The sequence below is a fragment of the Pseudomonas sp. FG43 genome, assembly GCF_057809175.1.
Genome location: NZ_JBMDJL010000013.1, coordinates 1 through 175,008, shown reverse-complemented (window position 1 = coordinate 175,008; position 175,008 = coordinate 1). Strand labels below are relative to the sequence as shown.

The following is a 175,008-nucleotide window of genomic DNA, read 5'->3' as shown; positions in this document are numbered from 1 at the left end:
CAACTTCAACCACTTGCGCTTCGATCAACTTCGCGTTGCTCGTTAGCGGGAGGCGGATTCTACAGCACCCGGAGGCAGTGTCAAACTCTTTCTCGAACCGCTATCGATCAGGCTGCGACCGAAGCACTTCCAAAGCCACTCCAGAACCTGATAAACACTTGTAAACTATTGATCTACAAGGCTTTTTCAGCTCCGTCTGCGCCGGAAGTGGGGCGAATTATAGAGACATTAAATCGCCCGTCAACACTTAATTTCAGCTTTTTATCGAACCCGCTGCTTTCCGGGTGCCGAACCGGGGAATTCGCTTCGCAATCATTGGGACTCTCAGGATTAACAACACCGAACCAATCGAAGCATATAAAGCCCATTCCTTGAGATCAGCCCTGACGATCCAGAGCATATGCAACAACCCCAGCCCCAGAATCACATAAACAAGCCGGTGCAGTTTCTTCCAGCGCATCCCCAACCGCCGCTGACTATAGCGATTGGACGTCACGGCCAGAGCCAACAACCCGAGAAAGCCCAGGCTGCCGACAATGATGTAAGGCCGCTTGACCAGCTCTACCCCCAACTGCCCCCAATCCAGCCCGAGGATAAACAGTGCATACATCGTCATGTGCAAGATGACATAGGCAAAACACCACAACCCCAACTGCCTGCGCACTGCAATCCACCCTGCCCAGCCCGTCACTCGCTGCAAAGGCGTCATCGCCAGAGTAATCAGCAACAGGATCAGCGTTCCCAATCCAAGGCGATCAACCAGAACCTTGCCCGGGTCCGGCCCCAGGGCAAAGATCCAGGCCTGATACAGCCAGAGGACAGGAGCAACGCAGGCAGCCAGAAAAACCCCAACACGCCAAAACGGATATCGCATCAATAGTCCTTCCTCAGATCCATGCCGGCATATAAAGAAGCAACCTCTTCGGCATACCCGTTGAACATCTCGGTCTGACGAACATTGGGGCTGAACAACCCGCTCGGCAGCCGACGCTCACGGGCCTGGGTCCAGCGCGGGTGATCGACCTCAGGGTTTACGTTGGCATAGAAACCATATTCATTGGCAGCGATGCTTTGCCAGGTGGTCTTCGGTTGCTCACTGACCAGACTGATGCGCACGATGGATTTCACGCTTTTGAAACCGTACTTCCAGGGCACGACCAATCGCAACGGCGCGCCATTCTGGTTAGGCAACTCCCGCCCGTACATGCCGACCGCAAGAATGGCCAGCGGATTCATGGCTTCATCCAGGCGCAGCCCTTCTACATAAGGCCAGTCGATCAATGCAAAATCGGAGCGTTGCCCCGGCATGGATTGAGGATCCTGAAGCGTTTCAAAACGGATGTATCTGGCCTTGGAAGTAGGCTCCACCTGTTTGAGCAATGCCGAGATAGGGAAACCGATCCAGGGGATGACCATCGACCACGCCTCTACACAGCGAAGCCGGTAGATCCTCTCCTCCAACTGGTAGGGTTTCATGAAGTCTTCCAGGGCATAGCGCCCCGGCCTGGCGACCTCACCATCAATGACCACACTCCACGGCTCAGTCTTCAGTGACGCCGCATTGCGAGCAGGATCACCCTTGTCGGTTCCAAACTCATAGAAGTTGTTGTAATGGGTCGCATCCTTGAAGGGCGTGATCGCCTCATCCTTGACGTTGACGGCCTGCCATTGCGTGCCTGGCAGCTTTTCGGAAAACCAGGCAGGCGCTTTCCCGGCCTCGACATCGGCGTATCGCGATGGATCCTGCGCACTCGCCAGACGCGGCATAGCCGTAACCGCCAGACCAGCAAGTGAGCTGGCCAGTAGCGCGCGACGTGAGAGATAGATTTTTTCAGGCGTAACGTCCGACTCTTTGGAGTCGGACGTCGAAGGCAACTTGATCAGCATGGCAACTCCGTAAACCTGGTGAGCTTATGCACCTATAGTCTACGAAGTATGAGGGATATCCGATCAGTCGGCGGACTTGTGGCGACGAAGATGTAACAGGTATTGAACCGGGCCGGATAGCGCATAACCGAGGAATATCAGCAGCAAAATGCGCGGTGGGTCGCTGAACACCACTGCAAACACCAATACAACCACCAGAATCGCAACGAACGGCACTCGGCCTCTCAAGTCCAGCTCCTTGAAGCTGTTGTACTTGATATTACTGACCATCAACATGCCCGCCGCAGCGACCAGCAAGGCCACCAGGAAAGACAGCTTCGACCCCTGGATTCCGAAGTCACTGAAAGCCCAGACCGTACCGGCAACCACGCCCGCAGCAGCCGGGCTGGCGAGACCGATGAAGTAGCGCTTGTCCGCCTTGCCCACCTGGGTGTTGAAACGGGCGAGTCGCAACGCTGCGCCGGCCACATAGATGAAGGCGACCATCCAGCCGACCTTGCCCATATCGCCCAGCGCCCAGCCGAATGCCAGCAGTGCCGGCGCAACGCCAAAGGCGACCATATCCGACAACGAGTCATATTCGGCGCCAAAAGCGCTCTGAGTATTGGTCATGCGCGCCACACGACCATCGAGACCATCGAGGACCATCGCGACAAAGATGGCGATGGCGGCGAAAGCGAAGTACTTGCTCGCCGCAGCCGAATCACCCGCACTCAAGGCGCTCTGGGCACTCATGGAACTGATGATCGAGTAAAAACCTGCAAACAGGTTCGCAGTGGTGAACAGGTTAGGCAGGAGATAGATCCCGCGATGACGGACCTTGCGCCCTTCGGCGTCGTGCCCTTCTTCAACATGTTCATCGATAGGTAGCAGACTTTCGGCGTCAGAGGCCTTGTTTGGCTCTTCAGGACGTTCGCTCATGGACATTACCTTGCAGCGGTTTGAAAAGATTCGACGGGTGTCTGCGACGAGGGTTCGTCGACAAACGATGCAGCTTTATACCAGACACTGATCCCATAACGAAAAAACGCGGCCGATTGGCCGCGTCCTTTCAGAACGGAAGAACTTAGTTCTTGTTCTTGTCGACGATTTTGTTCGCCGCGATCCAAGGCATCATGGAACGCAGTTGCTCGCCGATGATTTCGATACCGTGAGCAGCGTTGTTACGACGCTTGGCGGTCATCGATGGGTAGCCGGTAGCGCCTTCGCTGATGAACATCTTCGCGTATTCGCCATCCTGGATGCGCTTCAGAGCGTTGCGCATGGCCTGACGGGATTCAGCGTTGATGACTTCCGGACCGGTCACGTACTCGCCGTATTCGGCGTTGTTGGAGATCGAGTAGTTCATGTTGGCGATACCGCCTTCGTACATGAGGTCAACGATCAGCTTCAGTTCGTGCAGGCACTCGAAGTAAGCCATTTCCGGAGCGTAGCCAGCTTCTACCAGAGTCTCGAAGCCAGCCTTGACCAGTTCAACGGTACCACCGCACAGAACGGCTTGTTCGCCGAACAGGTCGGTTTCGGTTTCGTCCTTGAACGTGGTTTCGATGATGCCGGTACGGCCGCCACCAACGCCCGAAGCGTAGGACAGAGCGACGTTCTTGGCGTTGCCCGAAGCGTCCTGGTAAACAGCGATCAGGTCAGGGATGCCGCCGCCTTTGACGAACTCGGTACGTACGGTATGGCCTGGAGCCTTTGGCGCGATCATGATCACGTCCAGGTCAGCGCGTGGCACGACCTGGTTGTAGTGAATCGCGAAGCCGTGGGAAAAAGCCAGGGTTGCGCCCTTCTTCAGGTTCGGCTCGACTTCATTCTTGTACAGCTGAGCCTGGAATTCATCCGGGGTCAGGATCATGACCAGATCGGCAGCAGCAACGGCAGAAGCAACGTCAGTTACTTTCAGGCCATGAGCTTCAGCTTTGGCGACAGTAGCCGAACCTTTGCGCAGGCCAACAGTGACGTCAACACCGGAGTCTTTCAGGTTGCACGCTTGAGCGTGGCCCTGGGAACCGTAACCGATGATGGCGACTTTTTTGCCCTGGATGATCGAAAGGTCACAGTCTTTGTCGTAAAAAACTTTCATGGAATTCCCCTGTTATCTATCTAGGCCTTCAGGCCATTTGCTAATTGAGTTAATTAAATGCTCAGCACTTTGTCGCCACGGGCAATGCCCGTCACGCCACTGCGTACTGTTTCCAGGATAGCGGCGGTGCCGATGGCCTGAATGAAGCTGTCCAGTTTGTCGCTTGTACCGCTCAACTGCACGGTGTAGACGCTGGCCGTCACGTCAACGATCTGCCCACGGAAGATATCCGTCGTGCGTTTGATCTCGGCGCGCTGGGCGCCGGTGGCCTTGACCTTGACCAGCATCAGTTCACGCTCGATGTGAGCGCTCTCGGACAGATCGACCAGCTTGACCACTTCGACCAGCTTGTTGAGGTTCTTGGTGATCTGCTCGATCACTTCATCGTGCCCGACGGTAGTCAGCGTCAGACGCGACAGGGTCGGATCTTCGGTTGGCGCCACAGTCAGGCTTTCGATGTTGTAGTTGCGCTGCGAAAAGAGGCCGACGACACGAGACAATGCACCCGGTTCGTTTTCCAGCAAAAGGGAAATGATGTGCCGCATGATTATGTACGCTCCGTCTTGCTCAACCACATATCGCGCATGGAGCCGTCCTTGATTTGCATCGGGTAGACGTGCTCGGTCACATCGACCTGGATGTCGAGGAACACCAGGCGATCCTTCATGGCAAAGGCTTCTTCCATTTTCGGCTTCAGGTCTTTCAGATCGGTGACCCGAATGCCGACATGGCCATAAGCTTCGACCAGCTTCACGAAGTCAGGCAACGACTCCATGTAGGAATGGGAGTGACGAGCGCCGTAGCTCATGTCCTGCCACTGACGGACCATACCAAGCACGCCGTTGTTGAGCAGGATGATCTTCACGGGAAGACCGTATTGCAGACAGGTCGACAGCTCCTGGATGTTCATCTGGATGCTGCCTTCGCCGGTCACACACGCAACATCTGCGTCCGGGAAGCTCAGTTTGACGCCCATGGCCGCCGGGAAACCGAAGCCCATGGTGCCCAGACCACCGGAGTTGATCCAGCGATTAGGCTTGTTGAAGCGGTAGTACTGAGCCGCGAACATCTGGTGCTGACCCACGTCGGAGGAAACGTAAGCCTCGCCCTTGGTCACTTCGCACAGTGTTTCGATGACCGTCTGCGGCTTGATGACACTGCCATCGCCACGGTTGTAAGGGAACAGGTCGCCACCGGCGCGCCATTCATCGATCTGCTTCCACCAGGCAGCAACGGACTCCTTGTTCGGGGTCTCGCCGATATCCTTGAGGGTCGCGACCATTTCGGTCAACACGCTCTCAACCGGCCCAACGATAGGCACATCGGCCTTGATGGTCTTGGAGATCGAAGCCGGGTCGATATCGATGTGGATGATCTTGGCGTTCGGGCTGAACTTGCTCGCGCCATTGATGACGCGGTCATCGAAGCGTGCGCCCACGGCCAGGATCACATCGGTATGGTGCATGGCCAGGTTGGCGGTGTAGCTGCCGTGCATACCCAGCATGCCGACGAACTGACGGTCGGTGCCCGGATAGCTGCCAAGCCCCATCAAGGTGTTGGTGACAGGAGCGTTGAGCTGTCTGGCCAGTTCGGTCAAAGGCTCGGAACCGTTGCCCATGACCACGCCGCCACCGGCATAGATGATAGGACGCTTGGCAGCCAGCAGCATTTCAACTGCCTTGCGGATCTGACCCGAATGACCGCGAACGGCCGGGCTGTAGGAGCGCAGCTTGGCTTTTTTCGGGAATACGTATTCGTATTTCTCGGCCGGGTTGGTCATGTCTTTCGGAATATCGACGACCACAGGACCCGGACGACCGGACTGCGCCAGGTAGAAGGCCTTCTTCAGGACTTCCGGAATTTCCGAAGGATGCTTGATCATGAAGCTGTGCTTCACGATTGGACGGGAGATACCGATCATGTCGGTCTCCTGGAACGCATCGGTACCGACCAGCGTGCTGGCAACCTGACCGGACAACACCACCATTGGAATGGAGTCCATGTAGGCAGTGGCGATACCGGTGATGGCGTTGGTCGCACCCGGACCGGATGTCACCAGAACCACACCAGCCTTGCCGGTCGCACGAGCGTAACCGTCAGCCATGTGCGTAGCCGCCTGTTCATGACGAACAAGGATATGGTTCACAGCCGGTTCTTTGAACAGTGCGTCGTAGACATGCAGAAGGGCGCCACCCGGGTACCCGTAAATGTACTTAACGCCTTCGTCACGCAGGAAGCGGACGACCATTTCAGCGCCAGATAAAAGCTCCACGTTGTTCACCTCTAAAACGCCAGAATACCGTTCACTCCGGAACGGGTCTTATTAGGTTTACTGCCAAGCAGAGCATGAGCGACGGTGGTCGCCGACTACGTCAGCACTGACTGAGCAAGTATTGGGATGTCCCTGAGTGTTGCGGGACATTCCCACCCAGCGCGAGGTAACGCGTTGCGGGTGTTACAGGTCGGCGCGGGTGTGCGCCTCATGATCTACCGAGACGGTCTGCTTCTGGCAGTCCTTCTACAGCGAACTTTGAATTGTTGTGATTCGCCCCCCTCAAGTCAAGCAATCCGTGAGCTTTCTTCCGGGCAGCACCCGATAAGGGGGACAGATTCGGACTCAAGACCGTTGTATATGGTAGTTTTGCGACGCACAGAATTTTCAAGGAAGTACCATGCGCTGGATGATTCTCGCGGCAGCACTATCAATGGCGATCAGCAGCACCAGCCAGGCCGCCCCAATCTACAAATGGGTCGACGCCCAAGGGGTCACGCATTTCGATGCACAGCCACCGGCAGGCCAGCAGGTAGAAGAAATCAATGTGCAAAAGCCACCACCCACTACTGCCGCGCCAACAGCCAGCCAGGCAGACCCTCAACAGCAGGAGATCGATGCCAGGGTCAAGAAACAGGTAAGGGCTCAGGAAGCCAGAATGGCTGACAACTGCGAAGTCCTGCGCAACAACCTCGCGCAACTGCAGAACAATCCGCGAGTGCGCGAGCAGACAGAAGGTGGGACAAAGCGCCTTACGGATGATCAACGCAAGGCGCGCGTTGCCGAAACGGAAAGGACTATCGCTGAATACTGCCGTTAAGACTGACTGATCAACCGGTCGAACTGAGCCAGTAGTTCCTGCAGCTTACGGGCTTCACCCTGGCGACTGGCGTAGACCATCTCGGCCATCTCCAGAATCCCCGACGAGTTGGGCAATGGAAGATCCCTCTCCAGAATGATTTTCATGCGGGGCAGGAAAATCCATTGCAGCCACTGCTCGAACTCCAGGGTATCGACACTGAACGGCTCGGTACTGGAAAGCGCTTCTTCGCTGGGAGGTGTGTCACTCCACCAACCCAGCACCCTCAACTCACGTTCGATCAGCAGCAGTTGTTCGGCTACTTCAGGCAGACGCTGGTCCATCAGAAATTGGTCCGGGCTTTTTGACGAGCCAGTGCAGCGCCAGCCGAATCACCCTGTTTTTCACGAGACTGGGCGATCAATTCCCAAAGGCTTCCCTGAAGGCTTGCACGGCCATTGGCATAAGTCAGGCCACGACGAGCCAGTTGCTCAGCCTGAGCGGCATCGCCCTGAGCCAGACGGACCTGGGCCAGACGATAAAGCACTTGCGGCTCACGCGGAGCTACACGCTGGGCACGCTCAAGACTCGACGATGCGCCATTGAGGTCGCCGCTGCCTTGCTGCTGCTGAGCGGTGGTCAGCAGCGCCAATACCGGTCCATCAAGCTGTTCGTCAGCCGACAGGCCGGACGAACTGGAAGGAATACCGCTCGGCGCCGAGGCTGCCGGCATGCTGTAGTTGCTCACCGGAGCCGAATTGATCGGCTGCTGATTGACCGGCGGCGTATCGATGCTGAACGATGACGAGGCCGCAGGCGCAGAAAAAGTCTGGCCCGCACCAGCACCGCCACCTGGAACCATCACGACCACACCGGAATCCTGTGGCACGGCCTGCGCTTGAGGAGCCTGAACGGTATTGGCCCGATACGCTGTATTGCGCGAAGCCGAAACACGCTCACTGTTAGAAACCTTTGAGCCCGAATCCACGACCGGGATCGAGCCACGCTGCACGCTGGAACAACCACTGAGCAACGCCAGGGTCGTTACAGCCGGAATCAACCATTTATTCACGTCACACCCTCATTGCTTAATTCAACCAACCCTTGACCCAATCCAGCACTTCAGTGGCGGGTGCCGGGCTACCGCTACATGTTGCACCGGGCTGAGGTTCACTGCCGCGAATATACGGCATCTGCACGGCATTCGGGCAGTTGGCATCCGACCCTTGACCAGTCTGCGCATTGACCCACGCCTGGACCACGTTATCCGGCGTTGCCATGTCCAGCGGCAGCGGGTCGGCCTTGCGCATGAAACTGGTCCAGACCTGCAAGGCGCCACTGGCTCCGGTGAACGGCGTCTTGCCGTTATCGTCACGGCCCATCCACACCACTGCCAGCAGATCCTGACTGAAACCTGCGAACCAACTGTCGCGCGAATCGTTACTGGTGCCGGTCTTGCCCGCCAGATTCAAGGTCGATGGCAATACGCTGTAGACCGACTTGGCAGTGCCCTCGCGCATCACTCGCTGCATTGCGTTCTGCACCAGATAGATGGAACCCGGATCGAAGCGCTGCTCGATCTGGAACGGATAGCGCTTGAGCGGCTCACCCTCGGCAGTCAACACGCTACGAATACCGCGCATTGGGGTATTGAAGCCCCCGCTGGCAATCGTCTGATACATGGTGGCAACTTCCATCGGACTCAAGCCGCCAGCCCCCAGCAACATGGACGGATAAGCCGGCCACTCGCGTGTCACGCCCAGCTTGGCAAGGGTCTTGAAGACGTTGGGCACACCCAGCTCAAGCCCCAGCTTGGCCGTCGACAGGTTGTAGGAATGCGCCAGGCCTTGGTACAGGAAAATGTTTCCGTGCGCCTTGCGATCGTAATTCTGCGGCTTCCAGATCTGGCCATCCGCACCCTTGACCTGAAACGGCTCGTCGGCCACCCAACTGGTCAGGGTGTACTGGCTCGGGCGCTCAAGCGCAGTAAGATAGATTGCCGGCTTGACCAGAGAGCCAATCGGCCGCACGGCATCGATGGCGCGGTTGAAGCCAGCAAACCCGGCCTGACGACTGCCCAGCAAAGCCTGCACTTCGCCGGTCTCGGGATTGGTCACGACCATGGCCGCTTCCACTTCGTCCGAGCCTTTGCGCCCGGCCAGCCGCTTGAACGTATCGTCCATGGCCGCCTGGGATTTCATCTGCAGGATCGGATCGAAACTGGTGAAAATCCGCAGCCCCTCTTCGGTCAAGTCTTCGTCGCGATAGTCTTCACGCAACTGACGCTTGACCAGATCCAGGAACGCCGGGAACGAGCTGTCTGCAAGGCTGCCGGTCTTGGTCACACCCAAAGGCATTTTCTTGGCCGCCTCGACGACTTGCGCCGTTGCAACGCCCTGCTGCTCCAGCAGGTCGAGAACCAGATTGCGACGCTCCAGCGCCCGCTCAGGGTTGCGACGAGGGTTGTAATAGGAAGGCCCTTTGACCAGCCCTACCAGCAATGCCACCTGATGAATCTTCAGTTCAGACAGAGGCTGGCTGAAGAAATACTGGCTGGCCAGACCGAAACCATGCACCGCACGCTGGCCATCCTGACCGACGAACACCTCATTGAGGTAAGCCTCAAGAATTTCCTGCTTGCTGTAATGCAGCTCCAGCAACACCGACATCATGGCTTCGGTCAGCTTGCGCGTGAGGCTGCGCTCGTTGGTCAGGTAGAAGTTCTTGACCAACTGCTGGGTCAGCGTACTGCCGCCCTGACGCATCTGCCCCTGCGAGGTATTGACCCAGACAGCACGGGCAATGGATTTGGGCGATACACCCATATGGCTGTAGAAATCACGATCCTCGACTGCAACCAGGGCATCGAGCAGATACGGAGGTGCCTGATCGAGCTTGATCAGGATCCGGTCTTCCAGATTTTTCGGATACAGGCCGCCGATCATCAGCGGTTCGAGACGGGCCACCGCCAGTTTTGCACCACTGCTGCCAGAGGTCAGGTCCGCCACATAGTCGCCGGAAAAACGCACGCGGACCTGCTGCGCAGGATCAGTGCCTTCGTAGAATTGAAAACCACGAGTGTTGAGATCGACCGTATTGCCATTGACCGCTGCCGCGCCCGGGCCGTTGGCCACGCTTTCGCGGCGATAGCCCAGAGCGTCGAGCTCTATGAGGAAGTCATCACGGCTCAGTTTCTGGCCTACGAACAGCTCCAGAGGGCGTGCGTAGACCTTGGCCGGAATGGTCCAGCGCTTGCCGGAAAACTTCTCCTGGACCACGGCGTCCAGGTAAACGGCAACGCAAGCCAGCGCCACAAAGCCGACGATACTGAGCTTCAGCACCCAGCCCAACCACTTGGGAAGGCCACGGGGTGCTGGTTTTTTGGAAGTACGAGAAGTGCGAGATCGAGTCATGGCCGCGGATTATACGCACTTTGCCAACGACCGACAGACGCCCGAGCAAGCGGTTTGCAGCCTCGCGCCAAGCGGCCATAATGGCGGCCATGAGCACTTACATTCTGAATCAACTCTTGAAGGATCGCCCGTGAGCCAGTCATTGATTGCAGCCCTGCAGAATCCCGCCCTCTTCCCCCATCCGGTAGAGAACTTCCGGGTCATCGAGACACACATTTCATGGGTTCTGCTCACCGGCACCTATGCCTACAAATTCAAGAAGCCGGTCAATTTCGGCTTTCTGGATTTCACCACCCTCGCCGCTCGTGAACACTTCTGTAATGAAGAACTGCGCCTCAATCAGCGCCTGACCGAAGGCCTCTACCTGGAAGTCATCCCGGTCACCGGCCCGGCAGAAGCGCCACAACTGGGTGGCAGCGGTGAAGTCCTCGAATACGCCCTCAAGATGCGTCAGTTCTCGCAGGAAGGTTTGCTCAGTTCCCTACAAGCCAATGGCGAGCTGACGGTCGGGCACATCGACGAGCTGGCCAAGCAGATTGCCGACGCCCACCTCAGTGTGCCGACAGTCACCACCGAGAATGAGCTGGGCTCTCCTGACAGCGTCATGGCACCGGTCGTGCAGAACTTCGAGCAGATTCGCCCGCTCCTCAGTGAAAAGGCCGACCTGTTACAACTTGATTCCCTGCAAGCCTGGGCCGAATCCAGTTTCGAGCGCCTCAAGCCCCTGCTTGCCCAGCGCAAGGCAGACGGCTTCATCCGCGAGTGCCATGGTGACATTCACCTGGGCAACGCTACGGTGATCGACGGCAAGGTAGTGATTTTCGACTGCATCGAATTCAATGAGCCCTTCCGCATGACCGACGTCTACGCAGACATCGGCTTCCTGGCCATGGACCTTGAAGACCGCGGCCTGAAATCCCTGTCGCGCCGTCTCATCAGCCAATACCTGGAACAGACCGGCGACTATCAGGGCCTGGAACTGCTCAACTTCTATAAAGCCTATCGCGCTCTGGTTCGCGCCAAGGTCGCACTGTTCAGCCAGCCGGCAGACGCCGACGGTGTACAGCGGGCTGCCACACTGCGCCGCTATCGCAACTACGCCAATCTGGCCGAGAGCTACAGCGCTATCCCCTCCAGCTTCCTGGCCATTACCCATGGTGTCTCTGCCGTGGGTAAAAGCCATGTGGCGATGCGTCTGGTCGAGTCGCTGGGCGCCATTCGCCTGCGCTCGGATGTCGAGCGCAAACGCCTTTTCTCAGAGAGCTCCGAGCTTTACAACGCTGAAGCCAGCAAGGCTACCTATGACCGCCTGCACGAACTGGCCGAAACCATTCTGCGTGCTGGCTTCTCGGTAGTCATCGATGCGACTTACCTCAAGCAAGAACAACGTAATGCTGCGGCCAAAGCTGCCGAAACAACAGGTGTGCCTTTTCTGATTCTTGATTGTGAAGCGCCACAGGCCGTCATTGCCAGCTGGCTCAAGCAGCGCCAGGAACAGAATAACGATCCTTCGGACGCCACTCTGGAGGTCATCGAAGCTCAACAGGCAAGTCGCGAGCCACTAACAGCGGACGAACGCCTGCGTAGCAAGCACGTTGAGACCCATAAAAGCAGCGACCTGGATGAGCTTGTCGAAAACCTTCGCCAGCGCCTGCCAGGACTGTGAAATGAACGTTGAGCCGTTTGGCAGCTAGTGCTTCACGGCCCGACAATGATGGCGATATAATGGCGCCATAATTCCAACGAACCCCAGAGGCACCCATGAGCCAGCCCAAGCAGCTCGATTCGCCGCTTTACATGCTGTTACGTAGAGATGATGTCGAAGGCTTCAATCAAGAGAAGCCCAAAACAGGCACGATCGATATGGTCGGTGGGGATTTCAGGGGCCTGGACTTGCGCGCTCTTGATCCAACAGGCATCGACTTTACTGACGCCTACTTCCGCTCTGCCGACCTTCGCGGCCTGGACCTGCGCCACACCCCGATGGAAGGCGCAAGCATCGCGCACGCACAAATCTCGGGAGCGTTCTTCCCGCCAGAACTGTCGGCGGATGAGATCCGGATGTCGGTGACCTTCGGGACCCGGATGCGCTACAACACGCGCTAAGCAACACATCCATCAAGCCTGCGTGCGCAATGCATGCGGGCTTTGTGTTGCGTTGATTTTTTTGATGTCTTTCTCTTCATACCTTCTTCGCGAATGAGTTCGTTCCTGTCGGATTCGGTGCGGCATTGACGTGCGAAAAAAGAACTGTTGACTTAGAAATGAGAATCGTTATGATTATCACAACCGGTCGCGAGACTGGCCGATAGCCTGAAAGACCTTGGTTCGGACTTTCAGGATTATCTCCTCATCAGGCTAATCACGGTTTTTGACCCGGCTTTTTGCCGGGTCTTTTTTTGCCTGTTTTTCAGGGTCTATTGATGTCGGGCTCCTGCACACCCAACCTCACCAGCAAGTCATCCAGCAGGCTCGAAGCCCCCAGACGCAGCCTGTCGACATTGAGCCAGTGCGGTCCGAAACGGGAACGCGCCATGTCCATGAAGCCTCTTGCATCGTTGAAGGTACGGACTCCTCCCGCAACCTTGAGGCCAACCTGCCCGCCTACCTCGGCAATCGACTCAAGCATGATGCGTGCGGCTTGCGGCGTTGTACTGACCACACCTTTACCGGTTCCGGTCTTGAGGAAATCGGCGCCGAACAGAATCGAGCTGCGACAAGCGTGAAGAATGATTTGCGGGTCGCGCAACCCACCGGTTTCCAGGGTAACGGTCAGCACCACGCGGCTGCCGCACTCGGCCTTGCAGGCCGTAATCATATCCATGCCGGTTTGTTGGTCGCCGGACAAGAGGGCGTGAAACGGATAGACGACATCGATCTCGTCAGCTCCCGACATCACAGCTGCACGCACCTCGGCCAGAACAGGCTCAATGCCAGGGCCACCGTAGGGAAAATTCACAAGCGCCACCACCCGGACCTTCGGGGCAAACAGACGATCAAGCGTAGTGCGCGCCAGACAGACAAAACGCGGGGACACGCACACAGCCGCCACCGCTCCCAAAGGTGTCACTGCGCGCTGACACATACTGACAATCCGCTGCTCGGTGTCATCACTGCTAAAGGCGAACAGATCAAGCAGGCTCAAAATCTGGAGAGCCAGTCGCTCATCATCTGCGGTCATTTCTTTCATACGTCCCGCTCCGAAAAATATGAGCAGGACGATATACGAGTGGCCTTCGCCTGAGATGGACGCAGCTCAGTCAGAGAAAAGGACTACCAAAAGAAGAGAAAAGCCTGAGTCGGCGAGATCAAGTATCTGGTGATCGCTGACGAAACTGAGCGCAGTAATCCTTGCCAGGAATCGCTGCTGTGTACCAGACGTAATCGGCACTCTGCGGTTCGACCTCTTCTCCCTCCTGCGCCAGAAGCAGCACAGCCACAGGCTCGGTAACACCCAGATCCGCCAGATGCAAAGGCACTCCCACATCCTTGCGCACATGCCAGGCACCGGCAAACAGCACAGCCGGGACTGGAGCGGCCAGCAGGCTCTGGGCCATTCGTCGATCACGCTGCTGCTGGACCGCCAGCATCGCTGGCAGTTGCTCTTCGGGCAGCCGACCGCAATGAGCATCACGAATCTGCGCCAATAACCGCTCACGCACTGCTGGAGCCGTAGAGCGAGTACCGCTTGATTCAGGGAGTTGCCTGTAAATCGACATGACCTCATGGGCATCGAGATTGGCGGACAGCACCGGATAAGGCTGAGCCAACACATAACGCATGAGCGGACCATACAGCGACCAGTCCCAGGCCTTTTGCCAATGCAACGCAGTTGGCAGATCGGCCGGGTATTTTTCCTCAGCCAGATCGGCCTGAACCGCACTGACCCTGGCCTGCTGATCGGGGGTCAGCATCTCAAGCAACAGACTGCCTTGCGGGCGTCGGGCAGCCAGTACCTGCATAAGCCATAGCTGTAATGCATGGTGATCGGGGTTGTCGTGTTGCTCGCCAACCAGAATACGCGGAGCAATTGCCAGACGCTGAGCGAGCTGCTGCGCGGTCAGCAACTGCCCACTCCTGTTGTCACGAATCATGCCTAAATCCAAATGCTCATGCCCGTCCGGGCTCTGCGAGGACGGCATATTCGGCAACAAGAGCGGCGCTTGGCAAGCACAGAGATCCATGATGCCGTGATCAGGTAGATACCCGAGACAGTGTTGCCACGCTCAGGTAAGCAACACCAGCCCTAATATAGAGCAAACGGTCACCCCGCGCAGGGCATTTCATGAAAAGGCATGCAGCCGTCTTGAGCAACAGGCCTGGATTAAGTTTTATTAAGATGCAATCACAACGATTCGAAAGTCATTTTATCGAACTAAAGTAGTTTGCCAGAAACTCTATTTTCTGCTCATCAAAGTCCTTCAGGACGCGATTCATTACCGTCCCCTGTAAAGTACCTTTCTTATACCCCTCCATCACGGTGACAAGAAACTCTTTTGGGCGCCCTGCCAAAGCGGGAATATTGCCATCCCTGGTACCTCGCCCCTCGAACCCGTGACAATTCACACAACCATTAGTTGCCATCACACCAGCCACATCACTTTCAGCAAAAGCGAGGCTGGACATAAAAAAAAATGGCACCGCAACAAGACCAACAAGACCCCTCATCAAACCATATCCTTATATTTTTTTAACAACCCGCACGCCACAGAAACCAAGCCATGCGGCACGCTGTTTGAACAAACGAAGAGGCACGCCGGCAGAGACCTCGACAGCTTCTCGGAACACATAAATAGCACCTTTAGTGATATTTACGCTGTTCTGGCAATGACGAAGCATTTCATTGGGTAGTGATTTTTTGGGCTAATGACTGCACGGTAACGATTTTTCCTTAATCGTATCTCGGGAAAACACGCTGCGTCAAGGACGCAGCTAAACGCAAAAAACCAAAGAAGCACAGCATTTACTATTCAAAAAATGAAGCGGCGGAAAGTCTGAAATTCCACAGTGCTTTTCCTCTTCCGTACACCACTACATTGGACTCGACATATAAACACATTTTGTTACACTTGCTGACTTGTCGACAGAAAACGCGAAAGATATAACAGTCGACAAATGGCCATAGGCGGCACTTTACTTTAAATCGCACCTGACTAATAATGGCCCAACATTACCAATCAGCCCGACCGCCAACACAAAAAATATACAGACCTGCCATTTACAAGTACAACTTGAAAATAGCAAAACACATACAATCAAGCCAAATAAAAATAAATAGCTCGTGAGCCCTCCCTCTCGGGCCAAGCAACACGTGATAAACCAAACCTGATCAGACGCCCAAGGAAATAACAGGGACCTCCATGAAAAAGACCATTCTGCTGTCATTGCTGTCACTCTCTATTGGATTCAATAGCGTCTCGGCCCTGGCGGATGAAGCCGCACAAAAAACAGAAGACCGAAAAGCCGTGGTCATACTTTTCAACCCACCCAAAGGAATGGAGAAAGAGTTCCTGGAGTCGTTTGTAAAAGAGCAAACCGCCAACTTCAAAGCCCACTCCCATGCTCAAAAGAAAGGGACGGAATCCATCAACGTGATTCCTACAAAGTTAGGGGAGCCGTTAATTCATATTACCATCTTCTCGGACAAAGCACGTTTTGAGGAAACCTACAAAGCCTTCGGCCCTCGCGAAAACAGAGGGGCCTATGTAGGCAAGCACTCTGAAAAGTACGGCGACCTCAATATACCGAAGATATACCTCCAGAACTCACAGTCCTACTTTGCTGACGTCCCCAACTAAAATATAAAGCCTCTGATGAATGAGAGGCTTCTATTTAACAGAGACGCACGCATTAGTCTGGAGGCTCTGCATGAGAAACAGTACTCGACCCTGTTGGGTACGTTTTGATTTTCCTCCGATTAATGCCTGTGCAAGCATAGCGCTAAAAAGCAATATGAATCCTCATTCTCTGGATTGCTCCTCAGCGCATGAGACAACCTGTGTATGCATTGCATAAGCCAATGAGCTTCAGAATTAAAAACAGCTGGGCCATTCGACACCAAAGTACGTGGTGATCACCATTATGATTATCCCGTCCTCATTCGACGTTTAACCTGCTGCACAGGGCAGGCGTCAAAGGATCCAGCCATGGAACCTCTCCATGCAGCGTTTCGACTGGCTCGAACGGAGTAGCCTCTAAAGGCATCACCCGACGCAGGTGGAAAACACTGAGTTGTCACACTCAACGACATGAGCCACTGCATCAAGATCATTTGATAAATAGGCATACAAACAGAGCCTTTGATTTCAATTAATCATTTGAAACTCGAATAACGGAAAAGCAGGATGATTGACGAACGTAGAACGCTTCTTAAATGGCTAGCAACGGGCGCCGGGCTTGCAGCGCTGGACGCGGTGGCAGGGCCTGCGATAAACGCCGCTTATGCCAAGGAGTTTAACGTTGTGGTCATCGGAGGCGGATTTGCAGGTGCCACATTTGCACGCACACTGCGACGCCTTGATCCAAAGGTAAATATCACCTTAATCGAAGCAAACCCTGAATATCGCAGCGGGCCACTGAGTGCGGAATACCTGGTCGACAAACGAGATGAGAGCACATTAACTTTTAACTACAAAAAGCTCGCCTCTGAAGGAATCAATATGGTGTATGACCGTGCGGTCAACATCGACACCGAGAAAAAACGGGTAGAAACCCGTAGCTCGAGCTATCCCTATGATCGGTGCGTTGTCGCCGCAGGTATCAGTTTCGATTTCGAGCATATCAAGGGTTATAGCCAAGAGCTCACTGAAGCATTTCCACATGCCTGGCAAGGCGGAAAGCAGATGACGCTCTTAAAAAAGCAACTGCATGAAATGCCAGATGGCGGCACCATCCTTATGTCTGCCCCCAATACAGAGTACAGGTGCCCTCCCGGCCCCTACGAGCGAGTCAGCCTGATCGCAGAATATCTTAAGCAACACAAGCCAAATTCAAAGCTGATTTTTCTGGACTCCAAAGAGCGTTTTCCCAAACAGGCTCAATTCGAACTGGCATGGACACGGCTTTATGGTTATGGAACCGACAAGAGTTACATCCAGTGGATCGGTGCAAAACAAGGAGGCACGGTAACTGAACTGAGAGCAGATACGCGCGAGCTGATCTGCGCGGCAGGTACATTCAAAGGCGACGTGATCAATATTATTCCCCGGCAGAAGGCTGACCTCTTCACCGCCGCTAACGGGTTGACCGGTGATCACGGATGGTGCCCGGTAAATACGCAAACACTTGAATCGCTGAAGATTCCTGGCATCCATGTGATTGGTGATGCTGCTGAGGCCCCAAGCCTGCCGAAATCTGCGTTCGCAGCAACTTGCCAGGCAAGAGTCTGTGCTCTGGCGATCTATTCGATATTCAATAACCGACCGCTGATGCACCCCGAATACATGAATGTCTGCTTCAGCGTCTGCGAAACCAACTACGCAATTTCAGTGGCCGTCAACTACCGACAAAATCCGGAAACGAACAAGATTGAAACAATTTCCTCAAACATAACACCGCTTGATGCGCCAGCAGATCAATACATCAGCGAGGTGCAATCCGCCTACACCATGTTCAACAATATGGTAACCGGGGCCTTTGGCTGACACTCAACGGACCAGCCTTGAAGAGTGGAAATCTTTAAAAAATACCCTTGCCTTAAAACCGAGTTTTCTTGCGAGGATATTGAAGAATAGGGAAATCAATACATGTACAACCTGGTTGAAATCAAGAGTTTTGTCGACAGCTTAAAGGAGTCCAGAATTCCTTACACACTGGCATTAACGGGGTCAACTGCGAGAGGCGAGTTACGCAGCAACTCAAGCCCCTATGATTACAATTCTGATACAGACATACTTTGCATCCTGGCCCCCAGCGATATTGCAGCGGCATTGTCATGCAAAGAAAAATGCAGCGAGTCCACGTCGCTAATTTTAATGAGTTCGGAGGCTTTAAATCATCCATCGAATGCCGTCCTGTCCATTGCATTTGACTCACTTATAATCAACGACCTTCATTTATCACAACCACTTTTCGACGACGTAAACGCGGCAGAATTCATAGCCTATCAACTCCAACCGCTGGCTTACTACACCTCAAACTTACGCCATTCGACACCCGCCTTGAAAAGACGACTGTACAGCAAGGTCGCGATAACCTGTTTGAAACTGCTTTACCTGGCGGACCATTCAGATAAAAGAAGCTTCATTTATGAAAGTGAAGTGAAGCAACATAACTTTACGAACGTTGACGAAGTGCTTGTCCACAGCATCATCAATAGAGAATTACCAGATGAGCCACTGCAGCGTGCAGCGGAGCACTTGGAAAAACTGGTAATACAGTGCCCACTGATAGTCAAGGCAGCCAGTGTTCTGACGTCGACGAAACTCTATTTATCCGACAAGGAAACGTGCTCAGCGCACATCATCGAGGCCGTGTTTTTAGAAAACAACAAGCTGAAAAGATCAGACGCTCTATTTATAAGGGCAGCCTAAATGTGTGAGACAATCGCCACATTGGGTCCAGTCGGAACCGATTCACACAAGCAAGCTGAACAGCTTGGAGCCCGTGTGTCATTACATGACACTTTCCACGCAGCGGTTGAACATGCAAAAACTCATGGCACAAAACTTTTAGTGCCCGCAGGCTTCAGAGAAAACCGCGACGGCAAGCCATTCTCCTGGGTGGACTTCCACTTTGAAAATATTGGGACGATTGAACTTGAAAAGGTCTGGTTTGAAAAAACAATGCCAATGGTTCTACTCCATAAATCCTATCATTCAATCGCCATTCACCCCTCGACATCATCATTGGTACCTGAGCTAGAAAGATACGAACATGTCAACTACACCAGATCGAAGGTGGAGGCCTACCAGTTATTTGCCCAAGGAAAAGCATCCGCAGTGATCGCAAGCACTTGCCTCACAAATGAAGAGTCTGACCGTGCCTGTATCAAAGCTCAATTCAACCCCACAATGGTGTGGTGTTTATACCGAATGAGAAACACCTCATCATAAAACATGTGCCCCTCCCAAAGCACAATTTTTATAAAACGCCTTTTCACCTGGGCGATACCAGTACCTGGTCAAAGGAGCCTAGTGATGAATACCTTAAAAAACCACGTCATTATATTACTGTGCTTTGGCATTTCCCTCACGGAACGTTTTACCCAAGCATCCATTCCTCTGATTGTCGATCACCTGGGGTTGAGCAGCATTGAGATGTCATTATTTCTCAGTGCAATGGCGGCATCGACTGTCTTTACAAGCGTCGTCATTGCTCCTTATGTCGATGCCTATAACAGAAGATATTTCCTGGGGCTTATGGGCTTTCTTGGCGCTGTAGCGGTCTTGTCCTTTTTCATGTTTGGCTATACCCGAGCGCTGGGATGGGGGTGTTTCCTGATGTTCTGCATCGGCGCAGCGCTTCGCATTATAAACCTTCGTCGTCTCTCAGTAATAAATAGCGAAGTTATTAAAAGCGAACTCTCGCGCGCCCATACCCGTATGCAACTTTCAATAACAGTTGCCATGGCCATTGCCCCCCTGTGCCTGACCCTTATTGCTCCCGGCAACTATCTGAGTTTCGCCATTGTCATGCTATCGATCTGCATCGTTTTTAGCGCCTGCACGTCGTCCACATCCACGTCCTTGATCTCAAAAACCTCAAAATCAGCCCCCCCCGACCGGGACGAATCCAGAGAACTGGGTTTCGCAAACAACTTCATATTTATTGGAATGCTACTTTCCGGCTTATTCATCAGCACTCTACTTATATACTGCAAAAGCATTTCAGATCAACCAGACCGACTTTATGCGCATATCATATTGTCGCAAATGGTCGGCCTTATTATAGCCAACATACTGTTTGAGCGTTTTTTTGGCGAGCGTTTCAAACGATACAGCATCCTCATTACAATCATCGCACTTTCAGAGCTTGCTTTCATCCTGGCAGAGTCGAAATTGCTTATCAGCACACTCTCATTCCTGATCGGCTTTTCCTTTCAAATCATGTTTTTAAGATCTCACAACCAGTTTCAACGCAAGATCCCTCATGGTTTGACAGCCAGGCTCAACGGCATACGTGGTCTATATACATTTACGGGAATGACTACCGGGTATCTGCTGGGGCCTCTTCTATATAAATCCGGCGGTATAGAGCTGGTATTTCTAACATGCAGCGCCACCGCACTACTTTTTCTGCCATGCCTCAAGCACCTGAGGCCTTCCCGCTAAAATCATGACACGAATGATTAGCCCTCGCCCCTAAAAACATTAATTCCCGCATTGATTCAACTACAACAAGGACTCTTTAAATGATAGCGCCATGGAAGTTCAAGTGTGAAAACCTACACATCCAATTTGACGCAGCCTTTTGCCATGAACGTCTATCTCTTAAAATTTCCGACGCCCTTTCTTTTTTACCGAAGGAAGCAACGATCAGTCAAAGAATGCTCTTGACGATTTCAAAAATGCACTCAACCTGTTATAGCGACAACGATTTCATCGTCAGCCATGAAGTCATTATGAAAGTGATGATTGAGCTAGACTCTGTGCTGTACTATTACCCGATACTGGCCATTGTTGATGCCCCCCACTCTATTACAAGAGGTGCCTTTCTCGGATATGCAAAACACATCGGGGAGGTTAAATTTGGTAATTCACTCAGTCATTTCCATATGGAAGGGGTCGACAATTTCATTCAATTCGATATGTCCCCCTCGGAAATCGAAGAGATATCCCTCCTCCCGCATCTGACCTATCGACACTATCGGACCCCTGACTTTGAAGCCAAAGGGCTATCGGTGATCGACATTACAGATCACATCGCCTCACCCATTTCAAAATGCACATCCCTGGCTGTGGATTTTCCATTTCTCGAGCAGTGCGGAATTACGCCACTGAGCCCCTACAAAGTCGGGATGATTTCCGACTCCTTCACCGTGCTGGGTGCCAGCTATGTCTAAAGTCCTCTTTATCGGAAAAGGAATCATCACGACATCGCTGGGCAAACATCTGGACAGCTGCGCGTGGAAGGTCAGTCATCACCACAGGGAAGAGGGGAATTTAAACACCTGCGACCTTTCACTGTATGACTACGTCGTCTCCTGCCTGCCTGATGCAGAAACTGCAAAAACAGTATGGGACGATATTTTAATTTCAGCGGTGGCTAGCAAGGCACACAAGACCGTATTTATTGAAATATCCACACTGACATGTGAAACGATTAAAAACATAAATGCCGACTTCTGTCGTGAACACTTTACCTTTATCGAAGCCCCTTTTACGGGCAGTAAAACAGGCGCCTTAAATGGAAGCCTTATTTACTTTGCAGCCTCGGACATTGCGTCACCCGAACACGATGTCTTTCTTAAAAGCACTTCTTCAAAAATATACAACTTCCAGAATATCGGCACCCCGACACAGTTCAAATTATTTTATAACCTCTGGGGGCTCACCTCTCTTGGCCTGATGGGGCAAATGCTTCAAATCATGCGCTCTTTGCCCCAAGCGGAGTTAATATCCGAAATCCTCACCTCCCATGAAGGATTCTGGATGAATACCATCGCCAGACAGAAACTTCATCAAAGCCTGTCTCAACAGTATGACGATGTTCACTGCAAACTAAAATACGCAACAAAAGATATACGATACGCCTTGGATGAATTCAGAGATTACAACCTGGACTTATCCAAACACTTACTTTCCCTACTGGAGAAAGACGGAGCCCAGCACTACAACGATCTGGATTTCACTTCAATGTGCGAGCTTTTCAGATGAATGAATTACGTGTTATCCATCGTCAGGCGAAGCACACTTTAGCACTTGCCAAATACCCGGAAGCCCAGCCGCACTGGGTCGCCGACATGTCTTTTGCAACACCTGAGCCTGTACTATCCGCAATAAAGGATAGAGTTGCAGAAGGGCACTTTTCCTACCCCAACACACCGGATACTTTATACGACGCCATTCAACACTGGTGCAAAACCCGTTACCAGTGGGATATTGATCGTGAGTGGATTGTTATCGTCCCAAATACCATGTCTGGTGTAAGGACCGGCGTTAAAAGTGTCTGCGAGAAAGGCCCTCTTTTCTTTCAACGGCCTAATTACAGCAAGCTGCTGAATCTAAGCAGTGGTTTCGACGTTGAATCCAGGATCATAAATCCAGCCATGGCAGGCACGCCATTTTACGCTAACGATTTTCTTGAGATAAAACGTGCCCGACCATCAGCAGTGGTTTTATGTAACCCTACGAATCCGACCGGAATCGTGTCCAGCCGGGAACAATTAGAAGCCATGGCTAACTGCATTCAGGATCTGGACACGGTCATCATTTCCGACGAAGCTCATGCAGATTTCATTCTCGGGGAGCGCTACCATATCCCGGCGGGCTCAGTAAAGGGCCTGGAGAATAGATCCATAACAATCTTATCCCCCAGTAAAACGTTCAATCTGGCGGGTATATCCGTAGCCTATGCAGTGATTCCGTCGCGGTCACTTCGGGAAAAGTTTATATCGACTAAAGAGTTTTACTCTACGGGAATCAACGCATTGGGACTCGTGGCGCTAGAGCACGCTTATCTTCATTGTGCAAAATGGCTTGACAAGCTTGTCGTGCACCTGAAGGAAAACCAAGCTATACTGCGCAACGATTTGCTGCACACATCGCTACGGTATAGCCCTTCAGATGCGACATATCTCGCGTGGATTGATGCTAGAGAAGCAGGTGACAACATTTTCGAGAAGCTTTTACACAGGGGCATTGCAGTATCGGACGGCCATGAGTTTGGGTCCCCCGGCTGGATAAGATTAAATTTCTCCTGCCCGACAGATCAACTAAAAAATGCAACCAACACAATGTTAAGTTTGTTTGGAAGTTCTAAATGAAAATTCTTGTTACTGGCGGCGCTGGATATATTGGCAATACCATTGCCTTTGCGTTGGCTGATGCCGGCTATCACCCGATCATTCTCGATGAACAACCTGCTCAGGCTCATGAGACATTTACCTCTTTTGACTACTATCAAGGTGACATTGCAGACAAAGCGCTGCTGACAGCCATCGTTGAAGCGCACCCTGAAATACAATTGGTTATTCACTGTGCGGCCAAGATTGATGTGTCCGAGTCGACCCTGGAACCAGAACTGTACTACACCAATAACTTCTCGAAATCCGTTGCCATGGTTAATCACTTGATTGACCTCGGTGTTAAAAAGCTGATACTCAGCGGTACGGCTTCGTTGTACAACTCAGAAGTTGCTTATAGCTTCGATGAAAATGCACCCCCCAACCCAACCAGCCCTTATGCCCGGTCCAAATACTTCCTGGAACTCGCTCTCAGTGACATTGCGAGAGCAAGAGACTTTCAGTTCGTCATCTTCAGGTATTTCAACCCGATTGGAAGCGACAAAGAACTAAGAACGGGTTTCCGGGGGAGCAACAAGAGCAGCCTTTTGAACTCGCTGATCCAATGTGCAACCCTCAATAAGCCGTTTCAGCTCAATGGTGTCGACTGGGATACTCGTGATGGCTCGACCATTAGAGACTTCGTGGACGTACGCGACCTTGCGGACGCGCACGTTCTGGCAGCCGAAGTATTTGGCAAAGATAACTTGTCTGTTCCACTCAATACCTTTGGTCTTCCCATCATAAACCTGGGCTCGGAGCAAGGTGTCACAGTCAAAGAGTTTGTCTCTGTTTTCACAAAAGCTACGACATCCGACCTGATCGTGGAACTGGTTGGTCGTCGTTCAGGAGATATCATTGGTGGCTATGCATCCAGCAAGCTAGCGCGCGAACTGCTTGGCTGGAGCCCTTCTACCATTCTCGAAACATCTATTCTCAACTCCATCCGCTGGGAGTCTAAACTGTCATCCGTTTAGTGGCTGATAGATCATTTCTCATTACGAGTACTCCACAAGAGTGCTCGTAATGAAAAACCGTACAGTGATATACAATCCCATCCCTGTAGTCACCAATCCGAACGCTGGCCCGGCTGATTGATAGTTTGCGTTTGAATATCAGACCGAATGGAAAACCTCATGAAGCGTCTATGTGCCGCAGCCGATCTTCCCGAGGCAGAAAGCCGCGGGTTTGAAAGTGGTGGGCTGAAGCTGCTGGCAGTACGTCGCCAGGGTCAAGTGTTCGTCTACAGGAATCGTTGCCCCCATCGCGGCATTGCGCTGGAGTGGGAGGCGGACCGGTTTCTGGATGACAGCGCCAGCCTGATCCAGTGCGCCAGCCATGGCGCACTGTTTCTTGTCGAGAATGGCGAATGTGTTGCGGGGCCTTGCGAAGGACAATCGCTGAGCGCCATTGCCTGCCGGGAGGACGCCGAAGGGATCTGGGTCATGCTGCCGGATGAGGAGCAATAGTTCAGCCCAAACCCTGAACCTGCAAACGCCTGTCGATGCGTACCTCTTCCGGCGTCAGTTGAACCCCATAAGCCAACACCTCGACACCCGCCGCCACAGCTTCACGCAGCGCAGCGGCATAAGCCGGGTCGATTTCCTCTGCCGGGCGAACCGCATCTATGCCGCTGAGGTTCACGCAATACAGCAAGACGGCACGCACGCCATCGCGAGCCAGTGCCGCCAGCTCACGCAAATGCCGGGCACCACGCTGAGTGACCGCGTCGGGAAAGGCCGCAACAGTTGAATCATCAAAGCCCAGCGTGACGCTCTTGACCTCCACATAGGCATAGCCTTCGGGGTATTCGAGGCGAAAATCCACCCGGCTTTTTTCCTGCCCGTAAGCCACCTCGCGCTTGAGTGCCGTAAAGCCATTGAGTTCGATGATAACCCCGGCGCGCAGTGCTTCCTCGACCAGCGTATTGGCGCGCCCGGTATTGATGCAGGCAATGCGTCCCTGAGGCGTTTCGCTGATCTCCCAAGTCCCGGGCAGCTTGCGCTTGGGATCATTGGAGCGACTGAACCAGACTCGTCCTCCTGGCAGCATGCAATTGAGCATCGAGCCGGTATTGGGGCAATGAATGGTCAGCAACTCGCCGCTATCGGTCTCGATATCAGCCAGGAAGCGTTTGTAGCGAATCAGCAAGCGACCTTGCTCAAGTTCAGGAGAGAAACGCATCAGCTTTTCCAGCTCCGCAAGCCACGGGCAATCCGCTCGACCGCCTCTTCAAGCCTTGGCAGGCTTTGGGTATAAGCAAAGCGCACATGATGCCCCGCCTGAAAGCGTCCGAAATCCAGCCCAGGCGTGAACGCGACGTGCTCGGTTTCAAGGAAGTGCCGACAAAACTCAAAGGCATCGCCACCGAAGGCGCTGATATCGGCATACAGATAGAAAGCCCCTTGCGGCTCGACCGCAATACCGAAACCCAGCTCGCGCAAGGCAGGCAGCAGGAAGTCGCGGCGGCGACCGAATTCGGCGCGGCGCTGCTCGAAAATCTCGATGGTCTGCGGCTCGAAACAGGCCAGCGCGGCATATTGGGCCATGCTCGGAGCGCTGATGTAGAGGTTCTGCGCCAGCTTCTCCAGATCGGCAACGGCTTCGGGAGGCGCCACCAGCCACCCCAGACGCCAGCCCGTCATGCCGAAATACTTTGAAAAACTATTGAGGACGAACGCATCGTTATCGACTTCCAGCACGCTGCTCGCGTCAACGCCGTAAGTCAGTCCGTGATAGATCTCATCCACGACCAGATGACCGTTGCGCGCCTTGAGCGTCTGCGACAACGCGGCCAGCTCATCCACATGCAGAAGCGTGCCTGTCGGGTTGGCCGGGGATGCGACCAAGGCACCGACGCTGTCTTGATTCCAGTGCTGCGCTACCAGTTCTGGAGTCAATTGGTAACGCTCTTGCGGCCCGACCGGCACCAGTTGCGCGGCGCCTTCCACCAGACGCAGAAAATGCCGATTGCACGGATAACCCGGATCGGCCAGCAACCAGTGTTTGCCGGGATCGACCAGAAGACTGCTGGCCAGCAGCAATGCACCTGAACCACCGGGCGTGACAAGAATCCGCTCCGGGTCGATATCCAGTCGATAGCGCTGAGCGTAGAAACCGGCGATAGCCTGGCGCAACTCCGGCAGGCCGCGGGCTGCGGTATAACGGGTTTTACCCTCTGCAAGCGCCGCCTGCCCAGCCGCAATGATGGGCTCTGCCGTGGTGAAATCGGGCTCTCCGATCTCCAGATGAATGACATCGTGGCCCGCCGCCTGCAACTCATTGGCCCGCGCCAAAAGCGCCATGACATGAAAAGGTTCGATGGCGCGACTACGCTCACTGTAAGGCTGGGCCATTTTTCTTCCTTAAATGAAACACGAATCAGAAACATAACGGTCATGACCATTCGGCTAGATTCTAACCAAGCGTTTGCCGTGCCGTACTTTAAATCATGAAACGCCAGTACTTGTTGAACAGAAAATAAAAAGACCGGGACAGCTGCACGCCTTGATGACTGTGTGCTTGCGTTACAAGCGTCCTGTTCTGTAGAGAAGCGAGACGATGCTCGACAACCGGGAGTAGCGCACCACGATTTGATCTGGTAAGTTCGCCCGCTTGCAGCTGCAGGGCCGACAGGGGTCGGTGATGGAACAATCCTGCGCAATAGATTAGAAGAGTGAGAGGCGGTCCATACATGCCCACCCCAGAAAAGCAACAGAATCATCTAATCAGCGGCTTTGAACCCTACGTGGAAAAAGCGGGTGAAGAGTATATGGGCGAGCCCATGCGCGCGCACTTCACCAAGATCCTGAACAAGTGGAAACAGGATCTGATGCAAGAGGTCGACCGCACGGTAGACCACATGAAGGACGAAGCTGCAAACTTCCCCGACCCAGCAGACCGTGCCAGTCAGGAAGAAGAATTCAGCCTGGAACTTCGTGCCCGTGATCGTGAGCGCAAGCTGATCAAGAAGATCGACAAGACGCTGCAACTGATCCTGGACGAAGAATACGGCTGGTGTGAATCCTGCGGTGTGGAAATCGGCCTTCGTCGCCTTGAAGCACGCCCGACTGCCGACCTTTGCATCGACTGCAAGACACTGGCAGAAATCAAGGAAAAACAGGTCGGCAAGTGATCTGACGACCACCTTGAACAAAAAGACGCTTCGGCGTCTTTTTTGGTTTCATGAGTCCACTTCCTGGTTTGGATGCAACCATGAAAAACCCGGTTTACATCGGACGCTTTGCGCCAACTCCAAGCGGTTACCTGCACTTCGGCTCATTGGTCGCAGCGCTCGCGTCCTATCTCGACGCCCGTGCCGCAGGCGGCAAATGGTTGATGCGCATGGAAGACCTGGACCCGCCTCGGGAGGTCGCCGGGGCGCAAGCTGCGATTCTCGACACCCTTGAGCGCTACGGCTTTGAATGGGATGGTGAACTGGTCCGCCAGAGCCTGCGCCATGATGCCTATGCCGAAGTCCTGAATCGCTGGTTCAGTCACGGCCTGGCATATGCCTGCACCTGTTCGCGCAAACAACTGGAAGGTTTCGAGGGCATCTACCCCGGTTTTTGCCGCAACGCCGGGCATGCAACCGAAGATGCCGCGATACGTATCCGCGTACCGGAGCTGGAGTACCGCTTCATCGATCGGGTGCAGGGTGCCTTCAAGCAGCATCTGGGCCGCGAATCCGGGGACTTTGTCATTCGACGGCGCGACGGCCTGTATGCCTATCAACTGGCCGTGGTGATCGATGATGCCTGGCAGGGCGTTACCGATATCGTGCGCGGTGCCGACTTGCTGGACTCAACGCCTCGCCAGCTCTACCTTCAAGAGTTGCTGGGGCTGCCGCAGCCGCGTTACCTGCATGTGCCGCTGATCACTCAGCCCGATGGCCACAAGCTGGGCAAATCCTATCGCTCGCCACCACTGCCCGCCGATCAGGCGACACCTTTATTGCTGCGGGCATTACGAGCGCTCGGCCAGCCCACGACCAGCGACCTGGTCTACGGCAGCGCCCGTGAAGTGCTCGACTGGGGCATCGCGCACTGGGATGCAGCGGCAATACCGCGCACGAGCACAATTGAGGAAGCCCGAATAGACTGAGCTAGAGCGGTCGCGGAAAACTCGTACATAAGTAGACTTGCAGGTTGTACGGCATCCGTTACCATGCCGCTCCTTACTAGGGAGACCCTATGTATATTTACCGGCTGGTCTTACTCCTGGTAGTAGGCATCTACCTCTTCTCCCCGGCCATCATGGACTGGTGGATCGACGCGACAGGTGCCTGGTATCGCCCCTATATGCTGTGGCTGATCCTGATTGTGGTGACCTTCATTCTTCAGAGCCAGCGAGATGCCGATGAGCTTTAGCCTGACGCAGATGCTGCTGGTCAGCGCCGGATATCTGCTGTTCCTGTTCGGCATTGCCTGGATCAGTGAACGTGGCGTCATTCCACGCTGGATCATTCGTCACCCCCTGACCTACACCTTGTCGCTGGGCGTGTATGCCAGTGCATGGGCGTTCTATGGTTCTGTCGGCCTGGCGTATCAGTATGGCTATGGCTTCCTGTCCAGCTACCTCGGGGTTTCCGGGGCATTTCTGCTGGCCCCGGTGTTGCTTTACCCCATTCTCAAGATCACCCGCACCTACCAGCTTTCGTCCCTGGCCGACCTGTTTGCCTTTCGTTTCAGAAGCACCTGGGCTGGCGCGCTGACCACGGTTTTCATGCTGATTGGCGTGCTGCCGCTTCTGGCATTGCAGATTCAGGCCGTGGCCGATTCCATCAGCATCCTGACCCGTGAGCCGGTACAGGATCGGGTCGCCGTAGCGTTCTGTGCGTTGATCACGCTCTTCACCATCTTCTTCGGCTCACGGCATATCGCAACGCGGGAAAAACATGAAGGGCTGGTGTTCGCCGTTGCTTTCGAGTCACTGATCAAGCTGATTGCCCTGGGCGGCGTCGGGCTTTATGCCTTGTATGGCGTATTCGACGGCCCGCAGAACCTGGAGCTTTGGCTGCTGCAAAACCAGACGGCTCTGGCCTCGTTGCATACGCCGTTGCAGGAAGGTCCATGGCGCACATTGCTGTTAGTGTTTTTCGCTTCAGCCATCGTGATGCCGCACATGTATCACATGACCTTCACTGAAAACCTCAACCCGCGCTCGTTGGTCAGCGCCAGCTGGGGGTTGCCGCTGTTCCTGCTGCTGATCAGTCTGGCTGTGCCACTGATTCTGTGGGCCGGGCTCAAGCTGGGCGCCACCACCAGCCCTGAATATTTCACCCTGGGGATCGGCATCGCCGCCAACAGCAAGCCGCTGGCCTTGCTGGCGTATGTGGGCGGGCTGGCGGCTGCCAGCGGCCTGATTATCGTCACCACCCTGGCGCTTTCGGGTATGGCGCTCAACCATCTGGTGCTGCCGCTTTATCAGCCTCCGGCCGAAGGCAATATCTATCGCTGGCTGAAATGGACCCGGCGCGGCCTGATCGTGGCGATCATCACCGCAGGCTATTGCTTCTACCTGATGCTTGGTGCGCAACAGGACCTGGCCAACCTGGGCATCGTCGCCTTCGTTGCGACCCTGCAATTTCTCCCCGGTGTGCTGTCGGTGCTGTATTGGCCAACCGCCAACCGGCGCGGTTTCATCGCTGGCCTGCTTGCCGGAACGGCTGTCTGGGTTGTGGGCATGCTGTTACCGCTGATCGGTAACCTGCAGGGTTTCTATATTCCGCTGCTGAACATGATCTACGTGCTGGATGACACAAGCTGGCACATGGCGGCCATCGCCTCGCTGGCAGCCAACGTGCTGTTGTTCACTCTGATTTCGCTGTTCACCAATGCTAGCCCCGAAGAAGTCAGTGCTGCCGAGGCCTGTGCCGTCGACAATGTACGTCGCCCGCAGCGCCGCGAGCTGTATGCAGTGTCGCCACAGGAATTCGCCACTCAACTGGCCAAGCCGCTGGGTGCCAAGGCTGCGCAGAAGGAAGTCGAGCAGGCGCTGCGCGATCTGTATCTGCCGTTTGACGAGCGCCGCCCTTATGCCCTGCGCCGTCTGCGCGACCGAATCGAGGCCAACCTGTCCGGCCTGATGGGGCCAAGCGTGGCCCAGGACATGGTGGAAACCTTCCTGCCCTACAAGTCCGGCAGCGAGAAATACGTCACTGAAGACATTCACTTCATCGAGAGCCGCCTTGAGGACTATCACTCGCGCCTGACCGGCCTTGCCGCCGAACTCGATGCCTTGCGCCGCTATCACCGTCAGACCCTTCAGGAACTGCCCATGGGTGTCTGCTCGCTGGCCAAGGATCAGGAAATCCTCATGTGGAACCGGGCCATGGAAGAGCTGACCGGCATTGCCGCTCAGCGCGTGGTGGGCTCGCGCCTGGAAACCATCACAGAACCATGGAAAGGCCTGCTGACAGGCTTTATCAATGTACCGGACGAGCACTTGCACAAGCAGAAGCTCGCTCTGGACGGACAGACCCGCTGGCTCAACCTGCACAAGGCCGCTATCGACGAGCCGCTGGCCCCCGGCAGCAGCGGCCTGGTGGTGCTGGTCGAAGACCTGACCGAAACCCAGATGCTGGAAGACAAGCTGGTCCACTCGGAACGACTGGCAAGTATCGGGCGTCTGGCGGCCGGCGTTGCCCATGAGATCGGCAACCCGATCACCGGCATCGCCTGCCTTGCGCAGAACCTGCGCGAAGAGCGCGAGGAAGACGGTGAAATCAAGGAAATCAGCAGTCAGATCCTTGAGCAGACCAAGCGTGTCTCGCGCATCGTGCAATCCTTGATGAGCTTCGCCCACGCAGGCGCTCATCAGCATAACGACGAAGCCGTCTGTCTGGCCGAGGTCGCTCAGGATGCCATTGGTCTGCTGGCACTGAACCGCCGCAATTTCGAAGTCCAGTTCTATAACCTGTGCAACCCTCAGCACAAGGTCGATGGCGACCCGCAACGGCTGGCACAGGTGTTGATCAATCTGCTCTCCAACGCCCGCGACGCCTCGCCGTCCGGCAGCGCTGTCAGGGTCAAGAGCGAAGCATCCGAACACACTGTAGATCTGATCGTCGAAGACGAAGGCAGTGGAATTCCGAAGGCAATCATGGATCGATTGTTTGAACCATTCTTCACGACCAAGGAACCGGGAGAAGGAACCGGGCTAGGTCTTGCACTGGTCTATTCCATCGTTGAAGAGCATTATGGACAAATCACCATCGACAGCCCGGCTGACCCCGAGCAGCAACGAGGCACCCGTATCAGGGTAACCTTGCCGCGCCATGTCGAAGCGACGTCCGCCGTGAACTGAGACCGTCGAGAGAACTGAATCGATGCCGCATATTTTGATCGTCGAAGACGAAACCATTATCCGCTCTGCCCTGCGTCGTCTGCTTGAGCGCAACCAGTACGAAGTCAGCGAAGCAGGATCGGTACCCGAGGCTCAGGAGCGTTTCAATATTTCGTCGTTTGACCTGATCGTCAGCGACCTGCGACTGCCTGGCGCTCCTGGCACCGAACTGATCAAGCTTGGCGAAGGTAAGCCTGTCCTTATCATGACCAGCTATGCCAGCCTGCGCTCGGCCGTTGATTCCATGAAAATGGGCGCAGTGGATTACATCGCCAAACCCTTCGACCACGATGAAATGCTCCAGGCTGTCGCACGTATCCTGCGTGATCGCCAGACCAGCTCAAGCCAGCAGGCAGAACGCAGTGCCCCCGCCAAAGCCAATGGTGCCGACAAGGGCGCCACGCACAACGGCGAAATCGGCATCATCGGCTCCTGCCCGCCCATGCTCGATCTTTACAGCAAGATCCGTAAAGTCGCGCCGACCGACTCCAACGTTCTGGTCCAGGGCGAGTCCGGTACCGGCAAGGAACTGGTCGCCCGCGCTCTGCACAATCTTTCGCGCCGCGCCAAGGCACCGATGATATCCGTGAACTGCGCAGCGATTCCCGAATCCCTGATCGAGTCCGAACTCTTCGGCCATGAAAAAGGTGCCTTCACCGGAGCCAGCGCAGGTCGCGCAGGCCTGGTGGAAGCCGCCGATGGCGGGACCCTGTTTCTCGATGAAATCGGCGAACTGCCTCTGGAAGCGCAGGCCCGACTCTTGCGGGTACTGCAGGAAGGCGAGATTCGTCGCGTGGGCTCCGTGCAGTCACAGAAGGTCGATGTTCGCCTGATCGCCGCAACCCACCGGGACCTCAAGACCCTGGCCAAGAATGGCGAGTTCCGTGAAGACCTTTATTACCGCTTGCACGTGATTGCGCTGAAACTGCCGGCACTGCGCGAACGCGGTAACGATGTACTCGAAATCGCCCGCGCCTTTCTGGTACGCCAGAGCGCCAAGGCCGGCCGCAACGACCTGAAGTTTGCCCTCGACGCTGAACAGGCGATCCGTCATTACAGCTGGCCGGGTAACGTGCGGGAACTGGAAAACGCAGTGGAGCGTTCGGTGATCCTGTGCGAAAGCCCGGAAATCTCTGCCGACCTGCTGGGCATCGATATAGAACTGGACGGCCTGGACGAAGACGAATACATGGGGCTGGCCCCACTGAGCGCTTCCGCGAACTCGACCAACAACGAGCCTACCGAAGACCTCTCACTGGAAGACTACTTCCAGCATTTCGTTCTGGAGCATCAGGACCACATGACCGAGACCGAACTGGCGCGCAAACTGGGCGTCAGCCGCAAATGCCTGTGGGAACGCCGCCAGCGCCTGGGCATTCCACGCCGCAAAGGGGTCGCCAACGAAACCTGAGAAGGCTCTGCGTCGGGGTGCGCAGGTCAGTTAACAAAACTGTTACCTTCGTACCTCCTCCGTAACAAAAGCCGGGTCTTACGGTAACGAAGCCCGGCTTTTTTGTACCTGACCCAAAAGCCGGATACCCGCAAAGCCCCGGTTTTACTGGGTTAGCAAAAGTTGGCACACCTTCTGCTATATGCTTAGTACAAGAAGAACAACAAGCAGTACGACACCCATAATAAAAATAAGACGAATCGACTCACGCATAACAAGAACAACACGGCGGAGGCGCAGCTAACTGATTCTTTTGGAGAGGAGTTGTATTTGGGGCTTGCCCCGCAACCAGGCCGAGAACAATAAAAACTACCCTTAGGTAGCGCCTGAACTGGTTGGATCGAATGATCATTGCAACGCAGCGACCAAAGCAATCCGTTTGCTCTTGACTCCCGATTGGGAGATTTCACAGGCGAAACCCTGTGAATGGGCACTCAACAAAAACAAGAAGCCCAAAAAGACAATAAAAATAAAGAGCACGCACTTTGGGGGAGCTTCGGCTCCCCCAGTAGCTTCCAGAGCTTTTACATCTCTTCCTCTTGATGCCGATGCGCAGCGTCCTACACCATCCCCCGACTAAATGCTAGAATCCCCGCCCATCGTGCGGCCATTCTTCATTTTGGCCGAATATTCCTTCAAACAGTGCATCCCATGCTGAAGAAGCTGTTCCAGTCATTCCGTTCCCCACTGCGTAAACCGCAGCAACACACGCGCACCACGCCTGAAGTGCTCAATAGCAGCCAGCACTCGCTGCAACGCAGCCAGTTCAGCCGTCATGCCGTCAATATCGTCGAACGCCTGCAAAACGCTGGCTACCAGGCCTATCTGGTCGGCGGTTGTGTACGCGACCTGATGCTCAATATCGAGCCAAAGGACTTCGACGTGGCGACCAGCGCCACTCCCGAGCAGGTACGTGCAGAATTCCGTAACGCCCGGATCATCGGCCGCCGCTTCAAGCTGGTCCATATCCATTTTGGCCGGGAAATCATCGAAGTCGCGACCTTTCGTGCCAATCATCCTCAGGATGAGGACGAAGAGGACAGCAACCAGTCTTCGCGCAATGAAAGCGGCCGCATCCTGCGTGACAACGTCTATGGCACGCTGGAAGAAGACGCCCAGCGCCGTGACTTCACGATCAACGCGCTGTATTACGATCCGGTCAGCGAGCGGGTTCTCGATTACGCCAACGGCGTACACGACATTCGCAACCGCCTGATCCGCCTGATTGGCGACCCGGAGCAACGCTACAAGGAAGACCCGGTGCGCATGCTGCGGGCCGTGCGCTTCGCAGCCAAGCTGGATTTCGGCATCGAAAAACACAGCACCCTGCCGATTCGCCCGCTGGCCCCGATGCTGCGTGATATCCCGTCGGCCCGTCTGTTTGAAGAAGTGCTCAAGCTGTTCCTATCCGGCCACGCCGAGCCCACCTTTGAAATGCTGGTGGACCTGGAGCTGTTCGAGCCACTGTTCCCGGCCAGCTCCAAGGCCCTGGAATACAACCCGACCTACACCCATACCCTGATCAGCCAGGCCTTGATCAACACCGACCTGCGCATCAAGCAGAACAAGCCGGTCACTCCGGCATTCCTGTTCGCTGCCCTGCTCTGGCCGGCACTGCCAGCCAAGGTACTGCGCCTGCAAGAGCGCGGCATGCCGCCGATTGCTGCCATGCAGGAAGCCGCCCACGAGCTGATCATCGAGCAATGCCAGCGCATCGCGATCCCCAAGCGTTTCACCATGCCGATCCGCGAGATCTGGGACATGCAGGAACGTCTGCCGCGCCGCTCCGGCAAGCGCGCCGACCTGCTGCTCGACAACCCGCGCTTCCGTGCCGGTTACGACTTCCTGCTGCTGCGCGAAACCGCTGGCGAGCAGACCGACGGCCTGGGCGAGTGGTGGACCGATTATCAGGACAGCAACGACAGCGAACGCCGCGACATGATTCGTGACCTGAGCAACAAGCCTGAAGCGGCCGGCACCGGTCCACGCAAGCGTCGTCGCAGCAGCGGCGCCAAACGCAAGCGCTCAGACGCCGAGGCGTCGGGTGAGTAAGCAGTCGACCCTCGAACGTGTCTATATCGGCCTGGGCAGCAATCTTGCTGACCCGGCCGAGCAATTGCGTCAGGCCCTCGATGCAATAGCGCAACTGCCACAGAGCCAACTGGCAGGCGTCTCGTCCTTTTACGTCAGCGACTCCCTGCTGCCCGGCCAGCCCCGCTATACCAATGCGGTAGCAGCGCTGGATACATCACTGGCACCGCTTGAACTGCTCGATGCATTGCAAGGCATCGAGCTGGATCAAGGCCGCGAACGCCATGAACGCTGGGGGCCACGCACGCTGGACCTGGATATCCTGCTGTTCGGCGAGCGACTTATCGACGAGCCACGCCTGAAAGTGCCGCACTATCACATGCACGCCCGGCCCTTCGTGCTCTACCCTTTGGCAGAACTCGCCCCCCGACTGCATCTGGCAGACGGACGCGCCCTGAGCCAGTTATTGGCCGACTGTCCATTCGCGGGTCTGGAGCGTTTGTCCGCTCAGGCGTAACGCTGTTGTGTCACCCGTTACGCCGCATCTGTAACCGATGATGAAAACGGGTAACACCTGCAATTGACTTCATGCCCCCTCCTCACGAAGATAGGCCTCCCGCCGCCAACCCACGGGTGAACGGGCGTGAAACAGGCCTTTGCGAAACACCGCGACACGACGGTGTGCCTGCTTTTCCAAGATGAATCGCCGCAGTGTGCATAGCGCCTGATGGAGACTTTAAATGCCTGATATAACTGTTACGTCGCTGCTGGCACTCAAGCAGAAAGGTGAAAAAATCACCATGCTGACCTGCTACGACGCGACCTTCGCCCACACCGCCAGCCAGGCAGGTGTCGAAGTGTTGCTGGTTGGCGACTCGCTGGGCATGGTCCTGCAAGGGCATGACAGCACCTTGCCTGTTACCACTGCCGAAATGGCTTATCACGTTGCCTGCGTCAAACGCGGCAATCAGGGCGCGCTGATTCTCGCCGACCTGCCGTTCATGGCCAACGCCACCCTTGAGCAGACCTTCAGCAACAGCGCGGCACTCATGCAGGCTGGCGCACACATGGTCAAGGTCGAAGGTGCCGCGTGGCTGGCCGAATCGATACGCCTGCTCGCCGAACGCGGGATTCCGGTATGTGCCCACATGGGCCTGACACCGCAGGCTGTGAACGTGCTGGGCGGTTACAAGGTTCAGGGCCGCCTGGAAGCCCAGGCACGCCAGATGCGCGCTGACGCAATTACTCTGGAGCAGGCCGGTGCGGCCATGATCCTGCTGGAATGCGTACCGAGCGAACTGGCCGAGGAAATCACCCAGGCCGTTAAAGTCCCGGTCATCGGCATAGGCGCTGGCAGCTCCACCGACGGCCAGGTGCTGGTGCTGCATGACATGCTCGGCCTGTCGATCAGCGGTCGCGTCCCGAAATTCGTCAAGAACTTCATGGTCGGCCAGCCGGATATCCAGTCCGCTATCCAGGCCTACGTCAGCGCAGTGAAAAACGTCAGCTTCCCGGCAACTGAACACGGATTCTCGGCATGAACACAGTAAAAACCGTACTGGAACTGCGCGCAGCCGTTGCTCGCGCCCGCAGCGAAGGTAAACGGATCGGCTTGACGCCCACGATGGGCAACCTGCACAGCGGGCATACGGCACTGGTCACTCGTGCATCCCAGCGTGCAGACTTCGTGGTAGCCACCATCTTCGTCAACCCGTTGCAGTTCGGCCCCAACGAAGACCTGGCGAGTTACCCGCGCACTCTGGCTGCCGATCAGGAAAAACTTCTGGAAGCAGGTTGCAACCTGCTGTTCACGCCCAGCGTCGAAGAAATGTACCCGCACGGCATGGCTGATCAGACGCTGGTCAGCGTCCCGCACCTTTCCGAAGGGCTGTGCGGTGCAAGCCGTCCAGGCCATTTCGATGGTGTCGCCACCGTCGTCAGCAAGCTGTTCAACATGGTGCAGCCCGATCTGGCCGTGTTTGGCGAAAAAGACTTCCAGCAACTGGCTGTGATTCGTGCCCTGGTCCGGGATCTGAACATGCCGATCCAGATCATTGGCGAGCCGACCGTGCGCGCTGCCGATGGCCTGGCCCTGTCATCGCGTAACGGTTATCTGAGCGAAGAGCAACGCGCCAAAGCGCCTGCGCTGTATCGCGTGCTCCGTACGGTAGCCGACGGCATTCGCAACAACGAAGACATCAATGTCCTGATCGACATCGGCAAAAGGACGCTGGAAGCCGAAGGTTTCCGTATCGACTATCTGGAAGTGCGCGAAGCGACCAGCCTGCGTCCTGCGACCGGGCAAGACCGGGACCTGGTCATTCTGGCTGCAGCCTTTCTGGGCAAGACCCGCTTGATCGACAATCTGCACCTGACCAAGGAATAACAACAAGATGCAAACCGTGATGCTCAAAGCCAAACTGCACCGCGCAGAAGTCACCCACGCCGTGCTCGACTACGAAGGCTCATGCGCCATCGATGGCGAGTGGCTGGACCTGTCCGGCATTCGCGAGTACGAACAGATCCAGATCTACAACATCGACAATGGCGAGCGTTTCACCACCTACGCCATCCGTGGCGAAGAAGGTTCGCGCATGATTTCGGTCAATGGCGCGGCGGCCCACAAGGCAAAAGTCGGCGACCGTGTGATCATCTGCGCCTATGCTCAGTACTCCGACGCCGAGCTGGTCAATTTCAAGCCGCGCATGCTCTATATGGCGCCGGGCAATGAACTTAGCCATACAAGTAATGCCATACCGGTACAGGTTGCTTAAGCAATCCATACACCGAATAGCTAAAAGCCCGGTCACTGACATGTGTGAAATAGTACCGGGCTCAGGTAAGACAGAGCGCAGACAAACAGGCATGCGGAGGGTAGTCTCCGTTACGTTGCCGAGCATTCGAGTTTGCGACCTGGCTTTTCAACCTCCAAGGCAGTTCAAGTTAAAGGAAACCCGCAGCGATGGCGTACTACCGCAATCCTTCTGATGTGACCGCTCTGCCCGCCTGGCAAGCGCTGAGTCAACACCGCCAAGCCATGCAGGATTTCAGCATGCGCGATGCGTTCAATGCAGATCCGCAACGCTTCAGCCAATTCACCCTCAGCAGTTGCGGCCTGTTTCTCGACTACTCGAAAAACCTGATTACCGGCGAAACCCAGGATTTGCTGGTCAATCTGGCCAATGAAGTCGGCCTGAAAGAAGCTATCAAAGCGCAGTACGACGGCGAACTGGTCAACTCTTCAGAAGGTCGTCCGGCCCTGCATACCGCGCTGCGCCGCCCGGTTGGCGACAAGTTGCTGGTCAACGGCGTCAACGTGATGCCGGAAGTCCACAAAGTCCTCAACCAGATCACCGAACTAGTCGGGCGCATTCACGATGGCCTCTGGCGCGGCTACACCGAGAAACCCATCACCGACGTGGTGAACATCGGTATCGGTGGCTCGTTCCTCGGCCCGGAGCTGGTCTCCGAAGCACTCTTGTCGTACGCCCACAAAGGCGTGCGCTGCCATTACCTGGCCAATATCGACGGCAGTGAATTCCACGAACTGTCGATGAAGATTCGCGCCGAAACCACGCTGTTCATCGTGTCGTCGAAATCCTTCAATACGCTGGAAACCCTGAAGAACGCTCAGGCAGCACGCGCCTGGTATCTGGCTCAAGGGGGCTCCGAGGCCGAGCTGTATCGCCACTTCATCGCGGTATCGAGCAACAACGCTGCTGCGGTGGCCTTCGGTATCCGTGAAGAGAACATCTTCCCGATGTGGGACTGGGTTGGCGGACGTTACTCGCTGTGGTCGGCCATCGGCCTGCCTATCGCGCTGGCCATCGGCATGTCCAACTTCAAGGAATTGCTGTCCGGTGCCTACACCATGGACCAGCACTTCCAGAGCGCGCCTTTTGAAAAGAACATGCCGGTTCTGCTGGCACTGCTGGGCGTCTGGTATGGCAATTTCTGGGGCTCGCAGAGCCACGCGATCCTGCCTTACGACCACTACCTGCGCAACATCACCAAGCACTTGCAACAGCTGGACATGGAATCCAACGGCAAGAGCGTGCGCCAGGACGGTACTCCGGTTTCCACCGATACCGGCCCGGTCATCTGGGGTGGCGTCGGCTGCAATGGTCAGCACGCTTACCACCAGTTGCTGCACCAAGGCACCCAACTGATTCCGGCTGACTTCATCGTGCCGATCGTCAGCTTCAACCCGGTTTCCGACCATCACCAGTGGCTGTACGCCAACTGCCTGTCGCAAAGCCAGGCACTGATGCTGGGCAAGACCCGCGCCGAAGCCGAAGCCGAGCTGCGTGAAAAAGGCCTGCCGGAAGATCAGGTGCAGCAGATTGCGCCGCACAAGGTCATTCCGGGCAACCGCCCGAGCAACACGCTGGTGGTTGAACGCATCAGCCCACGCCGTCTGGGTGCGCTGGTGGCCATGTATGAACACAAGGTCTTCGTGCAGAGCGTGATCTGGGGCATCAACGCCTTCGACCAGTGGGGCGTCGAGCTGGGTAAAGAGCTGGGCAAAGGTGTTTATCAGCGCCTGACCGGCGGTATCGAAGACCCTGCCGAAGATGCTTCGACTCAAGGCCTGATCAACTACTTCCGCGGGCGTCATCGCGGCTGATCGAGATCGAAACAGGGGCAGATTCATTTGCGATGACGGTATTGAACACGACAGATATCTGTCGGATGTGACGGCCTCTCGCGAATGAATTCGCTCCTGCTCTGTAATGCCGATACAAAACTTGTAGGAGGCAGCTTGCAGGCGACAAGGCTCCTACTCTGTAGAAGCTGCCCGTTGTTTCAAAACGAGAGCACATGGAATTCATTCGTCGTCGTATCGAAACCCAGGTCATCAGCCTGACCGGATTGTCATTGGGCCAACTGGATCTGGAAAATCCCAAGGGCGATCCCGGTCTGTTCGGCCCGCAGGCCATTTGCTGGCGTGTGCATGGCGACTTCACCAGCATGCTGATCGGCGGCATCAGCGCCTTGATGTTGCAGGCGCTTCATCCCCTGGCATTGTCCGGCATCTGGGATCACTCCAACTTCCGACAGGACATGCTCGGTCGGTTACGTCGCACCGGTCAGTTTCTGGCTGGCACAACCTTTGGCGCCACCCACGATGCGAACTGGCTGATCGAAAAGGTCCGCACCATCCATCTACAGATCACCGGAACCGCGCCTGATGGCCGACCTTACGCCGCCAGCGATCCCGAGCTGCTGACCTGGGTGCATGTGGCGGAAGTCAGCAGCTTTCTCGCGGCACATCTGCGCTATCTCGACCCTGGCCTGACACTGGCCGATCAAGACACCTACTACGCTGAAACAGCCCTTATCGCCGAACGCCTGGGCGCCCGTGATGTACCCGGCTCACGCCAGGAAATTGCCAGCTATCTGGAGAACGTACGCGGGCAACTGCTGTGCGACGAGCGCAGCCGCGAGGTGATACGTCTGTTGCTCAACGAGCCGGCCCCCAACTGGATGGTCAAACCATTCGGCGCCCTGATGATGCAAGCCGGGATCGACCTGCTTCCACTCTGGGCCTGCGAGATGCTCGATGTCGAACAAGGCCCTCTGCGACGCAAGATGATTCGCGCCGGAGTCAATGGCAGCGCCCCGATACTGCGCTGGGCCGTGCGCAACGGCTCCATTCATCGGGCACAGCGAAGAATGGCGCCAGGATAAGGTGACTGCCGGGTTCTCGGTTGGAACCCCGGTTTGCAGATGTGCCAACATGAGCCGATTGATCACACAGAGCCGCTACCCGGCTCAGCCCCAATAACAATGAGGATCAGCACCATGCAAGACGTCGTTATCGTTGCCGCCACCCGGACTGCAGTGGGCAGCTTTCAGGGCTCACTGGCCAGCGTGCCCGCTGTGGAACTGGGCGCTGCGGTTATTCGCCAACTCCTGACCCGGACCGGTGTGGATGGCGGGCAGATCGATGAAGTCATCATGGGCCAGGTGCTGACCGCTGGTGCAGGCCAGAACCCTGCACGTCAGGCTGCGATCAAGGCCGGGTTGCCGTTTGCCGTGCCTGCCATGACCCTGAACAAGGTCTGCGGCTCCGGCCTCAAGGCTCTGCATCTGGCAACCCAGGCGATTCGTTGTGGTGATGCCGAAATCATCATTGCCGGTGGCCAGGAGAACATGAGCCTGGCCAATTACGTGATGCCCGGCGCACGCACCGGTCTGCGCATGGGCCACGCTTCTCTGGTGGACACCATGATCAGCGACGGCCTGTGGGACGCCTTCAACGATTACCACATGGGGATCACGGCCGAAAACCTCGCCGACAAATACGAAATCAGCCGCCAGGCCCAGGATGAATTCGCGGCCACTTCGCAACAGCACGCGGTCGCGGCCATCGAAGCCGGGCGTTTCGTGGATGAAATCACCCCGATCCTGATTCCGCAGCGCAAAGGCGACCCACTGCGCTTCGATACCGATGAACAGCCACGCGCCGGCACCACCGCCGAATCCCTGGGCAAGCTCAAGGCCGCCTTCAAGAAAGACGGCACAGTCACCGCTGGCAATGCCTCGTCTATCAATGATGGCGCAGCGGCCGTGATGCTGATGAGCGCTGCCAAAGCCGAACAACTGGGGTTGCCGGTGCTGGCGCGCATAGCCGGCTATGCCAATGCTGGTGTAGACCCGGCCATCATGGGCATCGGCCCGGTCAGCGCGACACGCCGCTGCCTGGACAAGGCTGGCTGGGCACTGGAAGAGCTGGACCTGATCGAAGCCAACGAAGCGTTTGCCGCGCAGTCGCTATCGGTTGCCAAGGAACTGGGCCTGGATCTGAACAAGGTCAACGTCAATGGCGGCGCCATCGCCCTGGGTCATCCCATCGGCGCATCTGGCTGCCGCGTGCTGGTGACGCTGTTGCATGAAATGATCAAGCGCGACGCCAAAAAAGGGCTGGCTACGCTCTGCATTGGCGGCGGTCAGGGTGTCGCACTGGCGCTGGCTCGCTGATTTATGGTGTCTGGCCGATCGCTCTCATGCCTGTGGGAGCGATCGGCAATCTCTCCTCGCCCTGTAACTGGTAAACTCCCGCGCCTAATTCCAGCCCAAGGCGCTCTGCATGTCTTCCTTGAATCAGGCGCTCAGCGTCGCCCTCGATAACCGTCAAAACCTGCTGGCCGAGCTACATCAGCAAGGGACGGACTGCTATCGCCTGTTTCACGGCAGCCAGGAAGGTGCCAGCGGCTTGACCATCGACCGCTATGGCCCGCAACTGCTGGTACAAAGCTTTCATAACACGCTGGATCTGGACTCGTTGCTTGGGCTGCATGCACTGGTCAATGCCCGGTTGGGTCTGGAAACCTTGCTGGTCTATAACGACCGCTCGCAGGGCAACTCGCGCATCGACCGCCAGGACCCGGTCTACAAGCCTCAAGAGGCCGCGCTGGAGGACCTGATCGGTCACGAGTGGGGCCTGAAATATCGGGTGCGCGGCCGTCATACCGGGCAGGACCCGCTGCTGTTTCTCGACCTGCGCAATACACGCGGCTGGGTCAAGGCGCACAGCAAGGGCAAAAGTGTATTGAACCTGTTTTCCTACACCTGCGGCGTCGGCTTGAGCGCTGCTGCCGGTGGCGCGAGTGAAGTCTGCAATCTGGACTTTGCCGAGAGCAATCTGGCCGTGGGCCGTGAAAACGGAGCACTCAACCCGCACTTGCCGCCGATGCAATTCATCCAGTCGGATTATTTCCCGGCCATTCGGCAACTGGCAGGCTTGCCGGTCAGTGCCCGTCGCGGGCAAAAACTTCCAGCCTACACAAGACTTGAACAACGTCAGTACGATCTGGTGCTGCTCGACCCGCCAGCCTGGGCGAAAAGCGCCTTCGGCACGGTCGACCTCCTGCGTGACTACCAGAGCCTGCTCAAACCGGCACTCCTGAGCACAGCCGAAGACGGTGTACTGATCTGCTGCAACAACCTGGCAAAAGTCAGCATGGACGATTGGCGAGAGCAGGTTCTGCGTTGCGCAACCAAAGCTGGCCGACCGGTACGTGACTGTCAGGTCATTCAGCCTGCCGCAGACTTCCCTTCACAGGACAATCAGCCTCCGCTCAAAACGCTGATTCTGCAGTTCTGATATCGCCTCGTATTAAAGGAAATTTCCTACGACGCTGGGAGGCTTTGCCTTTTGAACCCAATGGGCGTGCCATACTCCAAGGAGCTCCGAAAGAAAGAGACAAAGCCCCACATGTCCAAAGGATTGAAACGTACTCTTGGCACTTTGCTGGCTGTATTCGTGCTTTACAGCCTGCTGGGCTTTTTCATTCTGCCCGGCATTGCCCTGCGTATCGCCAACCAGCAGTTGAGCAACTACTCCACCGTTCCGGCAAAGCTCGAACGCCTGGAACTCAATCCCTACAGCCTTGAACTGACTCTCTGGGGCCTGAACATCGGCATTCCAGGCAAAGAGCAGATTGCCTTCGAGAAGCTGTATGCCAACCTGCAGATCGACAGCCTCTGGAGCGGTGCGCTGCATCTGCAAAAGGTAGAGCTGAGCACTCCGAGAACCGAGCTGCTGTTCGACAAGGCCGGCCAGTTGAATCTGGCGCAACTGTTCAAGCTGCCGCCCAGTGAACCCGCCAAGGATGAGCCCGCAAGCAAACCCTTCCCGCTGCGTATCGATGAAATAAAGCTGGCCGACGGCTATGTACACTTTCAGGACATGCGCCCCGGCGAGCCCATTGAGTTCCTTTACGACAAGCTGAACCTGGAGCTGAAGAACCTCAGCACGCTCCCTGAAGACAACGCAGACATGACACTGGTCGCCGCTGGCCCCGATGGCGGCCAGATCGACTGGGTGGGGCGCATCAGCCTCGTGCCGATCACCTCCGAGGGCACGCTCAAAGTCACCGACAGCAAGATGAAACTCTGGTGGCCGTATGTTCGCGATGCCCTGCCACTCGTATTGAAAGACGGTGTGCTGAACTTCAGTACCGCCTACACGCTCGACCTGAGCAAGGAAACCGAACTCAAGCTCAGCAACGCAGCGGCCAGCATCGCGCCGTTCTCGCTCGATGCGCCTGACGGGAGGCCACTGGTACGCCTGCAGCGTCTGGAGGTCAGCGAGACTTCGGTGGATCTGGCCAAGCAGCTTGTCACTGTCGGCAAGATCCGCAGCAACAAGCTGGAAACCTGGGCGGCCCGTGAAGCGGATGGCCAACTGGACTGGCAGAAGCTGTTTGCCAGCCAACCGGCAAAACCAGCACCGAAAAAACCGGAAATCGATGCCAAGGCTGCCGAGCCTGCCTTTTCCGCCGATGCCCAACCCCAGACTGCCGCTCGCCCCGCGCCTCCGGCGAAACCCTGGCAGGTGCTGCTACGAGACGTGCAACTGCGCGACTATCAGGTTCATCTGGCTGACCGAGTGCCTGCAGAAGCGGTTGCACTGGACGTCGGCCCCTTGAATCTGGACCTGCAGAACTTCGACAGCCTGAACAAATCGCCCTTTACCCTCAAACTCGATACCGGGCTAGGCAAGCAAGGCAAGCTGACAGCAGCGGGCGACGTCAATCTCAGCCCGGTCAGCGCACGCCTGAAGGTCACGACACGGGACATCGACCTGCGTCTCGCTCAAGCCTATATCAGCCCGTTCATTCGCCTGGAAATGCGCAGCGGGATGCTGGACAGCGATATTGCGCTCGACCTGAAAAGTACCGAGCCTCTGGCGCTGGGGGTTACCGGCAAGGCTCAGGTCAATCAACTGCACACGCTCGACACCCTCAAGCAGCGCGACTTCATGAAGTGGCAGCGCCTGGAGGTTGAAGGCCTGAACTATCAACATGGCGACAACCTGTCGATTACCCAGGTCAATCTGGAGCAGCCTTATGCACGCTTCATGATCAATGACGACCGGACCACCAATATCGACGACCTGCTTATTCCCCAGCCTGCCGACAAGCAGCCTGCCAAAGACTCGCCCAAAACAGCTGGCAATGAAAAACCGCTGGGTATTCATATCGGCGAGGTCAACATCAAGGACGGTTCGGCCAACTTCGCCGACTTTACCCTGACACCCAACTTCATCACCGCCGTGCAGCAGCTCAATGGCCGTATTGGCACCATCGATAACCGTCAGGCCAAACCGGCACCGGTCAATGTCGAGGGCAAGGTGGACCGTTATGCCCCGGTCACCATCAAGGGCAGCCTCAACCCGTTCGATCCGATGGCCAGCCTCGATATCGCCACCAGCTTCAAGCGTGTAGAGCTGACCACACTGACGCCCTACTCCGGGAAGTTCGCCGGGTTCCGAATCCGCAAGGGCCGCCTTAATCTCGATCTGCATTACCTGATCACCCAGGGCAAGCTGAAGGCCGAAAACAAGGTGCTCGTCGAGCAGTTGCAACTGGGCGAGAAAGTCGACAGCCCCGACGCGGTGGACTTACCGATTCGTCTGGCGGTCGCCTTGCTCAAGGACACTCAGGGCCGGATTGCACTTGAGCTGCCGGTCGAAGGTGACCTGAACAACCCGCAATTCAGCGTCATGCCGATTGTCTGGCAAACCCTGCGTAATCTTGTGCTGCGCGCGGCCCAGGCGCCCTTCAAGTTATTAGGCGGCCTGGTCAGCGGTGGTGGCTCTGAAGATTTGGGCAATGTGAGTTTCGCGCCCGGTTCCAGCGAGTTGAGCAGTGACGCCACAAAAGCTCTGGATACACTTGCAGCAGCACTCAGGGAGCGCCCTGCCCTGCGCCTGGAGATCGAAGGCACCAGCGCGGCCAGCAGCGACGGCCCACTGATCGCCCAGCAGCGCCTGGAGCGTGAATACCAGTTCACTTACTACAAGATCATGCAGCGCCGTGGCGACAAGGTCCCGGCCAGAGCCGCCTTGTTGCAAGTCCCTGACGACGAGAAAGGCCCGATGCTCGAAGGCATCTATCGCGCCCGCCTCAAGCAGCAGCCACCGGCAGAGTGGACGGACCTGGGCAAGGAAGAGCGCCTGAACAGAATGCGTGCCGCAGTGCTCAAGTTCTGGAGCGGCAACGAGGTCCTGTTGCGTGAACTGGGTCAGGACCGGGCTGGCAGTATCAAGGACTATCTGGTACAGAAGGGGCAACTGGAAGACGAACGTATCTATTTCGTCGATGCACACCTGGGTCAGGCGCAAGCAGATGGCCGGGTTATCAGCCCACTTCATCTGGACAGCGAGTAAACGACTTGAAGAGAACCCCGATCAGACTTGCCGGCTTCATCCTGCTGGCGCTCTCTGGAGCGCTGGCGGCGACAAGCGCACAGGCTTCGACCTTGCGTTGCGGCAGCCAGTTGATCAGTACGGGGGACCGTATCTTCGAGGTTCAGCAGAAGTGCGGAGCACCTGTCAGCCAGGAAGTTGTGGGCAGCAAGGAAACCTACAGCAGCAACTACCGCAGGTCCGAGGAAGTGAGAGTCGAGGAATGGGTCTACGGCCCCGATAACGGGATGTATCGATACCTGCGTTTCGAGGGTGGTCGTCTGGTCAGGATCGACAGCAAACGCGGACATTGAGCGGCAGAAAAATAGAACAGGCCCCAGTGCGAACACCGGGGCCTGTAATGGCCACATCCTTGTAGCCTCTCGCATGAACTTCCTGTCAGCCGACAACCTGCGGGGTCATCGGCTCGACGTCAGATGCTCATTTCAAAGGGTTATTCAGCCTTCAGGCCATCGGCCGAAACAGCCTGAACGCCTTTGATTTTCTTGGTGATAGCCACAGCAGTTTTCTTCTGGGCTTCAGTCACCGCGACGGTGGAGGACAGGGAAACCACGCCTTTGTTGGTTTCAACCTTGATGTCCGAGCCTGGGATGCCTTTTTCAGTCAGCAAGTCAGCTTTGACCTTGGTGGTGATCCAGGTATCGGTAGTCGCTTCCTTGGCCTCAGTCACTTCACCGGCAGCCAGCATCATTGGAGCCTGGGTGTTGGTCTGAGCGAATGCAGCGTTAGCCATGGTCAGAGTCAGGGCAGTTGCAGTGGCAGCAGCGATAGCGAACTTCTTCATACGATAACTCCTGTTTTTCTCAGAAACTGCAGCACATCGTTGGCTGCAGGGTTATCAGGTATATCGCAAGGGGTGTGCCAATCTGCCACAAGAAATAAAATCGTTTAAATTCAATGAGTTATATTTTTATCTATTTTGCACGATCGTGCAGATTGCCCGTTCGACCAAAAACCTCACTTGCAAGATGCATGTTCCCGTCGGGCGTTTTGAGAGGCTTTGCGTAAGCCGTTATTTACGCTCATAAAAAAAGGATCCCGAAGGATCCTTTCTTTGGCGAAGCCTATCGAGCTATCAAACGCCCGACGCTTTTGCAGCGGCTACGTCTTTGATCGACAGCTTGATACGGCCGCGGTTGTCCACGTCCAGTACCAGAACTTCAACTTCCTGACCTTCTTTCAGGATATCGGTCACTTTCTCTACGCGAGCATCGCTCAGCATGGAGATGTGAACCAGACCGTCCTTGCCAGGCAGGATGTTCACGAATGCGCCGAAGTCGACGATACGCTCAACCTTACCGACGTAGATCTTGCCGATTTCCGCCTCGGCGGTGATACCCAGAACGCGCTGACGTGCTGCTTCAGCCGCTTCCTTGGTTTCGCCGAAGATCTTGATCGAGCCGTCGTCTTCGATGTCGATCGAAGCCTTGGTCTCTTCACAGATTGCACGGATGGTCGCGCCGCCTTTACCGATGACGTCACGGATCTTGTCGGTGTCGATCTTCATGGCGATCATGGTCGGAGCGTTGGCCGACAGTTCGGTACGCGACTGACCAATGATCTGGTTCATCTGGCCGAGGATGTTCAGGCGAGCTTCCAGGGCCTGGCCCAGGGCGATCTCCATGATTTCTTCGGTGATGCCTTTGATCTTGATGTCCATCTGCAGCGCGGTAACACCTTTGGAGGTACCGGCTACCTTGAAGTCCATGTCGCCCAGGTGATCTTCATCACCCAGGATGTCGGTCAGAACTGCGAATTTCTCGCCTTCCTTGACCAGACCCATGGCGATACCGGCAACAGGAGCCTTCATCGGCACACCGGCATCCATCAGAGCCAGGGAAGCACCGCAGACCGAAGCCATGGAGCTGGAACCGTTGGACTCGGTGATTTCCGATACGACACGGATGGTGTACGGGAACACGTCAGTCTCAGGCAGCATGGCCTGAACGCTGCGACGAGCCAGACGGCCGTGACCGATTTCACGACGACCAGCGCCACCCATGCGGCCACACTCGCCTACCGAGAACGGAGGGAAGTTGTAGTGCAGCATGAAGGGGTCTTTCTTCTCGCCTTCAAGGGTGTCCAGCAGCTGTGCGTCACGCGCAGTACCCAGAGTAGCGACGACCAGAGCCTGGGTTTCGCCACGGGTGAACAGTGCAGAACCGTGAGTCTTCGGCAGAACGCCCACTTCGATGTTCAGAGGACGAACGGTGCGGGTGTCACGGCCATCGATACGAGGCTTGCCGTTGACGATGTTCTCACGCACGGTGCGGTATTCGATTTCACCGAAAGCGGCTTTGACTTCACCGGCAGACGGGCTGCCTTCTTCAACAGCCAGCTTGGCAACGACCTGGTCACGCAGCTCGCCCAGACGCGCATAGCGGTCGGCTTTGACAGTGATGGTGTAAGCCTGGGAGATCGCGTCGCCGAACTCGGAACGGATCGCGCCCAGCAGGTCAGTGGCTTCAGGCTTTGGCTGCCAGTCCCAGACAGGCTTGGCGGCTTCGGCGGCCAGCTCCTTGACGGCATTGATCACGACCTGGAATTCGTCGTGGGCGAACAGAACGGCACCCAGCATCTGGTCTTCGGTCAGCTCACGGGCTTCGGACTCAACCATCAGAACGGCTTCGGAAGTACCGGCTACAACCATGTCCAGGCTCGAAGCCTGCAGTTGCTCGTAAGTCGGGTTCAGCAGGTAGCCGGTGCTTTCGTGGAAAGCAACACGGGCAGCGCCGACAGGGCCGTCGAACGGAATGCCGGAGATGGCCAGGGCAGCCGAAGTACCGATCATCGCAGCGATGTCCGGATCGGTTTTCTTGCTGGTGGAAACCACGGTGCAGACAACCTGCACTTCGTTCATGAAGCCTTCTGGAAACAACGGACGAATCGGACGGTCGATCAGACGCGAAGTCAGGGTTTCTTTCTCGGAAGGACGACCTTCACGCTTGAAGAAACCACCAGGGATCTTGCCGGCAGCGTAGGTTTTTTCCTGATAGTGCACGGACAGCGGGAAGAAGCCTTTGCTTGCATCGGCGTTCTTGGCGCCGACCACTGTCACCAATACGCTGACGTCATCGTCAACGGTGACCAATACTGCGCCGGAAGCCTGACGGGCGATGCGGCCAGTCTCCAGGGTTACGGTCGATTGACCGAACTGAAATTTCTTGATTACCGGGTTCACGGTTTCCTACCTTTTCTGTGGCTCTTGGGGAACTGGTTTCTTGCGAATTCTTGGGCAGCGAGGGGAATCGGCCCCTTCGGCAGTCCAGATAAAACTAGAGGCTGGAAGCCTGCCAGAACCATCGGTATACCGATGAATCGTGACAGACAACCAACCTCTCGCAACGTCGTTATTAGCGACGCAGACCCAGACGACCGATCAGGGCGCTGTAACGGCTAACGTCCTTACCTTTCAGGTAATCCAGCAGCTTGCGACGCTGGTTTACCATACGGATCAGACCACGACGCGAGTGGTGGTCCTTACCGTTGGCCTTGAAGTGGCCTTGCAGTTTGTTGATGTTGGCGGTCAGCAGTGCAACTTGCACTTCTGGCGAACCAGTGTCACCAACAGCTTGCTGGTAGTCGGTTACGATCTGAGCTTTTTCTTCAACGCTGAGTGCCATGTGGGCAATCCTTCAGTAAAGGAGCCGCTTCCGGGGAAGACGGTTCCAACAGGCCGGGGACAAACCCCGTATTAAAAAATGAGATGTGACCGTGCCTGTTGACAGCCACCCTCGTTCCAGCCTGCCTGCATGCAGACAGCCTGGTTCCGGTCATTCTGACCGAATCAGACGACGCGGCGCTATACGCCCGTCTTCGCTTACTTCACCGATACCGATGAAGCGACCTTCATGATCCTGCACCCGAACCATGCCGAACTTCGGCGCATCCGGTGCTCTTACCGGCTGACCATGCAGCCAGTAGAAAGAACTGTGTTCCGAAAACTTCAGCAGTGGCCAATGTAGCAGACCGCTGTCCGATGGCATCAGAAAACGGTCGACCGCTTCGTTGCCACCGTCGGCGTGTACCTGCTCAAGCTCTTCGAGCGTGACCGTCTGGCTCAGGTTGAAAGGCCCGGCCTGGGTACGACGCAGTTCGGCTACATAGGCACCACAGCCCAGTTTCTCACCAATATCCTCGACCAGGGTCCGGATATAAGTGCCTTTGCTGCAATCGACCGAAAGACGCGCAGTCTCGGACTCGCTAGCCAGCAATTCCAGGCGCGCAATAGTAACAGAACGAGGCTCGCGCTCCACTACTTCCCCGGCACGGGCCAACTTGTAAAGAGGCTGGCCATCACGCTTGAGGGCCGAGTACATAGGAGGTATCTGGCTGATTTGACCGCGAAAAGCAGGCAACACCGCTTCGATATCTTCGCGACCAACGGTCACCGGGCGAGTCTGTAACACTTCGCCTTCAGAGTCTGCCGTGGTGGTGGTCTTGCCCAGTTGCATCAGCGTCTCGTAGGACTTGTCCGAATCGAGCAGGTACTGAGAGAACTTGGTGGCTTCACCAAAGCACAACGGCAACACACCTGTCGCCAAAGGATCGAGGCTGCCGGTATGCCCGGCCTTCTCGGCATTGAGCAACCAGCGCACCTTTTGCAGGGCCGCATTGGAAGTAAAGCCCAGAGGCTTGTCGAGCAGAATGATACCGCTGACGTTTCGGCGTATACGCTTGACCTGAGCCACGCCTTACTCCTCGGTACTGTCCGGCTTCACGCCTTGTGGCGCGGAACCTTCCTGATGTTGTCCGTCTTCGGCCACTGCACGCTCGATCAATGCCGAGAGATGTGCGCCACGAGCCACGCTTTCGTCGTAGTGGAAGTGCAACTGCGGCACGCTGCGCAGTTTCATTTCACGGGCCAGCTGCATGCGCAGAAAGCCTGCGGCGGAGTTGAGCACCTTGATGCTCTGCGCGATTTCCTCGGCGCTGTCCTGGCCCATTACGGTCATGAAAATCTTGGCGTGACCGACATCACGACTGACATCGACAGCAGTGATGGTGACCAGACCCACACGTGGGTCCTTGATTTCGCGGCGGATCAACTGCGCCAGTTCGCGCTGCATCTGATCGCCAATTCGTTGGGTACGGCTATATTCTTTTGCCATGGTTTGCTACCTGTTACTGACTCGGGACCAAACCCTGACAGTCTGAAAGCGGCAAACGCCCGGCCTGACAATTGCCAGACCGGGCGTTGCGTTTAGAGCCCATGACAGAGGCTGAGGCATTTGCATGCCTCGTTCTGCCATGGCTCCTACAGCTCGCGACTTAAAGGCTGCGAGCAACCTGGACCTTCTCGAAGACTTCGATCTTGTCACCGACCTTGACGTCGTTGTAGCTCTTGACGCCGATACCGCATTCCATGCCGGCACGAACTTCAGAAGCATCGTCCTTGAAGCGACGCAGGGATTCCAGCTCGCCTTCGAAGATAACGATGTCGTCGCGCAGAACGCGGATTGGACGGTTACGGTGAACGACACCTTCAATAACCATACAACCTGCAATCGCGCCGAACTTCGGCGAGCGGAACACGTCACGCACTTCGGCGATACCTAGGATGTTCTCGCGAACATCGCTGCCCAGCATACCGGTCAGTGCTTTCTTGACGTCTTCGATGATGTCGTAGATCACGTTGTAGTAACGCATATCCAGACCTTCCTGCTCGACGATCTTGCGAGCGCCGGCATCGGCACGCACGTTGAAGCCGAACAGTACAGCGTTGGAGGCCAGTGCCAGGTTGGCGTCGCTCTCGGTGATACCACCGACACCGCCACCGACAACACGCACTTGCACTTCGTCGTTACCCAGGCCGCCCAGGGCGCCCTGCAGTGCTTCCAGCGAACCACGGACGTCGGATTTGAGGACGATGTTAAGCGTCTTCTTCTCTTCCTGACCCATGTTCTCGAAGATGTTTTCCAGCTTGCCAGCATGAGCGCGAGCCAGTTTGACTTCACGGAACTTGCCTTGACGGAACAGAGCGACCTCACGGGCCTTCTTCTCGTCAGCCAGTACGCTCATCTCGTCGCCAGCGTCCGGCGTGCCATCCAGACCGAGGATCTCGACCGGAATCGACGGGCCAGCCTCTTTTACAGGCTTGCCGTTCTCGTCGAGCATGGCGCGGATACGACCGAAGTTCGAGCCGACCAGAACCATGTCGCCCTGACGCAGAGTACCGTCCTGAACCAGAACGGTCGCAACCGGGCCGCGGCCTTTGTCCAGACGGGATTCAACGACAACACCACGGCCAGGAGCCGATGGAGTGGCCTTGAGTTCCAGAACTTCAGCCTGCAGCAGGACCGCTTCGAGCAGTTCGTCGACGCCGGTACCCATTTTCGCGGAAACAGGAACGAAAGGCGTATCACCGCCCCACTCTTCGGAAGTCACGCCATGGACCGACAGTTCGCTGCGGATGCGATCGAGGTCAGCGCCCGGCTTGTCAATCTTGTTCACTGCAACAACCAGCGGCACGCCAGCAGCTACGGCATGCTGAACGGCTTCGATGGTTTGCGGCATCACGCCGTCGTCTGCTGCAACAACCAGGATGACGATATCGGTCGCCTTGGCACCACGGGCACGCATTGCGGTAAACGCGGCGTGACCAGGGGTGTCGAGGAAGGTGACCATGCCGCGTTCGGTTTCAACGTGGTAGGCACCGATGTGCTGGGTGATACCGCCGGCTTCGCCAGCAGCAACCTTGGCACGACGGATATAGTCGAGCAGGGAAGTCTTACCGTGGTCAACGTGGCCCATTACGGTCACGACCGGAGCACGGGAGAACGTCTCACCTACGAATTTCAGCGATTCAGCCAGGGAGTCTTCCAGGGCGTTGTCGCTGACCAGCGTGACCTTGTGGCCCAGCTCTTCGGCGATCAACTGGGCAGTTTCCTGATCCAGTACCTGGTTGATGGTCACCGGAGTGCCCAGCTTGAACATGAACTTGATGACTTCAGCTGCCTTGACGGACATCTGTGCCGACAGTTCGCCAACAGTGATCGTCTCGCCGATGGCAACGTCACGAATAACCGGACCGGTAGGGTTCTGGAAACCGTGGGCATTGCGTTTCTTCAGCTTGGACTTGCCACGACCACCACGACGGAAACCATCGCTTTCTTCGTCGGTAGTACGAGGAGCAACGCGAACAGCCGGTGCCTTCTCTTTTACCGAAGCACGATGCGGGGCGTTCTTGCGCTCGCCGTCGCCGCCACGAGAGTTGCGATCATCGCCACGGGTCTTGTCCGGACGACGCTGATCGTCACGCTTGCGAACTTCGACAACAGGCGCAGCAGGTGCGGATGTTGGCGCAGGTGCCGCAGGGGCAGCAGGGGCTTCACGTACTGGCTCGGCAGCAGCCACAGGGGCTGGCGCAGGGGCAGCTTCTGCAACGACCGGTTGAGCAGCAGGCTGGCGACGCGCTTCTTCTTCGGCGCGGCGCTTGGCTTCTTCTTCAGCCTTTTGACGGGCGGCATTTTCTACCGCACGGCGTTCGTCCAGCTCACGCTTGCGCTCGGCTTCGATTTCTTCCGGGCTGCGTTGCACGAAAACTTTCTTCTTGCGCACTTCAACGCTGATGCTTTTGCTGCCAGCAACGCGCAAGGTGCTCGTGGTCTTGCGCTGCAAGGTAATCTTGCGCGGCTCTTCCACTTTAGCCTTGTGGCTGCTTTTCAAGTGAGTCAGCAACGATTGCTTTTCACTGTCGGTCACATGTTCCTCGGCGGCGGTGTGCGGCAGACCTGCCTCACGCATCTGCTGCAGCAGGCGCTCTACCGGTGTTTTGACCTCATCGGCCAGTTGTTTCACCGTGACTTGCGTCATGCACTTCTCTCCTCAGGCCGCGCCTGTTACTCGAACCAATGGGCTCGGGCGGCCATGATCAACTTGCCGGCACGATCATCGTCAATGCCGTCGATGTCGAGCAGGTCATCTATAGACTGCTCGGCCAGGTCTTCGCGGGTAATTACGCCGCGCACCGCCAGTTCCATCGCCAAATCCTTGTCCATACCCTCAAGCGAGAGCAGGTCTTCGGCCGGATGGGCGTCTGCCAGCTTTTCCTCAGTAGCGATGGCTTTAGTCAACAAGCGATCCTTGGCACGAGCGCGAAGCTCGTTGACGGTTTCTTCGTCAAAGCCATCGATGTTGAGCATTTCTTCCAGCGGTACGTAGGCAATCTCTTCCAGGCTTGTGAAGCCTTCATCAACCAGTACCTGCGCCAGATCTTCGTCGACTTCCAGCTCTTCGATGAAGTTGCGCAGAATGTCACCGGTCTCTGCCTGCTGCTTGGCCTGGATGTCCGATTCGGTCATCACGTTCAGGGTCCAGCCAGTCAACTGACTCGCCAGACGCACGTTCTGACCGCCACGACCAATGGCCTGAGCCAGGTTGTCCGCACCAACAGCGATATCCATTGCATGGGCATCTTCATCGACGATGATTGCCGCCACTTCTGCAGGGGACATTGCGTTGATCACGAACTGCGCCGGGTTATCGTCCCAGAGCACGATATCCACACGCTCGCCACCCAACTCGCCGGATACGGCCTGAACACGCGAACCGCGCATGCCGATGCAGGCGCCTTGCGGGTCGATTCGTTTGTCCTTGGAGCGAACAGCGATCTTTGCACGAGAACCCGGGTCACGGGAGGCAGCCATCACCTCGATCAGACCTTCGGCAATTTCCGGTACTTCGATACGGAAAAGCTCGATCAGCATTTCTGGCGCAGTACGCGACAGAATCAGCTGAGGGCCACGGTTTTCAGTGCGGATTTCTTTCAGCAGAGCCCGCAGACGCACACCTACCCGGAAAGTTTCCCGGGAGATGATGTCTTCGCGAGCCAGCAATGCTTCGGCATTGTTGCCCAGGTCAACGATGACATTGTCACGTGTAACCTTTTTAACAGTACCGGAAATGATTTCGCCCAGACGCTCGCGATAGGCATCGACCACCTGAGCACGCTCGGCTTCACGAACCTTTTGCACAATGACTTGCTTGGCGGTCTGCGCAGCAATACGACCGAACTCGATGGACTCGATCTTCTCTTCGATCAGATCGCCAGCGACAGCACCCGGCTTTTTAGCCTGGGCCTGGTCTACAGCCAACTCGTAGGCCGGATCGTCCAGATCTTCGTCTTCGACCACAGTCCAGCGACGGAACGTCTCGTAGTTCCCGGTGTGGCGGTTGATTTCCACACGCAGCTCAACTTCATCTTCAAAACGCTTCTTGGTAGCAGTGGCAAGAGCCAGCTCCAACGCTTCAAAAATCACTCCTGCCGGAACGCCCTTTTCATTGGACACCGACTCAACAACCAGCAGTACTTCTTTGCTCATCGTACGCCTCGCCTTTCGCAAGCCATTGGATCCGCGGGATCCGCAGTATCTGGCACGTCTCAGTCAAACGTGGGAATAATGTTGGCTTTGTCGATCAAGTCGATCGGCAACAGGTACTCGTGATCTTCTACATGCACCACGACATCCTGCTCCTCCACCCCGCGGAGAAGGCCTTGAAAGTTGCGTCGACCATCGAATGGCGAGCGCAGCTTTATTTTCACTTGTTCCCCAGCGTGCAAAGCAAACTGTTCAAGAGTGAACAGCGGGCGATCCATGCCGGGAGAAGACACTTCAAGCGTGTATTCAGCACTGATGGGATCTTCAACATCCAAAACACCGCTGACCTGGCGACTGACTATTTCGCAGTCCTCCACCAGAACGCCGCCTTCTTTGTCGATATAAATACGCAGCAGTGAATGTCGGCCCTGGGAAAGAAATTCAATTCCCCAGCATTGATAGCCAAGAGCCTCGACCACCGGGGCCAACAAGGCCTGCAACTGTTCTAGCTTGCTCGACACCTGAACCCCCTCGTGCATGCTTTAGAAATAAAAAAATGGGCTAAAGCCCATCATGAAAACGCCGCTGAACATCGGCGTTATGTACTGTCCAGCTAACAAAAAGCCCCTAGAATAGGGGCTTCGCGAAACTGGTTGCGGGGGCTGGATTTGAACCAACGACCTTCGGGTTATGAGCCCGACGAGCTACCAGACTGCTCCACCCCGCGACAAAGCTGGGGCGGAAGTATACGACCGATCCCTTAAAGGGTCAATCCAACATCCACCTACAAGAAAGCCCGCTAGTGCGGGCTATCCTGCTTAATTGGTACCGAGAAGGGGACTCGAACCCCTACACCCTATGGGCACAACCACCTCAAGGTTGCGTGTCTACCAATTCCACCACCTCGGCATTACAACTCTTTTTGGCGACCTCAACAAACATCGCCGAATTCTTTTTTACTTCTGCTCTGGAGCTTGAGGTACGTCAGCTGGAACTACCGCTGGCTTTTGCCCTTCGAGCACCGGAACATCATCTGCTGCCGGTTTTTGTTTCACTTCCAATACCGCTGGATTTGGTAAACCTACTTCAGTCAGCCCTTGAGCTTTCTCTTTAGCAAAGTAACCTAACCCCAAGCTGGTTATGAAAAAAGCTGCGGCGAGTATAGCAGTAAACTTACTAAGAAAGGTAGAGGTTCCTTGCCCTCCGAACACAGTATTTGATGCACCTGCTCCGAAAGACGCACCGGCGTCCGCACCTTTACCCTGCTGCAGCAATACCAGGACAACAACGCCCAGAGCGCCCAGCAGATGAAAAACGACTACGACTGTTTCCAGCATTTTTTCAGTTTCCCGCGGCGCGACAGATCGCACCGAACTCATCTGCATTCAGGGAAGCTCCACCAATGAGCCCCCCATCGATATCCGGCATGCTGAACAACTCGACCGCATTGGCCGCCTTCACGCTGCCGCCATAAAGAAGACGCACGCCTTGTGCGACTTCGGAATTCTCTTTCGCCAGCTGCGCGCGAATAGCTGCGTGCACGTCCTGCGCCTGCTGAGGCGAGGCTGTCAGCCCGGTACCAATGGCCCAGACCGGCTCGTAAGCGATTACCGCATCAACAAATGCACCGATGCCAAACTCGGCGATGATGCTATCGAGCTGCTGCCCGACAACTTCCAGCGTCTGACCCGCCTCGCGCTGCTCGAGAGTTTCCCCTACACACAACACCGGTATCAGACCGCTCGCCTGAATCGCCGCAAACTTGCGATTGAGAACATCATCCTGCTCACCAATCAATTGGCGGCGCTCGGAGTGCCCAACCAGTACAAACCTGCAACCCGAATCAGCAAGCTGACTCGACGCTATCTCGCCTGTCAGCGCACCTTGTGCTGCCTGTATCGCAGCATCCTGGGCACCAACGGCGATGGACTGGCCCTTGAGCCCTTCAACCGCCTGAGCGATGTAGAGACTCGGAGGCATAACCGCGATATCAACATCGCTTGGCAGAACCTGCCCGGCAAGCCCGTCGATCAGCTCAGCGACGCTGGCGCGGGTACCGTGCATCTTCCAGTTACCAGCTACCATAGGGCGACGCATGCTACACCTCGTCGGTCAAAGTGGGCGCAGATGTTACCCAACACTTTCAACACTGGCAAGCCAAAATCAGGCGCAAACTTCAGCAACAAGCTTCGCCAGCTCATCGGCATAGTTTCTGACCTGAGTTTCGTCCTCACCCTCGACCATGACCCGCACCAATGGCTCGGTGCCAGACTTGCGCAGCAAGACGCGACCACGCCCCGCCATTTCCGCCGTAACACGGGCACAGGCTTCCTGTACCGACGGATGGGAAACCGGATCTACACCACCGCCAAAGCGCACATTGACCAATACCTGAGGGCATTTGCGCAGCGCCTGACGAATCTCGCACAGACTGACACCCCGACGACGCAAGGCAAGCAGCACCTGCAAGGCAGCAATAATCGCATCCCCCGTCGTGGTGTGCTGGAAGCAGACGATATGCCCGGAGTTTTCACCGCCGATCTGCCAGTCGCGCTCCAGCAGCTCGGCAATCACATAGCGGTCACCGACATTGGCCCGAACGAATGGAATGCTCTTCTCGGCAAGCGCCAGCTCAAGCCCCAGGTTGCTCATCAGGGTACCGACCACGCCGCCCTGCAAACGACCACGCTCCTGCAGATCACAGGCAATGATGTACAGAAGCTCGTCGCCATCGACGATCGCCCCCGTATGATCAACCATCAGAACCCGGTCGCCATCGCCATCGAATGCGATCCCCAGATCAGCCTTTTCAGACACCACGGCAGCCTGCAACGCTTCCATGTGGGTGGAACCGCAATCCTTGTTGATATTGAGCCCATCAGGTTGCGCCGACAGCACAACGACCTGCGCGCCCAATTCACGGAAAACGTTGGGGGCCACTTTATAGGTAGCGCCGTGTGCGCAGTCGATCACCAGCTTAAGGCCGGCAAAACTGGTACTGGTCGGCACACTGCTTTTACAGAATTCGATATAACGTCCGGCCGCATCGTTGATACGCGAAACCTTGCCGAGCTTTTCGGATTCGGCGACGGTCATCGGCGTATCCAGCAGCTCTTCAATCATCTTCTCGATCTCGTCAGGCAGCTTGGTGCCCTTGCCCGAGAAGAACTTGATGCCGTTGTCGTAATGCGGATTGTGGGAGGCACTGATAACAATGCCCGCCTCAGCATGAAAGGTGCGGGTCAGATACGCGATAGCCGGTGTAGGCATCGGACCAAGCAGCATGACATCCGCCCCGGCAGCCGAAATACCGGCCTCCAGCGCAGACTCGAACATGTAACCGGAGATGCGCGTGTCCTTGCCGACAAGAATCCTGCAGGCGCCCATTCGACGAAATGCCATGCCGGCAGCCCAGCCGAGCTTGAGCATGAACTCAGGCGTGATTGGAAACTGTCCTACCCGACCACGAATGCCGTCAGTTCCGAAATACTTTCTTGTAGTCATAAATGCTGCTCCGCAGTTTCTTACTCAGCCGATTCGACAGCTGCAATCATGCGCACCACATCAGCCGTTTCGGCGACGTCGTGCACACGTAGAATTCGAGCCCCTTTGGTCATCGCCAAAGCGGCCAATGCAAGGCCTCCATACAACCGCTCCCCGACAGGACGCTCCAGCACGGCACCGATCATGCTTTTGCGCGAAACCCCGACCAGTAACGGTCGCCCAAGAGAATGCAGGGCCTGCATATGCTTGAACAGACTCAGGTTGTGATCCAGCGTCTTGGCGAAACCGAAGCCGGGATCAAGGATGATCCGGTCACGCTCGATACCTGCCGCCGCACACTGATTCATCCGCTCAAGCAGAAAAGCGCTGACCTCACCCAGCAGGTCGGTGTAACGCGGGTCATCCTGCATATTGCCCGGCTCGCCGAGCATGTGCATCAGACAGACCGGCAGACCTGTCTGAGCGGCAGCCACCAGGGCACCAGGGCGACCCAACGAACGCACATCATTGATAAGCCCCGCACCGAGACGAGCCGTTTCGAGCATGACTTCAGGCGTGGAGGTATCAACCGAAACAATGACGTCCAGTTCGCGGCCGATAGCTTCTACCACCGGCGCAACCCGTTCAAGCTCTTCAGCAGGAGAAACAGGAGGCGCACCAGGACGAGTTGACTCGCCACCGACATCAATCAGAGTCGCACCCGCCAGAACCATGCCCTCGGCATGACGCAAGGCTGCATCAAGCTGGCTGTAACGGCCGCCATCCGAGAATGAATCTGGAGTTGCATTGAGGATGCCCATCACGTGCGTACGGGCCAAATCAAGAACCCGGTTGCCGCAAGGCAACCGGGTCGGGTACAGCGTAGATGTCATGTCAGACCTTAATGTTCAGCAGCAGGACCGCCGATAGGGGCTTCCGGGCGGGCATCCGTAACAGGCGTGCCCTTGGTACCCGAACCGCCTTCCCAGTCTCGCGGCTCACGCGGAGGTCGGCCCGCCATGATGTCATCGATCTGGTCGGCGTCGATAGTCTCATATTTCATGAGCGCCTCCGCCATCGCATCGAGCTTGTCACGGTTATCGGTGAGAAGCTGCTTGGCGGTGTTATAGCTGTGATCGATGATACTGCGAACTTCCAGATCGATCAGCTTGGCTGTATCACCGGAGAAACTCGAATTCTGGCTGGCACCACGGCCCAGGAAGCCTGAATCCTCATCTTCCGAATACATCAACGGACCGAGCTTTTCCGACAACCCCCACTTGGTCACCATGTTCCGGGCAATCTGACTTGCACGCATGATGTCGTTGGAAGCACCGGTGGTTACACCATCAAAGCCCAGCGTCATTTCTTCAGCGATACGACCGCCGTACAAGGAGCAGATCTGGCTGACCAGAGCGCGCTTGGACAGGCTGTAGCGATCTTCTTCCGGCAGGAACATGGTCACACCAAGGGCACGACCGCGTGGAATGATCGAGACCTTGTAGACCGGATCATGCTCAGGCACCAGCCGACCAACGATAGCGTGACCCGCTTCGTGATAGGCAGTGTTCTGTTTTTCCTTCTCGGACATGACCATGCTCTTGCGCTCGGCGCCCATCATGATCTTGTCTTTGGCCAGCTCGAACTCTTTCATTTCAACGATGCGCTTGCCGGCACGGGCTGCGAACAGGGAAGCCTCGTTGACCAGGTTGGCAAGGTCAGCACCCGAGAAGCCCGGAGTACCACGAGCGATGACCGCAGGATTCACATCCTCGCCCATCGGGACTTTACGCATGTGAACCTTGAGAATCTGCTCACGACCACGAATATCCGGCAGACCTACAACGACCTGGCGGTCGAAACGGCCTGGACGCAGCAATGCAGGATCCAGTACGTCAGGACGGTTGGTAGCGGCGATGACAATGATGCCATCGTTCATTTCAAAGCCATCCATCTCGACCAGCAACTGGTTGAGGGTCTGCTCACGCTCATCATGACCGCCACCCATGCCGGCGCCACGATGGCGACCCACGGCATCGATCTCGTCGATGAAGATGATGCATGGCGCGTGCTTCTTGGCCTGCTCGAACATGTCACGGACGCGGCTTGCACCAACACCCACGAACATTTCCACGAAGTCGGAACCGGAAATGGTGAAGAATGGCACTTTCGCTTCGCCGGCAATCGCCTTGGCAAGCAGGGTCTTACCAGTACCTGGAGGACCGACCATCAGCACGCCGCGAGGAATACGACCGCCCAGACGCTGGAACTTACCCGGATCGCGGAGGAACTCGACCAGTTCGCCTACTTCTTCCTTGGCCTCGTCACAACCTGCCACATCGGCCAGAGTCGTCTTGACCTGATCTTCGGAAAGCAGGCGCGCCTTGCTCTTGCCGAAGCTCATCGGACCGCCCTTGCCTCCCGCACCACCTTGCATCTGGCGCATGAAGAACATGAACACGGCAATGATGACCAGAATCGGGAAGCTGGCGACCAGCAACTGGGTCCAGATGCTCTGCTGCTCAGGCTGCTTGCCTTCGACAACCACATTGTTATCGACCAGATCACCAATCAGACCATTGTCCGCAATGGCGGGACGAATGGTCTTGAAGGTGTCGCCATCACTGCGCTTGCCCGTGATCACGGCGCCGTCCACGGAAACCTTCTCGACCTTGCCATCCTTGACCTGCTGGATGAACTCGGAGTAGTTGAGGGTCTGCGGCTCGTTCGGGCTGGAGAAGTTGTTCATCACCGTCACCAGGACAGCCGCGATGATCAACCACAGGATCAAATTCTTTGCCATATCGTTCAATTAGCTACCCTCTGAAGCAAGCTCCACGCAGGAAGCGTGCCTCGCATGATATTCACCGGCCTAACTTACTACAGAACCTACAGATGTGGCAGGCACCGTCTGTAACCCTTTGTGAAACTTTGACTGCATGATGGTCATACATGCGCCATCAGCATAGCCATTTGAAAAAAGCTATCGACCACCTTCAAAGACGCTCATCGCTTGCAGCGCCTTCGACTGCGCGAAAACCGCGAGCCAGCAGGTATTGCTCACGAGACCTGTCTCGCGACGACAACGGCTTGCGCATCTGCACCTTGTCGAAAAGCTTGCGGATATCCTTGTGGTACACATCAAAGCCCTCGCCCTGGAAGACCTTGATCAGGAAATCACCACCCGGTCGCAAGACCCGACCGGCAAGATCCAGTGCCAACTCGCAGAGGAACATTGCACGCGGCATGTCCACTGCACTCAATCCACTCATATTGGGGGCCATATCGGAAATCACAAGGTCTACCTGTGTATTGCCGACAGCTTCCAGGATTTGAGCGAGAACCGCGTCCTCGGTGAAGTCCCCTTTGATGAAGGTCACATCGGGGATGCTGTCCATATCAAGGATATCGGACGCGATCAGGCGACCCTGACCACCAATCAGACGACTGGTCACCTGAGACCACCCCCCCGGAGCCGCCCCAAGGTCAATGACCGTCATGCCTGGACGGATGATCTTGTCCTTCTCCTGGATCTCCAGAAGCTTGTAGCTGGCACGGGAACGGTAACCGTCCTTTTGCGCCATTTTGACGTATTTGTCATCAAAGTGTTCTTTGAGCCAGTTATGGCTTGTCTTGGAACGGGCCACGGGGCACCTCAAAAATAAAACGAGTCGTGATTAACTGGGCGGTCCCGGACTCGCTCGGGTAAACTGGCCGCCGCTTTTTTACAAGATCAGACGCAGGGGTCAGATTATGCCGCTCACTCAAGAGCAGAAGAAACAATACAAATCCATTGGCCACCATCTGAAACCAGTATTGATCGTGGCTGACAATGGTTTGACTGAAGGTGTGCTCGCCGAACTTGAACGCGCACTGAGCGATCACGAGCTGATCAAGATCAAGCTCAACATCCTCGATCGCGAAAGCCGCCTCCAGACCATCGCAGAGCTCTGCAAGGCCGGTTCAGCGGACCTTGTGCAGGTCATCGGCAAAATGGCGTTGATCTATCGCAAGAACCCAAAGGTAAACAAGCAATTGTCCAACGTCCACCGCGCAAGCTGATTTAAAAAGCCAGGGCGCCTTCAGCGCGCCCTGATGCTCCTTCCCGGTACAGGCTGCAAGACCAGCAACAAGCCGCTCAACGCCAACACCAGATAACTCAGCAACTGCCAATGCAGAGCATCGGCAAACCAGTGCCGGAGCACGTAATAAGCCGCTGACGACATCAATGCAACCGAAAGCAATTGCCCGCGAAAATCCCGCCAGACACTTGCCAACCGCTCGAACCGGACAAGAAGCACCAATTGAAGTAACGCACAGGCCGCTGCAAAACTTACCAGCAAAGCACTGGCGCGATTGGCAAACTGGTCGATGAACAACGGTGCAAGGCCTGTCTGATCAAGCACAGCCAATGTCGCCAGATGCAGCAGGACCAGCCCGCCTACCCACAAGGTCTGGGCAAGCTGCCAGATAATTGCGCCCGCAGGAAACGGGCGCACCCCATCAAACGTGACGGACTTCAATGATCTCGTACTCGATCACACCGCTAGGCGTTTTCACCGCCACCACATCACCCTCTTCCTTGGCAATCAAGGCGCGAGCGATAGGCGAACCGACGGAAATCTTGCCCAGTTTGATATCGGCCTCATCCTCACCAACGATCTGATAGGTAACAGATTCGTCGGTTTCAACGTTGGCGATCTGGACAGTCGTACCGAAAATCACCTTCCCTGTATGAGGAATGGTGGTGACATCGATGATGACCGCATTCTGCATACGGCCTTCGATATCCCGGATACGCGCCTCAACCATACCCTGCTGCTCGCGGGCAGCATGGTATTCGGCGTTTTCCTTGAGGTCGCCCAGCTCGCGCGCAGTACCGATGTCCTGGCTGAGCTTGGGACGAACCACCTTGGTCAGATGCGTCAACTCTTCTTCCAGGGCGCGAGCGCCCTGGACAGTCATTGGGTATTTGATCATGCCTTCAATCCTGCATGTAGATCCTGCAAGCGCCGCACGGTCTTTTCAGGACCGAACTTGAGCGCTTCGCAGATGGCCTCGCCTGCAGCAATAGTAGTGGTGCAGTAAATCTTGTGCTGCAAGGCGTTACGACGAATGGAGTAAGAATCGGCGATGGACTGACGGCCTTCGGTGGTGTTGATGATCAGAGTGACTTCGTCATTCTTGATCATGTCGACCACGTGAGGACGGCCTTCAGTCACCTTGTTGACACGACGGACCTTCAAGCCCGCAGCTTCGATCAGCTTCGCCGTACCGGCGGTCGCCACGATCTCGAAACCGAGGTTGATCAGATCGCGGGCAACACCAGCAACCAGTGGCTTGTCGTCATTGCGCACGCTGATGAACGCAGTGCCGCCTGTCGGCAGAATCTCGCTGGCGCCCACCTGAGCCTTGGCAAAGGCTTCACCGAAGGTATCGCCCACGCCCATGACTTCACCGGTCGACTTCATCTCTGGGCCGAGGATCGGGTCAACACCCGGGAACTTGGCGAACGGGAAGACCGCTTCTTTCACGCTGTAGAAGTTCGGAATGATTTCCTTGGTGAAACCCAGCTCTTTCAGGGTTTTGCCTGCCATGACGCGGGCAGCGATCATGGCCAGGGAAACACCGATGCACTTGGACACGAAAGGCACGGTACGCGATGCACGCGGGTTCACTTCGATGACGTAGATGTCTTCGCCTTGCAGCGCCAACTGAACGTTCATCAAGCCGACAACGCCCAGCTCAAGGGCCATCTTCTTGACCTGCTCGCGCATCTCGTCCTGGATGTGAGCCGGCAGCGAGTAAGGCGGCAGCGAACATGCGGAGTCACCGGAGTGAACGCCTGCCTGCTCGATGTGCTGCATGATCGCGCCGATGACGACATCGGTTCCGTCGCAGACTGCATCGACGTCCATTTCGATTGCACAGTTCAGGAAGTGGTCCAGCAATACCGGGCTGTCGTTGGAAACCTGAACGGCTTCACGCAGGTAACGCTTGAGTTCTTCTTCCTGGTAGACGATTTCCATCGCCCGGCCGCCCAGTACGTAGGACGGACGCACAACCAGCGGGTAACCGATTTTTGCGGCAGCGCGAATGGCTTCGTCTTCGCTGCGCACAGTCGCGTTTGGCGGCTGACGCAGGTTCAGGCGTTCAACCATCTGCTGGAAGCGCTCACGGTCTTCTGCACGGTCGATAGCGTCAGGGCTGGTGCCGATGATCGGCACGCCAGCAGCTTCCAGGGCACGAGCCAGCTTCAGAGGAGTCTGGCCGCCGTACTGGACGATCACGCCTTTAGGCTTCTCGACGCGCACGATTTCCAGAACGTCTTCCAGAGTCACAGGCTCGAAGTACAGACGGTCGGAGGTGTCGTAGTCGGTCGATACGGTTTCCGGGTTGCAGTTGACCATGATGGTCTCGTACCCGTCTTCGCGCAGCGCCAGAGCCGCGTGTACGCAGCAGTAGTCGAACTCGATGCCTTGACCGATACGGTTAGGACCGCCACCCAGGATCATGATCTTGTCGCGGGTCGACGGGTTGGCCTCGCACTCTTCTTCGTACGTCGAGTACAGATAAGCAGTGTCGGTGGCGAACTCGGCAGCGCAAGTATCGACGCGCTTGTAGACCGGGAACACTTCCAGCTTCTGGCGATGAGTGCGCAGGTTCTTCTCGGTAACGCCCAGCAGCTTGGCCAGACGCGCATCAGAGAAGCCTTTGCGCTTGAGGCGGAACATCAGGTCACGGTCGATAGCCGAAAGACCCAGTGTCTTGACCTTCTCTTCTTCCTTGATCAGATCTTCGATCTGCACCAGGAACCAAGGGTCGATCATGTTCATGCCGAAGATTTCTTCGACAGTCAGGCCTGCGCGGAAAGCATCGGCGACGTACCAGATACGCTCGGCACCCGGAACAGTCAGCTCACGCTTGAGCGTGCTCATGCTGTCCGGATCGGCCAGGTCCAGCTTCGGATCAAGACCGCAGACACCGACTTCCAGACCACGCAGGGCTTTCTGCAGGGATTCCTGGAAGGTACGGCCGATGGCCATGACTTCGCCGACCGACTTCATCTGGGTAGTCAGGCGGGCATCAGCCTTGGAGAACTTCTCGAAAGCAAAGCGTGGCAGCTTGGTGACAACGTAGTCGATGGACGGCTCGAAGGACGCCGGGGTCTTGCCACCGGTGATGTCGTTCTGCAATTCGTCGAGGGTGTAGCCGACTGCCAGCTTGGCAGCAACCTTGGCAATCGGGAAACCGGTAGCCTTGGAAGCCAGAGCGGAGGAACGCGAAACACGCGGGTTCATCTCGATCACGACCATGCGGCCAGTGTCCGGGCAGATACCGAACTGCACGTTGGATCCGCCGGTTTCGACACCGATCTCGCGCAGTACAGCCAGGGAGGCGTTACGCAGGATCTGGTATTCCTTGTCCGTCAGGGTCTGTGCAGGCGCAACAGTGATCGAGTCACCGGTGTGCACGCCCATCGGGTCGAAGTTTTCGATGGAGCAGACGATGATGCAGTTGTCCTTTTTATCGCGGACAACTTCCATTTCGTACTCTTTCCAGCCGATCAGCGATTCGTCGATCAGCAGCTCCTTGGTCGGAGAAAGGTCCAGACCACGGGCGCAGATTTCCTCGAACTCTTCACGGTTGTAAGCGATGCCGCCACCGGTGCCGCCCATGGTGAAGGACGGACGGATGATGCAAGGGAAGCCCAGCTTCTCGAGAACGGCGTTGGCTTCCTCCATGGAGTGGGCAATACCGGAGCGCGGGCATTCCAGACCGATGGATTTCATGGCCTTGTCGAAACGCGAACGGTCTTCGGCCTTGTCGATGGTGTCGGCATTGGCACCGATCATTTCAACGCCGAACTTCTCCAGAACGCCTTCGCGCTCCAGATCCAGTGCGCAGTTCAGTGCAGTCTGGCCGCCCATGGTAGGCAGTACTGCATCCGGGCGCTCTTTTTCGATGATCTTGGCAACGGTCTGCCACTTGATCGGCTCGATGTAAGTGGCGTCAGCCATGGCCGGGTCGGTCATGATGGTCGCAGGGTTGGAGTTAACCAGAATGACGCGGTAACCCTCTTCGCGCAGAGCCTTGCAGGCCTGGGCGCCGGAGTAGTCGAATTCACAGGCCTGACCGATCACGATAGGACCGGCGCCGAGAATCAGGATGCTTTTAATATCTGTACGTTTTGGCATGGGGTTGTCACTCAAATCCGTAGGTCAGTCGGCAAGCCGTCTTGAACATTTCTTTGCGGTGACCTGGGTGGCGACAACCGGACTCGCTGTCCGGGGCCACCCTGGGCACCTGCTTACTACATTCTCAAGGCAGCCGGTCAGCGTCGCTTGGCCATGGCTTCGATAAAGCGGTCAAACAGGGGAGCCACGTCATTCGGACCCGGGCTTGCTTCAGGGTGACCCTGGAAGCTGAAGGCGCTCTTGTCCGTGCGCTCGATACCTTGCAGGGTGCCGTCAAACAGCGACTTGTGGATGGCGCGAACGTTGCTCGGCAGAGTCGATTCATCAACCGCAAAACCGTGGTTCTGGCTGGTGATCATGACGACGCCGGTATCCAGATCCTGGACCGGGTGGTTGGCACCGTGGTGGCCGTGACCCATTTTTATCGTCTTGGCACCGGAGGCCAGAGCCAGCAACTGGTGACCCAGGCAGATACCGAAAACCGGAATCTCGGTTTCCAGAACTTCCTTGATGGCCTTGATGGCGTAGTCACATGGCTCAGGATCGCCTGGGCCGTTGGACAGGAAAACACCGTCCGGGCTGTAGGCAAGTACATCGCTGGCAGGCGTTTGCGCCGGAACCACGGTGACGCGGCAGCCGCGCTCGACCAGCATGCGCAGGATGTTGACCTTGACGCCATAGTCGTAGGCCACGACATGGTACGGCAGCTCGGCAGCAGCGATTTCAGGATGGCTGTCGGTCTTCAGGCTCCAGACGCTGGAGCGCCACTCGTAGCTTTCCTTGGTGCTGACCACTTTGGCCAGGTCCATGCCTTTGAGGCCCGGGAAGCCGCGAGCCGCTTCGATTGCAGCCTCTTCGGAAATGTTGTCACCGGCGATGATGCAGCCGTTCTGAGCACCTTTCTCACGCAGGATGCGGGTCAGGCGACGAGTATCGATACCCGCGATGGCAACGACATTGTTGGCCTTGAGGTATTCGTCCAGGGGCTGCTTGTTACGCCAGTTGCTGGATACCAGTGGCAGGTCACGAATCACCAGACCTGCGGACCATACGCGATTGGACTCGGCGTCTTCAGGCGTGGTGCCTGTGTTGCCGATGTGCGGGTAGGTCAGAGTAACGATTTGCTGGGCATAGGAAGGATCGGTAAGGATTTCCTGATAGCCGGTCATTGCGGTGTTGAACACCACCTCACCAACGGTCTGACCGTCGGCTCCAATGGCTTCGCCGCGAAAAATGCTGCCATCAGCAAGGGCAAGTATGGCTGGCTTAGTCAAGAAGACCTCCCGTAAATAAAGCCTGAAAGGGCGTTCGCAGGTTGCAAAAAAGCGGAATGACGTAGATACGTCACCCCGCTTTCTTATCGAATCATCTGCGCGCTTTTAGTGGACACACTAAAGCTGTAGCTTACAGAAAAAGCCTTTTTTGGTCTACCACCAATGAGCCCGAAAACCCACGGAATGCGACAAGGCTAAATCCGGTACTCACAATCAGCGCAGCTCCAGCACATCCTGCATGTCATAAAGACCAGGAGCCTTGCCATCGAGCCACATGGCAGCTCGCACAGCACCCTTGGCAAATGTCATGCGGCTGGATGCCTTGTGGGTGATTTCCACGCGCTCGCCATCGGCAGCGAACAAGACCGTATGATCACCCACGATATCGCCAGCCCTGATGGTCGCAAAACCAATCGTCTGACGATCACGGACACCAGTCTGGCCTTCACGACTATGGACAGCGACCTTCTCCAGATCACGACCCAACGCCTCGGCAACCACTTCCCCCATGCGCAATGCCGTGCCCGAAGGGGCATCGACCTTGTGCCGATGGTGAGCTTCGGTGATTTCGATATCGACATCATCACCCAGCACGCGAGCCGCCGTATCCAGCAGCTTCAGGCAGAGGTTCACACCCACACTGAAGTTGGCAGCGAAAACGATAGGGATCTCTTTCGCCGCCTCAACCAGCTGCAGCTTCTCTTCAGCACTGAAACCCGTGGTGCCGATGATCATGGCCTTGCCCGCCTTGCGGCAGAAAGCCAGATTCTTGAGCGTCACAGTAGGATGCGTGAAGTCGATCAAGACATCGAACTCATCGGCAACCCGGGCAACATCACCCGACAACGGCACGCCGATACGACCCAGCGCAGCCAGCTCTCCGGCATCAGCGCCCACCAGCGTGCTATCAGGACGATCAATGGCAGCAGTCAGCCCGGCGCCCGGCGCTGACAGAACCGCCTCAATCAAAGTCTTACCCATGCGCCCGGCGGCGCCCACCACAGCAATACGTCGCATAACCTTCTCCTGCCGAATCAGCCCTTACAAGTCACCGAAGAAACGCTTCACACCCTCGAACCAGCCACTGGCCTTCGGAGAATGAGAGTCGTCGCCTTCAAGCGAGGTACGGAACTCTTCGAGCAGTTCACGTTGACGCTTGCCGAGATTGACCGGGGTTTCAACCGCGACACGACACATCAAGTCGCCAGCGCCGCCGCCACGCACCGGAGCCACACCCTTGCCACGCAAGCGGAACTGCTTGCCGGTCTGAGTACCCTCAGGGATCTTCAACTTGACCCGACCATCCAGCGTCGGCACTTCAAGCTCGCCACCCAGGGCCGCATCAGTGAAGCTGATTGGTACTTCGCAGTACAGATGCTTGCCGTCGCGCTGGAAAATGGCGTGTTCACGCACATTGATCACAACGTACAGGTCGCCGGTCGGCCCACCCTGAGAACCCACCTCACCTTCGCCGGACAGGCGAATGCGGTCACCGGTATCGACACCTGGCGGAACCTTGACCGAGAGGGTCTTGGATTCTTCGACACGACCTTCGCCATGGCACGAATCGCACGGATCGGAAATGATCTTGCCGTGACCATGGCAACGAGGACAGGTTTGCTGCACGGAGAAGAACCCCTGCTGCATGCGCACCTGACCAATGCCGCCGCACGTCGGGCAAGTGACCGGCGAAGAGCCTTTCTTCGCGCCACTGCCATCGCAAGGCTTGCAGTTGACCAGTGTCGGAACACGGATATTCACGGTCGTACCGCGAACCGCTTCTTCAAGATCCAGCTCAAGGGTATAGCGCAGATCGCTGCCGCGCTGTGCGCCGCCACGACCGCCACCACCACGGCCACCGCCGAAGAAGTCGCTGAACACATCACCGAAAATATCGGAGAAGTTCGCACCGCCAGCACCACCACCGAAACCGCCGCCACCCATGCTCGGGTCTATGCCGGCATGGCCGTACTGATCGTACGCCGCACGCTTGCTGGCATCGGACAGGACTTCATAGGCCTCATTGGCCTCTTTGAACAGCTCTTCCGCAGCCTTGTCATCAGGGTTGCGGTCCGGGTGGTGCTTCATCGCAAGGCGGCGATAAGCCTTCTTCAGCTCAGCCTCGCTGGCACCTCGCTCCACCCCCAACACTTCATAATAATCACGCTTTGCCATAATTCTTCCGCACTCTTGAGGACGTTCGGCAAGACCCTCCTGAGCCTCGCCAAACTCGTTGAGCCCCATACAGGCCCGGACCCAACTCACGTCAATTCAACGATCCTGGTCTTCATTCGACAGCCAGTTACCTGGCTGAGAAAGCGGCAGAACGAGTCGTCACGCAGGAGCATCACGACCTTGCCACATGGCCTGCGGACAAAAATCCGCACGCCGAAATTTTGCTTGTTCCAGACACGCCAACGCGGGAGCAAGCTCCCGCGCGGCGACATCCTACCAGCCACCGCTCGGAACGGGTCAACTGGCTTTCAAGCAAGCATGTGCTTACTTGTGGTCTTTCACTTCTTCGAACTCGGCATCGACAACGTCATCAGCCTTGGCTTTCTCTTCAGCAGGCTGAGCAGCAGCCTCTGGGTTCTCGGCCTGCTCAGCGTACATTTTCTGAGCGATTGGCGCGGAAACCTTGGACAGCTCTTCGATCCTGGCTTCGATAGCAGCCTTGTCGTCGCCTTTGACGGCAGCTTCCAGAGCAACCAGAGCAGCCTCGACAGCAGTCTTCTCTTCTGCGGTCACTTTGTCGCCAGCATCGCTGATCATCTTGCGAGTCGAGTGAACCAGTGCATCACCCTGGTTACGGGCAGATGCCAGCTCTTCGAACTTGCGGTCTTCTTCGCTGTTGGCTTCAGCGTCGCGGATCATCTGCTGGATTTCTTCGTCCGACAGACCCGAGTTGGCCTTGATCACGATGGACTGCTGCTTGCCAGTCGCCTTGTCTTTCGCGCCTACGTGCAGGATGCCGTTGGCGTCGATGTCGAAGGTAACTTCGATCTGTGGAACGCCACGTGGAGCTGGCGGGATCTCGGCCAGGTCGAACTTGCCCAGGGACTTGTTCTGACCGGCTTGCTTACGCTCACCTTGCAGCACGTGAATGGTTACAGCGTTCTGGTTGTCATCGGCAGTCGAGAACACTTGCGATTTCTTGGTAGGAATCGTGGTGTTTTTCTCGATCAGCGCAGTCATCACGCCGCCCATGGTTTCGATACCCAGAGTCAGCGGGCTGACGTCCAGCAGCAGAACATCCTTGACGTCACCGGCCAGTACCGCGCCCTGGATAGCAGCACCCATGGCAACAGCTTCGTCAGGGTTGACGTCTTTACGAGCTTCTTTACCGAAGAACTCTGTCACCAGCTTCTGGACCAGCGGCATACGAGTCTGGCCACCGACCAGGATCACGTCGTTGATCGCGCCGATGTCGATGCCGGCATCTTTCAGAGCAATACGGCATGGCTCGATAGTGCGCTGAACCAGGTCTTCAACCAGAGATTCCAGCTTGGAGCGCGAGATTTTCACGTTCAAGTGCTTTGGACCGGTAGCGTCTGCAGTGATGTACGGCAGGTTGACGTCGGTCTGCATGCTGGAAGACAGCTCGATCTTGGCTTTTTCAGCAGCTTCTTTCAGACGCTGCATCGCCAGCGGGTCACCTTTGAGGTTCATGCCGCTTTCTTTCTTGAATTCGTCGACGAGGTAGTCGATCAGACGAATGTCGAAGTCCTCACCACCCAGGAAGGTGTCGCCGTTGGTTGCCAGCACTTCGAACTGGTGCTCGCCGTCAACTTCAGCAATTTCGATGACCGAAACGTCGAAAGTACCGCCACCCAGGTCATAAACGATGACAGTGTGGTCGCCCTTCGCCTTGTCCATGCCGTAAGCCAGAGCGGCTGCGGTTGGTTCGTTGATGATACGTTTGACGTCCAGACCCGCGATGCGACCGGCATCCTTGGTGGCTTGACGCTGGCTGTCGTTGAAGTAGGCCGGAACGGTGATGACCGCTTCGGTGACGGTCTCGCCGAGGTAGTCTTCGGCGGTCTTCTTCATTTTCTTCAGGATTTCGGCAGAAATCTGAGGAGGAGCCATCTTCTGGCCATTTACTTCAACCCAGGCGTCGCCGTTGTCAGCCTTGGCGATCTTGTACGGAACCATCTGGATGTCTTTCTGTACGACGTCTTCTTCAAAGCGACGGCCGATCAGACGCTTTACTGCGTACAGAGTGTTGTGCGGGTTGGTTACTGCCTGACGCTTGGCGGACTGGCCGACCAGGATTTCACCATCGTTGGCGTAGGCAATGATCGAAGGAGTAGTACGAGCGCCTTCGGCGTTCTCGATAACCTTGACGTTGCCGTTTTCCAGAATAGAGACGCAGGAGTTGGTGGTCCCCAGGTCAATACCGATAATCTTGCCCATCTTTGACTCTCCCGAAACTTTTGATTTGGTTGCCGCAACTGCGTTTACAAATTGCGGTAGCTCTTAAACGCTTGGCCTATAAATGGGGGCCAGACACCTGATTTCAAGCCTGCTCATCAATTGATGGCGAAACAGGCGACGGTGCCTTGCTGACCACGACCATGGCCGGACGCAGCAGACGACCGTTGAGCTGATAACCCTTCTGGAACACTTTCAGAACGCTGTTTGGTTCGACATCCGCGCTTTCCTGCATCGCCATTGCCTGATGATGTTCGGCATTGAATGGCTGGCCGTGCGGGTCGATTGCTTCCAGTTGATAGCGCTTGAGGGTGTCGTTGAACATCTTGAGCGTCAGCTCGATACCTTCACGCATCGGACGAATGCTTTCGTCGTCCGGGCTGGACAGGTCCAGGCCACGCTCCAGGCTGTCCACGATAGGCAGCAGATCGCCAGCGAACTTTTCAAGAGCGAATTTGTGAGCCTTTTCCACATCCTGTTCTGCACGACGACGTACGTTCTGCAGATCCGCAGCAACACGCAGGGACTGGTCTTGTGCCGCAGTCAATTGCTCTTCGAGCACCTGCACACGAGTTGCCAGATCATCACTCGAAGCTGTCTCGCCAGCCTGATCCTGGGTTTGCGCATCCAGATTCTGTTCGTCAGCCATAGTGTTCTCCTCTCAAAAACGTCCGCGAACCCATCTCGCGCTTCTGCCCCCCTATATGGGAACGTATTTTCAGGCTTCAAGGGCCCGACACGATGGATATGTGCATTGCCTGAAAATTTTCCTCTGCCGTCGAAGCGCTGAGCGGACCAGTTTTCATTACTGCCAGGACTAAAAAAGCTCGTTACCCGATCAAATCGAGCTAAGTGCAAGCATTGTCAGAACCAAATAAAACACTGTATAAATAACCAGACAAATCGCTTGGGAGCCACTCCATGCTGGTGCACCTTTCCGTACATAACTACGCCATCGTCGAACACCTTGATCTGGAACTGGATCGAGGCATGAGCGTAATCACTGGCGAAACCGGTGCCGGCAAGTCGATCATGCTCGACGCCCTGGGCCTGACGCTCGGCGATCGCGCCGACAGTGGCGTCGTCCGCCCCGGAGCCGACAAGGCCGATATCCTGGCCACCTTCGATCTGTCCGATATTCCCGAAGCGCAAACCTGGCTGAAAGAGCGCGACCTGGACAACGACGGCCCGTGCATTCTGCGACGGGTCATAACAGCCGAAGGGCGCTCGCGCTCCTACATCAATGGCACGCCCTGCCCCCAAGGCGACCTGAAAGCACTCGGCGAACTGCTGATCGATATCCACAGCCAGCATGAACACCAGTCACTCCTGAAAACCGATACCCACAGACGCCTGCTGGACGAGTACGCCGGCGCGACCGAACTGGCACGCCAGGTTCAACTGGCAGCCCAGCGCTGGCGCCAGACCCGCCAGGAACTGGAGCGACTCTCCAACTCCGGCGACGAACAGCGTGCCAGACACCAGTTGCTCAGCTATCAACTGGAAGAGCTGGAAGGCCTGAGCCTGGGCGAGAACGAGCTGGAACAGCTTGAGCAGGAACACAAGAACCTGACCAACGCAGAAAGCCTGCTGAGCATCTGTCGTCAGGTCGTCGAACAGTGCAGCGAGAGCGACTCGGGCAATGTCCTGAACGCCCTGACCGCCAGCCTGAATCGCCTCGGCAGTATCAACAACTCACCGACAGCCCTGAGCGAAGCCACCGGCCTGCTGTCCAGCGCGCAGATACAGATAGAAGAAGCCGTTGGCGAACTGAATCGTTTCCTGGACCATTTCGACGCAGACCCTGCCCGCCTGCAACAACTCGAAGAGCGCCTGGACAGCATCTATACGCTGGCCCGCAAACACCGCATTCAGCCGACCGAACTGAGCACATTGCAGCAAAAGCTTCTGGACGAGATCGAAACACTCAATGCCAACGATGAATCCATCGAGCGGCTTGAGCACGAACTGGCTTCATTTGCCCGCCACTATCAGGAAAAAGCCAGGGAGCTGAGTGATTCGCGCCAACGCGCATCAACCGAACTGGCCAGCGCAGTCGAGGAAGAAATCCAGCGCCTGGGCATGCCCGGCGGTCGATTCACCATCGAGTTGAAACCCAATACCGGCAACGACCTGCTTCCCCACGGGCTGGAACAAGTCGAATTGCTGGTCAGCGCCAACCCTGGACAGCCACTGAAAGCACTGGCCAAGGTAGCCTCGGGTGGTGAGTTGTCACGGATCAGTCTGGCCATCCAGGTGATCACTGCACAGACCTCCCGCGTGCCTACTCTGGTATTTGACGAAGTGGACGTGGGCATCGGCGGCCCGACAGCCGAGATTGTCGGCCAGCTACTGCGCCGCCTGGGCGAGCGCGGGCAAGTCATGACCGTCACCCATCTGCCGCAGGTCGCCGCACAAGGTCATCAGCATCTGTTCGTACACAAGGTCAGAGGCAGCGATGCGACACGAACCGCTGTATCGAAACTCAACAAGAACGAACGTATAGAAGAAGTGGCGCGCATGCTCGGCGGCATCGACCTGACCAAGGAGTCTCTGGCTCACGCGAAGAAAATGGTCATCACCGCAAAAAACTGATGCCCCACAAAGCACAAAGGCGACCCTGAGGTCGCCTTTGTCGTCGCTGGCTTACGCCTTTTTGTTACGAACGTAGAGCACAAGATTGTGATCCACCAGATCGTAACCGTGTCTCTCGACGATTGCCTTCTGCAGCTTCTCGATCTCTTCGTCGAAGAACTCGATCACCTCGCCGGACTCCACATTGACCATATGGTCGTGGTGGCCGCCATCAGCCAGCTCGAACACAGCATGACCGCCGTCGAAATTGTGGCGAACCACCAATCCAGCAGCTTCAAACTGAGTCAGAACACGGTAGACCGTGGCCAGACCGACATCCTCGCTAGCCTCCATCAGCGCCTTGTAGACATCTTCGGCACTCATGTGGCGCTGCTCGGCAGAATCGAGCATTTGAAGGATTTTGACCCGAGGCAATGTCACCTTAAGTCCTGCTTTACGTAGTTCGCTATTTTCAACCATGGTCAGCTTTCTCGCAGACGCTGCTTCGCAGCTTCTCTTAATGCAGGTATGATCCGGGTTTACGTTGTCCCAGCCAAGATAGTGGAAGTCGCCCACCGATGCAAAACACCAAGCTCTTGCTAACCAGTTTCACCCTTGTGGGACTGCTCGCACTCGCCGGTTGTTCATTCCCCGGGGTTTACAAAATCGACATCCAACAGGGAAATGTCGTTACGCAGGATATGATAGACCAGTTACGTCCCGGAATGACCCGGCGACAAGTACGGTTTATCATGGGCAACCCCCTGCTGACCGACACATTCCACACTGATCGCTGGGACTACCTGTACAGTCTGCAGCCCGGTGGCGGTGAACGCCAACAGGAACGCATCAGCCTGATCTTCAATGGCAATGACCAACTGGTCAGCCTGTCCGGAGACTTCATGCCCGGCGTGAGCCGTGATGAAGCCATTCTTGGCAATCGCAGCAACCAGACAGTCCCGGCTGAAGCCCAGCCACAGCAGGCACCCGAAGCACCAGCCAAGCCAGGCTCGCTGCTGGACCAGATCCAGAAGGATGTGGACAGCGTCGAAACTGTTCCGGTCCCTGTGCAGGAACCTCTGGAAACAACTCCGCATTAATCGGAAACAGTTTCAACAAGAAAGCCCGGCATGCCGGGCTTTTTGCTGTCTGGAGTTTGGAAAAACTCAGGGCATGGCATCTCTGTTCAAGCGTGCCTTTGCAGCACGCAGGCGCCGCACCTCCATCGGGTCAGCCAGCAGCGGGCGATAGATCTCGATGCGATCACCCGCCTCAAGCACACGCACCGAAGGATCTTTCACCACCTTGCCAAAAATGCCCACAGGGCATTGAGCCAGATCCAGTTCAGGAAATTGCTTCTGTATGCTCGAAACGACAAGAGCCTGCTGCACCGATGAGCCAACAGGCACAGCAACGGCGAGCAACACCTGATGATCGACGGCGGCATAAACCACCTCGATCTCGATCATCTCATCAGACATGAAGCTCTTTGGCTCGCTGGCAAAAGGCGTCTACAAGGGTATTCGCGGCCTGATTGAACAGCGGGCCCAAGGTGGCACGCACAATGGAGCCAGCATAATCGAAGGTAAGGTCCAGGCTGATCTTGCAGGCCTTTTCACCCAGCGGCTTGAATGTCCAGACGCCATGTAACTGGTTGAAAGGTCCTTCCACCAGATCCATCACAATGGACTCTCCTGGCACGAGCACATTGCGCGTTACAAATTTCTGGCTAAGGCCACCTTTGGCGACCTCCAGACTTGCGCGCATGAGCGTCTCGCTTTCTTCAAGCACCACCGACGAAGAACACCAGGGCAGAAACTCGGGATAGCGAGCCACATCATTGACCAGGTCGTACAGAAACCGGGCCGGATACGGCAAAAGAGCCGAGCGCTGAATATGCGTAGTCATGTGAGCGTCATTTCCAAAGCTGAGCGGCAAACAAAGAGTAAGCATTGTCCGGGATTCATCCATCGTGCTCAAGCGCACGCTTTCCCGTAGCCGACATTGAAGCAACTCCCTATAATGCCGCCCCTATGGCTAAGCTCAAGAAACATCCCACAGGGACCATCGCGCAAAATAAAAAGGCGCGTCACGATTACTTCATCGAACACAAGTTCGAGGCCGGTCTGGTCCTGGCTGGCTGGGAAGTAAAAAGCCTGCGTGCCAACAAGGTACAGCTGGTCGACAGTTATGTGCTGCTCAAGGATGGCGAGGCCTGGCTGATGGGCAGCCATATCACGCCGCTCAAGACCGCCAGCACACACGTCATCGCTGACCCGACACGCACCCGCAAACTGTTGCTGAACCAGCGCGAGCTTGAAAAGCTCACAAGCTCGGTGCAGCAGAAAGGTTATGCCTGCGTAGCCCTTTCCCTTTACTGGAAGCAGCACTTGATCAAGTGCGAAATTGCTCTGGGTAAAGGCAAGAAGGAATACGACAAGCGCCATACCGAGCGAGAGCGCGATTCGGATCGCGAGCTGCAACGGGCTGTGCGCAGCAAGGGCAAGGACGACTGATCCAAGCCCCTTGTGTGTGAGCGAATTCATTCGCGGATGAATTCGCTACGGTGATCCATCACATATTATTGCGGCGCTCCGCACGCGCTGTGCGTTGAACCTGTTGCCGCACTTCCTCCAGCACTTCCTGCACATAGGTCAGGTGGCGGCTGGACACCTCCCGCGCATCCTCGGCGCGCCCTTCGATAATCGCCAGATACAACTCACGATGCTGCTGAATGAGCATGTCGCGGGTTTCAGTGCGGTGCTGGTACATGCCGCCGATATTGATCACCACATTGCGCTTGAGCAGGTCGAACAAACCACGAATAGTATGCAGCAACACTGTGTTATGGCTGGCCTCGGCAATCGCCAGGTGGAAACTGGCATCGGCAGCGCCCTCCTCGGCCCGGCTCACTTCGTCAGTGCTGGTGTAGCAATCCTGCAACGTATCGAACGCTTCACGCAGGCGCTCGCGATCCACATCGGTGGCACGCAAGGCCGCGTAGTAGGCGCAAGAGGCTTCCAGGGTGTGGCGAAACTCCAGCAGGTCTCGCTGGGCATCAGGGCTGCTTTCCAATAGATGAAGCAAGGGATCGCTGAAGGTCGAGCCCAGGTTCTCGACCACATAGTTACCACCACCCTGACGACTCACCAGCAGCCCCTTGGCCGTCAGCTTCTGGATGGCTTCGCGCAGCGAAGGACGCGAGACACCGAACTGCTCGGCAAGGGCTCGCTCTGCTGGCAGGCGTCCACCTGACTTGAGCGTGCCTTCAAGAATCATTCGTTCCAGCTGCTCGACAATGTCATCAGACAAACGGCGCTGACGCACCTGATCAAAACCCATAACCCCTCACTTCACACCCAGCTCTATTAGCGGGACCGCACATTCTGGCTTATCGCAGGCCTTCAGGCATCAGCCAGATGCAGCAGGCTAACCGCATTTTCCTGCGCACCCGACCAAAGTCCTGACGAGACAAATTGACACATCAATAGCAAGGCTTCTAACCTAGCGATCAGACATTGTAAATTGGTATTACCAATTTTCCAATGCCAGCGTCCGATGGCTGACCTCCATCACGCCGCAAGACCTTTCGATCAGAAAGGCTTGAGCTGGTGAACTGTGCGATTCGTCCACCATGCGCACGACACAGAACACCGGGCCTTACCAAAAACAATTAGGGGCCACCTACATGCAGACTTGGCAACAACTCTATACACCTCTGGGCAGCCTGGGCCTTTCAGCCACCGCTGCGCTCATCCCCATCGTCTTCTTCTTTCTGGCACTGGCCGTCTTCAGGCTCAAAGGCCATGTCGCGGGCAGCATCACACTGGCGCTGTCGGTTCTGGTTGCGATCTTCGCCTTCCAGATGCCTGCCGACATGGCTCCGGCCGCCGCTGGCTACGGGTTCGCCTATGGCTTGTGGCCCATCGCATGGATCATCGTCGCGGCGGTCTTTCTCTACAAACTGACAGTCAAAAGTGGTCAGTTCGAGATCATCCGCAGTTCGGTCATGTCCATTACCGATGACCAGCGCCTGCAAGTGCTGCTGATTGGTTTCTGCTTCGGTGCCTTCCTGGAAGGCGCAGCCGGTTTCGGCGCGCCAGTCGCGATTACCGCAGCCTTGCTGGTCGGGCTGGGGCTCAACCCGCTGTATGCCGCCGGCCTGTGCCTGATCGCCAATACTGCTCCCGTAGCCTTTGGCGCTCTGGGCATTCCGATCATTGTGGCCGGGCAGGTTTCGGGGATCGATGCGTTCAAGATCGGCGCCATGGCCGGCCGCCAGCTACCGCTGCTGTCAGTGTTCGTGCCGTTCTGGCTGATGTTCATGATGGATGGCGTACGAGGTGTCAAAGAAACCTGGCCTGCCGCACTTATTGCCGGCTTCAGCTTTGCAGTCACCCAGTATTTCACCTCCAACTTCATTGGCCCCGAGTTGCCGGACATCACTTCGGCGCTGGTCAGCATCGTGTCGCTGACACTGTTCCTGAAAGTCTGGCAGCCGCAACGTGCTTCGGACGCGGTCGTCGTCAGCGGTGGCTCGGCAGCTGTCGCGGGCAGCTCCGGTGGTTTCGGCCAGCCACGCACCACCGTCAAGTCGCCCTACAGCCTGGGCCAGATCATCAAGGCCTGGTCGCCCTTCCTGATCCTGACCGCCATGGTCACGGTCTGGACGCTCAAGCCCTTCAAAGCGATGTTCGCGGCGGGTGGTGCTCTGCAAGCCTGGACCATCAACATCGCAGTCCCGTATCTGGACCAATTGGTGATCAAAGGCACGCCCATCGTTGCCAAGGCCACCGCCATGCCAGCGGTCTACAAGTTCGACCTGATCGCCGCGTCGGGCACAGCGATTCTGTTCTCGGCCATCCTGGCCATGATCGTCTTGCGCATCAGCCCTAAGATTGGTCTGACCACTTTTAAAGAAACCCTGATCGAGCTGCGCTGGGCCATCGTCTCCATTGGCATGGTGCTGGCCTTCGCCTTCGTCATGAACTACTCGGGCATGTCCTCGACACTGGCGCTGGTGCTGGCTGGCACGGGCTCTGCGTTCCCGTTCTTCTCGCCGTTCCTCGGCTGGCTGGGCGTGTTTCTGACGGGCTCCGATACTTCGGCCAATGCCTTGTTCGGTTCCCTGCAAGCCACTACTGCCCACCAGATCGGCGTCAGTGACGTGTTGATGGTCGCCGCCAACTCCAGCGGTGGCGTGACCGGCAAGATGATTTCGCCGCAATCCATAGCCGTGGCCTGCGCCGCGACAGGGCTGGTCGGCAGGGAATCGGACCTGTTCCGCTTCACCCTCAAGCACAGCCTGTTTTTCGCCACCATCGTGGGCTGCATCACTTATGCACAGGCCTACTGGTTCACCGGCATGATCGTTCACTGATTACAAAAAGACGCGAAGCCCTGACGCCGGCCCCAACCACCGGCGTCAGCCATTCATGCCCTGAGCGGATAACCGGGCCCACCCGGAGAAACACCTGATGAGCGAGCTTTTCTACAACGCCTCACCCAATGCCACCCGCGTCGCGCCACCGCGTCATGGGCCACGGCAATACCCGACTGAAAAACCGCAGCGGGTTTACCTGTTCGGCACCTGCGTGGTCGACCTGTTTTTCCCTGACGCCGGGATGGACGCCATTCACCTGCTCGAACGCGAAGGTATCCAGGTCGACTACCCTCAAGAACAAAGCTGCTGCGGACAACCGGCCTACACCAGTGGCTACACCGAGCAGGCCCGGGAAGTGGCACGCGCTCAACTGGCGCTGTTCGCGGGGGACGATCCGGTCATCGTGCCTTCTGGCTCTTGCGCCGGAATGTTTCGCGAACATTATCCCGAACTGTTCAAGGACGAGCCTCACACCCTTGAGCAGGTTCGCGCCCTGGCTGCACGAACCTATGAGCTGACCGAATTCCTGCTGTTCGTCTGCAAGACCCGACTGAACGATCAAGGCCAACCGATCAAGATTGCCCTGCACACCTCCTGCTCGGCGCGTCGTGAAATGAACACCCACCTGCATGCTCGCGAACTGCTGTCGCAACTGGGCAATGTCGAGCGTGTGGATCACGATCATGAAAGCGAATGCTGCGGCTTCGGTGGGACATTCAGCGTGCGCATGCCGGATATTTCCGGAGCGATGGTGGCCGACAAGACACGCGCCCTGAAGGAGTCCGGTGCAGACCAGATTCTCACCGCCGATTGCGGCTGCCTGATGAACATCAACGGCTCACTGGAAAAACAACGCGAATCCCTGCGCGGCCTGCATCTGGCCAGCTTCTTGTGGCAACGTACCGGAGGACAGCGATGAACACGCAAACCCGGATTCCGGCCGTGGAAGTCGAGACAGACTTCCGCTCCCGCGCCCATCAGGCCCTTGGCGACACCCAGTTGCGCGGCAACTTCCGACGCGCCATGGACTCGCTGATGACCAAGCGTGCAGCAGCCTTCAGCGACCCCGAAGAACGTGAAGACCTACGCGAACTGGGCAATGCGATTCGTGCACGGGCCTTGTCCAGGCTGCCGGATCTGCTGGAGCAGCTTGAACGCAATCTGATCCGCAACGGCGTGAAGGTGCATTGGGCCGAAACCGTCGAGCAGGCCAATGACATCGTGCTCTCCATCGTCAACGCCCACGAAGCCAGACAGGTGATCAAAGGCAAGTCGATGGTCAGCGAAGAGATGGAAATGAACGACTTCCTGGGCGAGCGCGGCGTCGAGTGTCTGGAAGCGGACATGGGCGAATACATCGTGCAGATGGACCACGAAAAGCCCTCGCACATCATCATGCCGGCCATCCACAAGAACGCCGGTCAGGTGGGAAAACTGTTCCATGAAAAGCTGGGTGTCGATTACACCACCGACGTCGACCAGTTGATCCAGATCGGCCGTCGTGTGCTGCGCCAGAAATTCTTTGAAGCGGATATCGGCGTCTCCGGCGTCAACTTCGCGATAGCCGAAACCGGCACCTTGCTCCTCGTCGAGAACGAGGGTAACGGGCGTATGGTCACCAGCGTACCACCCGTGCATATCGCCGTGACCGGCATCGAGAAAGTCGTCGAAAACCTGCGCGACACCATCCCCTTGCTGTCACTGCTGACCCGCTCGGCACTGGGCATTCCGATCACGACCTACGTCAATATGATCTCCGGCCCGCGCAAGCCCCACGAACTGGATGGCCCGCAGGAAGTGCATCTGGTGCTGCTGGACAACGGCCGCACCCAGGCCTTTGCCGACAGCGAATTGCGCCAGACCCTGAACTGCATTCGTTGCGGCGCATGCATGAATCATTGCCCGGTCTATACCCGCGTCGGCGGCCACACCTACGGCGAGGTGTATCCCGGCCCCATCGGCAAGATCATCACGCCGCACATGGCGGGCCTGAGCAAAGTGCCAGATCACCCCAGCGCCTCATCGCTCTGCGGTGCATGTGGCGAAGTCTGCCCGGTGAAGATCCCGATTCCCGCCTTGCTGCGCCGCCTGCGCGAAGAAAACGTCAAGGCACCGGATGCACCCGACCGCGTGATGCGCGATCAGGGTCGCAAGTACTCGCGCAAGGAACGCCTGATCTGGAATGCCTGGTCGAAACTCAATACCTCGCCGGGCCTGTATCGCGCATTCGTTTACCTCGCCACACGCTTACGCAGCCTGATGCCTGGCGATGTCGGGCCATGGACACAAAACCATAGCGCCCCAAAGCCCGCAGCCCGCTCCCTGCATGAAATGGCACGCGAGCATCTGAAAAAGCGGCCCGGAGAACTCTGATGAGCGCCAAGCAAAACATCCTCGCCAAACTGCGTCAGAGCCTGACAGGAACGACGCCGATTACTGACAATTTCAATGAAGCCCTGGTGACAGCCCCCTGGACCTACGCTCCTGAAGAGCGGGTCGCCCAGCTACGCAAGCTGATGGAGGCCGTGCATACGGAAATCCACCTGTGTACGGAATCGGACTGGCCCCGAAGGCTTGGCGAACTGGTGCATGATCGCCAACTGCCCAGCCTGCTGATCGCACCCGGCACCGTCCATGGGCAGCGTGTCGCCGGACACTGGGCGACGCGCCCCGAACTGCCACCGCTCAAGACTTACGACCGCCCCATCGAGCAATGGAAGAAAGAGCTGTTCGATGACACACCAGCCAGTTTCACCGGCACCGTCGGGGCGATTGCTGCGACTGGCAGCCTGATCATCTGGCCGACCCGCGAAGAGCCGCGCTTGATGAGCCTGGTACCGCCTGTGCATTTCGCCCTGCTCAAGGCCAGCGAGATCTACGACAACCTCTGCGAAGCCCAGCGCAAACAGGACTGGACCGGCGGCATGCCGACCAATGCCCTGCTGGTTTCCGGCCCCTCCAAGACTGCCGATATCGAACAGGTGCTGGCTTACGGCGCCCACGGCCCCAAAGACCTTGTGGTCCTGATAGTGGAAGACGCATGAGCCTGTCAGAAAACTTCATCCGCGAAGCCCGACGCCTGATCCCCGAAAACCGCCGCTTCGACGATCCTCTTTCGACACTGGCCTTCGGCACCGACGCCAGCTTCTATCGGCTGATCCCCAAGCTGGTGATCCGGGTCGAGTCCGAAGACGAAGTGGTGGCCCTGCTCAAGCTGGCCCAGACCGAAAAAGTCCCGGTGACCTTTCGCGCAGCAGGCACCAGCCTTTCCGGCCAGGCCATCAGCGATTCGGTATTGCTGGTGCTGGGCGATAACTGGAACGGCCGCGAGGTCCGCGAACAGGGCGCGCAGATTCGTCTGCAACCCGGCGTCATCGGCGCACAGGCCAATGCCTGGCTGGCGCCGTTCGGACGCAAGATCGGGCCGGATCCGGCATCGATAAACGCCTGCAAGATCGGCGGCATCGTCGCCAACAACGCCAGCGGCATGTGCTGCGGTACAGCGCAAAACACCTACCACACGCTGGCAGGAATTCGTCTGGTGCTGGCTGATGGCACACGCCTGGATACCGAAGACCCGGCCAGCGTGCAGGCCTTTCGCGCCAGCCATATCGTCTTGCTGGAACAACTCGCCCACTTGGGCCGAAAAACCCGCGCCAACACCGAACTGGCCGCCAGAATTCGCCACAAATACCGCCTGAAAAACACCACGGGCCTGTCACTCAACGCCCTGGTGGATTTAGATGAGCCACTGGATATCCTCAGCCATTTGCTGGTCGGCTCCGAAGGCACGCTGGGCTTCATCAGCGCCGTGACCTACAACACCGTGCCCGACCATCCGCACAAGGCCTCGGCCTTGATCGTCTTCCCGGACGTGGAAACCTGCTGCAACGCCGTCACCGTACTAAAAAGCCAGCCGGTCGCCGCCGTCGAACTGCTGGACCGACGCAGCATGCGCTCGGTGCAGGACAAACCCGGCATGCCAGCCTTTGTCCGTGAACTCTCGGAAAGCACCTGCGCGTTATTGATCGAAGCACGGGCAGCATCCAGGGTTTTGCTGCATGAACAACTGGCACAAATCATGGCGTCGCTGGCGTCCTTCCCCGTCGAGAAACAGGTCGACTTCACCGAAGACCCGCTGGAAAACGCACGCCTCTGGGCCATTCGCAAAGACACCTTCCCCGCCGTCGGAGCCGTACGCCAGACCGGCACCACGGTCATCATCGAAGACGTCACCTTCCCGGTCGAACAACTGGCCATTGGCGTGCGCCGCCTGATCGCGCTGTTCGACAAACATCACTATGACGAAGCCATCCTGTTCGGCCATGCGCTGGAGGGCAACCTGCACTTCGTCTTTACCCAGGGCTTCAACAACCCCGAAGAAATCGCCCGTTATCAGGCCTTCATGGAAGACGTTGCAGAGCTGGTGGCCGTGGAGTTCGGCGGTTCACTCAAGGCCGAGCACGGGACCGGGCGCAACATGGCACCCTTCGTCGAAAAGGAATGGGGCAGCGACGCCTATCAATTGATGTGGCAACTCAAACGCCTGCTCGACCCCAACGGCATTCTCAACCCGGACGTGGTGCTCAGCAACGACCCGCAGATCCACTTGAAGCACCTGAAACCGCTGCCCGCTGCTGACGAAATCGTCGACAAGTGCATTGAGTGCGGCTTCTGTGAACCGGTCTGCCCTTCCAAAGGCCTGACCTTGAGCCCGAGGCAACGCATCGTCATCTGGCGCGACATTCAGGCGAAAAAACGCGCCGGAACCGACACCCAGAAACTGGAGCGCGATTACCACTATCAAGGGATCGACACCTGCGCCGCCACCGGCCTGTGCGCCCAACGCTGCCCGGTTGGCATCAACACCGGCGAACTGGTCAAAAAGCTGCGCCATCAGGAAGCACACCATGCCAGGACAGCCAACTGGCTGGCGCACAACTTCAAGACAGCGGTACAAGGCGCACGCTTTACCCTGCATGCCGCCAACGGCGCGCGCATGCTGCTGGGTGCGCCGCGACTGGCAAAACTGTCAGCAAAACTGAGCAAGCTTTCAGCCGGCCGCATCCCGCAATGGACACCGGCCATGCCACAGCCGGAACAGGCCATACGCTTCACCCCGCCCATCGAGGACCAACGTCCCAGAGTGGTTTATCTGGCAGCCTGCGTCTCTCGCGTGATGGGGCCTGCGGCCACTGATCGCGAGCAAACCTCACTGCTGGACAAGACCCGTGGCCTGCTGGAAAAAGCCGGTTATCAGGTCGTCTTCCCGGACAATCAGGACAGCCTGTGCTGCGGCCAGCCTTTCGCCTCAAAGGGCTACAACCAGCAAGCCGACGAGAAACGCCAGGAACTGCTGGCCGCGCTGATCAAAGCCAGCCGCGGCGGGCTGGACCCGATCTATTGCGACACCAGCCCTTGCACCCTGCGACTGGTACAAGACCTCAAGGACACACGCCTGGATCTCTACGACCCGGTGCGATTCATCCGCACGCACCTGCTGGACAAACTCACCTTTACCCCGCAACAGGAACCCATTGCCGTTCACGTCACCTGCAGCACCCAGCACCTTGGCGAAAGCCAGGCACTGATCGAACTGGCTCGCCTGTGCAGCGTCAACGTGGTCATCCCGGAAGGCATACATTGTTGCGGATTCGCCGGAGACAAAGGCTTCACAACGCCCGAACTGAACGCCCACGCCTTACGCTCTCTCCAGGGTGCGGTGCAGTACTGCAACGAAGGCATCTCCACCAGCCGCACCTGTGAAATCGGCCTCTCGCAGCACAGCGGCATCGACTATCACGGGCTGGTTTACCTGATCGACCGGGTGACGCAGGCGAAATCCGCATGATGGCAACAGGCATTACAGGCATGAAAATAAATAGAACCCCTGCGTTTCAGCACAGTCCACCCTTGTAAGCCCGTATTTGAATGGGCTTCCCCAACCCATGGGCAAAGAGCCCAAGCGACCGGTAATCAAGGAGAGACATATGAAGCGTACCGCCCTGACTGGACTACTCCTCAGCTCTGTCATGCTGGCTTCCCCGGTGTTCGCCGCCGATGACTTGTGCGGCAGCAACTTGCAGACCATCAAGGACGCCCAGGTTTCCACCAACGTGAACCTGAGCCCCGACCTGAAACAGTCCCTGGCAAAAACCGAAACCGACGCACGGGCCGCCCAGGCCAAAGGCGATAAAAAAACCTGCATCGAACTGACCACCCAAGCCATCACCGAACTGAAAAACCTCGGCTCGGGCAGCGAAGGCGGCAACCGGTAAGAAAGCGCCTGACAAGGCCAGCCAGCGCGCTGGCCTTGTCGGCAAAGCAAGACGCGGGTCGACGCGCCCCATCAATTGGCGTAGACTCCCGCCCAATGACTGCGAAAGCAGTCTCGGGGCCGATTAGGATTCGACGCCGGTGATGAAACTTTAGGTGCATGCCGACTTGGTAACAGAAGTCGTAAATCCACTGTTGCAACTTTCTATAGTTGCCAATGACGAAAACTACGAGGGCTACGCTCTCGCTGCGTAAGCGGCGCGACTAGCTCTTCTGGTAGCTTCGGCTCCAGCAATCATCAGGGGATGCCTGTAAACCCGAAATGATTGTCATATAGAACAGGATCGTCGCTTAGGACGTTGTGGCCGACGCGACTAAAACTTACACAGCTCGCCCAAAGCACCCTGCCCGTCGGGTCGCTGAGGGTTAACTTAATAGACACGGCTAAGCATGTAGTACCGACAGCGGAGTACTGGCGGACGGGGGTTCAAATCCCCCCGGCTCCACCAAATCTGACAAATGAAGACGCCTTAGGGCGTCTTTTTTTGTGTCTGGAATCCGATGAATGCGGGGGCTTTCAGGGCTGCGGGGGCTTTCCAGTTTTTTGAGTTCCAGCGTTTTTTGTATTCCAAGGCATTCGGTGCTATTTTTTGGATTTATGTCGCCACCTTGTCGCCACGCGTCAGACCAGCAACGACGCGGGTTGTCGCCACTGTCGCCCCCTAGCCCCTGCTGACTGAGCAACTGCATTAGGAAGGGGCGCAGCTGCAACACTAGGAGAACACCCTCTTGGCCTGCCCGGCACACTGGCAGCAGGTGGACAGGCTCAGCCCACACTGGAAATCCCTGCTGCTTTTTCTGCAAACAAACGGATGCGTCTTGGATAGAAGGCACACCAGCCTCAACAATTGACAAAACGATTGCTCTCAAATAAGGATATCAAATGAAAGCCAGATTTTTGCCCCCTAGAGTCGGGCATTATGGAAATCTCGTATGGTGTAGAGAAGAGTTCTTAAATAAAAATGCTGAAATATCAAGCTCACTTAAAAAACTGAGAAACCTTGGGTACTGGGCAAGTGTATTTCCAGAAGGCGACGGCGTGACATTTAGCGCACCAAGCTTTACTACCGACGAAGACGACAGAAATATACTTGAAGACTTCAGGAACTGCTTCGACTGGATTGATATTGAGCAAGCTCAGTCTCACGATTCCAATACCGAAATAGCCGAACTGGAGAAAGATAACAGGACATTAAACTGCACAATTATAATCCCTCTAGAAAAAATCCACATACAAAAAACCTTAACCTTGGGAAAGTATACATATTTCTGCCGCAAAGAATTCGACCAAGAGCCCTACGAGCGGCTATCCGATTTAGAAACTGAGTACGTACAATTCAACTGCAAACTAAACTATCGAGACTTACTAAGGCTCAATCGCACCATAGACCATAACGACTACGTTATAAATAAATGCTTATCTTTAGCAGAACATGCTTTAGACATCATTAGATACTCCCACAGTTCCTTTAAAAATAAAGCATTTACGCCAAATCCGGCTGGACAGCGCGACGATGGCTTTTATGATGTCGAAATCATCCCATCTGAGAGAACACACTTGAAACCGCTGAAACTTAGCGGAATATCAAAACCACTATCGGTTAGTAATAATTGGCTAGGCCCCCAAGTCGACGACCTATTCTATCCAGGCACTGACTACTTAGCCGCTATCTACAATGAAGAAATCACAAACGAAATGTCCTCATCCGTAACTTCATCATTACGCTCGTGCAGGCAGTCGTTTTACTCGATTGGTAGCGAGTCACAGTTCTTAAATCTTTTATTTACACTCGACGGCCTTGCCGATCCTGAAAAAAAATGGACAGGATGGAAACATCGGAGTTACATAGCCGCACTTATTTGCGAACGCTCCCCTAACAAATTCCACTCCATCCTTGAGGAATTTGACCGCATATATAACGACATCCGAAACAAACTAGTTCATGAAGGAAGAGATTTTTACCAGCTCCCAGACAATCCGGACGACGTATCCGAGACGATATTTTGCTATATTAAAAAAATAATCCAGCTAATTGCTGACGAGGGCTTCTCTAATAAATCCGAATTAAAGCAATATGCCATGACGCTATTAAAGGAACAGATATATGAAGACAAATGTCATGAGGTCGTTCAACGGGTGTCTATAGCTCGAGAAAAAAAACCTGAGTATCCTTCATGGTAGGTTTATACTACGAGCAGACCTTTAATTTTTCGGTGAGTCACAAGCCCTTCCCAAACACTTTCAAATAATTTTTGGTCAGACCACTAATTTTATAAACAGCTTGTATCCCATTGCACCTAAAGGTGGTCTGCCCCCAGCTTTCCTGCATTGTTTTCTAGTTAAAATTGAAATTCCACGCCATTAATAGCATCTAAAAAAGCAAACAATGGAGTTCTCAAGGCCGACAATAAATTCAGTAGCGCTTACGACAAGCCATACCCCCCTATCATTACGGGAGGTACCAATCGATAATACCTCGCACATGATAAGGCGCTTCATAAACAGTGCTTTTAAATACTATATTTGACTCAGATATAGATTGCACATAATTGGTGATCTCTTCTATATCTTCAGGCGCAAAACCGTAACGCATAAGTAGCATATGCATCGAATTATTTGTTCCAAACCTTAACAATTCAATCATCTTGTCTGCACGGGCATCAGCGGTCAACGTTTTGTAGACTTTAAAAGCGGCCATAAAAACGTCCGACAGGGAGAAAGATATGACCTGATCTAGATAGTCATATGTATCAAAGACGATCACATCGTAACTGACATCAGTTGCGGGCGTTCCATCCTTGTGAAGTGAATATACATAAAGACCACTATGAGGCAACTTATGAGCTGGCTGAGAGAACTCAGCGGCGCCACGGCGTCCAAAGCTCCTACGTGATATACGGCTATATCTAATCCCTACAATCTCCTTAAATGATCGTCCTTGAAACGTTTGAAGCATTATACTGATTGCACTTTCAAAGACATTCATCTCTCCCTTGCCTAGCTCTCTGTCCAAAGAACGCTCAAAGATAACTAAAAAATAGTCGTTCAAGCGAATTCGGGTATCACGATTTTCATCCCCCTGAAGGACACTTCTAATAGTCAAATTTGAGCCATAAAGCACACCCAATATTTCTTTGGCAGCGTCAATAACTTCAGGAGAGGATAATCTATCAATTTTTGTAGAGGGCAAATGGAGTTCGTCGTCAAATGTCCCATCTTTCATCGAGTCTAAGAGCTCGGCGTTATCACTATTTTCATCATACGGCTGATCTATGACTGAGCTTTCGTTCAACAAAAATTTATCGTTAATCCTAGTAATGAACAGATCAGCGCTTCTTGTAAATACATATCCGTAATCAAATATCGCTTGTTTTGAAAGCCGTCCCGCTCGCCCAATCAAATTTTTAAATGAAAGTGACTTCTCTTCATCACTCTCGCCTTGAAATCGCATATTGTCTAGCCAAACGATATCAAAGGGCATGTTTACACCCTGAGCAAGGGTACTGGTTGCAAAACAAATTTTTGCAAAACCTGCCCGAATGAATTCTTCGACCAAAAATCGAACTTCTAATGGAACTGACCCATGATGGATGACTACTCCTTTTTGTAGTAGTTCAACCATTCTTGAGCGGTGGTCAGTTTTGTTGGCGCCAAGCAAATTCTCGACGGAAATTATTATCTGCCTGGCCTTAGGATGCGTAACGATAGGAAACTTTTCTATATACTCTTCATACCCCTCTAGAAAGAAGCCATTATAAATAGATGCTTTGGACACATAAATCAAAACTGAATGATCACCACTAAAAGCAAAAGATTCAAATCCCCCCTCAAACTTTATACAATTGCGTAGAAGATTGCCTTTCTCTTCAAAAGGTGAAAATATATAGCAGTTGCCATTTGAATGCTGGAAGACACAAATTTTTCCAACTGTCCCGTGAGTGTAAGACCTAGCATAACCATTAACTTCAGGAATATCGTGCTTCTTAAACTGAGCGTCAGGATTATCCACAAAAGGATGAGCAAATATAAGTTTTGCTGATGAAAATGTTTTTTGTATTCGCCTTACTAAAACATCAAAAATCACACCCCGCGACCGATCTTCAGAAACGTGTGCTTCATCAAAGAAAAAAACTCTTAGATCCAGCTTTGCTGAAGTTGTAAAAAGATCTCTAGCTCGCTCAGGGGTCAGCACAAATATTCTACGAGGATTTCGACTTGTAAAAATAGCGTCAACAAATGGAGTAATCATTACTCCCTTATCGCCATCAAACCTTTCCTTCATAGTATTTATATATTCAGCAATCAAGGCTCTAGAAGGTACAACAACAACTGCATCACCCTCTTGCTCAGCAATGAAATCCCGAATCGAATAGGACTTCCCAGCACTAGTTGGTGCCGATATTGATATAAACTGCTTGCTATCAATAGCTCGACTAACACTTGCCTGCACGGGAGTCAAGTACCCTCCGTAGGATTTTTTATGAGCTTCACCTATGGAAGATAGAAGCAAAGAGTATAGATTCTCAGGCCTAATCACCTTATAGAAAAGTCCTAGCGCGGAGATTATTCGCTCTTCAAGCTGAGAAAACACATCCGGATGAAACACTCTATATAAAGATAAAGTTTCTAATATACCTGAATCAATCGGCCCCACCCTATGAACTTCATCAAGTACTCCAACCATATCTTCAAAAGGAGTTAAACTATTTTTAATCAATCTAACCTTCATGAGTCACACCAATCATATAAACAAATTTCACGCTATGATTTTCAGAAAACTCCGCAGCTTTCTTTAGTGCATTTCTATATACTGTGAGCTGATCATCAGCATGAATCGAAAACGCTGCAATAACACCATGAACGTTATTATCAAGATTAGAAATCCCTTCACTTGTAGCTAGACTTACTAAGTGAACCCTATCTCGTTTGTGTTTTTTTACCGTAACAAAATCTCCAGCTTGTTTTAGCGCACGCCCATACGAAGTAGTACTTGAGCAATACTTCGCCTCTCCAAAATTTATGATATGGCTAGGGCATATACTATGAAAATCGAAGCCCTCATTCTGTTTAGCTTGAGGCTTCCAAAGCTCCGCGATGGGTATGAGAGTGTGTTTGAAAACAACCTCAAGAGCTTTGGCCGCTCCCATTGAGACCATTAGCTCACCAAATTCTTCAACGACAGTGTCTTCTCTTTCAGCAGCTTTAAATATTTCGACGAGAAGCTGTGCGGTTTCTTGAACAGTGTATTCATAGGAGGATCTGGTGCCGGCATCCAAGGTCATCATCCATGAAGTATCCACTACAGACTCGGAAAGCACCTTGGCTATTTTTGATATCTGGGACACATGAACATGGCAGAGTTTTACGAAGTCAATTCCATTTGCATTGAATACCTCGGTGAACTCACACCCCCAGCTAGAATCTGGAAGCATCCCACCATAAGTTATCGTCATGTAGATTCCTCCTTGAAAATCAGGCTAAAAATAGGAAGGACGCCACAAAAGTCTGCGGATCTTATGGGGTCTGGAATTATAAGAAAGAAGGAATGCGGAAGAAAAGCGAACCCTAACTGACGAGAATCAGCTCTAAGCGAAAAGCAAGGCACGTCCACTCTATAGGTAGTCTTAGCCACAAATCGAATCCCTGACTAGGCACATCGCCATCACGGATGAGGCTAGCGCGCTAAGCTTAGAAGGTAAAGAGCCTGCCGTGACTACATTGGTCTATTTTTGGAAAATTACTGCCTAAACCAGTCTGGATGGAAGCAGGAAATTTCTGCGATGAACCGCCGGGGCTTGGCGGGGCAAAGCGCGAGGATTCATCATGCTGAGCCATAACACTATGCCGCAGTGCCTCTGCTTGATGGTCAGCGTGAGGCCATAAGAAACCTTGGTAGCTGCCGAAAGGATTGGGGATGAAGGAGACAGATTTACTTTCCGGGCTCCAAGCGCTGCTGCCTCACCGACTGAGCGCCTTACTTTCATTAAGCCAAATACAAAAAGCCTCTTTTGGGTTTTTTAGTACTCCAAATGATATTCCATCAAAAAATCAGAATCGATATTAATCATAAAAAACAATAGGTCGGCAATTTAATTCATATTACCCCTGCCCAAATAATCAATCAAAGACGTCCACGGACGTCTTTTTTGTCTGGCATTCGGGTCATACGCGGCTTTCGGCGCTGTGGAAACTGCGCCAACAACAGAGAAACGATGCCAGCTCAGCAATGTCTTCAGGCACTGAATACTCAGCAGCATCCGGGCAGTGGGAAGTGGATTGACACTGACCGAGCTGCTGACCAGCCCCCCTGACATTGCTAGAAGAACAGCGCAGCACCACCCGCTATCAGATCGCTACAACCTAAATCTCATCTAAACACGCTCTCAAATCGCAGCAACATTATCGTGCCACCACTCCAGATTTCGATAAAATCCGCAGAACACAGGATTTCTGAAAGGTTGAGAAATGGACTTCACCCCTGTCATCGCTCAGGTATCGGGCGTGTTGGGCTGGCTTATTCTGTTCGCACTTCTGCTTGCCCTGCTCAAATCACCATGGGCCAAAGGGCATATCGGCGAACTTCTCGTACGCTTCGCTGCTAATCGGCATCTGGACGAGCAAATCTACCGTCGCGTGCATAATGTCACCCTGAATACGCCAGACGGCACCACGCAGATCGATCACGTATTCCTCTCGATCTACGGCATCTTCGTGCTGGAAACGAAGAACATGAGCGGCTGGATTTTCGGCAGCGAGAAACAGGCGCAGTGGACGCAGAAACTCTACAAGCGCACTTTCAAATTCCAGAACCCGCTGCGGCAGAACTACAAACACATCAAGGCTCTGGAAGCCACGCTGGGCATTAGCCCTGAGTATCTGCACTCGGTCATTACCTTTGTTGGCGGCAGTACCTTCAAAACAGAAATGCCTGCCAATGTCACTCAAGGCATTGGATTTATCCGTTACATCAAGTCGTTCCAGCAGACGGTATTCAGCAAGGCTGAAGTCGACGCCATGCTGCAATCGCTGCAAACAGGCCGCCGCGCTCCCGCTCTTGCGACTCACCGTGAGCATGTGCAGAACCTCAAGCGACGAAGTGACCCGACTGCCGAGCGACAGTGCCCGAAATGCGGTAACGCGCTGCTGATTCGTACCGTGAAGTCGGGTGCGAAAGCGGGGCAACAGTTTTGGGGATGCTCGGGTTTTCCCAAGTGCCGGACCATGCAAGCTCTCGGCACTAGAACAGCGCAGCTTTGAACTGGCGCTCCAGACGTTTCCTCTGGTTGAAGATTATTAGGTTGTACTATCAGGACAATTGTCGCGCCAGTGGTGCGACTTTTCACCCGGTGCGGTAGACCTCATAAAACTGGCGCATGCGGAACAGACTAGATCGAATCTTCACAGCACAGGCAAAAGATCAGCTCCCAAAGCCCCCAATAGCAAGACGCCTCCCTTTCCCTTGAGCGAAATTTCCGAGAAAATCCCAGCCGCTTGCGCCCGTGAAATCCGGTCACTACTCTGCCTCCGTCGCTGCATATTCAGCGAACGGGTTTAGTCGCCCGGGATGACTGGCGCACTGCGCCACCTTTTGCGAGGCGCTTTTTATGGCCTGCATTTTATGGTGGCCGTGCGTAGGGCACCTTCGGGTGCGCCGGGTACCAGTCTCCGGTCGACTAACCTGCGCATGGCCGCCACCCATCGTTTAGTCGCGAGCATGGCGGCTCCATTTCTGACTGGAGTTACATGATGCTCAAGATCACACCTGATCCACCCTGTCACCTCTCCCCTCGCTACCTTGAAGATGCTCTCGTGCGTGCTTCCGAGCTATTGAGTTGTGCCGCTGCCACAGCCTATGAGAGCGGCGACCGCTTGAGTGGTTCGCATCGGCATCTGGCCTTGTCTGTCGTCCATCTGGTGGAGATGGCCAAGGCTGAGGTTGATCGTTCGCTGGAAGATCTTTCGGTTCGTTGATGTGTGGATTACAAAACCTGCATTGCGCAGGTTTTGTAATTTCGCTGGAAAAATCTCCAACACATTATTATTGAAAAGACCTCTACGCCTTGCGGGGCATGCCCTCCAGCCAGACTGCGCAAAAAGTTGCGCAACTCAAAGCGGTTATAGTCTCGCCCCACTTCGACTGTCACCAAGGAATGGTATGACTCCAACAGCTCGTCTTGGCGATATGCACCTCTGTCCCATCCCGGGCCACGGCACATCGCCTATCGTTTCTGCATCACCCGACACCCGAATCAACTTCCTGGGTGCAGCCCGAGTAGGTGATGTTTGTGGTTGCGGTGCCGTAATCACTACAGGCTTTGCCTCCATCATCGTTGACTATCGACCGCTGGCTTATCTGGGCAGCCCCACCAGCCATGGCGGCACCATAATCTCAGGCAGTTCAGATACCTTCGGCGGCTTTCAGTATGGTGGTACGACAGCTCAGGCCATCATTGACTTTGCCAAGCTCGGAGCCGTGCGCCCGGATGGTTCTGTGGATGATCAGCTAATGGCCGAACTGCTGGCCGATCCGCACCTACAACAGCGTGCTTTGCTGTCAGGCGCTCTGGTACAACCGGGAAGATCATCCTCAACAGTCGCCAAGGAGTCTTTGACTCCAGAGTTGATCGCCGTTGCCGGCAGCCAGCACGACACTGGCTCGGGCAACAAGATGATGTTTATCGGCCAGGCCGTGAGTGAACTTGCCGGGTTCAAACGCAACAAAAGCGACCTGACACGGACGCTGATAGTGTTCACCCCGTCATATAGCACCGAGATGCTTAGCGCAGCACGCAACTCTGCCAAGGCCTATGGAGCGGGCTATGTCAGCGTGGCGAATGCCAAGGGGCTGATTGAATACTTGAATCGCGGCAAAGACCGGAATCAATCACCCATCGAACACCTGTCGCTGTTTAGCCATGGCGTGCCTCAACGGATTGCCTTCGGCTATCAACTCGTCGAAGACCCGCAGATGTCTCTTGATGTGCTGAATTACAAAGATATTTCTGTCCTGGCATTCTCCAGCGCGGCGCAAATTGACAGCTATGCCTGTCGAACTGGCATGGGCAACCTCTCCGAGTACCGTATAGAAGATGGCATCCAGTTTTTCCCGCAGACCAACGAGAGTTTGGCGCAATTGCTGGCGGATCATTTACAGATCAAGGTACGCGCTTTCATCCGGCGCTCGGACTACAAGAATACCTGGGGTTCGTTTGAAGAGCGCCAGTTAGGCAAGCTGTGCGGCATTAGCACTGGCACGTCGGACAATCCGTGGTGCAGGAAGTGGAACACACTGAAGGATGAGAGAAGTATGCATCACCGAAAATTCAAGTTCACCTACCAGACCATGGGGGCAATTAACCCAGTGATTTCTGGCGACACCCCCATTGGCGTACCAGGAGGCTACTTTGAGTTTCTACCGAAGTAAGGTCTTCTGGATTGCAACAGCCATTTTCTTGCCGCTACTACTGGTCGCGAGCTACTACGGGTTCAAGGTGATGATGAGCGTATACAAAACGGATTTGGGTAACGGTGTCGTGATTTATGCTGACGATTACGTGAAGACCGGTCGATGGGTGTTCGACTGTGAGTATTCACGGCTGGTCAGTCGTGAGCCGCTGCCGGTGCCATTCTCCGAGCTGGAGAATGCCGGAAAACTCACCATTGGGAATGCACTTCTGGAAGAAGTGGACGAGCAGCCTGCCAAGGAAGCATTGAAAGCCATAACGGGCACTCGCGGCTGGTATAAAAACCTCCGTTACCTCTACTCCGCACTGGATGAAAACAGCGACTTGAGTACCCATGCTTTCTATCTGGTTACCCAACACGCTGGCCGGTCATGGGCTGTAGAGGTAGAGCAAGCAATCGGCCCCGACGGAAAGTCTGAATTCACCGTGACGATTGAACCCTATGATCCGGATATCTACGTAGATTACGCCAAGGCGCTTCAGGCTGCCGCCAAGAGCTGTACTGCTGCTCAATAAGAAGATGATCAGGTTATGCGACCAGGAAAACTGTCGCACCAGTGGTGCGACTTTTTCCTCGACACGATAGGTATCGTAGAACTGACGCATGCGAAATTGCCTGCTGCCTGGCGCTGTAGATCAGTGCGAATACTCCATCATCTGCTTGCAGTCATACCGGAATGGCCTGAAGTCACTGCCCAGCATATTGGAGCAGCCTCCGCCCTCCTCACCAGCCAGCCCCGTCTCTGTCCCTTGAACGAAGTTTCCGAGAAAATCCCGATCGCTTGCGCCCGTGAAATCCGGTCCTACAAAAACCTTTCTCCCAGATTCTTCGCCAAAAACCGCGTAAACGCCGATATCCGCTGCGGCACGTGCTGGCGATGCTGATAAACCACATACACATCCGCTCTCGGCGCGTGGTACTCGGGCAGCACTGCAACCAGTTCCCCCCGGGCGAGGTGTTGCTGGGCATCCCAGCGGGAGCGGAGGATCAGGCCGTGGCCGTCCAGGGCCAGGCGCATGGCGACTTCGCCGTCGTTGCTGGACAGGGTGCCGGTGACTTTCTGGCTGTATTCGCGGCCGTCGCGGGTGAAGCGCCAGATGGCGTAGTCGCTTCCGTATTGTTTGAGCACGATGCAGTTGTGTTGCGCGAGGTCGGCGACGTCCTGGGGTGTGCCTGCGCGTTCGAGGTAAGCAGGTGAGGCGCAGAGGATGCGGGGGTTGTCGAGTACGTGGTGGGCGATCAGGCGTGAGTCGGGCGGCTCGCCCACGCGGATGTCGATGTCGATCCCTGCATCCAGCAGGTTGACCGGCAGGCTGGAGAGTTGCAGCGACAGTTCCAGGTGCGGGTGTTGGGCGGCGAACCCGGACAGCAGGGGCGCGATATGGCGTCGGCCAAAACCGAACGATGCATTGATGCTCAACTTGCCTCGCAGCACCGGCTGGCGGTTGTCGAGGGCGCTTTCCAGTTCTTCCAGTTGGCGCAGGATCGGCCGGGCACCTTCCAGATAAATCACGCCTTCAGGCGTCAGGTCCAGCCTGCGGGTGGTACGCCTGATCAGTTGCACGCCCAGGCGTTGTTCAAGCTGGGTCAGGCGCTTGCTGACGGCGGGCAGTGACAGGCCCAGCTCTCGGGCCACGGCGGTCAGGCTGCCGTGGGTCGCCACGCGATTGAAGAAGCTGAGGTCATCGGTGTTGGTGGCCAACTCTTTACTTGAATTCAAGAATGGATTTCCCGTAAGCCAAATTGTGCTTGATGGACGAATGAATACACTGGAGCGCACCACCTGACAAGCACGAGACCCGATGCCATGACTCAATACAATTACAAGATCGCTGTCATTCCCGGAGACGGTATTGGCAAGGAAGTGATGCCCGAAGGCGTCCGCGTCATGGACGCCATCGCAGAGAAGTTCGGGATAGGTATGCAATGGGACTGGTTCGATTTCGCCAGCGCCGACTATTACCTTGAGCACGGCAAGATGATGCCGGATGACTGGTTTGAAACCCTCAAGCAATACGACGCGATTTACTTTGGCGCGGTCGGCTGGCCGGATGTCGTACCGGACCACATCTCGCTGTGGGATTCCTTGCTGAAGTTTCGCCGCGATTTCGATCAATACGTGAACCTGCGCCCATGTCGCCTGATGCCCGGCGTAAAAGCGCCACTGGCCGGTCGCAAGCCGGGGGATATCGACTTTTATGTGGTGCGGGAAAATACCGAGGGCGAATATTCCAGCGTCGGCGGCACCATGTTTGCGGGCACCGAGCGGGAGGTCGTGATCCAGGAGACGGTGATGACGCGCGTAGGCGTCGACCGCATCCTCAAGTACGCTTACGACCTGGCGCAGAGTCGCCCCAAGAAGCATCTGACTTCAGCCACCAAGTCCAACGGCATCGCTATCACCATGCCGTACTGGGACGGCCGCGTCGTGGAGATGGGCAAGCAGTACCCCGAAGTGCTGGTCGACAAATATCACATCGACATTCTCACGGCGCATTTTGTGCTGCATCCAGACCGCTTCGATGTGGTGGTGGCCAGCAACCTGTTCGGTGACATTCTTTCCGATCTGGGGCCGGCCTGTACCGGAACCATCGGCATTGCGCCTTCGGCCAATATCAACCCGGACCGGACGTTCCCCAGCCTCTTCGAGCCGGTGCATGGTTCGGCGCCGGACATTGCAGGCAAGGGCATCGCCAACCCGATCGGGCAGATCTGGTGCGGCGGCATGATGCTGGAGCATTTCGGCCATGCAGAGGCCGGGGCCGCCGTACTGTCGGCGATTGAAGCCGTGCTGGCGCAAGGGCCGGAGCATGCGCCATTGACGCCGGATCTGGGCGGTACGGGTTCGACCGTTACGCTGGGCAAGGCCATCGAGGAGCAGGTGCGCCGGGCAGAGTAAGCGCGAAAGTGCTCGCCAGTGCAGATTGCTGGCGAGCACATCATTTTTTGGATCTCCCTCTTCATCCTTCATTCTTCCATCCGGCAGCTTACTTCGCTCATTCGATCATGATATTGTCTAGCACACTAGATAGTAGCGAGCTACATAAAGTAATGACCGCGAGCACATCAGCAACACGTCGCGAAGTGGGGACTCAACTGTCCTTCGCCTTGTATGGCGCAGCCAACCGAATGGTCCGTCTCCACAAACCCTTTCTTGAGCCATTGGGCCTGACGTTTCCCCAGTATCTGGTGATGCTGGAATTGTTCAATGACGCCCCCAGAACCGTGGGTGACCTTGGCAACCGGCTCGCGATGGATACAGGAACTATCACCCCGCTCCTCAAGCGTCTTGAGGCCGCAGGAATGGTGACTCGCACCCGTGACCGCAACGATGAACGTCGCGTACTGATCGCCCTGACCGATGCCGGGGAAGCGCTGCGCGAAGAGCTGTGGGCCGTCACCGACAAGATCAAGACTGCCTGCCAGTTGACCGACAACGGGCTGGAAGCACTTCGCGACACGCTCAACGACTTCGCACGGCCCGCCTGTGAATAAAGGGTGAGCCGCCTTCCCCCTTGTGAAGAGGATGAATAGATGAAGATTGGAATTATCGGCGCAGGCAACATTGGCGCGACCATTGCCAGAAAGCTGGCTGCCAGCGGGCATGAGATAAAGCTCGCCAACTCAAAGGGACCAGACTCCATTCAGGACCTCGCCCGTGAGGCCGGTGTCAGTGCTGTCAGCAAGGAAGACGCGGTTGCGGGCGTGGATGTCGTTATCGTCTCGATCCCTTTTGCGAAGTATCGAGGCCTTGCGAGCCTTTTCAGCCAGGTGCCTGCCGATATCGTGGTCATCGACACGTCCAATTACTATCCATTTCGCGACGGCGCGATAGAGGAAATCGAAGGCGGCAAACCGGAAAGCGTCTGGGTCAGCGAGCAGATTGGTCGCCCGGTTGTGAAAGCGTGGAATGCACTGCTGGCGCAAACCCTGACGGATAAAGGTCAACCAGCCGGAGCCTCGTCGCGCCTGGCCCTTCCTGTTGCAGGAGATGAGGCCAAGGCAAAGGCAATCGCGCTGGAGCTGGTGGAAGCGACGGGGTTCGACGCGCTGGATTCGGGCAACCTGATCGACTCCTGGCGTCAGCAACCGGGCACTCCGGGTTACTGCACTGAATTGACGGTCGAGGAGTTGAAGCTTTCCCTCGACGCAGCCGCAAAGGAAAGTGCTGCGCAGAATCGCGAGGCTTTGTTGAAAGAGTTCATGTCGGCCACAAGCACGCTCAGCCATGAGCATGTAGTGGCCCGAAACAGAGCGATTACGGGGAGTGTTTTGCTTTAGGTCGCGAGTGCTGCAGGGTCATCCGCAGGTAATATCCTCGATACGGTTCTGCCCGTTGACCTCGATATTCAGCCGGAGCGGGCTGTAACTCAGGTCTCGGGGTCCACCACTTGAAACGACACGAGAGCCACGTGCGCGCGCGAGTTTCTCTATGGTTTTTCTGTTTTCAGCGGTGAACTCCTCTCCCAGCATGGAGGAGGCTCGTGCAGCGTAGCAGCCGTATACAGTCATCTTTCCCTTGTAGGGTTCAGAAGCCCCATAACCACGATCGATGGGCTGCTCGCTGGCGAAGGAGTGCCCACCCGGCATGGCCAACAGCAGACAAACAGCTCCTGCGGCAAATGAATTCACGATATTGAAAGGAATGACTTTTTCCATAAGGGCAAAACTCCGAAGTGGCTATAAGACATCGTATTCAGTGATCAGTTCACCGCTGATATCCGCCACAACCGCCCTAGTACATTCGCTGGATGATTCTTCGATTCGTTGAGTGGAACTCACAAAACCTGCACTCGGCAGGCTTTGTGTTTTCCGCTATGCACTAGGAAGCGAGATTACAGCCTTCCCGGATGGGCATTAACTTTCACGATTTGTTCTGTGAGGGTGTTGTAGTCACAGGAGTACATGTGATTCTGAAACGCGCCAAAACCATTCTGGAACTGGATTTTGTCGCCGAAGTAAGTAATCACGCCACGGTCTCTATCCGCCCACTTATAGCGGGTGAACTTTGGCTCCAGCACCCCGTCGGTCCACTTGAAATCATACTGCGCCATTTTCTCGATGGGGGTCTTACAGAAGACGGATGCGGCCACGAAATGCTTTTCACCCCAGCAGGTAACATCAAGCCGGCACTTCTCATCGCTTTTATCCTTTGCCTGCTTTTCTGCCAGCGCTTTGGCTTCGGATTCTTTCTTCGCATTTTCAGCAACGGCATTATCAGCCTGCTCTTTCGCCAGGGCTGCTTTTTTGGCGGCCTCTTCTACCAGCGCTTTTTGGGCATGGACACCTTCTTTTATCTTGTCCCACTCTTCCTTGGTGGTCGCTCCATTTTCTTTAGCCTCACGGTACTCTTGCGCAGAAACAAAGCCTTTCTCAGCAATGCTTTTTTCCAGTGTCTTCGAGGCCAATATCACGCCTGTGGTCGCCAAAACAAAAACGACGCTGACCACCGCCCAACCATTTATTACCTTTCCTGTTTTGGCCTGGACTTTCCCTCTGACAACAGGAAGGCAAATCACGCCAGAGATCAGAATCAGCAAAGCTGCGAACGCATTTCCGCCAAACGAAACGAGGCCAATAAAAATCAACAGTACGCCAAATATCCACCCCAGAAACAGCGAAACGGTGCGCATTTACAACTCCCTTCTCTAAGTAATGGCTTAATGCCGGCGCGCCATGTTCAGTTCCAAGCCTTGAAGAAGCAAGTTTTTAGTTGCTGTTTATGCAGGGATAAGTCGATTCAATAAAACGACGTGTTGCACCGTCTCTTGCATCTGCTCTGGGCGAACTCAATCACTCAACTCATGCACCAGAAAATCCAGGAACGCCCGTGTCTTCAATGGCACACGTCGGGCGGACGGATACACCGCATTGATTGAGATCGGCGGGGCCTGCCAGTCGCACATCACGGGGATCAGTCGTCCTTGCTCCACGGCTTTTTCGACAATGAAGGTCGGAAGCAGGGCAATGCCCATGCCGGCTTCTGCCGCTTGTGCCAACAGGTCGCCGTTGTTGGCATGCAGCGGGCCGGTGACATGGACTTTCTGGGTTTCCTTGCCATTGCTCAGTTGCAGGCTGACGCCGCTTTGCAGGTAGCCATAGTTCAGGCATTGATGCGCCGCCAGATCGCGGGGGACTTGCGGGGTTCCTTCACGAGCCAGATAAGCGGGTGAAGCCACCAGCATGCGGGGCGCCGGGGCGAGATGGCGGGCGACCATGGAAGAGTCCGCGAGGCTGGCAATGCGGATGGTCACATCGAAGCCGCCCTTGACCGGGTCAACCTGCTGGTCGCTGAACACCAGTTGCAGCTCCACCTTGGGATGTTGCTCATGGAATTTGGGAATCAATGGTCCCAGTCGGCACAGCCCGAATGACATGGGCGCGTTGACCCGCAGTACACCCTGCACTTCCCCCAGCCCACTGCGCGCCCGCTGCTCGGCTTCATCCAGCGACGCCAGCACTTCACGACAGGCATCGTAGTACTCGGCCCCCGCCTCGGTCAGGTGCAGGCTGCGCGTCGTCCGCAACAGCAATTGCACGCCCAGGTTTTCTTCCAGAGCCTGGATCTGCTTGCTGACTTTCGAGCGAGGTACATCCAGCACACGAGCCGCTGCTGCAAAGCCATTGGCGTTCACTGTGGCAACGAATGTACGCATGCAGTCGATACGATCCATGAACGTCCCTTATTTGGAAACAATGAGTCTCGATTTTAGGGAATTGTCTCGATAACCGCTAGCCCGTAAATTTACTCCCAAGCCAGCAAGCAAACGCTAGACAGGCAAAGCGGCTAACTCATTAACGATTCGCACTAATCAACTTGAAAGGAAATCATCATGTCTAAACTCGAACTGCTGAACCCGACCAACTCTGCTCTGATCCTGATCGACCACCAGCCACAAATGGCTTTCGGCGTACAATCGATCGACCGCCAGACACTGAAGAACAACACCGTAGGCCTGGCCAAGGCCGCCAAGCTGTTCAACGTGCCAACCATCCTGACGTCGGTAGAAACCGAAAGCTTCAGCGGTTACATCTGGCCAGAGTTGCTGGGTGTGTTCCCCGATCAGCAGCCCATCGAGCGCACTTCGATGAACTCCTGGGAAGACAAGAAACTGGTGGAAGCGGTCAAGGCGACCGGTCGCAAGAAACTGATCATCGCGGCACTGTGGACCGAGGTCTGCCTGACCTTCCCGGCTCTGGAAGCCATGGCTGAAGGCTACGAGGTGTACATCGTCACCGATGCTTCGGGCGGCACGACCAAGGAAGCTCATGACATGTCGGTACAGCGCATGATTCAGGCTGGCGCGATTCCGGTGACCTGGCAACAAGTGCTGCTTGAATACCAGCGTGACTGGGCACACAAGGAAACTTACGACGCCGTCATGGCGCTGGTTCTGGAGCACAGCGGTGCCTACGGCATGGGCGTCGACTATGCCTACACCATGGTTCACAAGGCACCGCAACGGACCGTTTCCTGATACTCGATTGCAACCCTGCCGGCGCGTCTTGATGACCCGCCGGCATTTGCCGTTTTTGCCATGGCAGTCTGTCGCATGGCCTCAATAAGCCATGAAGCCTTTGAGTAAATATGTCACGATCAATCCCAGCCGAAACGGCACACTAAAGATCATCAGGCTCGACTGCATCGTTGCCTTGGAGTACAGCATTTTGAACAGCAAATTGACGGCTGCAGAACTGGCCGTAATCAGTGAAATAGAAGCGACATCCAGCCTTTTGAAGCTGGTGACGCGGCTGACCGGTTTAAGATTTGCTGCCATCGCCAAAGTGACGGAAACCAACTGGACCGCCTGCGCGGTCTGCGATGAAATCCAGTTCGGTGTCGAGCCCGGTCACGAGCTTGAGATTGAAACCACCATCTGCAATGAAATACGCGCCAGCCGCCATACCGTATTGATCGACGAGGTGGCTACAGACCCTCTGTATGCCAACCATCCCGTGCCGAAGCTTTACGGTTTCCAGAGTTATTTCTCCATGCCGATCATTTTTCCGAATGGCGTGTTCTTCGGCACGTTATGCGGGCTTGATCCATTGCCGGCCAAGCTTGGCAATCCAGAGACTGTCGATACCTTGAAGGTTTTCTGCACGTTGCTGGGCAGCACGCTGTATGCGCATGAACAGTTGCTGGAAAGCCAGAGCGAGATGAGTTGTTAATCCGCTGCTTTCGTTTTTCGCTTATGCGTTCGAGGCTCTCGGGGCGATAAACCTGCCCTTCAACTGATGAGAAAATCCATGGAGTGGACTTCACGCAAGAGCAACTGCCCTTTCATTCAGGAATTACTGGACGCATGGCTGAAGGCAGTCAAACGCTATGTCGACATGCTCGATAACGATAACTGCTGGTGGCATAACGAGCGCGCCAATGTCAGTACGCTGGCCGGTGCGGCCTGGTCGCTCGGTTGGGTGGCACTTGAGGAATACCCCACGCGCAAGCATCGCCCCGCGAACTCGGACATAGATAAACCCGAAACAGATGGACGCGGGCGTTGCGATCTTTACATCAGCAACAAGCACGAGGATTTTGCATTCGAGGCCAAACATGCCTGGCAACTGGTCGGCGGGCCGGATGTAGTGAAGGCGGCAATGGTATTGGCGAGAAGGGATGCGCTAGCTCTCAAGAGAGAAGCCAGCCGTCATTTCGCGGCGACCTTTATCGTGCCGTTCTTGCCGAAAGCACAGGTTCAAGGTATGACGGGCGATGATTTGCTGGGACAACTCAATCAATGGCTGCACAGTCAGAATGAGTTCAACGGCGATAAGCAGCAAAATATCTCCTATGCCTGCACCTTTTCAGGAACAGGCAAGGAGTCATGGAGTAATGACATCAACCACTTCCCCGGAGTGGTACTGGTCCTGGAGGAGGTTCACGTCGCTACGCAGGACAAGAATCAGCCTTTCAAGGACTGAAGACCAGCACCCGATTTCGTCGACGAACGGTAAGGCTCACGCCGACGGCCTTCCTCCTGGTGCAGGCCACGGCCCGCAAGTCCTGGAGGGCTTCTGGAGGTAAAAATATTTTTTTGCCGGAAAACCTTCTTGCCGTGCGATCAAAACAACATCTGCGGTTGTCTGATAAAGTGCCACGCATAGTGGCAAATAGTCACTACCTGTGGATTCTTGAGTTCTATGAGCACCGGCGCCCCTATTCCGCTGAACGAAACGCAACGTTTGCTACGTATTACCGAACTGTGCGTGCTCGAAAACACGGTGGATGATGTCTTTGAAGAAATCGTGGCGATGACCGCCGAGTTCTTTCAGGCTCCCATCGTGTTGATTTCCATCGTCGACGAACATCGACAGTGGTTCCGCGCCCGGTTTGGCCTGCAAGCTCAGGAAACGCCACGGGACGTCTCGTTCTGCGCCTACGCGATTCTCAGCGATGGCTCGCTGGAGGTTGTCGACGCAACACTTGATGATCGTTTCAAGGATAACGGCCTCGTCACGGGGGAACCGGGCATTCGCTACTACGCGGGCTCGCCTCTGATTACCGAGGACGGTATCGCGCTGGGCACACTCTGCGTCATCGACACGGTTCCCCGTGCGCCCATGAGCGAGCGCGAGGCGCGGATGCTCAAGCGTCTGGCCGCGCTGGTCATGAAGCGTATCGTCGACTTGCGCTTGAGTTGCTTCGTCGACCAGACCACCGGGCTCTATAACCGTCTGCGCCTTGAAGAAGACATTCTTCTGACGCTGAAAACCGGTAAAGAGATGCGCCTGGTGGCCGTCGACATGATTACCCCCGAATTCCTCAACGATATCGTCAAGGCGCTGGGCTACAGCTTTGCTCAGGATCTTGTCGTGGCGATGAGAAATCGTCTGCAAGCCATGCTGCCGTCAAGCTGCCCTCTGTATAAGATCAGCCCGACACGCTTCGGCTTTCAATTACCTGGCGACATGCCGGATGAGTCGATCTATCGCGCCATCATCGAAGACCTTCAATCTCCCGTGATATGCCACGGCATTCCGGTGCAGATGCAGGTCGGCCTGGGCATTGTGCCTCTGGATAGCCAGGCTACGGAGCAGGACTGGGTGCGCCTGGTCATCAGCGCCGCTGACGATGCTCGTGCCCGCCGTACGGGCTGGGCCTTGTACGAGGCTCACATGGATGCGACTCAGCAACGGTCATTCCAGTTGCTCGGCTCACTGACCAGTGCCGTGCATGCTCACGATCAACTGAGGCTGGTTTATCAGCCTCGCATCGATCTGGCTTCGGGCACCTGTACATCCGTCGAGGCGTTACTGCGCTGGGTCCATCCGACGCTGGGGCCAATCGGGCCTGCCGAATTCATTCCATTGGCAGAAAAGACAGCGCTCATGCGGCCCTTGAGCCTTTGGGTATTGCAGACAGCCATTGAGCAGGCCGCAAGCTGGCAGCAAAAAGGTTTCGATATCCGGGTCGCCATCAACGTGACGCCCGACGACCTGACAGGGCCGGTGTTCACTGATCGGGTGATCTGGCTGCTGAAAAAACATGACATCTCACCTGCGCACTTCGAGCTTGAATTCACCGAAAGCGCATTGATGCAGAACCCGACAGAGGTCCGCAGCCAGCTTGAACGCTTGCGCGAACTGGGTATGCACATTGCGATCGATGACTTCGGCACGGGTTACAGCAACTGGAACTACCTGCGACAGTTGCCCGCGACCACCGTCAAACTGGACCAGTCACTGGTGCGCAACCTGACGGTTGAAGAAGCGGACCAGCGCCTGGTCAAGGCCTTGATCGGGCTGGCCAAGAAGCTGGGGTATTGCGTGGTGGCCGAAGGCATCGAAACCGATGCCATCCGCAAGCTGGTCAGGCAGTGGGGTTGTGATGAAGGGCAAGGCTATCTGATTGCCAGGCCCATGGAAGCCGATACCCTGTTGAGTTGGCTGCAACCCAATCAAACCATGCTAGGCGCAACAGAAACGGCACCCGAAGCGCAAAACCTGTAAAAACGGTTATAACCTTAGATTACATATTCATAACCGCTCAGAACATAAATCGTTATGCTGCCCGCCAGTTTTTACCTGACAACAGGTCTTACAGGGTCATATATGGATGTCGGCGGTCTGGGTTTCGTAGTAGCAGGGCTGGTGGTTGGTTTTATCGTGGGTATGACGGGTGTTGGGGGCGGCTCATTGATGACCCCTATCCTGCTCTGGTTTGGTATCAATCCGGCGACCGCAGTGGGTACCGATCTGCTTTACGCCGCAATCACCAAGTCCGGTGGCGTACTGGTCCATAAAAAGAACGACAACATCGACTGGAAGATTACAGGCTGGTTGACGCTGGGCAGCGTGCCAGCGGTGTTGCTGACCCTGTGGTTTCTGAGCACGCTGGACTCAGCCCCCGATGCGCTGAACGCCATCATCAAGCAGGCACTGGGCATCGTCCTTCTATTGACGGCGCTGGCGGTGCTGTTCAAGAAAAAACTGCTGGCCTTTGCTCACCGTCGCGGCGACGGGCTTTCGTTCTTCAATGGCTCAAGCCTGAACGCTCTGACGGTAGTGACGGGCCTGATCCTGGGCACCATGGTGGCCCTGACCTCCATCGGCGCTGGCGCACTGGGTACGGTGGCTCTGTTCATTCTTTACCCACTGCTGGCCACCCGGCGCCTGGTCGGTACGGAAATAGCCCATGCCGTGCCGCTCACGCTGGTCGCAGGCCTTGGGCATGCAAGCATGGGCAATATGAACTGGGAATTGCTGGGCTGGCTGCTGATGGGCTCGTTGCCCGGCATTTATCTGGGCAGCCACATGGCCGGGCGTATATCCGATGAGCTGCTACGGCCCTTTCTGGCCATCATGCTGGGGATGATCGGCTTCAAGCTGGCGTTCTGATCGAAGCCAGAACCCGGCTGACGGCTTCTGGCACGGAGAGTTCAGAGGTATCGAGAATGACTGCGGCACTTTCGGGTGCTTCGTAAACGCTATCGATGCCCGTCATATTCGGAATCAGGCCACGCCGGGCCTTTTCATACAGCCCCTTGGGGTCTCGCTCTTCGCACACCTGGATGGGTGTGCTCATGTAAATCTCTGTGAAGTCACTCTCACCGATCACATGGCGGGCCACTTCTCGCTCCCGGCGAAAGGGCGAGATAAATGCCGTGATCACGATGACGCCAGCATCCATCATCAAGCGTGCCACTTCCGCAACGCGGCGTATGTTTTCCACCCGGTCTGCGTCGCTGAATCCCAGATCCTTGCTCAACCCTTGGCGAACATTGTCGCCATCAAGCACATAAGTGCGCTTGCCTTCGGCATGCAGCGCCTGCTCCAGCGCATTGGCAATCGTTGACTTGCCGGAGCCCGACAAGCCGGTAAACCAGATGACCTGCCCAGCGTGGCCATTGAGGCGCTCCCTGTCCGGGCGGGTGATGCTGAGTGCCTGGCGATGGATATTCTGCAAATGCGGCTGGCTTTGATCGGCCATTATCGGACCTTGTCCCTTTGGTTTTAATACTGCCCGTACAGAATCCGATTCTGGCGTGCGGGTCGCTGGATGTTATCAACAAACGAACGGCTCGTTGATCCCGATCAAGGGAGATGAAACACGCTCATCGGGATACGTAATTTGTTGTAGCCCAATCGGGATTTTGGGTGCAGGATTTCGTGCGTCAACTTTCCGTGCCGGTGACTCGGCATCTGCTCACCTTACAAAATGGAGATGCGTACCATGCTTATCCGAATTGAAGAAGGTAATTACGGGGCCAACTGGGTTGTGAAGCTGGACGATTACCCAGTGACCTGCCGGAGTTGGCAGGAAGCCAAAGAGTTCGCAGAGCGAATGAAATCCCGAATAGATGCGCCTCATCCCCTGCCACGCTCTGCCCGACGAGCGGCAACGGAACGAGCCACTGCAACCTGACACCCCATCACCCGCCCTCCGGTGCTTGACGGATAAACTCCGGGGGGCATGCTTTTACTGCATTGAGCCAGTTATTTTCCGGGTATTGAGCCCCTGAGACCCGTTCTCGATTTGCCAACATTCATTTCACATCCTCTTCACTTCTGGCTGTGTACATTCACATCACTCCTTTGATGAATCCCATTTGGCCCACCGCGTTGTGGGCCATTTTTTTGCCTGTCGAAAACCGCACGACCTTTGAAAACCCTTATTGGCCCTGACTGGCAAATACTGTTTCCTGCGCGACAGCAGGCTTGCCGCTGACCGAGCCGTTCACGTTCAGTTGCGCCAGACGATCACTCCCGGTGCCGCTGACTATCGTGCTGCTCCATTGCGCTGCCACGGTCGCCATCCAGCCAAACAGAAACAAAGCAACAACCTGCAACGCCCACTTTGCAATTATCGACATGTGTTTTCTCCATAACGGGTTCGTGATGGCGAGGATATAAGCATCCCTGCATTGCAGAAGAATTGCAGAAAATCACGTTTTATCCACCCGCATCACGTACCCGACGAAGTGCTCCTGAAGTCTGGCATCAGTACTTGCTGGCCTCTTGAGCCGGGTTTGCGGGCTTTGAGATATGCCTTGGGCCTGTAAGCACCCACAACAGCACACCAATCACCGGCACAGCGACAATCACGATAATCCACAACAATTTGTTGCTGGATGTCGTTTCGCTTTTACGCACCCGCAGGACTGCCCATATATCGGCCAGCACAATGAGTGCGACCAGAGCCGTAAAAAACCACAAACCACTTTCAGATATCCAAGGCATTTGAAACCTCCCACCTGTTTGAGCTGAGGCCGCCGAGCAGGCGCCCTTGAATAGAAGAGGTCACGAGAAGCCGGAAAGTTCAGAGAAGTAGGAAAACTCAATGGGTTCATGGAACCGACGGTCCTGGTGGGTGAAACCATTCAGTCAGCCGCCATCAAACCCGATGGGAGCCCGCAGTAGACAGGGAGAGTTGCGGGCAGACACTGAGCCGAGGGATACGCCATGAACACGCCATTGATCGTCAAACTTTTCACCCAACCCAGAGACGCCTGGCGAAACATTCGGGATGAGGAGGAGCAGGAGCCACGGCACTACCTGCCCCATTTGATACCGCTGGCGCTGATACCGGTCATTTGCCTGTACATAGGCACCACTCAGGTCGGCTGGAGTCTGGCGGAAGGTGAAAACGTGAAACTCGGCACCAGGAGCGCATTGCAGCTGTGTGCCTTGCTGCATGTGGCATTTCTGCTCGGGACGATACTGATGGGAGGCTTTATCCGCTGGATGTCTCGCACCTTTGAAGCCCGAGCGACGCTCAATCAGTGCATTGGCTTCGCCACCTACACCGCCACACCCTTTTTTCTTGCGGGCCTTGCAGGGCTGTATCCAGGCCGCTGGCTGGCGCTTCTGGTGCTGGGGCTTGCTTCGGTATATTCGACCATGCTGCTGTTTATGGGCATAGCCACCTTCATGCGCCTGCCCGAAGGCAAGGCACCGCTCTATGCCGCAGCGATCTGGGCGATAGGGCTTCTGGTGCTGGTCACGATTCTGGTGTCAACGATCCTGCTTTGGTACAACGGCCTGACGCCGGAGTATGTGCGGAGTGCGCTGGGCGAAGTGGAGGATTGAGCAGCCTCCAAAGTGATTCATGCCTTGACTGATCGGCATGACGCCATAGGAGCTTGCAAGCAACGAGGCAGGTTTTCCTGAAATACCGCTATCGCGGCCAAGGCCCCTCCAGAGGGTCCTTGGCTGCAACAGGGCACAGCACCGATATCAGGTAATCGGAGCCGGGTTGAACAGGGTGATGTCGTTGTGCAGCCGGTAGTGCTCGGTCCAGGTCTTTTTCTTGCCGCTGGCCACATCCAGATAGAAGTGGAACAGCTCCCAACCCAGGTCTTCGATGCTCGCGCGACCGGTTGCAATGCGTCCGGCGTCGATATCGATCAGGTCGGGCCAGCGCTGGGCCAGTTCCGTACGGGTCGAAACCTTGACCACCGGGCTCATGGCCAGGCCATACGGCGTACCACGACCCGTCGTGAACACATGCAGGTTCATCCCGGCAGCCAGCTGCAAGGTACCGCACACGAAATCACTGGCTGGTGTAGCGCAGAAAATCAGCCCTTTGCTCTTGAACCGCTCGCCAGGGCCAAGCACGCCGTTGATGGCGCTGTTGCCGGATTTGACGATCGATCCCAGGGATTTCTCGACAATGTTCGACAACCCGCCCTTCTTGTTGCCCGGCGTGGTGTTGGCGCTGCGATCCGCTTCGCCCTTGGCCAGATAACGGTCGTACCAGTCCATCTCACGCACCAGTTCCTTCGCGACGGTCTCGTCTTGTGCGCGGGAAGTCAGCAGATAGATGGCATCGCGTACCTCAGTCACTTCGGAGAACATCACCGTCGCGCCGGCACGCAACAGCAGGTCCGAGGCGTAACCCAGCGCCGGGTTGGCCGTGATGCCGGAAAACGCATCACTGCCGCCGCACTGCATGCCGAGGATCAGCTCCGAAGCCGGTACGGTTTCGCGACGACGCTGGTCCAGTTTTTTCAAGCGGACTTCAGCCAGTTCCATGATCTGTTCGACCATTTCATTGAAGCCATGGCTGGAATCCTGAAGCCGGTACAGCCATGGCTCACTGAGATCCACGGAGCTGTCGTCTTCATGCATGACCTGCCCGGCCTGCAACTTCTCGCAGCCCAGGCTGATGACCAGCGCCTCGCCACCCAGGTTCGGGTTACGGGCCAGGTTACGAACGGTGCGGATCGGAATGTAAGCGTCAGTCGCCGTGATGGCCACGCCACAGCCGTAGCTATGGGTCAGGGCCACCACGTCATCGACGTTGGGATAACGAGGCAAGAGTTCCTCACGGATACGCTTGACCGCAAAGTCGAGGACACCCGTTACACACTGGACGGTGGTGGTGATGCCCAGGATGTTGCGTGTGCCCACGGTGCCGTCGGCGTTACGGTAGCCCTCGAACGTGTACCCCTCCAGCGGAGCCTCTTTTTCCGGCACCGCATCGGACATCGGCAGACTGTCCAGCGCAGGCGCAGAAGGCATGCGCAACTGGTCTTCCCTGACCCAACTGCCACGAGGGATAGGCTGCAATGCATAGCCAATGGTGTGGCCGTAACGAATCACGGCCTCCCCTTCGGCCAGATCCACAGTACTGACCTTGTGGCTCTGCGGTACGTTATCGACAGTCACCAGCCCATTGTCGAACTCGGTTCCGGCTGGAACGCCCTGGTCGTTGACCACTACCACCACGTTATCCAGCGGATGCAGCCGGATATACCGTGGAGAATCGGCATGTTGAATCAGGTTCATCACGGTTACCTCAAGGTTTGACTTGGGAAAGGTCGCTGACTTGGTCGTTCAGCAAAGGCCCCTTGGCTGGCGGCTCTTTCAATTCCACGCGCTTGATCTCACCCACGATGAAGATGTAGCTGATTACTGCCAACAGCGCATTCGCGCCGACGAACACCAGTGCCCACTTGAAGGAACCTGTAGAGCTGATGATGTAACCAATCACGATCGGGGTAGTGATCGAAGCAATATTACCGAAAGTGTTGAACAGGCCACCGCTCAAACCAGCGATCTGTTTAGGCGAGACATCGGACATGACAGCCCAGCCCAGCGCCCCCACACCCTTACCGAAGAACGCCAGCGCCATGAAGCCTACGACGACCCATTCAACATCGACATAGTTACAGGTGACGATGGACGTCGACAGCAGCAGGCCACAGATGATCGGTGCCTTGCGGGCGAAGGTCAGCGAGTGGCCTTTGCGCAGCAGGTAGTCGGAAATGACACCACCAAGCACGCCGCCGATGAAGCCGCAAATGGCCGGCAAGGACGCAATGAAACCCGCCTTGAGGATGGTCATGCCGCGTTCCTGAACCAGATACACCGGGAACCAGGTCAGGAAGAAGTAAGTGATACCGTTGATGCAGTACTGGCTCAGATAGATACCGAGCATCATGCGGTTGGTCAGCAACTGGCGAATGTAATCCCAGCGCGGTCCGCCGCCTTTCTTGTCCTTGCTCTTGTCCTGAGTATCCAGGTCGACCATGCCACCGTTGCTGGCGATATGCTCGATCTCGGCTTCATTGATCAGAGGGTGGTTACGCGGGCTATAGATGACTTTCATCCACAGCAGCGAGAACACGATGCCACCGGCACCCATGACGATGAACACATGCTCCCAGCCAAAGGTGTAGACGATCCAGCCCATGAGCGGAGCGAACAGTACCGTGGCGAAGTATTGCGCGGAGTTGAAGATCGCCGAGGCAGTGCCGCGTTCGGCAGTCGGGAACCAGGAGGCCACGATACGTGCGTTACCCGGAAAGGATGGCGCTTCAGCCAGGCCCACCAGGAAGCGCAGCATGAACAGCGCGACGATGGCAGTGGAGACACCGAACTCACCCACATAGCCTTGCAGCAGGGTAAACAGGGACCAGGTGAAAATGCTCAGGGCATAGACTTTCTTCGAGCCGAAACGGTCGAGCAGCCAGCCGCCAGGAATCTGACCGGCCACGTAGGCCCAGCCGAATGCAGAGAAGATGTAGCCAAGGGTTACGGCACTGATGCCGAGGTCTTTCTGAATGCTTGAACCGGCAATCGCGATGGTGGCTCGGTCGGCATAGTTGATCGTGGTGACAAGGAACAGCATCAACAGGATCAAATAGCGGACGTGAGTCGGCTTGGACTTTTGCATGTTTTTGAACTCCCACTCATTATTTTTTTACGCGGGTAATACATTTTTTTGGGTCCAGCTCTGCAGGCCCCTTAAAAGTGTCAGCGGCGACGACAACTTTTACCTGCATGGTCTTGCGGTCTAACGACAAAACCGCTGATCACTCAGCGGCTTTGCCTGTAGCGGTGTTACTGCTTGCCTTGTTTATCCATCAGCGCAGCCAGCAGTTCGACTTCTTCGCCAGTCAGGTCAGTCAGCGGTGCGCGGACCGGACCTGCATCGTAGCCAGCGATTTTTGCGCCCGCCTTGACGATGCTCACGGCATAACCGGCTTTACGGTTACGGATATCTAGGTATGGCAGGAAGAAATCGTCGATGTACTTGCCGACAGCTGCGTGATCGTCACGAGCGATAGCGTGGTAGAAGTCCATCGCCAGTTTCGGCACGAAGTTGAATACGGCCGAGGAATAAACCGGCACGCCCAGCGCCTTGTAGGCAGCGGCATAGACTTCAGCGGTCGGCAGACCACCCAGGTACGAGAAGCGGTCGCCCAGACGACGGCGGATCGAAACCATCAGCTCGATATCACCCAGGCCATCCTTGTAGCCGATCAGGTTCGGGTTGCGCTCGGCCAGTTTTTCCAGCAACGGAGCGGTCAGGCGGCATACGTTGCGGTTGTAGACGACAACGCCGATCTTGACCGATTTGCAGACCGCTTCAACGTGAGCGGCAACACCGTCCTGGCTGGCTTCAGTCAGGTAGTGCGGCAGCAGCAACAGGCCTTTGGCACCCAGACGCTCGGCTTCTTGAGCGTATTCGATGGCTTGACGAGTCGGGCCACCGACACCGGCCAGGATTGGCACGCTGGTTTCGCAGGTGTCGACGGCAGTCTTGATGATTTCCGAGTATTCGCTGGCAGCCAGGGAGAAAAACTCGCCAGTACCACCGGCGGCGAACAGCGCGCTTGCGCCGTAAGGAGCCAGCCACTCAAGGCGTTTGATATAGCCAGCGCGGTTGAAATCGCCCTGAGCATTGAAATCGGTAACCGGGAAAGACAGCAGACCGGAAGAGAGGATGGACTTCAGTTCTTGTGGATTCATTATTCGAACACCCTGTGGGACAAAATTATTAGAGGATCACCGGGGGGCAGATCCGATGTCGTAAGTCATCGTACAACTGAAAATAAAATGTCTCAACAGGGATTTGCAGGTTTTTCGGAACTAAAGCGATGAAAGGGCTTTCAGGCCTTTAAAGACGGGGGCTGAGGATTTTCTGGAGGGAGGTGGTGCGTTATATGATCACTGAACGCTACAAGCTACAAGCTACAAGCTACAAGCTACAAGCTACAAGCTACAAGCTACAAGCTTTTGACTTAAAGCTTAAAGCTTGCGGCTTGCAGCTCACTTCCTACGCCCTCTGCGACTCTGCCTCTTCATGCGCATGACGCAGACGTTCGCGGCTGTTGGTGAGGTGCAGGCGCATGGCGGCGCGGGCGGCGTCGGAGTCCTGGCGGGCGATGGCTTCGTAGATTTCTTCGTGTTCGCGGCTCAGGCGACTCATGTAATGCTGCTGATCATCATGGGCCAGGCGTGCAGAGTTCAGGCGCGTGCGCGGAATGATGCTGGTGCCCAGATGGGTCATGATGTCAGTGAAGTAACGGTTGCCGGTGGAAAGCGCGATCTGCAGGTGGAACTGGAAGTCCGAAGCCACGGCATCGCTGGCATGGGCTGCACTTTCGTTCAGGGCATCGAGGGCTGCACGCATGGCGGCCAGTTGCTCATCGCTGCGACGCTGCGCAGCCAGGCCGGCGGACTCGACTTCCAGGCTGATTCGCAACTCCAGCACCGCCAGCACATCACGCAGAGTGACGATGGTGGCCGGATCGATCCGGAAACCGCTGGGGCTCGGGATATCCAGTACAAAAGTGCCGATACCGTGCCGCGTCTCGACCAGGCCGGAAGCCTGCAAGCGGGAAATGGCCTCGCGAACCACAGTCCGACTCACGCCCTGCTCTTCCATGATGGCGGATTCGGTCGGTAATTTATCGCCGCGCTTGAGCTGCCCGCTGCTGATGCGCTCGGACAGCTCAGTCACCAGTTCCTGCGCAAGGCTGCGGTGCTTTCTGCGTGCGCGAGGCGCAGCGGTTTGCTTTTCCATATCCAACATCGATCTCGGCACTGTTAAACAAAGACCAATCATAGCTCAGCGGTTATACGATAACACCCTGAAAACTAATGGTCGGGGACAGACAGAATTTAGACAAGGTATTGCCGCGCCGGCTGCTCAAGCAACTTTCCCCCTTCAACCCGTAAATATCGTTCATGGAAACGCTTGAGACTGCTGCGGTGCCCGATGCTGAGAAGGGTCATGTCAGGCTGCTCATCGATAAGCGCCTGATACAACGTCGCTTCGTCCTCTTCGTCCATGGCCGACGTGGCTTCATCCAGATACAGCCACTTGGGCGCAAACAGCAGAGCACGGGCAAAGGCGACACGCTGTTGCTCGCCGGGCGACAACAGGCGCTGCCAATGATTGTTTTCATCCAGCCTTGCGACCAGATGCTCCAGACGGCAGGTGCGCAATACCTCGACAAATCGCTGGGACGGATACTGTTCGGGGACCTGTGGATAACTCAAGGCCTCACGCAACGAACCAATGGGCAGGTAAGGCTTTTGTGGCAGGAACATATAACGCTCGTCCGGCAAGCGGATCTGCCCCTGCCCGTGATGCCATAAACCGCCCAACGCCCGCAGCAATGTGCTTTTGCCACTCCCCGAGCGGCCACTGAGCATGACCCGCTCGCCAGCAGCGATGGACAGGCTGGCATCGCGCAGCAGTTCGCGACCACCGGTCAGGCCCAACCCCAGGGCGCTCAGTTGCAAGACTTCACTGTCACGACTGAGCGCAATGGCCGGGCGATGCGCCTCATTCTCGTCCATGCCCTGACGGAAGCTGAGCAAGCGATCACAGGTAGCGCGCCACGAGGCCAGCGAAGCATAGGCCTCGATGAACCAACTGAAGTTTTCCTGCACGCTACCAAAGGCCGAGTTGATCTGCATGAGGTCGCCCAGCTCGATCTTCCCGGCAAAATACCGGGGCGCGCCGACAATGAACGGGAAGATAAGCGCAATCTGCGAATAGCCGGCCGTGAAAAAGGTCAGGCCTTTCTGAACCTTCATGATCGAGCGAAAGTTGCTCCAGATCATCCCGAAGCGACTGCCCAGACGCTGTTTCTCGTTGGGCTCGCCATCACACAGCGCAATGCTCTCGGCGTTCTCCCGTACGCGCACCAGGGCAAAACGCAGATCGGCCTCAAAACGCTCCTGTTGATTGCTCAGGACAATCAGCCGCCGCCCGATCAAGTGCGTCAACCAGCTACCGACCACGGCATACACCAGTGCAGCCCAGAACATGTAGCCGGGAATCGTGACGCCCAACACTTCGATGCTGCCCGATACGCCCCACAGAATGACTGAGAACGACACCAGACTGACCACCGTACTCAGCAGCCCGATACCGAGTGACAGGGTTCGGGTCGTGAACTGATCAAGGTCTTCAGACAGACGCTGGTCAGGGTTATCCGTATGACCGGCCTGCTCCAGTTGGTAGTAATTCTTGTGGCTGAGCCACTTGGCGAAATGTTGTTCGGTCAGCCAGCGGCGCCAGCGAATGGTGAGCATCTGCGTCAGGTAGAGACGATAGACCGCCCCCAGAATCGCCACGGCAGCGATGCCACAGAAATACAGAATCAGATGGGTGAAAGACGCCAGGTCTTTCTTTTCCAGAGCGTTGTAGAAATCCCGGTACCAGCTGTTGATCTGGACCGAAATTTCAACACTGAACAGCGACAGGGCAATAACCGCAGCCAGCAGCAACCAGGCCATGCCCTTTTCTTCGCTACGCCAGTACGGCGTGATCAGCTTCCAGACTCTGGGGAGGAACGTGCCACGCGGGGCGTCGTTGACTTCAGGGTTGCGATTCATGATTCAGGCCCGGCTTCTCTATCTGAAAGAAGAACAATGCCCGATCACAATGAAGCAAAAACGCCCTCTGACCTCATGAATAAAACTTCATCAACGGCGCACGGGGCGCTTCTGCAATTTGCGCTGCAAGGTGCGGCGATGCATGCCCAGCGCACGGGCCGTTGCCGAGATATTGCCTTCATGCTCGGTCAGCACACGCTGGATGTGCTCCCACTGCAGACGGTCCACCGACATGGGGTTTTCTGGAACCAGGGTGTCCAGGTTGGCATGTTCAGACAGCAGGGCCGCCAGCACGTCGTCGGCATCGGCCGGCTTGCACAGGTAATTGCAGGCGCCACGCTTGATCGCCTCGACCGCAGTCGCGATGCTCGAATAGCCGGTGAGAATCACCACGCGCATTTCCGGGTCCAGCTCCAGCAGCTTGGGCAGCAGCACCAAGCCCGAGTCGCCGTCCATTTTCAGATCAAGCGCGGCGTATTCAGGGATATCGTTCTGGGCAATCACCAGCCCTTCTTCGGCAGAACCTGCGGTGCTGACCCGGAATCCGCGGCGGCTCATGGCCCGCGCCATTACACGGGTAAAGGTTGCGTCGTCGTCGACCAACAGCAAATGCGGAAGCTCTTCGCCTTCAACCTGGATGTCATCATCACTCATGCTTCATCTCCTTGAGTGTCACGAGGCAAGCGCAGCTCGGTGAGCGTGCCGCCCTCTTCATGACGGTAGAGTTTTACCGAGCCCCCGGCGCGGGTGACGCTGGCCTTGCTCAAAAACAGGCCCAGGCCAAAGCCTTTGCCCTTGGTGGTAAAGAATGGTTTGCCGATCTGCTCGGCGATGGCCAGCGGCACACCCGGGCCGTGGTCACGAATATTGATGCAGATTTCCGCGCTGTCCCAGTTCAGGTTGACTTCCAGCCCGTCGGGGCAGGCATCGGCGGCATTGTTCAAGAGATTGAGCAGCGCCTGGGTCAGGTCAGGCGGCGGTGCCAGCACTGGCACGTTGTCCTTGCCCAGCTGGAAAAAGCGATAACTGACTTCAGGACGCATCAAGTGCCAGCGGTTCAGCGACTCATCCATCCACTGAATCACCGTCTTGTATTCCACTGCCATACGCCGGTTGGCCTCGGCGGCACGCACCAGTTGCTGAAGCGTATGCTTGCATTGCTTGACCTGCTCCTGAAGGACCGACAGATCGTCCTGCAACTCAGGATTACTGTGATCCTGACGCATCTCCTTGAGCAACACGCTCATGGTCGCCAGAGGCGTACCCAGTTCATGGGCCGCGCCTGCGGCCTGAGTCGCGACTGCCAGCAATTGCTCGTCACGCAGGCCTTCCTCGCGGCGCACCGCGCGCAACTGCTCCTGACGACGCAGCTCTTCAGCCATCTTCGCCGCAAAGAACGTAATCACCGAGGCCGCCAGGGCAAAGCTGAGCCACATGCCATAGATCTGCATGTTTTCTCTGGAGATCGGGTAGGTTTCCAGCGGATAGGACCTGTACAGCAGGAGCGTATAGAGCGTCAGTGCGATGCCGGACAGGATCAGGGAATAGCGCCATGGCAAGGTCACGGCGGCAATGGTCAGCGGCACCAGATAATAGGAGACGAACGGGTTGGTCGAGCCGCCGGAGAAATACAGCAGGGCGCTGTGAATGATCAGGTCCAGCGCCAATTGCAGCGCATATTCCAGCTCAGTCACCGGCCACGATGTACGCAACCGAATGGCCGTCAGTACGCAAAGCGCCACCGAGCAGCCGAGAGTAATCGACAGCGGCAACCAGGGCAGCGGCAGCACATTGAACAGCCAGGCAATCCCGACCGAGCCTGCCTGCGCAGCCAGCACAAGGGTGCGAATGAAGGTCAGGCGCCACAGGTTCTGGCGCGAGGCTGAAAGCATTTGAACGGGGGCGAGCATGAGCTCTCCTGATGAGCGCTCCAGGCGGATCGAAGCGAGTATAACCAAGCGGGAGGCAAAACTGGAAAAGTGCGTCAAAGCGCCACAGAGGTGGACTGTCCGGAACCGGAACTGTTGGCTACAGTCATATGGATTTGCATCAGTCCGACAACCGCCGGATGACGCTTTTATAACAAGGAGTTACCCATGTTCAATCTTCGCCCTGTCGCCCTGGTCATCACATTGGGGATCACGATCCTGGCCTGTGCCCAGGCCATTGCCGAGGAACCCCGCTACAACCAGATTTCATTGCGCGCCGAGGTCAATCAAGAGGTCCAGCGCGACCTGATGCTCGTCACGCTCTACACCGAAGCCCAGAACAGCGACCCGGCCAAGCTCGCCGCGCAGATCACCGAAACCCTGAACAAGGCGCTGGGTCAGGCGCGTCAGGTCAAGGACGTGACAATCCGCCAGGGCAGCCGCAACAGTTACCCCATCTATGACGAGAAAGGCCAGTCGATCACCGGCTGGCGCGAGCGTGCCGAACTGCGCCTGGAAAGTGCCGACTTCGCCGCACTGTCCAGGCTGACGGGCGAATTGCTGACCGACCTGAAAATGGGCGGCATGGACTTCTCCATCTCGACACCAACCCGCAAGGCCAGTGAAGATGCCCTGCTCAAGGATGCCGTTACCGCATTCAAGGCCCGCGCCCAACTGGTCACCGAGGCGCTGGGTGGCACAGGCTACAAGCTGGTGAACCTGAACCTCAATACATCGGGTTATCCACAACCCTACCTGCGTGCGCCGGTCATGATGATGAAAGCAGAACGCGCCGACGCGGCCCCGACGCCAGATGTCGAAGCAGGCACCAGTCAGGTCAGTGTCGCGGCCGATGGTGTGATCGAAGTGCTGATTCCCTGACCTTTCTTCGCGAATGAATTCGCTCCCACTGTAGGAGCGAATTCATTCGCGAAACCCCGACACCCCCTGTCTACTTGCCCTACAACACTCAACGCCTCGCCTGATTCTCCCTTCCCGTACAACTCGTAAACTCACCTGTAACTTCAATAACCTTTCAATAAAGGAATCAAGGATGAATCCTCGCGCCAGCACGTCCGGCAACTATCAGCAGACTGAAAACACTACCGGCGAGGTCTACGAACCTCTGCCCGTTGCCGCCCGTTTCGAAGCGGGTCAGGGCGAAAAAACCAGGGCCACTCACGGCTCGATAGAAGCAATCCTTGAAACGGCTGGCTTCAGGAAGAATGAAATACGGGCCATTTACTTCGGCAACTGGCTGCGCGATTACTCGCAGTTGCTCGACCCGAAGATCGTCCGCGCCACCACCATGCCCAAAAGCTTCCCGGACCTGCTGTCCCGCGAGGCCCTGACCAGAATCGTGGATGTACTGGCCGTAAAGGAGTTCACCGATCTGATGCAGCTCGACCGGTCGAGCTTCACAGTGACGCCGCAAAGGCTCGGTGTTTACCGCCCCGGCGAACACATCGACAACCCCAGGGCCGTCAACCCGAAACCGGCCAACCCCAAAGAGCGTGACGCCGACTTCGAGGACTGGGTAAAACCCGACGACCCGGCCTTGCAGGTCGACTTCCAGACTTCAATGAAACGCTATATCCAGCGCTCTGTAGAGACCATGAGCAGCGAGCTGGATATGGCAACACAGGCAGGCCCGCAATCCTTCGATGGCCTGCGGGCGCTCGGTTCGGGTCTGCATATCCTCGAAGACTTTTTCTCCCACTCCAACTTCGTCGAGCTGAGCCTGATAAAGCTCGGCCACACGAGCGTGCTGCCATGGACCTCCGAAGCCGACTGCCGGCATCGGCTGCCTCTGGTAACCGGCATGTTTGGCGGCAGCGATATCATTGCCAGCCTTGCCGCACCGCTCGGCAAGATCCTGTTCTCGACAGAGAACAAACCGTTTGAAGCCATCAAGGCCGGTGAACGTTACGAACGCGACCAGATCATCCAGATCCTGCTCAGCGAACACCCGAACGACCAACTGTTGCAGAGTTATGAAACATTCCTGACCACCCGCGACCAATGGGCCAGCCTGCCTTTCTCGGAACAGGTCGAACGGTTCTATGCATTCATTGGCGCACCGGGAAGAATCGTCAGCAATGCAATCGGCACAGCCATACAAGGCCTGACTACCTGGCTTGGCAACAGCATCGACGACTTCCAGACGGTCCTGGGTGAAGACCCGAACACCAGCGGCTCTACGAACCCGTCGCACTCACAGCTCGCCAAGGACCATGCCGAGCACCCGCTGCATTCTCTGGCTGCGCTCCTGGCGGAAAAAGCGGTACTGCAAGTGGGCCAGACGATACTGGGTCAATGGTCCAACAAGGGCGTGGCAGAGCATCCTGCACAAGTGGCTGCGAAATTCTTCGTACACCCGATGGACAGCGACTGGCAGGACGCACTGGTTCGCGACTGGGCAAACAGGAACCCTGGGCTGGTAAAACATGCAACGCTCAAAAGCGATCTGGACCGCACCCAGGAGCAGTTGCGAATCAGCACAGAAAAAGCCCTGCTGACCTTCAACAGGGAAAGCTCCAGTTTCCTGCAAACCTTTTACGAGAGTAATTCGCTGTCAGACCTGTGGAATAAAATCACGGGCAAGTAAGAGCGTTGTCCGATTCCCGGCAAATACGGCACTATCCGCTGTCTATCTGCACGTTGATATTCAGAACGGTTATTGCCGCACTTTGCGAGGGGTTTCATGGGACATACGATCTTCAAACCGCTGCTGTTGACTACCGCGCTGCTGGCCTGCGCCCCGCTGGCACAGGCCGCCAGCACTCTGGTGTACTGCTCCGAAGCCAGCCCGGCCGGTTTCGACCCTAGCCAGTACACCAGCGGTACCGACTTTGACGCATCGGCCGAAACGGTTTTCAACCGGCTGACTCAGTTCAAGCGCGGTGGAACAGAAGTGGAGCCAGGGCTGGCGACTCGCTGGGAAGTCTCTGACGACGGCCTGACCTACACCTTTCACCTGCGCGAAGGCGTGAAGTTCCACACCACCGACTACTTCAAGCCAGGCCGGGCGTTCAATGCAGACGATGTGCTGTTCACCTTCAATCGTCTGCTTGATCCCAACCAGCCGTTTCGCAAAGCCTACCCCTCGGAATCGCCCTACTTCACCGACATGGGCCTGAACACGACCATCAAGAACATCGAAAAGGTCGATGCCCACACCGTCAGGTTCAATCTGAACAATATCGATGCCGCATTCGTGCAGAACCTGGCCATGAGTTTCGCCTCGATCCAGTCCGCCGAATATGCCGACAAGTTGCTCAAGGAAGGCAAGGCCGACGAACTGAACCAGAAGCCCATCGGTACTGGCCCCTTCGTGTTCAAGCGCTATCAGAAAGACTCGCAGATCCGTTATGTGGGCAACAAGGAGTACTGGAAGCCTGAAGATGTGAAGATCGATAACCTGATCTTCTCGATCAACAGCGATGCGGCCGTGCGCCTGCAAAAGCTCAAGGCGGGTGAATGTCAGGTCAGCGGCTACCCTCGCCCGCAAGACATCGAAGAATTCAAGAAGGACCCGAAAATCAAGGTCCTGAGCCAGCCTGGCTTCAACCTCGGCTTCCTGGCCTATAACGTCACCCATCCACCGCTGGATCAACTCAAGGTTCGTCAGGCGCTGGACATGGCCATCGATAAACCGGCCATCATCAAAGCCGTCTACCAGAGCGCCGGGCAACTGGCCGAGAACGCGCTGCCACCAGGTCAGTGGAGCTTCGATCCAGCCATCAAGGACGCACCTCACGATCCGGCCAAGGCCAGACAACTGCTCAAGGAAGCGGGGATCGCGCCGGGCACGCAAATCAATCTGTGGGCCATGACGGTGCAGCGCGCCTCCAACCCCAACGCGCGGATGTCGGCACAGATGATCCAGTCCGACTGGGAGAAGATCGGCATCAAGGCCAACATCGTTACCTATGAATGGGGCGAGTACATGAAGCGCTCCCGTGCAGGCGAGCACGATGTAATGATCTACGGCTGGACCGGCGACAACGGTGACCCGGACAACTGGCTCGGCGTGCTGTACAGCTGCGCAGCGGTCAAAGGCAGCAACTTTGCCAAATGGTGCGATCCGGCCTACGACAAGCTGGTGCAACAGGCCAAGGTGACCACCAATCGCGATGAGCGCATCAAGCTGTATCAACAGGCTCAACAAGTGCTCAAGACACAGGTACCGATCACGCCGATTGCCAACTCCAAGGTCTTCCAGCCCATGCGCCAGGAAGTTCAGGACTTCAAGATCAGCCCGTTCGGCCTGACGCCTTTCTATGGTGTCAGCCTGAGCAAGTAATACAGATCCGGTAACAATCACACGCCAACCGGGTGCATTTCACACGCCCGGTTGCGCGTTTATGGTGCGATAAACAGCAGAATTCCTTTGCGCAAACGATCAACTGCGCAGAAATTACATTCACGCGACATTCATGTACGGTCGTTCCACTTTTTGCCACCTCTTTGTCGTCAGCACCTTGCTTCGGGTATGACCCCTGCATAAGTATCGGATGGATCGGCTCACGAGGTCGTTCCCTCCAAATGACAATAACTGAGGCCTCCATGCTCAAACACGCAGTCATTCCGTTCATCGTCGGCGCAAGCCTGCTCGCCAGCGCACCCTTTGCCCAGGCGGCATCCAACCTTGTGTTCTGCTCAGAAGGCAGCCCGGCGGGCTTCGACCCGGCCCAATACACGACCGGTACCGATTTCGACGCATCGGCAGAAACCATGTTCAACCGGCTGGCCCAGTTCGAGCGCGGTGGCACTGCTGTTGAGCCTGGTCTGGCGACCAGTTGGGACGTTTCCGCGGACGTGCTGACCTACACCTTCCATCTGCGCAAGGGCGTCAAGTTCCATACCACGCCGTACTTCAAGCCAAGCCGCGACTTCAATGCCGATGACGTGCTGTTCACGTTCAACCGCATGATCGACAAGGACCAGCCGTTCCGCAAAGCGGCTCCCACCGAGTTCCCGTATTTCACCGACATGGGCATGGACAGCAACATCGCCAAGGTTGAGAAAGTCGACGACTACACCGTGAAGTTCGTCCTCAACACGGTTGATGCTGCGTTCATCCAGAACATGGCCATGTCCTTTGCCTCGATCCAGTCTGCCGAATACGCCGACCAGCTTCTCAAGGAAGGCAAGGCTGCGGACATCAACAGCAAACCTGTCGGCACAGGCCCGTTCGTATTCAAGAGCTATCAGAAAGACTCCAATATCCGTTACACCGGTAACAAGGATTACTGGAAGCCCGAGGACGTCAAGATCGATAACCTGATCTTCGCCATCACCACCGATCCATCGGTGCGCATGCAGAAGCTCAAGAAGAATGAATGCCAGATTACCGCCTATCCGCGGCCTGCCGACCTTGAAACGCTCAAGGCCGACAAGAACCTGAAGATGCCCGATCAGGCAGGTTTCAACCTGGGTTACATCGCTTACAACGTGATGGACAAGATCAAAGGCAGCGACACGCCAAACCCGATGGCGCAACTGAAGGTCCGTCAGGCACTGGACATGTCCGTCAACAAGCAGCAGATCATCGACTCGGTTTACCAGGGCGCGGGCCAACTGGCCGTCAACGCCATGCCTCCGACCCAATGGTCTTATGACGACACCATCAAGGACACGAAGTACGACCCTGAGAAAGCCAAGGCCCTGCTCAAGGAAGCCGGCATCAAGGAAGGCACCGAGATTACCTTGTGGGCCATGCCGGTTCAGCGTCCTTACAACCCCAATGCCAAGTTGATGGCCGAGATGCTTCAGGCTGACTGGAAGAAGATCGGTATCAACGCCAGGATCGTCAGCTACGAGTGGGGCGAGTACATCAAACGCTCCAAAGGTGGTGAAAACGGCGCCATGCTGATTGGCTGGAGCGGTGACAACGGTGACCCGGACAACTGGCTGGGCACGCTGTTCGGCTGCGATGCCATCAATGGCAACAACTTCTCCAAGTGGTGCGACCAGCCTTACGACGCAGTTATCAAACAGGCCAAGGCAACACCTGACCAGGCCAAACGCACCGAGTTGTACAAGCAGGCGCAACACCTGCTCAAGGACGCTGTGCCGATGACGCCTATCGCGCACTCGACTGTCTATCAACCGATGCGCAATACCGTTGAGGACTTCAAGATCAGCCCGTTTGGCTTGAATTCCTTTTATGGAGTCGGCGTCAAGTAATAGCAGTTTGCCTGCGCCGCTCTTGCAGCGCAGGCGCTGAATATCTGCGTGGAAAAATAAACTCGCCAAGTAGCGTAATTGCAGCTAAAAGCAATTACCTACTTGATTGAAGTTTTTTTCCTACAACAACTAGAGCCTGCGAACCTATTTACCACAAGCTCCGGCCGACATACCGTCGTGGCAGTTTTACTTACTTCAGATATTGTTTTCGGACGTGTCGTTACATATGAGTGCTATCACTCGTCCTTTGGAGGACAGGAATCCTTATGCGTAAAACAATCGCGATAACATCATTAGTGGGCCTTGGACTACTCAACACAGCGACCGCAACACAGGCTGCCAGCAGCCTGGTGTTCTGCTCCGAGGCCAGCCCGGCTGGCTTCGATACAGCCCAATACACCGCGGCGACAGACAACGATGCAGCCGAGCCGATCTACAACCGCCTGACCGAATTCAAGCCCGGCGATACCAGCGTCTTACCGGCACTGGCCACCAGTTGGGATGTCTCGCCAGACGGCCTGACCTACACCTTCCACTTGCGTGAAGGCGTCAAATTCCATAGCAACAAAGACTTCAAGCCCAGCCGTGACTTCAATGCAGACGATGTGGTTTTCACCTTCAATCGCATGCTCAAGACCGACCACCCGTTTCGCGTGGCTTATCCGACCGAGTTCCCCTACTTCAACGGCATGGGCCTGAACAAGAAGATCAAGTCCATTGAAAAAACCGGGCCACTGACCGTCGTATTTACCCTCAATACTGTCGACGCCGCTTTCATCCAGAACATCGCGATGAGCTTCGCCGCGATTCTCTCCGCCGAATACGCCGACCAACTCCTGGCCAAGGGCGATCCACGGGATATCAACCAACAGCCTATCGGCACTGGCCCTTTTGTGTTTCAGCGTTATCAGAAGGACTCGCAGATTCGCTACAAGGCCAACAAGGAATACTGGGACCCGAGCCGCGTAAAGGTCGACCAGCTGATTTTCGCCATCAATACCGACGCCTCGGTGCGCATGCAGAAGCTGCGCAAGAACGAATGCCAGGTTTCACTCAACCCACGGCCCGCCGATCTCGACGCCCTGAGAGCCGACAAGCAATTGCAGGTACTGCAACGTCCTGGCTTCAACCTGGGTTACATCTCTTACAACGTGCGTCATGAACCGCTGGGCAATCTGCAAGTGCGTCAGGCGCTGGACATGGCGGTCAACAAGCAGGCCATCATCAACGCCGTCTATCAGGGCTCCGGGCAACTGGCGGTCAACGCCATGCCACCGACCCAGTGGTCTTATGACGACAGCATCAAGGACGCGCCTTTCAACCCGGAAAAAGCCAAGGAGCTGTTGCGGGCAGCAGGCGTCAAGGAAGGCACTGAGCTGACACTCTGGGCCATGCCGGTCCAGCGCCCCTACAACCCCAACGCCAAGCTGATGGCCGAAATGCTCCAGTCCGACTGGGCCAAGGTCGGGATCAAGGTCAAGATCGTCAGCTACGAATGGGGTGAATACCTCAAGCGCACCAAGAACGGCGAGCACGACATGTCCCTGATCGGCTGGACCGGTGACAACGGTGACCCGGACAACTGGCTCGGCACGCTTTACAGCTGTGCGGCGATTGGCGGCAACAACTACTCGATGTGGTGCGACGAGAAATACGACGCGCTGATCAAGTCAGCCATCTCCACCACCGACCGGGAACAACGTATCGACCTGTACAAACAGGCACAGCGTTATCTCAAAGAACAGGTGCCCATCACGCCTGTTGCGCACTCCACGGTCAACCAGCCACTGCGCGCTGAAGTCGAGGGTTTCTACGTAAGCCCCTTCGGTCGCAACAGCTTCTCGGGCGTCAGCGTCAAAGACTGATCCATACACCCTCCGCTTTCATCACCCGTTGCCAGGCAGCGCGTGATGAAAGCGGGTGGCCGGGCACATAAAACAAAACCAGGCCTGAAGCCTGATATCACCCAAGCCGGACAGAAAAACTGGCGTTATAACAATGAAAACAAAGGAGCTGTAACCCTTGAAAACAACCAGCACGGCATTGCTTGCATTATCTCTGACGTCCTTCGGCGCGGTAGCCCAGGCAGAAGAAAGCAGCCATACATTCGTCCCGACTCAACTGAGCACCTCCAACGCACAAGACGAGGCAAAAGGCTTCTTCGAAGACCAGCACCTGACGGGCACCACCCGCAACTGGTACTCCAATGAGTTGCGCCGTCGCAATAACCGGTTCACCTACAGCAACAACGGCGTAGAAACGACGACACCTCGCCGTATCAACTGGGCACAAGGCACCATCGTCAACTACAGCTCGGGCTTCACTCAAGGCACGGTCGGTTTCAGTACTGAAGTGGCGCTCTACAACGCCATCGCTCTGGAAAGAGACCGCAGTGACATCGCTGGCGGCGCCAACCGCACCCTGACCCACAGCGACGGTGACCCGGTCGGGCAATGGAGCAAGCTGGGCCTGGGCAACGTCAAGGCCCGTATCTCCAACACCACCCTGACCGCAGGCCGTCAGTCGGTCAACACACCGGTCATTGCCTACATCGGCAACCGCGCCCTGCCTTCCAGCTTCCAGGGTTTTGCCCTGCAAAGCGATGAGTTCAACAACCTGTCCATTCAGGCAGGCAGCTTCGACCGGGTGTCACCGCGTACCGAACAGAGCCTGAGCAAGTTCCGCTCCGAGTACGCCACCAACAATGCCAACGCAGACCGCCTGAGCATGGTCGGTGCCGACTACAAGCCGTTCGACAACCTGACCACCAGCCTGTATGCCTCGGATCTGGAAGACCTGTGGAAGCAGTACTACTTCGGCTTCACCCATGAGATCGGCGACAGCAAAGAAGTGGCACTGAGCACCAACCTCAATTACTACAAGACCAAGGATTCGGGCCAGAGCAAGCTCGGCCCTATCGATAACGACACTTACAGCCTGTCGTTCACCGCGACTCACCAGGCGCATAGCTTCGGCATCGCCTACCAGGAAGTCATGGGCAACGAGTACTTCGACTATGCCCATGAAACCAACGCCATCTTCCTGGCCAACTCCCTGCTGTCGGACTTCAACGGCCCGAACGAAAAATCCCTGCAACTCAGCTATGTCATCAACATGGCCGACTACGGCATACCGGGCCTGAAATTCAACGCCTATCAGGCTCGCGGCTGGGGTATCGACGGCACCCACTACAGGGGCAACGCCTACACCGACGTCAGGCGGATGGATGGTGAGCATCACTACGAGTACGGCATCGGCACGACCTATGCTGTCCAGTCCGGCCCGCTCAAGGCCACCACTGTTCGGGCCACTTACACGACCCACCGCGCCAGCCAGTTCCAGTCGGATGGCAACATCAATGAATTTCGTCTTGTGACCACGATCCCATTCAAGATTCTGTAAGCGGTCATGCCGCTCGGGCCTGGGTCGTGTTCCAACATGACAAAGGCCCGAGCCATAACCTTTGCATTGCTAAAGGAGGTTTCTATTGAAACTGCTCACACTACGCGCCTCGATCGCCATCGCGCTATTCGGCGTCGCCGCCAGTGTCTGCGCCAAACCGCTGGTGGTCTGTACCGAAGCCAGCCCGGAAGGCTTCGACATCGTTCAATACACCACCGCCGTGACGGCAGACGCCTCGGCAGAAACCATCCTTGAGCGCCTGATCGCGTTCACGCCCGGCACCACAGACACCGTTCCCGGTCTTGCCGAAAGCTGGGAAATCAGCCCCGACGGCCTGGTCTACACCTTCAAGCTCCGACGCGGGGTCAAGTTCCAGACCACCGATTACTTCAAACCCACCCGCGACATGAACGCCGACGATGTGCTCTGGAGCTTCCAGCGGCAGATGGACAGCAACCATCCCTGGCATGCGCTCTCACTGGTGGGTTACCCCTATTTCGAGAGCATGGGCTTCAAGGACCTGCTCAAGAATGTTGAAAAAATCGACGACTACACCGTAAGGTTCACCCTCTCGAAAGCCGAGTCGCCTTTCCTGCGTAACCTGGCGATGCCTTTCACCTCGATCTACTCGGCCGAATACGCCGATCAGTTGCTCAAGAGTGACAAGACCGCCGACCTGAACAGCAAGCCGATTGGCACCGGCCCGTTCATCCTGACCCGCTATGCCAAGGATGCTCAGGTCCGCTATAAAGCCAACCCGGACTACTGGAAGCTGAAGGTCCCCAGTGAAGCGCTGATCTTTGCGATCACTCTGGATAACAACACTCGTTTACAAAAACTCAAAGCAAATGAATGTCAGGTTGCGCTTTATCCAAAACCTGACGATATTGCCAGCATCAAGGCTGACCCGAATCTCCAGATCGACGAGATGGAAGCCATGATGACCAGCTATGTCGCCATCAATACATCGCACAAATACCTTGACGATGTGCGTGTGCGACAGGCGATCAACCTGGCTTTCGACAAGAAGTCCTACATCAAGGCTCTGTTTGGCGAAGGCAAGGCCACCGAGGGCGTCGGCCCGTACCCACCGACCATGATCGGCTACGACAACGATAGCCAAAGCCCGCCGTACGATCCGGCCAAGGCCCGTACCTTACTCAAAGAGGCCGGTGTTCCAGAGGGACAGGTGTTTACCCTGTTCACTCGCAATGGGGGTGCCGTGACCAACCCCAATCCGTTGGTGGGGGCTCAGATGCTTCAGAGCGATCTGGCCAAGGTAGGCATCAAGCTCGACATTCGCGTCATGGAATGGGGTGAAATGCTTAAGCGCGCCAAGAATGGCGAACATGACATGGTTTTTGCGGGCTGGGCAGGCGACAACGGCGACCCGGATAACTTCCTGACGCCGAACCTCGGCTGCGACGCCGCAAAAAATGGCGAAAACTACGCTCGCTGGTGCAACAAGGTCTTTGAAGACGTGATCACCCAGGCCAGGGAAAAAACCGACCCCGCCGAACGTGCCGCGCTCTACAGGCAAGCCCAGCAAGTGTTCAACCAGGAGCAACCATGGATAAGCCTGGCGTATCCAAAACTGTTCGTTGCAATGCGTAAGAACGTCGAAGGCTTTCATATCAGCCCGCTGACCAATAACAACTTCACCACTGCACGGGTGAAGTAAGAAAAACAGCCGCCCGCGTCCACAAGATCAAGGGCGGCATGCCTGAAAGGCTGATGAGGTACACCACAAGATGTTTAGTTTTATTGCCCGCCGGGTGGGGTTGCTGATCCCTACCTTCTTCGGCATCACCTTGCTGACGTTCGCCCTGATTCGCCTGATCCCCGGTGACCCGGTCGAAGTCATGATGGGCGAACGCCGGGTCGACCCGGAAATGCATGCCCAGGCCATGGAGCGCCTTGGTCTGAACAAACCGCTTTATGCGCAGTACATCGATTACGTCAGCAAGCTCGCCCAGGGCGACCTCGGCGAATCCCTGCGTACTCGCGAAAGCGTATGGACCGAGTTCACCTCGCTGTTCCCCGCCACGCTTGAACTGTCGATTGCGGCATTGATCTTCGCAGGCATTTTCGGACTTCTGGCCGGGGTCATTGCGGCACTCAAGCGCGGCTCGCTGTTCGATCACGGGGTCATGGGGGTTTCCCTGGCGGGGTACTCGATGCCGATCTTCTGGTGGGGTCTGATCCTCATCATGTTCTTCTCGGTATCCCTGGGCTGGACCCCGGTATCGGGACGCATCGACCTGCTGTATGACATTCAGCCCGTCACCGGTTTCATGCTGATCGATACCCTGCTCAGCGATGAAGAAGGCGCATTCCTCGATGCCCTGCATCACCTGATTCTTCCTGCCATCGTGCTGGGCACCATCCCGCTGGCGGTGATTGCCCGGATGACCCGCTCCTCGATGCTGGAAGTCTTGCGTGAAGATTACGTGCGTACCGCACGGGCCAAGGGCCTGTCGCCTGCTCGCGTGGTATTCGTCCATGGCCTGCGCAATGCGTTGATTCCGGTTCTGACCGTATTCGGCCTGCAAGTCGGCGCACTGCTGGCGGGTGCCGTACTGACCGAAACGATCTTCTCCTGGCCCGGCATCGGCAAATGGCTGATCGAGGCCATTGGCGCACGGGATTACCCGGTCGTACAGAACGGTATTCTGCTGATCGCCTGTCTGGTGATCCTGGTCAACTTCGTGGTGGATATCCTCTACGGCTTTGCCAACCCACGCATCCGTCACCAGCGCTGAGATCCTGACCAATGAGCACACCTACTCCTGAGGTAGCAGTCGATCAAAGCCTGCTTTACCCATCGCCTTACAAAGAATTCTGGCAAGCCTTTTCCCGGAACAAAGGTGCCGTTGCCGGCCTGATGTTCATGATCCTGATCGTGTTCTGCGCGCTGTTCGCCCCTTGGGTTGCGCCCCACGATCCGAGCGAGCAATACCGCGACTTCCTGCTGACCCCTCCGGTCTGGCTTGAAGGCGGTCAATGGCAATTCCTTCTCGGCACCGATGAACTGGGCCGCGACCTGTTGTCCCGGTTGATTCAGGGCTCGCAACTGTCGCTGCTGATCGGCCTGTCTTCCGTAGTCATGTCGCTGATCCCCGGCATCCTGCTGGGCCTGCTGGCCGGGTTCTTCCCGCGCTTCCTCGGCCCTGCGGTCATGCGTCTGATGGACATCATGCTCGCCCTGCCCTCGCTGCTGCTGGCAGTTGCCATCGTCGCAATCCTCGGCCCTGGCCTGATCAACACCGTGATCGCCATTGCCATCGTGTCGCTGCCGTCCTATGTGCGCCTGACCCGTGCTGCGGTGATGGGCGAACTGAATCGCGACTACGTGACCGCTGCCCGTCTGGCCGGAGCCACTCTGCCACGCCTGATGTTCGTCACCGTGCTGCCCAATTGCATGGCACCGCTGATCGTACAGGCGACCCTGAGTTTCTCCTCCGCCATTCTCGATGCCGCGGCACTGGGTTTCCTGGGGCTTGGCGTACAACCGCCGACGCCTGAGTGGGGCACCATGCTCGCTTCGGCCCGCGACTACATCGAACGCGCCTGGTGGGTCGTGAGCCTGCCCGGTCTGACCATTTTGCTCAGCGTGCTGGCAATCAACCTGATGGGCGACGGCCTGCGCGATGCGCTGGACCCGAAACTCAAGAATGCCGCCTGAGGAGATTCGTATGTCACTTCTGCAAATCCAGAATCTCAACGTCCGCTTTGGCGACAGCAAGGCCGTCCCCGTTGTGGATGGCCTGTCGCTGAGTGTCGAAAGAGGCGAAGTCATGGCCATCGTCGGCGAATCGGGGTCCGGCAAGTCCGTGACCATGATGGCGCTGATGGGGCTGATCGACGCTCCCGGCATCATCACCGCCGACTCGCTCAGTTTCGATGGCAACGACCTGCTCAAGCTCAACGCACGCCAACGTCGCCGTATCATCGGCAAGGACCTGGCGATGGTATTTCAGGACCCGATGACCGCGCTGAACCCCAGCTACACCGTGGGTTTTCAGATCGAGGAAGTCCTGCGCCAACACTTGAAACTGTCCGGCAAGGCCGCACGCCAACGCGCCCTGGAACTGCTCGAAAAAGTGGAAATCCCCGGCGCTGCCGCACGCCTGAATGCCTACCCGCACCAACTGTCCGGCGGCATGAGCCAGCGCGTGGCAATTGCCATGGCCATCGCCGGTGAACCCAAGCTGCTGATCGCCGACGAACCGACCACCGCACTGGACGTCACCATCCAGGCACAGATCATGGATCTGCTGCTGAGCCTGCAAAAGGATCAGGACATGGCGCTGGTGCTGATCACTCACGACCTGGCCGTGGTTGCCGAAACCGCGCAGCGTGTCTGTGTGATGTACGCAGGGCAAGCCGTGGAAGTCGGTCAGGTGCCCGGCCTGTTCGACATTCCGGCTCATCCGTACAGCGAAGCATTGCTGGCCGCGATCCCGGAACACAGCATGGGTGCAGCGCGCCTGGCAACATTGCCCGGCATGGTACCTGGCCGTTATGACCGCCCAATCGGCTGCCTGCTGTCGCCACGCTGCCCTTACGCCCAGGAGAACTGCCGCACCCAGCGCCCGTCCCTGGACCCTAAAGCCCACAGCCATGCACGCTGCTTCTATCCCTTGAATCAGGAGGTGGCGTAATGAGCGTCGTACTTACCGCCCGCGACCTTACCCGTCACTACGAAGTCTCTCGCGGCCTGTTCAAGGGCAATGCACTGGTGCGTGCCCTCAATGGCGTGTCCTTTGAGCTGGAAGCAGGCAAGACCCTGGCTGTGGTCGGTGAATCCGGCTGCGGGAAGTCCACACTGGCTCGCGCCCTGACCCTGATCGAAGAGCCCTCCTCCGGCTCCCTGAAAATCGCCGGGCAGGAAGTTGCCGGGGCCAGCAAGGCCGAGCGCAAGCAATTGCGCAAAGACGTGCAGATGGTGTTCCAGAGCCCGTATGCCTCGCTCAATCCCCGGCAGAAGATCGGGGATCAACTGGGCGAGCCGCTGCTCATCAATACCGACCTCAGCCGTGCCGAGCGCCGGGAAAAGGTTCAGGCGATGATGAGCCAGGTGGGCTTGCGTCCAGAGCATTACCATCGCTACCCGCACATGTTCTCCGGTGGTCAGCGTCAGCGTATCGCCCTGGCCCGCGCCATGATGCTGCAACCCAAGGTGCTGGTGGCCGATGAACCGACCTCGGCGCTGGATGTGTCGATCCAGGCGCAGGTACTGAACCTGTTCATGGATCTGCAGCAGGAGTTCAACACAGCCTACGTGTTCATCTCCCACAACCTGTCGGTGGTGCGCCATGTGGCGGACACGGTATTGGTGATGTACCTGGGACGACCTGCGGAAATGGGGCCGAAAGAGGAAATCTACAACCGTCCTCTGCACCCGTACACCCAGGCACTGCTCTCGGCGACCCCGACCATTCACCCGGACCCGCTGAAGCCGAAGATAAAGATCGTCGGCGAACTCCCCAACCCTCTCGACCCGCCAAGCGGCTGCGCCTTCCACAAGCGCTGCCCCTACGCGACCGAGCGCTGCTCAACGGAAGTACCCGAGCTACGGACGGTGGATAACCGTCAGGTAGCCTGTCATTACGCGGAGCAGTTTGTGGCTGCGTAATCCTTCGCGAATGAATTCGCTCCTACCGTAGGAGCGAATTCATTCGCGATCTCAATCAATAAACATCCCTTCTGTAACGCCCCTGCTCGATCAGTTCGGTCACCGCCTGTTCGCCCAGCACATCCTTCAAGACCTGATCCACACCCGCCGCCATCCCTTCCAGACTGCCGCAGATATAAATCGCTGCGCCTTGATCCAGCCAGGCCCGCAACTCATTGGCGGCTTCGCGCAAGCGATCCTGCACGTAGATCTTTTGCGCCTGATCGCGAGAAAACGCCAGGTCCAGCCGCAACAGATCACCGCTGGCCAGCCAGCCTTTCAGCTCGCCGGAACAATAAAAATCATGAGCCACATTCCGCTCGCCAAACAGCAGCCAGTTACGCGATTGCCCCTGGGCGATGCGCGCCTTGAGCAGGCTGCGCAAGCCCGCAAGACCGGTGCCGTTACCCAGCAGGATCATCGGGATCGGCTCGGCCGGCAGATGGAAGCTGCTGTTGCGGCGCAGACGCAGGCTGACTGCGCCGTCCAGCGCGGCATGCTCGGTCAGCCAGCCAGAGCCCAGCCCCAGGCTGCCATCGGGATGCAGTTCCTGACGCACGATCAGTTGCAGTACGCCATCTGCCGGAATCGAGGCGATGGAATATTCGCGGGCGGACAACGGCACCAGTGCATTGAGCAATGCCTGAGCGTGCAGCCCGACAAGATGCGCCCGGTGCTGCGGCAATTGGCGGGTAGCCAGGGCCTGAGCCAGGGTTTCCTGCAAACCGTCCACACTGACCGGCATATCCTGAGCAATGCCCAACCCGTTAAGGAAATGCTCAATGGCTGCTGCACTGTTGCGTGGCAAGACCTCGATCAGATCACCGGCCAGCCAGGTCGCCGGACCTGGCGCTGCCAGATCGACCAGAAAGACTTTTGAACCACTGCTGCCGGGGTTCAGCAGTTCACGGCGAACCAGCGTCCAGTTCTCGAAAACCGGAGCCTGCCAGGTGGTGGAGGGTTTGCTGCCCGTCAGTTGCCCAAGCTGTTGTTGCCAGTGCTGCAAGGCGGCAGGGTCGGCGCTGTCGACTTCCACTGGCGCAAACAAGGTGCGGCCGCCACGCTCGCTCAGCCAGTCATGCAAACGGTGAGCGAAACCGCAGAAATGCTGATACTGCCGATCCCCCAAGGCCAGGACGGCGTAGTTCAGGTTCTGCAGCGATAACGGGCTGCCCAGCAATTTACGCTCGAAACCACGAGCGCTGTCCGGCGCTTCGCCATCGCCAAAGGTGCTGACCACAAACAAGGCATTGCTGCTCTGGCTAAGGTCCTGCCCGGTCAGCTCACCCAGGCGCTGCACCCGCACCGGCAAACCCGCCGCCTGCAACTGCCCGGCGGTCTGCCAGGCCAGTTGCTCGGCAAAGCCGCTCTGGCTGGCAAAACCGATCAGCCACGATGACGCATCATTATTGGCTACCAGACCGCCACGGGCCTCTTTGATCTCGCGCTTCTTGCGACGCCGATCCAGATACAGCAGCCAGCCGGTGATGAAGAACAGCGGCATCATCAATGACGCAACGGCCATGACGATACGCCCGACAATGCCGAAATAACTGCCCACATGCAGCGCGTAATTACTGCTCAGCAATTGTGCGCTCAGGCTCTTGTCCTCATACCGCACGACAAAATTGATCTTGCCGGTGGCCGGGTCCAGATTGAGGGTGCCGAAGGCACGCGGATGCGGCGAACTCTTGAGCAGGTAGAACACGGTAGCAGGCTGACCGCCGCTCGCAGGCAGTCTCAGGTTATAGGAGCTCAGTTCAGGCCCGGCCGCTTCCTGAATGCTGGCCCAGACGGCATCGTAATCCACAACCAGCGGGCCCGGAGGCTGCACAGGCTTATCGCCTTTGCCTTGCTCGACAGGTGGAGGATCGCCCATCAGTTTGTTCATGCCATTGCTGAACCAGTCATAGGACCAGTTCAGGCCGGTCACGGCGAACAACAGATAAAACAGCAGGCACCAGGTCCCGAATATCGAGTGCAGGTCCCAGTTGAAACTGCGGCCTTTCTTCGCCCAATCCATGGTCAGCCAGACGCGCCAGTCCAGTGCCTTGCGCGGCCAGCGCAGATAGAGCCCGGACAGACAGAAGAACACCAGAATCAGGGTACACGCCGCGGTGATCTGCTTGCCGACTTCACCTGCCGCAAGATAGCGATGCACGTTCAGGACAAAATCGAAGAAACCCTCACCTACACCGTTGCCCCGAAGCTCCCCGGTATAGGGGTCGAAATTGCGCTTGGGACCGCGTCGTTGGCCCGGATCAGGTGTGAAATAGACCTGGGCAACGCGATTCCCCACCGTCTGGACACGCAGGATCGCCACTGTCAGGCCCGTGGCGGCCTCCAGCTTGCGGACCAGTTCGGGCGGCGGCAAGGTTGCGCCACGCTCCTGAACGAGCAGCACATCAGGATTGAGCGCGTCGAGAATCTCATCCTCGAACGAATACAGCGCACCGGTAATGCCCATCAAGGCCAGAACCAGCCCCGCCGTGATTCCGAAGAACCAATGAACCTGAAACAGGACTTTCTTCAACACACCCACTACCTCGCCGGCATTTTGCGGTGCGTATTATGCGCTAAATGTTATTTATTCTCATCTTTACGGAGACAGCGCTCAGCCTCGTACAGCATTGAGCCTTGAAGCTCATCAGGGTGAACCATGATGCAAACCCCTCTGCGGTATATCAAAAGCCCTACGACAAAGAAGCATTCGCATAATTGCCCGACCTCTTAGTTATAAAAAAATCAACTAACCTCCTTACCACTAGTTCACGAACCGTCACAAAACTTTCACACGACTACTTACCAACCCAAAACATTTATCCTACAAGACACGACTATCTTTCGCCTTTGACACTCATGATCCCGCCCCCCTAATCTTCATCTCAAGCAATAACTGAAACACATAAAACCGGATCCAATAATGGTCCCACTGGAAAATAAGGACATGTCCAATGACTGCACTACTTGAAAGATTAGCTACCGACACCAACACGACCGGCGACCCTGTAACCGACGAAGCAATACAGTCAGCCGATGTATTCTTCAATGTATCTTCCGGCAATGACACAGAAGTTCAACGCACACCTGGCTTGATACTGACCAAGCAACAGATCGTCAACCTCAAACAATATGAACTGGTCGGCCTGGCACTGCCCACAGAGATTGACGCCGTCATTTCCTACCTGGGTTACAGCAGCGGAGCGGGTGTCGGGCTGGAACCTGAGGACTTTCTGAAAAGCTATAAGATAGTGCATGCCCATGCAAGGCGCTGGAGCCCTCTGCGCAGTCAGTTACTGGCGGTTGGCAGCAAACTTAAAGTGTTCGCAGGCCAGATGCTGGTCTACGACAAGAGCATGGAGGACATCTACAGCGACATCAAGGCCGGCAAGATCATTGAACAGTTCGACATCAAGACACTGGAAGACGTCAAACGCCTGTCCCGTGAACTGGGTGACAAATTTCCGGGGATCGATCTGAGCGAAAGCGACAAGGAAACCGCAAAGGACATCGGTTTCTATCTGGCTGAAATCCTGCGCAAGGTCAAGGAAAGCCAGGCAGACGCACAGGACATCAAGGAAGAACTGGAAAAATTCGGTCTGGACCTTGCGCTTTACGTCACACCGGAAATTCAGCGCAAGGTCACCGCAATCGATAACAGCTCATTGCCCACGGATGTCACCAGGCTGAATAACAGTATCGAGCGCAGGGCAAAAGATATCGATGAAAAGAACAAGGAATACAAGGCGGCCGTTGAACGCTCTCTGGGCTCGGTCAGTAAACTGAATATTGTCGGCCTTGCGCTGGGCATCTATTTTGGCGTTGAAGCCGAAGGGGTTCGTAAAGCAAGAAACGAACTGATCTCGCAACAAACCAAAGAAATCGATGAGCTGCAACTTAAAAACAAGATCCTTGGTTCATTGAGCAGGGTCAAGTTTGACCTGCAAAATCTCGTCACCGTTGTTATTGACGCTGACATCGCAACCAAAAACCTGATTACGGTCTGGAACAAACTATTCATTTTCATTGACGGGTCGGCAAAGTCGTCATTGGAAATCAACGATGCCTTGTCACTCCGGGTATTCATGAATCGCTTCAGACAAGTCGTACAACCCTGGAAAACCATCGAACAGGACTCTGATGCGTTACTTGACGTATTCAAAGAAGCTGACGAGGAATTTAAACGGATTTATGGAAAATGAACATGACGAATACTATGACTACCCTTGATACCCCCCTGAATATCAAGACACCTGACCTGCTGATAATGATCAATAGCCAAAGTGCCCTGAGCAGCAAACTGGTCACTGCCGATGTCCTGTACGCCAAGACCTATTACCTGCCCGCTATTTATGAACGCTTCAAGCGTATCAATAACGCAATTGTCATCGAGCACCAACGCCTTGGCGCGGCTTGTATGCGGCTGATGCTCGATATCGAGTCCCGAATCGCCCAATTGAGAAAGTACGACCAGGAACTCGGCGAAACCATGGATCAAGGCGAGATCAAAGACATTCAGGCCGAACGTACCCTGGCCCTGAAAAACGCCATGGCCCTGGCAAGTGCCGAATCAGTCAAGCTGGCCAATGCCTTGATCGGGATGAAGGAAGCCACCAATCGTCAGCAGACCCGGGAGTTCCAGGCAAGCCTTGAACAAGACGTCCTCCGGGCAACAACCGGGATCAACGAAGCCGATACCACACTGGCCAACGTTCGCGAGGAGCGCCGGGTACTGAGCGAAGCCATCGATGCCATTGAAAGCAAAGGGTTCGCCAGCATTGCCAAGGACACCCTTCTCACGGCTGAAAAAGTGATTGCTCTCGGTGTACAACCTCCGCAGATCGCGGTTATCACCCTGGCGATAGAGCAGATGAAAGCGACCCTGGACTATGGCAACGAGGGGATCAACTTCATAGCCATGATCAAACGTCGCGACAGCCTGCGTGAACGAATCGACAAGCTGTTTGAGCAATTGACCCAGAGGGAGAAGGAAAAGCTGGCGCTGACTCAACGTATCGAGCTGATCGAGTGTTTCAACACCATGGACGATCAGCGCACGCTTTATGTAGAGCAATACCAGAAGATTGCTCAAACAATAGACAGTTTCCTCGCAGCCAATCAGGCAGCCGCGCAGGATGAAAATGCGTTCCGCAGGCGCTTCATCAGCTACGGGCTGCAACTGGCCAGCTATCTGCGCCCCATCCGCTAATCACTCCACACGCTGAATTCAAGGGAAATGGCCTGTTCCATTTCCCTTGCCTCACTACACAACTCATCAGGGGCTCAATAATGGCAGGGAATCTGATCCATCAAAGCGACCTCACGGGGCTCGACAACTATATGCAGGTCTTGCGCAGACTCCCCGAGTTCACCCGCTCATTCAAGGTCAACCTTGATCTGGTCCCGGTACGAGAGTACGGAGCCTACCGGATACCGGAAATTGCAGAACTGCTGGCCAAGGCAAGCCAGCACTTGTCCATCTGGTCGAAAATCCTGCCAGCCATTAATGCCCTGCATAGTGAACTCGAGGCATTTCTAGAGAAAATCATGCAGTCCTTAGAGAACATCAGGAGCAGCAAGGACGTCTCTGCGCAATTGGTTGAACAAAGCAGAAAACGACTGGGCATGTTCCTGGAGGAACTCGATGATCACATTGAAACGCTGCAATCCCTGACAAAAGGCATCTATACCTTTCTTCCTCGCCTCATCGACTTCATGAACAGCAACATCTATCGACACGCCAATGAATACAACCTGATCGAAACAAGCAGAGAGCAGAGTGTTGCGCTGCAAAAACTCACCGCCTCAATCCCTTCGAATCGAAAAGGCCCGGCGCTTTCTCCCGAAGCGCGACTCAACGGAGCACGAAACTACGTACTCATTACCCAACGGCAATATGCAGAGGCCTATTGCGCAGCAGCCAATATGAATGCCTACATGACAAGGATGTGCGACTTGTTGGGGATCGCATTCGCCCACACTCTGCGAATGCGTAAAAGCGACACCCCTTCACGCCCCTATCTGGAGGCACGCCTGCTGCTGGTCAGCCTGAAGGAAATCAAGCGTTTCACACAATGGTTCAACAGCCTGACCGCCAGACCCGCCTGAACGGTTGCCGACAGGGAGCCCAAATAAAAAAGCCCGCAATCGCTTGCGGGCTCTCGGACAGGCTGGACGCTTACACGTAATACGATTTCAGCGGCGGGAAGCCGTTGAATTCAACAGCGCTGTAGCTGGTGGTGTAGGCGCCGGTAGACAGCCAGTACAGGCGGTCACCGATAGCCAGGTTCAACGGCAGGCCGTACTTGTAGTTCTCGTACATGATGTCGGCGCTGTCGCAGGTAGGACCCGCGATGACCACTTCTTCCATCTCGCCTTTCTTCTCGGTCCAGATCGGGAACTTGATGGCTTCGTCCATGGTTTCGATCAGGCCGGAGAACTTGCCCACATCCGTGTATACCCAACGCTCGACGGCGGTACGCGACTTGCGCGCAACCAGCACGACTTCGCTGACCAGGATACCGGCGTTGGCGATCAGGGAACGGCCCGGCTCCAGAATGATTTCCGGCAGGTCATCACCGAAGTCTTCCTTCAGGAAGCGGATGATTTCCTCTGCGTAGGTTTCCAGGCTGTTGGTACGGGTGATGTAGTTGGCCGGGAAGCCGCCACCCATGTTGATCAGCTTGAGCTCGATGCCGTCTTCTTCTTTCAGACGTTCAAAAATCACCTTCACCTTGGCGATGGCTGCGTCCCAGACGCTGATGTCGCGCTGCTGCGAACCCACGTGGAAGGAGATGCCGTAAGGCACCAGACCCAGGTCACGAGCCAGGATCAGCAGGTCCATGGCCATGTCGGTCTGGCAACCGAACTTGCGCGACAGAGGCCAGTCGGCAGTGGTCGAGCCTTCGGTCAGGATACGCACGTAGACTTTCGAGCCCGGCGCGGCCTTGGCGATGTTGCGCAGGTCGGCTTCCGAGTCGGTCGCGTACAGACGCACGCCCTTGTCGTAGAAGTAACGAATGTCCTTGGACTTCTTGATGGTGTTGCCATAGCTGATGCGATCAGCGCCTACGCCACGGCTCAGCACCTTGTCCAGCTCATAGATCGAAGCGATGTCGAAACTCGAACCCTTTTCCTTGAGCAGGTCAATGATCTCGACCGCAGGGTTGGCCTTCACCGCGTAGTACACCTGGGCGAACTCAAAACCGGCGCGCAGGTCATCGTAGGCCTGGCTGATCACCTGGGTGTCGATGACGACAAACGGGGTTTCTTGCTTGTCAGCGAACGACTTGATCTTCTTGAAAGAAGCGTCAGAGAAATAGTCTTCGACCTTGATCGGCATGCTTGGGAACTCCACTTGGCAAACAGATGAATATAAATGGGTGTAAATGAACGCCCTCCGTATCCCCACTTTGGTTCGCCTACTTCCCAAGGCATGTCGCCGAAAGCAAAAAGGCCATGGGGATCATGCCCCTTGGCCTTGCTGTCTCGTCGTCAGTACTTGAGCCGGATGGATCGTTTCCAGCATGGACGTTCGGCGCGAACTTTAGGACCTGAGAGGCTTGAGATCAACAAAAAATGTCGCGTTTTGACACACGTTCGGCAGATAACCGAGTTGACCGCCGTTATAACCGACCCTGATGACAGGCTGATGTTCATTTTCAGGGCGATTTGGGTGACAGCCTGCAAGGCCATTTTCTCGTAAGTCGCCGTAGGAGCGACTTCAGTCGCGAACACCGTCCTTCGCGAATGAATTCGCCCCTACCCCGCATTAGCTCAGCGCTTCAGCCGCAACCTCAGCCGGCGAAACAATACTGGTCTTCATGCCCCGTGAACGCCCGGAACTCAGATAAGCCGCAATCGACTCTTGCGTCACCTCACCAAGGAATACCCGCTCGGCATCCAGAACCGGCAACCAGGCGCGATTGAACTCGTACATGCGTGACAGCAGGATGCGCAAATGTTCGTCGTAAGCGGCCGTGGCGTTGAACTCGCTCAGGAACTGGGCGCAGGTGCCCTGCTGGCGATGCAAGTCGCGACGACGCACGTACCCCAGTGCCTTGTTCTCGGCATCGGTGACGACAATGTAGCGACGGTCGTTTTCGTCCATCACTTCCAGCGCATCGGCCACCGGAGTTTCCGGGCTCACCGACGGTGCGTTGTCGGCGGCGTCTTCGGCCTTGACCAGCAGCAGGCGCTTGAGTGTGCTGTCCTGGCCGACGAAGTTGCTGACGAACTCGTCCGCCGGGTGCGCCAGCAAAGTGTCCGGGTGGTCGATCTGCAACAGCTTGCCCGCCCGGAAGATCGCAATCTTGTCACCCAGCTTGAGGGCTTCGTCGATGTCGTGGCTGACCATGATCACGGTCTTGTTCAACGCACGCTGCATCTCGAAGAACTCGTTCTGGATCATCTCGCGGTTGATCGGGTCGACAGCGCCGAACGGCTCGTCCATCAGCAGCAGCGGCGCTTCGGCCGCCAGGGCACGAATCACGCCGATGCGCTGTTGCTGACCACCGGACAGCTCACGGGGATAGCGATGCAGATACTGCTTGGGCTCAAGCTTGATCATGCTCATCAGTTCGCGGGCACGGTCGTGGCAGCGTTGCTTGTCCCAGCCGAGCAGCTTGGGCACGACCACGATGTTTTCTTCGATGGTCATGTTCGGGAACAGGCCGATCTGCTGGATCACGTAACCGATGTTGCGGCGCAGGGTCACTTCGTCCAGGTCGGTGGTGTCTTCGCCATTGATCAGCACCTTGCCGGAGGTCGGCACGATCAGGCGGTTGATCATTTTCAGCGTGGTGCTCTTGCCGCAACCCGAAGGCCCGAGAAAGACGCAGATCTCACCTTCATTGACGGTCAGGCTTACCGAGTCCACGGCTTTGACGTCTTTGCCGTTGGAGGTGAAGGTTTTGGTCAGATTCTGAAGTTCGATCATTTGAGCAATCCTTTTGGAGTCAGGGTGCGTTGCAGCCATTGCAGGAGCAGGTCGGCGAAGATGGCCAGAATGCTGACCAGCACTGCGCCGACGATCAGCATCGACATGTCGCTGCGGCTGATTGACGCGAGAATGAGTACGCCCAGGCCACCGGCACCGATCGTGGCGGCGATGGTCATGACACCGATATTCATCACCACGGCGGTGCGCACACCGGCGAGGATCACAGGCACGGCAATCGGCAGTTCAACCATGCGCAGGCGCTGGCCGAAGGTCATGCCGATACCTTTGGCAGCTTCGCGGATACCCGCATCCACACCCGTCAGGGCCAGGTAGGTGTTGCGCATGATCGGCAACAGTGAATAGAGAAACACCGCCGTGATCGCTGGCAACGGGCCAAGGCCCTGGCCGAATTTGGAATAGAACGGCAGCAGCAGACCGAACAGGGCAATGGACGGCACCGTCAGCAGCACCGTGGCACTGGCTTGCAGCGGCCCGGCCAGCGTCGGAAAGCGTGTCATCAACACACCGAGGGGAACACCCACCACAATCGCCAGGCTCACGGCGATACCGACCAGGGTGATGTGCTGCCAGGTCAATTGCATGACCTGAGCCCAGTCCAGATGGGAGAAGGCGCTAAAGAAACTCATATCGTCTCCTTCCTTATTTGAGTGGATGCTGGCGCAGGAAATCTGCGGCGACTTTGGCGGGGCTTTCATGACCGACATCGACGCGGGCGTTGAGCTCGATCATGGTCTGGTTATCCAGAAGGTCAGCCAGCGGCTTGAGCAGCGTGGCGATTTCAGGATGGGCATCCAGGTACTCCTGACGAATCACCGGCGCGGCGGTGTAATCCGGGAAGTAATGCTTGTCGTCTTCCAGCACCTTGAGCTTGAAGGCGTTCAGGCGTCCGTCAGTGGTGTACACCAGCCCTGCGAACACCTGCCCGTTACGCAAGGCGGTGTAGACCAGCCCGGCGTCCATCTGCCGGGTATTCTCGCGACCGAGATTCATGTCGTAATGCTTGACCATGCCGATCAGCCCATCGGAACGATTGGCAAACTCGGTGTCCAGCGCTACGACATGACCCTCTTTGGCTTCGTCCTTGAGCACCTTGGTCAGGTCGCTCATGGTGTTGACCTGTGGATACTGATCGGCAATTTTCTGCGGCAGTGCCAAGGCATAGGTGTTGTTGAAGCGGGACGGGGAAAGCCAGATCAGGCCTTTCTTTGCATCCACTTCCTTGACCCGTGCGTAGGTCTGCTCGCTGTCGAGCTTTTCGTCGATATGGTTGTAGGCCACCAGCGACACACCGGTGTACTCCCATAACAGATCGAGTTGACCGCTTTCCTGTGCGCTGCGGGCCAGGTTGCTGCCCAGGCCACCGGTAATCTGCACGTTGTAGTTCTTGGTGCGCAGGTATTGCGCGGTCAGTTCGGCGAGCATGGTCTGCTCGGTAAATACCCGTGCGCCGATGCGCAGCAAGGGTTTTTCTGCTGCCTGGGCAAAACTGCTGAACAGCAGCCCGAGGCCCAGTAACAAAGCTAGCTTTTTCATGGAAGTTCCTTTCTCTCAGCGGCTCAGGCCGCGCTCCAGCCAGATGCGACTCAACAGAGAGACCAGGCCATCAAGCACCAGAGCGAGCAACGCCGTACACGCAGCACCCAGCAGCAATTGCGGCTGATTGTTCAGGGCAATACCGGGGAAAATCAGGCTGCCAAGGCTGTTGGCACCAATCAGGAACGCCAGCGGCGCGGTCCCCACATTGATTGCCAGCGCCACGCGAACACCGCCGACAATGATCGGCACGGCATTGGGCAGCTCGACACGCAGCAACACCTGACGCGGTGTCATGCCGATGCCGGTAGCGGCTTCCTTGAGTGAACCCTGAACGTTTTTCAGGCCTTCGTAGGTGTTGCGCACGATGGGCAGCAACGAGGCGAGGAACAAGGCGAAGATGGCTGGACCACTGCCGATCCCGAGAATCCCGAGAGCGATGGCCAGAACCGCGAGGGGTGGAACGGTGTTGCCAATGTTGAAGATCTGCATGAAGCGTTCGGCTCGGCCGACCATGTTCGGTCGGCTGAGCGCAATGCCGGCAGGGATACCGACCACGACAGCCGCCAACATTGAAACCAGAACCAGAACCAGATGGGCCTGCAGGTAAAACAGCAGATCATCCTTGTACTTCATAAACGTATCGATGCCGATCCAGTGGACCAGCAGGGCCAGGAGTACGATGCCAACCGTACCTCCCAATAGCCCCTTGCCATAGCGATTAGCCACGGGCGGACTCCTTATTTCAGTCGGCGAACGCGCTGCCTGTGACGCCCGGTAATGAGCGCCTGCAATAACGTTCGCGAAGAGCAGCAGGTGGATCGCCAGTGAGGATTTTTCCTCGGCGAATACACAGGCCATGAGCGCAACTTCGTCAAGCTAACTTGCTGATTTATCAGCTCTTGATGCCGGCCTTACATAGCCTGTTACAAGAGAGTGGACGTCTCCACGGTCTGAAAGGTTCCCACGGGAGATGCTATTTGGCCACCCTGAATCGACTGAACGGTTCGGTTATTGGCTTGAGTTGAGCTATAATCTGCGCCCTTTTTTTGACTCTCTTTCAGGCGATTTCCCATGACCCAACAGGCCGCCGAAGTCGCGAAACGCCGCACTTTCGCCATTATTTCCCACCCGGACGCCGGTAAAACCACCATCACGGAAAAACTGCTCCTGATGGGCAAGGCCATTTCCGTCGCCGGTACGGTCAAATCCCGTAAATCAGATCGTCATGCCACATCCGACTGGATGGAAATGGAGAAACAGCGCGGCATCTCCATCACCACTTCGGTCATGCAGTTCCCGTATCGCGATCACATGATCAACCTGCTCGATACCCCGGGTCACGAAGACTTCTCCGAAGACACCTATCGCACCCTGACGGCAGTCGACTCGGCGCTGATGGTGCTGGACGGCGGTAAAGGTGTAGAGCCTCGCACCATCGCCCTGATGGACGTCTGCCGCCTGCGCGACACACCCATCGTCAGCTTCATCAACAAACTCGACCGCGATATCCGCGACCCTATCGAGTTGCTGGACGAGATCGAAGCGGTCCTGAAGATCAAGGCCGCACCGATCACCTGGCCGATTGGCTGCTACCGCGACTTCAAGGGCGTCTATCACCTGGCCGACGACTACATCATCGTCTACACCGCCGGTCACGGTCATGAGCGCACCGAAACCAAGATCATCCAGAAACTGGACTCGGACGAAGCCCGTGCTCACCTGGGCGACGAGTACGACCGTTTCGTCGAGCAGTTGGAACTGGTGCAGGGCGCCTGCCACGAGTTCAACCAGGAAGAGTTCATCAACGGTCAACTGACCCCGGTGTTCTTCGGTACTGCACTGGGTAACTTCGGTGTCGACCACGTGCTTGATGCCGTAGTGAACTGGGCGCCCAAACCTCTGGCGCGGGTTGCCAACGAGCGCAGCGTAGAGCCGGTCGAAGAGAAGTTCAGCGGTTTCGTGTTCAAGATCCAGGCGAACATGGACCCTAAACACCGTGACCGTATCGCCTTCATGCGCATCTGTTCGGGCCGCTACGACAAGGGCATGAAAATGCGCCATGTACGTCTGGGCAAGGATGTACGGATCGGCGACGCACTGACATTCTTCTCTTCCGAGCGCGAGCAACTGGAAGAGGCGTATGCCGGTGACATCATCGGCCTGCACAACCACGGTACGATCCAGATCGGTGACACCTTCACCGAAGGCGAAAGCCTGGGCTTCACCGGTATCCCGCACTTCGCGCCGGAACTGTTCCGCCGCGTGCGCCTGAAAGATCCGCTCAAATCCAAGCAACTGCGCCAGGGCCTGCAACAGCTGGCCGAAGAAGGCGCAACGCAGGTGTTCTTCCCGCTGCGCAGCAACGACATCATCCTGGGCGCCGTCGGCGTGCTGCAGTTCGATGTGGTCGCCAGCCGTCTGAAGGAAGAGTACAAGGTCGAATGCGCCTACGAGCCGATCACCGTCTGGTCAGCCCGCTGGATCGACAGCGGTGACAAGAAGAAACTCGAAGAGTTTGAAAACAAGGCTGTGGAAAACCTGGCTCTGGACGGCGGCGGTCACCTGACCTACCTGGCCCCGACCCGCGTCAACCTGGTCCTGATGGAAGAGCGCTGGCCGGACGTGAAATTCCGCGCAACCCGCGAACACCATTGATCTGAATTCGCCTGCCTCAGTCACAGTGCGTAGGAGTAATGCAGATCAGTTAAGGCCATAAATCACTTTGTGGGAGGCAGCTTGCTGGCGACTTCAGCGTACAGACGCAGAATATCTGCCGGTTTTCACGCCTTTTCGCCAGCAAGCTGCCTCCCACAAGTTTTGCTTGCACCTTAACTGATCGGCATTAGTGCGTAGCGACTTCAGTCGCGAATGCACGAGCCCAAAAATTACTTGCAGGCATACTGCGCCAGCTTTTCCTGCATGAAATCCAGAAAGCACTGAATTCTCAGCGCCAGCTTCGAGTTGCGGTAGTACACCGCATGGATGGGCTGTCGATACCCGCTGTGGGCATCGGCCAGCACAACCTGAAGACGCCCCTCACGAATATCTTCGTGGGTCATGAAGTGCGACAGGCACACGATCCCCTCTCCCGCCAGAGCAAGGTGACGCAATGTGTCGCCACTGGATGCTGACAATGCCGGCTGAATCGGCCAGCGATCTCCACCCGCATGACGCAGCGGCCAGTTATTCAGGGTTTCGCTGTGGGAGAACCCCAGCAACGTATGGTTCGCCAGTTCCTCGACCGAGGTCGGTACACCATGTCGCTTCAAATAATCCGGGCTGGCCAGGATATTGAGCGGGGTACATCCCAGAGAGCGGGCATGCAGGGTTGAATCGGCCAGAGTCCCGATGCGGATGGCGATATCGGTGTTCTGTTCAAGCAGATCGATAACCAGATCATTGCTGTTGAGTTCAAGCTGGATGTCCGGGTACAGCTGGCGAAACTCGGCCACGTAAGGCACGACCGAGTGCAGCATGAACGGCGAAGCGGCATTGACGCGCAAACGTCCGGACGGTCTTTGTCGGGACAGGGACAGATGCTCTTCCAGATCCTCCATCTGCTCAAGAATCTGTCGGGCTCGCGCCAGAAAGAACTTGCCCTCCTCCGTCAGATCCATGCGCCGCGTGGTGCGGTTGATCAGTGTGGTTTCCAGCTTGGCCTCAAGGCGCGCCAAGGTCCGGCTGACACCGGAAGGTGTTTGCCCCATGTGCTCGGCGGCGGCAGAAATCGACCCGCTTTCGATCACCGAAACAAAGACCTGCAATTCATCGGACCTGGCTTTCATTGTTGCCCCCAGCTCAAAACAGACTGGATATTAGCGCCGTTCGTTCGCTGCCGTGGGAGCGGATTCATCCGCGAAATAAATCACCCCCCAAACACTTGAGCCAGATGCGCCTCATAGCGCTTCACATCGCTGTCGATATCCGGGCGCTTCATCACATCCACCGCCAGGAAAGTCGGCAGGCCGGTCATGCCCAGAAACTGGTTGGCCTTGTGAAACGGGAAGTACACCGCGTCCACGCCCCTGGCTTCAAAGAAATCGGTCGGGTCGTCGAAGGCCTGCTGCGGCGCATTCCAGGTCGCGGAGATCATGTACTGCTTGCCTTGCAGCAAACCGCCACTGCCGTATTTCTGCGAAGCGTCGGAACGGGTACGACCGTCGTTGGCGTACAGGCTGCCATGCCCCTCGGTGAAGACTTCATCGATGTACTTTTTCACAGTCCATGGCGCGCCCATCCACCAGCCAGGCATTTGCCAGACCACGACGTCGGCCCAGAGAAACTTCTGCACTTCTTCGGCCAGGTCGTAGCCGCCGTCGATAAAGGTTTCCTTCACGTCGAAACCCGCACGGTCCATGAAAGCCACACCGGCTTCATGCAAGGTTGCGTTATAGCGGCCTTCAGAATGCGCGAATTGTTTGCCGCCGTTCAGGAACAGGATCTTTTTCATGTCAGCCTCATGGATAAATGCTTGAAAACCCGACCCGCCGAAGCCGGATTGAAAGTCAAAAACAATGGGCCGCAGGATAAAGAAACACGTGCAAGTGAGTAATGACCGGTCAGGCAAAATACTTTTGCCTGAAAGGCACGAATCAATCATCAATTATTGATTTAAAAAGGGTCAGCCTGCTATCAGCAAATGCAGCCCAAGCGCTCCCATCCCGATAAAGAACACTCGCTTGAAAACCAGGGCGCTGATTCGCTGGCGAAGCCATTGGCCCAACAACATCCCCAGCAAGGCCGGGATCAGCGCCAGCAGTGACGCCCCCATTTCACCGCCACCCAGTGCCCCGTTCCACAGCAAGCCTGCCGCCAGCGCCAGTGTCGAAACGGTGAACGACAACCCTAGCGCCTGCACCAGTTCATTACGCTCCAGCGACAACGCTTGCAGGTAAGGCACAGCTGGAATCACGAACACGCCGGTGGCCGAAGTGATGATCCCGGTGATGAAACCGCATACTGGCCCAAGCCAGCGCTCGGTCCTGGCGGACACCTTGAACGTCGGCAGAAACAGCCCGCTCAGCGCATAGAGCAGCAACGCCCCGCCCAGTGCGCGAGTCATCGAATGCCCGCCGCTCATGCCCAGCCAGAACGACCCCAGAAATGTGCCGATGACGATCAGGCTGAGCATTGGCCACAAGCGCCTGAGCAACGGCTTCAAGTGGCCACCTGTCGCCAGTTGCCAGATGTTGGTGAAGGTAGAAGGAATGATCAGCAGAGCCGCAGCCTGTGCCGGCAACATAGCCAGCCCCAAAAGCCCCATGGCCACTGTCGGCAAGCCGAGCCCGATCACACCCTTGACCGTTCCGGCCAGGAGAAAGGTACCGATCACCAGAGCGGTAAGGCCCCAACCGGCAGTTTGATAAAAATCCAGGAATGTATTCATGGCCCTATCCTGAGCCAGCCGAATCGTTTTGAATATCTGTCTTGCACCAAGCCTGCCTCAAGCAAAGACAGAGGCTGAATCTATCGATCGCAAGCGCGAGGCTCTCCATGCACTTCGATTTCATTGACTTGCGGCTGTTCCTGAATGTCCTTGAAGCCGGCAACATCACTGCTGGCGCGGCACACAGCCATTTGTCACTGGCATCGGCCAGTGCGCGGATCAGGGCGCTGGAAGCTTCACTCGATACGCCTTTGCTCGAACGCGGCAGACGCGGGGTAACACCGACTCCGGCAGGCAAAGCCCTTGGACAGCATGCGCGGCTGATCCTGCAACAGGTCGAACGCATGCAGTTTGATCTGGCCGACTACGCCAAGGGTTTCAAAGGGCAGGTCCGGCTACTGTGCAACACCTCGACGCTCAGCGAACACCTGCCGGAATTGCTGGCAAGCTTCCTGGTCACTCACCCCAATATCGATCTCGACCTGGAGGAGCAACCCAGCCTGCGCATCCTGCATGCCGTGCGCCATGGTACGGCCGATATCGGCATCATTTCCGATGCGATGGACGCCAGCGACCTGCAGACCCGACCATTTCGCGATGATCCTCTGACACTCATCATGCCGGTGGATCATCCGCTCGCCACCCTCTCCGCAGTGCGTTTCACACAAACTCTGGATAACGAATTCGTTGCCCTGTCGGCCAGCAGCGCCTTGGGTATCTATCTCGAAGAACAGGCGCTGCACGCCGGCAAGCGCTTGCGCATCCGGGTTCGTGCCGAAGGCTTCGACGGCGTCATCCGCATGGTCGCCCATGGCGCCGGGCTGGGGATCGTGCCGCAGGCCGCCGTGAATCGCTGGCAAGGTCCAGAAACATTCAAGGCGTTGCCGTTGAGCGATGCCTGGGCTGATCGAAAACTGCTGCTGTGCGCAACGGACTTCGACTCACTGCCAGGCTATGCCAAGGCATTGTTGACGTTTCTGGACCCTGGGCATTTTTACTCAGTACCCCAGTGATAACCCTGTGTTGCGACGCGGGTCGTTGGCCCCGTAGAAACGGTTATTGCCCACCGGTTTGCCTTCCAGCGAAGGTGCGCCGACCAGGATTGCAGCAACGTGGTTGAGCGGCTGAGGCCCTGCAAACTTGTGCCCCCAGCTTTCGAGGATCTTGAGCGTATCCGGGCTGACGGCGAACGCCTCAAGGTTGGTGGTTTCCGGCTGCCATTGCTGATGGAAGCGTGGTGCATCGACGGCTTCCTGAATGTTCATGCCGTAGTCGATCACGTTGAGCATTGTCAGCCAGGTTGCGGTAATGATCCGGCTGCCGCCCGGCGTGCCGACCACCATGACAACCTTGCCATCCTTGGTGACGATGGTCGGGCTCATGGATGAAAGCGGCGTCTTGCCCGGCGCGATGGCGTTGGCTTCGCCCTGCACCAGACCGAACATGTTGGGCACGCCCACCTTGGTGGTGAAGTCGTCCATCTCGTCATTGAGAATGACGCCGGTCTTGCTGGCCATGACCCCGGCACCGAACCAGTTGTTGAGGGTGTAGGTCACCGAAACCGCATTGCCCCATTTATCGATGATGGAGTAATGAGTGGTGTTATTGCCCTCATGGGGCGCGACGCCCGGTTTGATCTTGTTGGAGTCACCGGCCTTTTGCGGATCGATGGCCTCACGCAGTTTGGTGGCGTAGTTCTTGTCCAGCAGGTGCTCGATTGGATTCTTGACGAAATCCGGGTCGCCCAGATAGCTGTTGCGGTCGACATAGGCATGACGCATGGCTTCTATCTGATAGTGCGTGCCCTGGGCCGAGCGATAGCCCAGCTCTTTCATCGGGTAGCCTTCAAGGATATTCAGCATCTGGCAGATGACCACGCCGCCCGAGCTGGGTGGCGGTGCCGAAACCACGTGATAGCCACGGTAGTCACACTCGATGGGCGCAAGCTCGCGGGGCTTGTAGTGATCGAGGTCAGCCTGGGTAATGATGCCCTTGCCGGCCTGGCTGGAATCCACCAACGCCTTGGCGACCCAACCTTTGTAGAATCCGTCGTTACCCTTGCTGGAGATTTCCTGCAGGGTCTTGGCCAGATCCTTCTGCACCAGTTTCTGACCGACTTTCAGCGGCTCGCCCTTGTCCAGGAAGATCGACCCCGAGTCGGCCATATCCGCCCTGAACACATCAGTGGCCGTCGACAGCAGATCGACATCGCCCTGCTTCAGGACAAAGCCGTCCTCGGCGAGCTTGATGGCCGGAGCAATCACGTCCTCACGCTTGCGGGTCCCGTATTTGCTCAGCGCCAGTTCCATGCCCGCGACTGTTCCCGGCACGGCCACAGACAAGTGACCTTTGGAGCTGAGATCAGGAATGACATTGCCCTGCTTGTCCAGATACATGTCGGCAGTGGCCGCCAGCGGAGCCTTTTCGCGGAAATCCAGGAACGTCTTGCGCCCGTCGGCCAGTTGAATCGTCATGAAACCACCGCCGCCCAGGTTGCCTGCTGCGGGGTAAACCACTGCCAGTGCATAACCGACCGCCACGGCGGCATCGATCGCATTTCCCCCGTCCTTGAGAACATCGACACCCACGTGGGTCGCCAGATGCTGGGCGCTGACCACCATGCCGTTTTCGGCGGCGACCGGTGCCTGAGAGGCGGCGTGAACAGGGGCGTAAGCCAGAATGAGTGCTGTCGCGATCAGCGACCTGGAGAGGGGTTCAAACTTCATGTCGTTCCTTCTTTTTCTGAGTCGGGGGACGTTTGGCAAGCGTCATGCAAAACGCCTCAAGGCCGTATCCGGCACTCTTGCGCGGGCCAAACGCCGTCCAAAGTAGCGGTTCCTGCCGCCCCTGCCAACAACCGGTCCAACGTGCGACTCAGCGATCACTGCGTTTATGGGATAAGATCGCGTTTTAAAATGAGAATCATCCATATCTTCATGCGCCAGTTTTCTTCCCGGGAAATACGATGACGTCCACTGTCGCAGCCCCGCGCATTCTGGTCGTCGACGACCATCGCAAGATCCGCGACCCGCTGGCCGTCTATTTGCGCCGCCATCAGTTCGAGGTTCGTACGGCAGAAGATGCCGCTGGCATGTGGCAGTTGCTCAAGCATCAGGCATTCGATGTCATCGTGCTGGATGTCATGCTGCCCGATGGCGATGGCTTCGAGCTGTGCAGCAAACTGCATCGACGCGAGAACATTCCGGTGATTCTGCTGACCGCTCGCGACACCTCCGCCGACCGGGTTCACGGCCTGGATATCGGTGCTGACGATTACGTGACCAAACCGTTCGAGCCTCGCGAACTCGTCGCGCGGATCAACAGCCTGTTACGTCGGCGCGGCACAGGCCAGAGCAGAGCGAGCAGCGCACTGCCGCCCGCCGACACATCGGATCTGAAGCAACGTTATGAGTTCGCCGGTCTGAGTTTCACCGCCAGCAACAGCACGCTGATACGTCTCGATGGCTCGGCTGTCAGGCTCAGCACGGTAGAAAGCCGGCTGCTGCAGGTACTGCTCGCCAACCCCAATACCATTCTGAGCCGCCAGCGCCTGATCGATCTGACAGCCCGCCCCGGCACTGAAGTGTTCGACCGCGCCATCGACCGGCAGATCAGCCGCCTGCGCCGCAAACTCGATGACAACCCGCTGGAGCCGGACTTGCTGCGCACCATCTGGGGCGACGGCTACATGCTGGTCGCCACTGTCACCTTGCCCGACGCATGAAGCTGCTGCGACGTTTATGGCCCAGGCGCATGGCCCATCAACTGGGCGTCTTGCTGCTGCTCGCGCTGCTGGCTTCCAATGCCATCGCCATGCTTTATCTGCAACGTACCGGCGCCCTGATTCACCCGTTGTCACGCACACTGGCCATTGAACGGCTGATCACCGCCTATCATGCGGCACAGGGTTTATCCGCCGAAGATGCGTCGCGTCTGCTGACTTCAATGCAGACACCTGACTCGCACTTCTGGGTCGCCAGCAGCGCCATCGCCGATGCCAGTGATATGCGCCCGGAAGAACATCGCATGGTCAGCGACCTGAAGAAACGCCTGACCCTGCCCGCCGATGCTCTCATCGGCATGCAACTGGAACGCATCAGCGGAGGCCCGGCACGCGAGCATGTTTTCGTGGCGGCCGGTTGGGCACCGCTGAGGTTGCGTACCAGCATCGGGCTGCCTGAAGGCAAGCAGTTGAACGCCATCCAGCATCCGGCAGGGGGTTACGAATGGGGCCGCATGCTGGCCTATACCTTGCCGGTCACCACCATTCCAGTGTTGTTGATCGTGATCTTTTTCATGCGGCGCGTGGTGCAGCCGGTCAAGACACTGGCGCAGGCGACCGAGCGGGTCAGTCGCGGAGAATGGATATCACCCTTGCCGCTTTCAGGCCCGCAAGAGGCTCGCGACCTGACAAAAGCTTTCAATGTGATGCAGGAACGCATCGCCCGGCATGTCGAAGGCAGGACGCGAATGCTCGCCGCCATCAGTCATGACCTCAATACGCCCATCACCGAACTGCGCCTGCAAATGGAGTTGCTGGAAGACAGCCCCGAGCGCGACGACATGCTCGAAAGCCTCGATGAACTACGCGCCATGGTGCGCGAAACGTTGAACTTCGTACGCGGTGATGCGGTGCAGGAAGCGACGGTCAGAATATCGCTGACCGCCCTGCTCGACGACCTCACCCGCCGTTATCAGAGCATGGGACAGCCGATAGGCTGGGAGCGCGGGCAAGAGGTTTATTGCCACTGTCGTCCACTGGCGCTCAAACGAGCACTGACCAACCTGATCGACAATGCCTTGCGCCATGCGGGGGATGCCACTGTGAGCCTTACTGTCGACGAGTCGGAAATCCGCCTGGAAATCCTCGACCACGGGCCGGGGATCGAACAGGACTGGCTGACCCAGGTGTTCGAGCCCTTCGTGCAATTGAGCCAGAGCGGCGCGGATAACACCCAGGGCGGGCTGGGCCTTGGCCTGGCCATCGCACGCTCCTGCATCCAGGCCCATGGCGGCGAACTCACCCTGGAAAACCGCCCGCCTGCGGGGTTGTGTGCGGTTGTAAGGTTGCCCTCTGTTCGCGAATAAATTCGCTCCTACCCCGCTCGCCGTGGGAGCGAATTCATTCGCGAAAAGCTCAATCAGAACCGCACTGTCGTACTCGCCCACAACGTACGGCCATAGTTGACGGTGCCATAGGTTTCGTCATCCAGACGTCGGTCGGTCACGTTATACAGCGCGCCATTGAGCGAGACATTTTTGGTCAGTTCATAAGACCCGCCAAAGTCAGCCGTGGTGTAAGCCGGTGACGCTTCGTCGGTGATGGTGTTGCCGTATTCCTTGCCGTAGTAATTGGTCGCCGCCCACAGTTGGGTGCGGTCGTTCAATTGCCATTCGGCACGCAGGTTGGCTTTGCGCTCCGGCGTCAGGGCCAGTGGCGCACCGGCGTTGGCGCCGCTCTTCTGCTCGGAGTCGGTATAGGTGAAGTTACCCTTGATCGCGACGGCCGATGTCACATCCCAGCGACCATTCAGCTCGACGCCCTGGATGACCGCTTTATCGACGTTGACCCGGTCCATTACGGTGAAACCGTTCCAGACCTCTGTGGTGGTCACAGTCGACAGTTTGTCCTGGAAGTCGTTGTAGAAAACGGTCGCACCAGCCGACAGGTTATTGCGGTTGGACCACAGCGCCGACAGTTCGTAGTTGGTGCTGGTTTCCGGCTTGAGGTCCGGGTTGCCGAACATCACGAAACGGTTGCGTCGCAGGTAGGAGTATCCCGGAACCACGGCACGCACTTCAGGTGCCTTGAAGCCACGGGCGACACCGCCCTTGAATGTCCAGTCATCCGTCGCACGCCACACACCATAGACCCGCGGGCTGAAATGCACGCCGTACTGTTCGTGGTCGTCCATGCGCAGGCCGGTGGTCAAAGAGAACGTATCGGTCATCGACCATTCGTTTTCGGCGAACAGCGCCCTCTGCACAACGGAGAACTCGTAGTTCCTGCGATCACCCAGCCCCTGGTTCCAGTCGGTGACCGTGGTGTCGTTCCACTGCATGCCAACCGTGGTGATGTTGTGCTCGGTCGGCATCACCAGCTTGGCGTCGAATACGGTGTTCTCGACCTCAGGCTTGCGGCCCAGCACATCGGTCTGGGTCGAGTCGGCCAGACCTTCACGGCTGGATTTCTCGTAGGCCAGCGACACATCGGAAGTCGCCCAGCCCCAGCGGCCCTGGTGGGAAATAGACCAGTGATCGCGGTTGTTTTCCTGCTCGCGGGTCGCCCAGTTCGCACTCAGGCCATCGCCGTTTTTCAGGCGGGTCGCACCGGCTTCCAGCAGGATCTCGTGGTCGGCGTTCGGGGTAATCGCCAGGCGCGCCGTGAGGTCACGGTGGTCTGCCTTGCTGAAGCCGTTGGTTTGTTCGATATCGTCGTCAGCCTGACGATCCAGATAACGTCCCCAGACCTGCAAGCCCAGCAGGTCTTCCTTGATCGGGCCGCTGAGGTAGAACTGGGTCTGGCGAGCATTGCCCTGATCGCTGTGCTGACGAGCCGAGTAATCGTAGGTGATCGAACCGCCCCACTCCGGCGTCACCTTGCGGGTGATGATATTGATGACGCCACCGATGGCATCGGAGCCGTACAGCGAAGACATCGGGCCGCGTACCACTTCGATTCGCTCGATGGCTTCGGCAGGCGGAATGAAACTCTGTTCGTAGCCGCTGTTGCCGTTGACCCGGGATTCGCGAGCGCTCTGGCGCTTGCCGTCCACCAGGATCAGCGTGTAATCGGCAGGCATGCCACGAATGGAAATATCCGTCTCGTTGGCCCCACCGTTGACCGTGACACCTTCGACATCACGCACCGCATCGGTCAGATCACGAAAGGATTTCTTGCGCAGATCGTCACCGGAAATGACGGTCATCGAGGCGGGTGCATCCTCCAGGTTCTGCTCATAACCGGCAGCCGTTACCACCACGTCTGCAATCGACAGCACATTGGCCGACTCTTCGGTTGTGGCCTGCTCTTGTGCATGCACCTGACCCGAAGCCAGACACGCCAGCGCAAGTTTGATCATTACAGCTGAAGGCCGTAGACGGAGAGGAGAATGCATGGAACGTCCTTACGATTCAAAGAAGTAAAAGAGAATCGTATGCATCTACATTCACAAAGGTTGGACAAGATGTGACAAATGAGGAGAACCACTCTCTGCTTGCCAGAGATTCCCTGTCTCGCTGGCGGGATGGCTCTTCCTCTGCTGAGTGAAGTTTCCGAGAAGGTCACGCCCTATTGCGCCCCGGAATCGGCCTCTCTAGGCTCTTGCGACCTGCTTCATTCACCTTCGAGTTGCCCATGCCCGACATAAAACCGTTCATCGTCAACGAAGCCCTCAGCCAGCAGGATGTACTCAACCTCGCTTCCGATCTGCTGCGTTGCATCATTGCCACCGCCAATGAAGCCAGTGAAAGTCATAACCATGACCTGACAATCTCGATCCTGCATCTGGCGCAAATGGCCAAGGCCATGGTCGACCGCTCACTGGACTCGATGGTGGCTTGAGCCCTGCGGGCTGCGCTTTACTCCTTCCTCAGATACCCCTCGACTATCGCTGAAAAATCCTTGTTGCCATCACCCCGCAGACTCATCGCCTGATAAAGCTGCTGGGCAAGGGCACCAAGGATCACCGGCTGATGCGCTGCCTTGGCGGCTTCGGTTGCCAGGCCCAGGTCCTTGAGCATCAGCTCTGCGCCAAAACCGCCGGTGTACCCTCGCGAAGCCGGTGCGGTTTCCACGATCCCGGGCCAGGGGTTATAGAACTCCGAACTCCAGCAACGCCCGGTCGAACTGTTGATGATCCCGGCAAGCACCTGAGTATCGATCCCCAGCGAATTGCCCAGTGCCATGGCTTCGGAAATGCCGATCATGGAAATGGCCAACAGCATGTTGTTGCAGATCTTGGCGATCTGTCCGGTACCGACATCCCCGCAATGCACGATGTTGCGGCCCATCTGTGACAGCACCGGCTTGAGCACGGCAAAGTGTGCGGCAGTCCCGCCGACCATGAACGTCAGCGTCCCGGCCTGAGCGCCAGCGGTTCCACCGGAAACCGGCGCATCGCCCACCACCACGCCTTGCTTGCCTGCAATGCTGGAGATTTCACGTATGGTCTGTGGATCGATGGTGCTGCAATCAACGGCCGGCACACCGGCAGCAATACCCGCCAGCACGCCATCTTCCCCCAGATAAACGCTGCGCACGTGGACTGCGGCGGGCAGCATGGTGATGACCAGCTCGCTGCCCTGAGCGGCATGTTTCGGGGTTTCACGAATACTTGCGCCCAGGGCGGCAAGCTCGGCCAGTACGGTCTTGTTCAGGTCACACACATGCAACTGATGACCGGCCTGAATCAGGTTGCGCGCCATGGGTGCTCCCATGTTGCCCAGGCCGATAAATGCGATTTTCATTGTTGTTCTCCTTGGCAGGTCGTCAGCTCGAAATACATCGAGTATAGAAGAGGCCTGCCAGGGGATTAACGCGCTCACATTGCAGACGGTTTCGATCCGTTACTGGCGCAACAAATCCGGGTTTTCGCCAAGGTCCCAGAACAATCCGGCAGCAGCCTTGAGGCCTTGTTCGACGATGCTTTCGAGCAAGTGCTCATCGGGCGCGTGCTGTTTGCAGGAAGGATAGGAATGCGGCAGCCAGACCGTCGGCAGCCCCAATACATCGGCAAAGCAATGGTTGGGAATGGTCCCCCCGAGGTTCGGCAAAATGCTCACCGGTTCACCCAGGCTCTTGCTGACCGATTGCTGCACAAAGCCCACCCACGGGTGACGCGGGTCCAGGCGGGTCGCGGCATAGCCGCCGTCGATCTGCACCTGAACATCCTGAAAGCCAAGGCTATCCAGATGCTGACGCAGGTTGCCCGCCAGCGATTGCCAGTCGGTCCCTTCGACAAAACGTAATTGGCAGACCGCTTCAGCCCGCCCCGGAATCGCGCCGATCACCTTGACCGTGTTGCCCGATGACAGACCGACCACTTCCAGCGCATTGCAGCCGAACAGTTTCTCGCCGGTTGTCAGGCCCGGTTCGCCCCACTCAGGGTTAAGCGTCGGGTCGAAACTTTCCCCGCCCACCGGCAAGTCGCGAATCAACGCAGAGACATGCTCGGGCATCGGCGCAGGTCGCAGAAAGTCGACCTGCAACTGCCCTTTGGCGGACACCAGACTGGCCAGCGCATGCCCCAGCACAATCGCCGGGTTGGTGATGATGCCACCCCAATTGCCAGAGTGTCGGCTGCCATTGCCGGTGTCCAGGCTCAGCCGGAACTGGCAGACACCCCGAGAGCCGAGAAACAGTGTCGGCAGGTCATGGCGTACCCGCGGCCCATCGGAAGCCAGAAACAGGTCGGCGCTCAATTCTTCGGCGTTTTCGCGGCAAGCCTGTTCAAGACCGGGAGAGCCCACCTCTTCGCTCATCTCGAAAATGATTTTCAGGTTGAAACCCAAGCGTCCATTGCGCGCTTTCAGGACCGCTTCCAGCGCCGCCAGGTTGATGCTGTGCTGACCTTTGTTATCGGCAGTGCCACGGCCATAGATGCGCCCGTCCTTGACGCTGATTTGCCAGGGCGCGGTGCCTTCCTGCCAAAGTTCGTCCTGGCCGCTGGTGACGTCGCCATGCCCGTAGGTCAGCAGCGTGAGCAAGGCCGGGTCTTCGATACGTCGGGCGAACAGCAGCGGCGGCTTGCCGGGTTGAGGATTCTCGACAAGACGGCAGGCGAACCCCAGTTCGGTCAGCAGCGGTTGCACCTCGCCAAGCAGGTAATCGCGCAATTGCGCAGCACATTCAGGGTTCTGGCTTTCGGTGCGCCGGGCGACCCGGCGGTTCAGATCTTCAAGAAAGACACCGCTGCTCAGGTTCTGGGCGGCAAGGGCGATGGCGTGTGCTCGGGTATTCAAATCGGGGCTAGGCATTGAGGTTCCTTTGACCAGGCATTCGGCGTCGGGAGTCGAAAAAGGGCGCTCGACCGACGATGAAATGCAGGGTAACGTTGCCACCTGACTTGCAACAATTATCAAGTTCTCAAAGCATCATTGCTTTCAGGACAAACCAGACCTGCACATTACTGAGGCAGAAACGGAGCCCCGCATGCACGATCTGCCCTTGCGCTACTTCCATAGCGTGGCCAAGACCGGTTCGCTTTCCGCAGCCGCTGAAGAGCTGCATGTTGCGGTCTCGGCGGTCAGTCGGCAGATCAGCAATCTGGAAGACACGCTGGGGCTGCAACTGTTCGAGCGTAAACCCAGGGGCATGCAGTTGACGGAGCCCGGCGAACTGCTGCTCGCTTATGCCACCCGCAATGTGCTGGAAGTCAAGAACGTGATCGCTGAAATGCGCGGCGTGAACACCTTGCAGCAACACAAGATCGCGCTGGCATGTCCGGAAGGTATGGCGTGGGAGTTTCTGCCCAGAGTGACGGCGGAGTTTCGCAACTTTCATCCGGGTGCAAGCTTTGACATGCAGGTCGTGGACTCGGCGCGTGCCTCGCAACTGGTCAAGGACGGCGCAGTGGATATCGCCCTGACCTTCAGCCTGACCCCCACCATGGGCGTCGAAATCGCCCTGAGCTGTGAATCGCCGATCAGCGCCCTGATGCCCGCCAGCCATCCACTGGCCACGCGCGAATCATTGACCGTGCAGGACCTGCGCGAGTATCCGCTGGCCCTGTCCCAGCCCGGTTCGACCATTCGCTATCTGTTCGACATCGCCTGCAATCTACATGGGATCAATGTGGTTCCGACTTATACCAGCCAGTCGCTGGGGGCGATCTATACGATTGTCCGTTACTCGCGGGATGTCATTGCGTTGTGCGGCACGGCAACGGTCAGCGGCGCGACAGGCCGTGACAATCTGGTACTGATCCCCATGAGCGACCCACAGTTGCGTCAGCGCAGCCTGCAGGTCCAGATCATGGCCGGCCGCAAGCTGCCGGTGCTGCAGCGCTACTTCCTCAGCTTTCTGGAAGAGCAGTTGCTGACTGTGAGCAAGCCAGCAACTACCAGAGGCTGACGGTGTACGTCAGGATCAAACGGTTCTCTTCGTATTGTGAGGTGTCACGCACGTTCACGCCGATGTTCATCCAGGTAGCGCCGAACCCTTTGAGCGGACCGTCCTGCTGCACGTAGCTGAGGATGGAAGTTCGCTCTGTTTCATGGCTCTGCTGACCGAGGTTGATGTCATTGCCCTCCATCCAGCGGGCCATCCATTTCAAGCCTGGAACACCCACTCCCGCAAAGTCATAGTCGTAGCGCACTTGCCAGGAACGCTCGCCCGGTTTGACGAAACCCAGCGCCGACCAGTTGATCAGGTAAGGTGCGGGCGCATAGCTGTTGAAGGTCGGGAACGTGTCCTGTCCGAGCATGCGTTGATAACCTGCACCGAATGTGTGATTGCCCTTGAGCAGGCTGAACATCAGGCCATAGGTCCGGTTATCGACTCTCCCGGAAAGCGCCTGGCCTTCTTCTTCGGTGTTGTAATAACGGACATCGGTCTTCAACGCGAAGCCCGCGCCCAAAGGCATCTTGTGCGCGACACCGAGGTAGTGCTGACGATAGATGTCTTCGAGCAGGGCGTAGAAATAGGTACCCGACAGGCTCGGCGTAAAGGCATAACTCACACCCGCGAAGTTCAGCCCGTCGCTGGACTGGGTCGGCGAATCCCCCCATAGATAAAGGTCTTCGCGGTTCGAGGACTCACGACCGGTGATGCTCCAGAAGCGTCCGGCTGTGAGTGTCAGGTCCTTGACCTCACGGGACTCCAGTATCGCGCCTTCGTAGCTGGTCACCAACTGGCGTGTCGGATCATAAGAAGCAATCGGCAGGTTCGGGCGCTGATTGCCGATGCGCAATTCGGTTTTCGAGTAACGAACCCTGGCGGTTGCGTTGGCTCGACTGTAGTCATGCACCGGGCTGCCATCGGTTTGCACAGGCAACGCACCATCGGGCGCCCGCGCCCTCTCACCGTCAAGGCGATAGGCAAAGTCGCTGCCCAGGTCCAGACCGAATTGCAGCGGCCCCTCGGTGTAGCCGGATTTGAATTGCAGATCGAAACCCTGCGACCAACTGCCGGTGCGGGACTTGGGAGCATTCTCCTGCTTGAAATCACGATCCACATAAAAGTTGCGCAAGCCCAGTGTCAGGTGGCTGTCGTCGAAGAAATCAGCCTGGGCCGTGCCTGTTGCGCACACACCTACGGTTGCCGCCACTGCGCACTTGAATCGCAAATCGAACATAACCCACTCCAGAAACGTCTTGGTTGGCGGTCGTCAGGACCTGTCTGGGCAGTCAAGGGATCTGGCAGCGTCAAGCACCAGATCGTCGGAGCAAGTGCGCCGAACGAACATGTCGAGCATGTTTCTAGGAAGAGGAAATAAAGAGGCGGTCGAGCCTTGAAGCATCGACCGCTCGCCCGGTCAGGGCTTTTTCATCTGTCGACGGATAGCCAACAGGGTCACGAGGCTGAGCATGCCTGTCATCAGCAAGTAGAAGCTCGGTGCAAGCTTGTTGCCACTGGCGCCAATCAGCCAGGCCACGATGAATGGCGTGAAGCTGCCGAAAATCGTTGTACCGATGTTGTAACTCAAGGCCATGCCGGTGGCGCGAACCTGGGTCGGGAACAACTCAGCCATGAGTGCAGGCAGGCCACCGAAGTAGATCGCCTTGAGCACACTCATCCAGAACAGCACCGCCAGCAGAGCCATCAGGGTCGGCTGAGCCGCCAGCCAGGAAAACGCCGGGTAGATGCTGAGAATGAAGATGACCGAGGCACCCAGCATGATCCGGGTACGCCCGAAAATGTCTGACAGATGACCGATGAAAGGCGTGAGCAACGTCAGCACCACACCACTGAGCAAGGTCCCGGCGAAACCGATGGAAGCAGTCAGGCCCAGCTGTTTCACTGCGTAGGTCGGCATGTAGATGATGACGTAGCTGACCGAGGTAGACAGCACCAGCGCACCCACTGCCAGCAGCATGCGGTACTTGTGAGCCTTGAACAGTTCGCCGACAGGCGCATGGCTGCGCTCGCTTTCCTTGAACTCGCCCGCCTCGTCGATATGACGACGGATGTACAAGCCGATAGGACCGATCAACAGACCGAACAGGAACGGAATCCGCCAGCCCCACGACTCCAGTTGCTCGATCGTCAGCGTCGAGGTCAGCAGCAGGCCAAACCCCGAAGCCAGCAATGCGCTAAGCCCCTGGCTGGCAAACATGAAACTGGACATCAGGCCTTTGCGCTTGGGGGCATGCTCCACAAGCAGGGCCGTGGCGCTACCGAACTCGCCACCCGCAGAGAAACCCTGAATCAGCCGGGCCAGGAAAATACCGATGGGTGCCCAGATACCGATGCTTGCGTAGGTCGGCATGATGGCGATCAGCAAGGTGCCAAGCATCATCAGCCAGATCGAAGCCAGCATTGCAGACTTGCGCCCCACACGGTCTGCATAAGAGCCCAACACCGCCGCACCGAGAGGGCGAATCAGATAGGACACCGCAAAAGTCCCCAGCGCCATCAGCAAGGAAACGGTTTCATCGGCACTGGGGAAAAACAGTTTGGAAATGGTCATGGCAAAGAAGCCGTAGACGATCAGGTCGAACCATTCCAGAGCGTTACCAATGGAGGACGCAATGACCAGCTTGTATAACTTGCCTTTGGACATCGACCGGACCGGGGCGGACTCCGAAGTCATATGCGCTGTTGTCATTCAAGGATCTCCGACAGATAAAAGGATGGGTCTACTGCCCGGCCTTGAATGGCGGTGTGTCGACCTTGAAGTGATGGTATGAGCGCCCGACCTTTCCCACAATTATGCATTTCAGAACATTTCCTTGCTCTGAAGAGAAAGCAGCGCTGCAACATTTTGTGCCTTTTGGGCATTAATGGTGCTGATGCATATGACGGCCTGCCCGCTGGCCAGTAGCGGGAAATCCCGCTACACAAACCGCTAAAGCCCCAGCATCAACCCGCTCAAGCGCTTGACCTTGCGACGCAGCGCCTCTTCAAACACGCCCTGGCGCGGTTCGATCAGGCTGAACCAGTGTTTGGCGCGGGTGATGCCGGTGTAGATGAGTTCTTTGGTCAGCACCGGATTCAAGGCTTCGGGCAGGATCAAGGCGGTGTGTGCGAACTCCGAGCCCTGGGATTTGTGGACGGTCATGGCATAGACGGTTTCCACATCATTGAGCCGGCTGGGCAGCACGAAACGCACACCATCGCTGCCGTCGTTGCGCGGGAAGGCGACGCGCAAGACTTTCTTCCCTAAGCCGTCGCGTTCAGGCAGGTACAAGGTAATGCCAATGTCGCCGTTCATGAGGCCCAGACCATAGTCGTTGTGGGTCATCAGAACCGGGCGGCCTTCGTACCATTGCTGGTCCTTTTCGATCAGGTCCGCACTGGACAGGGCTTGGGTGATGCGCTGGTTCAAACCCTCGACACCCCAAGGCCCCTTGCGTACGGCACACAGCAACTGGAACGCATCGAAGGCCTGCAAGACCGCACGCGCCCAGCGCGTCCAGCATTCGTCCTCCAGCGCCGAGCCATCGGCAGGACGTTGCTCGGCCAGCACGCCCAGATAATGGCGATACCCCTGCGGCCCGTCACCATGGCCATCGAGCAGCAGGCGCTCAAGCCGCTGATCCTGCTCGCCCTTGAGGGCCAGGCTGAACAAATCCTTGTGACTGCGAGCAGCCAGCAGCGCACGGGCTTCGTGGTCCTGTTGCTGGTTGACCAGTCGCGATAACTGGCCAATACCGCTGCCCTGTCCGAAGCGCCGCGAGTGACGCAACATCACCACTTGCTGCGCGAGAGGATGCTGCCGGGCGTCGCCTTGTTTCAACGCACTCTTGCTCAAGTCTTCGCCGCTGATCGCCTCCAGCCAGGCTTGGGTCTGCGGGCTGTAGAAACCGTTTTCAGCGTCACGACACAGATCCCCAAGCACCGCGCCCGCCTCGACAGACGCCAATTGATCCTTGTCGCCCAGCAGCACCATGCGCGCATCGGGTGGCAGTGCGTCCAGGAGGTTGGCCATCATTTCCAGGTCGATCATCGAAGCTTCATCGACCACCAGAACATCCAGCGGCAGTGGATTACCTGCGTGATGCCGGAAGTGCCGCGTCCCCGGACGACTGCCCAGCAGACGATGCACCGTGGTGACTTCGCTGGGGATCTTTTGCCGCACGTCAGCGCTGACGTCCAGGCTTTGCACCTGCTGGCTGATGGACTCGGTCAAACGGGCCGCCGCCTTGCCGGTGGGCGCAGCCAGACGAATACGCAGTGGCTGACCGCTTTGCACAGCAGGCGCTTGCAGCAAAGCCAATAACCGCACGACGGTCGTGGTCTTGCCGGTGCCCGGCCCGCCGGTGATGATGCTGAAACCACGACGAGTGGCCAGAGCGCAGGCCAGTTTCTGCCAGTCGATCACCGCGTCCGGTGCAGTGCTGGCCGGGCCGAACAGAACGTCCAGACGCTGGGCCAGATCCTGTGGCGCACTTTCCGGTTCGGCCAGTCGTTGACGCAATGCCGCTGCGATGCGGCGCTCATAGGTCCAGTAACGACGCAGATACAGACGTCGATCAGACAACACCAGCGGTTTTTGCCGAGCCTCCGGGCTCGCGTCTTCGGCCAATGCGACCAAGGGACTGTCGGCCAGCGCTCGACACCATGTCGCGCCATCCAGACCGACCAACAGTTGCGACGGCAACAGCACGGGCACGCTTTGGATATCGCCTTCCGGTGGCAGCGACAGGGCGAAGTCAGGTTCCTTGAGGGTTTCATACAGATCCAGGCACACATGCCCGTGACCCAGTTGATGACTGCTCAAGGCCGCCGCCAGCAACACCCGTGAATCGGCTTGCGGATCAAGCTCACCGAGAAAGGCCACAAAGGCTCGGTCCAGAGCACGCAACCAGCCTCGCTCCACCCAGCGTTCAAGCAATAGCAGCAGATCGTCGACACGGGTCAACGGGCTCAGGCTATTTTCATCCAGTGGCGTAGGTAACAGTTCGACAAACGAACGGCTCATGCGAACGCTCCTGGCTGTGCGGTTGGGAGGAGTTTGCCCTGGAACAGCAGGTCCAGGCTCTCGATCAGTTCACGCGGCGGTCGGGTGAAGTACACGCCCTGGGTGGATGAGCGGCTGCCACGCAGGAACAGGTACACCGCGCCGCCCATGTGCAGGTCGTAATCGTAGTCAGCCAGCCGCGCCTTGAGTTGGCGATGCAAGGCCAGCAGGTAGAGAACGTATTGCAGGTCGTAGCGGTTTTCGAGAATGGCCGCTTCCATCGACTGCTCGGTGTAGAACGTCTCGTCACCCCCCAGCCAGTTGGATTTGTAATCGGCCACGTAATAGCGCCCTTCATGCTCGAACGTCAGGTCGATAAAGCCTTTGAACATGCCATTGAGCGAGGTGGTCTGAGCGACCAGGCGCGGCGCATTACCATGGGTGTAACGGCGCACGAGGTCATCCATCTGCGCCACATTGACCTGACTGCTGGCGAACCAGAACTCCATTTCAACCCGGTACTGGTTGGGTTGGTCCAATTCCCCCAGAGCGACCGGCGTCACGTCACTGCCCAGAGGCAAAGGCATGTTGAGCAGGTGTGTCAGCCATCCCGTCAGGGTGTTGATCCATCCTTCCCAGCCACGTCGATTGCAGCGACGGGCAATCGCATCGCTCAACAGCTCTGAATCATGGGCCGCCGCAGCAAAACCTTCGTTACCCGCCCACTCCAGCAGACCATGCAGAAAGGTGCCGGGGTTGGGGCCACGAGGGAAACGGTGGATATCGTCGCCAGCGGCCAGTACCTCACGAGGAGCCTGTGGGTCGAGGCGTTCGTCGTCGAACAGCTTCTGCGCCTGCGGGCTGTCAGGCGACGCATCGCCGCTCGTGGTCATGGTGTCACCAATGCGCAGCGCACTGTATGACGCAATCCACCAGTTCTCGGTTGCACGGCGTTTGGGCACCAGTGCCTTGACGAGGCTGGCTTCGTTGCGTGGCGGGCTGAAGATATCGGCGTCGGGTTCGGGAACAGGTTGCAAGGCGATGCTTTCACAGCCTTTGCTCAGGTCCCGCAACCACAGTTGCAGGTCAGCCGACTCGCCCAACGCCACACCGCCGCCCAGCAAGTAACCCAGAGCCGAGCGATGCAGCATGGAGCTGTTGAGATTGCCGCGCTTGAGGTCTGCGACACCCAGCCAGCAAGCGTGTTCGGAACGGGTCAGGGCGACATATAGCAAGCGCAGGTCTTCGGCCAGACGCTCGTTGTCGGCCAGTTCGATCAGTTCTTCCGTGGGTTGCAGGCTGATCTGTGCATTGCCCTCGGCATCGTGAAACTGCAAGGGCAAGCGGCTGCCATCCACCGGTTTGGTTGAGCAAATGAACGGCAGAAACACCAGCGGATACTGCAAGCCCTTGGACTTGTGGATCGTCACGACCTTGACCAGTTGCTCATCGCTTTCCAGGCGCAGAATCTGCTCTTCGGCAGCCTGACCGGACAGCGCCAGTTGCTCGCTCAGATGCCGGATCAGGGCTTGCTCGCCATCCAGCTCGGCGGCGGCCTGTTGCAGCAGCTCGGACAGGTGCAGCAGGTTGGTCAGTACCCGCTCGCCATCGTTGCGGGCGATCAGTGTCTGGGGCAAGGCAAAGTCGTGCAGCAGACGACGCAGCATCGGCAGCACGCCCTGATGACGCCACAGGTTGCGATAGCCGCGGAACTGCATGACGCGCTGTTCCCATGCCAGTTCGTCCTGGTTCAAGCGTTCCAGTTCAGCCAGCGGCAGGTTGAGCGTGATGCAGGCCAGAGCGGCACGCAGGATGCGTTCGGCGTCGGGTTCGGCACAGGCCTTGAGCCAGGCCAACAAATCATGGGCTTCCTGTGCGGCGAACACCGAATCCTTATCGGAAAGGTAGACGCTACGCACGCCTCGGGCAGACAGCTCATTGCGCACGGACTGAGCTTCCTTGCCATCACGCACCAGAATTGCGATGTCGGCGGGCAGCAACCCGCGCAGTTCCTTGTCGGGAGCTGCAAAACCGGTATGGCCTTGTTGCCCGCCCTTGAGCAGACGCACGATTTCACTGGCGCAACTGGCAGCCAGTTGCTGACGATAAACAGTGCCAGACACCGGCTGATCGCTTTGCAGATGCCAGACCGTCAATGCCGCAAGCGGCGCGCCATCGACGTGCAATGTTTCCTTGCGGCCCTGGGCAAGCGCCTTGGTAAACGGGACCGGGTTATTGTCGCCATCGCGAAACAGAAACGCACCCCACCCTTCGGCACGCTGCTCGGCCTGGTCGAATATGTGGTTGGCAGATTCGACCATCGCATGACTGGAGCGGTAGTTGGTGTCCAGTGTGTGCCAGCGCCCCGCCGTAGCAGTACGGGCGCGCAGGTAGGTGTAGATATCCGCGCCACGGAAGGCGTAGATCGCCTGTTTGGGGTCACCGATCAGGAACAGGCCGGTTTGTTCATCGTTATCTTCAAGGCGATAAATGCTCTCGAAGATCCGGTACTGCACCGGGTCGGTGTCCTGGAACTCATCGATGAGCGCGACGGGGAACTGTTCACTAATCAGGCTCGCCAGACGCTCACCCCCTGCACCTTGCAGGGCAGCATCGAGCCTGAGCAGCATGTCATCGAAACCCATTTCGGCGCGACGACGCTTCTCTTCTTCAAAGCGGGCACTGACCCATTGCGCGGCATGTTGCAGCACCATGGCATCGGGTGTGGGAAGAGCATCGAGGGCCGCTTTCAGTCCGGGCATGGCCTCCAGGGCCGGGTGCGACGGCGGGTCGCCCTTCCAGGCTTCGGCCATGCCATCCGGGGTCAGTCGGGTGAAGCCGGTGCCCAGCTCCAGCGTTTCCTGGGTTTCGTCTGCGGCCCATGCCTTGAGCTTTTCAAACCAGGGCGCAAAGTAGCGCTCCTGCATTTTGCGGCCATCGACGACTTTGCGTTTGACGCCGTCCTGACAAATCGCATGCAGCTCGTTGGCCCAATCGATCCAGGGCGCTTTCAATGCTTGCAGTGCTTCCCCGCGCTGTTGCAGGGAAGCCTGGATCAGCTCGGCAGGCTCTTGGGTCACCTGGCTGCGTTCACGACCGAACAAACCCCGGATGCGCGGCAGCAAGGCAGCCGGGCCACCCCATTTATCCCGCACCCAGTCCAGAGCATCGCCAGTCATGGGGTAACAGAAGCGTCGCCAGTAATCACGCAGCACTTCACCCAGCAGATCGCTGTGATCGGTTTCCAGGCTCTGAGTGAACAGGCTGCCACTGTCGAAAGCGTGCTCGCGCAACATGCGCTGACACCAGCTGTGGATGGTCGACACCGCCGCCTCGTCCATCCACTGCGCCGCGATATCAAGACGGTTGGCGCAGCCTGGCCATTGTTCTGTACTGAACTGGGCACGCAAGTCGGCGATCAGGTCGTCGGGCGCGGCGATTTCGTCACGAAAGAAACGGGCCGCTTCGGCCAGACGGGTACGAATCCGGTCGCGCAGTTCCTTGGTCGCGGCATCGGTAAAGGTCACTACCAGAATCTGCGGTGGCAATAGCTCGCGGCCAAAACCTGAGGTTTCATCTCCGTGGCCAAGCACAAGACGCAGGTACAGCGCCGAGATGGTGAAAGTCTTGCCGGTACCGGCACTGGCTTCGATCAACTGGCTGCCGCGCAGTGGAAAACGCAGGGCCAGGGGAACAGCGTGTTCTTGCAAGGTACTCATGCGCTGGCCTCCCCGCCGGACAGAGACTGCCAGGGTGCTTCGTAAATGGGTTTATAGAGCGCTTCGCACCAGCCGACAAACTCCTCGCTTTCCATCAACGCATTGAAGTCCGGGAACTGCCGGGCCAGCGCGGTGCTTTCGCCGAGTTCGCCGTTACTCGTCACCCCATCGCCTTCATAGGCCTTGCGTGCAGCGGCTTCGGCCTTGTCCAGAGGCTGCCCCAGCCAGGCGAAAGCGGTCTTGACCGCGACCGGCAGAGGTTGCTGCATGCCGCAGACCCAGGCTGTCAGCAGATCGTTCAGCGTTGCACTGGCTGCGTCCTTTTCCAGCGGGGCCAGCAGCAGTGTTTCATCGGTGGCCACCAACGCTGTATTGAGCGGCAAGCCGCATGCGCTGGCGACCAGATGCGTGACCCAGGGACGAATCAGCCGGTGCCATTTACGGGTTCTTTTCGAGCCAATGCTGTTGGGAATGACTGTTACGCTCAGCAACTGGTCTTGCGCATTGCCATGCAGAGCACCGAGCCAGCTTTCGATACTCACGCCGTTATGGGTGAAACTCACCGGCAATGCGCTGCTCAGCGCCTCAGGCCACAGGGTCAACAATGCCTGATAGCGCTCGAGCACATCCGGCAATGGTTCTATCAGTTCAGCCTGAAGGCGAGTGCCGAACCCGGCCATGGGCAGCAGGCCGCTACTTTGCAGTTTGATTGCCTGAGCCTGCAAGGCCGAGTCGATATCGTCCAGGTTAGCCATGGCGGCGGCCAGCAGGCTTTCACTCAGGCTATAACGCTCAAGGGCGTTGAGCACAAAAGGTTCTTCGTCGGGCACCGGCGCTTCGGCAGTCTCGAAGTAGATCTTCAGACGCTGACTGAAGAAGTGCTTTACCGGGTTTCTCAGGAAGTCCTGCAATTGCGCGATCGTCAGAGGTTCATCCTGCTCGTGAGGCGGCAACGCAGCAGCGCTGATCGGTGCCGGTTTGTCTTCATGCAACAGCCGCCATTCCTGAGCAAAACTGAAATAGCCGGTGCCTGCATGGAAATAGCTGGCACTGAAAGGCTGTAGCGGGTGATGCAGGGTCAAGGCATCGAGCAGGCGTTCGCCCGGGTCTTGCTTGCTGTCAGGCTCCTCGGCGGTGGCGAGTTTCCAGCCGCTGGCCAGATGATCACGCAACTGACCGATCAACACCGAAGCCGGGCGGTCGCTGTTGTCGCGAATACTGTGGCCGACCCAACTGATATAGAGCTGATCGCGGGCCGAGAGCACGGCTTCAAGCAGCAGGTAGCGATCATCTTCACGCCGGGAACGGTCGCCGGGGCGGTAATCGCTGCCCATCAGATCGAAATCCAGTGGCGGCTGAGCGCGGGGGTAATCGCCATCGTTCATGCCCAACAGACAGACAATCTTGAAAGGAATCGCCCGCATGGGCATCAGGGTGCAGAAGTTGACCGAGCCTGCCAGAAAGCGTTGGGACAGGCGGCCTTGGTCCAGACCGGCCAACCAGGCTTCGCGCACGACGGTCAGCGGCAGCTCATCGAGCAAATCGACCGTCTCACAGGTTTTCAGCCAGGTTTCGCGCAGAGTCTCAAGCTGGCCCAGCAAGTAATCGTCATGCTCACTATCGGCCTGGAAGAACACCTGCAAGAGCGTCTGCAAACGTGCTCCCCACTCCAGGGGTGTCGCAGGCAGGGACAATTCGGCATGGGTAACCTGCAATGCATCGATCAAGGCGACCAGAGGGCCGATCAGTGCCGCATCCAGGCCACCAATCTCGTCATAAGGTTCGATGCCTTCATAAGCTTCACCTGCCCCGACGGCATAGCCCAACAGCATTCGACGCAGCCCGAAGTACCAACTGTTCTGTTCAAGCTCGTCGGGCAAACCCAACCCGGCACGCTGGCGTGCATTCAAGCCCCAGCGCACTCCTGCACCTTCGATCCAGCGATGCAGAGTCGGCAAGTCGTGCTCCTGAATCTTGAAGCGTGCCCGCAAGGCCGGAACGTCGAGCAGATCGAGGATTTCACTGACCGGGAAGCGGCTGTCGGGGAGCTTCAACAGATGCTCGACCGCAATCAGCAAGGGCTCGCGACCACGTTGCCCCTGATCGGCCAGGGTGAAAGGGATGAAGCGCTGGTCATGGGAGTCTATCTGCCCGAATACCGCCCGGATATGCGGGGCATAGCTGTCGATGTCCGGAACCATGACGATCACATCCCGCGGCCGCAAGGCCGGGTCCCGGCTGAAACGCGCCAGTAGCTGATCGTGCAGCACTTCCACTTCCCGCTGAGCGCTATGCGCGACATGGAAGCGAATGGAGCGATCCTTCAAGGCGTCGATTGCCGGCCAGTGTTCGCGAGTCTCATCGAGAGGGCGCAGTTCGAGGATGTCATCCTGCAATTGATTGAGGATGGTTGTTGGCTCGCTCTCACTGAACAGATCGATACGCTCATCCTTGAAAGAAGAGCGGTAGCTATTGGGTTCGTCATGGGTGTCGAGCAGATTGATGTAGTCACGCCCTTGCTTGCCCCAGGCGGCGAGCAAAGGATGGGCATGCTGGTGCAGGGTCTGCGGATCAAGAGCCACGGGCATGCCGCTCTTGCGCGCCTGACGTTTGTATTGATGGCGGAGCAGGTCCTTGTCGGCGACGATATCGGCCCAGTGATGGCGGCAAGGGTTATGCACACAGAGCAGCACCTGGCTGAATTTCGATAACCCGGCCAAGGCTTCCAACGCCTGTGCGGGCAGGGACGAGATTCCGAAAACGATAACCCGTGCAGGCAGGCCTTGCGGTGATTCATCGAGGTTGCCGATGCGTTCCAGAAAACGCTGGTGAACACCTGCCCGGCTCTGCGCCATGCCTTCGGCCCCGACATCCTCAAGCAAGGCACGCCATAACTCGGCCTGCCAGCAGTTGGCGGCACTCAGCGGCTTGGCTCCCCCTCGGACATTGCGCAACTGATGACGACCTGCTGCCCAGTCTTCCAGCCAGTCAGCCCGATACACCTGATATTGGTCGAACAGGTCAGCCAGCCGTTCAGATAGTTGATAGCGCTTGCGCAGATCAGTATCGGCGGTAAGGAAACGCTGCAACGGCTCGAAATGGGGCTGGTTGATCAACTGTGGCAGGAGGCGCATCAGACGCCATGTCAGCGGTGCCTTATCGAGCAGCGAGATTTCCGGAATTTCGTTGCGGCCCAATACAGAGCGATACAACTGCCACATGAAACTGCCGGGGAGTTGAACATCTATAGCGGCCGCGATACCGCAGCCACCTTGATCTTCATCCTGGGCGTCTTCGGCCAGGGCCAGCTTGAGCCACTGGGCGATGCCGTTGCTTTGCACCAGGGCAATCTCGTTCTCCAGAGGTGCCAGGGGATAGCGTCGCATCCAAGAGACAACCAGACTGCGCAGTTCATCCGGGCGGTTGCCATGAACCACCATGAAGCCGGCGCTCAGAGAGGTTGTGACGGACATGTATGCTTCCTTGACTCGAACGAGTAAAACCTGAGGCCAAACCATAAGGGCAAGCGACCGGGATTGCCATAAGCAATCCACCACATTTGATGTGGCAAGCCAGCAGACAAAGGGTTGGGACCAGAAAGACAAAACCCCCACCTGCGTTTGCAGATGGGGGTTCTGAATTTGAAT

148 protein-coding genes, 2 tRNA genes, 1 other RNA gene and 1 pseudogene are annotated in these 175,008 nt (G+C 56.7%); 75 read left to right on the top strand and 77 right to left on the bottom strand.

The annotated features are described in order from the left end of the window. Positions 1 to 253 precede the first annotated feature (253 nt). From msrQ to ACODS3_RS16865, 6 genes are all read right to left on the bottom strand, one after another. Positions 254 to 874 (bottom strand): protein-methionine-sulfoxide reductase heme-binding subunit MsrQ, encoded by a 621-nt coding sequence (gene msrQ, locus ACODS3_RS16890; protein ID WP_489035365.1) that lies wholly within the window; start codon positions 872 to 874, stop codon positions 254 to 256. Continuing rightward, positions 874 to 1,887 carry a protein-methionine-sulfoxide reductase catalytic subunit MsrP gene (gene msrP, locus ACODS3_RS16885; protein WP_201020504.1) on the bottom strand — a complete coding sequence of 338 codons (1,014 nt, stop codon included), beginning with the start codon at positions 1,885 to 1,887 and terminating at the stop codon, positions 874 to 876. Before msrP ends, msrQ begins: the two co-directional genes overlap by 1 nt. Positions 1,888 to 1,950: 63 nt before the next feature. Continuing rightward, positions 1,951 to 2,808 (bottom strand): CDP-diacylglycerol--serine O-phosphatidyltransferase, encoded by an 858-nt coding sequence (gene pssA / locus ACODS3_RS16880; protein WP_201005457.1) that lies wholly within the window; start codon positions 2,806 to 2,808, stop codon positions 1,951 to 1,953. A 145-nt stretch (positions 2,809 to 2,953) separates the two neighbouring features. Continuing rightward, positions 2,954 to 3,970: a ketol-acid reductoisomerase gene (gene ilvC / locus ACODS3_RS16875; RefSeq protein ID WP_200994731.1), complete on the bottom strand. Its 1,017-nt coding sequence runs from the start codon at positions 3,968 to 3,970 to the stop codon at positions 2,954 to 2,956. A gap of 53 nt (positions 3,971 to 4,023) precedes the next feature. Then, positions 4,024 to 4,515, bottom strand: coding sequence for an acetolactate synthase small subunit (gene ilvN / locus ACODS3_RS16870; protein WP_025258538.1), 492 nt, complete (start codon positions 4,513 to 4,515; stop codon positions 4,024 to 4,026). A gap of 2 nt (positions 4,516 to 4,517) precedes the next feature. Further along, positions 4,518 to 6,242 (bottom strand): acetolactate synthase 3 large subunit, encoded by a 1,725-nt coding sequence (locus ACODS3_RS16865; protein WP_201020505.1) that lies wholly within the window; start codon positions 6,240 to 6,242, stop codon positions 4,518 to 4,520. Between the two features lie 400 nt (positions 6,243 to 6,642). On the opposite strand from ACODS3_RS16865, the gene ACODS3_RS16860 reads away from it, so the two are divergent. Next, the gene (locus ACODS3_RS16860; RefSeq protein ID WP_304575255.1) at positions 6,643 to 7,062 is read left to right on the top strand and encodes a DUF4124 domain-containing protein; all 420 of its coding nucleotides are present in this window, start codon (positions 6,643 to 6,645) and stop codon (positions 7,060 to 7,062) included. Here ACODS3_RS16860 and ACODS3_RS16855 read toward each other — a convergent pair. The 3 genes from ACODS3_RS16855 to mrcB are packed head-to-tail and all read right to left on the bottom strand — an operon-like array spanning position 7,059 to position 10,454. Beyond that, a complete protein-coding gene (locus tag ACODS3_RS16855) occupies positions 7,059 to 7,385 on the bottom strand; it encodes a YqcC family protein (RefSeq protein ID WP_201020507.1) in 327 nt (108 codons plus the stop codon). The two genes, ACODS3_RS16860 and ACODS3_RS16855, sit on opposite strands and share 4 nt — an antisense overlap. Next, positions 7,385 to 8,113, bottom strand: coding sequence for a tetratricopeptide repeat protein (locus ACODS3_RS16850; RefSeq protein ID WP_201020508.1), 729 nt, complete (start codon positions 8,111 to 8,113; stop codon positions 7,385 to 7,387). The genes ACODS3_RS16855 and ACODS3_RS16850 overlap by 1 nt, the downstream gene beginning before the upstream one ends. Before the next feature lie 16 nt (positions 8,114 to 8,129). Next, entirely contained in the window at positions 8,130 to 10,454 is a 2,325-nt protein-coding gene (gene mrcB / locus ACODS3_RS16845; RefSeq protein WP_201020509.1) for a penicillin-binding protein 1B, read from the bottom strand. A 130-nt stretch (positions 10,455 to 10,584) separates the two neighbouring features. On the opposite strand from mrcB, the gene ACODS3_RS16840 reads away from it, so the two are divergent. Further along, complete coding sequence (locus tag ACODS3_RS16840) at positions 10,585 to 12,120, top strand: bifunctional aminoglycoside phosphotransferase/ATP-binding protein (protein ID WP_201020510.1); 1,536 nt, start codon at positions 10,585 to 10,587, stop codon at positions 12,118 to 12,120. A 95-nt stretch (positions 12,121 to 12,215) separates the two neighbouring features. After that, positions 12,216 to 12,560 carry a pentapeptide repeat-containing protein gene (locus tag ACODS3_RS16835; protein ID WP_489035360.1) on the top strand — a complete coding sequence of 115 codons (345 nt, stop codon included), beginning with the start codon at positions 12,216 to 12,218 and terminating at the stop codon, positions 12,558 to 12,560. Between the two features lie 304 nt (positions 12,561 to 12,864). Here ACODS3_RS16835 and deoC read toward each other — a convergent pair whose 3' ends face one another. From deoC to ACODS3_RS16820, 3 genes are all read right to left on the bottom strand, one after another. Continuing rightward, a complete protein-coding gene (gene deoC, locus ACODS3_RS16830) occupies positions 12,865 to 13,644 on the bottom strand; it encodes a deoxyribose-phosphate aldolase (RefSeq protein ID WP_489035358.1) in 780 nt (259 codons plus the stop codon). A 118-nt stretch (positions 13,645 to 13,762) separates the two neighbouring features. Further along, entirely contained in the window at positions 13,763 to 14,638 is an 876-nt protein-coding gene (locus ACODS3_RS16825; protein ID WP_489035356.1) for a ChaN family lipoprotein, read from the bottom strand. A gap of 178 nt (positions 14,639 to 14,816) precedes the next feature. Then, positions 14,817 to 15,122, bottom strand: coding sequence for a c-type cytochrome (locus ACODS3_RS16820; RefSeq protein ID WP_304575260.1), 306 nt, complete (start codon positions 15,120 to 15,122; stop codon positions 14,817 to 14,819). Positions 15,123 to 15,814: 692 nt separating this feature from the next. Here ACODS3_RS16820 and ACODS3_RS16815 point away from each other — a divergent pair. The 10 genes from ACODS3_RS16815 (at position 15,815) to ACODS3_RS16770 (ending at position 24,866) form a co-directional block, all read left to right on the top strand. Continuing rightward, positions 15,815 to 16,252, top strand: coding sequence for a hypothetical protein (locus tag ACODS3_RS16815; protein WP_201020514.1), 438 nt, complete (start codon positions 15,815 to 15,817; stop codon positions 16,250 to 16,252). 546 nt (positions 16,253 to 16,798) lie between these two features. Beyond that, positions 16,799 to 18,097, top strand: a complete 1,299-nt coding sequence (locus tag ACODS3_RS16810; RefSeq protein WP_304575261.1) for an FAD-dependent oxidoreductase — start codon at positions 16,799 to 16,801, stop codon at positions 18,095 to 18,097. Between the two features lie 102 nt (positions 18,098 to 18,199). Then, positions 18,200 to 18,985 carry a hypothetical protein gene (locus tag ACODS3_RS16805; RefSeq protein ID WP_304575262.1) on the top strand — a complete coding sequence of 262 codons (786 nt, stop codon included), beginning with the start codon at positions 18,200 to 18,202 and terminating at the stop codon, positions 18,983 to 18,985. Further along, entirely contained in the window at positions 18,986 to 19,507 is a 522-nt protein-coding gene (locus tag ACODS3_RS16800; protein ID WP_489035353.1) for a hypothetical protein, read from the top strand. It begins immediately after the preceding gene. An 84-nt stretch (positions 19,508 to 19,591) separates the two neighbouring features. Further along, positions 19,592 to 20,725, top strand: coding sequence for an MFS transporter (locus ACODS3_RS16795; RefSeq protein WP_489035351.1), 1,134 nt, complete (start codon positions 19,592 to 19,594; stop codon positions 20,723 to 20,725). A gap of 80 nt (positions 20,726 to 20,805) precedes the next feature. Then, positions 20,806 to 21,456, top strand: coding sequence for a hypothetical protein (locus tag ACODS3_RS16790; protein ID WP_489035349.1), 651 nt, complete (start codon positions 20,806 to 20,808; stop codon positions 21,454 to 21,456). After that, positions 21,449 to 22,270, top strand: coding sequence for an NAD(P)-binding domain-containing protein (locus ACODS3_RS16785; protein WP_304575266.1), 822 nt, complete (start codon positions 21,449 to 21,451; stop codon positions 22,268 to 22,270). Before ACODS3_RS16790 ends, ACODS3_RS16785 begins: the two co-directional genes overlap by 8 nt. Then, a complete protein-coding gene (locus tag ACODS3_RS16780; protein WP_201020521.1) occupies positions 22,267 to 23,379 on the top strand; it encodes a MalY/PatB family protein in 1,113 nt (370 codons plus the stop codon). Before ACODS3_RS16785 ends, ACODS3_RS16780 begins: the two co-directional genes overlap by 4 nt. Next, on the top strand, positions 23,376 to 24,374 hold the full coding sequence (locus tag ACODS3_RS16775) for an NAD-dependent epimerase/dehydratase family protein (RefSeq protein ID WP_489035347.1): 999 nt from the start codon (positions 23,376 to 23,378) through the stop codon (positions 24,372 to 24,374). The genes ACODS3_RS16780 and ACODS3_RS16775 overlap by 4 nt, the downstream gene beginning before the upstream one ends. Positions 24,375 to 24,533: 159 nt before the next feature. Beyond that, positions 24,534 to 24,866, top strand: coding sequence for a Rieske (2Fe-2S) protein (locus tag ACODS3_RS16770; protein ID WP_201020523.1), 333 nt, complete (start codon positions 24,534 to 24,536; stop codon positions 24,864 to 24,866). Between the two features lies 1 nt (position 24,867). On the opposite strand, the gene sfsA is transcribed toward ACODS3_RS16770, so the two are convergent. Both sfsA and ACODS3_RS16760 read right to left on the bottom strand, forming a co-directional pair. Next, positions 24,868 to 25,581: a DNA/RNA nuclease SfsA gene (sfsA, locus tag ACODS3_RS16765; RefSeq protein WP_489035345.1), complete on the bottom strand. Its 714-nt coding sequence runs from the start codon at positions 25,579 to 25,581 to the stop codon at positions 24,868 to 24,870. Further along, positions 25,581 to 26,753 carry a pyridoxal phosphate-dependent aminotransferase gene (locus ACODS3_RS16760; protein WP_489035343.1) on the bottom strand — a complete coding sequence of 391 codons (1,173 nt, stop codon included), beginning with the start codon at positions 26,751 to 26,753 and terminating at the stop codon, positions 25,581 to 25,583. Before ACODS3_RS16760 ends, sfsA begins: the two co-directional genes overlap by 1 nt. 338 nt (positions 26,754 to 27,091) lie before the next feature. On the opposite strand from ACODS3_RS16760, the gene dksA reads away from it, so the two are divergent. From dksA to ACODS3_RS16680, 16 genes are all read left to right on the top strand, one after another. Continuing rightward, positions 27,092 to 27,532, top strand: coding sequence for an RNA polymerase-binding protein DksA (gene dksA, locus ACODS3_RS16755; RefSeq protein WP_117166288.1), 441 nt, complete (start codon positions 27,092 to 27,094; stop codon positions 27,530 to 27,532). Positions 27,533 to 27,612: 80 nt separating this feature from the next. Continuing rightward, positions 27,613 to 28,500: a tRNA glutamyl-Q(34) synthetase GluQRS gene (gene gluQRS, locus ACODS3_RS16750; protein ID WP_201020526.1), complete on the top strand. Its 888-nt coding sequence runs from the start codon at positions 27,613 to 27,615 to the stop codon at positions 28,498 to 28,500. Positions 28,501 to 28,589: 89 nt separating this feature from the next. Then, positions 28,590 to 28,766 carry a hypothetical protein gene (locus ACODS3_RS16745; protein ID WP_002552060.1) on the top strand — a complete coding sequence of 59 codons (177 nt, stop codon included), beginning with the start codon at positions 28,590 to 28,592 and terminating at the stop codon, positions 28,764 to 28,766. Continuing rightward, positions 28,750 to 31,704, top strand: coding sequence for a sensor histidine kinase (locus tag ACODS3_RS16740; RefSeq protein WP_201005484.1), 2,955 nt, complete (start codon positions 28,750 to 28,752; stop codon positions 31,702 to 31,704). The genes ACODS3_RS16745 and ACODS3_RS16740 overlap by 17 nt, the downstream gene beginning before the upstream one ends. Positions 31,705 to 31,726: 22 nt before the next feature. After that, the gene (locus ACODS3_RS16735; protein ID WP_489035338.1) at positions 31,727 to 33,154 is read left to right on the top strand and encodes a sigma-54-dependent transcriptional regulator; all 1,428 of its coding nucleotides are present in this window, start codon (positions 31,727 to 31,729) and stop codon (positions 33,152 to 33,154) included. 690 nt (positions 33,155 to 33,844) lie between these two features. Beyond that, positions 33,845 to 35,245, top strand: a complete 1,401-nt coding sequence (locus ACODS3_RS16730; RefSeq protein WP_201020528.1) for a polynucleotide adenylyltransferase PcnB — start codon at positions 33,845 to 33,847, stop codon at positions 35,243 to 35,245. Then, complete coding sequence (gene folK, locus ACODS3_RS16725; protein WP_489035336.1) at positions 35,238 to 35,741, top strand: 2-amino-4-hydroxy-6-hydroxymethyldihydropteridine diphosphokinase; 504 nt, start codon at positions 35,238 to 35,240, stop codon at positions 35,739 to 35,741. Before ACODS3_RS16730 ends, folK begins: the two co-directional genes overlap by 8 nt. A gap of 223 nt (positions 35,742 to 35,964) precedes the next feature. Then, complete coding sequence (panB, locus tag ACODS3_RS16720; protein WP_489035334.1) at positions 35,965 to 36,765, top strand: 3-methyl-2-oxobutanoate hydroxymethyltransferase; 801 nt, start codon at positions 35,965 to 35,967, stop codon at positions 36,763 to 36,765. Beyond that, entirely contained in the window at positions 36,762 to 37,610 is an 849-nt protein-coding gene (panC, locus tag ACODS3_RS16715) for a pantoate--beta-alanine ligase (RefSeq protein WP_489035332.1), read from the top strand. The genes panB and panC overlap by 4 nt, the downstream gene beginning before the upstream one ends. 7 nt (positions 37,611 to 37,617) lie before the next feature. After that, positions 37,618 to 37,998, top strand: coding sequence for an aspartate 1-decarboxylase (panD, locus tag ACODS3_RS16710; protein WP_201020532.1), 381 nt, complete (start codon positions 37,618 to 37,620; stop codon positions 37,996 to 37,998). A 188-nt stretch (positions 37,999 to 38,186) separates the two neighbouring features. Further along, entirely contained in the window at positions 38,187 to 39,851 is a 1,665-nt protein-coding gene (gene pgi / locus ACODS3_RS16705; RefSeq protein ID WP_201005496.1) for a glucose-6-phosphate isomerase, read from the top strand. Positions 39,852 to 40,045: 194 nt separating this feature from the next. Then, positions 40,046 to 40,915 carry an oxygenase MpaB family protein gene (locus ACODS3_RS16700; RefSeq protein WP_489035330.1) on the top strand — a complete coding sequence of 290 codons (870 nt, stop codon included), beginning with the start codon at positions 40,046 to 40,048 and terminating at the stop codon, positions 40,913 to 40,915. 114 nt (positions 40,916 to 41,029) lie between these two features. Then, positions 41,030 to 42,208 (top strand): acetyl-CoA C-acetyltransferase, encoded by a 1,179-nt coding sequence (locus ACODS3_RS16695; protein WP_489035328.1) that lies wholly within the window; start codon positions 41,030 to 41,032, stop codon positions 42,206 to 42,208. A 109-nt stretch (positions 42,209 to 42,317) separates the two neighbouring features. Then, positions 42,318 to 43,334 (top strand): class I SAM-dependent rRNA methyltransferase, encoded by a 1,017-nt coding sequence (locus tag ACODS3_RS16690; RefSeq protein ID WP_489035326.1) that lies wholly within the window; start codon positions 42,318 to 42,320, stop codon positions 43,332 to 43,334. A 60-nt stretch (positions 43,335 to 43,394) separates the two neighbouring features. Continuing rightward, entirely contained in the window at positions 43,395 to 46,403 is a 3,009-nt protein-coding gene (locus tag ACODS3_RS16685; protein WP_489035324.1) for a DUF748 domain-containing protein, read from the top strand. A gap of 5 nt (positions 46,404 to 46,408) precedes the next feature. Further along, the gene (locus tag ACODS3_RS16680; protein ID WP_489035322.1) at positions 46,409 to 46,735 is read left to right on the top strand and encodes a DUF2845 domain-containing protein; all 327 of its coding nucleotides are present in this window, start codon (positions 46,409 to 46,411) and stop codon (positions 46,733 to 46,735) included. A gap of 140 nt (positions 46,736 to 46,875) precedes the next feature. On the opposite strand, the gene ACODS3_RS16675 is transcribed toward ACODS3_RS16680, so the two are convergent. The 16 genes from ACODS3_RS16675 to rlmE all read right to left on the bottom strand — a co-directional run bounded on the left by ACODS3_RS16675 (position 46,876) and on the right by rlmE (position 62,892). After that, on the bottom strand, positions 46,876 to 47,226 hold the full coding sequence (locus ACODS3_RS16675) for a BON domain-containing protein (protein WP_201020537.1): 351 nt from the start codon (positions 47,224 to 47,226) through the stop codon (positions 46,876 to 46,878). A gap of 291 nt (positions 47,227 to 47,517) precedes the next feature. Continuing rightward, entirely contained in the window at positions 47,518 to 49,623 is a 2,106-nt protein-coding gene (gene pnp, locus ACODS3_RS16670; RefSeq protein WP_201020538.1) for a polyribonucleotide nucleotidyltransferase, read from the bottom strand. A gap of 172 nt (positions 49,624 to 49,795) precedes the next feature. Then, entirely contained in the window at positions 49,796 to 50,065 is a 270-nt protein-coding gene (gene rpsO / locus ACODS3_RS16665) for a 30S ribosomal protein S15 (protein ID WP_002555121.1), read from the bottom strand. 150 nt (positions 50,066 to 50,215) lie between these two features. Next, a complete protein-coding gene (truB, locus tag ACODS3_RS16660; protein ID WP_489035318.1) occupies positions 50,216 to 51,133 on the bottom strand; it encodes a tRNA pseudouridine(55) synthase TruB in 918 nt (305 codons plus the stop codon). A gap of 3 nt (positions 51,134 to 51,136) precedes the next feature. Continuing rightward, positions 51,137 to 51,553 carry a 30S ribosome-binding factor RbfA gene (gene rbfA / locus ACODS3_RS16655; RefSeq protein ID WP_201005506.1) on the bottom strand — a complete coding sequence of 139 codons (417 nt, stop codon included), beginning with the start codon at positions 51,551 to 51,553 and terminating at the stop codon, positions 51,137 to 51,139. Between the two features lie 160 nt (positions 51,554 to 51,713). Further along, positions 51,714 to 54,257: a translation initiation factor IF-2 gene (infB, locus tag ACODS3_RS16650; RefSeq protein WP_201020540.1), complete on the bottom strand. Its 2,544-nt coding sequence runs from the start codon at positions 54,255 to 54,257 to the stop codon at positions 51,714 to 51,716. A 26-nt stretch (positions 54,258 to 54,283) separates the two neighbouring features. Next, entirely contained in the window at positions 54,284 to 55,765 is a 1,482-nt protein-coding gene (gene nusA, locus ACODS3_RS16645) for a transcription termination factor NusA (protein ID WP_201005510.1), read from the bottom strand. A gap of 59 nt (positions 55,766 to 55,824) precedes the next feature. After that, positions 55,825 to 56,283, bottom strand: a complete 459-nt coding sequence (gene rimP / locus ACODS3_RS16640) for a ribosome maturation factor RimP (protein WP_162880526.1) — start codon at positions 56,281 to 56,283, stop codon at positions 55,825 to 55,827. A gap of 129 nt (positions 56,284 to 56,412) precedes the next feature. Further along, positions 56,413 to 56,489, bottom strand: a tRNA-Met gene (locus ACODS3_RS16635). Between the two features lie 96 nt (positions 56,490 to 56,585). Continuing rightward, positions 56,586 to 56,671, bottom strand: a tRNA-Leu gene (locus ACODS3_RS16630). Between the two features lie 47 nt (positions 56,672 to 56,718). Continuing rightward, a complete protein-coding gene (gene secG, locus ACODS3_RS16625) occupies positions 56,719 to 57,099 on the bottom strand; it encodes a preprotein translocase subunit SecG (protein WP_201005512.1) in 381 nt (126 codons plus the stop codon). A 4-nt stretch (positions 57,100 to 57,103) separates the two neighbouring features. Then, a complete protein-coding gene (gene tpiA / locus ACODS3_RS16620) occupies positions 57,104 to 57,859 on the bottom strand; it encodes a triose-phosphate isomerase (RefSeq protein ID WP_489035315.1) in 756 nt (251 codons plus the stop codon). Positions 57,860 to 57,925: 66 nt separating this feature from the next. Beyond that, a complete protein-coding gene (gene glmM / locus ACODS3_RS16615; protein ID WP_489035313.1) occupies positions 57,926 to 59,266 on the bottom strand; it encodes a phosphoglucosamine mutase in 1,341 nt (446 codons plus the stop codon). Between the two features lie 20 nt (positions 59,267 to 59,286). Beyond that, entirely contained in the window at positions 59,287 to 60,138 is an 852-nt protein-coding gene (gene folP, locus ACODS3_RS16610) for a dihydropteroate synthase (protein WP_201020542.1), read from the bottom strand. 8 nt (positions 60,139 to 60,146) lie between these two features. After that, complete coding sequence (gene ftsH / locus ACODS3_RS16605) at positions 60,147 to 62,048, bottom strand: ATP-dependent zinc metalloprotease FtsH (RefSeq protein WP_201005520.1); 1,902 nt, start codon at positions 62,046 to 62,048, stop codon at positions 60,147 to 60,149. Positions 62,049 to 62,241: 193 nt separating this feature from the next. Further along, positions 62,242 to 62,892: a 23S rRNA (uridine(2552)-2'-O)-methyltransferase RlmE gene (gene rlmE / locus ACODS3_RS16600; RefSeq protein WP_201020543.1), complete on the bottom strand. Its 651-nt coding sequence runs from the start codon at positions 62,890 to 62,892 to the stop codon at positions 62,242 to 62,244. Positions 62,893 to 62,998: 106 nt separating this feature from the next. Between rlmE and ACODS3_RS16595 the strand changes: the two genes are divergently transcribed. Next, the gene (locus tag ACODS3_RS16595; RefSeq protein ID WP_025258493.1) at positions 62,999 to 63,307 is read left to right on the top strand and encodes a YhbY family RNA-binding protein; all 309 of its coding nucleotides are present in this window, start codon (positions 62,999 to 63,001) and stop codon (positions 63,305 to 63,307) included. Positions 63,308 to 63,327: 20 nt separating this feature from the next. On the opposite strand, the gene ACODS3_RS16590 is transcribed toward ACODS3_RS16595, so the two are convergent. The 8 genes from ACODS3_RS16590 to grpE all read right to left on the bottom strand — a co-directional run bounded on the left by ACODS3_RS16590 (position 63,328) and on the right by grpE (position 73,800). Further along, positions 63,328 to 63,720: an MFS transporter gene (locus tag ACODS3_RS16590; protein ID WP_201005666.1), complete on the bottom strand. Its 393-nt coding sequence runs from the start codon at positions 63,718 to 63,720 to the stop codon at positions 63,328 to 63,330. A 28-nt stretch (positions 63,721 to 63,748) separates the two neighbouring features. Further along, complete coding sequence (greA, locus tag ACODS3_RS16585) at positions 63,749 to 64,225, bottom strand: transcription elongation factor GreA (RefSeq protein WP_201020544.1); 477 nt, start codon at positions 64,223 to 64,225, stop codon at positions 63,749 to 63,751. Further along, the gene (gene carB / locus ACODS3_RS16580) at positions 64,222 to 67,443 is read right to left on the bottom strand and encodes a carbamoyl-phosphate synthase large subunit (RefSeq protein WP_201005534.1); all 3,222 of its coding nucleotides are present in this window, start codon (positions 67,441 to 67,443) and stop codon (positions 64,222 to 64,224) included. Before carB ends, greA begins: the two co-directional genes overlap by 4 nt. Before the next feature lie 137 nt (positions 67,444 to 67,580). Next, positions 67,581 to 68,717, bottom strand: coding sequence for a glutamine-hydrolyzing carbamoyl-phosphate synthase small subunit (gene carA / locus ACODS3_RS16575; protein ID WP_201020546.1), 1,137 nt, complete (start codon positions 68,715 to 68,717; stop codon positions 67,581 to 67,583). 213 nt (positions 68,718 to 68,930) lie between these two features. Then, positions 68,931 to 69,734, bottom strand: a complete 804-nt coding sequence (dapB, locus tag ACODS3_RS16570) for a 4-hydroxy-tetrahydrodipicolinate reductase (RefSeq protein ID WP_489035308.1) — start codon at positions 69,732 to 69,734, stop codon at positions 68,931 to 68,933. Positions 69,735 to 69,758: 24 nt separating this feature from the next. After that, entirely contained in the window at positions 69,759 to 70,892 is a 1,134-nt protein-coding gene (dnaJ, locus tag ACODS3_RS16565) for a molecular chaperone DnaJ (RefSeq protein WP_025258488.1), read from the bottom strand. A 324-nt stretch (positions 70,893 to 71,216) separates the two neighbouring features. Continuing rightward, a complete protein-coding gene (gene dnaK, locus ACODS3_RS16560; protein ID WP_201020547.1) occupies positions 71,217 to 73,133 on the bottom strand; it encodes a molecular chaperone DnaK in 1,917 nt (638 codons plus the stop codon). Positions 73,134 to 73,236: 103 nt separating this feature from the next. Further along, positions 73,237 to 73,800 carry a nucleotide exchange factor GrpE gene (grpE, locus tag ACODS3_RS16555; protein ID WP_201020548.1) on the bottom strand — a complete coding sequence of 188 codons (564 nt, stop codon included), beginning with the start codon at positions 73,798 to 73,800 and terminating at the stop codon, positions 73,237 to 73,239. Between the two features lie 272 nt (positions 73,801 to 74,072). Here grpE and recN point away from each other — a divergent pair, with 272 nt between their 5' ends. Then, positions 74,073 to 75,746 (top strand): DNA repair protein RecN, encoded by a 1,674-nt coding sequence (gene recN, locus ACODS3_RS16550; RefSeq protein WP_201020549.1) that lies wholly within the window; start codon positions 74,073 to 74,075, stop codon positions 75,744 to 75,746. A 51-nt stretch (positions 75,747 to 75,797) separates the two neighbouring features. Here recN and fur read toward each other — a convergent pair whose 3' ends face one another. Next, entirely contained in the window at positions 75,798 to 76,205 is a 408-nt protein-coding gene (gene fur / locus ACODS3_RS16545; RefSeq protein WP_025258484.1) for a ferric iron uptake transcriptional regulator, read from the bottom strand. A 98-nt stretch (positions 76,206 to 76,303) separates the two neighbouring features. Here fur and ACODS3_RS16540 point away from each other — a divergent pair, with 98 nt between their 5' ends. Further along, entirely contained in the window at positions 76,304 to 76,825 is a 522-nt protein-coding gene (locus ACODS3_RS16540) for an outer membrane protein assembly factor BamE (protein WP_201020550.1), read from the top strand. Between the two features lie 66 nt (positions 76,826 to 76,891). Here ACODS3_RS16540 and ACODS3_RS16535 read toward each other — a convergent pair whose 3' ends face one another. Further along, complete coding sequence (locus ACODS3_RS16535) at positions 76,892 to 77,206, bottom strand: RnfH family protein (RefSeq protein WP_489035305.1); 315 nt, start codon at positions 77,204 to 77,206, stop codon at positions 76,892 to 76,894. After that, positions 77,199 to 77,633, bottom strand: a complete 435-nt coding sequence (locus ACODS3_RS16530) for a type II toxin-antitoxin system RatA family toxin (RefSeq protein ID WP_201005553.1) — start codon at positions 77,631 to 77,633, stop codon at positions 77,199 to 77,201. Before ACODS3_RS16530 ends, ACODS3_RS16535 begins: the two co-directional genes overlap by 8 nt. Before the next feature lie 125 nt (positions 77,634 to 77,758). On the opposite strand from ACODS3_RS16530, the gene smpB reads away from it, so the two are divergent. Beyond that, positions 77,759 to 78,241 (top strand): SsrA-binding protein SmpB, encoded by a 483-nt coding sequence (gene smpB, locus ACODS3_RS16525; protein WP_025258480.1) that lies wholly within the window; start codon positions 77,759 to 77,761, stop codon positions 78,239 to 78,241. Between the two features lie 58 nt (positions 78,242 to 78,299). Here the strand turns inward: smpB and ACODS3_RS16520 are convergent, their stop codons facing one another. Then, positions 78,300 to 79,067, bottom strand: coding sequence for a GntR family transcriptional regulator (locus ACODS3_RS16520; RefSeq protein WP_201020553.1), 768 nt, complete (start codon positions 79,065 to 79,067; stop codon positions 78,300 to 78,302). 346 nt (positions 79,068 to 79,413) lie between these two features. On the opposite strand from ACODS3_RS16520, the gene ACODS3_RS16515 reads away from it, so the two are divergent. The 8 genes from ACODS3_RS16515 (at position 79,414) to ACODS3_RS16480 (ending at position 89,626) form a co-directional block, all read left to right on the top strand. Beyond that, a complete protein-coding gene (locus ACODS3_RS16515; protein WP_489035302.1) occupies positions 79,414 to 81,105 on the top strand; it encodes a lactate permease LctP family transporter in 1,692 nt (563 codons plus the stop codon). 97 nt (positions 81,106 to 81,202) lie between these two features. Next, on the top strand, positions 81,203 to 82,027 hold the full coding sequence (locus ACODS3_RS16510) for a (Fe-S)-binding protein (RefSeq protein ID WP_201020555.1): 825 nt from the start codon (positions 81,203 to 81,205) through the stop codon (positions 82,025 to 82,027). Further along, on the top strand, positions 82,024 to 83,481 hold the full coding sequence (locus tag ACODS3_RS16505) for a LutB/LldF family L-lactate oxidation iron-sulfur protein (protein ID WP_201005561.1): 1,458 nt from the start codon (positions 82,024 to 82,026) through the stop codon (positions 83,479 to 83,481). The genes ACODS3_RS16510 and ACODS3_RS16505 overlap by 4 nt, the downstream gene beginning before the upstream one ends. Then, positions 83,481 to 84,152, top strand: a complete 672-nt coding sequence (locus ACODS3_RS16500) for a LutC/YkgG family protein (RefSeq protein WP_201020556.1) — start codon at positions 83,481 to 83,483, stop codon at positions 84,150 to 84,152. The genes ACODS3_RS16505 and ACODS3_RS16500 overlap by 1 nt, the downstream gene beginning before the upstream one ends. Further along, the gene (locus ACODS3_RS16495; RefSeq protein WP_489035299.1) at positions 84,149 to 86,959 is read left to right on the top strand and encodes an FAD-binding and (Fe-S)-binding domain-containing protein; all 2,811 of its coding nucleotides are present in this window, start codon (positions 84,149 to 84,151) and stop codon (positions 86,957 to 86,959) included. Before ACODS3_RS16500 ends, ACODS3_RS16495 begins: the two co-directional genes overlap by 4 nt. A gap of 139 nt (positions 86,960 to 87,098) precedes the next feature. Continuing rightward, a complete protein-coding gene (locus ACODS3_RS16490; protein WP_025258473.1) occupies positions 87,099 to 87,386 on the top strand; it encodes a hypothetical protein in 288 nt (95 codons plus the stop codon). Positions 87,387 to 87,501: 115 nt separating this feature from the next. After that, positions 87,502 to 87,893: a transfer-messenger RNA gene (ssrA, locus tag ACODS3_RS16485) on the top strand. A gap of 434 nt (positions 87,894 to 88,327) precedes the next feature. After that, positions 88,328 to 89,626: a hypothetical protein gene (locus ACODS3_RS16480; protein WP_489035297.1), complete on the top strand. Its 1,299-nt coding sequence runs from the start codon at positions 88,328 to 88,330 to the stop codon at positions 89,624 to 89,626. Between the two features lie 268 nt (positions 89,627 to 89,894). On the opposite strand, the gene ACODS3_RS16475 is transcribed toward ACODS3_RS16480, so the two are convergent. After that, positions 89,895 to 92,174, bottom strand: a complete 2,280-nt coding sequence (locus ACODS3_RS16475) for a DEAD/DEAH box helicase (RefSeq protein WP_489035295.1) — start codon at positions 92,172 to 92,174, stop codon at positions 89,895 to 89,897. Then, positions 92,164 to 92,898, bottom strand: a complete 735-nt coding sequence (locus ACODS3_RS16470) for a hypothetical protein (RefSeq protein WP_201005569.1) — start codon at positions 92,896 to 92,898, stop codon at positions 92,164 to 92,166. Before ACODS3_RS16470 ends, ACODS3_RS16475 begins: the two co-directional genes overlap by 11 nt. A 1,012-nt stretch (positions 92,899 to 93,910) precedes the next feature. Between ACODS3_RS16470 and ACODS3_RS16465 the strand changes: the two genes are divergently transcribed. The 4 genes from ACODS3_RS16465 to ACODS3_RS16450 all read left to right on the top strand — a co-directional run bounded on the left by ACODS3_RS16465 (position 93,911) and on the right by ACODS3_RS16450 (position 97,425). Beyond that, on the top strand, positions 93,911 to 94,702 hold the full coding sequence (locus tag ACODS3_RS16465; protein WP_489035293.1) for a nuclease-related domain-containing protein: 792 nt from the start codon (positions 93,911 to 93,913) through the stop codon (positions 94,700 to 94,702). 486 nt (positions 94,703 to 95,188) lie between these two features. Further along, positions 95,189 to 95,416: a DUF6124 family protein gene (locus tag ACODS3_RS16460; protein WP_371874974.1), complete on the top strand. Its 228-nt coding sequence runs from the start codon at positions 95,189 to 95,191 to the stop codon at positions 95,414 to 95,416. A 184-nt stretch (positions 95,417 to 95,600) separates the two neighbouring features. Then, positions 95,601 to 96,869, top strand: a complete 1,269-nt coding sequence (locus tag ACODS3_RS16455) for a PAAR domain-containing protein (protein ID WP_343296477.1) — start codon at positions 95,601 to 95,603, stop codon at positions 96,867 to 96,869. Then, a complete protein-coding gene (locus tag ACODS3_RS16450) occupies positions 96,850 to 97,425 on the top strand; it encodes a hypothetical protein (RefSeq protein WP_489035290.1) in 576 nt (191 codons plus the stop codon). The genes ACODS3_RS16455 and ACODS3_RS16450 overlap by 20 nt, the downstream gene beginning before the upstream one ends. Here ACODS3_RS16450 and ACODS3_RS16445 read toward each other — a convergent pair. Next, positions 97,426 to 97,530 (bottom strand): annotated as a pseudogene (locus ACODS3_RS16445) (PDDEXK nuclease domain-containing protein); the annotation flags it as partial. A 182-nt stretch (positions 97,531 to 97,712) separates the two neighbouring features. Then, positions 97,713 to 98,630, bottom strand: coding sequence for a LysR family transcriptional regulator (locus ACODS3_RS16440; RefSeq protein WP_201020137.1), 918 nt, complete (start codon positions 98,628 to 98,630; stop codon positions 97,713 to 97,715). An 87-nt stretch (positions 98,631 to 98,717) separates the two neighbouring features. On the opposite strand from ACODS3_RS16440, the gene ACODS3_RS16435 reads away from it, so the two are divergent. From ACODS3_RS16435 to ACODS3_RS16425, 3 genes are all read left to right on the top strand, one after another. Continuing rightward, entirely contained in the window at positions 98,718 to 99,809 is a 1,092-nt protein-coding gene (locus ACODS3_RS16435) for a tartrate dehydrogenase (protein WP_489035288.1), read from the top strand. Positions 99,810 to 99,961: 152 nt separating this feature from the next. Further along, complete coding sequence (locus ACODS3_RS16430; protein WP_201020136.1) at positions 99,962 to 100,405, top strand: MarR family winged helix-turn-helix transcriptional regulator; 444 nt, start codon at positions 99,962 to 99,964, stop codon at positions 100,403 to 100,405. A gap of 39 nt (positions 100,406 to 100,444) precedes the next feature. Beyond that, positions 100,445 to 101,191: an NADPH-dependent F420 reductase gene (locus tag ACODS3_RS16425; RefSeq protein WP_304575294.1), complete on the top strand. Its 747-nt coding sequence runs from the start codon at positions 100,445 to 100,447 to the stop codon at positions 101,189 to 101,191. An 18-nt stretch (positions 101,192 to 101,209) separates the two neighbouring features. Here the strand turns inward: ACODS3_RS16425 and ACODS3_RS16420 are convergent, their stop codons facing one another. The 3 genes from ACODS3_RS16420 to ACODS3_RS16410 all read right to left on the bottom strand — a co-directional run bounded on the left by ACODS3_RS16420 (position 101,210) and on the right by ACODS3_RS16410 (position 103,584). Beyond that, positions 101,210 to 101,569 (bottom strand): I78 family peptidase inhibitor, encoded by a 360-nt coding sequence (locus ACODS3_RS16420; RefSeq protein ID WP_304575295.1) that lies wholly within the window; start codon positions 101,567 to 101,569, stop codon positions 101,210 to 101,212. A 176-nt stretch (positions 101,570 to 101,745) separates the two neighbouring features. Beyond that, on the bottom strand, positions 101,746 to 102,543 hold the full coding sequence (locus ACODS3_RS16415) for a hypothetical protein (RefSeq protein WP_489035285.1): 798 nt from the start codon (positions 102,541 to 102,543) through the stop codon (positions 101,746 to 101,748). Between the two features lie 156 nt (positions 102,544 to 102,699). After that, positions 102,700 to 103,584 (bottom strand): LysR family transcriptional regulator, encoded by an 885-nt coding sequence (locus tag ACODS3_RS16410; protein ID WP_201020132.1) that lies wholly within the window; start codon positions 103,582 to 103,584, stop codon positions 102,700 to 102,702. A 159-nt stretch (positions 103,585 to 103,743) separates the two neighbouring features. Here ACODS3_RS16410 and ACODS3_RS16405 point away from each other — a divergent pair, with 159 nt between their 5' ends. The 5 genes from ACODS3_RS16405 to ACODS3_RS16385 all read left to right on the top strand — a co-directional run bounded on the left by ACODS3_RS16405 (position 103,744) and on the right by ACODS3_RS16385 (position 108,751). Further along, on the top strand, positions 103,744 to 104,388 hold the full coding sequence (locus ACODS3_RS16405; protein ID WP_201005588.1) for a hydrolase: 645 nt from the start codon (positions 103,744 to 103,746) through the stop codon (positions 104,386 to 104,388). Positions 104,389 to 104,578: 190 nt separating this feature from the next. After that, positions 104,579 to 105,082 carry a GAF domain-containing protein gene (locus ACODS3_RS16400; RefSeq protein ID WP_201005589.1) on the top strand — a complete coding sequence of 168 codons (504 nt, stop codon included), beginning with the start codon at positions 104,579 to 104,581 and terminating at the stop codon, positions 105,080 to 105,082. Positions 105,083 to 105,160: 78 nt separating this feature from the next. Further along, complete coding sequence (locus ACODS3_RS16395) at positions 105,161 to 105,835, top strand: hypothetical protein (RefSeq protein WP_489035282.1); 675 nt, start codon at positions 105,161 to 105,163, stop codon at positions 105,833 to 105,835. 219 nt (positions 105,836 to 106,054) lie between these two features. Continuing rightward, the gene (locus tag ACODS3_RS16390; protein ID WP_489035280.1) at positions 106,055 to 107,863 is read left to right on the top strand and encodes a putative bifunctional diguanylate cyclase/phosphodiesterase; all 1,809 of its coding nucleotides are present in this window, start codon (positions 106,055 to 106,057) and stop codon (positions 107,861 to 107,863) included. 102 nt (positions 107,864 to 107,965) lie between these two features. Continuing rightward, positions 107,966 to 108,751, top strand: a complete 786-nt coding sequence (locus ACODS3_RS16385; RefSeq protein ID WP_201020129.1) for a sulfite exporter TauE/SafE family protein — start codon at positions 107,966 to 107,968, stop codon at positions 108,749 to 108,751. Here the strand turns inward: ACODS3_RS16385 and cysC are convergent. Then, positions 108,735 to 109,343, bottom strand: coding sequence for an adenylyl-sulfate kinase (gene cysC, locus ACODS3_RS16380; RefSeq protein WP_201020128.1), 609 nt, complete (start codon positions 109,341 to 109,343; stop codon positions 108,735 to 108,737). The two genes, ACODS3_RS16385 and cysC, sit on opposite strands and share 17 nt — an antisense overlap. Positions 109,344 to 109,586: 243 nt before the next feature. Between cysC and ACODS3_RS16375 the strand changes: the two genes are divergently transcribed. After that, on the top strand, positions 109,587 to 109,778 hold the full coding sequence (locus tag ACODS3_RS16375) for a hypothetical protein (RefSeq protein ID WP_236124259.1): 192 nt from the start codon (positions 109,587 to 109,589) through the stop codon (positions 109,776 to 109,778). Between the two features lie 247 nt (positions 109,779 to 110,025). On the opposite strand, the gene ACODS3_RS16370 is transcribed toward ACODS3_RS16375, so the two are convergent. Further along, positions 110,026 to 110,226 (bottom strand): hypothetical protein, encoded by a 201-nt coding sequence (locus ACODS3_RS16370; protein ID WP_201020191.1) that lies wholly within the window; start codon positions 110,224 to 110,226, stop codon positions 110,026 to 110,028. 127 nt (positions 110,227 to 110,353) lie between these two features. Continuing rightward, positions 110,354 to 110,593 carry a PLDc N-terminal domain-containing protein gene (locus tag ACODS3_RS16365; RefSeq protein ID WP_201020127.1) on the bottom strand — a complete coding sequence of 80 codons (240 nt, stop codon included), beginning with the start codon at positions 110,591 to 110,593 and terminating at the stop codon, positions 110,354 to 110,356. 222 nt (positions 110,594 to 110,815) lie between these two features. Here ACODS3_RS16365 and ACODS3_RS16360 point away from each other — a divergent pair, with 222 nt between their 5' ends. Then, a complete protein-coding gene (locus ACODS3_RS16360) occupies positions 110,816 to 111,442 on the top strand; it encodes a Yip1 family protein (protein ID WP_489035277.1) in 627 nt (208 codons plus the stop codon). Positions 111,443 to 111,589: 147 nt separating this feature from the next. On the opposite strand, the gene garD is transcribed toward ACODS3_RS16360, so the two are convergent. From garD to ACODS3_RS16325, 7 genes are all read right to left on the bottom strand, one after another. Beyond that, the gene (gene garD / locus ACODS3_RS16355; RefSeq protein WP_489035275.1) at positions 111,590 to 113,143 is read right to left on the bottom strand and encodes a galactarate dehydratase; all 1,554 of its coding nucleotides are present in this window, start codon (positions 113,141 to 113,143) and stop codon (positions 111,590 to 111,592) included. A 10-nt stretch (positions 113,144 to 113,153) separates the two neighbouring features. Next, on the bottom strand, positions 113,154 to 114,533 hold the full coding sequence (locus ACODS3_RS16350; RefSeq protein ID WP_201005604.1) for an MFS transporter: 1,380 nt from the start codon (positions 114,531 to 114,533) through the stop codon (positions 113,154 to 113,156). A gap of 167 nt (positions 114,534 to 114,700) precedes the next feature. Continuing rightward, entirely contained in the window at positions 114,701 to 115,612 is a 912-nt protein-coding gene (gene kdgD, locus ACODS3_RS16345) for a 5-dehydro-4-deoxyglucarate dehydratase (RefSeq protein ID WP_201005605.1), read from the bottom strand. Positions 115,613 to 115,919: 307 nt separating this feature from the next. Continuing rightward, the gene (locus ACODS3_RS16340) at positions 115,920 to 116,669 is read right to left on the bottom strand and encodes a FadR/GntR family transcriptional regulator (RefSeq protein ID WP_201005606.1); all 750 of its coding nucleotides are present in this window, start codon (positions 116,667 to 116,669) and stop codon (positions 115,920 to 115,922) included. A gap of 98 nt (positions 116,670 to 116,767) precedes the next feature. After that, positions 116,768 to 118,495 (bottom strand): ABC transporter ATP-binding protein/permease, encoded by a 1,728-nt coding sequence (locus ACODS3_RS16335; protein WP_304575300.1) that lies wholly within the window; start codon positions 118,493 to 118,495, stop codon positions 116,768 to 116,770. A 90-nt stretch (positions 118,496 to 118,585) separates the two neighbouring features. After that, positions 118,586 to 119,149, bottom strand: a complete 564-nt coding sequence (locus tag ACODS3_RS16330; protein WP_025258431.1) for a response regulator transcription factor — start codon at positions 119,147 to 119,149, stop codon at positions 118,586 to 118,588. Then, positions 119,146 to 120,405, bottom strand: coding sequence for an ATP-binding protein (locus tag ACODS3_RS16325; RefSeq protein ID WP_201020123.1), 1,260 nt, complete (start codon positions 120,403 to 120,405; stop codon positions 119,146 to 119,148). The genes ACODS3_RS16330 and ACODS3_RS16325 overlap by 4 nt, the downstream gene beginning before the upstream one ends. 186 nt (positions 120,406 to 120,591) lie before the next feature. On the opposite strand from ACODS3_RS16325, the gene ACODS3_RS16320 reads away from it, so the two are divergent. The 11 genes from ACODS3_RS16320 (at position 120,592) to ACODS3_RS16270 (ending at position 135,655) form a co-directional block, all read left to right on the top strand. Next, complete coding sequence (locus ACODS3_RS16320) at positions 120,592 to 121,305, top strand: SIMPL domain-containing protein (RefSeq protein ID WP_489035270.1); 714 nt, start codon at positions 120,592 to 120,594, stop codon at positions 121,303 to 121,305. A gap of 172 nt (positions 121,306 to 121,477) precedes the next feature. Beyond that, positions 121,478 to 123,031, top strand: coding sequence for an HET-C-related protein (locus tag ACODS3_RS16315; protein WP_489035269.1), 1,554 nt, complete (start codon positions 121,478 to 121,480; stop codon positions 123,029 to 123,031). A gap of 96 nt (positions 123,032 to 123,127) precedes the next feature. After that, a complete protein-coding gene (locus ACODS3_RS16310) occupies positions 123,128 to 124,729 on the top strand; it encodes an ABC transporter substrate-binding protein (RefSeq protein ID WP_201020120.1) in 1,602 nt (533 codons plus the stop codon). Positions 124,730 to 124,992: 263 nt separating this feature from the next. Continuing rightward, on the top strand, positions 124,993 to 126,615 hold the full coding sequence (locus ACODS3_RS16305) for an ABC transporter substrate-binding protein (protein WP_374063466.1): 1,623 nt from the start codon (positions 124,993 to 124,995) through the stop codon (positions 126,613 to 126,615). 266 nt (positions 126,616 to 126,881) lie between these two features. Beyond that, a complete protein-coding gene (locus ACODS3_RS16300; RefSeq protein WP_304575302.1) occupies positions 126,882 to 128,480 on the top strand; it encodes an ABC transporter substrate-binding protein in 1,599 nt (532 codons plus the stop codon). 157 nt (positions 128,481 to 128,637) lie between these two features. Beyond that, complete coding sequence (locus ACODS3_RS16295; protein WP_489035267.1) at positions 128,638 to 130,017, top strand: OprD family porin; 1,380 nt, start codon at positions 128,638 to 128,640, stop codon at positions 130,015 to 130,017. Between the two features lie 85 nt (positions 130,018 to 130,102). Continuing rightward, the gene (locus ACODS3_RS16290) at positions 130,103 to 131,698 is read left to right on the top strand and encodes an ABC transporter substrate-binding protein (RefSeq protein ID WP_201020117.1); all 1,596 of its coding nucleotides are present in this window, start codon (positions 130,103 to 130,105) and stop codon (positions 131,696 to 131,698) included. A gap of 70 nt (positions 131,699 to 131,768) precedes the next feature. After that, positions 131,769 to 132,779: an ABC transporter permease subunit gene (locus ACODS3_RS16285; protein ID WP_201005615.1), complete on the top strand. Its 1,011-nt coding sequence runs from the start codon at positions 131,769 to 131,771 to the stop codon at positions 132,777 to 132,779. An 11-nt stretch (positions 132,780 to 132,790) separates the two neighbouring features. Continuing rightward, on the top strand, positions 132,791 to 133,702 hold the full coding sequence (locus ACODS3_RS16280) for an ABC transporter permease subunit (RefSeq protein ID WP_201005616.1): 912 nt from the start codon (positions 132,791 to 132,793) through the stop codon (positions 133,700 to 133,702). A gap of 10 nt (positions 133,703 to 133,712) precedes the next feature. Further along, complete coding sequence (locus ACODS3_RS16275; protein ID WP_201020116.1) at positions 133,713 to 134,681, top strand: ABC transporter ATP-binding protein; 969 nt, start codon at positions 133,713 to 133,715, stop codon at positions 134,679 to 134,681. Beyond that, positions 134,681 to 135,655 (top strand): peptide ABC transporter ATP-binding protein, encoded by a 975-nt coding sequence (locus tag ACODS3_RS16270; RefSeq protein ID WP_304575304.1) that lies wholly within the window; start codon positions 134,681 to 134,683, stop codon positions 135,653 to 135,655. The genes ACODS3_RS16275 and ACODS3_RS16270 overlap by 1 nt, the downstream gene beginning before the upstream one ends. 55 nt (positions 135,656 to 135,710) lie before the next feature. On the opposite strand, the gene ACODS3_RS16265 is transcribed toward ACODS3_RS16270, so the two are convergent. Next, entirely contained in the window at positions 135,711 to 138,227 is a 2,517-nt protein-coding gene (locus ACODS3_RS16265) for a PepSY domain-containing protein (protein ID WP_489035367.1), read from the bottom strand. A 421-nt stretch (positions 138,228 to 138,648) separates the two neighbouring features. Between ACODS3_RS16265 and ACODS3_RS16260 the strand changes: the two genes are divergently transcribed. The 3 genes from ACODS3_RS16260 (at position 138,649) to ACODS3_RS16250 (ending at position 141,802) form a co-directional block, all read left to right on the top strand. Further along, positions 138,649 to 139,896, top strand: a complete 1,248-nt coding sequence (locus ACODS3_RS16260; RefSeq protein ID WP_201020114.1) for an alpha-xenorhabdolysin family binary toxin subunit A — start codon at positions 138,649 to 138,651, stop codon at positions 139,894 to 139,896. 2 nt (positions 139,897 to 139,898) lie between these two features. Continuing rightward, the gene (locus ACODS3_RS16255; RefSeq protein WP_489035262.1) at positions 139,899 to 140,903 is read left to right on the top strand and encodes an alpha-xenorhabdolysin family binary toxin subunit B; all 1,005 of its coding nucleotides are present in this window, start codon (positions 139,899 to 139,901) and stop codon (positions 140,901 to 140,903) included. A gap of 80 nt (positions 140,904 to 140,983) precedes the next feature. Next, a complete protein-coding gene (locus tag ACODS3_RS16250; protein ID WP_489035260.1) occupies positions 140,984 to 141,802 on the top strand; it encodes a hypothetical protein in 819 nt (272 codons plus the stop codon). 70 nt (positions 141,803 to 141,872) lie between these two features. Here ACODS3_RS16250 and ACODS3_RS16245 read toward each other — a convergent pair whose 3' ends face one another. The 5 genes from ACODS3_RS16245 to ACODS3_RS16225 form a co-directional block, all read right to left on the bottom strand. Then, positions 141,873 to 143,036: a type III PLP-dependent enzyme gene (locus ACODS3_RS16245; RefSeq protein WP_025258414.1), complete on the bottom strand. Its 1,164-nt coding sequence runs from the start codon at positions 143,034 to 143,036 to the stop codon at positions 141,873 to 141,875. A 429-nt stretch (positions 143,037 to 143,465) separates the two neighbouring features. Beyond that, positions 143,466 to 144,632, bottom strand: coding sequence for an osmoprotectant ABC transporter ATP-binding protein OsmV (locus ACODS3_RS16240; RefSeq protein ID WP_201020111.1), 1,167 nt, complete (start codon positions 144,630 to 144,632; stop codon positions 143,466 to 143,468). Continuing rightward, positions 144,629 to 145,282, bottom strand: coding sequence for an ABC transporter permease (locus ACODS3_RS16235; protein WP_201005626.1), 654 nt, complete (start codon positions 145,280 to 145,282; stop codon positions 144,629 to 144,631). Before ACODS3_RS16235 ends, ACODS3_RS16240 begins: the two co-directional genes overlap by 4 nt. A 13-nt stretch (positions 145,283 to 145,295) precedes the next feature. Further along, positions 145,296 to 146,189 carry a glycine betaine ABC transporter substrate-binding protein gene (locus ACODS3_RS16230; RefSeq protein ID WP_489035257.1) on the bottom strand — a complete coding sequence of 298 codons (894 nt, stop codon included), beginning with the start codon at positions 146,187 to 146,189 and terminating at the stop codon, positions 145,296 to 145,298. A 15-nt stretch (positions 146,190 to 146,204) separates the two neighbouring features. Beyond that, positions 146,205 to 146,918: an ABC transporter permease gene (locus ACODS3_RS16225; protein ID WP_201005628.1), complete on the bottom strand. Its 714-nt coding sequence runs from the start codon at positions 146,916 to 146,918 to the stop codon at positions 146,205 to 146,207. A 345-nt stretch (positions 146,919 to 147,263) separates the two neighbouring features. Here ACODS3_RS16225 and ACODS3_RS16220 point away from each other — a divergent pair, with 345 nt between their 5' ends. Then, a complete protein-coding gene (locus ACODS3_RS16220; RefSeq protein ID WP_489035254.1) occupies positions 147,264 to 148,847 on the top strand; it encodes a peptide chain release factor 3 in 1,584 nt (527 codons plus the stop codon). Between the two features lie 230 nt (positions 148,848 to 149,077). Here the strand turns inward: ACODS3_RS16220 and ACODS3_RS16215 are convergent, their stop codons facing one another. The 3 genes from ACODS3_RS16215 to ACODS3_RS16205 form a co-directional block, all read right to left on the bottom strand. Then, on the bottom strand, positions 149,078 to 149,977 hold the full coding sequence (locus tag ACODS3_RS16215) for a LysR family transcriptional regulator (protein WP_201020109.1): 900 nt from the start codon (positions 149,975 to 149,977) through the stop codon (positions 149,078 to 149,080). A gap of 80 nt (positions 149,978 to 150,057) precedes the next feature. After that, entirely contained in the window at positions 150,058 to 150,642 is a 585-nt protein-coding gene (gene mdaB / locus ACODS3_RS16210) for an NADPH:quinone oxidoreductase MdaB (protein WP_489035252.1), read from the bottom strand. A gap of 171 nt (positions 150,643 to 150,813) precedes the next feature. Further along, entirely contained in the window at positions 150,814 to 151,578 is a 765-nt protein-coding gene (locus tag ACODS3_RS16205) for a sulfite exporter TauE/SafE family protein (RefSeq protein WP_201020107.1), read from the bottom strand. Between the two features lie 107 nt (positions 151,579 to 151,685). Here ACODS3_RS16205 and ACODS3_RS16200 point away from each other — a divergent pair, with 107 nt between their 5' ends. Beyond that, positions 151,686 to 152,591: a LysR substrate-binding domain-containing protein gene (locus ACODS3_RS16200; RefSeq protein WP_489035250.1), complete on the top strand. Its 906-nt coding sequence runs from the start codon at positions 151,686 to 151,688 to the stop codon at positions 152,589 to 152,591. Here ACODS3_RS16200 and ggt read toward each other — a convergent pair. Then, positions 152,577 to 154,304, bottom strand: a complete 1,728-nt coding sequence (gene ggt / locus ACODS3_RS16195) for a gamma-glutamyltransferase (RefSeq protein ID WP_489035248.1) — start codon at positions 154,302 to 154,304, stop codon at positions 152,577 to 152,579. The two genes, ACODS3_RS16200 and ggt, sit on opposite strands and share 15 nt — an antisense overlap. 239 nt (positions 154,305 to 154,543) lie before the next feature. Between ggt and ACODS3_RS16190 the strand changes: the two genes are divergently transcribed. Together ACODS3_RS16190 and ACODS3_RS16185 are read left to right on the top strand one after the other, a co-directional pair. After that, positions 154,544 to 155,302: a response regulator transcription factor gene (locus tag ACODS3_RS16190; RefSeq protein ID WP_201020104.1), complete on the top strand. Its 759-nt coding sequence runs from the start codon at positions 154,544 to 154,546 to the stop codon at positions 155,300 to 155,302. Positions 155,303 to 155,331: 29 nt separating this feature from the next. Next, positions 155,332 to 156,666, top strand: coding sequence for an ATP-binding protein (locus ACODS3_RS16185; RefSeq protein WP_489035245.1), 1,335 nt, complete (start codon positions 155,332 to 155,334; stop codon positions 156,664 to 156,666). Between the two features lie 53 nt (positions 156,667 to 156,719). On the opposite strand, the gene ACODS3_RS16180 is transcribed toward ACODS3_RS16185, so the two are convergent. Beyond that, entirely contained in the window at positions 156,720 to 158,696 is a 1,977-nt protein-coding gene (locus ACODS3_RS16180; RefSeq protein ID WP_304575314.1) for a TonB-dependent receptor domain-containing protein, read from the bottom strand. Between the two features lie 239 nt (positions 158,697 to 158,935). On the opposite strand from ACODS3_RS16180, the gene ACODS3_RS16175 reads away from it, so the two are divergent. Further along, positions 158,936 to 159,142: a DUF6124 family protein gene (locus tag ACODS3_RS16175; protein WP_304575315.1), complete on the top strand. Its 207-nt coding sequence runs from the start codon at positions 158,936 to 158,938 to the stop codon at positions 159,140 to 159,142. Positions 159,143 to 159,159: 17 nt separating this feature from the next. On the opposite strand, the gene mmsB is transcribed toward ACODS3_RS16175, so the two are convergent. Further along, on the bottom strand, positions 159,160 to 160,047 hold the full coding sequence (gene mmsB / locus ACODS3_RS16170) for a 3-hydroxyisobutyrate dehydrogenase (protein WP_201020101.1): 888 nt from the start codon (positions 160,045 to 160,047) through the stop codon (positions 159,160 to 159,162). 99 nt (positions 160,048 to 160,146) lie between these two features. After that, a complete protein-coding gene (locus ACODS3_RS16165) occupies positions 160,147 to 161,541 on the bottom strand; it encodes a M20 family metallopeptidase (protein ID WP_374063468.1) in 1,395 nt (464 codons plus the stop codon). Between the two features lie 190 nt (positions 161,542 to 161,731). Between ACODS3_RS16165 and ACODS3_RS16160 the strand changes: the two genes are divergently transcribed. Continuing rightward, the gene (locus ACODS3_RS16160) at positions 161,732 to 162,652 is read left to right on the top strand and encodes a LysR family transcriptional regulator (protein ID WP_489035242.1); all 921 of its coding nucleotides are present in this window, start codon (positions 161,732 to 161,734) and stop codon (positions 162,650 to 162,652) included. On the opposite strand, the gene ACODS3_RS16155 is transcribed toward ACODS3_RS16160, so the two are convergent. From ACODS3_RS16155 to recC, 5 genes are all read right to left on the bottom strand, one after another. After that, complete coding sequence (locus tag ACODS3_RS16155; protein ID WP_489035240.1) at positions 162,639 to 163,874, bottom strand: OprD family porin; 1,236 nt, start codon at positions 163,872 to 163,874, stop codon at positions 162,639 to 162,641. The genes ACODS3_RS16160 and ACODS3_RS16155 overlap by 14 nt on opposite strands. A 180-nt stretch (positions 163,875 to 164,054) precedes the next feature. Continuing rightward, on the bottom strand, positions 164,055 to 165,347 hold the full coding sequence (locus tag ACODS3_RS16150) for an MFS transporter (RefSeq protein WP_236250264.1): 1,293 nt from the start codon (positions 165,345 to 165,347) through the stop codon (positions 164,055 to 164,057). A 240-nt stretch (positions 165,348 to 165,587) separates the two neighbouring features. Next, positions 165,588 to 167,663: an exodeoxyribonuclease V subunit alpha gene (recD, locus tag ACODS3_RS16145; RefSeq protein WP_489035238.1), complete on the bottom strand. Its 2,076-nt coding sequence runs from the start codon at positions 167,661 to 167,663 to the stop codon at positions 165,588 to 165,590. Continuing rightward, positions 167,660 to 171,361 (bottom strand): exodeoxyribonuclease V subunit beta, encoded by a 3,702-nt coding sequence (recB, locus tag ACODS3_RS16140; RefSeq protein ID WP_489035236.1) that lies wholly within the window; start codon positions 171,359 to 171,361, stop codon positions 167,660 to 167,662. Before recB ends, recD begins: the two co-directional genes overlap by 4 nt. Then, a complete protein-coding gene (gene recC, locus ACODS3_RS16135; protein ID WP_489035234.1) occupies positions 171,358 to 174,834 on the bottom strand; it encodes an exodeoxyribonuclease V subunit gamma in 3,477 nt (1,158 codons plus the stop codon). Before recC ends, recB begins: the two co-directional genes overlap by 4 nt. Positions 174,835 to 175,008: the final 174 nt, after the last annotated feature.

Coding starts and splice junctions, on each gene's coding strand:
- msrQ (WP_489035365.1), bottom strand. CDS start 874: ATGCGATATCCGTTTTGGCGTGTTGGGGTTTTTCTGGCTGCCTGCGTT.
- msrP (WP_201020504.1), bottom strand. CDS start 1,887: ATGCTGATCAAGTTGCCTTCGACGTCCGACTCCAAAGAGTCGGACGTT.
- pssA (WP_201005457.1), bottom strand. CDS start 2,808: ATGAGCGAACGTCCTGAAGAGCCAAACAAGGCCTCTGACGCCGAAAGT.
- ilvC (WP_200994731.1), bottom strand. CDS start 3,970: ATGAAAGTTTTTTACGACAAAGACTGTGACCTTTCGATCATCCAGGGC.
- ilvN (WP_025258538.1), bottom strand. CDS start 4,515: ATGCGGCACATCATTTCCCTTTTGCTGGAAAACGAACCGGGTGCATTG.
- ACODS3_RS16860 (WP_304575255.1), top strand. CDS start 6,643: ATGCGCTGGATGATTCTCGCGGCAGCACTATCAATGGCGATCAGCAGC.
- ACODS3_RS16855 (WP_201020507.1), bottom strand. CDS start 7,385: ATGGACCAGCGTCTGCCTGAAGTAGCCGAACAACTGCTGCTGATCGAA.
- mrcB (WP_201020509.1), bottom strand. CDS start 10,454: ATGACTCGATCTCGCACTTCTCGTACTTCCAAAAAACCAGCACCCCGT.
- ACODS3_RS16835 (WP_489035360.1), top strand. CDS start 12,216: ATGAGCCAGCCCAAGCAGCTCGATTCGCCGCTTTACATGCTGTTACGT.
- deoC (WP_489035358.1), bottom strand. CDS start 13,644: ATGAAAGAAATGACCGCAGATGATGAGCGACTGGCTCTCCAGATTTTG.
- ACODS3_RS16825 (WP_489035356.1), bottom strand. CDS start 14,638: ATGGATCTCTGTGCTTGCCAAGCGCCGCTCTTGTTGCCGAATATGCCG.
- ACODS3_RS16820 (WP_304575260.1), bottom strand. CDS start 15,122: ATGAGGGGTCTTGTTGGTCTTGTTGCGGTGCCATTTTTTTTTATGTCC.
- ACODS3_RS16815 (WP_201020514.1), top strand. CDS start 15,815: ATGAAAAAGACCATTCTGCTGTCATTGCTGTCACTCTCTATTGGATTC.
- ACODS3_RS16810 (WP_304575261.1), top strand. CDS start 16,799: ATGATTGACGAACGTAGAACGCTTCTTAAATGGCTAGCAACGGGCGCC.
- ACODS3_RS16805 (WP_304575262.1), top strand. CDS start 18,200: ATGTACAACCTGGTTGAAATCAAGAGTTTTGTCGACAGCTTAAAGGAG.
- ACODS3_RS16800 (WP_489035353.1), top strand. CDS start 18,986: ATGTGTGAGACAATCGCCACATTGGGTCCAGTCGGAACCGATTCACAC.
- ACODS3_RS16795 (WP_489035351.1), top strand. CDS start 19,592: ATGAATACCTTAAAAAACCACGTCATTATATTACTGTGCTTTGGCATT.
- ACODS3_RS16790 (WP_489035349.1), top strand. CDS start 20,806: ATGATAGCGCCATGGAAGTTCAAGTGTGAAAACCTACACATCCAATTT.
- ACODS3_RS16785 (WP_304575266.1), top strand. CDS start 21,449: ATGTCTAAAGTCCTCTTTATCGGAAAAGGAATCATCACGACATCGCTG.
- ACODS3_RS16780 (WP_201020521.1), top strand. CDS start 22,267: ATGAATGAATTACGTGTTATCCATCGTCAGGCGAAGCACACTTTAGCA.
- ACODS3_RS16775 (WP_489035347.1), top strand. CDS start 23,376: ATGAAAATTCTTGTTACTGGCGGCGCTGGATATATTGGCAATACCATT.
- ACODS3_RS16770 (WP_201020523.1), top strand. CDS start 24,534: ATGAAGCGTCTATGTGCCGCAGCCGATCTTCCCGAGGCAGAAAGCCGC.
- sfsA (WP_489035345.1), bottom strand. CDS start 25,581: ATGCGTTTCTCTCCTGAACTTGAGCAAGGTCGCTTGCTGATTCGCTAC.
- ACODS3_RS16760 (WP_489035343.1), bottom strand. CDS start 26,753: ATGGCCCAGCCTTACAGTGAGCGTAGTCGCGCCATCGAACCTTTTCAT.
- dksA (WP_117166288.1), top strand. CDS start 27,092: ATGCCCACCCCAGAAAAGCAACAGAATCATCTAATCAGCGGCTTTGAA.
- gluQRS (WP_201020526.1), top strand. CDS start 27,613: ATGAAAAACCCGGTTTACATCGGACGCTTTGCGCCAACTCCAAGCGGT.
- ACODS3_RS16745 (WP_002552060.1), top strand. CDS start 28,590: ATGTATATTTACCGGCTGGTCTTACTCCTGGTAGTAGGCATCTACCTC.
- ACODS3_RS16740 (WP_201005484.1), top strand. CDS start 28,750: ATGCCGATGAGCTTTAGCCTGACGCAGATGCTGCTGGTCAGCGCCGGA.
- ACODS3_RS16735 (WP_489035338.1), top strand. CDS start 31,727: ATGCCGCATATTTTGATCGTCGAAGACGAAACCATTATCCGCTCTGCC.
- ACODS3_RS16730 (WP_201020528.1), top strand. CDS start 33,845: ATGCTGAAGAAGCTGTTCCAGTCATTCCGTTCCCCACTGCGTAAACCG.
- panB (WP_489035334.1), top strand. CDS start 35,965: ATGCCTGATATAACTGTTACGTCGCTGCTGGCACTCAAGCAGAAAGGT.
- panC (WP_489035332.1), top strand. CDS start 36,762: ATGAACACAGTAAAAACCGTACTGGAACTGCGCGCAGCCGTTGCTCGC.
- panD (WP_201020532.1), top strand. CDS start 37,618: ATGCAAACCGTGATGCTCAAAGCCAAACTGCACCGCGCAGAAGTCACC.
- pgi (WP_201005496.1), top strand. CDS start 38,187: ATGGCGTACTACCGCAATCCTTCTGATGTGACCGCTCTGCCCGCCTGG.
- ACODS3_RS16700 (WP_489035330.1), top strand. CDS start 40,046: ATGGAATTCATTCGTCGTCGTATCGAAACCCAGGTCATCAGCCTGACC.
- ACODS3_RS16695 (WP_489035328.1), top strand. CDS start 41,030: ATGCAAGACGTCGTTATCGTTGCCGCCACCCGGACTGCAGTGGGCAGC.
- ACODS3_RS16690 (WP_489035326.1), top strand. CDS start 42,318: ATGTCTTCCTTGAATCAGGCGCTCAGCGTCGCCCTCGATAACCGTCAA.
- ACODS3_RS16685 (WP_489035324.1), top strand. CDS start 43,395: ATGGGCGTGCCATACTCCAAGGAGCTCCGAAAGAAAGAGACAAAGCCC.
- ACODS3_RS16675 (WP_201020537.1), bottom strand. CDS start 47,226: ATGAAGAAGTTCGCTATCGCTGCTGCCACTGCAACTGCCCTGACTCTG.
- rpsO (WP_002555121.1), bottom strand. CDS start 50,065: ATGGCACTCAGCGTTGAAGAAAAAGCTCAGATCGTAACCGACTACCAG.
- rbfA (WP_201005506.1), bottom strand. CDS start 51,553: ATGGCAAAAGAATATAGCCGTACCCAACGAATTGGCGATCAGATGCAG.
- infB (WP_201020540.1), bottom strand. CDS start 54,257: ATGACGCAAGTCACGGTGAAACAACTGGCCGATGAGGTCAAAACACCG.
- nusA (WP_201005510.1), bottom strand. CDS start 55,765: ATGAGCAAAGAAGTACTGCTGGTTGTTGAGTCGGTGTCCAATGAAAAG.
- secG (WP_201005512.1), bottom strand. CDS start 57,099: ATGCTGGAAACAGTCGTAGTCGTTTTTCATCTGCTGGGCGCTCTGGGC.
- tpiA (WP_489035315.1), bottom strand. CDS start 57,859: ATGCGTCGCCCTATGGTAGCTGGTAACTGGAAGATGCACGGTACCCGC.
- glmM (WP_489035313.1), bottom strand. CDS start 59,266: ATGACTACAAGAAAGTATTTCGGAACTGACGGCATTCGTGGTCGGGTA.
- folP (WP_201020542.1), bottom strand. CDS start 60,138: ATGACATCTACGCTGTACCCGACCCGGTTGCCTTGCGGCAACCGGGTT.
- ftsH (WP_201005520.1), bottom strand. CDS start 62,048: ATGGCAAAGAATTTGATCCTGTGGTTGATCATCGCGGCTGTCCTGGTG.
- ACODS3_RS16595 (WP_025258493.1), top strand. CDS start 62,999: ATGCCGCTCACTCAAGAGCAGAAGAAACAATACAAATCCATTGGCCAC.
- greA (WP_201020544.1), bottom strand. CDS start 64,225: ATGATCAAATACCCAATGACTGTCCAGGGCGCTCGCGCCCTGGAAGAA.
- carB (WP_201005534.1), bottom strand. CDS start 67,443: ATGCCAAAACGTACAGATATTAAAAGCATCCTGATTCTCGGCGCCGGT.
- dapB (WP_489035308.1), bottom strand. CDS start 69,734: ATGCGACGTATTGCTGTGGTGGGCGCCGCCGGGCGCATGGGTAAGACT.
- dnaJ (WP_025258488.1), bottom strand. CDS start 70,892: ATGGCAAAGCGTGATTATTATGAAGTGTTGGGGGTGGAGCGAGGTGCC.
- dnaK (WP_201020547.1), bottom strand. CDS start 73,133: ATGGGCAAGATTATCGGTATTGACCTGGGGACCACCAACTCCTGCGTC.
- grpE (WP_201020548.1), bottom strand. CDS start 73,800: ATGGCTGACGAACAGAATCTGGATGCGCAAACCCAGGATCAGGCTGGC.
- recN (WP_201020549.1), top strand. CDS start 74,073: ATGCTGGTGCACCTTTCCGTACATAACTACGCCATCGTCGAACACCTT.
- fur (WP_025258484.1), bottom strand. CDS start 76,205: ATGGTTGAAAATAGCGAACTACGTAAAGCAGGACTTAAGGTGACATTG.
- ACODS3_RS16540 (WP_201020550.1), top strand. CDS start 76,304: ATGCAAAACACCAAGCTCTTGCTAACCAGTTTCACCCTTGTGGGACTG.
- ACODS3_RS16535 (WP_489035305.1), bottom strand. CDS start 77,206: ATGTCTGATGAGATGATCGAGATCGAGGTGGTTTATGCCGCCGTCGAT.
- ACODS3_RS16530 (WP_201005553.1), bottom strand. CDS start 77,633: ATGACTACGCATATTCAGCGCTCGGCTCTTTTGCCGTATCCGGCCCGG.
- smpB (WP_025258480.1), top strand. CDS start 77,759: ATGGCTAAGCTCAAGAAACATCCCACAGGGACCATCGCGCAAAATAAA.
- ACODS3_RS16520 (WP_201020553.1), bottom strand. CDS start 79,067: ATGGGTTTTGATCAGGTGCGTCAGCGCCGTTTGTCTGATGACATTGTC.
- ACODS3_RS16515 (WP_489035302.1), top strand. CDS start 79,414: ATGCAGACTTGGCAACAACTCTATACACCTCTGGGCAGCCTGGGCCTT.
- ACODS3_RS16510 (WP_201020555.1), top strand. CDS start 81,203: ATGAGCGAGCTTTTCTACAACGCCTCACCCAATGCCACCCGCGTCGCG.
- ACODS3_RS16505 (WP_201005561.1), top strand. CDS start 82,024: ATGAACACGCAAACCCGGATTCCGGCCGTGGAAGTCGAGACAGACTTC.
- ACODS3_RS16500 (WP_201020556.1), top strand. CDS start 83,481: ATGAGCGCCAAGCAAAACATCCTCGCCAAACTGCGTCAGAGCCTGACA.
- ACODS3_RS16495 (WP_489035299.1), top strand. CDS start 84,149: ATGAGCCTGTCAGAAAACTTCATCCGCGAAGCCCGACGCCTGATCCCC.
- ACODS3_RS16490 (WP_025258473.1), top strand. CDS start 87,099: ATGAAGCGTACCGCCCTGACTGGACTACTCCTCAGCTCTGTCATGCTG.
- ACODS3_RS16480 (WP_489035297.1), top strand. CDS start 88,328: ATGAAAGCCAGATTTTTGCCCCCTAGAGTCGGGCATTATGGAAATCTC.
- ACODS3_RS16475 (WP_489035295.1), bottom strand. CDS start 92,174: ATGAAGGTTAGATTGATTAAAAATAGTTTAACTCCTTTTGAAGATATG.
- ACODS3_RS16470 (WP_201005569.1), bottom strand. CDS start 92,898: ATGACGATAACTTATGGTGGGATGCTTCCAGATTCTAGCTGGGGGTGT.
- ACODS3_RS16465 (WP_489035293.1), top strand. CDS start 93,911: ATGGACTTCACCCCTGTCATCGCTCAGGTATCGGGCGTGTTGGGCTGG.
- ACODS3_RS16460 (WP_371874974.1), top strand. CDS start 95,189: ATGATGCTCAAGATCACACCTGATCCACCCTGTCACCTCTCCCCTCGC.
- ACODS3_RS16455 (WP_343296477.1), top strand. CDS start 95,601: ATGACTCCAACAGCTCGTCTTGGCGATATGCACCTCTGTCCCATCCCG.
- ACODS3_RS16435 (WP_489035288.1), top strand. CDS start 98,718: ATGACTCAATACAATTACAAGATCGCTGTCATTCCCGGAGACGGTATT.
- ACODS3_RS16430 (WP_201020136.1), top strand. CDS start 99,962: ATGACCGCGAGCACATCAGCAACACGTCGCGAAGTGGGGACTCAACTG.
- ACODS3_RS16425 (WP_304575294.1), top strand. CDS start 100,445: ATGAAGATTGGAATTATCGGCGCAGGCAACATTGGCGCGACCATTGCC.
- ACODS3_RS16420 (WP_304575295.1), bottom strand. CDS start 101,569: ATGGAAAAAGTCATTCCTTTCAATATCGTGAATTCATTTGCCGCAGGA.
- ACODS3_RS16415 (WP_489035285.1), bottom strand. CDS start 102,543: ATGCGCACCGTTTCGCTGTTTCTGGGGTGGATATTTGGCGTACTGTTG.
- ACODS3_RS16410 (WP_201020132.1), bottom strand. CDS start 103,584: ATGGATCGTATCGACTGCATGCGTACATTCGTTGCCACAGTGAACGCC.
- ACODS3_RS16405 (WP_201005588.1), top strand. CDS start 103,744: ATGTCTAAACTCGAACTGCTGAACCCGACCAACTCTGCTCTGATCCTG.
- ACODS3_RS16395 (WP_489035282.1), top strand. CDS start 105,161: ATGGAGTGGACTTCACGCAAGAGCAACTGCCCTTTCATTCAGGAATTA.
- ACODS3_RS16390 (WP_489035280.1), top strand. CDS start 106,055: ATGAGCACCGGCGCCCCTATTCCGCTGAACGAAACGCAACGTTTGCTA.
- ACODS3_RS16385 (WP_201020129.1), top strand. CDS start 107,966: ATGGATGTCGGCGGTCTGGGTTTCGTAGTAGCAGGGCTGGTGGTTGGT.
- cysC (WP_201020128.1), bottom strand. CDS start 109,343: ATGGCCGATCAAAGCCAGCCGCATTTGCAGAATATCCATCGCCAGGCA.
- ACODS3_RS16375 (WP_236124259.1), top strand. CDS start 109,587: ATGCTTATCCGAATTGAAGAAGGTAATTACGGGGCCAACTGGGTTGTG.
- ACODS3_RS16370 (WP_201020191.1), bottom strand. CDS start 110,226: ATGTCGATAATTGCAAAGTGGGCGTTGCAGGTTGTTGCTTTGTTTCTG.
- ACODS3_RS16365 (WP_201020127.1), bottom strand. CDS start 110,593: ATGCCTTGGATATCTGAAAGTGGTTTGTGGTTTTTTACGGCTCTGGTC.
- ACODS3_RS16360 (WP_489035277.1), top strand. CDS start 110,816: ATGAACACGCCATTGATCGTCAAACTTTTCACCCAACCCAGAGACGCC.
- garD (WP_489035275.1), bottom strand. CDS start 113,143: ATGAACCTGATTCAACATGCCGATTCTCCACGGTATATCCGGCTGCAT.
- ACODS3_RS16350 (WP_201005604.1), bottom strand. CDS start 114,533: ATGCAAAAGTCCAAGCCGACTCACGTCCGCTATTTGATCCTGTTGATG.
- kdgD (WP_201005605.1), bottom strand. CDS start 115,612: ATGAATCCACAAGAACTGAAGTCCATCCTCTCTTCCGGTCTGCTGTCT.
- ACODS3_RS16340 (WP_201005606.1), bottom strand. CDS start 116,669: ATGGAAAAGCAAACCGCTGCGCCTCGCGCACGCAGAAAGCACCGCAGC.
- ACODS3_RS16335 (WP_304575300.1), bottom strand. CDS start 118,495: ATGAATCGCAACCCTGAAGTCAACGACGCCCCGCGTGGCACGTTCCTC.
- ACODS3_RS16330 (WP_025258431.1), bottom strand. CDS start 119,149: ATGAGTGATGATGACATCCAGGTTGAAGGCGAAGAGCTTCCGCATTTG.
- ACODS3_RS16325 (WP_201020123.1), bottom strand. CDS start 120,405: ATGCTCGCCCCCGTTCAAATGCTTTCAGCCTCGCGCCAGAACCTGTGG.
- ACODS3_RS16320 (WP_489035270.1), top strand. CDS start 120,592: ATGTTCAATCTTCGCCCTGTCGCCCTGGTCATCACATTGGGGATCACG.
- ACODS3_RS16315 (WP_489035269.1), top strand. CDS start 121,478: ATGAATCCTCGCGCCAGCACGTCCGGCAACTATCAGCAGACTGAAAAC.
- ACODS3_RS16310 (WP_201020120.1), top strand. CDS start 123,128: ATGGGACATACGATCTTCAAACCGCTGCTGTTGACTACCGCGCTGCTG.
- ACODS3_RS16305 (WP_374063466.1), top strand. CDS start 124,993: ATGCTCAAACACGCAGTCATTCCGTTCATCGTCGGCGCAAGCCTGCTC.
- ACODS3_RS16300 (WP_304575302.1), top strand. CDS start 126,882: ATGCGTAAAACAATCGCGATAACATCATTAGTGGGCCTTGGACTACTC.
- ACODS3_RS16285 (WP_201005615.1), top strand. CDS start 131,769: ATGTTTAGTTTTATTGCCCGCCGGGTGGGGTTGCTGATCCCTACCTTC.
- ACODS3_RS16280 (WP_201005616.1), top strand. CDS start 132,791: ATGAGCACACCTACTCCTGAGGTAGCAGTCGATCAAAGCCTGCTTTAC.
- ACODS3_RS16275 (WP_201020116.1), top strand. CDS start 133,713: ATGTCACTTCTGCAAATCCAGAATCTCAACGTCCGCTTTGGCGACAGC.
- ACODS3_RS16270 (WP_304575304.1), top strand. CDS start 134,681: ATGAGCGTCGTACTTACCGCCCGCGACCTTACCCGTCACTACGAAGTC.
- ACODS3_RS16260 (WP_201020114.1), top strand. CDS start 138,649: ATGACTGCACTACTTGAAAGATTAGCTACCGACACCAACACGACCGGC.
- ACODS3_RS16255 (WP_489035262.1), top strand. CDS start 139,899: ATGACGAATACTATGACTACCCTTGATACCCCCCTGAATATCAAGACA.
- ACODS3_RS16250 (WP_489035260.1), top strand. CDS start 140,984: ATGGCAGGGAATCTGATCCATCAAAGCGACCTCACGGGGCTCGACAAC.
- ACODS3_RS16245 (WP_025258414.1), bottom strand. CDS start 143,036: ATGCCGATCAAGGTCGAAGACTATTTCTCTGACGCTTCTTTCAAGAAG.
- ACODS3_RS16240 (WP_201020111.1), bottom strand. CDS start 144,632: ATGATCGAACTTCAGAATCTGACCAAAACCTTCACCTCCAACGGCAAA.
- ACODS3_RS16235 (WP_201005626.1), bottom strand. CDS start 145,282: ATGAGTTTCTTTAGCGCCTTCTCCCATCTGGACTGGGCTCAGGTCATG.
- ACODS3_RS16230 (WP_489035257.1), bottom strand. CDS start 146,189: ATGAAAAAGCTAGCTTTGTTACTGGGCCTCGGGCTGCTGTTCAGCAGT.
- ACODS3_RS16220 (WP_489035254.1), top strand. CDS start 147,264: ATGACCCAACAGGCCGCCGAAGTCGCGAAACGCCGCACTTTCGCCATT.
- ACODS3_RS16215 (WP_201020109.1), bottom strand. CDS start 149,977: ATGAAAGCCAGGTCCGATGAATTGCAGGTCTTTGTTTCGGTGATCGAA.
- mdaB (WP_489035252.1), bottom strand. CDS start 150,642: ATGAAAAAGATCCTGTTCCTGAACGGCGGCAAACAATTCGCGCATTCT.
- ACODS3_RS16205 (WP_201020107.1), bottom strand. CDS start 151,578: ATGAATACATTCCTGGATTTTTATCAAACTGCCGGTTGGGGCCTTACC.
- ACODS3_RS16200 (WP_489035250.1), top strand. CDS start 151,686: ATGCACTTCGATTTCATTGACTTGCGGCTGTTCCTGAATGTCCTTGAA.
- ggt (WP_489035248.1), bottom strand. CDS start 154,304: ATGAAGTTTGAACCCCTCTCCAGGTCGCTGATCGCGACAGCACTCATT.
- ACODS3_RS16190 (WP_201020104.1), top strand. CDS start 154,544: ATGACGTCCACTGTCGCAGCCCCGCGCATTCTGGTCGTCGACGACCAT.
- ACODS3_RS16185 (WP_489035245.1), top strand. CDS start 155,332: ATGGCCCATCAACTGGGCGTCTTGCTGCTGCTCGCGCTGCTGGCTTCC.
- ACODS3_RS16180 (WP_304575314.1), bottom strand. CDS start 158,696: ATGCATTCTCCTCTCCGTCTACGGCCTTCAGCTGTAATGATCAAACTT.
- ACODS3_RS16175 (WP_304575315.1), top strand. CDS start 158,936: ATGCCCGACATAAAACCGTTCATCGTCAACGAAGCCCTCAGCCAGCAG.
- mmsB (WP_201020101.1), bottom strand. CDS start 160,047: ATGAAAATCGCATTTATCGGCCTGGGCAACATGGGAGCACCCATGGCG.
- ACODS3_RS16160 (WP_489035242.1), top strand. CDS start 161,732: ATGCACGATCTGCCCTTGCGCTACTTCCATAGCGTGGCCAAGACCGGT.
- ACODS3_RS16155 (WP_489035240.1), bottom strand. CDS start 163,874: ATGTTCGATTTGCGATTCAAGTGCGCAGTGGCGGCAACCGTAGGTGTG.
- ACODS3_RS16150 (WP_236250264.1), bottom strand. CDS start 165,347: ATGACAACAGCGCATATGACTTCGGAGTCCGCCCCGGTCCGGTCGATG.
- recD (WP_489035238.1), bottom strand. CDS start 167,663: ATGAGCCGTTCGTTTGTCGAACTGTTACCTACGCCACTGGATGAAAAT.
- recB (WP_489035236.1), bottom strand. CDS start 171,361: ATGAGTACCTTGCAAGAACACGCTGTTCCCCTGGCCCTGCGTTTTCCA.
- recC (WP_489035234.1), bottom strand. CDS start 174,834: ATGTCCGTCACAACCTCTCTGAGCGCCGGCTTCATGGTGGTTCATGGC.